Annotated in this window: 215 protein-coding genes, 1 pseudogene and 1 riboswitch (2 of these 217 only partly in view); of the genes and pseudogenes, 87 read left to right on the top strand and 129 right to left on the bottom strand. The window is 34.8% G+C overall.

All coding sequences use genetic code 11. The features are described from left to right. The 3 genes from V7P73_RS01860 to V7P73_RS01850 all read right to left on the bottom strand — a co-directional run. On the bottom strand, nucleotides 1–1843 hold the 5' portion of the coding sequence (locus tag V7P73_RS01860) for a S9 family peptidase (RefSeq protein ID WP_333850986.1). 203 nt of this gene lie to the left of the window's left edge; the window shows 1843 of its 2046 coding nt (coding positions 1–1843); its start codon is at nucleotides 1841–1843; its stop codon lies beyond the left edge, outside the window. Nucleotides 1844–1944: 101 nt separating this feature from the next. Continuing rightward, nucleotides 1945–2685, bottom strand: coding sequence for a uroporphyrinogen-III synthase (locus tag V7P73_RS01855; RefSeq protein WP_333850984.1), 741 nt, complete (start codon nucleotides 2683–2685; stop codon nucleotides 1945–1947). Nucleotides 2686–2706: 21 nt separating this feature from the next. Then, nucleotides 2707–3348: a DUF4271 domain-containing protein gene (locus V7P73_RS01850; RefSeq protein ID WP_333850983.1), complete on the bottom strand. Its 642-nt coding sequence runs from the start codon at nucleotides 3346–3348 to the stop codon at nucleotides 2707–2709. A 143-nt stretch (nucleotides 3349–3491) separates the two neighbouring features. On the opposite strand from V7P73_RS01850, the gene V7P73_RS01845 reads away from it, so the two are divergent. From V7P73_RS01845 to V7P73_RS01830, 4 genes are all read left to right on the top strand, one after another. After that, complete coding sequence (locus tag V7P73_RS01845; RefSeq protein WP_333850981.1) at nucleotides 3492–4208, top strand: polyprenol monophosphomannose synthase; 717 nt, start codon at nucleotides 3492–3494, stop codon at nucleotides 4206–4208. 5 nt (nucleotides 4209–4213) lie between these two features. After that, complete coding sequence (locus V7P73_RS01840; protein WP_333850979.1) at nucleotides 4214–4594, top strand: DUF4296 domain-containing protein; 381 nt, start codon at nucleotides 4214–4216, stop codon at nucleotides 4592–4594. Between the two features lie 63 nt (nucleotides 4595–4657). Then, nucleotides 4658–5788, top strand: coding sequence for a tRNA guanosine(34) transglycosylase Tgt (gene tgt, locus V7P73_RS01835; RefSeq protein ID WP_333850976.1), 1131 nt, complete (start codon nucleotides 4658–4660; stop codon nucleotides 5786–5788). A 53-nt stretch (nucleotides 5789–5841) separates the two neighbouring features. Next, on the top strand, nucleotides 5842–6936 hold the full coding sequence (locus V7P73_RS01830) for an LptF/LptG family permease (protein ID WP_333850974.1): 1095 nt from the start codon (nucleotides 5842–5844) through the stop codon (nucleotides 6934–6936). Between the two features lie 150 nt (nucleotides 6937–7086). Here the strand turns inward: V7P73_RS01830 and V7P73_RS01825 are convergent, their stop codons facing one another. Then, nucleotides 7087–7797, bottom strand: a complete 711-nt coding sequence (locus tag V7P73_RS01825) for a biotin--[acetyl-CoA-carboxylase] ligase (protein WP_333850972.1) — start codon at nucleotides 7795–7797, stop codon at nucleotides 7087–7089. Nucleotides 7798–7884: 87 nt separating this feature from the next. Here V7P73_RS01825 and rsfS point away from each other — a divergent pair, with 87 nt between their 5' ends. From rsfS to V7P73_RS01795, 6 genes are all read left to right on the top strand, one after another. Next, nucleotides 7885–8247, top strand: coding sequence for a ribosome silencing factor (gene rsfS / locus V7P73_RS01820; protein ID WP_074236089.1), 363 nt, complete (start codon nucleotides 7885–7887; stop codon nucleotides 8245–8247). Between the two features lie 41 nt (nucleotides 8248–8288). Then, on the top strand, nucleotides 8289–10250 hold the full coding sequence (gene ftsH / locus V7P73_RS01815; RefSeq protein WP_333850970.1) for an ATP-dependent zinc metalloprotease FtsH: 1962 nt from the start codon (nucleotides 8289–8291) through the stop codon (nucleotides 10248–10250). 133 nt (nucleotides 10251–10383) lie between these two features. Beyond that, the gene (locus V7P73_RS01810) at nucleotides 10384–10962 is read left to right on the top strand and encodes an LUD domain-containing protein (protein WP_333850969.1); all 579 of its coding nucleotides are present in this window, start codon (nucleotides 10384–10386) and stop codon (nucleotides 10960–10962) included. Between the two features lie 9 nt (nucleotides 10963–10971). After that, entirely contained in the window at nucleotides 10972–11847 is an 876-nt protein-coding gene (locus V7P73_RS01805) for a phosphatidate cytidylyltransferase (protein ID WP_333850967.1), read from the top strand. A 10-nt stretch (nucleotides 11848–11857) separates the two neighbouring features. Then, complete coding sequence (locus V7P73_RS01800; RefSeq protein WP_333850965.1) at nucleotides 11858–12511, top strand: phosphatidylserine decarboxylase family protein; 654 nt, start codon at nucleotides 11858–11860, stop codon at nucleotides 12509–12511. A 163-nt stretch (nucleotides 12512–12674) separates the two neighbouring features. Next, complete coding sequence (locus V7P73_RS01795; protein ID WP_333850963.1) at nucleotides 12675–13469, top strand: alpha/beta hydrolase; 795 nt, start codon at nucleotides 12675–12677, stop codon at nucleotides 13467–13469. Between the two features lie 39 nt (nucleotides 13470–13508). On the opposite strand, the gene V7P73_RS01790 is transcribed toward V7P73_RS01795, so the two are convergent. The 4 genes from V7P73_RS01790 to V7P73_RS01775 form a co-directional block, all read right to left on the bottom strand. Continuing rightward, nucleotides 13509–13736, bottom strand: coding sequence for a hypothetical protein (locus tag V7P73_RS01790; protein ID WP_333850961.1), 228 nt, complete (start codon nucleotides 13734–13736; stop codon nucleotides 13509–13511). Nucleotides 13737–13739: 3 nt separating this feature from the next. Beyond that, the gene (locus tag V7P73_RS01785) at nucleotides 13740–13877 is read right to left on the bottom strand and encodes a hypothetical protein (protein ID WP_333850959.1); all 138 of its coding nucleotides are present in this window, start codon (nucleotides 13875–13877) and stop codon (nucleotides 13740–13742) included. Between the two features lie 122 nt (nucleotides 13878–13999). Beyond that, nucleotides 14000–16402: an endopeptidase La gene (gene lon, locus V7P73_RS01780; RefSeq protein WP_333850957.1), complete on the bottom strand. Its 2403-nt coding sequence runs from the start codon at nucleotides 16400–16402 to the stop codon at nucleotides 14000–14002. Between the two features lie 199 nt (nucleotides 16403–16601). Further along, on the bottom strand, nucleotides 16602–17822 hold the full coding sequence (locus tag V7P73_RS01775) for an aminotransferase class V-fold PLP-dependent enzyme (RefSeq protein WP_333850955.1): 1221 nt from the start codon (nucleotides 17820–17822) through the stop codon (nucleotides 16602–16604). Between the two features lie 350 nt (nucleotides 17823–18172). On the opposite strand from V7P73_RS01775, the gene V7P73_RS01770 reads away from it, so the two are divergent. Then, nucleotides 18173–18769: a superoxide dismutase gene (locus V7P73_RS01770; RefSeq protein ID WP_312206084.1), complete on the top strand. Its 597-nt coding sequence runs from the start codon at nucleotides 18173–18175 to the stop codon at nucleotides 18767–18769. Nucleotides 18770–18825: 56 nt separating this feature from the next. Here V7P73_RS01770 and V7P73_RS01765 read toward each other — a convergent pair whose 3' ends face one another. The 4 genes from V7P73_RS01765 to mutL are packed head-to-tail and all read right to left on the bottom strand — an operon-like array spanning nucleotide 18826 to nucleotide 22686. Further along, on the bottom strand, nucleotides 18826–19164 hold the full coding sequence (locus V7P73_RS01765) for a hypothetical protein (protein ID WP_333850952.1): 339 nt from the start codon (nucleotides 19162–19164) through the stop codon (nucleotides 18826–18828). Between the two features lie 18 nt (nucleotides 19165–19182). Next, complete coding sequence (locus V7P73_RS01760) at nucleotides 19183–20163, bottom strand: endonuclease/exonuclease/phosphatase family protein (protein WP_333850950.1); 981 nt, start codon at nucleotides 20161–20163, stop codon at nucleotides 19183–19185. Beyond that, the gene (locus V7P73_RS01755) at nucleotides 20164–20913 is read right to left on the bottom strand and encodes a rhomboid family intramembrane serine protease (RefSeq protein WP_333850948.1); all 750 of its coding nucleotides are present in this window, start codon (nucleotides 20911–20913) and stop codon (nucleotides 20164–20166) included. 3 nt (nucleotides 20914–20916) lie between these two features. After that, the gene (mutL, locus tag V7P73_RS01750; protein WP_333850946.1) at nucleotides 20917–22686 is read right to left on the bottom strand and encodes a DNA mismatch repair endonuclease MutL; all 1770 of its coding nucleotides are present in this window, start codon (nucleotides 22684–22686) and stop codon (nucleotides 20917–20919) included. A 269-nt stretch (nucleotides 22687–22955) separates the two neighbouring features. Here mutL and V7P73_RS01745 point away from each other — a divergent pair, with 269 nt between their 5' ends. Further along, nucleotides 22956–24047, top strand: coding sequence for an acyltransferase family protein (locus tag V7P73_RS01745; RefSeq protein WP_333850945.1), 1092 nt, complete (start codon nucleotides 22956–22958; stop codon nucleotides 24045–24047). Between the two features lie 43 nt (nucleotides 24048–24090). Here V7P73_RS01745 and V7P73_RS01740 read toward each other — a convergent pair whose 3' ends face one another. After that, nucleotides 24091–24324, bottom strand: a complete 234-nt coding sequence (locus V7P73_RS01740; RefSeq protein WP_333850943.1) for a hypothetical protein — start codon at nucleotides 24322–24324, stop codon at nucleotides 24091–24093. A 163-nt stretch (nucleotides 24325–24487) separates the two neighbouring features. Between V7P73_RS01740 and V7P73_RS01735 the strand changes: the two genes are divergently transcribed. The 3 genes from V7P73_RS01735 (at nucleotide 24488) to V7P73_RS01725 (ending at nucleotide 27226) form a co-directional block, all read left to right on the top strand. Beyond that, nucleotides 24488–25069 carry a tRNA-(ms[2]io[6]A)-hydroxylase gene (locus V7P73_RS01735; RefSeq protein WP_333850941.1) on the top strand — a complete coding sequence of 194 codons (582 nt, stop codon included), beginning with the start codon at nucleotides 24488–24490 and terminating at the stop codon, nucleotides 25067–25069. Beyond that, a complete protein-coding gene (locus V7P73_RS01730; protein ID WP_333850939.1) occupies nucleotides 25070–25684 on the top strand; it encodes a DUF502 domain-containing protein in 615 nt (204 codons plus the stop codon). Between the two features lie 165 nt (nucleotides 25685–25849). Then, a complete protein-coding gene (locus tag V7P73_RS01725; RefSeq protein WP_333850937.1) occupies nucleotides 25850–27226 on the top strand; it encodes a tryptophanase in 1377 nt (458 codons plus the stop codon). Nucleotides 27227–27263: 37 nt separating this feature from the next. Here V7P73_RS01725 and porW read toward each other — a convergent pair whose 3' ends face one another. The 5 genes from porW to V7P73_RS01700 form a co-directional block, all read right to left on the bottom strand. After that, nucleotides 27264–29795, bottom strand: a complete 2532-nt coding sequence (gene porW / locus V7P73_RS01720) for a type IX secretion system periplasmic lipoprotein PorW/SprE (RefSeq protein WP_333850935.1) — start codon at nucleotides 29793–29795, stop codon at nucleotides 27264–27266. Between the two features lie 83 nt (nucleotides 29796–29878). Beyond that, nucleotides 29879–30451: a Maf family nucleotide pyrophosphatase gene (locus V7P73_RS01715; protein WP_333850933.1), complete on the bottom strand. Its 573-nt coding sequence runs from the start codon at nucleotides 30449–30451 to the stop codon at nucleotides 29879–29881. A 9-nt stretch (nucleotides 30452–30460) separates the two neighbouring features. Beyond that, nucleotides 30461–30982, bottom strand: coding sequence for a KdsC family phosphatase (locus V7P73_RS01710; protein ID WP_313099763.1), 522 nt, complete (start codon nucleotides 30980–30982; stop codon nucleotides 30461–30463). A gap of 76 nt (nucleotides 30983–31058) precedes the next feature. Continuing rightward, complete coding sequence (locus tag V7P73_RS01705; RefSeq protein WP_333850930.1) at nucleotides 31059–31961, bottom strand: GLPGLI family protein; 903 nt, start codon at nucleotides 31959–31961, stop codon at nucleotides 31059–31061. A 90-nt stretch (nucleotides 31962–32051) separates the two neighbouring features. Continuing rightward, complete coding sequence (locus V7P73_RS01700; protein WP_333850928.1) at nucleotides 32052–34778, bottom strand: TonB-dependent receptor; 2727 nt, start codon at nucleotides 34776–34778, stop codon at nucleotides 32052–32054. Nucleotides 34779–35000: 222 nt separating this feature from the next. Here V7P73_RS01700 and V7P73_RS01695 point away from each other — a divergent pair, with 222 nt between their 5' ends. Then, complete coding sequence (locus V7P73_RS01695; RefSeq protein ID WP_333850927.1) at nucleotides 35001–35882, top strand: cupin-like domain-containing protein; 882 nt, start codon at nucleotides 35001–35003, stop codon at nucleotides 35880–35882. A 78-nt stretch (nucleotides 35883–35960) separates the two neighbouring features. Here V7P73_RS01695 and gdhA read toward each other — a convergent pair whose 3' ends face one another. From gdhA to V7P73_RS01680, 3 genes are all read right to left on the bottom strand, one after another. Beyond that, nucleotides 35961–37319, bottom strand: coding sequence for an NADP-specific glutamate dehydrogenase (gene gdhA, locus V7P73_RS01690; protein WP_333850925.1), 1359 nt, complete (start codon nucleotides 37317–37319; stop codon nucleotides 35961–35963). A gap of 183 nt (nucleotides 37320–37502) precedes the next feature. Then, nucleotides 37503–38609: a DNA-processing protein DprA gene (dprA, locus tag V7P73_RS01685; protein ID WP_333850922.1), complete on the bottom strand. Its 1107-nt coding sequence runs from the start codon at nucleotides 38607–38609 to the stop codon at nucleotides 37503–37505. A 30-nt stretch (nucleotides 38610–38639) separates the two neighbouring features. Then, nucleotides 38640–39413 (bottom strand): rhomboid family intramembrane serine protease, encoded by a 774-nt coding sequence (locus V7P73_RS01680; protein WP_333850920.1) that lies wholly within the window; start codon nucleotides 39411–39413, stop codon nucleotides 38640–38642. Nucleotides 39414–39557: 144 nt separating this feature from the next. Between V7P73_RS01680 and V7P73_RS01675 the strand changes: the two genes are divergently transcribed. Then, nucleotides 39558–40664 carry a DUF3078 domain-containing protein gene (locus tag V7P73_RS01675; RefSeq protein ID WP_333850918.1) on the top strand — a complete coding sequence of 369 codons (1107 nt, stop codon included), beginning with the start codon at nucleotides 39558–39560 and terminating at the stop codon, nucleotides 40662–40664. A gap of 45 nt (nucleotides 40665–40709) precedes the next feature. Beyond that, complete coding sequence (locus V7P73_RS01670; protein WP_333850916.1) at nucleotides 40710–41621, top strand: DUF3078 domain-containing protein; 912 nt, start codon at nucleotides 40710–40712, stop codon at nucleotides 41619–41621. Between the two features lie 25 nt (nucleotides 41622–41646). Here the strand turns inward: V7P73_RS01670 and msrA are convergent, their stop codons facing one another. From msrA to V7P73_RS01635, 7 genes are all read right to left on the bottom strand, one after another. Next, the gene (gene msrA / locus V7P73_RS01665) at nucleotides 41647–42210 is read right to left on the bottom strand and encodes a peptide-methionine (S)-S-oxide reductase MsrA (protein WP_442896952.1); all 564 of its coding nucleotides are present in this window, start codon (nucleotides 42208–42210) and stop codon (nucleotides 41647–41649) included. Nucleotides 42211–42395: 185 nt separating this feature from the next. Continuing rightward, nucleotides 42396–43370 (bottom strand): ROK family protein, encoded by a 975-nt coding sequence (locus tag V7P73_RS01660; protein ID WP_333850912.1) that lies wholly within the window; start codon nucleotides 43368–43370, stop codon nucleotides 42396–42398. Between the two features lie 155 nt (nucleotides 43371–43525). Beyond that, nucleotides 43526–44731 carry a PepSY-associated TM helix domain-containing protein gene (locus V7P73_RS01655; RefSeq protein WP_333850910.1) on the bottom strand — a complete coding sequence of 402 codons (1206 nt, stop codon included), beginning with the start codon at nucleotides 44729–44731 and terminating at the stop codon, nucleotides 43526–43528. A gap of 43 nt (nucleotides 44732–44774) precedes the next feature. After that, nucleotides 44775–46910, bottom strand: coding sequence for a TonB-dependent siderophore receptor (locus V7P73_RS01650; RefSeq protein ID WP_333850908.1), 2136 nt, complete (start codon nucleotides 46908–46910; stop codon nucleotides 44775–44777). Between the two features lie 147 nt (nucleotides 46911–47057). After that, complete coding sequence (gene secA / locus V7P73_RS01645) at nucleotides 47058–50129, bottom strand: preprotein translocase subunit SecA (protein ID WP_333850906.1); 3072 nt, start codon at nucleotides 50127–50129, stop codon at nucleotides 47058–47060. A gap of 97 nt (nucleotides 50130–50226) precedes the next feature. Then, on the bottom strand, nucleotides 50227–50448 hold the full coding sequence (locus V7P73_RS01640) for a DUF2795 domain-containing protein (RefSeq protein ID WP_027382805.1): 222 nt from the start codon (nucleotides 50446–50448) through the stop codon (nucleotides 50227–50229). A 121-nt stretch (nucleotides 50449–50569) separates the two neighbouring features. Continuing rightward, nucleotides 50570–51598, bottom strand: coding sequence for a GDP-mannose 4,6-dehydratase (locus V7P73_RS01635; RefSeq protein ID WP_333850900.1), 1029 nt, complete (start codon nucleotides 51596–51598; stop codon nucleotides 50570–50572). Between the two features lie 239 nt (nucleotides 51599–51837). Here V7P73_RS01635 and V7P73_RS01630 point away from each other — a divergent pair, with 239 nt between their 5' ends. From V7P73_RS01630 to V7P73_RS01615, 4 genes are all read left to right on the top strand, one after another. Next, nucleotides 51838–52521 (top strand): carbonic anhydrase, encoded by a 684-nt coding sequence (locus V7P73_RS01630; RefSeq protein WP_333850899.1) that lies wholly within the window; start codon nucleotides 51838–51840, stop codon nucleotides 52519–52521. 1 nt (nucleotide 52522) lies between these two features. Then, nucleotides 52523–52822: a hypothetical protein gene (locus V7P73_RS01625; RefSeq protein ID WP_333850897.1), complete on the top strand. Its 300-nt coding sequence runs from the start codon at nucleotides 52523–52525 to the stop codon at nucleotides 52820–52822. Nucleotides 52823–53006: 184 nt separating this feature from the next. Continuing rightward, nucleotides 53007–54602, top strand: coding sequence for a SulP family inorganic anion transporter (locus V7P73_RS01620; RefSeq protein ID WP_333850895.1), 1596 nt, complete (start codon nucleotides 53007–53009; stop codon nucleotides 54600–54602). A 70-nt stretch (nucleotides 54603–54672) separates the two neighbouring features. Further along, complete coding sequence (locus V7P73_RS01615) at nucleotides 54673–55308, top strand: carbonic anhydrase family protein (protein WP_333850893.1); 636 nt, start codon at nucleotides 54673–54675, stop codon at nucleotides 55306–55308. A 161-nt stretch (nucleotides 55309–55469) separates the two neighbouring features. Here V7P73_RS01615 and pth read toward each other — a convergent pair whose 3' ends face one another. From pth to mfd, 4 genes are read right to left on the bottom strand one after another with little or no spacing between them, the layout of a single operon-like run. After that, nucleotides 55470–56033 (bottom strand): aminoacyl-tRNA hydrolase, encoded by a 564-nt coding sequence (pth, locus tag V7P73_RS01610; protein WP_333850891.1) that lies wholly within the window; start codon nucleotides 56031–56033, stop codon nucleotides 55470–55472. Nucleotides 56034–56049: 16 nt separating this feature from the next. Then, nucleotides 56050–56910, bottom strand: coding sequence for a hypothetical protein (locus V7P73_RS01605; protein WP_333850889.1), 861 nt, complete (start codon nucleotides 56908–56910; stop codon nucleotides 56050–56052). Between the two features lie 51 nt (nucleotides 56911–56961). Continuing rightward, nucleotides 56962–57909 (bottom strand): hypothetical protein, encoded by a 948-nt coding sequence (locus tag V7P73_RS01600; RefSeq protein ID WP_333850887.1) that lies wholly within the window; start codon nucleotides 57907–57909, stop codon nucleotides 56962–56964. A 51-nt stretch (nucleotides 57910–57960) separates the two neighbouring features. Further along, nucleotides 57961–61308: a transcription-repair coupling factor gene (gene mfd / locus V7P73_RS01595; protein WP_333850885.1), complete on the bottom strand. Its 3348-nt coding sequence runs from the start codon at nucleotides 61306–61308 to the stop codon at nucleotides 57961–57963. Nucleotides 61309–61472: 164 nt separating this feature from the next. Here mfd and V7P73_RS01590 point away from each other — a divergent pair, with 164 nt between their 5' ends. The 4 genes from V7P73_RS01590 to V7P73_RS01575 all read left to right on the top strand — a co-directional run bounded on the left by V7P73_RS01590 (nucleotide 61473) and on the right by V7P73_RS01575 (nucleotide 63328). After that, on the top strand, nucleotides 61473–61850 hold the full coding sequence (locus V7P73_RS01590; RefSeq protein ID WP_333850883.1) for a hypothetical protein: 378 nt from the start codon (nucleotides 61473–61475) through the stop codon (nucleotides 61848–61850). Further along, nucleotides 61850–62464: a hypothetical protein gene (locus tag V7P73_RS01585; RefSeq protein ID WP_333850881.1), complete on the top strand. Its 615-nt coding sequence runs from the start codon at nucleotides 61850–61852 to the stop codon at nucleotides 62462–62464. Before V7P73_RS01590 ends, V7P73_RS01585 begins: the two co-directional genes overlap by 1 nt. A 100-nt stretch (nucleotides 62465–62564) precedes the next feature. Next, nucleotides 62565–62849: a hypothetical protein gene (locus V7P73_RS01580; RefSeq protein WP_333850879.1), complete on the top strand. Its 285-nt coding sequence runs from the start codon at nucleotides 62565–62567 to the stop codon at nucleotides 62847–62849. 140 nt (nucleotides 62850–62989) lie between these two features. After that, entirely contained in the window at nucleotides 62990–63328 is a 339-nt protein-coding gene (locus V7P73_RS01575) for a hypothetical protein (protein WP_333850877.1), read from the top strand. Between the two features lie 54 nt (nucleotides 63329–63382). Here V7P73_RS01575 and V7P73_RS01570 read toward each other — a convergent pair whose 3' ends face one another. From V7P73_RS01570 to V7P73_RS01525, 10 genes are all read right to left on the bottom strand, one after another. Continuing rightward, nucleotides 63383–65392 carry a hypothetical protein gene (locus V7P73_RS01570; RefSeq protein ID WP_333850875.1) on the bottom strand — a complete coding sequence of 670 codons (2010 nt, stop codon included), beginning with the start codon at nucleotides 65390–65392 and terminating at the stop codon, nucleotides 63383–63385. A gap of 43 nt (nucleotides 65393–65435) precedes the next feature. Beyond that, nucleotides 65436–66227, bottom strand: a complete 792-nt coding sequence (locus V7P73_RS01565; protein ID WP_333850873.1) for a DUF2797 domain-containing protein — start codon at nucleotides 66225–66227, stop codon at nucleotides 65436–65438. 174 nt (nucleotides 66228–66401) lie between these two features. Then, nucleotides 66402–66953 (bottom strand): serine O-acetyltransferase, encoded by a 552-nt coding sequence (locus V7P73_RS01560; RefSeq protein WP_333850871.1) that lies wholly within the window; start codon nucleotides 66951–66953, stop codon nucleotides 66402–66404. A 132-nt stretch (nucleotides 66954–67085) separates the two neighbouring features. Continuing rightward, complete coding sequence (locus V7P73_RS01555; protein WP_333850869.1) at nucleotides 67086–68294, bottom strand: glycosyltransferase; 1209 nt, start codon at nucleotides 68292–68294, stop codon at nucleotides 67086–67088. Between the two features lie 3 nt (nucleotides 68295–68297). Continuing rightward, a complete protein-coding gene (locus V7P73_RS01550) occupies nucleotides 68298–69251 on the bottom strand; it encodes a 3-oxoacyl-ACP synthase III family protein (protein WP_333850868.1) in 954 nt (317 codons plus the stop codon). A gap of 98 nt (nucleotides 69252–69349) precedes the next feature. After that, nucleotides 69350–69817 (bottom strand): acyltransferase, encoded by a 468-nt coding sequence (locus tag V7P73_RS01545; protein WP_333850867.1) that lies wholly within the window; start codon nucleotides 69815–69817, stop codon nucleotides 69350–69352. Nucleotides 69818–69913: 96 nt separating this feature from the next. Further along, on the bottom strand, nucleotides 69914–71071 hold the full coding sequence (locus tag V7P73_RS01540) for a glycosyltransferase (protein ID WP_333850865.1): 1158 nt from the start codon (nucleotides 71069–71071) through the stop codon (nucleotides 69914–69916). Nucleotides 71072–71443: 372 nt separating this feature from the next. Next, nucleotides 71444–72895 (bottom strand): hypothetical protein, encoded by a 1452-nt coding sequence (locus tag V7P73_RS01535; protein ID WP_333850863.1) that lies wholly within the window; start codon nucleotides 72893–72895, stop codon nucleotides 71444–71446. Beyond that, nucleotides 72867–73883: a glycosyltransferase family 2 protein gene (locus tag V7P73_RS01530; RefSeq protein WP_333850861.1), complete on the bottom strand. Its 1017-nt coding sequence runs from the start codon at nucleotides 73881–73883 to the stop codon at nucleotides 72867–72869. Before V7P73_RS01530 ends, V7P73_RS01535 begins: the two co-directional genes overlap by 29 nt. Next, nucleotides 73883–74692: a glycosyltransferase family 2 protein gene (locus V7P73_RS01525; protein ID WP_333850859.1), complete on the bottom strand. Its 810-nt coding sequence runs from the start codon at nucleotides 74690–74692 to the stop codon at nucleotides 73883–73885. Before V7P73_RS01525 ends, V7P73_RS01530 begins: the two co-directional genes overlap by 1 nt. A gap of 90 nt (nucleotides 74693–74782) precedes the next feature. Between V7P73_RS01525 and asnB the strand changes: the two genes are divergently transcribed. Then, the gene (asnB, locus tag V7P73_RS01520) at nucleotides 74783–76573 is read left to right on the top strand and encodes an asparagine synthase (glutamine-hydrolyzing) (protein WP_333851534.1); all 1791 of its coding nucleotides are present in this window, start codon (nucleotides 74783–74785) and stop codon (nucleotides 76571–76573) included. Between the two features lies 1 nt (nucleotide 76574). Here asnB and V7P73_RS01515 read toward each other — a convergent pair whose 3' ends face one another. Together V7P73_RS01515 and V7P73_RS01510 are read right to left on the bottom strand one after the other, a co-directional pair. Then, nucleotides 76575–77480 (bottom strand): glycosyltransferase, encoded by a 906-nt coding sequence (locus V7P73_RS01515; protein ID WP_333850857.1) that lies wholly within the window; start codon nucleotides 77478–77480, stop codon nucleotides 76575–76577. Between the two features lie 28 nt (nucleotides 77481–77508). Next, nucleotides 77509–78051, bottom strand: a complete 543-nt coding sequence (locus V7P73_RS01510; protein ID WP_333850855.1) for an acyltransferase — start codon at nucleotides 78049–78051, stop codon at nucleotides 77509–77511. 85 nt (nucleotides 78052–78136) lie between these two features. On the opposite strand from V7P73_RS01510, the gene V7P73_RS01505 reads away from it, so the two are divergent. Then, on the top strand, nucleotides 78137–79132 hold the full coding sequence (locus V7P73_RS01505; RefSeq protein WP_333850853.1) for a glycosyltransferase family 2 protein: 996 nt from the start codon (nucleotides 78137–78139) through the stop codon (nucleotides 79130–79132). Here the strand turns inward: V7P73_RS01505 and V7P73_RS01500 are convergent, their stop codons facing one another. The 7 genes and pseudogenes from V7P73_RS01500 to V7P73_RS01470 all read right to left on the bottom strand — a co-directional run bounded on the left by V7P73_RS01500 (nucleotide 79133) and on the right by V7P73_RS01470 (nucleotide 83871). Further along, nucleotides 79133–80419, bottom strand: a complete 1287-nt coding sequence (locus tag V7P73_RS01500) for a nucleotide sugar dehydrogenase (protein ID WP_333850851.1) — start codon at nucleotides 80417–80419, stop codon at nucleotides 79133–79135. It lies immediately after the preceding gene. A gap of 4 nt (nucleotides 80420–80423) precedes the next feature. After that, nucleotides 80424–81419, bottom strand: coding sequence for an SDR family oxidoreductase (locus tag V7P73_RS01495; protein ID WP_333850849.1), 996 nt, complete (start codon nucleotides 81417–81419; stop codon nucleotides 80424–80426). Between the two features lie 3 nt (nucleotides 81420–81422). Continuing rightward, nucleotides 81423–81875 (bottom strand): annotated as a pseudogene (locus V7P73_RS01490) (NAD-dependent epimerase/dehydratase family protein); the annotation flags it as partial. A 12-nt stretch (nucleotides 81876–81887) separates the two neighbouring features. Next, nucleotides 81888–82103, bottom strand: coding sequence for a hypothetical protein (locus V7P73_RS01485; protein ID WP_333850847.1), 216 nt, complete (start codon nucleotides 82101–82103; stop codon nucleotides 81888–81890). After that, on the bottom strand, nucleotides 82100–83155 hold the full coding sequence (gene wecB / locus V7P73_RS01480; RefSeq protein WP_333850845.1) for a non-hydrolyzing UDP-N-acetylglucosamine 2-epimerase: 1056 nt from the start codon (nucleotides 83153–83155) through the stop codon (nucleotides 82100–82102). The genes V7P73_RS01485 and wecB overlap by 4 nt, the downstream gene beginning before the upstream one ends. Nucleotides 83156–83389: 234 nt before the next feature. After that, on the bottom strand, nucleotides 83390–83638 hold the full coding sequence (locus tag V7P73_RS01475; RefSeq protein ID WP_333850843.1) for a hypothetical protein: 249 nt from the start codon (nucleotides 83636–83638) through the stop codon (nucleotides 83390–83392). 35 nt (nucleotides 83639–83673) lie between these two features. After that, the gene (locus V7P73_RS01470; RefSeq protein ID WP_333850841.1) at nucleotides 83674–83871 is read right to left on the bottom strand and encodes a glycosyltransferase family 2 protein; all 198 of its coding nucleotides are present in this window, start codon (nucleotides 83869–83871) and stop codon (nucleotides 83674–83676) included. 64 nt (nucleotides 83872–83935) lie between these two features. Here V7P73_RS01470 and V7P73_RS01465 point away from each other — a divergent pair, with 64 nt between their 5' ends. Then, complete coding sequence (locus tag V7P73_RS01465; protein ID WP_333850839.1) at nucleotides 83936–84799, top strand: glycosyltransferase family 2 protein; 864 nt, start codon at nucleotides 83936–83938, stop codon at nucleotides 84797–84799. On the opposite strand, the gene V7P73_RS01460 is transcribed toward V7P73_RS01465, so the two are convergent. The 14 genes from V7P73_RS01460 to V7P73_RS01395 form a co-directional block, all read right to left on the bottom strand. Continuing rightward, nucleotides 84796–85695 carry a glycosyltransferase family 2 protein gene (locus tag V7P73_RS01460; protein WP_333850837.1) on the bottom strand — a complete coding sequence of 300 codons (900 nt, stop codon included), beginning with the start codon at nucleotides 85693–85695 and terminating at the stop codon, nucleotides 84796–84798. The two genes, V7P73_RS01465 and V7P73_RS01460, sit on opposite strands and share 4 nt — an antisense overlap. A 4-nt stretch (nucleotides 85696–85699) precedes the next feature. Next, complete coding sequence (locus tag V7P73_RS01455; RefSeq protein ID WP_333850835.1) at nucleotides 85700–86734, bottom strand: acyltransferase family protein; 1035 nt, start codon at nucleotides 86732–86734, stop codon at nucleotides 85700–85702. Continuing rightward, on the bottom strand, nucleotides 86731–88269 hold the full coding sequence (locus V7P73_RS01450; protein ID WP_333850833.1) for a hypothetical protein: 1539 nt from the start codon (nucleotides 88267–88269) through the stop codon (nucleotides 86731–86733). Before V7P73_RS01450 ends, V7P73_RS01455 begins: the two co-directional genes overlap by 4 nt. An 88-nt stretch (nucleotides 88270–88357) precedes the next feature. Further along, nucleotides 88358–89290 carry a glycosyltransferase gene (locus tag V7P73_RS01445; RefSeq protein WP_333850832.1) on the bottom strand — a complete coding sequence of 311 codons (933 nt, stop codon included), beginning with the start codon at nucleotides 89288–89290 and terminating at the stop codon, nucleotides 88358–88360. Nucleotides 89291–89300: 10 nt separating this feature from the next. Next, the gene (locus V7P73_RS01440) at nucleotides 89301–90401 is read right to left on the bottom strand and encodes a DegT/DnrJ/EryC1/StrS family aminotransferase (protein ID WP_333850831.1); all 1101 of its coding nucleotides are present in this window, start codon (nucleotides 90399–90401) and stop codon (nucleotides 89301–89303) included. Then, nucleotides 90398–91453: an acyltransferase family protein gene (locus tag V7P73_RS01435; RefSeq protein WP_333850829.1), complete on the bottom strand. Its 1056-nt coding sequence runs from the start codon at nucleotides 91451–91453 to the stop codon at nucleotides 90398–90400. The genes V7P73_RS01440 and V7P73_RS01435 overlap by 4 nt, the downstream gene beginning before the upstream one ends. Then, nucleotides 91450–91998, bottom strand: a complete 549-nt coding sequence (locus tag V7P73_RS01430; RefSeq protein ID WP_333850827.1) for an acyltransferase — start codon at nucleotides 91996–91998, stop codon at nucleotides 91450–91452. The genes V7P73_RS01435 and V7P73_RS01430 overlap by 4 nt, the downstream gene beginning before the upstream one ends. Continuing rightward, nucleotides 91988–92410, bottom strand: a complete 423-nt coding sequence (locus V7P73_RS01425; RefSeq protein ID WP_333850824.1) for a sugar 3,4-ketoisomerase — start codon at nucleotides 92408–92410, stop codon at nucleotides 91988–91990. The genes V7P73_RS01430 and V7P73_RS01425 overlap by 11 nt, the downstream gene beginning before the upstream one ends. After that, a complete protein-coding gene (locus V7P73_RS01420) occupies nucleotides 92400–92804 on the bottom strand; it encodes a sugar 3,4-ketoisomerase (protein WP_333850822.1) in 405 nt (134 codons plus the stop codon). The genes V7P73_RS01425 and V7P73_RS01420 overlap by 11 nt, the downstream gene beginning before the upstream one ends. Then, nucleotides 92801–94063, bottom strand: coding sequence for an ABC transporter ATP-binding protein (locus V7P73_RS01415; protein ID WP_333850820.1), 1263 nt, complete (start codon nucleotides 94061–94063; stop codon nucleotides 92801–92803). Before V7P73_RS01415 ends, V7P73_RS01420 begins: the two co-directional genes overlap by 4 nt. A 15-nt stretch (nucleotides 94064–94078) precedes the next feature. Next, nucleotides 94079–94930, bottom strand: coding sequence for an ABC transporter permease (locus V7P73_RS01410; protein WP_333850818.1), 852 nt, complete (start codon nucleotides 94928–94930; stop codon nucleotides 94079–94081). Between the two features lie 14 nt (nucleotides 94931–94944). After that, nucleotides 94945–95805: a glucose-1-phosphate thymidylyltransferase RfbA gene (gene rfbA, locus V7P73_RS01405; protein ID WP_333850816.1), complete on the bottom strand. Its 861-nt coding sequence runs from the start codon at nucleotides 95803–95805 to the stop codon at nucleotides 94945–94947. A gap of 20 nt (nucleotides 95806–95825) precedes the next feature. Further along, nucleotides 95826–96905 carry a dTDP-glucose 4,6-dehydratase gene (rfbB, locus tag V7P73_RS01400; protein WP_333850814.1) on the bottom strand — a complete coding sequence of 360 codons (1080 nt, stop codon included), beginning with the start codon at nucleotides 96903–96905 and terminating at the stop codon, nucleotides 95826–95828. 27 nt (nucleotides 96906–96932) lie between these two features. Continuing rightward, nucleotides 96933–98099, bottom strand: a complete 1167-nt coding sequence (locus V7P73_RS01395) for a nucleotide sugar dehydrogenase (RefSeq protein ID WP_333850813.1) — start codon at nucleotides 98097–98099, stop codon at nucleotides 96933–96935. A gap of 182 nt (nucleotides 98100–98281) precedes the next feature. On the opposite strand from V7P73_RS01395, the gene rimP reads away from it, so the two are divergent. The 12 genes from rimP to pckA all read left to right on the top strand — a co-directional run bounded on the left by rimP (nucleotide 98282) and on the right by pckA (nucleotide 118679). Next, nucleotides 98282–98752 carry a ribosome assembly cofactor RimP gene (gene rimP, locus V7P73_RS01390; RefSeq protein WP_333851532.1) on the top strand — a complete coding sequence of 157 codons (471 nt, stop codon included), beginning with the start codon at nucleotides 98282–98284 and terminating at the stop codon, nucleotides 98750–98752. Between the two features lie 69 nt (nucleotides 98753–98821). Further along, complete coding sequence (gene nusA, locus V7P73_RS01385; protein WP_074236126.1) at nucleotides 98822–100057, top strand: transcription termination factor NusA; 1236 nt, start codon at nucleotides 98822–98824, stop codon at nucleotides 100055–100057. Nucleotides 100058–100155: 98 nt separating this feature from the next. Next, nucleotides 100156–103011, top strand: coding sequence for a translation initiation factor IF-2 (gene infB, locus V7P73_RS01380; protein WP_333850809.1), 2856 nt, complete (start codon nucleotides 100156–100158; stop codon nucleotides 103009–103011). A 294-nt stretch (nucleotides 103012–103305) separates the two neighbouring features. After that, nucleotides 103306–106284: a SusC/RagA family TonB-linked outer membrane protein gene (locus V7P73_RS01375; RefSeq protein ID WP_333850807.1), complete on the top strand. Its 2979-nt coding sequence runs from the start codon at nucleotides 103306–103308 to the stop codon at nucleotides 106282–106284. 18 nt (nucleotides 106285–106302) lie between these two features. Then, nucleotides 106303–107769, top strand: coding sequence for a RagB/SusD family nutrient uptake outer membrane protein (locus V7P73_RS01370; protein WP_333850805.1), 1467 nt, complete (start codon nucleotides 106303–106305; stop codon nucleotides 107767–107769). Between the two features lie 115 nt (nucleotides 107770–107884). After that, a complete protein-coding gene (locus V7P73_RS01365; protein WP_333850802.1) occupies nucleotides 107885–109252 on the top strand; it encodes a T9SS type A sorting domain-containing protein in 1368 nt (455 codons plus the stop codon). 87 nt (nucleotides 109253–109339) lie between these two features. Further along, nucleotides 109340–111262: a putative porin gene (locus V7P73_RS01360; RefSeq protein WP_333850800.1), complete on the top strand. Its 1923-nt coding sequence runs from the start codon at nucleotides 109340–109342 to the stop codon at nucleotides 111260–111262. A 150-nt stretch (nucleotides 111263–111412) separates the two neighbouring features. Next, on the top strand, nucleotides 111413–112987 hold the full coding sequence (gene bshC / locus V7P73_RS01355; protein WP_333850798.1) for a bacillithiol biosynthesis cysteine-adding enzyme BshC: 1575 nt from the start codon (nucleotides 111413–111415) through the stop codon (nucleotides 112985–112987). A 37-nt stretch (nucleotides 112988–113024) separates the two neighbouring features. After that, a complete protein-coding gene (locus tag V7P73_RS01350) occupies nucleotides 113025–115031 on the top strand; it encodes an amino acid ABC transporter substrate-binding protein (protein ID WP_333850796.1) in 2007 nt (668 codons plus the stop codon). A 126-nt stretch (nucleotides 115032–115157) separates the two neighbouring features. Continuing rightward, nucleotides 115158–116033, top strand: a complete 876-nt coding sequence (gene fabD / locus V7P73_RS01345) for an ACP S-malonyltransferase (protein WP_333850794.1) — start codon at nucleotides 115158–115160, stop codon at nucleotides 116031–116033. An 11-nt stretch (nucleotides 116034–116044) separates the two neighbouring features. Beyond that, nucleotides 116045–116947, top strand: a complete 903-nt coding sequence (locus V7P73_RS01340; protein WP_333850792.1) for a GYDIA family GHMP kinase — start codon at nucleotides 116045–116047, stop codon at nucleotides 116945–116947. 118 nt (nucleotides 116948–117065) lie between these two features. After that, a complete protein-coding gene (gene pckA, locus V7P73_RS01335; protein WP_333850791.1) occupies nucleotides 117066–118679 on the top strand; it encodes a phosphoenolpyruvate carboxykinase (ATP) in 1614 nt (537 codons plus the stop codon). A gap of 86 nt (nucleotides 118680–118765) precedes the next feature. On the opposite strand, the gene V7P73_RS01330 is transcribed toward pckA, so the two are convergent. Further along, entirely contained in the window at nucleotides 118766–119404 is a 639-nt protein-coding gene (locus V7P73_RS01330; protein WP_333850789.1) for an MBL fold metallo-hydrolase, read from the bottom strand. A gap of 45 nt (nucleotides 119405–119449) precedes the next feature. Here V7P73_RS01330 and V7P73_RS01325 point away from each other — a divergent pair, with 45 nt between their 5' ends. The 3 genes from V7P73_RS01325 to V7P73_RS01315 all read left to right on the top strand — a co-directional run bounded on the left by V7P73_RS01325 (nucleotide 119450) and on the right by V7P73_RS01315 (nucleotide 121541). Further along, nucleotides 119450–120661: a type IX secretion system plug protein gene (locus V7P73_RS01325; protein WP_333850787.1), complete on the top strand. Its 1212-nt coding sequence runs from the start codon at nucleotides 119450–119452 to the stop codon at nucleotides 120659–120661. A 9-nt stretch (nucleotides 120662–120670) separates the two neighbouring features. After that, the gene (locus tag V7P73_RS01320; protein ID WP_333850786.1) at nucleotides 120671–121180 is read left to right on the top strand and encodes a hypothetical protein; all 510 of its coding nucleotides are present in this window, start codon (nucleotides 120671–120673) and stop codon (nucleotides 121178–121180) included. Between the two features lie 67 nt (nucleotides 121181–121247). Next, nucleotides 121248–121541 (top strand): GNAT family N-acetyltransferase, encoded by a 294-nt coding sequence (locus tag V7P73_RS01315; RefSeq protein ID WP_333850784.1) that lies wholly within the window; start codon nucleotides 121248–121250, stop codon nucleotides 121539–121541. A 76-nt stretch (nucleotides 121542–121617) separates the two neighbouring features. Here the strand turns inward: V7P73_RS01315 and rho are convergent, their stop codons facing one another. Beyond that, nucleotides 121618–123399 carry a transcription termination factor Rho gene (gene rho, locus V7P73_RS01310; protein WP_333850783.1) on the bottom strand — a complete coding sequence of 594 codons (1782 nt, stop codon included), beginning with the start codon at nucleotides 123397–123399 and terminating at the stop codon, nucleotides 121618–121620. A gap of 174 nt (nucleotides 123400–123573) precedes the next feature. Here rho and V7P73_RS01305 point away from each other — a divergent pair, with 174 nt between their 5' ends. The 3 genes from V7P73_RS01305 (at nucleotide 123574) to V7P73_RS01295 (ending at nucleotide 126923) form a co-directional block, all read left to right on the top strand. Next, the gene (locus V7P73_RS01305) at nucleotides 123574–123963 is read left to right on the top strand and encodes a DUF4293 family protein (protein WP_333850781.1); all 390 of its coding nucleotides are present in this window, start codon (nucleotides 123574–123576) and stop codon (nucleotides 123961–123963) included. 138 nt (nucleotides 123964–124101) lie between these two features. Continuing rightward, nucleotides 124102–125028: a M28 family peptidase gene (locus V7P73_RS01300; RefSeq protein WP_333850779.1), complete on the top strand. Its 927-nt coding sequence runs from the start codon at nucleotides 124102–124104 to the stop codon at nucleotides 125026–125028. A 56-nt stretch (nucleotides 125029–125084) separates the two neighbouring features. Then, nucleotides 125085–126923, top strand: coding sequence for an ABC transporter ATP-binding protein (locus tag V7P73_RS01295; RefSeq protein ID WP_333850777.1), 1839 nt, complete (start codon nucleotides 125085–125087; stop codon nucleotides 126921–126923). Nucleotides 126924–126926: 3 nt separating this feature from the next. Here V7P73_RS01295 and V7P73_RS01290 read toward each other — a convergent pair whose 3' ends face one another. From V7P73_RS01290 to V7P73_RS01265, 6 genes are all read right to left on the bottom strand, one after another. Beyond that, nucleotides 126927–127274 (bottom strand): tRNA-binding protein, encoded by a 348-nt coding sequence (locus V7P73_RS01290; protein WP_333851531.1) that lies wholly within the window; start codon nucleotides 127272–127274, stop codon nucleotides 126927–126929. Beyond that, entirely contained in the window at nucleotides 127271–127795 is a 525-nt protein-coding gene (locus V7P73_RS01285) for a hypothetical protein (RefSeq protein WP_333850776.1), read from the bottom strand. Before V7P73_RS01285 ends, V7P73_RS01290 begins: the two co-directional genes overlap by 4 nt. Before the next feature lie 236 nt (nucleotides 127796–128031). Continuing rightward, on the bottom strand, nucleotides 128032–129339 hold the full coding sequence (sufD, locus tag V7P73_RS01280; protein WP_333850774.1) for a Fe-S cluster assembly protein SufD: 1308 nt from the start codon (nucleotides 129337–129339) through the stop codon (nucleotides 128032–128034). Nucleotides 129340–129387: 48 nt separating this feature from the next. Beyond that, nucleotides 129388–130131: a Fe-S cluster assembly ATPase SufC gene (gene sufC, locus V7P73_RS01275; RefSeq protein ID WP_333850772.1), complete on the bottom strand. Its 744-nt coding sequence runs from the start codon at nucleotides 130129–130131 to the stop codon at nucleotides 129388–129390. Between the two features lie 37 nt (nucleotides 130132–130168). After that, nucleotides 130169–131617, bottom strand: a complete 1449-nt coding sequence (sufB, locus tag V7P73_RS01270) for a Fe-S cluster assembly protein SufB (protein ID WP_333850770.1) — start codon at nucleotides 131615–131617, stop codon at nucleotides 130169–130171. A 5-nt stretch (nucleotides 131618–131622) separates the two neighbouring features. Continuing rightward, on the bottom strand, nucleotides 131623–131952 hold the full coding sequence (locus V7P73_RS01265) for a HesB/IscA family protein (RefSeq protein WP_333850769.1): 330 nt from the start codon (nucleotides 131950–131952) through the stop codon (nucleotides 131623–131625). A 223-nt stretch (nucleotides 131953–132175) separates the two neighbouring features. On the opposite strand from V7P73_RS01265, the gene V7P73_RS01260 reads away from it, so the two are divergent. Next, nucleotides 132176–133138: a GLPGLI family protein gene (locus tag V7P73_RS01260; protein WP_333850765.1), complete on the top strand. Its 963-nt coding sequence runs from the start codon at nucleotides 132176–132178 to the stop codon at nucleotides 133136–133138. A 4-nt stretch (nucleotides 133139–133142) separates the two neighbouring features. Beyond that, complete coding sequence (locus V7P73_RS01255; protein WP_333850763.1) at nucleotides 133143–133952, top strand: GLPGLI family protein; 810 nt, start codon at nucleotides 133143–133145, stop codon at nucleotides 133950–133952. 32 nt (nucleotides 133953–133984) lie between these two features. Here V7P73_RS01255 and V7P73_RS01250 read toward each other — a convergent pair whose 3' ends face one another. The 7 genes from V7P73_RS01250 to V7P73_RS01220 all read right to left on the bottom strand — a co-directional run bounded on the left by V7P73_RS01250 (nucleotide 133985) and on the right by V7P73_RS01220 (nucleotide 140818). Further along, nucleotides 133985–135778: a hypothetical protein gene (locus V7P73_RS01250; protein WP_333850761.1), complete on the bottom strand. Its 1794-nt coding sequence runs from the start codon at nucleotides 135776–135778 to the stop codon at nucleotides 133985–133987. Nucleotides 135779–135782: 4 nt separating this feature from the next. Beyond that, complete coding sequence (locus tag V7P73_RS01245; RefSeq protein ID WP_333850759.1) at nucleotides 135783–136337, bottom strand: LptE family protein; 555 nt, start codon at nucleotides 136335–136337, stop codon at nucleotides 135783–135785. Further along, nucleotides 136337–137626, bottom strand: a complete 1290-nt coding sequence (locus V7P73_RS01240; protein ID WP_333850757.1) for a sigma-54 interaction domain-containing protein — start codon at nucleotides 137624–137626, stop codon at nucleotides 136337–136339. Before V7P73_RS01240 ends, V7P73_RS01245 begins: the two co-directional genes overlap by 1 nt. A 3-nt stretch (nucleotides 137627–137629) precedes the next feature. Beyond that, on the bottom strand, nucleotides 137630–138118 hold the full coding sequence (locus V7P73_RS01235; protein WP_333850755.1) for a hypothetical protein: 489 nt from the start codon (nucleotides 138116–138118) through the stop codon (nucleotides 137630–137632). A gap of 22 nt (nucleotides 138119–138140) precedes the next feature. Further along, complete coding sequence (gene miaB / locus V7P73_RS01230) at nucleotides 138141–139577, bottom strand: tRNA (N6-isopentenyl adenosine(37)-C2)-methylthiotransferase MiaB (RefSeq protein ID WP_333850753.1); 1437 nt, start codon at nucleotides 139575–139577, stop codon at nucleotides 138141–138143. 119 nt (nucleotides 139578–139696) lie between these two features. After that, entirely contained in the window at nucleotides 139697–140407 is a 711-nt protein-coding gene (locus tag V7P73_RS01225) for an energy transducer TonB (protein WP_333850751.1), read from the bottom strand. A gap of 9 nt (nucleotides 140408–140416) precedes the next feature. Beyond that, a complete protein-coding gene (locus V7P73_RS01220; protein ID WP_333850749.1) occupies nucleotides 140417–140818 on the bottom strand; it encodes a hypothetical protein in 402 nt (133 codons plus the stop codon). 97 nt (nucleotides 140819–140915) lie between these two features. Between V7P73_RS01220 and V7P73_RS01215 the strand changes: the two genes are divergently transcribed. Next, nucleotides 140916–141338, top strand: a complete 423-nt coding sequence (locus tag V7P73_RS01215; protein WP_333850747.1) for an OsmC family protein — start codon at nucleotides 140916–140918, stop codon at nucleotides 141336–141338. A gap of 80 nt (nucleotides 141339–141418) precedes the next feature. On the opposite strand, the gene V7P73_RS01210 is transcribed toward V7P73_RS01215, so the two are convergent. After that, nucleotides 141419–144025 carry an MGH1-like glycoside hydrolase domain-containing protein gene (locus V7P73_RS01210; RefSeq protein ID WP_333850745.1) on the bottom strand — a complete coding sequence of 869 codons (2607 nt, stop codon included), beginning with the start codon at nucleotides 144023–144025 and terminating at the stop codon, nucleotides 141419–141421. A 399-nt stretch (nucleotides 144026–144424) separates the two neighbouring features. Continuing rightward, nucleotides 144425–145231 carry a glucose 1-dehydrogenase gene (locus tag V7P73_RS01205; RefSeq protein ID WP_333850743.1) on the bottom strand — a complete coding sequence of 269 codons (807 nt, stop codon included), beginning with the start codon at nucleotides 145229–145231 and terminating at the stop codon, nucleotides 144425–144427. A 172-nt stretch (nucleotides 145232–145403) separates the two neighbouring features. Continuing rightward, nucleotides 145404–145508: riboswitch (SAM riboswitch) on the top strand. A gap of 51 nt (nucleotides 145509–145559) precedes the next feature. On the opposite strand from V7P73_RS01205, the gene V7P73_RS01200 reads away from it, so the two are divergent. From V7P73_RS01200 to metF, 6 genes are all read left to right on the top strand, one after another. After that, nucleotides 145560–146507: an alpha/beta fold hydrolase gene (locus tag V7P73_RS01200; RefSeq protein WP_333850742.1), complete on the top strand. Its 948-nt coding sequence runs from the start codon at nucleotides 145560–145562 to the stop codon at nucleotides 146505–146507. Beyond that, nucleotides 146507–148045 carry an ACT domain-containing protein gene (locus V7P73_RS01195; protein WP_333850741.1) on the top strand — a complete coding sequence of 513 codons (1539 nt, stop codon included), beginning with the start codon at nucleotides 146507–146509 and terminating at the stop codon, nucleotides 148043–148045. Before V7P73_RS01200 ends, V7P73_RS01195 begins: the two co-directional genes overlap by 1 nt. A 123-nt stretch (nucleotides 148046–148168) precedes the next feature. Continuing rightward, a complete protein-coding gene (locus tag V7P73_RS01190) occupies nucleotides 148169–149329 on the top strand; it encodes an O-succinylhomoserine sulfhydrylase (RefSeq protein WP_333850740.1) in 1161 nt (386 codons plus the stop codon). 268 nt (nucleotides 149330–149597) lie between these two features. Then, nucleotides 149598–150620, top strand: a complete 1023-nt coding sequence (locus V7P73_RS01185; RefSeq protein WP_333850739.1) for a homocysteine S-methyltransferase family protein — start codon at nucleotides 149598–149600, stop codon at nucleotides 150618–150620. Nucleotides 150621–150677: 57 nt separating this feature from the next. After that, nucleotides 150678–153341, top strand: a complete 2664-nt coding sequence (metH, locus tag V7P73_RS01180) for a methionine synthase (RefSeq protein WP_333850738.1) — start codon at nucleotides 150678–150680, stop codon at nucleotides 153339–153341. Between the two features lie 18 nt (nucleotides 153342–153359). Beyond that, nucleotides 153360–154316 (top strand): methylenetetrahydrofolate reductase [NAD(P)H], encoded by a 957-nt coding sequence (metF, locus tag V7P73_RS01175; RefSeq protein WP_333850736.1) that lies wholly within the window; start codon nucleotides 153360–153362, stop codon nucleotides 154314–154316. A gap of 34 nt (nucleotides 154317–154350) precedes the next feature. Here the strand turns inward: metF and V7P73_RS01170 are convergent, their stop codons facing one another. After that, on the bottom strand, nucleotides 154351–155022 hold the full coding sequence (locus V7P73_RS01170; protein ID WP_333850735.1) for a hypothetical protein: 672 nt from the start codon (nucleotides 155020–155022) through the stop codon (nucleotides 154351–154353). A gap of 86 nt (nucleotides 155023–155108) precedes the next feature. Here V7P73_RS01170 and hutI point away from each other — a divergent pair, with 86 nt between their 5' ends. Genes hutI through V7P73_RS01155 form a run of 3 tightly spaced genes read left to right on the top strand, consistent with a single transcriptional unit; the run spans nucleotide 155109 to nucleotide 157877 of the window. Then, entirely contained in the window at nucleotides 155109–156332 is a 1224-nt protein-coding gene (hutI, locus tag V7P73_RS01165; protein ID WP_333850733.1) for an imidazolonepropionase, read from the top strand. A gap of 3 nt (nucleotides 156333–156335) precedes the next feature. Continuing rightward, nucleotides 156336–157250, top strand: a complete 915-nt coding sequence (hutG, locus tag V7P73_RS01160) for a formimidoylglutamase (RefSeq protein WP_442896951.1) — start codon at nucleotides 156336–156338, stop codon at nucleotides 157248–157250. A 3-nt stretch (nucleotides 157251–157253) separates the two neighbouring features. Continuing rightward, complete coding sequence (locus tag V7P73_RS01155; RefSeq protein WP_333850731.1) at nucleotides 157254–157877, top strand: HAD family hydrolase; 624 nt, start codon at nucleotides 157254–157256, stop codon at nucleotides 157875–157877. Nucleotides 157878–157936: 59 nt separating this feature from the next. Here the strand turns inward: V7P73_RS01155 and V7P73_RS01150 are convergent, their stop codons facing one another. After that, nucleotides 157937–158503, bottom strand: a complete 567-nt coding sequence (locus V7P73_RS01150) for a DUF2911 domain-containing protein (RefSeq protein ID WP_333850729.1) — start codon at nucleotides 158501–158503, stop codon at nucleotides 157937–157939. Between the two features lies 1 nt (nucleotide 158504). Further along, nucleotides 158505–159662, bottom strand: a complete 1158-nt coding sequence (locus tag V7P73_RS01145) for a methionine aminotransferase (protein ID WP_333850727.1) — start codon at nucleotides 159660–159662, stop codon at nucleotides 158505–158507. 257 nt (nucleotides 159663–159919) lie between these two features. Between V7P73_RS01145 and miaA the strand changes: the two genes are divergently transcribed. Together miaA and V7P73_RS01135 are read left to right on the top strand one after the other, a co-directional pair. Further along, entirely contained in the window at nucleotides 159920–160822 is a 903-nt protein-coding gene (miaA, locus tag V7P73_RS01140; protein WP_333850725.1) for a tRNA (adenosine(37)-N6)-dimethylallyltransferase MiaA, read from the top strand. 11 nt (nucleotides 160823–160833) lie between these two features. Next, on the top strand, nucleotides 160834–161391 hold the full coding sequence (locus V7P73_RS01135) for a thioredoxin family protein (protein WP_312084069.1): 558 nt from the start codon (nucleotides 160834–160836) through the stop codon (nucleotides 161389–161391). A gap of 64 nt (nucleotides 161392–161455) precedes the next feature. Here the strand turns inward: V7P73_RS01135 and V7P73_RS01130 are convergent, their stop codons facing one another. Genes V7P73_RS01130 through V7P73_RS01115 form a run of 4 tightly spaced genes read right to left on the bottom strand, consistent with a single transcriptional unit; the run spans nucleotide 161456 to nucleotide 164158 of the window. Then, entirely contained in the window at nucleotides 161456–161971 is a 516-nt protein-coding gene (locus tag V7P73_RS01130) for an NUDIX hydrolase (RefSeq protein ID WP_333850720.1), read from the bottom strand. 22 nt (nucleotides 161972–161993) lie between these two features. Further along, nucleotides 161994–162905 carry a site-specific tyrosine recombinase XerD gene (gene xerD / locus V7P73_RS01125; protein ID WP_333850718.1) on the bottom strand — a complete coding sequence of 304 codons (912 nt, stop codon included), beginning with the start codon at nucleotides 162903–162905 and terminating at the stop codon, nucleotides 161994–161996. 44 nt (nucleotides 162906–162949) lie between these two features. Further along, on the bottom strand, nucleotides 162950–163381 hold the full coding sequence (locus V7P73_RS01120; protein WP_333850716.1) for a deoxycytidylate deaminase: 432 nt from the start codon (nucleotides 163379–163381) through the stop codon (nucleotides 162950–162952). 9 nt (nucleotides 163382–163390) lie between these two features. Next, nucleotides 163391–164158: an enoyl-CoA hydratase/isomerase family protein gene (locus V7P73_RS01115; protein WP_333850714.1), complete on the bottom strand. Its 768-nt coding sequence runs from the start codon at nucleotides 164156–164158 to the stop codon at nucleotides 163391–163393. A gap of 133 nt (nucleotides 164159–164291) precedes the next feature. Here V7P73_RS01115 and V7P73_RS01110 point away from each other — a divergent pair, with 133 nt between their 5' ends. The 6 genes from V7P73_RS01110 (at nucleotide 164292) to ctlX (ending at nucleotide 170134) form a co-directional block, all read left to right on the top strand. Continuing rightward, on the top strand, nucleotides 164292–164690 hold the full coding sequence (locus V7P73_RS01110) for a septal ring lytic transglycosylase RlpA family protein (RefSeq protein WP_333850712.1): 399 nt from the start codon (nucleotides 164292–164294) through the stop codon (nucleotides 164688–164690). Between the two features lie 128 nt (nucleotides 164691–164818). Beyond that, nucleotides 164819–166111, top strand: a complete 1293-nt coding sequence (eno, locus tag V7P73_RS01105) for a phosphopyruvate hydratase (RefSeq protein ID WP_333850710.1) — start codon at nucleotides 164819–164821, stop codon at nucleotides 166109–166111. A gap of 222 nt (nucleotides 166112–166333) precedes the next feature. Next, a complete protein-coding gene (locus V7P73_RS01100) occupies nucleotides 166334–167620 on the top strand; it encodes a citrate synthase (protein ID WP_333850708.1) in 1287 nt (428 codons plus the stop codon). A gap of 176 nt (nucleotides 167621–167796) precedes the next feature. After that, entirely contained in the window at nucleotides 167797–168711 is a 915-nt protein-coding gene (locus V7P73_RS01095) for a dimethylarginine dimethylaminohydrolase family protein (RefSeq protein WP_333850707.1), read from the top strand. 75 nt (nucleotides 168712–168786) lie between these two features. Then, nucleotides 168787–169176, top strand: coding sequence for a four helix bundle protein (locus V7P73_RS01090; RefSeq protein WP_333850705.1), 390 nt, complete (start codon nucleotides 168787–168789; stop codon nucleotides 169174–169176). Nucleotides 169177–169216: 40 nt separating this feature from the next. After that, nucleotides 169217–170134, top strand: a complete 918-nt coding sequence (ctlX, locus tag V7P73_RS01085) for a citrulline utilization hydrolase CtlX (RefSeq protein WP_333850703.1) — start codon at nucleotides 169217–169219, stop codon at nucleotides 170132–170134. Nucleotides 170135–170225: 91 nt separating this feature from the next. On the opposite strand, the gene V7P73_RS01080 is transcribed toward ctlX, so the two are convergent. The 8 genes from V7P73_RS01080 to V7P73_RS01045 form a co-directional block, all read right to left on the bottom strand. Further along, nucleotides 170226–172532 (bottom strand): TonB-dependent receptor domain-containing protein, encoded by a 2307-nt coding sequence (locus V7P73_RS01080; protein ID WP_442896950.1) that lies wholly within the window; start codon nucleotides 172530–172532, stop codon nucleotides 170226–170228. A 299-nt stretch (nucleotides 172533–172831) separates the two neighbouring features. Beyond that, complete coding sequence (locus V7P73_RS01075; protein ID WP_333850700.1) at nucleotides 172832–173830, bottom strand: 2-hydroxyacid dehydrogenase; 999 nt, start codon at nucleotides 173828–173830, stop codon at nucleotides 172832–172834. A gap of 196 nt (nucleotides 173831–174026) precedes the next feature. Beyond that, nucleotides 174027–174368, bottom strand: a complete 342-nt coding sequence (locus tag V7P73_RS01070; RefSeq protein WP_333850698.1) for a DUF3817 domain-containing protein — start codon at nucleotides 174366–174368, stop codon at nucleotides 174027–174029. Between the two features lie 5 nt (nucleotides 174369–174373). Beyond that, nucleotides 174374–175153: a hypothetical protein gene (locus V7P73_RS01065; protein ID WP_333850696.1), complete on the bottom strand. Its 780-nt coding sequence runs from the start codon at nucleotides 175151–175153 to the stop codon at nucleotides 174374–174376. Between the two features lie 8 nt (nucleotides 175154–175161). Beyond that, nucleotides 175162–175743: a nicotinate (nicotinamide) nucleotide adenylyltransferase gene (nadD, locus tag V7P73_RS01060; protein WP_312761791.1), complete on the bottom strand. Its 582-nt coding sequence runs from the start codon at nucleotides 175741–175743 to the stop codon at nucleotides 175162–175164. Between the two features lie 13 nt (nucleotides 175744–175756). Further along, the gene (gene recJ, locus V7P73_RS01055) at nucleotides 175757–177469 is read right to left on the bottom strand and encodes a single-stranded-DNA-specific exonuclease RecJ (RefSeq protein ID WP_333850691.1); all 1713 of its coding nucleotides are present in this window, start codon (nucleotides 177467–177469) and stop codon (nucleotides 175757–175759) included. 93 nt (nucleotides 177470–177562) lie between these two features. Next, nucleotides 177563–178462, bottom strand: a complete 900-nt coding sequence (locus V7P73_RS01050) for a T9SS type A sorting domain-containing protein (RefSeq protein WP_333850689.1) — start codon at nucleotides 178460–178462, stop codon at nucleotides 177563–177565. A 115-nt stretch (nucleotides 178463–178577) separates the two neighbouring features. After that, the gene (locus tag V7P73_RS01045) at nucleotides 178578–180068 is read right to left on the bottom strand and encodes a catalase (protein ID WP_333850687.1); all 1491 of its coding nucleotides are present in this window, start codon (nucleotides 180066–180068) and stop codon (nucleotides 178578–178580) included. A 114-nt stretch (nucleotides 180069–180182) separates the two neighbouring features. On the opposite strand from V7P73_RS01045, the gene V7P73_RS01040 reads away from it, so the two are divergent. The 6 genes from V7P73_RS01040 to V7P73_RS01015 all read left to right on the top strand — a co-directional run bounded on the left by V7P73_RS01040 (nucleotide 180183) and on the right by V7P73_RS01015 (nucleotide 185029). Then, entirely contained in the window at nucleotides 180183–181136 is a 954-nt protein-coding gene (locus V7P73_RS01040) for a hydrogen peroxide-inducible genes activator (protein ID WP_333850685.1), read from the top strand. Between the two features lie 201 nt (nucleotides 181137–181337). After that, nucleotides 181338–182618 carry a methionine adenosyltransferase gene (gene metK / locus V7P73_RS01035; RefSeq protein WP_333850683.1) on the top strand — a complete coding sequence of 427 codons (1281 nt, stop codon included), beginning with the start codon at nucleotides 181338–181340 and terminating at the stop codon, nucleotides 182616–182618. 171 nt (nucleotides 182619–182789) lie between these two features. Further along, nucleotides 182790–183263, top strand: coding sequence for a hypothetical protein (locus V7P73_RS01030; RefSeq protein WP_333850682.1), 474 nt, complete (start codon nucleotides 182790–182792; stop codon nucleotides 183261–183263). A gap of 216 nt (nucleotides 183264–183479) precedes the next feature. Next, complete coding sequence (locus V7P73_RS01025; protein WP_333850681.1) at nucleotides 183480–184070, top strand: RNA polymerase sigma factor; 591 nt, start codon at nucleotides 183480–183482, stop codon at nucleotides 184068–184070. Nucleotides 184071–184114: 44 nt separating this feature from the next. Beyond that, nucleotides 184115–184252, top strand: coding sequence for a hypothetical protein (locus V7P73_RS01020; protein ID WP_175565918.1), 138 nt, complete (start codon nucleotides 184115–184117; stop codon nucleotides 184250–184252). Between the two features lie 78 nt (nucleotides 184253–184330). Then, nucleotides 184331–185029: a YjjG family noncanonical pyrimidine nucleotidase gene (locus V7P73_RS01015; RefSeq protein WP_333850680.1), complete on the top strand. Its 699-nt coding sequence runs from the start codon at nucleotides 184331–184333 to the stop codon at nucleotides 185027–185029. A 57-nt stretch (nucleotides 185030–185086) separates the two neighbouring features. Here V7P73_RS01015 and trpS read toward each other — a convergent pair whose 3' ends face one another. From trpS to ileS, 7 genes are all read right to left on the bottom strand, one after another. Beyond that, nucleotides 185087–186055, bottom strand: a complete 969-nt coding sequence (gene trpS / locus V7P73_RS01010) for a tryptophan--tRNA ligase (RefSeq protein WP_333850679.1) — start codon at nucleotides 186053–186055, stop codon at nucleotides 185087–185089. Nucleotides 186056–186169: 114 nt separating this feature from the next. After that, entirely contained in the window at nucleotides 186170–186811 is a 642-nt protein-coding gene (locus tag V7P73_RS01005) for a SanA/YdcF family protein (protein WP_333850677.1), read from the bottom strand. Between the two features lie 18 nt (nucleotides 186812–186829). Further along, nucleotides 186830–187489, bottom strand: coding sequence for a lipoprotein signal peptidase (locus V7P73_RS01000; protein WP_333850675.1), 660 nt, complete (start codon nucleotides 187487–187489; stop codon nucleotides 186830–186832). Next, nucleotides 187489–187680 carry a DUF2683 family protein gene (locus V7P73_RS00995; protein WP_333850673.1) on the bottom strand — a complete coding sequence of 64 codons (192 nt, stop codon included), beginning with the start codon at nucleotides 187678–187680 and terminating at the stop codon, nucleotides 187489–187491. The genes V7P73_RS01000 and V7P73_RS00995 overlap by 1 nt, the downstream gene beginning before the upstream one ends. Nucleotides 187681–187743: 63 nt before the next feature. After that, nucleotides 187744–187986 (bottom strand): DUF6576 domain-containing protein, encoded by a 243-nt coding sequence (locus V7P73_RS00990; protein ID WP_333850671.1) that lies wholly within the window; start codon nucleotides 187984–187986, stop codon nucleotides 187744–187746. Nucleotides 187987–188063: 77 nt separating this feature from the next. Continuing rightward, complete coding sequence (locus V7P73_RS00985; RefSeq protein ID WP_333850669.1) at nucleotides 188064–188444, bottom strand: TraR/DksA family transcriptional regulator; 381 nt, start codon at nucleotides 188442–188444, stop codon at nucleotides 188064–188066. A gap of 148 nt (nucleotides 188445–188592) precedes the next feature. Further along, nucleotides 188593–192048, bottom strand: coding sequence for an isoleucine--tRNA ligase (gene ileS, locus V7P73_RS00980; RefSeq protein WP_333850668.1), 3456 nt, complete (start codon nucleotides 192046–192048; stop codon nucleotides 188593–188595). 164 nt (nucleotides 192049–192212) lie between these two features. Here ileS and V7P73_RS00975 point away from each other — a divergent pair, with 164 nt between their 5' ends. After that, the gene (locus V7P73_RS00975) at nucleotides 192213–193508 is read left to right on the top strand and encodes a phenylacetate--CoA ligase family protein (protein WP_333850667.1); all 1296 of its coding nucleotides are present in this window, start codon (nucleotides 192213–192215) and stop codon (nucleotides 193506–193508) included. Between the two features lie 20 nt (nucleotides 193509–193528). Then, the gene (locus tag V7P73_RS00970; protein WP_333850666.1) at nucleotides 193529–194128 is read left to right on the top strand and encodes a hypothetical protein; all 600 of its coding nucleotides are present in this window, start codon (nucleotides 193529–193531) and stop codon (nucleotides 194126–194128) included. A 40-nt stretch (nucleotides 194129–194168) separates the two neighbouring features. On the opposite strand, the gene V7P73_RS00965 is transcribed toward V7P73_RS00970, so the two are convergent. After that, on the bottom strand, nucleotides 194169–195416 hold the full coding sequence (locus V7P73_RS00965) for an NAD(P)/FAD-dependent oxidoreductase (RefSeq protein ID WP_333850665.1): 1248 nt from the start codon (nucleotides 195414–195416) through the stop codon (nucleotides 194169–194171). 85 nt (nucleotides 195417–195501) lie between these two features. On the opposite strand from V7P73_RS00965, the gene V7P73_RS00960 reads away from it, so the two are divergent. The 7 genes from V7P73_RS00960 (at nucleotide 195502) to V7P73_RS00930 (ending at nucleotide 203515) form a co-directional block, all read left to right on the top strand. After that, nucleotides 195502–197037, top strand: coding sequence for an HAL/PAL/TAL family ammonia-lyase (locus tag V7P73_RS00960; protein WP_333850664.1), 1536 nt, complete (start codon nucleotides 195502–195504; stop codon nucleotides 197035–197037). A gap of 22 nt (nucleotides 197038–197059) precedes the next feature. Continuing rightward, a complete protein-coding gene (gene fabG, locus V7P73_RS00955) occupies nucleotides 197060–197791 on the top strand; it encodes a 3-oxoacyl-ACP reductase FabG (RefSeq protein WP_333850663.1) in 732 nt (243 codons plus the stop codon). A gap of 36 nt (nucleotides 197792–197827) precedes the next feature. Next, nucleotides 197828–199048: a beta-ketoacyl-[acyl-carrier-protein] synthase family protein gene (locus tag V7P73_RS00950; protein ID WP_333850662.1), complete on the top strand. Its 1221-nt coding sequence runs from the start codon at nucleotides 197828–197830 to the stop codon at nucleotides 199046–199048. Between the two features lie 7 nt (nucleotides 199049–199055). Next, nucleotides 199056–199310, top strand: a complete 255-nt coding sequence (locus tag V7P73_RS00945) for an acyl carrier protein (RefSeq protein ID WP_333850661.1) — start codon at nucleotides 199056–199058, stop codon at nucleotides 199308–199310. Between the two features lie 53 nt (nucleotides 199311–199363). After that, nucleotides 199364–200248, top strand: coding sequence for an LpxL/LpxP family acyltransferase (locus tag V7P73_RS00940; protein WP_333850660.1), 885 nt, complete (start codon nucleotides 199364–199366; stop codon nucleotides 200246–200248). Between the two features lie 85 nt (nucleotides 200249–200333). Then, nucleotides 200334–201860, top strand: coding sequence for a phytoene desaturase family protein (locus V7P73_RS00935; RefSeq protein WP_333850659.1), 1527 nt, complete (start codon nucleotides 200334–200336; stop codon nucleotides 201858–201860). Beyond that, entirely contained in the window at nucleotides 201860–203515 is a 1656-nt protein-coding gene (locus V7P73_RS00930; protein ID WP_333850658.1) for a C45 family peptidase, read from the top strand. The genes V7P73_RS00935 and V7P73_RS00930 overlap by 1 nt, the downstream gene beginning before the upstream one ends. Here V7P73_RS00930 and V7P73_RS00925 read toward each other — a convergent pair. The 22 genes from V7P73_RS00925 to V7P73_RS00820 all read right to left on the bottom strand — a co-directional run bounded on the left by V7P73_RS00925 (nucleotide 203512) and on the right by V7P73_RS00820 (nucleotide 223041). Then, on the bottom strand, nucleotides 203512–204684 hold the full coding sequence (locus V7P73_RS00925; protein ID WP_333850657.1) for a DUF2062 domain-containing protein: 1173 nt from the start codon (nucleotides 204682–204684) through the stop codon (nucleotides 203512–203514). The genes V7P73_RS00930 and V7P73_RS00925 overlap by 4 nt on opposite strands. Nucleotides 204685–204688: 4 nt before the next feature. After that, nucleotides 204689–205171 (bottom strand): hypothetical protein, encoded by a 483-nt coding sequence (locus V7P73_RS00920; protein ID WP_333850656.1) that lies wholly within the window; start codon nucleotides 205169–205171, stop codon nucleotides 204689–204691. Nucleotides 205172–205173: 2 nt separating this feature from the next. Next, nucleotides 205174–205545 carry a 3-hydroxyacyl-ACP dehydratase gene (locus tag V7P73_RS00915; RefSeq protein ID WP_333850655.1) on the bottom strand — a complete coding sequence of 124 codons (372 nt, stop codon included), beginning with the start codon at nucleotides 205543–205545 and terminating at the stop codon, nucleotides 205174–205176. A 2-nt stretch (nucleotides 205546–205547) separates the two neighbouring features. Next, entirely contained in the window at nucleotides 205548–206183 is a 636-nt protein-coding gene (locus tag V7P73_RS00910; protein WP_333850654.1) for a hypothetical protein, read from the bottom strand. Next, on the bottom strand, nucleotides 206149–206775 hold the full coding sequence (locus tag V7P73_RS00905) for a LolA family protein (protein WP_333850653.1): 627 nt from the start codon (nucleotides 206773–206775) through the stop codon (nucleotides 206149–206151). Before V7P73_RS00905 ends, V7P73_RS00910 begins: the two co-directional genes overlap by 35 nt. Continuing rightward, nucleotides 206768–207523: a polysaccharide deacetylase family protein gene (locus V7P73_RS00900; protein WP_333850652.1), complete on the bottom strand. Its 756-nt coding sequence runs from the start codon at nucleotides 207521–207523 to the stop codon at nucleotides 206768–206770. Before V7P73_RS00900 ends, V7P73_RS00905 begins: the two co-directional genes overlap by 8 nt. 123 nt (nucleotides 207524–207646) lie before the next feature. After that, the gene (locus tag V7P73_RS00895; protein ID WP_333850651.1) at nucleotides 207647–208708 is read right to left on the bottom strand and encodes a beta-ketoacyl synthase N-terminal-like domain-containing protein; all 1062 of its coding nucleotides are present in this window, start codon (nucleotides 208706–208708) and stop codon (nucleotides 207647–207649) included. Beyond that, nucleotides 208705–209904 (bottom strand): beta-ketoacyl-[acyl-carrier-protein] synthase family protein, encoded by a 1200-nt coding sequence (locus V7P73_RS00890; protein ID WP_333850650.1) that lies wholly within the window; start codon nucleotides 209902–209904, stop codon nucleotides 208705–208707. Before V7P73_RS00890 ends, V7P73_RS00895 begins: the two co-directional genes overlap by 4 nt. Nucleotides 209905–209982: 78 nt before the next feature. Further along, nucleotides 209983–210240, bottom strand: coding sequence for a phosphopantetheine-binding protein (locus V7P73_RS00885; RefSeq protein ID WP_074236227.1), 258 nt, complete (start codon nucleotides 210238–210240; stop codon nucleotides 209983–209985). A 61-nt stretch (nucleotides 210241–210301) separates the two neighbouring features. Beyond that, nucleotides 210302–210841, bottom strand: coding sequence for a 3-oxoacyl-ACP synthase (locus V7P73_RS00880; protein WP_333850649.1), 540 nt, complete (start codon nucleotides 210839–210841; stop codon nucleotides 210302–210304). Nucleotides 210842–210851: 10 nt separating this feature from the next. Next, nucleotides 210852–212000 carry a beta-ketoacyl synthase N-terminal-like domain-containing protein gene (locus tag V7P73_RS00875; RefSeq protein ID WP_333850648.1) on the bottom strand — a complete coding sequence of 383 codons (1149 nt, stop codon included), beginning with the start codon at nucleotides 211998–212000 and terminating at the stop codon, nucleotides 210852–210854. After that, nucleotides 212000–212419, bottom strand: a complete 420-nt coding sequence (locus V7P73_RS00870) for an acyl-CoA thioesterase (RefSeq protein WP_333850647.1) — start codon at nucleotides 212417–212419, stop codon at nucleotides 212000–212002. Before V7P73_RS00870 ends, V7P73_RS00875 begins: the two co-directional genes overlap by 1 nt. Nucleotides 212420–212486: 67 nt before the next feature. Beyond that, nucleotides 212487–212867: a GxxExxY protein gene (locus V7P73_RS00865; protein WP_333850646.1), complete on the bottom strand. Its 381-nt coding sequence runs from the start codon at nucleotides 212865–212867 to the stop codon at nucleotides 212487–212489. Between the two features lie 129 nt (nucleotides 212868–212996). Continuing rightward, entirely contained in the window at nucleotides 212997–214256 is a 1260-nt protein-coding gene (locus V7P73_RS00860; RefSeq protein ID WP_333850645.1) for an ABC transporter permease, read from the bottom strand. Then, on the bottom strand, nucleotides 214246–214998 hold the full coding sequence (locus V7P73_RS00855; protein WP_333850644.1) for an ABC transporter ATP-binding protein: 753 nt from the start codon (nucleotides 214996–214998) through the stop codon (nucleotides 214246–214248). The genes V7P73_RS00860 and V7P73_RS00855 overlap by 11 nt, the downstream gene beginning before the upstream one ends. Continuing rightward, nucleotides 214999–215994: a BtrH N-terminal domain-containing protein gene (locus V7P73_RS00850; protein WP_333850643.1), complete on the bottom strand. Its 996-nt coding sequence runs from the start codon at nucleotides 215992–215994 to the stop codon at nucleotides 214999–215001. A gap of 2 nt (nucleotides 215995–215996) precedes the next feature. Beyond that, the gene (locus V7P73_RS00845) at nucleotides 215997–216401 is read right to left on the bottom strand and encodes a hypothetical protein (RefSeq protein WP_333850642.1); all 405 of its coding nucleotides are present in this window, start codon (nucleotides 216399–216401) and stop codon (nucleotides 215997–215999) included. A gap of 2 nt (nucleotides 216402–216403) precedes the next feature. Beyond that, the gene (locus tag V7P73_RS00840; RefSeq protein WP_333850641.1) at nucleotides 216404–216847 is read right to left on the bottom strand and encodes an ABC transporter permease; all 444 of its coding nucleotides are present in this window, start codon (nucleotides 216845–216847) and stop codon (nucleotides 216404–216406) included. A 6-nt stretch (nucleotides 216848–216853) separates the two neighbouring features. After that, nucleotides 216854–217285: a hypothetical protein gene (locus V7P73_RS00835; protein WP_333850640.1), complete on the bottom strand. Its 432-nt coding sequence runs from the start codon at nucleotides 217283–217285 to the stop codon at nucleotides 216854–216856. Beyond that, entirely contained in the window at nucleotides 217285–218424 is a 1140-nt protein-coding gene (locus tag V7P73_RS00830; protein WP_333850639.1) for a beta-ketoacyl-ACP synthase III, read from the bottom strand. The genes V7P73_RS00835 and V7P73_RS00830 overlap by 1 nt, the downstream gene beginning before the upstream one ends. Before the next feature lies 1 nt (nucleotide 218425). Then, nucleotides 218426–219340, bottom strand: coding sequence for a dialkylrecorsinol condensing enzyme DarA (locus V7P73_RS00825; RefSeq protein ID WP_333850638.1), 915 nt, complete (start codon nucleotides 219338–219340; stop codon nucleotides 218426–218428). A 44-nt stretch (nucleotides 219341–219384) separates the two neighbouring features. Continuing rightward, nucleotides 219385–223041 (bottom strand): MMPL family transporter, encoded by a 3657-nt coding sequence (locus tag V7P73_RS00820; protein ID WP_333850637.1) that lies wholly within the window; start codon nucleotides 223039–223041, stop codon nucleotides 219385–219387. Nucleotides 223042–223291: 250 nt separating this feature from the next. Between V7P73_RS00820 and topA the strand changes: the two genes are divergently transcribed. Next, entirely contained in the window at nucleotides 223292–225862 is a 2571-nt protein-coding gene (gene topA / locus V7P73_RS00815) for a type I DNA topoisomerase (protein ID WP_333850636.1), read from the top strand. A 131-nt stretch (nucleotides 225863–225993) separates the two neighbouring features. On the opposite strand, the gene V7P73_RS00810 is transcribed toward topA, so the two are convergent. Then, nucleotides 225994–226866, bottom strand: coding sequence for a hypothetical protein (locus V7P73_RS00810; protein WP_333850635.1), 873 nt, complete (start codon nucleotides 226864–226866; stop codon nucleotides 225994–225996). 268 nt (nucleotides 226867–227134) lie between these two features. Then, entirely contained in the window at nucleotides 227135–227614 is a 480-nt protein-coding gene (locus V7P73_RS00805; protein ID WP_333850634.1) for a hypothetical protein, read from the bottom strand. 221 nt (nucleotides 227615–227835) lie between these two features. Between V7P73_RS00805 and V7P73_RS00800 the strand changes: the two genes are divergently transcribed. The 4 genes from V7P73_RS00800 to V7P73_RS00785 all read left to right on the top strand — a co-directional run. Then, nucleotides 227836–229185, top strand: a complete 1350-nt coding sequence (locus V7P73_RS00800) for a hypothetical protein (protein WP_333850633.1) — start codon at nucleotides 227836–227838, stop codon at nucleotides 229183–229185. Between the two features lie 11 nt (nucleotides 229186–229196). Then, on the top strand, nucleotides 229197–229322 hold the full coding sequence (locus V7P73_RS00795) for a hypothetical protein (protein ID WP_333850632.1): 126 nt from the start codon (nucleotides 229197–229199) through the stop codon (nucleotides 229320–229322). 186 nt (nucleotides 229323–229508) lie between these two features. After that, complete coding sequence (locus V7P73_RS00790) at nucleotides 229509–230642, top strand: EpsG family protein (protein ID WP_333850631.1); 1134 nt, start codon at nucleotides 229509–229511, stop codon at nucleotides 230640–230642. A gap of 6 nt (nucleotides 230643–230648) precedes the next feature. Then, nucleotides 230649–230686: the 5' end (the start) of a hypothetical protein gene (locus tag V7P73_RS00785; protein WP_333850630.1), read on the top strand. 1516 nt of this gene lie beyond the right edge of the window; the window shows 38 of its 1554 coding nt (coding positions 1–38); the start codon lies at nucleotides 230649–230651; its stop codon lies beyond the right edge, outside the window.

Raw genomic sequence — 230686 nt, 5'->3', positions numbered from 1 at the left:
CGGTTGTTATCAAAGTATTCGGATAATTTTTCGCTTCTATATTATCGTAAGGCGAGTAGGATTTCATATAATCATAATATTCTTTCTCATTCGGATTTCCCCATTCGTCGTATTCTCCCGTTGTCAAAGGAATCGTTTCATCCAACATTGTTGTCACTACATCTACAAAAGGAACCTGCGCGACAATCCCGTTGAAAAGTTCTGGATTGTAATTCATCACAGCTCCCATAAGCAATCCACCTGCGCTTCCGCCCATTGCATAAAGATGTTTTGGAGATGTATAATTTTCTGATATTAAGTGTTTTGCTGCATCGATAAAATCAAAAAATGTATTCTTTTTCTGAAGCATTTTTCCATCTTCATACCATTCACGACCAAGATATTCCCCACCTCTGATATGGGCAATTGCATAAATAAAACCTCTGTCCAAAAGAGATAATCTTACGCTGGAAAAACTTGCATCAACTGTGTGTCCGTAACTTCCGTAACCGTAGAGTAACAATGGAGTGCCAGCAGATTTTTTAGTATCCTTATGATAAACCAAAGAAATAGCAACCTCTTTTCCGTCTCTTGCAGTTGCCCAAATTCTTTCTGAGATATAATTTTCTACAAAGAATTTCCCTCCCAAAACTTCCTGTTGTTTCAGAAGAGCGGTGGTTTTTTCTTTCATATTATATTCGAAAGTGGAAGCTGGTTTGGTTAATGATGTGTAACCGAACCGCAAAATATCTGTGTCAAACTCCAGATTAATACCAATATAAGCAGTGTAAGTCGGATCTGAAAAAGGTAGATAATAGGAGTTATTGTTTTGATTATCAATAATATTAATTTGTAAAAGACCTTTTTCGCGTTCTTCAATCACGAAATAATTCTTGAAAATCTCAAAACCTTCCAACAAAATATTTTCTCTATGCGGAATGAAATCCTGCCAATGTTCCATAGACGGTTTATCAACTTTAGTTTTTACAATCTTGAAATTGGTAGAATCATCTGCATTCGTAATGATGAAAAAATCATCTTCATAATGTTCTACAGAATATTCCAAATCCTCTGTTCTTGGCTGAACAATCTTCCAATCCGCAAAAACATCATTGGCTGGAATAAATCTCATCTCATCTTCGTTAGTGGAGGATGATGCGATGAAAATATACTCCAATGATTTGGTTTTGAAAAGGCTGACATCAAAAGTTTCATCTTCTTCGTGGAAAATCAAAACGTCTTCAGAAGAATCTGTTCCTAATTTATGACGGTAGATTTGGAATGCCCGTAGGCTAGTATCTTTTCTGATGTAGAAAACATGTTCATTATCACCTGCCCAAACTGCTTTTCCAGTAGTGTTTTCTATGATGTCTGGGTAAACTTCTCCCGTTACGATATTCTTGAAAAAAATGGTATAAATCCGTCTTCCAACTGTATCTGTAGAATAAGCAATAATTTCATTATCAACACTTACAGAAATACTTCCTGTCTCGAAAAATGCTTCGTCTCCCGCCAGAATATTGGCATCCAAAAGTATTTCTTCTTCGTTTTCCAAAGTCTGAAACTTTCTGGAAAAAATTGGATATTCTCTACCATCCTCATAACGAACTAAGTACCAATATCCATTGAAAAAATATGGTAACGACTCGTCATCTTTTTTGTAACGCGCCTTCATCTCCTCAAATAATTCGTTTTGGAGATCTTCGGTATCCTTCATCACAAAATCTGTATAAGCATTTTCTTCCTCAAGATATTGGATCACATCGGGATTCTCTCTTTCGTTAATCCAGAAATAAGGATCATTTCTTTTATCGTTATGGATTTCTAGAAGTTTATCTATTTTTTTAGCTTGTGGAGCGTTCATTCTATTTGAAAGTATTAGTCTGAAGAATTTTCAGATGTAACAAAAGTAAACAAAAAACCATCCCGAAAATTCGGGACGGTCTTGATTTATGTGGTCAATAATTATTTATTGATACTTCTAACGTATTTTTCTATAGCCATTGTCATAGATGGCGTTTCTTTGGTTGGTGCCATTACGTTGACAGTCAATCCAGCTTCTTCGGCTGCTGCCTGAGTCGTCGTCCCAAAAACAGCAATTTTTGTATCTTCTTGTTTGAAATCCGGGAAATTGATTCCTAAAGATTTGATTCCTTGATGACTGAAGAATACTAACATATCATAATCTTTGATGTTGATATCCGTCAAATCACTTGGAACTGTTTTGTACATTATTGCTCTTGTCCAGTCTAGGTTGGCAGCATCTAAAACCTTCGGGATTTCTGGTGTCAAAACATCAGAAGAAGGTAAAAGATATTTTTCAGAAGGATGTTTTTTGAACAAAGCTGCTAAATCTGAAAAATTCTTCTCACCAAAGCTGATTTTTCTTTTTCTATAAACAATGTGTTTCTGCAAGTAGTTGGCAATTGCTTCCGACTGGCAGATGTAACGCATAGAATCCGGAACGTTGAATCTCATTTCCTCAGCAAGACGAAAATAATGGTCAATCGCATTCTTACTCGTAAAAATAACGCCTGTATATTGAGTCAGGTCTATTTTCTGAGTTCTGAGTTCTTTCGCATCCACACCTTCTACGTGTATAAAAGGACGAAAATCAATTTTGATTTTCTCTTTTTTCGCTATTTCCAAATAAGGTGAAGATTCATTCGGAGCGGGCTGTGACACTAAAATAGATTTGATTTTCATCTTAAAATGTGTATGTTACATTTAATAAAATAAGAATTTCCAAAGTACCAATACCGGTACTATTTGAAGCGTGCAAATATACAAAAATTTATAATACCAGTTTTCTGGCAAAATGGATTGTTTGTGGAATAAGTATATTAAGTTTTTCAAAATAAAAGAAAAAATAACCAGACCAATGATGAAATAGAAATATTTCACCAAGTCAACCGGAAAGTAATACAGTGCAAATGATGCCACAATAAAAGCGATTGATTCCAAAAAATAGAATTTGCTCGAGACCAACGTGAGTTCTTTCAGATTTTTAGCGCTTCCAACGCTGGAGTAGAAAAAGAAAGTGAGAATGTTCCTTACAATGTCAAAACTCAACAACGTCAAAAACGTAAATCCGAATTTGTTGATTTCAAATCCGAAGAATTTTATTTCTGATAAAAACTTTGGAACAATCGGGACAAATTGAGATAACAAAAGTGCTGTCATCACACACTTTACAATAGAAATGATGACCCAAGAAGGCGTAAGGTTATTAGAATCTTCAATTTTCTGAAGCAATAAATCCTTGATATTGGCATCTCTCTGGAAAACAGACAACAGAATAATGTATATAAAGATACTCCCAAGAATACAGTATACCACCCAATCATTATGTTCCGTGATTCTAATCAACTTCAAAAATTTTTGCAAAAATAAGAATTAGAAATGGCTAATGGGAAAATTAATTATTAAATATTCTGGTTAAAAAAAGTTAATTTACAATCCATCAAAAAATCATTAGCGATTAAAGATTATCTTTGCGAATTATTTCTCGGATGAAGAAACTTGTCATAATTCCAACTTACAACGAAAAAGAAAACATCGAAAAAATCATTTCGGCGGTTTTTGATTTGCAACAGGATTTTCACATTTTGGTTGTAGATGATTCTTCACCAGACGGAACTGCGGAAATTGTAAAAAGCTTAAGAGAGAAATATCCACTTCAACTTCACTTGACTGTTAGGAAAATCAAGGATGGTTTGGGTAAGGCTTACATTCACGGATTTCAGTGGGCAATTCATAACGAGTATGATTTTATTTTTGAGATGGATGCCGATTTTTCTCACAATCCGAAAGATTTAATCAAACTTTATGAAGCCTGCAAAAATGCAGATATGTCCGTTGGTTCCAGATATTCGCAAGGTGTGAATGTGGTAAACTGGCCGATGGGAAGAGTTTTGCTCTCTTATTTCGCTTCAAAATATGTGCGTTTTGTGCTCGGACTTCCGATTCACGATACAACCGCGGGATTTGTTTGTTTTAGAAAAGAAACATTGATTGCAATAGGTTTAGACAAAATCAAACTGAAAGGTTACGGTTTCCAAGTCGAGATGAAATACCGTGTTTTCAAGAAAAACCTTAAAATTGTGGAAGTTCCAATTATTTTCACAGACAGAACGGAAGGCGAAAGTAAAATGAATGGCGGCATTATCCAAGAAGCTGTTTTCGGTGTTTTGAATCTTAAATGGAAAAATCTAATCGGAAAATTGTAGTGATTATGAAATATTTCTTTTATATATCAATGATTTTCTGTGTTTTGTCTTGCGAAGAAGCGATACAGAAACCTGCACATATTTTGCCCGAAGAGAAAATGTCTGAGATTATTGCAGATTTTGCCATCAATGATCAGAGTTACAACATCGGAGGAAATATCAATACAGAAAATGCGACAAGATTTATTCTGAAGAAATATAATATCAAGGGTCAATTATTTTCGGACAGTTATAAGTATTATATGACGAAGCCGGAAAATTTGAAAGATATTATGAATAAGGCTCAAGACATAATCAAGTCAAAAGACCCAAAAGCGGAAGCTTACATCAATAAGAAATTAAAAGAAACTAACGCAAACGGAACTGTTCCTGCACAAGCGAGATAATCGTGACAGCAAACAAGTTTTATTCGGTAAAATAATAGCCGAAGCGAAAATTAAGATCTACAAATGAAATTTTTTGAAATCGAAAAAACTTCAGAGTCCAAAGCGAGAGCTGGAGTCATTACGACAGACCACGGACAAATCCAAACCCCGATTTTTATGCCAGTTGGAACTGTTGCATCGGTGAAAGCCGTTCATCAGAGAGAACTGAAAGAAGATATAAAAGCCCAAATTATTTTAGGAAATACCTACCATTTGATGCTTCGTCCAAAGATGGACATTATGGAGCAGGCGGGCGGACTTCACAAATTCATGAATTGGGACAGACCAATCTTGACGGATTCTGGTGGCTATCAGGTTTTTTCTTTGGCAAAAAGCAGAAAAATTACTGAAGAAGGTGTGAAATTCAAATCGCATATCGACGGTAGTATGCACTTTATGTCGCCGGAAGTTTCTATGCAAATCCAAAGACAAATTGGGGCAGATATTTTTATGGCATTTGATGAGTGTATTGCTTATCCAAGTGATTATAATGCTGTGAAAACCTCAATGGAACTCACGCATCGTTGGCTGAAAAGATGTATTGATTGGACTGAAGAAAACAAAGAATTGTACGGTCACAAACAGAGATTGTTCCCGATAGTTCAAGGCTCTTGTTATTCGGATTTGAGGAAAATTTCGGCTGAGGTTATTTCAGAAGCTGGAGCAGAAGGTAACGCTATTGGCGGGCTTTCCGTAGGTGAGCCGGAAGACGAAATGTACAGAATCACAAATGAAGTAACGGACATTTTACCAAAAGACAAACCAAGATATTTGATGGGTGTTGGGACACCTTGGAATATTCTGGAAAGTATTGGTTTTGGTGTGGATATGATGGATTGTGTGATGCCAACGAGAAACGCCAGAAATGCAATGCTTTTCACTTGGCAAGGTGTGATGAATATGAAAAACGAAAAATGGAAAGCAGATTTTTCACCTTTGGATGAGTTTGGAACAAGTTATGTGGACCAAGAATACAGCAAAGCTTATGTGCGTCATCTTTTCGTAGCGAAAGAATATTTGGCAAAACAAATTGCATCGATCCATAACCTGGCTTTTTATCTCGATTTAGTGAAAGTAGCGAGAGAACATATTGTTGCCGGCGATTTTTATCAATGGAAAGATTCGATTATTCCGCAGTTGAAACAAAGGCTGTAAAAGAAAAAAGATTTTAAATCAATTATCAATCATCATTTATCAATTATAACTCGATGAAAATCATAGACCTTTACGTCATCAAAAAATATTTGGGAACCCTCATTTTTATGTTGGTGTTATTATCTGTGATTATTATGGTGGTGGATGTTCAGGCAAAAACCCCGAGGATTGAGAGCAACGGATTTACAGTTGGTTATTTTTTACTGAATTTCTATCCATTTTGGATTATGAATCTGATTTTGACATTTATGTCGATTCTTGTTTTTATCACTGTGATTTTCTTCACATCCAGAATGGCGAATAATACAGAGATTGTTGCGATTGTCAGCAGTGGAGCGAGTTTTCACAGATTTGCAAGACCTTATCTTATCACTTCTTTGCTGATTGCATTTATCACTTTGGCGGTCAATCACTTCATTTTGCCTTGGTCCAATATCAAGAAAAATGTTTTGGAACCTTACACTTATAATGCGATTAATAAAGAAAAACTTTTGGGAAATATGACCATCGCTTCGAACATCAATCCAAGCGAATATATCTTTGTCAACAGCTACAACAAAAAGGAAAATCGAGGGACAGGTTATATGTATCAGAAATTTGATAAAAACAAGAATTTGGTTTATCAAATTACAGGAACTGATATCCAATGGGATGCGAAGAAAAAGAACTTCGCTATCAGCAATTATACGGAAAGAACTGTAAAAAAAGATAATACAGAGATTCTAGGAAATGGACCAACAAAGACTCAGGATTTCAAATTACCACCTTCCGAGCTATTTCCGGACAAACTGGTAGCTCAAAACAAAACTACGCCAGAATTATTAGAAATGATAAAGCGTGAAAGAATGAAAGGGAATAATAACGTAACTTCCTTTTACAATGAACTTTATCAAAGAACATCAATGCCAGTTTCTATTATTATTCTGACGTTTTTAGGCTTGTCATTATCATCAGAAAAAAAACGTGGAGGATTAGGTTTGAACCTCGCTTTAGGAATCGCTTTGGCATTTTTATTCGTCTTCTCTTTCCAAGTTCTGAACGTTGTTTCCGAGAACAAAACCTTAACGCCTTTGTTGGCGATGTGGCTGCCAAATATCATATTTGCGCCCATTGCTGCTTATCTTTATATCAAAAGAGCGAATCAGTAATTATATTAAGTTTTTATTTGGGCAGCTTTTTCCGTCTTCCACTCCCAATCTTTTTTGCAGACCCTTTCAGGATAAATAGAAATTGAAGTACACGCAAAAAAGGATTTCCGTTCAAGCCGGGCTGCGATAATTCAGTGCGTTAGAGAATGACTAATATAATAAGGCAATTTCTTTGTGAAAGAACTTTTGCAAGCCTTCATTTTCCAAATCAATCCAAAGGAAACCATTTTTGTCAGTGTTTTTTATTATGCCATTTTGGCGCACATCGTTTTTCTCAAATACCGAAATCTCTTCTTTTCTGAACAGATTCTGGTTGTAGTAATCCAAAATTTCCTCTTCAGAAGGAAAGTTTTCTAATCTTGATATTACACTTTGATGAAATTGACTTACAAATTCCGTCAAATCAAAACTTAATCCTGTGGTAGTCAAAACCGAACCTGCTTTAGGAATATGAGAAAAATCTTCTTGTAAAATATTGATTCCGATTCCCAATATGTAAAATTCCTGATGATTGACTTTCTTTTTTTCGATAAGGATTCCACAAACTTTTTTTCCATTAAGAATAACATCATTTGGCCATTTTATTTTAGCTTTGGCATTGGTCAGATTGGCAAGAAAATCACGAACAATAATAGCGGTATAATAATTGAGAGATGTATCAGAGATATTGATTTTAGAAGTTTTTATCGCGATGCTGTAGGCAAGATTTTGATTAGGAATTACGCGCCACTCATTTCCATATTGTCCACGACCTTTGGTTTGATTAAAAGTAAAAACGGCAGTTGATTCGTCATCTCTTAAAAGAGACAAAATTTCGTCATTGGTAGAAAAACATTCTTCAAGATGTATAATGTGGCTCATTTAGGAAAACTTTAAGAGATTATTAGGAACTAAACAAAAGATAAATAGATAAAAATCAATAAATTTGCAAATTAGACAATTTTTTGAATGAGTAAAAGTACAGAAAAACAATTATTGGTAGACAAAATCGTAGAAGCGATTCAAGATACAAAAGGAGAAGACATTCAAATCTTCGACTTATCCAACATAGAAAACGCAGCAGCAGGAACATTTATCATCTGCAGTGGAAACTCAAACACGCAGGTTTCTGCAATCGCTGGTAACGTAGAAAAAAAAGTTAGAAACGAACTCAACGACAGACCTTGGCACGTAGAAGGGACTGAGAACTCTATGTGGGTTTTGGTAGATTACGTTTCTGTAGTGGTTCACATTTTCCAAAAAGAAATCCGCGAATATTACGATATCGAGGAACTTTGGGGAGATGCCAAAATCACGAAAATAGAAAGCTAAAAACAGATGCGTTTTGCATCAACAATTTTTAAAAAATAAGAATGAATAACAAAGGATTCAATTGGTTTATACCGGTTTTGTTGGGACTTATTTTACTGATTTTTCTTCCAGGACTTTTGGGAGATTCTATGGTGAAAAATATAGATGAAAAAGATTTTTACGGTCTGGTACAACAAGGCAAGGTAAACGAGATAATGGTTTTCAAGGATAATTCCAAAGCCGATGTTTATCTTACCAAAACAGCAAAAGCAGAATTAGAAAAAGGAGAGAAAAAAAGCGACCCACTTTCTGTAATCAATATCAAGCCAAATCCGGATTTTGTATTGACTTACGGGGATTTGAGATATTTTCAAGAGAAATTTGATACAATCAATTCCAAACTTCCGAAGCCCGCTACAATGGAATTTGGGAAAAGCCAAAGCGGAATGTCTGAGATATTCTTCACGGTATTGATTTGGGGAGGGTTCTTCGCATTGATTTATTTCTTCATCTTCAGAAAAATGGGCGGTGGTGCAGGAGGTCCTGGTGGACAAATCTTCAGTATAGGAAAATCCAAAGCCAAATTATTTGATGAGAAAGATAAATTACAAGTAACTTTCAAAGATGTTGCAGGATTAGAAGGTGCTAAAGAAGAAGTGCAAGAAGTTGTAGATTTCTTGAAGAATTCTGAAAAATATACAAAATTGGGAGGTAAAATCCCAAAAGGTGTTCTTTTGGTAGGCCCTCCAGGAACTGGTAAAACTTTGCTGGCGAAAGCTGTTGCAGGTGAAGCTAAAGTTCCTTTCTTTTCACTTTCTGGTTCAGATTTCGTAGAGATGTTTGTTGGAGTTGGAGCTTCCAGAGTTAGAGATCTTTTTGCTCAAGCTCGTGCGAAATCCCCAGCAATTATTTTCATCGATGAAATTGATGCGATAGGTAGAGCAAGAGGAAAAGGCGGTTTCCAAGGTGGTAATGATGAACGCGAAAATACATTGAATCAGTTACTTACGGAAATGGACGGTTTTGGAACTGATGTGAATGTCATCGTAATGGCTGCAACCAACAGAGCTGATATTTTGGACAAAGCATTGATGAGAGCCGGGCGTTTTGACCGTTCTATCTATGTAGACCTTCCGGAATTGCACGAGAGAAAACAAATCTTCGATGTGCATTTGAAAAAAATCAAATTAGACGATTCTATCGATAGAGAATTTTTGGCAAAGCAAACACCAGGTTTCAGTGGAGCTGATATTGCGAATGTTTGTAACGAAGCTGCTCTTATCGCGGCAAGAAATTCTCACGAAGCTGTAAATAAACAAGATTTCTTGGATGCTGTTGATAGAATCATCGGTGGACTTGAAAAGAAAAATAAAGCAATCAAACCTTCTGAAAAAAGAAGAGTCGCTTTCCACGAAGCTGGTCACGCAACAATCTCTTGGTTAGTAGAACACGCAGCACCACTTCTGAAAGTAACAATTGTTCCTAGAGGACGTTCATTGGGTGCAGCTTGGTATCTACCGGAAGAAAGACAGTTAACGACGACTCAACAAATGTTAGACGAGATTTGTGCAACCTTGGGAGGAAGAGCAGCAGAACAAGCTGTTTTCGGAAACATTTCTACAGGCGCTTTATCGGACCTTGAAAGAGTAACCAAGCAAGCGCAAGCAATGGTTACTATTTACGGACTGAATGATAAAGTAGGAAACATTTCTTACTATGACAGTTCAGGACAATCTGAATATAGCTTCGGAAAACCTTATTCTGAGCAAACAGCAAAGTTGATTGACGAAGAAATATCGAAGTTAGTAGAAACTCAATATCAAAGAGCAATTACTATTCTTACCGAAAATAGAGACAAGCTAGATGCTTTGGCTAATAAATTACTGGAAAAAGAAGTGATTTTCCGTGAAGATCTTGAAGAAATCTTTGGAAAACGCGCTTGGGATCCAGAATTAACTGAAAAACCTGTGTCTAGTGTAGATAACCCTGCTGATGCTGGAAATGTCTTAAATACAGAGAGTTAAATTGATGATCTATTCATAAAACAATAAAAAAATCCTAAATAATTTAGGATTTTTTTATTAAAATAAAGTTTTGGTTTTTAGAGTATTATAATAATTCTTTACATTTGTAATAATTAATAAAAAAGCACAGAAATTGAGTCTGTTTAAGAAAATCGTAAATAAGATAATGAACCAGCCCGAAGAGGCCGAACCAGATGTTACAAAACTGGCGGATCAACTTCGCGATGCAGATTTGGATTATAAGTTTGCACAACTTTTTACGCATTCTGGTGGCTTTTTCAATTATTGTGCAGACGAGTCGGAAGCTTTGCAGACACTTAATCAGATTGTAAAAATCGAGCACATTAATAATGTGTTTTGCTGGGATCAGGATTTGAAAAATTTTCTTGATGTAATCAAAACGGCTAACTCGCCTGAACTTACAGAAGATAACGACGCCGCTTTTATCACTTGCGAATACCTGATTGCTTTTGATGGCAGAATAATGCTGTCACACAATAATATTCTACATTATCATTCCTCACGATTACCAAGTAAAATTATCATTATGGCGAATGTTTCTCAGATAGCAAGCAATTTGAACGAGGCTATGATGAAGGTAAAACGTGCAGGAAACCTTAAAAATTTGACTTCTATCAGCGGGAGTCAGTCCAAATTGGATACTCCGAATAAGGATAATACCAAACTTTTCTTACTTTTGCTGGAAGATTAAATTTCAGTTTTGGATAAAAATTTCATTCAGCGTTCTGTTTCGGGACTTGTATATGTTCTGGTTATAGCGATTTGCACCACACCTTTGGGAGAGTATCTGTTCAGCAGTTTTCTGCCAGAAGTCAAGCAACAATATCTTTTTTACGGATTGATAACATTCTTCCTTGTTGTAGGTCTTTATGAATGTATCAAGATTATGAAATTTGATAACAGCATCTACAAATGGCTGGTTTTTCCGATTTCTGCATTTATCTATTACAATTTCACGAAACGCTTTTTCTACCACGGTTTTTTCTTTGATTATAACTTCAGTGAGATGTTGTCTTTGGCATTAATTCCAATTGCTGCGATTACACTTTTCAAATATTCCCGTGAACTTTATTTCGAAAATGGTAAATTAATTTTTACTGTGGTTTATCTGGCGTTGCCTTTTGGTTTTGCTTTAGGATTACCGAAATTCAGTACATTGGATTCAAGTAAATCTTTTACTTTAGAAGTTTTTATGCTTTTTGTTTTGATCTGGAGCAGTGATACTTTTGCTTATCTCACAGGAAAATTCTTCGGAAAACATAAAATGGCGCCAAGAATTTCTCCAAAGAAAACTTGGGAAGGTTTTGCTGGAGGCGTAGTTTTGACATTGATATTAGGATTCTTCGTAGAACAATATTTTCTTGAACTGAGAGGGAATTGGATGATTGTCGGATTCCTTGTTTCCGTATTTGCGCCATTGGGAGATTTGGTAGAAAGTCAGTTAAAGCGTAGTTTTGCGGTTAAAGACAGCGGAAACATTATTCCCGGTCACGGTGGTATTCTTGATAGACTAGACAGTTTTATTATTTGTGCACCCGTTATTTACTTATATTTTATTTTAGAAAAATTAGTTTAAAATTAATTATATGAAACTTCATAAAGAATCGAAAGGAACCTTGATTGTTGCCATTTTGTTCATTGCATTTATCGGAACCATATCTATTTATTATTTACAATTATGGTCTTTGGTTATTCTGATTCCATTGTTGGTAATGTTAGGATTGATTTTCTGGTTTTTTCGAGTTCCAACAAGAGCCATTTTGGAGCATATAGAAAATGTAATTGCACCAGTAGATGGAAAAGTGGTAATGATAAAAGAAGTTTTCGAAGATGAGGTTTTGAAGGCCAATTGTATTCAGGTTTCTATCTTTATGTCACCGTTGAATGTTCATATTTGCCGTTATCCTGTAAGTGGTGAAGTAAATTACAAAAAATACCACCCAGGAAAATATCTAGTTGCTTGGCACGAAAAATCTTCTACCGAAAACGAAAGAACTACGGTTGGTGTAAAAAGTTTGACCAATCATCAAGTGGTTTTCCGTCAGATTGCTGGTTATGTTGCAAGAAGGATTGTTTTCTATTGTAATGTTCAGGATAGTGCTAAAGCCGGACACGAGTTTGGTTTCATCAAGTTTGGTTCCAGAATGGATGTTTTCCTGCCTTTGGATACAGAGATTCTTTGTAAAATTGGAGACAAGACAAAAGGAGGTTTGGATGTAATTGCCAGACTTAGAGATTAAAATTTCAAAATTTATAAAATAGAAAGAGACTTATTATTAAGTCTCTTTTTTTGTTCATCCGGGAATTCTACAGTTCGGTCTGGGTTTTCAACGATTCGGTCTGATAATTTTCTTTTTGATGTTCCAACGCTATACTTTTGAACTATCAAATAAATTAAAAACAATGAAAACATCAGTATTCTTCACCCTATTCTTAATTTTATTATCAATCTTTTCTAAAGCTCAGATGGATGACAAATTCTATCAACCTAAGAAAGAAATGAAACCTTTAGAATTCAAAAATATCGAAAACGTTAGTTTACCAGTTATAGGGGACACCATCACGGCGGTAGTTCTAAAGCCAGAATCAAAATCCATCAAAAAAACCATTTTATTCTTCCACGGAACCAGCGGAAATATCTCGACTTATCAATACATCACGAAACCCTTAGTAGAAGACGGATTTCAAGTTGTAATGGTGGACGTGAGAGGCTACGGAAAATCAACAGGGAAACCAACACATCTGAATGTTGCAGAAGATGGTCAAAAAATGCTCGATTATCTATTGACCCGCCAAGATGTCAAGAATACAAAAATCTATATTTATGGCGCTTCTTTGGGGGCTCAGATTTCGACACACTTGGCTAAGGATAATCAATCCAAAATCTCAGGACTGATTTTGGACGGCGGAATGTCATCTTTCACAGATATTGCCATCAAATTTAAACCGGAAATGAAAGAAGTTATTGAGAGGTACGTTGTTTCTCCATATTCTGTAAAAGAAGATATCAAAGCTTTGAAAGGACTTCCAAAATTGTTTCTTTACAGTAAAAGCGACTCGACAGTTCCTTTTGAGCACGGACAAGTCATTTATAACAATGCACCAGAACCTAAGCAGTTTTTAGAATTTTCCGGAGAACACATCCAAGCGATGGTTGTTGACAAGGATAGAGTGGTGAAAGCAATTGAGCAATTATAATACAAAAAGGAAGATTAAATCAATCTTCCCTTTCATTTTTTAGCTTAATAATACTTCGTACTTTTTTCTGTTATCAATCAGTATCCAAAGATTGATTAATAAAAGAATAACAGCGATAATTCTACCTTCGTGGGTTAGAAACAAAGTGAAGTTGTGAAGTACAATCCCAATCATTATTGGCAAAATTACAATCGCACCCAAAGCTCTGGTTTTTGGGATGATGAATAATAATCCTCCAACCAGTTCAACCGCACCAATTAATGGCATTAGTCAGACGATTTCTCCAAAAGCGGCAAACAATTTCATTTGCTCCGGTTTCATTTCCGGCATTGGCATATAATGCAGAAACTTGTCTAATCCAGCATTGATAAACATCAAACCGAAAAGTAGGCAAAGAATAAATTTCACATATTTTATAAGATGAATAGTTTTTGAGTTGAAATTTGAATTAATTCTTTTTCTAATTTCAAAAAATCCGCTTGCGAAATTTCACAAACGGATGATATTTTAAAATGAATTTAAGGAAATACTTACTTCAAAGCGATTTCTATAACTTCACTCATGTTTTTTACATAATTGACTTTCAGTTGTTTCAGATAATCTTTTTTGATTTCTTCCACATCTTTTCTATTCGCCTCACAAAGAATCACTTCCTTGATTCCAGCTCTTGTTGCAGCCAACAATTTTTCCTTAATTCCGCCAACTGGAAGAACTTTTCCACGAAGTGTAATCTCGCCTGTCATCGCCAAATGCGGTTTCACTTTTTTGTTTTTAAAGCTAGAAACCATAGAAGTCAACATTGCAATTCCGGCAGAAGGTCCGTCCTTTGGCGTTGCGCCTTCCGGAACGTGAACGTGGATATTTTTCTTCTCGATATCATCTTCCGAAATTCCTAATTCCTCGTAATGGGCTTTGATGAATTCCAATGCAATCGTAGCCGATTCTTTCATCACATTTCCAAGATTTCCGGTCATTGTCAAACCGCCTTTTCCTTTGGAAAGAATACTTTCGATGAACAAAATATCGCCTCCGACGCTTGTCCAAGCCAAACCAGTTACTACGCCTGGAACATCAGTAATTTCTGATAAAGTTTTCGGTCTTGGAACTCCAAGAATTTCGTCAACTTTATCTACAGAAATTTTCGGGTCAAAATCTTTTTCCATTGCAATCTGAAGCGCAACCCAACGTGCAATTCCTGCAATTCTCTTTTCTAACTTTCTTACACCACTTTCCGAAGTATGAGCTTCGATGATATGTTTTAATTCAGGGTTTCCTAGTTTTAAGGATTTAGCATCCAAACCATTTTCCTGAAGTTGTTTTTTAATCAAATGTCGCTTGGCAATTTCGATTTTCTCTTCCAAAGTATAACCAGCAATGCTAATAACTTCCATTCTGTCCAACAAAGGTGTTTGAATGGTAGAAAGCGAATTAGCAGTTGCAATGAACATCACTTTGGAAAGGTCATAACCCATTTCCAAGAAATTATCGTAGAAATTGTTATTTTGTTCAGGGTCAAGAACTTCTAATAATGCAGAACTTGGGTCACCGTGTACGCCTTGTCCTATTTTATCAATCTCATCCAAAACAATTACGGGATTGGAAGTTCCGGATTTTTTGATGGATTGAAGAATTCTTCCCGCCATCGCTCCGATATATGTTTTTCTGTGTCCACGGATTTCACTTTCGTCGTGCAAACCGCCAAGCGAAACTCGAACATATTTTCTGCCAAGTGCATCAGCAATAGATTTTCCAAGTGAAGTTTTTCCAACTCCTGGAGGCCCAACCAAACAAAGAATCGGAGATTTCATATCATTTTTCAATTTCAAAACAGCGATGTGTTCCAAAATTCTTTTCTTGATATCTTCTAATCCGAAATGTTCTTTATCCAGAAGTTTTTCGGCTTTGTTAAGGTCAAAATGGTCTTTGGAGTAATGTTCCCAAGGCAAATCTGTAAAGAAATCCAAATAATTTCTCTGAACATTAAAGTCCGGAGAATTTGGGTGTTGTCTCTGTAATCTTTGTATTTCCTTTTGGAAATGCGCTTCTACATCAGCACTCCATTTTATTTTAGACGCTTTTTTCTTGATTTCATCCGCATCAGATTCAGCTCCACCTCCTAACTCATCCTGAATCGTTCTAATCTGTTGATTTAGAAAATATTCCCTTTGTTGTTTGTCAAGGTCTTTGCTTGTTTTTTGATGGATTTGATTTTTCAATTCCAAATGACGGAAATCCTCATGCATCAATTCGTACAAAGTTCTCGCACGCCCAAGCAAGGATTTTTCGTCCAGCAATTTTTGCTTTTTATCTGAAGGATAATTTCCGTTTGCAGAGATGAAGTTCAACAAATCTTCCTGTCCATCGATATTCTTAAGCGCAAATTGAGCAGCATTCGGAATGTTTGGGTCGATGTTGATGATTTTCTCAGCCAAATCCTTGATGTTATCCATCAAAGCGGTGAATTCTTCTTTGTCTTTTGGCTGCGTATCTTTTTGTTTGGTGATTTCTGCTAAAAAATAAGGTTCCTGGGAAACAAATTTCTTAACCTTGAATCTCTGAACACCTCTTGTTATCGCAGTAATATTACCTTCTGGAAGTTTGATGATTTTGATAATCTTAGCCAAAGTTCCGATTGCATAAAGGTCTTTCTCAGTTGGATTTTCCTCATTCGGATTTTTCTGACTGATGATTCCGATGTACTTGTTTTCCTTTTGAGCGTCTTCCAGCAATTTTTTGGATTTTTCTCTTCCAGCGGTAATTGGTGTTACCACTTTCGGAAACATTACCATATTTCTTACAGGAAGAATAGGGAAAAGCGTTTGGGATTCATCGCTATCCTTAGTATCGAAGTCAGAGAAGTTAATTTCTTCAGCAATTATTCCGAGACCTTCATCAAGAATCTCTTCAAAATTGATATTTTCAAATTCTGTCATAATATAGTTGATGACATATTGTCATTAATCTTAATGGATGTAAAGATTGATTCTCTATATTTCTTAGAAAATCAATCTGGTTCTATGTTGGATTATAATTTCACAAGAGGTATGCCACAGGAAAAAAGGATACAATTTGTCAGATAATAGAAAAACCCTTCCAAATCTGAAAGGGTTTTTAGTTTTTATTTGAATTGATTTAAAACAACATTCTCTGCGCTTTTTTCACGCCTTCAACCAGAATATCAATCTCTTCCAAAGTATTGTAGACTGCAAAACTGGCGCGAACAGTTCCAGCAATGTTGAAGAAATCCATAATCGGTTGTGTACAATGATGTCCGGTTCTGACGGCAATTCCCATTTTATCGAGAATCATTCCTGTGTCAGAAGCAATTCCTGCACCTTCCAAATTGAAAGAAACAACACCAGTTCTATTGGCTTTTTCGCCGTAGATTTTGATTCCGTCCAGTTCCAGAAGTTTTTTCTGAGCGTAAGAAAGAAGTTCATTTTCGTGGATTTGAAGATTATCGTGACCAATTTGATTAATGAAATCAACAGCTGAACCAAGAGCAATATTTCCGCCCACATTTGGTGTTCCAGCTTCGAATTTGAAAGGCAGACCTGCATAAGTTGTTTTCTCGAAACTACAAACCGCAATCATTTCGCCACCGCCGTGGAACGGATGAAGATTTTCCAATACAGATTCTTTTCCATAAAGAATTCCGGTTCCCATTGGCGCGTACATCTTGTGTCCTGAGAAAACAAAGAAATCGCAGTCCAGTTTCTGAACATCGATTTTGAAATGCGGCGAAGATTGCGCGCCATCTATCAAAACATAAGCGTTGGAAAGTCTTCTTGTTTTTTCAATAATTTGTTCGATTGGATTAATGATTCCCAAAGCGTTAGAAACTTGATTTACAGATACAACTTTCGTTTTTTCGTTAAGCCAAGAATCCAAAACATCGATTTGAAGAATTCCGTTTTCGTCCATTGGAATGACTTTCAGTTTTGCGCCAGTTCTTTCGCAAAGCATTTGCCACGGAACAATGTTGGAATGATGTTCCAAATATGAAATGATAATCTCATCATCTTTCTTAATCTGATTCGTCAAAGCATAAGCCACCAAATTGATTCCTTCCGTTGTTCCTTTGGTAAAAATAACTTCGTAATCGTGCTTTGCATTGATGAACCTTTGGATTTTCTGTCTGGAAAGTTCCATTTCTTCCGTCGCAATCTGACTCAATGTGTGAATCCCGCGATGAACATTGGCATTGATGGTTTCGTAATATTTTTCCCAAGTTTCTAAAACTGAAATCGGTTTTTGAGATGTTGCAGCGTTGTCTAGATAGACTAATGGTTTTCCGTTTACCTGCTGATTCAGAATTGGGAATTGTGTTCTTATGTTGTTGATATCAAACATTTTGGATGTAGATATTAGATGTTAGAATTTAGATGTTAGATTGAAATCCAATGTTTAAAACGTTGAATTGTTGCAGCCCGACTTGAGCGGAAATCCTTTTTTGCGTGTTCTTCAATTTTTTCTGAACTGAAATCTTCTTGCAAAAAAGATTGGGAGCGGAAGGCGGATAAAGCTGCCCAAATAATTAAAATGGTGTTTGTAATTATTTAGAATGGGTCAAAGTTACGGCAAAATTTATTAAAAATTTCGATGTTAAATATTTATAAAATGAGTGCGATAATTGGATTAAGGAATAATTATTGAGTATTTTTGACCAATTCATTTATTAATAACAAAATAAATACGAAACTATGGCATTCGAATTACCAAAATTAGCTTATTCGTACGATGCGTTGGAACCAACAATCGATGCGAAAACAATGGAAATCCACCACACTAAGCACCACCAAGCTTATGTGGATAATCTTAATAATGCAATTGCAGGAACAGATCTTGAAGGAAAATCTCTTGAAGAAATCCAAAAAACAGGTACAGATAAACCAGCCGTGAGAAATAACGGAGGCGGACATTTTAACCACTCACTTTTCTGGGAACTTTTGACTCCAGGCGGAAGCAAAGAGCCGGTTGGAAATGTGAAAGCTGAAATCGAGAAAATCGGTGGTTTTGAGAAATTCAAAGAAGATTTCTCTAACGCAGCTAAGACTAGATTTGGTTCTGGTTGGGCTTGGTTGGTGAAAAATTCTGACGGTTCTGTGGTTGTTTCTTCAACTCCGAATCAAGATAACCCACTAATGCCGGTTGCTGATGTACAAGGAACTCCAATTCTTGGATTGGATGTTTGGGAGCACGCTTATTACCTAAATTACCAAAACAGAAGACCTGACTATGTGTCTGCGTTTTTTGATGTGATTAACTGGGATAAAGTGGAAGAGCTTTATAACAAATAAGATAATAGATTTTAGAATCTAGATATTAGAAAACCACCAAATTTTTGGTGGTTTTTTTATGGTGTTACCACTGGTTCTGTTTTGACCTCTGGTTTTGTTTCTTTCTTTTCTTCTTTGGCTTTTTCTGCTTCTAATTTTGCTTTTTCTTTGTCGAGTTTTTCCTGTTCTGCTTTTGCGATTGCTGCAAGACTGTCTTTTTCACGTTTTATTGCCACGGCGTTAATTTTTGCCATTACACTTTCCGGTGTTGCTCCCGGTCCAAAAGAATCGATGGCTGTAGTATCATAAGTGATTGGTGGCGCTGCATCTAATTGGTCTGAATTGTTCAGAACCGGAGCTTTCTTTGAACAAGACAACGTTGAAGCAAGAATCAAAAAGAAGTAGAAGTGTTTCATATCAGCAAATATCGAAAATTATTTGATATAAAATTCAGCAATAACCGGAAAATGGTCTGAGATTCTGACACTTCTATCTACTTTATAACTAATTGGCTCGATGGATTGTGATGCGAAAACGTGGTCTATTTTCAGAGGGAATTTGAAATCGTGAAAACTGGTTCCGCTTCCTTTTCCTACTTTTAGAAATGTGTCTTCCAGATTTTCAGATAAAGTGTAATATTCGTAAGAATTAGGAACAGAGTTGAAATCTCCAGCCAGGATAATAGGATAAGGCGAACTGTCCAAAAATCCTTTAATTGGTGCAATTTGACTTTGGTGTTTTCTGAATGTAGGAATAAGTTTGTGTAGAATATTTTTAGCCTTTTCCTCGTTTACATTCATATCTTTTGTAGGTTTTACCATATCTTTTTGCAAATAAAACGGCTCCATATAAACATTCACAAAGCGGATAATTTTTTCATTAACCTTAATATCGGCATAGATACAGCGTCCGTTTTTAGCGTCTGTTTCTACAATTCCGCTTTTTACAATTGGAAATCTTGACTGGATTTTAACTACAGGAAAATTACGTTCAAAATATTCAAAACCTTTCAGATTTTCTGCACTTCTATATTCCTGTGTGAGAACTACATCAGCATTTTGACCATTAAGAAAACTATAAATGCTTTCGTCTCCAAATTTTCCTGATTTTCCGTTTAGAGAGATGATTTTTAAGTTTGAATTTTCATTTTTTGAAGGTGTGAAATTAATCCATCTTCTTGTTGGAATGATAAAAAATAAAGATAAAACGAGAAAAACCACCGCTCTTTTTTTCCAAGTGATAATCCAAAATATCAATAAAATAATATCGAGAATAATAAGAATCGGAAATCCTAATGACAAAAGATTAAGAAACCCGAAAACACTTGGCGGGATGTAAGCATTCATTATTGTTCCGAAAAGCAGAACAATAATAATGAGATGAAATACCGTTAAAATTAATCGAATGATTCCCATTTATTGGATTCTGTCTCGGTGTTTTTTCCAGTTTCTGATATAAAGAAATCCAATCAATGCGCCTCCAAGATGCGCAAAATGCGCAATATTATCACCACTGAATTGTCCAAATCCTAAAACGATTGAAACCACAATAATAATTGGTGTCAAGTATTTTGCCTTGATAGGAAAAGGAATGAACATAAACATCAACTTGGCTTCTGGAAATAATGTAGAAAACGCAGCAATGATTCCGAAAATTGCGCCTGATGCTCCAACCATTGGAGTTCTTAATATATTAAAAAGACTTTGAGCAGAATCTCTTACTGCTTCAGAATTAGAAGAAATTGGCATTTCTCCACTGTAATTAATGTCGGCGTATTTATAGATTTCGTGGATGTCGTAAGATTGACTAGTTAAAAAACTTGTGATTTGACTTACTTCGACATAATTCCAAATATTATATAAAACGAAACCGCCTAAACCTGCTGCAAAATATAGAATAATGAATTTCTTTTGCCCCAAAACCTGCTCGAGAACTGGTCCAAAGCTGTAAAGCGTCAGCATGTTAAAAACAATATGCATAATACTCCCGTGCATAAACATATGTGTAATAATTTGCCAAGATCTGAAATTTGGAGACAACGGAAAATATCCTGCTAAAAGCGCATCAAAATTAATGTTCAAATTTTTAAGCAAAAGTGTACCTACAAAAAAGATAACATTCAGGATGATTATATTTCGGGTAACAGGCGTTATTTGAGGAAACATAGTTTAAAATTTATTTTTAAAATCGTCGAACGGAACTTCCATCCAACATTTTTTTCCGTTTACGGTGTATTGTGGGAAACCAAGGTCGATAAAATCTTTTACCAATTGTTCCACTTCTGTTTTATAAATGAAATCAAATTTTGATTTGGTTTTCAGTTTAACCCATTGGTATTCAAAATATTTGTAAAAATCTTCTTCAGTTCTATATTCCAAAACTTCGAATATTTTTTCCAAAAATTTAATAACTTGTGATTCCTTCAAAGCTTCCGGAACTGTTTCTATTCGCAAGACATTTTCCTGAGCCAAGGTCATTTCGAAACCAAAATCTGGCAAATATTTTTTGATGGATTTGTATTTATTTTTCTCGATTTCATTCAGATGATATTCTAATGAAAACAACAAACTTTGTCCAGCTTTTTTGGTTGGCAGATTTTCCTGATGAGAAGACATCAAAACACGATGCATTCTTCCCAAATCCAACATATAAGTTTGTCCGTCTTTGTTCAAAAGCCAGTAACCATTGGGCAATCGGAAAAGGTCTTCATCCAAATCATCATCTTCAAAAAGATTGATTTTGGAAGGCGCCGCAGTAGCTGTTGCCTGATATAATTCGGCAAGATTGATTCTTTCTTCCTCCGAAGTTTTTTCTACAGAAAACGGATTGAAATCCCGATCAACATTAATAGAAGAAGGTGTTGGCGAACTATAATTGGTCTTGCTTGGTGTTGGAGAAAAAAATGCTTCCATTTTCGGGTCTCTTTCAAAATCGAGACTTGGCGCAACGTTGTAAATTCCCAAAGAACGTTTGATTGTAGAACGCATCAACGCAAAAATCAAAGCTTCATCTTCGAACTTAACTTCCGTTTTTTGAGGATGGATATTCACATCAATTTTCTCTGGATCCATTTCCAGATAAAGAAAAAACGACGGAATGTAACCCGGCTGTAGCAAACCATCAAACGCCTCCTGAACAGCTTTGCTTAAGTAAGGACTTTTGAAATATCGCCCATTCACAAAGAAAAATTGTTCACCTCTTACTTTTTTTGCGCCTTCTGGTTTTGCGACATAACCTTGCAAATTTGCCCAACCTAAATCTTCCTTGATTGGAATCAAAAGCGGTTGCAACTTTCTTCCGAAAACATCAATGATGCGTTGCATTTGTCCACCTTTTCTCAGTTTGAAAACAGGTTCGTCATTATGGAACATCTCGAACTCGATATTCTCGTGAGCCAAAACAACTCTTTGAAATTCATCAATAATATGACGGAATTCTACATTGTCATTCTTAAGAAACTTACGTCTCGCAGGAACATTGTAAAACAAATTCTTCACAGAAAAATTGGAACCTTCAACAGTTTGAATTGGGTCTTGGAACTGGAAAGTCCCACCTTCAATATAAATATTAGTTCCAACTGGTGCGTCTTTCAGTTTGGTTTTAAGTTCAACTTGAGCAACAGCGGCAATAGATGCCAAAGCTTCTCCACGGAAACCTTTGGTGGCAATATTGAAAATATCTTCAGTAGAACGGATTTTGGAAGTTGCGTGACGTTCAAAAGCTAATCTGGCGTCAGTTTCAGACATTCCGATTCCGTTATCAACAACTTGAAGCAAGTTTTTCCCCGCATCACGAATAATGAGCTGAATCTTACTGGAACCCGCATCCACAGAGTTTTCCAATAATTCCTTGACAACAGAAGCGGGTCTTTGCACGACTTCTCCTGCAGCAATTTGGTTGGCAACGTGGTCTGGTAAAAGTTGAATGATATCTGACATCTTTAGAATTGAACTTTCAAAAATAAGGATAACTATCGAGTAGTAAAAGTTAAATAATTATAAAGAACTTGGGAAAATAATGATATTTTTGACTTTCAGATAATTAATAAATCTGAAGAATTGTTCAACACGAAGACACAAAGAGTTTGGTTGTCAATTATTCTGTTTTAAGGCACAAATTTAAAATCTTCGATTCTTGTGCCTTAAAACATTATCAATAAAAAAATAAATTGTGCCTTTGTGTTGAACTTTAATTTAAACCACCATCGATGAAAAGAGACCTTTATATTGATTTTGCCAAAGGGCTGGCGACTATTTCCATCATCTTCATCCACACAGCGTTTTGGAGCGGGCAGTTTTATATGCCGGTGGAAGCGCGGGTTTTTTCTTTGGTTTTTGATGTCGCATTGTTTTATGCTTTGAGCGGAATCACATCTGGGAATAATATCGAGAAGACACTTTACAGATTGCTGAAACTGCAAATCACATATATGATTTTCGTGACGTTTCTGTTTTTCCTCGATTATTTTTTCAAAGTTTTTGGACTTAGTTTCTTCTCTTTTGATTGGCTTAAAGATTTCTATTCTACTTTTGGAAGTAAATATGTTCCAAGAAGTATTTCGTCAGAACCGCAATGGCAGGTTTTAGGGAATTGGTACTTGCACGAGTATTCTAACTGTGATACTTTCCCTGTGGTGATGGGAAGTTTCTGGTATTTGAAAGTTTACTATATCCTGACTGTTCTTGGTGTTTTGATTCTGAGATTTTTCCCGAAACATATCAATTGGTTTATCGGGATTTGTGTGGCTTTAACTCTAATATTCAATCTGTTTCCTCAATATTATCCTAATGGACAAGGCGGTTATGTTGCATTTTATATGGCTGTATTCCTGATTGGAAACCGAATGAAAGGCAAAACAATCCCAACAAAATTGATTCCTGTTTTGTACGGATTGGTAGCTATTGCACTAGCTTGGATGTTTTGGAATTACGGAGGTGATATGTTCTATAAACTCAACAAACAAAAATTCCCGCCGAAGATTCCTTATATCATTTGGACATTATTTTCACTGGTAACCTTATTTGTTTTCTATAACCGATTGAAAATCACAAAACCAAATTTCATTACCAATGTCGGGCAAAATGCCATCTTTTTCTATTTCGCTCAGGGCATGAGTTCGTCTTTGGTTTATTTTCTCGTTGTTCCGATGAAAGATTCTCTGCCTTGGTATTTGTTAGTTTTGATTATTTATCCCCTGAATATTTTCTTAGCGTTTTTGATTTCCAAAGGTCTCAAGAAAGTAGATAACTTGGGTTGGAAGGTTTTGGAGTTTTTGAGAAAAAAAACAGAGTCCAATTAATCATTAATCAAAAAAAAGCGCTCCTCAAAGCGCTTTATAGATTTTAATCATTTCTTTTTCTCCCGCTCATTGCAACAATTGCGACAATCACAATCAGGACCACTCCGCCAATAATCCAATATGTCGGGTTGGTTTGCCATTCTTCCGTGGAAGTTGTAGTAACATTAGTCGTTTTTACAACTGCAGAATCCTGGGCGAATGTCAAAGCAGATGATAAAATCGCAAAAAAGCTGAAAAGAAATAATTTAGCTCGATTGGAGAATGTTGGATTTTTCATAATTTTATTATTTGGTTAATGATGATTTCTCAACATCTATGCCAATTTTAAATATTATCAATTACTATATAGTTGTATGATAATTGAATTCAGAAAATAATTTTTATCAATAAAATATTTAATAAAGAGCAATCAAATCCTTATTTTTACAAAAAAAATAATAATGTTTCGTCTCAAACTTCTTACAGACCCGCGTTGGGTCAACATTGCAGAAGGTAATCTGGAAGAGATTCTTACCGACCACGCTTGGTGTGAGCAAAAAGCAGCTACCAACGCCATCGGTCTCATCACAATGGTTCCAGAATATACAGAAATGGTAACCGAACTGTTGGCAATTGCTCAGGAGGAATTGGACCACTTCAATCAAGTTCACGAGATTATCAAGAAAAGAGGGGGTGTTTTGGGGCGTACCCGCAAAGACGATTATGTGAACGACCTTGTGAAGTTTCTTATAAGAGGCGGAAAAAGAGAAGACCAGATTATCGACAAAATGCTTTTCGCTGCGATGATAGAAGCCAGAAGTTGTGAACGTTTCAAAGTCTTGACAGAAAACATAAAAGACGAAGAACTGAAGAAATTCTACCACGACCTGATGGTTTCAGAAGCCAATCATTATACAGCCTTTATAGGGTTTGCAAGACAATTGGGCGACCCAGAAACCGTGAACAAACGTTGGGAAGAATGGCTGGAATACGAAGCTAGCATTATGAAATCCTACGGTAATAAAGAAACCATCCACGGCTAAATGAACAGAAGCCCCAACGATTATCTTCGACTCTTTATACGATCCTTCATTCAAGGATTGATTATTATTGGACCCTTTGCCATAACGGTTTGGGTCATTTGGAGCGTTGTGAGTAGTATTGATAATTTGGTGCCTTCAGTTTCGGAGAAGTTTCCTGGATTGACGTTTGTAACAGTTATTTTCACCACAACATTCATCGGGTTTTTCGGTAATAAGTTCATTATCGGAAGATTAATAGTGGACGGACTAGATTATGTTTTGGAGCACATCCCTGGAATCAAATTCATATACACATCTCTCAAAGATGTTTTAGGGTCGTTCGTTGGAGACAAGAAAAAATTCAATGTTCCGGTTTGGGTCAAAACCAACGAAAATCCGGAAATCTGGAGAATTGGATTCTTAACACAATCCGATATGTCCGCCGTTAATCTTGAACAAATGGTGGCGGTTTATCTGCCACATTCTTACGCCGTTTCCGGCTGGGTCATCATTACCAAATATACCAATGTAAAAGAAGTTACAGGAATGAGTTCCGCTGAGGCAATGAAGTTTGCAGTCAGTGGTGGTGTTGCCGGCTTCCATTCGGATGATAACGTTTTCAAAGCACCAGAGTAATTTTCATAAATGATAATTGATGGCTGATAAATGATTACTATTATTGAATTCATTTATCAATTGAAATCTAGATTGTTTACATTGGACTTTCCTTTGTGATTTATTTTCATCAATTATCAATATAAAAGATCATTCATCGAATATCAATTATCATTTATATTAATTATGAAATTACCATACGCAGAACCATTTAGAATCAAAATGGTGGAAGAGATATATCAATCTACACAAGAACAACGCGAAGAATGGCTGAAAAATGCCAACTATAATCTATTTAATCTGAGAAGTTCCCACGTCTTCATCGATTTGCTGACGGACAGTGGAACAGGCGCAATGAGCGACAAGCAGTGGGGTGCACTGATGATTGGCGACGAAAGTTATGCCGGTTCCCGTTCCTTCCAAGCTTTGCAACAAACCGTTGAAAAAATCACAGGTTTTCCTTATCTGTTACCAACACACCAAGGTCGTGCAGCAGAAAACGTTTTATTTTCTGTAATGGTAAAAGAAGGCGACGTAGTTCCAGGAAATTCCCATTTTGATACGACGAAAGGCCATATCGAAATCAGAAAAGCACACGCTTTGGACTGTACTATTGATGAAGCTTTTGACATTAATGACCTTCATCCTTTCAAAGGAAATTTGGATTTAGAAAAACTAGAAACGGTTTATAAAACTTATCCAAAAGAACAAATCCCATTCTGTTTAATTACGATTACTTGTAATTCTTCTGGCGGACAGCCTGTTTCTTTAGAGAATATCAAAGCGGTGAAAGAGTTATCCGACCGATACGGAATTCCTGTTTTATTTGATTCAGCGAGGTTTGCAGAGAATGCTTACTTCATCAAGAAAAGAGAAAAAGGACAGGAAAATAAAACTATTAAAGAAATCTGTAAAGAACTATTCTCTTACGGCGACGGAATGACAATGAGTTCAAAGAAAGATGGTTTGGTCAACATCGGCGGATTTATCGCTTTGAAGAATAGAGAAATCTTCGAACAAGCTTCCAATTTCACAATTATCTATGAAGGTTTCATCACTTACGGCGGAATGGCAGGAAGAGATATGTCGGCTTTGGCATCTGGTCTAGATGAAGCAACAGAATTTCCTTATTTGGAAAGCAGAATCTCTCAAGTAGAATACTTAGGAAACAAATTAATGGAAGCAGGAATTCCCGTTCAAAAACCAATCGGAGGACACGCTGTTTTCATAGATGCTCTTAACTTCCTGCCGAATATCAAAAGAGAAGAATTTCCTGCTCAAACATTAGCAATAGAACTTTATAAAGAAGCAGGGATTCGTGGTGTAGAAATAGGAACATTATTAGCAGACCGGGATCCAGAGACAAGAGAAAACCGTTATCCAAAATTAGAATTGTTGAGGTTGGCAATCCCACGAAGAACTTACACAAACAATCATATGGATTATGTTGCAGCCGCGGTAATCAATGTTTTTGAAAGACGAAACGAAATCTATAAAGGTTATAAGATAAAACGTGAACCGGAGATTCTGAGACACTTCACTGTTCAATTGGACAAAGCATAAAATAACAAAAAGAGAGCAATTTCAATTGCTCTCTTTTTTATTTTCTATCTTTCTTCTCTCGTTTAAATTGTTGCGTGGTGGCAGATTGCTGTCCAGGCTTTTCTAATCCCGGTCTACCCGGGCCGTAAGCAGGTGCAGATATTTTCATCTTTTCTTCCATTTCCAGGTCTTCTTTTGTTTTAGGATTTTCCTGTGTTGAGCTTTGGGAAATAGTGTTTCCGGATTCATCCGTAAGTTCCAGTTTTACATCACTTTTCAGATACTTAAGAAGATCTTTTGCTTTTTTACCTTCTGGCGTTTTAGCATAATTGAGAACAATTTGTTCCAACTGCAAAATCATAATTTCTTTTCCGGCAGTTTTTCCAGCATTATAGGCTTGCAATAAGTAAAACTTAGGAACCAGCGCATCTTTAGGATTGTCGGCAATTGCTTTATCAATCATTGTATTGGACTCCGCATATTTTTCTGTCAAATAAAGCGTATAAGCATCCGCATAAAGTTTTTCCACATCTTTTGATGACTTGTTGAAATCCTTATTTTTCGGATTTTTCACAAACTCGGCGTAAGAAGTGTACGGATATTTTTCTAAAATCAACTGCTTTGCTTTTTCTGCATCAGCCGGATTTTTTTCATAATTAAAAACGAAGATATTGTACAAGGCCATCAGATCTGTTTCCTCATCAGGCTTATTATCTACCAGATCATACAAAGTTTTGGTTGCCAGTTTGGTATTTCCGAAAAACGACTCATACATTCTTCCCATTCCAAGGCTTGCAGTATCTCTGTCTTTTTTCAGTCTTCCTAATTCTTCAGGAGAAGTCGGGATTTTTTCAATATAAAATTCTGGTTCCAAACGTCTCGGATCCGGAGCGTTAGCTATTCCTAATGCTTCGTTCTTCATTTCTTCAATCGTTGTCGTTTTTGCAGAATAACGCCAGTTGTCTGCTAAAGTTCTGTTTCCCCAAGTTTGTTTAAAGGATGTTTCTCCTCTTGGGATATTGTTAGAATTAGCAAAATAGAATGTAGAACCTCCGGTATTAATTCCAAAGTTTTGGAAACTACCAGCATCTGTAGAATTATTAGCAAAGATAGAATTAGCATTATAATCGGAATTATCAAAGCCTTTGCTGCGTTCAGCACGTTTCTTTTCCAGTTCTTCTACTGCTTCTTTCTGTTTGATTTTCTCAATATACTTTGCGAAATATTCTCTTTTTTCATCAAGACTCATTTTAGAAAGATTCAGAATACTGTCATTCTTTTTAACAACATAATAATTCTTAGAAAGTTTCTTGATATTGGCTGAAAGATCGGTTAATCTGTCTTTTTCAGGCTTATAAGTCATCACAGCTAATGCGCTATCATAGTAAACACCAGCCGTCAAATAATCGTCTTTTGCAAAATATTTTTTAGCCAATTCGGAATAAGTAAGTCCACGAATTTGTGGATCAGACTGTTTCTCCTTCAAAGCTTTTCTGAAAAAAGAATCTGCGATAGAATCTTTTGTGGCAGACGTTGCAACCAAACCACTTGCGTAATACAGCTCATTTTTACGGGACGCATAAGTTCCTTTTTTAGCAATTTTCGCAAGGTAAGCCATTGCTTCATCATAACTGTCGGCTTTGCCATCAAAAGTTTTAGCAATTTCTATCTGAGATTTAACCTCGAATTCATAGCTGTTCGCATATTTGTAAGCTGCAGCAAAAGATTCTCTGGCTTCATCTTTTCTATTGAGATTAGAAAGTATTTGTCCACGCAAATAGGCGATTCTGCTTTTTATTTTTCTGTTTTTGTTATAAGTAAACGCTTCTTCCAAAACTTCTGCAGCCAATTCTTTTTTGCCCCATTTCAGAAAATTATCCGCTTGATAAACTTTCAGAATTCGCTTATGTTCTTTGGTTAATTTAATCTTTGGATCTTCTTCCAAATCTCTGAAAACCTCATCAGCACGATAATATTCTTTCAGTTTAGAATAATTCACCGCTTGATAAATTCTCGCCAACGGCAATCTTTTATCCTTGCTCATTGTGTTGAAAATGTAACCCAATGCGTCCAGAGATTCCAAATATTTTCCTTGATATAATCTTGCTTTTGCCAAAAGAATATAAGCGTCAAAAATCTTTTTATTCTTTTCTACGCTGTTTACTAGAACTGAATATTTGGTGATAGTTTTCAGTGCTTTAGCTTCTGTAATTTGTAAAGTTGTAGCCCCTTTTTTATTGGGATTTGCGCCACCCATTCTTTCATTAACATCAGGAGACGTACTTCTAGAACCTCCTCTTAGTGGCATTGGTCCCGGGTCAGAATTGTCGGTTGCTGCGGTAACATTTTGGACATCATTAAGATTGTCTTCTGTAGTGTAAATAGAAATATATGGATCGTAGAAATTGTCAACATGTGCTTTGTCTCTGCTTTCCATCTCGGCAAGAAAAGATTCCTTACTGTTGAACAACGTATTATGAAACGTCATAAATCTGTTAACGGGTCCACTTTTAGTTTTTTTCTTTTTTTGGCGCGGGTTACAGGCAATTACGCTTACGATGGCAAGTATGATTAGTAAATATTTTCTCATCTAATTATTTCAAAATGAAATTTCTGGTTGAATCTGTAAAAATAACGAAATTTTGCAAGGAAAATTATCCAAAGATGCGAGTTTTACAAATTGCCTGTAAAACAATTCAATTTTTTGAGTTCTTCATAAACCAAATCTACAGGAAAACCCATCACAGAATAGAAAGAACCGGAAATGTTTTTGATTTTTGCCATTCCCAACCATTCTTGTATTCCGTATGACCCGGCTTTGTCAAAAGGTTTATAATTGTTGATATAAAATTTAATTTCCTCATCGCTGATTTCCGAGAACTCTACATCCGTTTTGCTGGTTTTACTGATTTCCGAATCAATTGTTTTGATCGTAAAAGCTGTATAAACCTGATGTACTTTTCCCGAAAGACTTTTTATCATTTCAAAAGCTTCATTCTCATCTTTGGGTTTGAGAAGAATTTTTTGGTCTAATGCAACAATGGTGTCCGAGGTTAAAAGGAGTTCGTTTTCATTAACATCAAAAGCTTTTGCTTTCTTGGCTGAGACATATTCGGCAATCTCATCTGGTTTTAAATTTGAAGGATAAGATTCATCAACATCTATTTTAACGATATCGAATTGATAACCTAATTGTGTCAGAAGTTCTTTTCGTCTAGGTGAATTGGAAGCTAGTAATAGATTCATATTCAATAATTAAGCTGATTTTGTTTCTTCGTCAAGATTCCATTTGCCTTGCACTTTCATTACTTGCTCTATCACATCGCGTACAGCTCCTTTTCCTCCATAAATTGGTGAAATATAATCTGAAATTGCTTTCACTTCCGGAACCGCATTCGCAGGACAAGCTGAGATTTCTGCTAATTTCATAATTCCAATATCAGGAATATCGTCGCCCATCATTAGGATTTCGGAATCTTGCAAATTATGTTTGGATTTGAAATCTTCGTAGTCGGAAACTTTGTGAGAAGACTTAGCATAATAATCTTTGATACCAAGATATTCCATTCTGTTTTTTACCATCGGGTCATTTCCGCCAGTGATAATCCCAATTTTGTAACCTTGTTTCAAAGATTGGACAACTGCATAACCATCCAAAACACTCATCACACGAGACATATTTTGGTCTGGTAAAAGGTAAACGCTTCCATCGGTAAAAACACCATCGACATCAAAAACGAAAGCTTTTATATTTTTAAGTTTTGGTAAATAACTCATTTTGAATTTTATTTAGAAATTTTGCATAAAAAAGCCCTCTCGGAAGAGGACTATAAAAATAGTGTTTTATGTCTAATTAAGGGTAAAGTGCTGGTTCTATTTTGTTATTATTGTTTTTGATTTCCTCTCTTTGGTTTTTTTCCATCGCTCGCAGAACTTCTGAAGGTTCCGACATCATTTTCCCATCAATATTCAGAGTTAGCTTCATATTTCCTTGTGATAGCATTTGTCGTGTGTCTTTTACAGGATCATTTTTGTATTCTTTCCATTGTTTTTTAAACTGCTCCTCGGAAACTTCGATTTCTTTTCCGCCAGGAATACCGAATGTTTTTACAACAATCCCGCCGCGTGTACTTCCGATTTCTTCTTTTTCGATTTTCACAACTTCATCAAACTTTTTGCTTCCGGCAAATTTGAAACTATGCGTTCCTGTAGAGTCTTCCATTTCCAAAATCAAACCAGGTAATCCTGAAAATTTATAAGGGCCATCCTGAAAAGGAAAGTCCTGTGAAAACCAAGCCGTCCAAGTTCTTCCACCGAAGTCGAGTGTGGCTTTTTGAACTTCGAATTTATCAATCGTTTTCTTATCTGGAAGAATTTTCCAAGCCATTGGATTTTCATTTTTAACACTGAATCTAGAATTGCCAATACCGGTATGTAAAACTATATTGAAATCCGGATAGGATTTGGAAACAGAATATCCTATTTTCCCTCCGTTTCCGCCACGGTAGTTAAAATTGGTGGAACCTGTCGCAATTTGCTTTTTAAAATAAGCATCTCTTGTAGAATCGCTCACAAATTTTTGTCTGCTATAGAAATTGCTACCCTCTTTTTTGATATCCAAATACATCAACTCTGTTTCAAGAGAGTCTTTCTTTGCGAGATTAGAAGCGAACTTGTATTCGTACATAATCCTTGTTCCTTGTGCTAATGATAATAAGCTCGCTGTAATCATCAATAATGAAAATATTTTCTTCATAACTAAAAAATTAGTGATTTAAAATTAAGAAAAATAAAAAGACAGACAATAAAAAGTTGCGCTGCCTTTTTGGTTATAATAAATAGTGTGTTACTTGAAATTGAATTTTACAGTGAACATAAACTGGCTTGGACGGATATACATTTGATTGGTTGTAACAAGTTGTTGTAAAACATCCACATTTACAGTTTCATAAACTTTTCTGTTTGCGATATTCAACCATTTGAATTCGAAATCAATTTTTCTCTTAACCCAAGTGTATTGGTAAGATAAATCGAAGAAAGAGTTTCTAAAGTTTTGTCCACTTGCCTTTGTAGAAAGATCATCCCAGTTGAAACCAAAAGTATGATTGTCGCTTGGATAAATATACGCTGCTAGATTATGATTCCAACCGCTGGATTTGAAAACTGTATTGTCATTTTTATTGGTGTTTTTGCTCCAGTTCAGATTGATGTTATAATCTAAACTAAACCAACTGAAATATGTGTTGTTAAATTTGATCCCCAGGGTTTGTCTACTGTTTGCAGACTCTCTTAAATCGGAATTAAAATAAGAGAAAGAATTGGAATCTGTATTGGTACCGCTTATAGATAGATTGGATTTGAATTTTGGAAAATATTTGCCAATTTCTGCACCTTCTGTCTGAGTTCTGATTGAGTTCTCTTTACTTTGCAATTCTAACTCTGAGATGAAACCATTAGTTTTATAACTTTCTATTAAGTTTCTTTTGTTGGTAGAATAGTTATATCTCACATTGAAGAACAAATTATTCAAAGGGTTTCTATACTCTAGTCTGGAGCCAATCATTCTGCTCAAATATTCTGGCATCTCAATATTGTCACTAAATCTTTTTTGCAAATTGGTGGGACTTGTCAGCATATTTCCGCCATACAAAAATCCAAAGTTTCCAAAATCATAAGATTGATTGGCGAAAGCCCAAATTTTGAAAAAAGATGCAAAGTCTAAATTTGCAAACAAATTAGGTTCAAAAACAGTTTTACTTTTATCCAAATAATTTTGTCTGATATTATCTTTGTAAGTAATACCATAGAAATTCATTGGAAGCGTTAGGTTTAGGTTGAAGTTTTGAGATTTGAAGTTAACACCAACTTGAGTATATGGCATTACTTCGTTCCAATCCATATCATTTTGTCTATCTGTTCCAAGGAAATAATTATTATTACTAACCTCTCCTGTAATAGCAGATTTTAAATTGTTAAAATTCATATTCAAACCAAACTCAGGAGTGAATGTCCATTTTCTATAAGAAAAACCTACAGAAGCAGAATGATTAACTTCAAGAGTTTTGGATATGGCATATTGGCTGATTTTATCAAAATTACTGAATCCGAAATTTTCCATATAATTTCCTGGAGAAACGGTGAGCGTTTGTTTATCTTTCTGATACTTAACGTAACTCATAAAATTAACAAGTTTATCTTTCCAAGGAATAATTGTGCTTAATGAATTTTGGAATGTTCCGGTTGGAGAATCTAAAGACTCATCTGCAAATTTATGGATTGGTGTAGCTGTAGGATCATTCAATGCTGGAGGTAGATTGTTGTCTACATTTGCACGGTCTGTATTCCAGAAACTGTTCCATGTAGTTGTATTTTTAAAAAATCCTTTTTTTGCATTCTTTGTGAAAATCAACTCACCCTTGGCAACATTGTCAAAAAATCTGTTATTGGTACTCGATACAAATGTACCACCATTTGGAAGTGTTGGGACTGATATAGAACCAGCTCCATAAACTTTTGTTTGCACGTCTTCTCTTTTGATACTGTTATTGGTGTAGGAAGCATTCGCCTTCAATTCCCATTCTTTATTTTTGAAAGGACTTGTTAATAAGTTCGCAGAAAAGAAGTGAACGTTATTCAACAGGTATCTTTTTTCAGGAACATCTGGTACGCTTGCAGTTTCTATATTAGTCCAGGATTTTTGACCAGCTTGTGATCTTCTTCCTTCCCAACGGCTTCCAAAACTTAACAGATTGCCTTCTTTTTCTACACTTTCTCCATTGTTATTAGCCTTGTAATTAACAACCCATTGGTTTTTTTGTCCAAAGAACATCGGGGTTAATTTCACATTCCAAAGTAATGGACTGAAACCTGCACCAATCTCTCCACGACCTGTCATCGTCACCGATTTTTTTAGTTTGATGTTAAGAGCGGCTTGTTCAGAAGGAACTTTGTCGCGCAAAATGCTTACTGGCTGATGGTTTTCCAAGACTTCTACCTTAGAGACAGCATCTTTTGGTAACGAGTTATTGATTGTTCCATAGCCACCTTCCATCAAATCTTTTCCGTTCACATAGAATTTGTTGATTGCTTCGCCTTGATAAAGTACAGTTCCATCTTTGTTAACCTCAATCCCAGGGATTTTCTTTAAAACATCGGCAAGAGTTCTGTCATTTTTATTTTCAAAAGACTTAAGATCATATGAAATAGTGTCACCTTTTTTAGTGATTAGTTTTGTTTTGAGTCTTACCTCTTGGATTTCTGTTGCCTGAGAATCCATTGAGAAGTTTAGTTTCTGATCCTCATTTTTGATAGTTTGTGTAATTGGTTTCTGGTTGAAAGCCTTGATTTTCAAATCCAAATTACCTTCCGCTGAGTTCACAGAAACTTTGTATTCTCCTTTTGCATTGGAAATTCCGTATGCTAATATAGCATTCTTTCCTGGCTCTTCCACAGTTACACTAGCACTCGCAAGCGGTTTTCCATCGGCATCGGTTATCACTCCGGAAATTGTTTTTTGTGCCAAAACAATCATTGAAAAAGATAGGATGAAAAGAACGGATAATAATTTTTTCATAGTTTAATGGTATCACTAAATAGTTAGTAATTAAAAATTACAAAATGTTACAAAGTTTCTATTGGAGTTAAAAAAAATAGTAAGGTTAAATCATAATATTCATGATAGAATGAAATATTATAAAATAGATTTAAACTATTTGTAATTGTTATAAATAAAGGAAATGTTTTTTGTCTTGAGAAACATTAATTTAATAAATTTGTGCCTTAATATTACATTAATATGGGTATCATTCTAAAACCAATTGATATAGTAGACGATATTACTAAAGAAGAATTTCTAGAAAAGTATCTTAAGCCACGCAAACCAGTCGTGATAAAAAATATGGCCAGAAACTGGCCAGCTTATCAAAAATGGACGATGGATTATATAAAGGAAGTTGTAGGCGATGTAACTGTTCCTTTGTATGACAGTGCGAAGGCTGATCCTGCTGCTCCTATCAATACACCAACTGCAGAAATGAAATTTGCAGACTATATTGATTTAATCCAAAGAGAACCAACAGATCTCAGAATTTTCTTCTTCGATCCGATAAAGCATGCACCGAAAATCCTAAAAGATTATCTTTCCCCTAAGGAATTGATGGGAGGTTTTCTTGACAAATATCCTAGTATGTTCTTTGGTGGTAAAGGTTCTGTGACTTTTCTCCATTATGATATAGATATGGCGCATATTTTCCACACGCATTTCAACGGTAGAAAACATGTTTTGCTTTTTGATTATAAGTGGAAAGAGAGATTGTATCAACTTCCTTACGCAACTTATGCTTTGGAAGATTATGATATCGAGAATCCAGATTTCAAGAATTTTCCAGCATTGGATGGAGTAGAAGGTATCGAATGTTTCTTGGAACACGGTGACACACTTTTTATGCCTACAGGTTGGTGGCATTGGATGAAATATCTGGACGGAAGTTTCTCTATTTCATTAAGAGCTTGGGACAAAAGCTGGGCTGTAAAAGCTCATTCTCTTTGGAATCTTACTGTGCAAAGAGGTTTTGATAACTTTATGAAGAAAAACTTCAAAGCCAATTATATGAATTGGAAAGAGAAAAAAGCAGTTGCAAGAGCCAATTATGCTTTAAAAAGAGGATTGCCTAAGTAATTGTAATTCAATTCTAAAATATAAAAAATGCAACTCAGTTATTGAGTTGCATTTTTATTTATAATAAGTGAAATTGGTTTAAACCACACCTTGAGCCAACATTGCTTCAGCTACTTTTACGAAACCTGCGATGTTTGCACCTTTTACATAATTCACAAATCCGTCTTCTTCTCTACCGTAATCTCTACAAGCTTTGTGGATTCCAATCATAATTTCTTTCAGTCTTGCATCAACTTCGTCAGAAGTCCAGTTCAATCTGATAGAGTTTTGTGTCATCTCTAATCCAGAAGTCGCAACACCACCAGCGTTAGAAGCTTTTCCTGGAGAGAATAATACTTTATTATCCAAGAAATAATTGATAGCATCTAAAGTTGAAGGCATATTCGCCGCTTCGGTTACACAAAGACAACCGTTAGCAACCAATGCTCTAGCATCTTCAAGATCTAATTCATTTTGAGTTGCAGATGGAAAAGCAACATCACATTTTACTTCCCAAGGTCTTTTTCCAGCGAAGAATTGTGCTTCTGGATATTTTTTTGCATAATCCTCAGCTCTGTTATTTCCGCTAGCTCTTAGTTCAAGAAGATATTCTATTTTTTCTCCAGAGATTCCGTCTTTATCGTAGATATAACCATCTGGACCAGAAATAGTAACTACTTTTCCGCCAAGGTCATTGATTTTTTTGATAACACCCCAAGCCACGTTTCCGAAGCCTGAAACTACAACAGTTTTACCAGCAATAGATTCGTTGATAGTTTTCAACATTTGCTCAGCGAAATAAACCACACCATAACCAGTCGCTTCTGGTCTAATCAAAGATCCACCGTAAGCCAAACCTTTACCAGTTAATACTCCGGTAAACTCGTTTCTGATTTTTTTATACATTCCAAAAAGGTATCCGATTTCTCTTGCTCCAACGCCGATATCACCTGCAGGAACGTCGGTTTCTGGACCAATGTGTTTGCAAAGTTCCATCATAAAAGCTTGGCAGAAACGCATAACTTCCATATCAGATTTTCCTTGAGGGTCAAAATCAGAACCTCCTTTTCCACCGCCCATTGGCAATGTTGTCAAACTATTTTTGAAGACTTGTTCGAAAGCCAAGAATTTCAATACACTAAGATTTACCGTTGGATGGAATCTGATTCCACCTTTGTAAGGCCCGATTGCAGAATTCATCTGGATTCTGAAACCTCTGTTTACCTGGATTTCTCCCTTATCATCAATCCAAGGCACACGGAAGATGATTACTCTTTCCGGTTCTGCCATTCTCTCTAAGAGCTTCATTCCGGTATATTCTTTTTTCGTAGCAATGAAAGGGATTACGGTTACCGCAACTTCTTTTACAGCTTGGATAAACTCGGGTTCGTTAGGATTTTTGGCTTCGATTTTTGCCATAAACTCCTGAATCTTTTCTTCAACGTTAAATAATTCCATTGTTGTACAATTATGACAACAAATTTAAATTCTTTTTCGAATTTCGCAAGTAATATTTTGATTTTTATTAAAAATTTAATGATATTGATTAAGTTTTTTGCATAATGTATAATTACATCTTTTGTATTAACAATATTTGAATTTAATATTAAATACCTTCAATTTTCGTAAATGTGGGTTTTGTTAATTTAACTGATATTGTCGTCCGGAAAGACAGTTGATGTAGCCATATATCTCTAAATCAAGAAGAATTGGCAAAAGTTTGTGATGTAAAATGCCCGATTTTTCCGCTAATTCGTCAAGAGAAATTGTTTTATTTTCGGTCATAATTTCTAAGATTTTATGATGGTTTTTTTTCTCAGGATCAATTTCAATTCTAGCTTCTTCCTTCGGGAATAATTCGGGTTGGGGAATGAAGTTCAAATTTTTAATTAATGAATTGATATCGACAATAGTTTCAGCTTTGTTAAGAGAAATCAACTGGTTGCAACCTTGGCTATAAATGTCAGTAATTTTACCAGGCAACGCAAAAACATCCCGATTGTATTGGTTTGCAAAACCGACAGTTGTAACAGATCCACCACCGTAAGCTGTTTCCACAACAATCAAATTGGGAGAAAATCCAGCAATGATCCTATTTCTTTGTAAAAAATTTTCTCTTGCCATTCCTTCGAACGAGGCATATTCGGTTACAAGTGCACCGTTATTTTCAAGAATTTTATTGGCTAACGTTTTATTCTTGGCAGGATAAATCGAATTTAAACCTTGTGCCAAAACTGCAATTGTTGGAATTTGATTTTTTAGAGATTCTTCGTGAACACAAGAGTCTGCACCTAATGCCAAACCGCTTACTGTTGAAACTTTTGATGTTGATAATCCAGAAAGTAGCTCTTGGATAAAACTCTTTCCGTAAAGAGTCATTTTTCTGGTTCCGACGATACTAATCGGATTTAAATTAGGATTCAAATTTCCTTTATAAAAGATAAGCACAGGAGAATCGTCACAATTCAAAAGATGTTTTGGATAGAAGTCGTCCTTTTGAGAAATAATGCTGATGTTTTGTTTTTCGCAAAGTTTGATTTCTTTTTCTGCAATGAGTAGAAATTCTTTATTTCCAACATTCTGAATGGTTTGTTTACCAATTCCGGATGTAGAAAGTAGAGATTTGGGAGACGATTCCCAAACTTTTTTGGCTGAGCCGATATTTGCAATCAGCTTTTTCAGGTTGATGTTACCAATGTTTTTGCACTGTTTCAGCGCTAGAATGTAAAGATGTTCTTCGGAAGTCATGGCTCATTTGCGTTATGACCAAATTAAGAATTATTTTTCTCTTTTCCGAATTTCATCCAAATAATCCCAAATAGATTCTTGTTTTAGTTGAGGTAATTCTTCGAAATCTTCTGAATGATTCGCCATATATTCTTGCCAGATTTTATCATCCTTTTCGTTATAATAATTTGGGAATTCCCAAATGTATTTCTTTTTCTTATCGCCAATTTTTCTAAAAATAACGGCCAAAATGACTCCAGTGATACTTCCTGCTAAATGTGATTGCCAGCTGATTCTGCTTGGCTCTTCTAGATTGGAGAAAAATTCTTCCGGAAAAATTCCCCATATCAAACTTCCATAATACAAGGCAACCACCATAGAAATTGTCAGTAATTTCATATTCCAACGGAAAACTCCGCTGAAAAAAATGAAAAATGCTAACATGTAGACCAATCCGCTGGCGCCGATAATACAGCTATAGTTCCATTCTCCAGTAGTAATATCGATTGGCGGCAACATCCAAACCAGTAAGCCTGCAGCTATCCACCCAATAAAGAAAACACGGAATGCTATTTTAGAATAAAATTCGAAAAGTAAAAAGAGAAGAATTGCAATCGGCATAGAGTTTCCGATGATGTGATCCAAACTTCCGTGTAGAAGTGGTGCAAGAAGAACGCCTTTCAATCCTTCCGGCATTAGAGGAATCAATGCGCCGTCACAACCTTGGAAAAATCCAATGTTTTGTAACAAGAAAAAACTCCACATTAGCACCAACATAATAATTGGCAGTAAAATAGATCGCAAATTGAAAGATTTTAAAAACATTGATTTTAGATTCTCAATTTTACAGCCAATTTTGAAAAAAGGTAAATTTGTCTGTAAAAAACAGGTCAAGAAATGTGAATTTGGTTATAAAGTCAGATTATTAGAAATTTAGTTTTATTATTTTTGTTTAAAATTTAGATCTTAATGAAAAAGGTATTGGTGTTGTTTGTCCTAATATTGGGCGTTTTCTTTAATGCACAGGTGGCTGATTATCAGAAAATTATCGATTCTATCGGTCAGAAAAAATGGGATTCTACATCTATAGATCTGGACAGTCTTTCCAATCCGAGGATTATTGATATCAAATCTTTGAAAAGAGATGAGGTGCAAATTAATAATAGCGTTGTGATCGTTCCAAATAATGATGCAAGTCCGCTGACGCCATCATCTATTTTGACTTTGCCTACACTGAAACGTTGGTTTGTTTTTGGACAAAACACGTTGGTTTTCAACCAGTCATCATTTGCCAATTGGTACGCTGGGGGAAATAATAATATTGGTGTTATAGGAAAAGTGAATTACAATATTGTCTATAAAAAAGATAAACATTATCTCGATAATAATATCCAATTAGGTTACGGTTTTGTCTCTTCTACAGGTCAATCTACCAGAAAAACAGATGATTATATCAATATTATGACCAATTATGGCTACGAGTTGGCGCAGCATTATTATTTGTCCACAGGTTTTCAGTTTCTGTCACAGTTCACGCCGGGGTTCAATTATTCTGCAACACCAGATCCTGTTTATGATAACAGAATTTCTAAATTTATGGCACCAGGATATCTAAACTTAGGTATTGGTATTTCATATAATCCCAATGAAAACTTCCAGTTGATTGTTCGTCCTTTGAATGGAAAATTCACTTTTGTCTTGGATAAAAAACTACAATTTGCAGGCAATTACGGTTTGGAAAAAGATGGACAAAGTCTGAGAGCTGAGGTTGGTACCATGGTGAATGTTCTTTATAAGATTAAACTTTTCAAAGATGCAACATATGTGAACCAGCTTAATCTCTTTAGTAATTATCTGGAACATTCTGAAAGAGTTGATATCACTTATAGTGGTGCTCTTAATTTGAAATTCAACAAGTATATTACAACTTCTGTAACCATAGATGTGATGTATGATCACGACCAGATTCAGAAAGTTCAGAGAAAGCAGACTTTAGGAGTTGGTGTTACCTATAATTTGGGTTATAAGGTAGACAGAGATAGCAATACTGGAGTTATCAAACCATTTGTAAATTAATCCTTTTTCTATTTTACTTTCTTTGTTTCCGAAAACAAAGAAATTATGAAGAAATTACTACTGTCAGCTAGCTTTTTATGGGCTCTGAACTCTTATGCACAAGTTCAACTTGTTCAGGATTCTACTAAAGCTTGGTCTGTTGTTGGGCAAAATACCTTGATGCTCAATCAATCTGCATTCTCAAATTGGGTTGCTGGAGGTGCTAACAATATTGGTTGGCAGGCTGGAGTCAATTACAATATGACTTATGAGAAGGATAAGGATCTTTGGGAAAACCTTATCATTCTAGGATATGGGATGAATAATACCCAAGGCGTTGGCAACAGAAAAACGCTAGATGTCATTAATCTTTCTACCAATTATGGGCGTAAAATTTCTGAAAACTGGTACGCATCTGTTGGTACTGGATTGATTACTCAGTTCGCGCCAGGTTACGAAGACGGTAATAATCCGGAGGCTTCTAAAATATCTAATTTTATGTCACCAGTGTATGTTAATTTGGGAGCTGGTTTTACATATAAACCAATTGATAATTTTACAATGACATTAAGACCCGCCAACGCAAGATTCACTTTTGTTTTGGATAAAGATTTGCAATGGGCAGGAAATTATGGACTGAAGAATGACGGCGACTCTATGCTGTTTCAATTCGGTTTCTTGGGAACAACGCAGTATAAAGTGAAATTAATGGAAAATATTACATTGCAAAACACTGCTTCGGTTTTCTCTAATTATCTAGAGCATCCGGAAAGACTTGTTCTGTCATATTCGGGAATTTTGAATATGAAAGTCAATAAGTATATATCGACCAACATCACTTTGGATCTCTTGTACGATCATAATCAAATCAAGAAAACTCAGCTAAAACAAACCTTAGGAATTGGTTTGGCTTATAATATTGATAATGGTCAAAAACGTTCGGAAGACAAGCGTAACCAAGAATGGAAAACGAAATAAAAATTTGAAATAAAAAAAGCGGAGATTAATTCTCCGCTTTTTCGTTTAGCCAACCCAATTCTCCAAAATGTTTTTTGAATTTCTGAATCTTAGGACCAACTACAGCACTGCAATATGGCTGAGTTGGATTGGCATTATAATAACCTTGATGGTAAGCTTCTGCGGACCAAAATTTTTCGAAAGGAACAATCTCTGTTACATATTTTCCATTCCATTCCTGTTTGGCTTCAGATTCTTTCGTAGATTCTTCCGCTTCTTGCTTTTGCTTTTCAGAATGATAGAAAATTGATGATCTGTATTGCGTTCCGATATCATTTCCTTGTCTGTTAAGCGTCGTAGGATTATGAAGAAACCAGAATACTTCCAGTAATTGTTTGAAAGAAATAATCTTCGGGTCAAAGGCAATTTCCACCACTTCTGCGTGTCCGGTAGTTCCGGTACAAACTTCTTCATAAGTTGGATTGTCCTTGTGACCTCCAGAATAACCAGAGGTTACAGATTCTACGCCTTTCAGCATATGAAAACAACTTTCTACACACCAAAAACATCCGCCTGCCAAAGTGGCATATTCCAAATTGTTCTTATCCATTTTTTGATTTGTTAAGGGTTTTGATTTTTTCTCCTGTCCATTACAGTTGACGAGGAAAAAACATAAGATGATTAATAAATAACGAGTCATTTTCAAAAAGAAAAATCCTTTGATTTTCTTACGTCTTAATAGCAAAAATTATTCCTATTAATTAATACGAAACACCAAAGGATTCTTAGTATCAATTATTTATTATTTTCCCATACCAGAGCACTAGCTCCAAGTATAGCTGCGTCTGCCTCGTCCAACTCGCTGAAAACTAATTTCACTTTTCCGCGGAAGATTGGAAGCAGGTTTCTCTCCATATGTAATTTTGCAGGTTTCAAAAGATATTCACCAGCTTTGATTACACCTCCAAATAACAATATTGCTTCAGGAGAAGAAAACATTACGAAATTTGCCAATGCTTCTCCCAGTTTCTGTCCTGTATATCTGAAAACTTCAATCGCTGTTGGATCACCTTTTTCTGCACATTCGAAAACAGTTTTTGAATTGATAGTATCTTCAGGATATTGATTCAACATAGAGTCTGGAAACTCAGCACGGAATTTCTTCGCCGTAATAGCAATTCCAGTGGCAGAAGCATAAGCCTCAAGACTTCCTTCGGAACCTGTGCTCCAGTGCTTTCTCCCGCCAGGTTTTACAATCGTATGTCCTAATTCTCCGGCAAAACCATCGTGACCATAAATCAGATTTCCACCACTGATGATTCCACTTCCAACACCTGTTCCAAGCGTAATCATTATGAAATCTTTCATTCCTCTTGCTGCGCCAAACATCATCTCTCCCAATGCTGCAGCATTAGCATCGTTTGTCATTTTGCAAGGAACTCCGAATTTGGCTTTCATTAATTCGGCAAAAGGAACTACACCTTTCCAAGGAAGGTTAGGAGCTAGTTCTATTGTTCCTTTGAAGTAATTGGCATTAGGTGCTCCAACGCCAATACCATCCAAAGTAGCGTTGCTAGAAACCTCTTCTATAAGAGGTTTGATATTGGTGTATAAAGCATCTATAAAATCCTCTACTTGTTTATAATCTTCAGTTTTTATACTTCCTTTAGCAAGAATTTCTCCACGGTGATTAACCAATCCGAATTTGGTATTAGTTCCGCCAATATCAATTCCGATTGCTATTTGTTTGGATAGATCAATTAATGACATCGATTTTTAATTTTTTAAGACCCTAAATTTAGGGAAAAACAAACTAATATGCATTAGATATTAAGTTAATTTTAAATTTATAATTAATGAAAATTATCAATAATATGAATGCAAAGAAAAAAAATCCGAATGAGTCATCCGGATTTGTGTATCAATTATTTTACTTGTGTTTTTTTTCTTCGTCCCCACCAGATCATAAATCCGGTGATTGGCATGGATGCAATAATCAAACTTACAATGAATGCGATAATCTTGGTAGGCAATCCTAATATAGCTCCAACGTGGATGTCATAATTAGCTCCAACGACTTTTTCTCCAAAATTTTTATCTTTTGGATCGTGTCTGTGCAGTAATTCTCCAGAATTCTCATCGAAAATCAAACTACTGCTTTTGTGATAAGAATAGGAAAGATGTCTTACGTAAACTTCGAAATGTGGATGTTCATGATCATCGATGTGCGGATGTCCCAAGTCCAAAGAAAAAGCAAACGCATCTGGATAAAGCTCAATTACTTTATCAGAAATTTTATCCAATGTTTTATCGGTTCTCATTTCGATTGGTGCTTTGGTCGTGATTTTAGAAAAATCTGGATAAGCAGTTTCTCCTCCAGAAAATACGACGTAGATCATTGCCTGAACAACGAAGAAAGAGTAGAACAATCCCGTAATCGTGAGAATCAAAGCAAAAATAGAGGAGTAGAAGCCGAGAATATTGTGAAGATCATAATTCTTCCTTTTCCATTGTGTTGTATCTTTCCATTGGAATTTGAAACGTTGTTTCCTTGCAGCTTTGTTTTTCGGCCACCAAAGTACAATTCCAGTAATCAACATTATCAAAAAGATAACAACTGGAATCCCGACCACATAAGTTCCCCAATCTTGTTTTAAAAGGAAACTCCAATGGATGGACTTTACAATGGCGAAGAAACCGTTTTTCTCATCATAAACTTGCAGGACTTTTCCGTTGTATGGATTAACGTAAGCTAATTTGTAGATTGGAAATTCATCAAAATAATTCCATTGATCTGGCTGATGTTCATACCAATAAAATTGATAGGACATTTTTTTGTCAATCGGGACATTGACCCAGTGGATAGGATATTTTTCTTTGGTTTGTTGATCTACCAATTTCTCCAAGTCCCTTATCGGAATCACTTTTTTGGATTCGATATTTTGTTCGTTGTGGTAAATATATTCTTTGCGGGTAAAGTTTTCTATCTCGTCATTGAAAACGTAAAGCGATCCTGTAATAGAAATGATAAATATCAGAATACCAATGGATAAGCCAAACCACAAATGTAGTTTGGCTGACCATTTTTTAAAGAAACTTGGTTTTTTCTTATGATGATGTTTTTTCTTCATAGATATTTAAAAAGCTAAGTTTGCAACTGGACTTTTTACTTTTTTAGAATTTGTAATTCAAGCTTAGAGATAAAGTTCTAAGTCTCTGTGGTGTAACTGTTGACCAACCAGAGAAATATTTTTTATTAGCAATGTTGTCTAATTTCAAGATAATACTATATCTACTTTCTGTATAGGAAAGAGAAGCATTCATAATGATATAGCTTGGCAATGGGAAAGCGCCAATGTTTCCTCTATTCAATGTATAAAATCTACTAGCGGAATTTCCACCGAAACCAATTCCAAAGTTTTCAAGTGATCCTTTCTGGATTTTGTAAGTTCCCCAGAAATTAATTAGATTTTTAGGTCCTGCATCTTCTGTTCTATTTCCAGGATAACCCAAATCCCCTTTTACAACATTGCTGTCATTGTAGCTATAACCCGCGATCAAGTTCATGCCAGGAATTGGGCTTCCCAAAACACTTACCTCAAAACCTTTACTATCTACCTCACCACCTTGAGTAATATCCAAGCCATTACCCATTACCTTATTTTTTACATTGATGCTGTAGTAACTTGCTGTAATTGAGAATTTGTCACCTGCAAGATTGGCTTTTGTACCAATTTCCCACTGATTGGCATGTTCTGGATCGAAATAGTAAAATTCATTAGATAGAATCGTTCCATTTTCATCTGTTACTTGAACTTGTTGTGGCGCAACATATTGGAAGCCGTTCATGTAGTTACCAAAAATGGATACCTTATCCTGAATAGGTTGATATACTAAACCTAATTTTGGAGAGAAAGTTGTCTTGGGTTTAGAATCTGTGGTTGCATAGAGAACTCTTCCTGTGAAGTGATCTATTCTCATACTTAACATTGCTGATAAGTTTGGAAGAATATTAACAACATCAGACACATATGCACTATAAATTTTTGACTCTGCACTAGTAGGTTCTTGTGATGTATTAGCAAGTACAGCATCAACACCAGATTTAGTAAGACTATTTGCTTTAGTGTCGCTTTTATCTACGATGTTGATAACTCCATATTCCTCATAGTTAGTGCCTCCTTGGCTGAAATTTTGTTCAAAATAGTCTAAGCCTATTAATAATTTATTTTTTAAATTTCCAATATTGAAGCTACCATTAAAGTTCTGCTGAATACCTGTGGTACTAGTTTCGCCTGATACACTGGCAATAAATCTTTTAAAATCACTTCCATTCGACTGATCCCATAGGTATTGATAGTAACCATTACTTTTCGTATTACTTCTGGATAATATTGTTTTTGATGTCCAGTTATCTGATATTTTATAGTTGGCTGTTGCCTGTAGATTGAAAGAGTTGTTATTTATTGTCAAATCATCACTAGTATATGATTTTTTATAATTTTCTTTAAAAATACCAATCGAATGATAGGATAGAGGAGCATATCTATTCAAGAAAATCATTGGAGCATTAGATGACTCAGCTTTTTTAATTTCTGTATTCACATAGAATGTTAATCTATCATTTGCTACAAATTTTACAGAAGGAGTGATGTAGAAAGACTCATTGAAACCAGCATCTTGGAAAGTGTTGTTTTTTTGGTATGAAGCATTTACTCTTGCAAATAGATTTTTGCTTAATGGTGTATTAACATCCGCACTAATTCTATTCAAGCCATAACTTCCATTAATGTAATTCACTTCTCCACCAAAGTAGTTGTACGGTTTTTTAGTAATTACGTTAATTAATCCTCCATAAGAAATTACACTTCCTCCGTATAAGGTTCCAGATGGACCTTTAATTGCTTCAATAGTTTCGATTCCAGCAGGGTCAAGCGTTCCATTACTCAAACTTGGCATTCCGTTAACCAAACTTGGCTGTAGAGAGAAACCTCTCATTGTGTAATATTCCCCACCATCATTTCCTCTACCTGTTGATTCCCATAATCTTGCTATACCAGTTACATTTTTAAGAGCATCATTGAAGTTCGTGACCACCTGCTCTTTGATAACGTTTTTATTGACCGTATTGTAAACCTGAGGATTTTCGATTTCCTTCAGAGGCATTTTATTCACAGATTCTCTATCTCTGGTGATATAACCGTGCACTACAACTTCTTCAATATTATTAGATTTATTAATCGTATCATTTTCCTGAGCAAAAGCGAATGTGGAAGTTAAAACCACAGCACTCACAATAATTTTCTTCATTAAAGGAATAATTTTTCGCAAAGGTATTATTTTTATTGATTCTAAATTAAATTAATATGTGATATTTGTCATTTTGTTACAACCTTAAAACAAAAAAAGCTGTTGAATTATTCAACAGCTTTTATAATATTTTTAGAAAATCCTTTGTTATGCAGGGATCTCGCCTTTATAAAGGAAAGAGACAATTTCTTTATTTACTTTGTCAACCATTTCGCTGAACAAATAGAAAGATTCTTGTTTATAGATTACCAATGGATCTTTTTGTTCATATACAGCACCTTGAGAAGAACGACGAAGATCATCCATTTCTCTTAAGTGAGTTTTCCAGTTCTCATCAATAATTGCTAAAGAAATATTCTTCTCGAAGTCTGTGATTAATGATTCACATTTAGTTTCATAAGCTTCTTTCAAATCCGTAACGATCGTCATTGTTTTGACGCCATCTGTGAAAGGAACTTGGATCATTTTGAACATAGAACCCTGGTTAAGGTAAACATTCTCGATAATTGGAAATGCTTTTTCTTTAAGAAGATTCAATCTTAAATCATAATCTTCTTTTGCAGCTTTGAAGACTTTGTCTGTAAGTGCAGGAATTTGTAAAGTTCCAAATTCAGACTCACTTACTGGAGATTCCATTGTGAAATGCTTGATAATCTCAAATTCGAAATCTTTAAAGTTTCCAGTTGCTTTTGCTGAAGAAACTATTGCTGCTGCAGTATCATAAATCATATTCACGATATCATACTTCAGGTGATCTCCAAACAAAGCGTTCTTTCTGCGTTTGTAGATTACGTCACGCTGTTTGTTCATCACGTCATCATACTCCAACAATCTTTTTCTAACCCCGAAGTTATTTTCTTCAACTTTTTTCTGAGCTCTTTCGATAGATTTGGAAATCATAGAATGCTGAATCACTTCCCCTTCTTTATGACCCATTCTGTCCATCATTTTAGCAATTCTTTCAGAACCGAAAAGGCGCATCAAGTTGTCTTCCAAAGATACATAGAATTGGGAACTTCCTGGGTCTCCTTGACGACCAGCTCTACCTCTCAACTGTCTGTCAACACGACGAGAATCGTGTCTTTCTGTTCCGATAATTGCCAAACCTCCAGCATCTTTAACTTCAGCTTTCAATTTGATATCGGTACCTCTACCAGCCATATTCGTAGCGATAGTTACTACGCCAGGTCCACCAGCTCCAGCTACAATTTCTGCTTCTTTTTTGTGAAGTTTCGCATTCAGAACTTGGTGTTGAATTTTTCTTAAGCTCAATGCTCTTGATAATAATTGAGAAATCTCAACCGATGTTGTACCAACCAAAACAGGTCGTCCTGCTGAGGTCAATCTCTCGATTTCTTCAATTACTGCATTGTATTTTTCACGATTGGTTTTGAAAACCAAATCTTGTCTGTCATCTCTTTGGATTGGTCTGTTGGTAGGGATTACCACAACATCCAATTTGTAAATCTGCCAGAATTCTCCAGCTTCAGTTTCCGCAGTACCAGTCATACCAGCCAATTTGTTGTACATACGGAAGTAGTTTTGTAAAGTTACCGTTGCAAAGGTTTGAGTTGCTGCTTCGATTTTTACATTTTCTTTAGCTTCAATTGCTTGGTGAAGCCCGTCAGAATAACGACGACCGTCCATAATACGACCCGTCTGCTCATCTACAATTTTTACTTCGCCATCAATTACCACATATTCATCATCTTTTTCGAATAATGTATAAGCTTTCAGCAATTGATTCATTGTATGAATACGTTCAGATTTTACAGCAAATTCTCGGTATAATTCTTCTTTTGCAGCGAATTCTTCTTCCTTGGAAAGATTTTTCTTTTCGATGTCAGCAATTTCTGTCCCGATGTCTGTCAAAACGAAGAATTGTTGATCCTCATTACCTGCAGACATATATTCTACACCTTTATCTGTCAAATCGATTTGATTATTTTTCTCATCGATTACGAAATAAAGATCCTTATCTACAATTGGCATATCACGGTTGTTATCCGCCATATATTGACCTTCAACTTTCTGAAGCAAAGCGCGGTTTCCACTTTCTGACAAGAATTTAATCAATTGTCTGTTTTTAGGAAGACCTCTGTAAGCTTGAAGCAATTTGAAACCTCCTTCTTTGGTATTTCCGTTGGCAATCAATTTTTTAGCTTCATTGAAAATAGTAGACACAGTTTTTTTCTGGACTTCAACAATTCTGTCAATAGAAGGTTTAAGAACATCAAATTCCTGTCTGTCGCCTTGAGGAACTGGACCAGAAATAATCAATGGTGTTCTTGCATCATCAATCAAAACCGAATCAACCTCATCAACAATAGCGAAATTCAATTCTCCCTGAACTAATTCAGTAGGATTGGTTACCATGTTATCTCTGAGGTAATCAAAGCCGAATTCGTTATTAGTTCCGTAAGTAATACTTGCTTGATAAGCCTTTCTTCTGGAGTCTGAGTTGGGCTGATGAAGATCGATACAATCAATCGTCAATCCATGGAATTGATACAATGGACCCATCCAAGCCGAGTCACGTTTTGCCAAATAGTCATTAACTGTTACAACATGAACTCCTCTTTCTGGAAGCGCATTAAGATAAATTGGTAAAGTTCCCACCAAAGTTTTACCTTCACCAGTCGCCATCTCGGCAATTTTTCCTGAGTGTAATACAACACCACCAATAAACTGAGTGTCATAATGAACCATATCCCAAACTACAGGTGTTCCGGCCGCATCCCAAGAGTTTTTCCAGACAGCAATGTCGCCATCTAGAGAAACGAAATCTTTGGTAGCTGCTAATTCACGGTCTTTATCTGTTGCTTTAACACGGATTTCTCCATTCTGAGCCAAACGTCTTGACGTTTCCTTTACCAAAGCGAAAGCTTCAGGAAGGATTTCATTAAGCACTTTTTCTTCAACTTCGTAAGAATCCTTTTTCAGACCTTCGATTTTGTTGAAAAGCGCTTCTTTTTCGTCAACGTTGGTTGAGTTTTTTATTTGCTCTTTTATTTCGTCTATTTGAGATGTAAACTTAGCAGTCGCGGATTTTATTTTCTCCTTAAACTCTGCAGTTTTATCTCTCAAACCATCATCAGATAATGATTGGATGCTAGATTCTACTGTTTTTATTTTTGCGACAACTTTTTTTACTTCTTTAAGATCTTTTGCATTTTTATCTCCCAAAAAACTTTTAAGAACGGTATTTAAAAAACTCATAATTTGCTATTTGCGGTTTGCTATTAGCTTTTGACTAACAGCTTAATTTATATTAAAAAAATTGGCAAAAGGCTAATAGCCAAAAGCCAAAAACGAATTAATATTCGTCTTCGTTCCAAAGATAATCCTCGTCTGTAGGATAATCACTCCAGATTTCGTCGATGGCGTCATAGATTTCTCCTTCGTCCTCAATAGCTTGAAGGTTTTCTACAACTTCCATAGGTGCTCCTGTTCTGATGGCGTAATCAATTAATTCTGCCTTGGTCATCGGCCAAGGTGCATCGCTTAAATATGAAGCTAATTCTAATGTCCAATACATAATTTAAAATTTTTGCAAAAGTAAAAAAATAGGTGATACTTTATACATATTTCTACTGATTTTCAATAATATTTAAAAATAAATTCATCTTATTTCCAAAATTTCTATTATCAGAGATTTGTTATTGCCGATTTCCCAAAAACCATTCCACAAATTTTTTTGTGCCATTTTGGAAGTTTGTTGTCGGTTTATAGCCAATCAGAGACTTCGCTTTTGTGATATCCGCATTGGTTTTTATGACATCTCCGGGTTGCATTGGCAGATTTTTTTTGACTGCTTTTTTGCCAATGGCATGTTCTAATGTGGAAACCATTTCGTTCAACGTAATCACTTCACTTTCCCCAAGATTTACAATCTCATAAACACCATTATTATTCTCTAGATAATCGATGGATTTAAGAACGCCATCAATAATATCATCAACAAAAGTATAATCTCTGGCTGTAGAACCATCGCCGTAGAAAGGGATTTCTTTGTTTTCAAAAATTAGTTTAGTGAATTTATGAATCGCCAAATCCGGTCTTTGTCTAGGTCCATAAACCGTAAAAAACCTAAGATGAATCATATCAATATGATAAAGATGATGATAAACGTGACCCAAAACCTCAACAGCTTTTTTAGTGGCTGCATAAGGCGAAATAGGATTGTCTACATTGTCAGATTCGGAAAATGGAACTTTTTCTTTGTTTCCATAAACGCTTGAAGATGAAGCGCAAACGAATTTTTTAATTCCAAGTTCTTTACAAAGCTCCCAAAGATTCTGAGTTCCCCGAATGTTTACGGCTTCATAATCCAAAGGTCTTTCAATCGATGGGTGAACGCCTGCCAAAGCCGCCAAATGAATTACCAAATCAATTTTATGTTTCCTGAAGATTACCTCCAGTTCTTCTTTATCACGAATGTCTTGATAATAAAGTTGATAAGATTCTGATTTTGTTAAAGATATGAGATTCTTGATATCAGATTCTTTATCAGTAAAATTAAAATCAATTTTATGGTCTAAAGAGTCTAAAGAATTTTGAAATTTAATTTTATAATCATAGAAATCGTCGAAGTTGTCAACGTTAATGACAGAATGTCCGTTTTTTAAAAGTTGTTCTACTAAATGAGAACCAATAAATCCGCTTCCGCCGGTAACTAAATAGTTCATAACATCAATTGTGTTGCGAATATAAGGATTTAACAAAAAAAGAATCCCTTATTCAGAGATTCTTTTGATATCAAATTAAAAATTAATTTATGCTAAATGCACAACAGGTTCTTAATATTAAAACTTTGTTAAATATTAGTTTATTACGCCATAAACCTTTATTTTTGTATTGTTATTGATTCGGTCTATTGAAATTTGAAATAATTTCAGCGTAACAAATAATGATAAAAACGTTTTAAATGGCAAAGTCGTACGAAGCTATTTTCGAGAACAATAAGAAGTGGGTAGAGTCTAAAATCTCGGATAATCCGGAATATTTTCACGAACTCGCTAAAACACAAAACCCAGAATATCTCTATATCGGATGTTCCGACAGTCGCGTAACGGCAGAAGATATGATGGGCGCGGAGCCGGGCGAAGTTTTTGTTCACAGAAATGTAGCCAATGTTATCAATACTTTGGATATGAGTTCAACAGCTGTCATACAGTACGCTGTGGAACATCTGAAAGTGAAACACATTGTCGTGTGTGGGCATTATAACTGTGGCGGTGTGAAAGCGGCAATGACATCACAGGATCTTGGATTACTTAATCCTTGGTTGAGAAATATCCGCGATGTGTACAGACTGCATCAGGCAGAACTGGACGCTATCGAAGATGAAGCTAAAAGATATGACCGACTTGTAGAACTGAATGTTCAGGAGCAATGCATCAATGTTATCAAAATGGCTTGTGTGCAAGAACGTTATATTTTGGAAGAGCAACCCGTTGTTCACGGTTGGGTGTTTGACCTTAGAACAGGAAAAATAATCGACCTCGAAATCGATTTTGAAAAAATATTAAAAGACATTCAGAAGATCTACAACTTGACAGATTCTGACTGGGTGATGAGCCGAAAAAATAAGCTCATCGATAAAAAATGATATGAAGTATTTAAGTATCTTAATATTAGGGATTTTTCTCAACTTTACAGCTTTACCTAGTTTAGCTGCATTGTTTGGTTGGGAATTGCCAAGAACTAATGTTGTGATCAGTGAGGAAGAACATTCCCACTCCAATAATATGATTGTCATCTACGAAAAAACCATTCCTAAAACGCTGGACATCCACGATTTCCTAAAGTTTTGTGAAACGGATACACACAACAAAATCGCTGTAAGCTGGGAATCTAAATTGTATTTCCCACCATCTCTCAGCATATTCTCTCCACCTCCGGAAGCATAAATAATAGTTCTGTTTTTCTCAGAAAACGCTTGGACATTGGCTGTAATCACACAGCGAAGAGCATCTGTTGTTTTTTGAATTCATTTTAATCAATTGTTATTGATTATCAATCACATCTGTTATTTATATTGATGAAGTCGCCTTTAGGTCAGGTAACGACATCAGACAAACTTATTATTTTCTTATGAAAAAGACACCATCTTTGTTTGGAGGAATCAAAGAGAACTTTCCGTCTGGTCTTGTAGTATTTTTAGTTGCATTACCATTATGTTTAGGAATTGCATTGGCATCAGGAGCACCTCCATTATCCGGTGTTATTGCAGGTATTGTTGGAGGGATTGTTGTAGGGGCAATCAGTAATTCCAATATTTCGGTTTCAGGACCGGCTGCTGGTCTTACGGCTATCATCTTGGTAGCGATTACTGATATTGGCGCATTCGAGTTATTTCTTTGTGCCGGGATTATTGCCGGAGTCATTCAATTAATTCTCGGTTTTATACGGGCTGGAAGTATCTCCAATTATTTTCCGAACAACGTCATAGAAGGAATGTTAGCCGGGATTGGAATCATTATTATTTTGAAACAGCTGCCACACGCGGTTGGATTTGACAAAGATTATGAAGGTCATCAGTCCTTATTCGATAATGGTTTTAATATAAACTATTTTACCGAATTATTTACAGCGATCCATCCAGGAGCCATTATCGTGACATTAGTATCGATGGGAATTCTACTGGCTTGGGATAATGTAGCAGCCTTGAAGAGGCTGAAGTTATTACCAGGAGCATTAGTTGCTGTAATTGCCGGAATTCTGATGAATGAGTTTTTCAAATTATCAGGAAGCTCATTAGCGATTTCGCCAGAACATTTGGTAACACTACCTGTCCCTACAACTTTGGACGAGTTCAAGAATCTGGTAACTTTTCCGGATTTGGCTGGATTTACCAATACTAAAGTTTGGATCACAGGCGCAACCATAGCAATCGTGGCATCCATTGAGACTTTACTTTGTATCGAAGCTTCAGACAGATTGGACGTAAGAAGAAGAATCACAGACACCAACCTGGAGCTTAAAGCACAAGGTATCGGAAACTTAGTAAGTTCTTTTATTGGCGGATTACCAATGACATCCGTTGTCGTAAGAAGTTCTGCTAATGCAAGCGCGGGTGCAACGTCTAAAGTTTCAGCTATAATCCACGGTGTTCTGTTATTGATTTGTGTTTTAACCATTCCTGTTATTTTGAATTTGATTCCATTAGCTACATTAGCTGCGGTATTAATTTTAGTAGGATATAAATTGGCGAAACCGGCCACTTTTAAGCATTTTTGGCACAACGGAAAGTATCAGTTCATCCCATTTTTGGCAACTGTAGTGGCTGTTGTAGCAACGGATCTTTTGAAAGGGGTTGGGATTGGATTATTAATTTCAATTATTTATATCTTACAGGGAAATATGAAACGTGCTTATTATCTGAGCAGAGAAACATTGAACGATGCCGATGAGATTACCATCAAATTAGCAGAAGAAGTTTCTTTCTTGAACAAAGCCGCGATTAAAAAGACGTTGAAGAATATCAAGTCTGGGTCAAAAGTAATTATCGACGCCAAGACGACTTCATACATAACAACAGATGTATTGGAAATGATTCAGGATTTTGCCAATGTAAGAGCAAAAGAAGAGGATATAGAAGTGGAATTGGTGGGATTCAAAACATCGTATAGAGATTATGCGAGCGACCAGGATTCTCACGTTGTGGTGAACCACAAAAGGGCAATGTAATTCTATTATTATTATTATTATTAAATTTTAACAATCAAAAAAAACACATATTTAAAACATTTTAAAAAATATGAAAGCACATACATCAGAAACGCAAGCGACTATTACTCCGGAAAAAGCATTAGAAATCCTTAAAGAAGGGAATGCAAGATTTGTCAACAACCTAAAAGCGAATAGAGATCTTTTAGCACAAGTGAATGACACGCGTGCAGGACAATGGCCATTCGCAGTAATATTGAGCTGTATCGATAGCCGGACATCTGCAGAATTGATTTTTGATCAAGGTCTTGGAGATATCTTCAGCGTAAGAATTGCGGGTAATTTTGTGAATCAGGATATTCTTGGCTCTATGGAATTTGGCTGTAACGTAGCGGGATCTAAGTTAGTTGTCGTTCTTGGACATACCAAATGTGGCGCACTAAAAGGTGGTCTTGACGCAGCAGCAATCGAAGGTCTGGGGATGGATAATCTAAATCACTTGATTGGGCATTTTGATCCGATCATCAAAAATATCATTAAAGATGGCGAAGAACGTTCTTCTAAAAACGAAGATCTTCTTGAGAGATTAAACCATCATAATGTAAAACACGCGATAGAAGACATTCGTAAACAAAGTTCTACTTTGAAGAATTTGGAAAACGAGGGTAAAGTCAAAATCGTGGGTGCAAATTATGACGTAGAAACTGGCGTTGTAACTTGGTTATAGGAAATATTTTTTCTTCATACAATTAGGGTGGTAGGCCGGGTAATTTATTATCCGGCTTACTTTTTTAAGCTAAACAATATAATATATGCTTAAATAGTTATAGAATAAACTATTAATATGAAATGTTAGTCCGTTCTTGGAGAACAGATTCGGATTGAGATTTATTTGCCGTTAAAAGCAGTCATCGTATTTTGTACACCGGCAAAAACAAAAGATAAAGCAGCCTGGGAAAACTTTTCGATTCTTTCAGAAAGTTTGTCTTTTTCTTCATCATTCCATTTTCCGAGAACATAATCAGCTTGTTTTCCTTCCGAGAAATCTGCTGATATCCCAAATCTTAATCTGGTGTAATTTTGAGTATTCAATTGTGCTTGGATACTTTTCAATCCGTTATGTCCGGCATCAGAACCTTTCATTTTCATCCTCAAAGAACCAAAAGGCAAAGCCAAATCATCTGTAATAATCAGAATATTCTCTAAAGGAATATTTTCTTTCTGCATCCAGAATTTAACTGCATTTCCAGAGAGATTGACGTAGGTATCGGGTTTTAAAATAAAGACTTTTCTGCCTTTATATTTGCCTTCGGCAAGTAATCCAAAGTTGGAAGATTTGAAAGGCGCTTCTATTTTCTCAGCAATCTTTTCGGCCACTTTGAAACCGATATTGTGTCGGGTTTCTGCATATTCTTCCCCTTTGTTCCCGATGCCGACAATAAGATATTTCATTTTAGTTTAAAGAAAATTATTTAACATATTCAAATTCGACAGTACCCATTTCAGATGTACCTAAAGTAGGATAACCATCTTTATCATATACATACTTGAAATTTGCAGTTATTGTCTCAACATTAGAAGTCAACTTCAGAGTTTTATAATTATTGACTGAAAACCCAGAAACCACATTATTTTCCAAATCAAAATGAGAACTAACCAATTTGAAGGCCAAAGGTAACGTTCCCAAAGGATTTTTATTAGTATCAAAACTACTCAAAGCAGTTGTTAAAACTATTGGTGAGCTTGTAACAGGTCCCGGTGCGGTTGTAAGGGAATATTTAAAATTAGTCAGATTATTGCCTACAAATGTATAATCTGTCTGTAGTGTAAACATCTCTGTAGTATTGGTCTCATCTTTTATCTTTGTTACAATACTTTTAATTTTATCAGATGCATAATTATAATTGGTAGAAGAAACATAAATGATAGTTCCATCGGAGGTTGCTGTAGTCCCTTCTGACCTAACTAATTTTCCGCCAGTGTAAGTAAGATTTTGAGTATTAATCATCGCATCACCAGATGCAGTATCTTCATTCTTATAAACGATTTTTGTAATATCATCACCATTATAAGTAAGGGTATAATTAAAAGAATTGTTATCTGAAGTTACACCTGTCAGTTTGTTATCTGAATAATTGTAAGTAGTAATTACTTTGTCACCAGCATCATCAATTGTTGTTATTTTTTTGATATTTTTAATTGTAGAATTAGATACTCCGACTTCTGTATCATACTCAACACCGTGTAGAAAATCACCGTTTTCATCTTGGTTAGGACTGCAAGACGACAGGATAAAAAATCCGAATATATAATAAACTATATTTTTCATTGCTTAATTTCTGTTTGCAAAGTTAATTTTTTAAAATCAAAATATTAAATGTTAATGATAATCAAAATATTGGTCAGAATTTTTATCTTTTAGCTGATTCAATTCCTCAACAAAAACCTTCAATTGTTTTTCATTCAGATTACCATTTCTTTTGTAGATTTCTATTCTTCTAACGAGCTCTGAATTATAAAATTGTTTAAAATTTTCATTCGTTTCCTGTTTGTTCCACAAATCAAAATATTCGCACATTGCCGATAGAAAACTTTGCAATTCTTCTTCAGTTTTTTCATCTACATTTTTGCTGAACGCAGTTACAGAACAATAGATTGGCTTTTTATCAGAATCCATTTTATCCATAAAAGCTTTGTATTTGTCATCAATCAAAGCTTCGATTTGTTCTTTGTTGAAAGAAATATCTTGATTAATGTCTTTCAGCTTTACAAAATCAGCAGAACTGTTGTTTTTATTAAAGATATAATTCGCATAAACCACAACTTCACCTTTTCCCAAACCTGGCGAAATCCCATAATGTTCCGAAAGATAAAAAAGCGCAGGCACAGAATAGTCGATGCCGTCTTTTAGTTGGGCGACAAACAACTCGATTTTGGTTTCGTCTTTATCTTGCGCAATTCGTTTCTCCAGGTTTTTATAAGATTGATAATCATAAAGCGTATCCGATGCTTTTTTGAAATGTCTGATAGGCGATTCTGCACTATAAGTTCGGAAACCGTTGGCAGAAACATACTTTTTATTGTAAAGAATTCCGTCCATTCTGTAAATATTTTTCCGATAAGAATAATAAAAATCAACTGTATTTCGAATCGATTTTTTCTCAGAATTAAAATCAATGGAATAAACCGGAACCGACTTATCTTTAGAATTAAATCTTACCGAAGTTCCGCTCAAACTGTCTGCTTCACTTAGAAAAGTCATTTCTTTGTCGTAGTGGTATTTTTGGATTTGAGCATTGCAAAAAAAACCTAAGATTATAAAAATCAAAGCAAAAGTCTTTTCACAAAATTTAAATGAGATTCTATTCATTAATTAATTTCAAGCCAAAATCCTATTCAAAACCAGATTCACTTCATCTACATTTTTCACATTGTCTTTTCTCATCATCAGCTGGTTGTTCTTTTCTTTTAACGTTGCTTCTGCAGGATTTTGTGTGAGATAAGATATGATTTTTTTGAATTTTTCGCTTTGATAGAATTTATCCTGAGGATTCGCAGGGAAATAGCCAAGGAAAACTTTGTTCTTAACCACCAACTTATCAAATCCAATTTCCGCAGCCAACCATTTCAGTTCTACAGATTTTAGAAGATTAATAGCTTCAGCAGGCAATGCTCCAAAACGGTCTTTCAACTCATTTTCAAATTGTTGCAGTTCTTTCGCGTTCTGGATATCAGCCAATTTTTGGTACAATGACAAACGTTCTTCCGTAGAATTCACATAATCATCTGGTAACATCAATTCCAAATCTGTATCGATATTAACTTCTTTGGTTGATTTGAAAAGTTTGTTCCGGTCTTCTTCATTTTCAAAAAGATTCTCAAAGTTCTCATCATCTTTCAATTCTTCCAAAGCTTCCTGCATCAATTTCTGATAAGTTTCAAATCCCATTTCATTGATAAATCCACTTTGTTCTCCACCCAGCAAATCTCCCGCACCACGGATTTCCAAATCTTTCATCGCAATCTGGAAACCACTACCCAAATCCGAGAATTGTTCAATCGCTTCCAGACGTTTTCTCGCATCAGAAGTCATCATATCAAACGGCGGCGTAATCATATAACAAAACGCTTTTCGGTTGCTTCGTCCAACTCTACCACGCATTTGGTGCAAATCCGCCATCCCGAATCTTTGGGCATCATTAATGAAAATCGTATTGGCATTCGGAACGTCCACACCACTTTCGATGATTGTGGTTGCAACAAGAACATCATATTTTCCTTCCATAAAGTCGAGGACATTCTGCTCCATTTGTTTTCCGTCCATTTGTCCGTGACCGGTAATCACTCTTGCATCTGGAACCAATCTTTGGATTAATCCCGCAATATCTTTTAAGTTCTCAATTCTGTTATTGATGAAATAAACCTGCCCGTCACGTTGTAGTTCATAAGAAACGGCATCACGCAAAATCTCTTCATTGAAACCAATAATACTTGTCTCGACAGGCTGTCGGTTTGGCGGAGGTGTTTTAATAACAGATAAATCTCTCGCAGCCATTAGTGAAAATTGTAAAGTTCTCGGAATGGGCGTTGCAGTCAATGTCAACGTATCAACATTGGTTTTCATCGTCTTCAATTTATCTTTTACAGAAACACCAAACTTATGTTCTTCATCAATAATCAACAAACCTAAATCCTTGAATTTCACTTTATCCGAAACCAATTGATGGGTTCCAATCACGATATCCACTTTTCCGTCTTTCAAACCTGCCAACGTCTCAGATTTCTGTTTCGCGGTACGGAAACGGTTTAAGTAAGAAATATTAACAGGGAAATCTTTCAAACGTTCTTTGAAACTTCTATAATGTTGGAAAGCCAAAATTGTAGTTGGAACAAGAATCGCTACTTGTTTTCCATCAGTCGCGGCTTTGAACGCTGCACGAATTGCAACTTCTGTTTTCCCGAATCCAACATCGCCACAAATCAATCGGTCCATAACACCTTCTGCTTCCATATCATTTTTCACATCCACCGTTGCTTTTTCCTGGTCTGGTGTATCTTCATAAAGGAAACTCGCTTCCAGCTCATTCTGCAGATAAGAATCAGGCGAATATTGGAAACCTTTTGCGGTTTTTCTTTCTGCATAGAGTTTAATCAAATCAAAAGCAATTTGTTTAACTCTAGCTTTTGTTTTCTGTTTCAGTGATTTCCAAGCGGGCGAACCAAGCTTGCTGAGAACAATTTCTTTTCCGTCTGGTCCATTATATTTTGAAATCTTATGAAGGGAATGGATACTCACATACAACAAATCGCCATTTTTATAAGTCAGCTTAAAACATTCCTGGATTTTCCCATCATTATTGACTTTTACCAATCCCATAAATTTTCCTATCCCGTGATCGATATGGGCAATGTAATCGCCAACTTTCAAAGACATTAAATCTTTGAGAGTCAGTTGCTCCGACTTCGCGAATGTATTCTTGGACTGATATCTTTGATAACGGTCAAAAATCTGATGGTCTGTGTAAATCAGAATTTTATTATCAAAATCTACAAAGCCTTCGTGCAGTTCTGATTTGAAACTTTTGAACGGAATCTCGTGCTCGAGTTCTTCAAAAATCGATTCTAATCTTTCCTTTTGTTTTTCTGATGAGAAGGAAATCCAAGTGTCAAATCCTTGACTTTGTTTTTCTTCCAAATCCTGAATCAACATTTCGAAGTTTTTATGGAAACTCGGCTGTTGTGTTTGATTAAGTTCTATATTCTTGATTTTTGGAAGTTCAAATGGCTGAGAACTGAAATCAATCGTTTTGAATTTGATTAATTTATTTTGGAATTCGGGCTCAGAAATAAACAATTCGTCAGGTGTTCTGTGTTTGATATCCTTACTCAACGTTTCGAATTTCTCTATCGATTTTTCATAAAAATCTCTGATTCTTTTAGTCGAAAGAAAAAGATTTTTGGAAACCACAAAACTGTCATCGGGCAATAATTCAAACAAGGAAACTTTAGTCCCAGAAACCGAAAAATTCATATTGGAAACCAACTGAAATTCATCAATCTTGTCCATAGAAAGTTGAGATTCTATATCGAAGGTTTTAATGCTTTCAACTTCATTCCCGAAAAATGTGATTCGGAAAGGTTTCTCATTGGAGAAAGAAAAAACATCCACGATTCCGCCTCGAACAGAAAATTCTCCAGGTTCGGAAACAAAATCCGTTTGATTGAATTGATAATGATTCAGTAATTCATCCACAAAATCAAAATCCAGCTGGTCGCCCACTTTTATCTGATGAGAAATCGCTTTGAAATCTTCCTTCTTCAAAACTTTTTCTGATAACGCACCAATGAAAGCAACAATCACTTTCGGCGATTTCCCCGAATTCAGTTTATTGATAACTTCAGTTCTCAGAACGAGATTGGCATTCTGTGTTTTCTCGATTTGATAAGGCTCAAGATGTGTTGCCGGAAAGTATAGAACGTTGTCGCTTCCCAACAAATCTTCCATCTCGGCATTGATGTAAAGCGCATCCTCTTTGTCATCAATCAAATAAAGAATCGTTTTGTTCTGAGTCAAGAAAAGTTCCGAAGCCAAAATTGAAACCGCAGAACCGGCACTTCCTTTAACCGAAATGTGCTGATGTTTTGGTATTTGTGAAAAAATCTCGTTGCCAAATTGTTTCTGAAGCAAGTCTGGCAAAAGGTTTTGATTGATTTTTTTTAATTCCATTTTTCCTCTCTCTAAATCTCTCTCCAAAAGGAGAAAGACTTTTTTAAATTTGATACAAACGCAAAAAGCGATTCCGAGAAATTTTCGGAACCGTTATTTGTTTTACAAAGATACTATTTTTAAAAAAAATTAGTTTTAATTTTACAACCTTAAACTATGAGCATTTGAAATTCGGTTTCAAAATATTATCCCTTTTCTGTTTGTTATCTATTCTTTTAACTCAATGTAAAGATGATGACGCCAACATTTTCCGTGCTTATGTGGAAGGAAAATTCACTTATTCTGATGGGAAATTTTTAGAAGAGCCTATTCATCTTGTCGTCAATAAAAAAATAATCGCAGAAAGTTTTCCCAAAGAAAGCGGAAGTTTTGTTTTGGCTGGACCTTATGACAAAGGCGCTTACAAACTTCAACTCAAAGATTTTAAAATCAAGTCTTTTTCTACAGACACACAAGGTTGTAAAATCTCCAACGATTCACTGAGCATCGAGATTCCTGATGGTGTGACTTACGTTATTTTCAATGATATTATTTTGAAATAATGAAGAGAATTTTACTTTTTTCTTTAGCTTTAATTTCGATTTCGACTTTTTCTCAGAGAAGAAAAAAGCAGGATTGGACAGAAAATGTTCGTTCTTCCATAGACCCGCACGTGAAAGTGATGGTTCCACTTGGCGATAATTTTCTCAAAGACACCTTTGATTATTTTTATGGTTTCGGAATTGGTGGAAATTTGAATCTTTATAAAAATTTCGGACTTGGTGTAGAATATACTTACTTCTTGGCCAATGTGAAAAATGGTGAAAAATTCGGTTATCTTGGAGCACCATCCATGAATAATTTTGACTGGTATATTTTTCATAAAGATAAAATCGCAGAAGACTTTTTTGTGGAAGAAATCTTAGGTTACAGCACTTACCGATTGAAAAGTCCTTATCTCGACAATTCAGGCAAATTTTCTGAAGGAAATGGTGGATTAAATTTCGGAGCAAAATTCATTTACACGATTGATAACGAAGGTTTTCAACAAGTCGTCTTCGGAACAAAACTCAATTTCTACAATGCTAAAATCGGAAATCAAAATCCTGACATCGCCGATTATTATTCAAAAGCCATAATTCTCAACTTCAGTTTAGCCTATCGTTATAATTTTTAAGTCATTTTTAAGTTGTTATAATTTCTGGTTAAAGTTTTTCTTTATTTTTTTTTGAATCATTTTTTGATATAAATTTGTTTCATCAAAACCAAAGAATCATATGAAAAATTTATTAACAAGTCTATTGCTTGTTTTCGGAATCGGAGCAGCAACAGCACAAACAACTACACCAAGAACAGCAGCTACTCCAGTTGCAAAAACAGCAAAAGCAGATGTTAAAAAAGTTGAGCAGCAGGCGAAAAAAGGAGAAACAAAAATTGAAAAGACTGCAACTAAAGCCGAGGTTAAATTGAAAAAAGACGGAACCCCGGACAAAAGATACAAAGCCGCAAAAACACTGAAAAAGGACGGAACTCCTGACAAGCGTTACAAGGCCAACAAGTAATTATCCTAATCGGTGAAGAAGAGAGGGACAATTAATTTTTCATAACTTTTATTTTTTTAAGACTTTACAAATTTTGTAAAGTCTTTTTTTTGGTTCGTGATTTGTTTTAAGATGATTAACCAATCCAAAAAAATAGAATTATGAGCCCAAAACCAATGCTTACGCTATCCGAAGTTATGGAAAAACTTCGACAAAAAGGAATTACAGACGAGGTGAGAATGACGGAGGATAAGAGATTCGTCATCACCGGAACTGAAAAATCTCTCAAAGCGGAAGATTTGAAAATCATCCGTACTTACAGATTCGAAGGAGCGAGTGACCCAGACGATAACGTTGCCCTTTATCTTGTGGAAGATGTCTATGGCAACAAGGCGATGATTATCGATTCTTACGGCGCTAATAGTAACTACGAAGGTCATGAATTCGATGATTTTATAAAATCTCTTCCCACGGAAGAAAAGGAAGAATACGATTTTTAAACAACAATTCAGATATAAATAAAGCTTTTCAGTTTTTTGAAAAGCTTTATTTTTTTAAATTTTGATAACGAGAAGTGACTTTTTCAAACCATCTTCTATACCTTTCCAATAGAAATTGAAGAACGAGCGTTGTTTATTTCTTTCCACATAAATATCTACAAATTCAGGGAATTTTTGAGAATCTTTTTTCACGACCAAATTAGCAATGGCTGACAGAAATTTCTTTTTCTCTTTGGTATCTTTATCCAATACGTTCACTTTCAAATCTTTGTGCTTAATTCTGAATTTTCCGTTCATCACATCATTATTTCCTTTAAAATCATAATTGAGACTTGTGATCGTTCCCGTTGCAGTGATGTTCATATAAGGTTTGATAAATGGGTTGATCTCATTCGCAGGAAGATTGTTGATATAACCGCCAATTGTAAATTGGTCACGCATATTCGCCGTATCGAAGTTCCAGTTCACTTTCATAGGAGAAGCGCCCATAAATTTGCAATGGATAACAATTGGAACTTTGGTGTTCGCACCTTTCTGTTTATTTGAATTAAGGTTTTTCACGTTCATATTAAACTCTGTAAAAAAAACTTTTCCTGGTCCATTGGAGTCTGGCTTATCTTCTTCGTACACCAATTTGGACTGAATAAGGTTCAGGTTTTCAACAACTAAAGGGAATTTTATTGTTCTTAATAATTTGGAATATAATAATTTTTCTTTCGGATTATCTTTTGGGATTTTGCTTCGGAAAATGTTTGCATCAACATTTGTTAGCTTTGCATTTTTCAGTTTGATATTTGGTTTGTCATTTTCGATTTTCCAATTAATTCCTGATAATTGAATTCTATTGGCCGCAATATCAAACAAATCATTTTCCATCGGAATCATTCTTATAAATTCGGCTCTGGAAACTTTTGGGTTTAATTTAAAATTCAATAAATCAATACTTTGCGAAGTCATATCTATGCTTGACAAATCCATTGTATAATATTTTCCCGCATCATAAAAAAACTGCTTTCCTGTGATTTTGTAATCCTGATAAGTGAAAGGAATTTTGTTTTTCGACGTTTCTTCATCCATTACAAAATCTTTGATATTCGCACTGAACTGAGCTAAAGAAAGTGATTGGCTTCCATTGGATTTTAACATTGATAATTTCCCATTAACAATATCTAAATTTTGAAAATCAATATTAAAGTTTGACTTCTTGTCGTTTGACTTAACAATTTTATTATCACGATTTTGAATGATAATTTCTGGCTTCTGAATGTTCGTATTTTTCAGACCCAATTTTGTCTTGTTAAAAATCAAATCATTGAAAGAAAGATTCTTACTCTTGATGTGAAAAAGACTTTTTTGATTCTTGAAACTCTTTTCCCAATCTTTGAAATCCAACATAGGCTTCAGTTCAAAATCATTGATTGACAGTTGACCATTATTGGTAACAACTTTGGAAGAATTGATGGAATAAGCTGGACTCAACAAAAAGAAAAAATCATTGGCAGTGATTTTATAACTATCTAAAGCAAAAGGCAATTCGTTGGGATTGTCGTTAAGACTCAAATTTTTAACATTAAGGTTGAGTTTCCTTGATGAGAAATACTTTGTTCGATTAAACTGTGTCACATCAAGATTTCCATTTTCTATCTCAATATTTTTGATAAAGAAAGGGATGGGTTCTTTTTCAACTTTATCTTCTTTCGGTTTTGATAAACGGATTTTTAAATTGGGATTTTTCAGTTTGATAGAATTGGCTTCAATCTGATTATTTTTTAATAATTTAATTAAACCTAATCGGCTGATATACAAATCCTCCAAAGCTCCATCCAAAGCTACGACTTCCAAGTTGTCAGGTTGTTTTGTTTTGACTTTGATTTGGTGGGCAGAAATGCTTCCACTCAGAATTTCTACATTCAGAGATTGGTAAGAAATCTCGTAAGGCGTTTTGTTTTTGAGGTAATCAGGAAGTTTATACTTTAACCAAAGACTGAATCCGATGTTCAGCAGTAAAGTCAAAGCCAAAAGACTTCCAAGAACGATAAGCGAGATTTTTAAAGTTTTTTTCATCGATTTTTTTCTAATTAATTGATTACTAAAAACCGTTCCAAGTTTACAGACTCAGTTCTATCACATAACCTTCGTGTCCTCGAACGTTGATAAAATCGTCTCCTTCAAAAGCAAGATATTGCCCTTTTATACCTTTCAAAACCCCATTGAATTCTGGTTTTTTGTCCAATGTAAAAACATTGACCTTTTCTGGTTTCTCATAAGGAAAATCTAATTTCACAACATTATCATCTGTAACAGCAAATTTCTTGAAATCGTTGGGGAAATAATCGGCAATTTTATTTCGGAAATCAATCAAATCCAAAGTATCTTCATAATCATCTGCAAGCATTTTCTTAGGATTGGTTTTGTCTGCAACGTATTTTTTCAACTCAACCTCAATCATTCCTGCTTCATAACGATTATCTGTAATCGCAATTGGCAAAGCGAAAGTCGCACCTTGATCAATCCAACGTGTCGGGATCTGATTTGTTCTTGTCACACCAACTTTTACATCGCCCGTGTAAGCCAGATACACGATGTGCGGAACCAATTGAATTTCTTTTTCCACTTCCAAATCTCTTTCTGCAACGCCAAGATGCGCAGTTGATAACTCCGGACGAATGATTGTGTCACTCGCATAAGGGCTTTCGAAAAAGCATTTTTTACAAAATCCCATTCTGTAAACTTTCTCATCACTTCCACAATTCACACATTCATAACCTATATGTTTGATGTGAAGTTCTTTCCCGAAAAGCTGATTCATATTAATCAAATCACCTTTCAGATTAAGAAAATATTGAATCGGTTGTCCGTTTTGGGAAATCATTTTTAGAATTTGTCCGGAGAATTGCATCGTTTAAAATTTTAGTAAAAGTACAGAAAAAAAGGTTATTTTTGTTTAAAACACAATTGAATGGATGACCTACAAAACGCAAGAAAACATTTTACTTTTTTATTGAATTACGTTTTAGACTGTTCTAAAAAATCATTTTTGAGTGCAGATGATTTCTGAAAATCTACTTTTGCGCTAAACTTTATTATTAATATAATTCTCTGTAGCATTAGCTTTTGAAGAAATAATCGCGGGATTGCCTACAACGATAGAATTATCAGGAACATCTGTGGTTACATAAGCATTCGGCGCAATCAAAACATTATTACCAATAGTGATATTGCCCACAATTACTGCGTTGGGACCAATCCACACTTCGTTTCCAATTACCGGAACGCCTTCGTTTCTACCACGATTAGCTTGTGCTATGGTTACGCCTTGAGCAATATTACAGTTTTTTCCAATTTTAGCTTTTGGATTGATAACCAAATGTCCCCAATGTCCTAGGTAAAATCCTTCTCCAATCTGGGTTTCTGGGTAGATTTGGAAGCCATATTTGATTTGGTAATGGCGAAGTAACAGTTTGTAAAATAAACCAACGATCGGTTTTTTATAATGCTTCTGAGTCTTTCTCAAAAGATAAATATAATGTAGATTGGGACTGAAACATTTTTTCAGAATCTGAAAAGAGGACAGATAGCGCCCGCTTTCTCTGTAAAAATCTTTTTGAATGATAGAATAACTCATGTTGTAAAAATAGGAATTACAAAAATATCTTTTTTAATAATGCTAATTTTGACACAAAGTTTGCAGAGTTTCTTGAGTTGTTCGGTGTTTTTAAGATCACAAGGTATTTTGCTTTATCCGTAAAATGTTTACTTACAACTTATCAATGATTTGCATCATTGAATTGACGGAGTTTTCTAAGTTGAAAGGCATCTCATAATTCTGCAAATTATCCTGATAGGTGTGGAAATTTTCGGGATTGGTTAAAGCCAGCTTCATTCCATTGTAGATTCCGTCTTCGGAGTTTTCTGTGATTAATCCTAATTTTCCATCCTCCAGCATCTCACTTACACCAGAAACGTCGGTTGCGATGATGTTCTTTTTCAATGTAATAGCTTCAAACAAAACTGTAGGAAAACCTTCGTATCGGGAACTCAGAATATAAAAATCTGCCGCTTTGAAATAAGGATAAGGATTGTCTGTAAAACCCAGCATTGTTGCAGATTCATCAACACCTAATTCTGTTTTCAGTTTTTTGACATTTTCGAAATCATAACCGTCGCCTATAATTAAGACTTTGTGCGGGAAACCTTCGTCCAGTAATCTTTTATGAGCTCTCAGCAATCGATCAAATCCTTTCTGAGGGAATACGGTACCTACGGAAATGAATAATGGTGGATTGTTGATTGTTGATTGTTGATGGTTTCCAACTCCGTTCAGACTGACGTTGTTTTTTGTTGATTGTTGTTGGTTGACAATTGAAGGAATTTCTGCCTGTGATTTTGTGAGAATCTCATCCGTGTCCAGAGGATTATAAATCCTTACAATTTTTGATTTTTCTTCATCAGTTTTTGCTAAGGATAAAAATGTGTCCTGAATCTTTTCTGAAATAACCAGCACTTTATCATAATTGAAAAAACGTCTGATTTTTTCTGGCGTGTAACCGCTGACTTGTGTCAGGTCATTGTGGATCCACATCAGTTTTTTGGAAGATTTCAAGGGGCTATTTATCACTTCGTCCATAAAACCGTGGATCGCAGCAAACTCGATGTCGTACTGTTTGTTCTTCAGTTTTCTTTTGTAAAGAATCTTTGGATATTTCTTCAGCAACTGCTGATAAACAACACGGTATATTTTTTTAGGGATATCTTTTGGGCGGTTGGTGGTAATCATCTCGCCACGATTGAGGAACATTACATTCACCCAGTCAGGAACTTCAGTCAGATATTTTCCCGAATAGAGATTCAGTAACAGATCGACTTCGTATTTATCTTTGGGAAGTTTTTTTAAGAAAGTCACCAGGACTTTTTCTGCGCCGCCGTGACGAAGAGAACCAATTCTGATGAGGATTTTCTTTTTCAAATTTTAGAACTCTAAAATGCCTGCTCCCCAAGAATAGCCAACGCCAAAACCAGCGACCATGACTTTGAAACCTTCTTTTATCTTGCCCTGTTCAAAAGCTAGTTTCAAAGCGATAGGAATACTTGCCGAGACTGTATTACCAATGTTTTTCATATCGACGAAGAATTTTTCTTCAGGGATGTTACAAAGGTTTCTGAGGTAATTCAGCATATAAGAACTCGCCTGATGGAAAACGAATAAATCAATTTCCTCCAATCTTATTTTATTCTTCTTAAGCGTATCTTGGATCAAAGTTGGGATGTTTTCTACCGCAAAAGTGAAAATCTTAGGGCCTTTCATAAAAAGGCTAGGCTGTTCATCTGTTTTATTTCGGGAAGCACCTTTTTCTACAATTAAGTTGTTGAAACCACTTCCATCTGTTCCTACAGAAAATTGATAATGCTCTTTAGAGTCATCCTTTTCAACAATCGTAACAGCTGCGCCGTCTCCAAAGATAGTTCTATTGGATTTGTCACTTTTATCCAAAAATTTACTGTAAGTTTCAGACGTAACCAACAATATGTTTTTTGCAACCCCAGACGCTATAAGTCCTTGGGCAAGAGTCAATCCATACACAAATCCTGAGCATCCAAGATTGAAATCCAATGCGCCAATGTTCTTGGCAAGTCCTAATTTGTCCTGTAAAATACAAGCCGTTGTAGGTAGGAAATAATCTGGACTCTGCGTGCAGAATAAAATAAAATCTACTTTGCTTTTGTCGTATTTTTCGAAAAGTTTCTCACAAGCCTGGTATGCCAAATCCAAAGCGGTCTCAGACTCATCTGCGATATGTCTGGATTCTACACCTATCTTGGCTTTGATTTTTTCGGCACTCCATTCCGGGAATTCCTTTGATATATCTTCGTTGGTTAATATATTTTTGGGCAAATAATATTCTATTGCTGCAATATTAATCATTATAACTCTTTCCTAAATTTTTGCAAAGATAAGCATCTTAAAAATAAATATTAGGTTATGAATAGTTTTTGAATGATTAAAATTAGCATATCATTCTCTTATTTTACTGGTTTGTAGGTGTTGGGTAGGTTTTCGCGGATATAATTATCGAGCTGTGATCTGTTTTTTTCTAATTCGCGTGGGTACATAATGTTATTTTGCAGCGCTTTATCTCCATATTCTTCTATAGTGCAAATATATTTTGCCGGTGTTCCAGCAAACACAGAGTTGTCAGGCATAGAGGAATTAAGTACCGATCCTGCCCCCAAAATACAATTATTTCCCATCTGCGAACCTGGGAGAAAAATACAGTTGTTACCCACAAAACAATTGCTCCCGATTTTTATTCTTCCAAAATTTCTTGCATCCGCATATTTTTCCATACTGCGGATGACGTGCATTGCACCATCGTGGTTGATGAATGTACAACCAGCGGTTATCTTTGTGCGATCTCCAATTTCTATCAAATAAGGTTCTGAGCCAAAAGCTGGTGCTTCTATGAAAATGACATTCTTTCCCACCTTCATGCCGCGCGATTTACAAATCTTTATATAAGCATTTTTATAGATGTCTTTCCAAACGCTATGGATTTTTAGAATGATTCTGTAAATGAAATTCATGAGTTATTTTTCGGTTAAGTTAATCAAGATATTTTCAATGGTATCAAAAATCTTTTGATTATCAAACTGTCTTTCAGAATTTTTTAAATTTTCTTGTAAGCTGGCAATCAGGTTTTTGTTGGTTAAAAATTCTTTCATTGCATCGTAAATCTCCTCAGAATCATAACTGATAAGGAATCCGTTCTCCTTATGGGTTATCATTTCCGGAATGCCACCAACAGCAGTCGAAATAATAGGTTTTTGAAGAATGAGAGTGTCCGCAATAATTAATGGCCAGCCTTCTGACTCAGATGGCATAATGAAAAAGTCTGCATTTTTTACATAAGGATAAGGGTTGAGCAAAGATCCCATCAGAATAAAAGAATGGCTAACACCTAATTTTTTTGCAAGATTTTCTAGGTTTTCTTTTTCTTCACCGTCACCAATAATAATGATTTTGTGAGAGAATCCGTTTTTGATTAATTGGGAGTGGACTTCTATCAGTTTTTTATAGCCTTTTCTGGAATGCAGTCTTCCAACAGAAACAAAAACAGGATCGGAAGTCTTAAAATCCGGAACAAATTCTTCTGCTTTTTGCTTAATTTCTTCGATAGGAATGGCATTTAAAATCACTTGATTTTCAGGTAACTTAAAGTTGGGGTAAGTTTTGGTGAAAATATCTTTGGTCTGTTGTGAGCCGAAAATAAAGTAATCGAACTTTGGGATTTGATTAAGTATTTTTGGAACAGCAGGCTGCAATTTTGGGAATGTAATGTCTGAATGAAACCAGCCAACTTTTTTTGAAAAATTATTGGGGCTGTTAAGTACAAACTCAAAATCTGTGTAAGACGTTGCAATCTCGATATCAAATTTTTCTTTCAGATAAATTTGATCTGCTATACTAGGAAAAAGATTAAGAAGTTTGATTTTAAGATTTCTAAAAAGAAGCTGAAAGTTTCTTGTAAATGATTGGCGAGAAAAATCTTCCTTTCCTTTATTATTTTTGATGTAGCGGATATCAGATGGAACGTTGTCACGCAGTTCTCCTTGGTATAAGCTGACTTGCAAAGTCATCTCAAATTTTTCTTTATTCAGGTTGTTGAGAAGGCTCAGGATAACTTTCTCTACGCCTCCCATTTCCATAGAACGGTGTCTAAAAAGCACTTTTATTTTTTCTTTCATCTATCTATATTTGCCAAAAATACTTTGATAACAAAGATAAACATTGTTTATACATAACTTTGTATTTTTATTAAAACATCTTTGAAAGGGAAATTTCTGAAATTCTTTCCACATTTTTTGCATATCTAAACCGTCCGGATCTATATCCAGAATTAAGAAGAAAGATTTGGAAAAATACATTCAATAAATCTTCTGGCGTATCTGGCAAAGAAGATGCTGAACAGTGGTGCGCACCTATTGCCATTTCTGAAAAAGATTTTATAGAAAAAGTTCTTAATACGAGTTTTATTCCTTTTGAAAAACTCTTTCCAAAGGAGTTTGCAAAACTGAATAAAAAACTCCGAAAATTATTTTCGGAGTTTTTTTACATCTTTATTTTAAGATTAAATTTTTTTTATCGTAGTCGTAGATATAATAGGACTTTTTCAGAATATTATTTTCATGGAATAAATAAATATTTACATTTTCTAACCCATTTTCTTCCTTTAAAAGTGGTGACTCCCAATTATAAAAAAATATTTGCTCTCTTAATAATAGTTGGGGATCATGTTTTAATTTTTTAAATACATCATATTTGATATAAATTGTATCGGCCCTTAAAGCTTCTTCTTTTATGATGGCCTGTTTTACTTCAGAAAATAAGTCCTGGTTGAATTTACTAGCATATAACCAAGCATTTTTTGTACTAATAATTGTTATAGAAAATAATATAGTCAACGTTGTAAGAGCATATTTTGTTACGTTTTCATTCGTTTTTGAAGCTATTGTAATAATTATACTAACTATTGTGAGGATAAAAAAAAGTTTTACACCACCAAGATTTCTATTGTCAAATCCAAATAAAGTTGGTTTATAATTTGACATAAAAAAAATCATAAAAGAAAACAAAAATATAAATATTAAGATCTTTGTAATTTTATTTTGTGTGAAGTTTGTTTCAAATTTTAATTTTTTTAAAATAAGTAAGGAGGAAAGATTAAACAAGAAAAAAGCCGCCCAATCTAGCATATCAAAATATTTTAAAGAGACTATGCTTTTATAAAAAGTTAAAGGCAAATCTCTAAAAATAAGTTTACCAATAAGTATAATATTAGAATTGGCTCTATTTATACTAAGAGCCTCTTGTAGTCTTTCTCTTTGGTAAAAACTCTCAAAGGCAGATGGCTCTATTACTTTTTTATAAAAAATAATAAGACCAATAGAGATTATGAAATGAAAAAATATATTTTTAGGCTTATCCGATAAAAATAAAAAAATAAGAATGCAAGGAGCAAATATTTCATAACTAAGAAAAGAAAAAACGAATAAGACAGCGCTTAGAAAAATGTATCCTTTCTTTTTTTTCAAAAAAATAATTACAGAAGAGCAGAAAAATATCGTAGCGAGGGCAGAATTCAGCATTATAGGAGAAAATACAGTAGAAGTCCCAATAGGTATTGTAGCATATAAAAAAGTGGCTGCAATAGCTAGATGTTCATTTTTGAAAAATTGATAGCTAAGAGCTTTTACCCAAAACAGAGAAAGCAAGAAGAAAATAAAAGCAAGATAATAATAGAGAGGATTATACTTGAGAAGATATATAATGCTTCCTGTAAAAAAAGCAGAAATAGGTCTAGATGTCATGTTGGTTCCAGACATGAAGGAACCCAAAAATGACCCATAATTATCTTTATTATGAATCCCCTCATATAATTTACTAAGATCGTCGGCCAACAGAACATTGTTAGAAATTATACATATATAAAGAAAGATTAATAACCCTAAAATAGGATATAAATTGCTGTATGATTTTATCCTACTTAACATTGCATCCCAAATTTTCATATTGATGTCTGAACTTATTAACCCATTTCTCGTATTCTCCGAAGTTAATTTTTCCTTGCACAAACTTTTTAAAATAATTGATGGAGAAATCTTTTGGGAAGTTTTCCATAGCATCAAATTCATCTTTCAGCCATGCTTCATTAATCAGATGATTGAATCGGTTGACATCGAAATCAAAACCATACTCGTGATAAGAATTCGTGGCTGATGATTGGAAGGTTGTTTTCATCGCTTCCAACTTCAGTTTAGAAATGAAATTGGGATTGTTTTTGTTTTTTTTGTAGAACAAAGACGCATTGATGAGTTGTCTTTTTTCTTCTACCTTGCCGTCCATATCTTTCCAAATTTCTAACCAATATTCTTTTTTGTAGAATCCCATGAGGATAGAGTTGAGAGCCCAATATTTTCTTTGGGTAAAATTGTCTACTTTCCCTATTTTGTAGAGGATTGTGAAAAATTTGTACTGATTATAGAAGAAGGCTTGCATCAATTTTTTTGAGAAAAGAAGGAGATCTTTTGGTTGTGCAGATTCCAGATTTTTGGAAATAGAGTTGATGATTAAATCATCCATGTCTTTTTCATTTCCAAGCCAGCCTAGTTTGATTAGATTAATGTTGAGGTTTTTCGCGTCTTGTGACAATTCATCCACATTTACGGGTTGCGTAAACCAAACATCATCCTCTGTTACAATGACGTAGTCTGAAGCATTTTTAACATTATAATACCAGAATTTAGTAGGGATTTCTATACCATTAATAGGCTTGCCGGAGAGTAGATTTTCCTTAATAGCATCAACTTTTTTATCATAATTGTCCGATAAAAGAATCTCGACATCGGGATATTTTTGTCTGATTTTATCAAGGTATTTTTCCGGTGTTCCGTCGTCCAAAACTTTAATTTTAAAATCTCTGGTCACATATTTTTCAATGGAAGAGATACATCTATCCAAATAAAAAGGACGGTTGAAAGACTTAATAATTATATCCATTACTGTAGCTTTCTTTGTATTTTTTTAAAAAATGTGTTTTGATTCTTAAAAATGAACTCTGGCAGGTTATTTATGTCCTGAATATTTTTACCATATAATCTTCCAATATTTCTTCTTTTTGCTGTGTCTAGAATTACTTGTTGCCAGTTTTCATTAAGTTTACCCTTTTTAGATTTTTCCTGCGAAACACCTTTTTCGTGCAATCTATAATAATATAAAGCCTCATTAATGAAAGTGAAATTGCCAATCTCATATAATTTAAGGTATAAATCCTGATCTACGGCTGAAGTAAGTTTCGGATTAATCCCTGATGTTTTGTTATAAGCAGATCTTTTAAAAGTAAAAAAGTGGTTAGCTTCTAAAAAGATATTGAAAAATTTCTGATCACCATTTTTAATCGCTCTTGATTGCGGAAAAAGTTTTAAATGATTAAGATTAGCATCGCACAACAAAAACTTAGAATAGGTGACTACATTTTTCTCTGTATGATTTTTCAAACTCTTTTCTATTGCATTTTTAGACAAGGCATCATCGGGATCAACAAAACCACAAATTTCTCCTTTTGCTAAATCTACACAACGCCTTTTTGTAAATCCCACACCTTGGTTTTTGTCATTTCTATAAAGATGAAACCTAGAGTCATCTCTCGTGAGTTCTTTTATTTTTTCAAAAGAATCATTGTTAGAACAATCATCTACCAAAACCACTTCAAAATCTTTGTAAGTCTGAAGCAAAAGACTTTTGTAACAATCTTTGAAATATTCAAAATTATTATAGTGTGCAATTAAAACAGAGAAAGTTTTCATCATTTAATAATATGTTCAAAATTAACAAAATAATCTTAGATTTGTATCTTAATATTGCTATATGTGCGGAATTGCAGGGATTGTTAAGAAAATATTCTTGAAGAAAATTTTTATAAAAATACTCTGAAAAATATGACCGATTCTATCATCCATCGTGGTCCGGATGATGAAGGTCACGAATATTTTCAAAACTGTTTTTTAGGTTTCAGAAGATTAGCTATTGTTGATCTTTCTAAAGATGGTCACCAGCCAATGTACTCTAATACAAAGAATGAATGTATTGCCTTCAACGGGGAGATTTATGGCTACCGCGACCTGAAAAAAGATTTATTAGACTATCCTTTTCAAAGCAATACCGATACAGAAGTTATATTGTCACTTTTCCAAAAGTATGATGCTGAGGTTCCGAAATATCTTAATGGGATGTTTGCGTTTGCTATCTGGAATGAAGAAAAGCAACAGTTGTTTTGTGCAAGGGACCGTTTTGGAGAAAAACCATTTTATTATGCAATCGGAAAGAATGGGGAGTTTATTTTTGCTTCGGAAATCAAAGCAATTCTAGCGACTGGTTTGGTTGATGCAGAAGTCAATGACGAGGCTGTTTATCATTTTTTGAGACATATGTATGTTGACAGCCAGCAAAGTATTTATAAACATATCAAAGTTTTACCTCCTTCTCATCAGCTCATTTATCATAACGGAAATATTGAAATTTCTCAATACTGGAATTTTCCTAATAATGAATTGGAAATATCCGAGGAAGAGGCGGTTGCTAAGTTTAAAAATTTAGTTGAACAATCTGTTGAAAAACAATTAGTAGCTGATGTAAAAGTTGGCGCTTTTCTGAGTGGCGGTTTAGATTCTGGTACTTTGGTAGCCATTTCTTCTCAACATAATCAAAATCTTACCACTTTAGGTTTTCAATATGAAGGTGACTTGAACGAAATGTCAGATGCAAGAAGTATTGCTGAGAAGTATAAAACGGCTCATAAAGAAGTTGGACTTCAAAATTCTGAAATCCCTACAACATTGGTTGAAGTTCTGAAAAATATGGATGAACCAATTGCTGATACCGCAATTTTGGCTACATATACCATCTGCAAGGAAGCAGCGAAAAACATGACTGTTGTAATTACAGGTAACGCCGGGGATGAATTATTCGGTGGTTACGGATGGTATCAAAAAGAAAAAGAAATTCTAGAAAAGGGCAGCGCAAATTCTGCTTTTTTACCAATTTATAAAATAGGTTCCACAATCAGCGAAAAGTTAGGTTTAGAAAAATCCAGGCAATACTTTCTGGATAAAATTTTCAGAGCCAAATTCCCAGATATTGTGGCTTATCAAAAAGGGAAAGTTCATAATAATTTTTCTAAGGAAGAAACCTCATTATTGCTCAAGATCGATTCAGATTATGAGCATCAGTATCCATTTCAATTAGATAAAAATAACTTGAATACTTGTATGAAAATGGATCTTACCAATGTTATCTCCGGAGATTATCTTGTAAAAGATGACCGTATAGCGATGATGCATTCCATCGAACTGCGAACGCCTTTTTTAGATAAAGATTTAGTAGAATTTTGTTCTTCGCTACCAGCTAAACACAAAGTTAATTCCAGCCAGACAAAAATAATTCTCAGAAAAGCATTTGGTAATTTATTGACTTCAAATATTCTAAATAAAAAAAAGCAAGGTTTTGGAGCGCCAATTGTAGATTGGTTGAAAATCTCTGATATGGAAAAATTGACAACAGAAATTCTCAAAAATCCATCTTCAAAAATATTTACCAAATTAAATTTTGGTGAAGTTCAGAAGCAGTTGAACTACAATTACAAACATTGGTCGCTATTGGTTTTAGGAATTTGGATGGATGAGCACATTTAAGCTATCGGATGAATTTCCATTTAATTTCCCGAAGGACGTAAAATAATTGTCCTTTGATGCCCGAATACTTTCCATACAGACTAAAGATGGATGAAGTGAGCTTGTTTTCTCTTTTATAGTAATGCAGTATGGCGTGGTATTTTTTAATCAAAAAAAGAAGCTGAGACTTTGTGAATTGATTTATGTAGTCATTAAAAATAATTTCATAAACCATAGCTTCGCCTATATGTTTTTGATCTTTAAAAGAATCTACTCTGCTGAGGTTAATCTCCGATACCCGTACACACATCTGTGTGTTGTTCATCCCATAAATATATCCTCCCTCCGAGTAATCTATCCATGCAACCAACGGCGTTCCCCAAGCAAGAGGAAAACCACGGAATCCATGTTTTTCATAGGAACTTCTCCTAAATATATTTTCACTAATACTTGTATAAGTCTTATCGTTTCTATCTCTCCAAAACGTATTAATGCCTGTGTCAAATTCTGGATGTGTAAGGTCTTTACCTCTAACGTTAGATTTTGAATCAATAGATGTGATTGCTGTTTTTATTACATTAATCTTCTTTTGATCTACAAGAGGTAAAGATTTATAAAACTCTTCCACAAAATTATCTTTTGGAAAATCGTCATCTGCTAGGATGCAGATCCATTCTTCATCTTTAGACAATGCAATGCACCTTTTCCATTGTCCTTCCAGATCTGTAGAACCCAGATTGTTTCTAAAGCTTTTGTAAGTAATATTCAGATGATTGTATTTTTTTAAAATAGATGAAGGGTCATTCTTACTAAGATCATTTCCGATATAAACACCGAAGTTTTTATTAGTCTGAGTGGATAGAGCCTTAAGAGTTTCTTCAAAAAAATCTATTTTAAAATAAGGGATTACAAAAGCAAGTCTGTTCATAGTGTTTTTTATAGAATTAGAGCAGCAATTATTTCAAAAGATTTATTAATTGATCCTGTTTATTAATAATAATCGAATTGTCAGGAACATCCTTGTGAATAAGACATCCAGCGCCAATAATGCAGTTGTCCCCAATGGTAACACCTTTCAGCACCGTGACATTACTTCCTAGCCAACAGTTCTTACCGATTTTTATAGGAGAAGTTGTGAATTTACGATGCTCTACTATTTGTTCATTATATTCGTGGTTGTGGTCGTAAAGTTTTACGCCTTCTCCAAACAACGTATTTTCTCCTATTTCTATTTTTTCCAATGCGTTGATGGAACAATAATTATTCATAAAAACTCTCTCTTCCAGAATAACTGTCGCGTTTTCTCCCAATATAAAATTGCAATAGTTTCTTAGATTAACCCCACTACCAATCAACAAAGTAGCAGATGGATGAATAGAAAAATGAGAATAATTCCCAATTTTAAATACATCTGCAATTTTGGAATTTTTGTTTTTGCGAATGACGTTAAGAGAATTCTCTTTCAGTATTTTTAAAATAATTTTGGAAAATAAACCCATTTTGTTTCTATTAATGCAAAGATACTCTTATGCCAGATTTTTATTTCTATTTTTGCTTAAATTTAATAAAAATAAAATACACCTGATGAGTCCTCTTGTTACGATCGTAATCCCAGTTTATAAAGTTGAACAATTCATCGAAAGGTGTTTGCAGTCGGTTGTTAATCAAACCTACAAAAATATCGAATGTATCTTGGTGAATGATGTAACACCAGATTCGTCTATGGAAATTGCTGAGAGATTTATTCAGAAAAATCCGGAGTTTAATTTTATTGTTTTTAATCAGCCGACTAACCAAGGTTTATCTATGGCGAGAAATGCTGGAATGTATCTGGCAAAAGGAAAATATATCTATTTTCTTGATAGTGATGATGAAATCACCGATTATGCGATAGATCATCTAGTAAAACTGGCGGAAGAAACTAATGCAGAAATGGTCTTGGGACAGAGTGTCTGCATCAACGAAGAGGAAAATTGGAAGCGAAATTATTTCCCCATCAAAACAGAGAAAAACATTCTTGAAGGTAATAAAGAAATAGTGAAAAACTTCGTAAAAGGACAATATCCTGTAATGGCTTGTGACAAACTTGTAAGGATGGATTTTCTAATGAAAAATAAGCTGTATTTTGTAAAAGATTTGTTTTCTCAAGACGTTTTGTGGAGTTTCCAAAGTATGCTGAAATTTGAAAAAATTGCTTTCCTGAGAGAAGATACTTATTTGTACTATTTTCACGGTGCATCTATCATCCATAATAGGGGAGAGAAGCATTTTGGGAATTGGATTACGATTGCATCTTGTATGGACAAGGCTTATCGTGAAGAAAAAGATGTTTATAACAAGAAATTAATTTTGGAATATCTGGTTGATTTTAAAGCGATGACGCTTGAAATGAACTGGAAAGCGCAAAAGAACGAACAACTTTGGAAAAGAAGTTACATTGCTTATAACCAAATGAAATCTTTGAGCGTTACAGATTATTTGTCGCCCGATTATTCTAAAAAACTAAAAAAGCAGGACTTATTTTATCGCCTGCCTTTGTTTATCGGATACAAATTTTTCCGATGGAGATTTGACCGATAATTACAGTCTTTTCACGCCATCTTCTTTTGCTAAAATTCCTTTCACATCATAAATAATTCCTTTTTCGGAAAGAAGATTTTTGATGTTTAGATTCTCAAATTCTTTATGAGAAACTGCTAAAACTACAGCATCATATTTTTTGAAAGGTGGTTTTGTAGAGGTTTCCAGACCATACTCGTGCTTTACTTCTTCAGGATTAGCCCAAGGATCGTAAATAGAAACATTGATGCCGTAATCCTCAAGATTTTTCACAACATCTACCACTTTGGTATTTCTAACATCGGGACAATTTTCTTTGAAAGTGAAACCTAAAACCAAAACATCAGAACAGTTAACTTTTAGATTCTGTCTTAGCATTTGTTTTACGGTTTCGCTGGCTACATATTGCCCCATTGAGTCATTCATTCTGCGTCCAGCTAATATAATTTCCGGATGATAACCAAATTCCTGAGCTTTCTGCGCCAAATAATAAGGATCTACACCAATACAGTGTCCCCCAACCAAACCTGGTTTGAACGGAAGGAAATTCCATTTTGTACCCGCAGCAGTTAAAACATCATGAGTGTCGATTCCCATCAGGTTGAAAATCTTTGCCAATTCGTTTACGAATGCGATATTAATATCCCTCTGAGAATTTTCAATCACTTTGGCCGCTTCAGCAACTTTAATTGTAGGTGCCAGATGCGTTCCTGCAACAATCACCGATTTGTAAAGATCATCTACAATTTTTCCGATTTCCGGCGTAGAACCAGCAGTCACTTTTAGGATTTTTTCAACGGTATGAAGTTTATCGCCTGGATTGATTCTCTCCGGAGAATAACCTGCAAAGAAATCTACATTGAATTTCATTCCGGTATTTTTTTCCAAGACAGGAATACATTCTTCTTCTGTTACACCAGGATAAACAGTGGATTCGTAAATCACAATGTCTCCTTTCTTCAGAACTTTGGCAACTGTTTCACTCGCTTTGTAAAGCGGTGTAAGATCGGGACGATTGTTTTTGTCAACAGGTGTGGGTACTGTTACAACATAAATGTTAGAGTCTGCAATGTCCTCAAACTTGTTGGAACAGAATAATCCTGTTTCTCCAAAATTCGGATTGTTTGGAACCAAAGCAGATTTCAGCAAATCATCTTCGACTTCCAGTGTATCATCTTTCCCAGCGTTGAGATCTGCGATTCTTTTTTCATTAATATCAAATCCTACAACAGGATATTTTGTAGAGAATAATCTTGCTAAAGGAAGGCCTACATAACCAAGACCTATTATTGTAATTTTAAGATTCATTGTTTTATTTTAGATTGTTCCAGTACCATTTTACAGCTTCTTTCAAACCTTCTTTCATAGAGTGTTTTGGCTGATATTCTAATAAATTTTTTGCTTTATCAATACTCGCAAGAGAATGTGGTACATCGCCTTTACGGTAATCGCCGTAGATAACTTCTACTTCTGCAATTTTAGGGTCAAAATCGGATAGGTATTCTTTCAGATTACTTACAAGATCATTCAGCGTTGTTCTTTCTCCGAAAGCCGTATTGTAAACTTGGTTTACTGACGCTGAGTTATCCGAAGTTAATGCCAAAAGATTCATCAAAATAACATTGTCGATATAAGTGAAGTCTCGGGAATATTCTCCACCACCGTTGATAACAGGAGATTCGTGATTCATCAATTGCATTACGAATTTTGGTATTACGGCAGCATAAGCACCATTTGGATTCTGCTTTCTTCCAAAAACATTAAAATATCTTAAGCCAATCGTATCGAAATCATAAGTTCTTTTGAAAACATCAGCATATAACTCGTTGACATATTTTGTAATCGCATACGGCGACAATGGTTTCCCAATCACATCTTCCACCTTTGGAAGACTTTCAGAATCGCCGTAAGTAGATGAACTTGCGGCATAAACAAATCTTTTTACGTTGGCATCTCTGGCTGCAACAAGCATGTTCAGAAATCCACCAACATTCACATCATTACTTGTAATTGGATCATTGATTGATCTTGGAACAGAGCCTAATGCCGCTTCGTGCAATACAAAATCCTGATTTTCACAAGCTGTTTTACAGTCTTCCAAATTACGGATGTCACCTTCTATTAATTTGAAATTGGGATGATTTTTGATTGCTTCCAGATTTTCTCGGAAACCTGTAGAAAAGTTATCAAGGCAAGTCACATTTGCGCCCAGGTTTATAAGTTCTTCACAAAGATTGGAACCAATAAAACCAGCGCCACCCGTGACCAGAATATTTTTATTGTTAAGTTTATTTTTAAAATCGTTCATAGTTTAAGAGTAATATTTCTCTAAGATTCGGCAAAGATATGATTCTTTGTTATTAAGATTGTTAATTCTAAAATAATCTTCAACATCCGGAATGTTAACGTCATAACCAGAACCACTTTTAATAAGATTAAGATAGATGTTGGTATTGTAAAAACGTTCGATGATTTCTAATATTTCAATGATCGTGTAGTTTTGAACATAAGCCACATTCACTATTTTGTTCAACTCAGATTTCTCAATTAATTGAAAAGTAATGTTTTTTATATCTTCGGCATCTATGAGGTTTCTAGTTGCTTTTGTATGGACATTAATAATGTCATTGTTTTTAACTGATCGGATGAGATAGTTCATCAGCAAATTGGGATTGCCACCATTTCCAACCGCATTACTAACTCTTAGAATCAGATATTTTCTGCAGGAATTTTTGATTAATTGTTCCATTTTCAGTTTGTGAAAAACATAATCACTTCACGTTTTGGAGGAGTCGTAGATGCTGCAAGTCGAGAAATAAATGAATAGTTTGTCTGGATTTTCGGTAAACGTTTTTCGAATGAGATTTTCTTCCCGAAGAAACTCCTCGGGACTTGTTTCCAAAGAATTAGAAACACCGGAAGCAAAGAAAATAATGTTTTCCTGATCCATGTCTCTGAAAAGAGATGCGATAAGACCTCTGCCAATTATCATTGTAAAAGTGCTTTTAGTATTAATTCAGAAGCTTTTCCGTTCCCAAAAGGATTTTTATCGGATTTGAAAATGAACTCCTTTTCATCTTCCCAAATTTTATAGAACTCAGATTTTATTTTTTGTAAATCGTGACCTACTAATATTCCACAATTACAATCTAGAACTTCTGGTCTTTCTGTTTCTTCGCGTAAAATTAAGACACGTTTTCTAAGGCTAGGAGCTTCCTCTTGTATTCCTCCTGAATCTGAAATAATTAGTTTGTCTGCTGCCATTTTCTTAATGTTCTCTACATAAGCTAGAGGTTCAATGAAAACCAAATTTTCTGGTTTTTCTGAGCTGAAAACATCCAAAATTATTTTTCTTGTATTTGGATTTGGATGGAGAGACCATTCAAAAGTTATTGAAGGATTTTCAACAGATAATTCTTTCAATGCCCGTGCAATTTGTTCTAAGGGCTTACCTATGTTTTCCCTTCTATGGGCAGTTATAAAAACTTTATCTTGATGTTCTATTTCAATATTTTCTTTTTCAAGGATATATTGTACCATATCTACAATGGTGTTGCCGATTAAAAAAAATTTTTCATCAGCAATACCTTCTTTCAACATATTATTTTTAGATAATTTTGTTGGTGCAAAGTTTACATCAGCTCCTAATGAAACGACTCTTCTGTTATATTCTTCAGGAAAGGGAAGTTTGATATCAGAAGTTCTTAAGCCAGCTTCTATATGATAGAATTTTTTTTGCTCCATAAAAGAAACTATAGAAGAAGCTAGAACTGTAAATGTATCGCCCTGCGCTATGATTGTAGTGATTTTTTCTTTGTGAATAAGGTCTGATAAGATGTTGATAAGTTTTGCCATCAAGTTCGAATTGGTAAAATCGAGTGACTGTACAGCGAGTCGAAAATCCGGCTTTATGTCAAAACTTTCTTCCATTTTGGAAAGAAGATTGTCGTGTTGTCCTGTATTGACCATAAAAACCTCTTCATTCTGAAGGTGAAATTGATTCATAACCGGGAAAACTTTTAGAAAATTCTGGTCTGGTTCCATAAATAATGGTTATTTTATGAATCATCAAAACTGTTTTTTACAAAAATAATAAATCTTACGGCTTCATGCGTTTTAAAATATTTTTAAGTAACATTTTCAAAGGAAATTGATTCAGAATTTCGTCTGTTGTGATAATCTTGAGGTTGTTCACTGCATTATGAATTTCTTTATCCCCTTGTTTGATTTCCGCAATATTTCAAATGAAAATAGGTGTGGACATAATCTTTAAAAGGATTAGGGGGTATCACGCTCATGCCAAGTTCCTACAAAATGATGGGTGGCATAATTTTTCGGAAGATCTAAACAGAAATTAGTTGAAGGATAGATGATGATTCCATCTGCAAGTTCTCGATTTTGTTCTAATATATCTATCTGTTTTTGCAGTTTATCTGGGTTTGTCCAATAATCGTCACCTTCGCACATTGCAATATATTTTGCACCCGATTCCTGGCATTTTTCTAAAGTGAAAATAAAATTGGGCATCGAACCAAGATATTTTTTCTGCTTAATAATGGTTACTAAATGCTTTTGGGATGATTTTCCATATAAGAATCTATAACTTTTTCAGTGTCATCCGTAGAAGCGTCATCTGAAAGAAATATCCTGAAATCAAATTTTGTGTTTTGATTTAGAACGCTATCTAGCGCTTCAATAACAAAATCTTGCTGATTGTATGAGATCATGAAGACAGCAACAAGAGGTTGTATATTATTCATTTTTTTAGGATTTCTTTTGAAAGACTTATTCTGTTAATTGACAAAAAACATATAAATTTGTAATATGAAAATAACTATATGTACGCCAACATATAACCGTGCAATTCTACTCCAAAAATTGTATAAAAGTCTCCTGAGCCAGACAAATAAAAATTTTGAGTGGATTATTATTGATGATGGATCTACAGATAATACTGCTGAAGTAGTCGAAAGTTTTGACAGATCACAGTTTTCTATAGAGTACTATCAGCAAGAGAATGGGGGAAAGCATATAGCTCTTAATTATGGCTTAGAAAAGGCAAATGGCGAATATTTTGTTGTTGTTGATAGTGACGATTTTTTAGCTAATGAAACTGTCGAAGAATGTTTAGAGTTAATAAATGAAGTTCAAGATAAGAGCAATATAGCTGGCTTTACTTTCATCCATTTTTCTCCGTCCCATCCAATAAATATTCAAAACTATGGTAAAGTAAAACAAATTGGAACTTATTTTGACTATAATTGGGAGTTTAAAGGTGAGTTGATAATCTGTTATAAAACATACATCGCAAAAGCGTTTCCGTTTCCTGTATTCTTGGGAGAAAAATTTTGCAGAGAATCTTTGATTGGAGATAGAATCCTTGACAAGTACGAACTGTTATACACGGATAAAGTTTTAGCATTTGGCGATTACCAACCAGATGGCTTGTCTGCTAACAGTTGGAAAAGAATGTTGGAAAGCCCCCAATACAGCATGCTTTTTTTTAAGGAAAAAATAAATAATAGAAAATATTCTAAAATTGATAAGGAAAATTTTGTGATTCACTATTGGAAAATAGCGATGTCTGCAAAACACATTTCTTTTTCTAAAAAGTTTTTTGACTTATCTTTTTATTGGAACATGTGGTTTTTTTTAAATAGGATCAGAAAGAAATTAAAAAGAGATTAATTTCTGTTATTTTTTATAATGTCCATCGCCCTTGAAAGCCCAATTTTTATTATAATAAAACAACAGAACTCTACTGCTTTGAAAATGTCCCTGTCTGAAGTACGAAGATTTTTATAAGCTTTTTTCAAAATAGAAAATTGATCTTCTATCTCAAAATACTTCGCATAGTTTGCGATGATATACCGGTTAAACTGATAAATCCCCTGCTTTCTCTGCTTTTGTAAGGTGTAATCAGCTTTAGATGAAAGATGATCTCTGGAAATTCTGATATTAGCAAAGGCATTATTAATACTAAAAATTTCTCTCATTTCCGGAAATTCTAACCAAGCGACATTATCACTGCCAAATGCTACAGGAAACTCTTTGAAGCCATATTTTTTGTAGGTTTTCCTACTGAATATGTGTTCGGTTAATGTGCTTCTGCCATTTCCTTTCAATGTTCTAATATATGATGTGGCCGCTGGTTCCAACTCCGGATTAATATATAAATCGGAAATGCTTTCTCCATCTTCATCAATCAGTTTGGATGCAAATCTTATAACCTGTATATTTTTCTCTTCTGCTATTTTCAAATTTTTATAAAATTCTTCCACATAATTTTCGGAAATAGTATCATCATCCCCTAGGATCATCAGCCATTCTTCTTTTGCCGAAAGCTCTATGCAACGATCCCATTGTTTGGTAAGGTATTTTCCGCCAAGATTATTTTCAAATCGTTTATATACAATTGGGAATTTACCTTTATATGATTGGATTAGGTCTTCTGGATTTTGAGGACTGCAATCGTTTCCTATATAAACCGAAAATCGTTTATCTGTCTGAGATGAAAGTGAATCTAGAGTGGCTTTAAAATAATTGAGTTTATAATAAGGAATTATTATTGCAAGTAGTGTCATAATGTTAAAGAATGTTTTTGTATCTCAGCATTTTCTCTTCCACAAGATGCCAGGAGAAATAAGCTAAAATATATGTCGCAGGTAGAGAAATCAGCATCAGTTGAAAAGGATTCAAAACCAGATAATTCATCAGAATCTGCTGTACTAGAAATCCGTAGATGTACACGCCATATGAAATGTCTCCCCACTTTTTGCCAACCATATTAATAGATGGTGTATTGAGAGTGGCTAATTGTAAAGTCAGGACAGACAATAAAAAAGGAGCCACAATCTGATAACAGCCAATAATCAATGATAAGATAATCGCTAAAGTAATACCAATCCTAATAAACAAGTTGTTATAAGTCTTCAAATTAAAAAAACTGAGTATAGATCCTGCAAAAAAGAACGCTGCTAACTTGTAGAAAATACTGCTGTCAAGAATGATATAATGGAATAGGTTACTCAAAAATGAAGGCCGAAATTGTAACAGTATATAGCAAATCAAGAAAATGATTATCATTATTATTCGGACAATATTTTTATTTTTCCTGAATGGAAATATAATCATCAAAATCAAGTATAATGTGAATTCATAACTTAAAGACCAAAGACTTCCATTGATTGCTTTTGGATAAAGATTGTTTTCAAAAACACCGTTAACATTATACTGAATTCTGTACAATGATAATCCATTAGGTAGATAAGACCAATAAGAAGATTCTTTGGAGATATCGGCACCATTATATAGAAAAGGTAATATCAGTAATGTGATTATGAGTAAAATAAAAAGAGCTGGAAACAATCTCAAGATTCTTTTCCAAAGATAACTTAGTAATGTTTTACTGCGTTCCAGACTTTGAAAGATGAGGTAGCCACTCATAATGAAAAAACAATCTACAGATAATGATCCAAGACTTAGTTGGTAATTAGTCAATACACCAGCTATCTCAGGTTGTCCTGTTAATGGGAACGAATGCGATACTATTACCAGACTTGCAAACAGTAGGCGAAGAAAATCGAAGTTGTTACTTCTGTTAATAGTTGCTGTTGTATTCATATTTTATTGGAAAAATATCGGATTAATTTTTTTTTACCACCATAATTGATATTAATGTTTTTATCTCTCGCCATAAGCCACACAAAAAGCTTTCCTCGCAATGATAGCTTTTCAGTAAAATCATAATGTGAGAATTTTTGTTTATCTATTGTGACTAGTAATTTTTCATTGTCACCATTGTAAAATACATCCTTCGTTGGAAACCAAAAAGAATGTGGTTGGTTATCGAACATCTCATATATCTCTGCAACTTTTGATTTCCATACGTCTATACTAAAGTTATTTAAAATATAATCATACTGTTTTTCCGCACTTTCTATTCTGTATTTTTTATCCCGAATCAATGCTTTAAGATTGTCATGCCATTGATTTAAATCTTTTGGATAAATAACTGCATTGTCAGGATGTTCACTGAAAAGCTTGAATAATAGTAATGGATCGTAGTGAAGGACTAAAGGTATCTTTCGCAACGCAACCTGAAGCAATGCTGTGAAAGAGGCCATTGGAAACCCTTCGACATATATGTGTGAATTCTTTTCTATATCCGCTAATTGAGATGCAGAGACACCACCGTGCAGAACAATCCTTTCATGAAGATATTCTTTTGCGTATGCAGAATCTGGACGCAACCCAACGATATTAAAAATAACATTTTGGTTTTCTTCTACGATTTTATAAGCCTCTCTTAAGAAGTTATATTTCTCATTAGGATTATATTTATAAGAAGTTCCTGTACTAAGAATATTTATAGTGTCACCATTGTAATTAGTTTCATCATTAAGTTCAGAAGAGGCTTCTATGGGGATTGGTAAAAAAACTTGTCTTTCCGCTGCAATACCTCTTCTTTCAGAATCAATAGCAATATTGGATTCTCGGATTTGAAGTACTGTATCTGCAATAGAAACTCCTACCCAAAACACATGATCTGCATGATTCACAAACAAAACCGGCGTTGTAATATCTTTCTGCGAAAAAACAATATTGGTAATCGTTTCATCTGGATGAATATGAAGTATAATGGCATCATAGTCATTCAAAAGAAGCTGATTGAGAAGTTTTACAGATTCTATCTTAGAATGAGATTTTACACTAATAAGATCTAAATTAGAAATATCATCAAGATAGATTTGACTTACGTTTTCTAACTGTTCAATAGAAATCCTAGTGCTGACAATAGAATGTTTTTTTGAGTTGTCATTTTTGATCCAGTTATAAAGTAGTTTCGAATGTCCGCCGGAGCCATGAACTTCTGAACAGATATGAAGTACTCTATTGGTTTTAGCATGTTTTTTCTGATGAGAAGAAATTGGTAGAATCTTTTCTTGAATCTTAGCTAAAAGTATTTCCAATTGTTCACTTTTGTAATAGCCAGAAAAATTGAACCATCCAAATGCAGCCGTTTTTTGAATGTAACTAATACAATCTTCATAAAGCTTTTCTTCAAATAGTTTTTGCGCAATCCGAACACTCGAATCAAAATATTGCTTATTCGAAGATATAATTTTTTCTATGTCCGTGTTTGATTCTACCTTCATGAAAAATCGGTCTGTGTTTTCAAAAATATGAAAATGCTGTTGAATAGAATAAATATAATATTTAGAAAAAATTGGGAGTCAATTTTTTCTAGTAAGGACTCTTTAGATAGGCCAATAACTTATGAATCTGCATCGCCAATTTGTAAAAAACAGGTTTCATATTATATTTTATCAGCTTTTCCGGAAAAGATTTCACTGGAAAATGTTGGAAAAAAATCTGATGCTCATTTTTGAGAACATTCAAAAGGTATAGTTTTTCCAAGTGCTCAAAAATTTTTTCTCTGGCTAGCTGGTGATCTTTGTGCTTAATCATTATTTTGAAAAACATAGAATGATTCAAAACCTCTCTTTTTTTATGCGTATTGTGAGCATGTAAACGATAGGAACAGGAAATTACGTCATCAAATAAAAAATCATCTTTTTTACTAAGACGCAACCACATATCATGATCTTCAAAAGATAAAGATTCATCAAAGCCTCCTTCATCCATAAGCTTTTGTCTCTTGATTAATACGGACATCGCTGGGATAAAATTTTTAACCAGCAACATCTCATAAAAATTTTGACTTTTCAAACTAAGATAAGAAAGATGTCTTGCAATGAATTTGTTTTGGTATAATTCAGAATTTTCGTCAATCAGATGAGCATCAGAAAAAACCAAAGAAACTTTATCAGAAGAATTTTTCAGCATAGTAACCTGACGCTCCAGCTTATTATGCATTAATAAATCATCTAATGCTAATAGCTGTATATATTTTCCTTTAGATATTAGTAAAAGTTCATTGAGAGTTTTTGTAATGCCTAAGTTCTCTGTATGTTTTACAAATGATATTTGAAGATCGGGATTTTGCCTGATCCATTTTTCTATAGTTTCAACAGAACTATCATCAGAAAAATCATCACAAATCACCATCTCAAAATTATTATAAGTCAGAGCTTTGATGCTTTCAAGAGATTCTACTATGAATTTTTCCTGATTATAGCATAAACATAAGATGCTTACTAGAGGCAGATCTCCCATTTTGTTTTAATTAGTAATTATTCAGAATACTAATAATTGTATCTATCTCTTGTTTTTCTAATATAGAAGATATTGGTAAGCTCAAAACTTCCTCATGAATTTTTTCCGTTATGGGAAAAGATAGATTATTCCATTCTTTATACGCCTTTTGCTGATGTGGCGGGATCGGATAATGTATCAGAGTTTGAATTCCATTGCTAGTAAGGTATTCTTGTAATGCAGATCTATCAGCTGTTCTGATGACGAAAATGTGCCATACATGCTCGCCATCATTTTCTGGATTTTCAGGAAGTGTAACCTTTGGATTTTTTACTTCCGAAATAAACCTTTTGGCAATCTTTCTACGTAGGTTATTTTCTTCATCGATGTATTTGAGTTTTACATCTAAAACTGCTGCCTGTATCTCATCTAGTCTGGAATTTAGACCTTGATAGATGTTTACATATTTCTCATTAGATCCATAGTTGGCAAGTGCTCGGATAGCTTGTGCTAATTCATCATCATTGGTTGTAACTGTACCTGCGTCACCGAGAGCGCCAAGGTTTTTGCCAGGATAGAAACTAAATCCCGCAGCATCGCCTAGATTACCTGTTTTGATACCATTCCAATCTGCACCTATAGATTGTGCATTATCTTCAACTATTTTCAGGTTATGTTTTTGAGCAATCTCTTTTAATTCTTCAGAAAAAACGACTCTTCCCTGAAGGTGGACGATGAAAATAGCTTTTGTCTTAGAGGTAATCTTTTCTTCAATTTTTGAGATGTCAAGGTTGTAAGTATTAATATCCGGTTCAACTAAAACCGGAACCAATCCATTGTCAGACAAAGCAAGGATAGAAGCGATGTAAGTATTGGCAGGGACTATCACTTCATCGCCAGCTTTCATAATTCCCAACTCAATGTAAGCTCTGAAGATTAATCTCAAAGCATCTAGACCATTCGCTACACCAATTGCGTGTTTGGATCCAATATATTGTGATAGATTATTTTCGAAGTTCTTCACCTGAGTTCCTAAAAGGTACCAGCCAGAGCGGAATACTTCCAATAATTTAGCCTCTATCTCAGTCTGATGAAGAAGATTTATTTTTTGTAGGTCAAGGAATTTTATCATGATAGCAAGTCTTTAAGTTTTCGGTTAAATGGTTTTTCTATTTTTTCATAAGCAAAGATACTTGTTATAAGGGTAATTGTAAACATTAAAAAAACCAAAAGAAAACCTTCAAGTTGATGTCCCATATAACCATTGTACTTTTTTAGATAAGCTATTACCAGATAATGGATAAGATAAAATCCAAAACTAATCTCGCCCAAGTAAACAAGCCATTTCCAAGAAAGAATTTTGGAAACAATACTTTCTTTTTTTTGCAAAAAAAATGAACTAGCAGATGTTAAAATGATTAGACACATTGGCAGCCAATAGAAAATAGAATATCTGTAACTTATTGGTAAATAATCCTTACAAATGAAAAATAAGGCTAAAATAACAAAAGCACTCACTTGGATGAAATTGTAAACACTTCTACTAATATTAATTTTTGAATTTTTGATATACAAACATAAATCAAATAATAATATTCCCAAAATAAAATCAAAGACTCTCGTAACGGGTGATATATAAAGCCAATAATGTATTTTATTTTCGGGTAAAAGCTGATTCATTATAATAATCAAACATATAAAACCTATTAATAATAGTATTTTAAAAAAAGGTTTCAGTTTATAACTAATCAGAATCAGAAGAGGAAATAGAGTATAAAAAAACATCTCGTCCGAGATACTCCAGGAGGGAGCATTATATGAGAAATAGTATTTTGGGTTTGGGACATAGCTTTGCAGTAAAAAAATATTAAATATCAAAACTTTAATACTATTAAACATAACTGGGATTGACGCCAGTAGAGTAAAGAAATGTAAGGGGTAAATTCGTGCAAATCTGGCAATATAGAATTTTTTTAATGTTATCTCTTTATTCTTAAATTTATTTCGATAATTTAAAGCTAAAATAAACCCACTTAAAATAAAGAAAAAGCTTACTCCTAAAAAACCTTCAGAAAAAATATGGTTATAAAGATAAGAAGAGCTATCATCTTTTGAAAATGGGATGTGACTCAGAAAAACGCAGAACGCAAAAAAAAATCTTAATGATGTTAAAGGCTTTATCATTTTAATACTAATTCTTCGTTTATGAATTCATAAGCATTGCCTTCTTCATCTTTTAAATTATGATCTAATATTTTACCACCATTGGTTACAAAACCCTTTTGTTTGGCAGGATTACCAAACCAAACAGTGTTTGCTGGGATATCTTTGGTAACCACGCTGCCTGCTCCTACCAATGCATTTTTTCCAATGGTGTTGCCAGCAATGATGGTAGAATTCGCACCAATAGACGCGCCCTTCTTTACCAGCGTTTTTGCAAATTCGGCAGGATACTGCTTAGATCTAGGAATCAGGTCATTGGTAAAAGTTACATTAGGGCCAACAAACACATTGTCCTCCAATGTAACCCCATCCCAAACTTGGACTCCGGGCTTGATGGTAACATTATCGCCAATAACAACATCGTTTTCTATGAAAACATTACAATTGATATTACAATTAGTACCAATTTTAGCATTTTTCAAAATTACACAAAACTGCCAAACCATTGTGCCTTCACCAATATTTTCAGTTTGAATATCGGCTAGAGGATGGATGTTATTTTTCATGCTGAATGGTTAAAAATATATTGTAATCTCTGATATAATCATTGGCATCATAATGATGTGATGCTAATACGAGGCATATTGCGCCAGATGAAAAATTCATTTCTGAAGCCCAGATTCCGGGAGGGATATGTAAACCTATATCGGGCCTATTAAGAAAAACCTGCCTTTTGAATTTACCATCGTCCAAAGACACTTCAAAACTTCCACTGGCTGCTATCAGAAACTGATGACATTCTTTGTGGGAATGGGCACCACGGCTTTCGCCACCGGCTATATCATATAAATAAAATACTCGTTTGACATTAAACGGAAAAGAAGAGTTGTTTTCCACCACTGTCAAGTTGCCTTCGTCAAAATTGATCTTGCCAAGATCTATTACACTGCAGTCAAATACTGATAGTTTATTTTTCATCTGCAAGTTTTTTGAATTCTACAAAATCCCTTATATAGTCTTTTTCATTATAAGCTTTATCAGAAACAATGAGTGCTAAAGAGTTGGTTGAAAAATTTTCCAATCTGCGCCAAAACATTTTCGGAATAAAAAGACCATAATAAGATCTGTTCAAAGAAAACCTTTTTTCCTCTTTTCCATCGTGAATAACGACATCAAAACTTCCCGAAAGGGCAATGATAAACTCCTGCTGCTCTCTGAAAGCATGGCTGCCGCGCACTTCCCCACCGGGAACATCATATACCCAATACGTTCTTTCAATTTCGAAAGGTAAATGGCTGGGATGCTCAAATGAAGAAAGATTACCCCGTTTGTCCAGTATCTTGGGAAGATCTATTATTTGTGGTATAGTCATTGTGCTTGTATTTTATAATCAAAACGAGGTCTGATAATACCAGGCATCTGTGTAATATTGGTTCCTATCTTCACATTTTCAACTTCAAAACCAACAATCTCATCACAAGTGTATAGAGGAATTCTTTGATCTTGTCCAAATATTATTTTGAAATAATAATTTCCAGAATTAAGTAAATTAGGCTCAATCTCGAATTCTACAGTATACTCCGCTTTTTTCGAATCCTTATTTGTAGTAACTAATGCTCCAGTATGAAAAACTACGCTTTCCTCATAAGTTCTTAATTCAAAAGTGGTATCAAGATTAATATCTTCTTTAAAATTAAAAAACCTTAATTTAACCTTTGCTCCAGAATCAATGTCCAAGAAACCATCGTTTAAAGATCTGACAGAAAATTCTAAAACTCTGATGTTTTCATTTCCTAAAGCTGTTTCAATAGAACCCGTATGCAGATAACTGCTTTGCTTTTGAGAGTTTTTCTGATACTCCATAATGGTATCAAGAATGTGACCCTGATAATCCAAAAGACCTTGGTTCAATAAGATCCCCTGTGAACATAATTCTTTAACAGCTGTCATATTATGGCTTACAAAAAGAACAGTTCTTCCTTCACCTTTAGAAACATCACCCATCTTACCAAGACATTTTTTTTGAAACTCAGCATCGCCAACGGCCAATACTTCATCCACAATCAAGATCTCAGATTCCAGATTTGCTGCAACAGCGAATGCTAATCTTACATACATCCCAGAAGAGTATCTTTTCACAGGAGTATCAATATATCTTTCGACACCAGAAAAATCAACAATCTCCTCAAACTTTCTGGTGATTTCTTTTCTTGTCATTCCTAGAATAGCCCCATTGAGATAGACATTTTCTCTACCTGTCATTTCAGGATGGAAACCTGTTCCAACTTCTAGTAATGAAGCGATTCTTCCTCGGGTTAAAATTTTTCCGGTTGTTGGTTTGGTAACTTTACTCAGAAGTTTAAGAAGTGTAGATTTCCCAGCTCCATTTCTTCCAATTATACCAACTGTATCTCCTTGATTTATCTCAAAATTGATGTCTCGCAAAGACCAGACGTAATCACTTTCTCCCTTTCGAGTTCTATCATTGGATTCGCCGATTTTAAGATAGGGATTTTCTTTTCCCCGGATCTGATGCCAAAAACGATTAAGATCGTGAGAGAGAGAGCCTGTTCCTACTTGCCCCAGACGGTACTGTTTAGATATATTTTCGGCTTTTAGTGCTAATGTCATTTTTTGATTTTAAAATTAGACTGTATCCATAAAACCTTTTTCAACCTTATTGAAAATTACGGTTCCTACAGCAAAGATTAAGAAAATAATAAATGTACTTATCAATAGCATTGTAGAACTAAAGTCTCCAACACCAAGCCACGCATATTTAAAACATTCGAATATTCCGGTTAATGGGTTGTAAAAAGCTATGGTTTTAAAAATACCTTTTAAACTAGATGCAGGATAAATTACGGGGGTTGCATACATATACAAACTGATCCCAAATGTAAGAAGCATTTGCAGATCACGATATTTTGTAGTTAATGATGAGAAGATCATTCCCATCCCTAAGGCAAATACAGCCATTAACACAATTAATAAAGGAGTTGCAAGTATCCACCAATTAGGTTGTACCTCTCCTTGGTATAAATAGTAGAAAAACACAATAAGAAATAAGCCCATCTGTACTCCAAATCTCATTAGATTAGAAAGTACAATGGATATAGGCATAATCAGCCTTGGGAAATAGACTTTTCCGAAAATACTAGCATTGGTAGTAAAGACAGTAGAAGTTGCTGTAAGACAAGTTGAAAAGTAATTCCAAAGAGTGATACCGGCTAGATAAAAGAGAATCTTTGGTGCACCATCAGTCGATAATTTTGCAATGTTACCAAAAACCACAATATATACAACGGTTGTAAAAATAGGATTGATGAAAAACCAAATAGGACCTAAAATAGTTTGTTTAAAACTGGATATGAAATCCCGCTTTACAAACATATAGGCCAAATCCCTATAACGCCAAACTTCTTTAAGATTAAGGTCAAAGAGGGAATGATTAGATTCTATCGTTTCGGTCCATTGTTGATCTTTAGAATCACTCATTTGTGTAATAAATTTTATTTTATGAGGTTTTTCAGATATTCACCATATCCGCTTTTACCATATTTTGCTGCGGTTTCCAGAAGTTTTTCTTCATTGATGAATTTATTTCTGAAAGCAATCTCTTCTATACATCCGATTTTGAAACCTTGCCTTTTTTCGATGACACTCACAAATTCTGAAGCATCGTGTAAAGAGTCGAAAGTCCCTGTGTCCAGCCAAGCCGTTCCTCTGTCCAAAACGCCAACTTCTAGTTTACCTTTGCTTAAGTAAACATTATTGACATCAGTGATTTCTAACTCGCCTCTTGGAGAGGGTTGGATGTTTTTAGCGATTTCTACTACTTCATTATCATAAAAATATAATCCAGGAACGGCATAATTTGATTTTGGTTTTAAAGGTTTTTCTTCAATAGAAAGTGCTTTGAACTCATCATCAAATTCTACAACACCATATCTTTCCGGATCAGAAACATGGTAGGCAAAAACAACACCGCCGTCTGGATTGGTTTTGTTTTTTAATAATGTTCCCATTTCAGATCCGTAAAAAATATTATCACCCAAAACCAAAGCTGCCGCGTCATTTCCGATAAACTCATCACCCAAAATAAATGCTTGAGCCAATCCGTCTGGACTTGGTTGAACTTTGTACTGGATATTACAACCAATCTGAGAGCCATCTCCTAAAAGTTTAATAAATCCCTCTTGATCGTGAGGCGTTGTGATGATTAAAATATCCTTAATTCCTGCCAACAACAATGTTGAAAGTGGATAATAAATCATCGGTTTGTCATAAACAGGCATCAGTTGCTTGCTGACAGCGATTGTTAATGGATAAAGTCTTGTTCCGGATCCTCCGGCTAATATAATTCCTTTCATAATGGTTTTAGTCTCTGTTTTTATGAATATTGACCGTCGTAATATTTTTGATAATCACCAGAAGTTACATTATCTAGCCATTCTTTGTTTTCTAAGAACCAATCAATAGTTTTCCCTAGTCCTTCTTCAAAAGTTACAGATGGTTTCCATCCTAGATCTTTGTTTAATTTTGAAGCATCAATAGCATATCTCTTATCGTGACCTGGTCTATCTTTTACATAAGTAATCAGCTTTTCAGAATGTCCTTCTGGTTTACCCAATTTTGCATCCAATTGTTTGATTAGTTCCTTCACCAAATCAATATTCTGCCACTCGTTGAAACCTCCGATGTTGTAAGTTTCTCCGGTTTTAGACTCGTTGAAAATTTGATGAATTCCTTTTGCATGATCAATTACAAACAACCAATCTCTTGTATATTTCCCATCTCCATAGATTGGTAATGGCTTTTCATTCAGAATATTAGAAATACAAAGAGGAATTAATTTCTCTGGGAAGTGATTTGGACCGTAATTGTTGGAACAATTAGACAAAATAAATGGCATTCCATAAGTGTTTCCATACGCTCTTACCAAATGGTCAGAAGCTGCTTTTGATGCGGAATATGGAGATTGTGGATCGTAAGGTGTAGTCTCTAAGAAAAATCCAGTCTCACCTAAGCTTCCATAAACTTCATCCGTAGAAACGTGATAGAATAAGTTTTTTCTAGGTTCATTCGGGAATCTTCCGTGTGTGTGATCTGGGTTTAAAGTCCAGAATTCGATACAAAGATTCAGAAGATTAGCCGTTCCGTTTACGTTGGTATTGATAAATGCATTAGGGTCGGTGATACTTCTGTCCACGTGACTCTCTGCAGCCAAATGCACCACTGCATCCGGATTATATTTTTCAAAAACTTTTCTAAGTTCTTCAGGCTTTGTAATATCTGCTTTTTCGAAAACATAATTGGGTTCGTTTTCGATATCTTTCAAATTTTCAAGATTTCCAGCGTAAGTTAAAGCATCAAGGTTGATGATTTTAGAATCTGGATTATTTTTCACAAATTCTCTTACCACGTGAGAACCGATAAAACCGGCACCTCCGGTAATTATAATGTTTTTCATAAATGCTTTTATAAATAGTTTTTAATTTTAATCGTTTCCGAATAAATCTCGGGTATATACTTTTTCTTTTACATCCTCCAATTCTGGAGTTTTTCGGTTGGATATAATAACATCACACTCTTGTTTAAAGGTATCCAAATCCCTAGAAACTTTAGATCCAAAAAAAGAATCTTCTTTCAAAACAGGTTCGTAAACAACTACTTCTACACCTTTTGCTTTGATTCTTTTCATAATGCCTTGTATTGCAGAGGCCCGAAAATTGTCTGATCCAGATTTCATTATTAATCGATAAACACCAACTTTCTTTGGCTTTTTTTCTAAAATAGAATCCGCAATAAAATCTTTTCTAGTGCGATTAGCATCCACAATGGCTTGAATAAGATTGTTGGGAACCGAATTATAATTGGCCAGTAATTGTTTGGTGTCTTTTGGAAGACAATAGCCTCCATAACCAAAAGACGGATTGTTATAATGAGACCCGATTCTTGGATCTAGCCCTACACCTTCTATGATCTGACGGCTATCCAATCCGTGTATTTGTGCATAACTGTCCAACTCATTGAAGTAAGCTACACGCATTGCCAAATAGGTATTCGAGAATAATTTGATAGCTTCTGCCTCTGTTGCATTGGTAAAAAGAGTTGGGATATCTTTTTTAATGGCACCTTCTTTCAAAAGATTTGCAAAAACCGTTGCTCTCTCGCTTTGTTCTCCAATAATAATTCTAGATGGATAAAGATTATCGTAAAGTGCTTTTCCTTCTCTCAAAAATTCTGGAGAAAATATAATATTGTCGAAATCTAACTCTTTTTTTAAATTCTCTGTAAAGCCAACAGGAACAGTAGATTTAACAATGAAAACTGCTTTTTGGTTGTCCGCTTTAGCCTCTTTTATCACATTTTCAACGCTTCGGGTGTCAAAATAATTTGTAGAAGCATCATAATCTGTCGGCGTAGCTACTATAATAAAATCCGCATTTTTATAAGCCTCTTCTTTATCAAGAGTTGCTTTTATATTGAGTTTTTTTGTTTTTAGAAATTCCGTAATTTCATTGTCATCAATCGGAGATTGCTTATTGTTGAGCATTTCAACCTTTTCTGGAATAATATCCAAAGCAATTACATTATGATGTTGTGCTAATAAAACAGCATTAGACAGCCCAACATATCCAGTTCCAACTATTGTAATATTCACAAAGAATAAGTTTTAAAATTCAGGCAAAAATAGGAAAAAATTGTTTGCCGTACTTATAATTGAAATAATTGGTTTCTTGTATATTAAAGAAAAAATATTTATCTTTGCAAAAGATTTACGGGAAAAATGGGAAGGCTTTCGCAAGAATGCCTTTTTTCGTAAATATAATTAGAGGTGATATTATGGATTTCAAAACAGAAGTTAATCGGTTAATCAGTGAGTTTTTAGAAACAAGACCTGATCTTTTTTTAGTGGATCTTAAAATTTCTGCAGCTTCTGATATCATAGCTATTCTGGACGGTGATAATGGTGTTACACTTCAAGATTGTTTAGATGCCAGTAGAGCGATTGAGTTTAATATGGATCGTGAAGAACACGACTTTAGTTTGCAAGTAATGTCCGCTGGATTGAGCGAGCCACTTGGAACGCCAAGACAATTCAAGAAAAACATTGGAAGGTCAATTGAAGTGTTGTTGACAAGCGAGGAAGAAAAAATCGAAGGAGAATTGGTAAGTGTAGATGAAGAAAAAATTGTACTTCGATTAGAATACAGAAGACCAAAATTAATCGGGAAAGGAAAAGAAGATGTTGTTGAAGATAAAGAAATCCCTTATTCCGAAATTAAAAAAGCATTAGTAGTAATAAAATTTTAACATAACGATGGATTGATGTTGATTCAAAAAATCAACTGTCAGTCGTCATTTATCAATTATATATTAAATATGGATAATTTAGCTTTAATAGAAGCCTTTGGTGATTTTAAAGAAATAAAGAATATCAGCAAAATAGACTTAATGGCTATTATCGAGGATTCTCTTAAGACTCTTCTTAGAAAAAGATATGATTCTGATGATCATTTTGATGTAATTGTAAATCCTGATAAAGGAGATTTTCAGATTTTCTTGAACAAAGTCATTGTTGAGGATGAGATGTCCGAGGATGATGATTTGGAAATAGAAATTTCTGAAGTTAGAAAGATAGATTCAACTTTTGAGGTTGGAGAAGAATATACACAAGAGATTCCGGTTTCCAAATTGGGAAGAAGAAATATCTTGACACTTAAGCAAATCTTGGCAACAAAAATCCAAGAGCATTTCAATGCAGCTTTGTATGACCAATTCCGTGATAAAATCGGAGAATTGATTGTTGGTGAAGTTCACCACATCCGTCACAAACACGTGATTCTTTTGGATGATGAGGATAACGAATTTATTTTGCCAAAAGAAAATCAAATCCCTTCAGACTTCTTCAAAAAAGGAGATAACGTAAGAGCGATTGTAGAAAGTGTTGATTTCAGAGGTTCTAAACCACAGATTACAGTTTCTAGAACTGCACCTAAATTCTTGGAAGAATTATTGGAGCTTGAGATTCCTGAGATTCAAGATGGAACTATTATTCTTAAGAAAGTAGTAAGAATACCTGGTGAGAAAGCGAAAATCGCTGTTGATGCTTACGATGACAGAATTGATCCGGTTGGAGCTTGTGTTGGCGTGAAAGGTTCAAGAATCCACGGTGTTGTAAGAGAATTGAGAAATGAAAACATCGATGTTATCCAGTGGTCAAAAAATCCGGAAATTCTTGTAAAGAGAGCTTTAGGAAATATTACCATTAATAAAATTGAAGTTAATACGGAAACTAATTATGCATTGGTTTATACACCTGTAGAAGAAATATCTAAAGTGATTGGTAAGCAAGGTCAGAATATCAAATTGGCTTCTTGGTTATCAGGTTTTGAGATCGATGTTTACAGAGAAACTTCTGATGATGATGATGTAGAATTGGTAGAGTTTTCAGATGAAATCGAATCTTGGATTATCGATGAGTTCAAAAAAGTGGGTCTTAATACAGCAAGAAGTGTATTAGATAAAGATACGGACGCGTTGTTGAAGATTGTTGATTTGGAAGAAGAAACAATCGAGGATGTGAAGAATATTCTAAGAGAAGAATTAGAAGGATAGGAAATAAATCTGGTCAATAGGATTTTCCCAAGACCAAAACTTAATAAAAAGAAAAATAATAAGCTTAAAACGCTAAAGCCAAAAGCAAATTTATATTTATGCCAAAAATAAGATTAAATAAAGCCGTTAAAGAACTGAACATTTCTATCCCAAGAGCTGTGGAATATCTGCAGAGCAAAGGAATAGATGTGGACAGTAACCCTAACGCTCTATTAGAAGAACAGGCATTTTCTGCATTGGAAGCTGAGTTCCGAAAAGATGGAGAACAAAGAAAAGCTTCTCATGAGGTGGTGATTTCTAAAGTTCCTGACGAAAAATTAGCGATTGAAGAAAAAGCACCTGAGGTTATAAGAGCCAAAGCAAATGTAAAACCAGAGACTAGGATTTTAGGAAAAATAGACCTTAATCCAACGAAACCTGTGGAAGAAGTCGTTCCAAGTGTTCCCACTCCTGAACCTATTCAGAAAGAAGAACCAAAACCAGAAGCGGTTAAAAAAGAAGAAAAACAGGAGTTCAAAGTTTTAGATAAAATTGATTTGTCTAAACTAGAAAGCAATAAGCCTAAAGCTTCTGAAAAACCAAAAGAGGAACCAAGACCAGTTGTAAAAGAAGAGGTTAAAAAAGAGGAGAAAGTTGTAGAAACTGTTAAACCTCAGATTGAGAATACAGAGTCTAATGATTCTGAAGAACCTCAGAAAATAGAAACGGTTTATCAAAAACTAGACGGTCCTAAAATCGTTGGTGAGAAAATAGATCTTTCTCAGTTCAATAAACCAAAACCTTCTGCTAATTCTAATAGTAACGCTGCTAAGAAAAAAAGAAAGCGTATTACTAAAGATGTTCCTGGTCAAAATAACAATGGCAACCAAGGAAACAATCAGCAAGGTGGAGGTAACCGTCAAGGCGGAAATAATAACAACCGCCCACAAGGACAAGGTGGAAACAACCAAGGTGGTAATCGCCAAGGTGGAAACAATAACCGTCCTGGAGGAAATAACCGAGGTGGAAACAACCGTGGCGGACAAGCTCGTACAATGCCAGTTGAATTGACGGATGAGCAAGTTAAAAATCAAATTAAAGAAACTTTAGAGAAGTTGACTAATAAAGGAGGTAAGTCTAAAGGTTCTAAACATAGAAAAGATAAAAGATCTTGGAGAAGAGAGCAAGACGAAATCCAACAGGAAATCGATGCACAAGACAGAACTCTGAAAGTAACTGAGTTCATTACGGTTAGCGATTTAGCTAGTTTGATGAATGTAAGTGCTACAGAAGTTATTTCTGCTTGTTTCTCTCTAGGTGTAATGGTGACGATGAACCAGCGTCTTGAAGCTGATACTCTAATGTTAGTTGCTGACGAGTTTGGTTATAATATCGAATTCTCTGATGCTGATGTTGAAGAAGCGGCGGCAGACGAAACACCTGATTTAGAAGAAGATTTATTACCAAGAGCTCCGATAGTTACCGTAATGGGACACGTAGATCACGGTAAAACATCCTTACTGGATTACATCAGAAAAACCAACGTTATCGCTGGTGAATCTGGAGGTATTACACAGCACATTGGAGCTTACAATGTGAAATTGGAAAGTGGACAAAGAATTACATTCTTGGATACTCCGGGTCACGAAGCGTTTACCGCGATGAGAGCCAGAGGTGCACAAGTTACCGATATTGCAATTATTGTAGTTGCTGCCGATGATGATGTAATGCCACAAACCAAAGAAGCTATTGCTCACGCACAAGCTGCTGGTGTTCCAATGATCATTGCAATCAACAAAGTAGATAAAGCTGGAGCTAACCCAGATAACATTCGTCAACAACTTTCTGGAATGAATATTCTAGTTGAAGAGTGGGGAGGAAATGTTCAGGCGCAAGAGATTTCTGCTAAATTCGGTAACAATATCGATTTGTTATTAGAGAAAGTTTTACTTCAGGCAGAAATGTTGGAATTAAAGGCAAATCCTAATAAACAAGCAAGTGGAGTTGTAATCGAAGCTGCTTTGGATAAAGGTCGTGGATATGTTGCAACAATGCTTGTACAAAGCGGTACTTTAACGGTTGGAGATTATGTCTTAGCAGGTAAAAATCACGGTAAAGTGAAAGCAATGTTGGATGAAAGAGGAAAGCCAATGGAAAAAGCAGGACCGTCAATTCCTGTAACAATTCTTGGTTTAGATGGAGCCCCAACAGCTGGTGATAAATTCCGAGTTTTTGCTGACGAAAAAGAAGCTAAAACTCTTGCAAATAAGAGAGAACAGCTTCAGAGAGAGCAATCTATCAGAACTAAGAAACATTTGACGCTTGATGAGATTGGTCGTCGTATCGCTTTAGGAGATTTCAAAGAATTGAATATTATCCTTAAAGGTGACGTGGATGGTTCAGTTGAAGCGTTAGCAGATCAGTTGCAAAGGTTGTCAACAGAGGAAATCCAGGTTAATATCCTTCACAAAGGTGTTGGTCAGATTTCTGAAAGTGATGTATTATTAGCAGCGGCTTCAGATGCTATTATGATCGGATTCAACGTAAGAGCAAGTGCAAATGCAAAAGATATTGCTGATAGAGAAGAAGTAGAAATCAGAACTTATTCTATTATTTACCGAGCAATTGATGAAGTTAAAGAAGCGATGGAAGGAATGCTTTCTCCAGAGATTCAGGAACAAGTTATTGGTAATGTAGAAATCAGAGAAGTATTCAAGATTTCTAAAGTTGGATCTATTGCAGGATGTATGGTTCTTACAGGGAAAGTAACAAGAAACTCTAAAATAAGACTTCTTAGAGATGGTATTGTGAAATTTGATGGCGAACTGGAAAGCTTAAAACGTTTCAAAGACGATGTAAAAGAAGTAACCAAAGGTTATGAGTGTGGTCTTAATATTAAAGGCTATAATGATATAGAAGTTGGAGATATTCTTGAGGTCTACGAAGAGGTCGCTGTTAAGAAAAAGTTGAAATAAGTATTAAATTAATAAGGAAACCGCTAATTCATTAGCGGTTTTTTTTGCCCAAGTTTATTATTTGTAATTATTATAAATAACTATTTTTAAATTATTAAGTTTTGCATAGTGTTGGGGCTGATAAGTAAGGTTTGTTTAGTTTGATTCTAATTTTTTATTAAATATCTAAAAAAAATATAAATTTAAAATGATAAAATCAACACTTGGCAGGCATTATAGAAAACTTGATAATTGATTTTTTGTCGTGTTAATTTTTTTTAACATATTTGCAGATTATAATTAAATAGTGTTAATATGAATGTAAAATTACGATTGTTATCCTTTGGCGTATTGTTCTTTACGGGACAGGCATTAATGGCACAGAAGAAAAATAATGATACCACTAAAACAAGAGAAATTGAAGAAGTTGTCTTGGTTGGAGGAGTAAAACTAGATCCTGCACAAAAAGTAGGTTCTTACAGTGTTGTTTCAAAAGCAAATTTCGAATCCACACCTTTTTCTACAATTGATGAAGTGCTAAATGGTAGAGTTGCTGGATTGAATTTTTCTTCTGCAAGTGGAGATCCGGGATCCTCTAATATGGTTCTTGTTAGAGGAGTAAGTTCCTTGATTGGTACGCCAAACCCATTGTATGTGATTGATGGTGTGGTTATTGGAAAAGGAGCGGATAATGCACAAATGATGGAATCTTGGAATCCATTGGCATCTATTGATCCCAATGCTATTGAGTCTGTTACTGTTCTTAAAGATGCCTCGTCAACAGCATTGTATGGCTCTAGAGGAGCAAATGGTGTTATTATCATTAAAACAAAAAAGGGAAAATATAATCAGAAAACAAGATTTGAGTTCTCAACAGAAACCGGTATTCAAGATAGAGCTTATGATAAGCTTGACTTAATGACTGGTGATGAATATATAAAGTATGGTGGGATACTAATGTGGAATAGTCAGGCTCAGCTTGGAAGAACTTTCAACACATTAGATGAGGCAACGCAGTATTATTTAGATAGTTACATACCTACATATACTACTAAAGAAAATATTAAGGATACTCGTAATTATACTGATTGGACTAAAGTTGTTAATAGAAGTTCTTCTGTGGTAAATACATATAACTTTGGAGCGTCAGGAGGTGGAGAAAATACTTCGTTTAGAATAGGAGGATCTTATTATCAAAATGAACCATTGGTTAAATCGTCAAAGTTTGATAGAATTAGTTTAAATGCCGCTGTTGATCATAAAGCTTCTGAAAAACTGAAATTTGGTTTCAATGCAAATTACTCAAATGTTAAGAGAGGAACATATATGGGAGGAAGAGCATCTGCTAACCCTGTTACCAATTCAATTATGTTATCGCCTTTACGACCTGTGTATAATTATGATGGAACTTTTAACCAAGAGGCTTGGGCTGAAGCACCAGATATGACTGCGGGATTTAATCCAGCTTCTATTTTAGCAAATACATATCAGAAATCTACAATTAATACTTACATTGCTTCGGTTAATATGGATTATGAGTTTATAAAAAATGTGTCTTTCAATTCATTATTTGGAACTCAATATCAAGCGATGAGAGAGTTGCAAGCAATTGATAAAGGTCATCCAATTTATACCTTGCAAACAGATGCTGATAATTATGGTATGTTACAAGATGCAAGAACAAATATATGGGATTGGAACTGGTCTAACAGTTTTTCATATAGAAATACGTTTGCGGATAAACATAATTTAGAAGCATTCGTAGGAATGGAATATCAGAATCATAAATACAATGTTTTGACTAACTATTCATTTTTCATGACTGATATAAGACCATACTTTCAGTTTGCTGAAGAAGGATCAATTTTGAGCAATGGGGCAGATTACGTTTGGACACAAATTGGTTATTTTGGGAGGTTAAATTATACTTTTGATAATAAATATACTTTGACTGGTCAGATTAGAAGAGATGGAAACTCAACATTAGGAACTGATAAATTTGGTAATTTCTGGTCTGTTGGTGGTTCTTGGAATGTGAAGAATGAGTCATTCTTGCCAGACTTATTTTCATCATTTACATTGAGAGGAAGTTATGGAAAATTGGGAAATATTCCTTATGCTGATCAATGGGGATTACAATATAATGCTTTTGCATTAATTGGATATAACGCCAATACCGGTGGCTGGGGAGGTAATAGTGGTTATGGAGGAATTGCAGCTCCAGGTAATCCAGCTCTAACTTGGGAAGAATCAAAAATGTTAGACATTGGGGCTGATATTGGATTGTTTAATGATCGACTAAAATTCACTTTAGCTTATTATGATAAAATTACTGATGCTGCTATAGATGATAATTTTCCTGCTGTAGAAAGTGGAGGACCAACATCATATACAGATAACATTGGTAAAATTGGGAATAAAGGATTTGAGTTGACTATTGATGCAACTCCTGTACAGACACAGGATTTTAGATGGACAATTAATGCAAACGGAGCTTATTCCAAAACTATGCTAAAAGAGTATAATTTAGCATTAAGACAATTTGGCGGAGATACAGATGATGCAAATAATGCATTTGCAGCATTGGCACCAGGGCATATTTTTGGTGAATATTATGCTGTTTTATGGGCGGGTATTGCTCAAGCAGATGATCCGACAAAAGGAATCAAAGCTGGTGATGCATTGTTTTATACTGATGGGACTAAATCAGATGTTACTAATATAAGAACAGCTGCAAGTCCTGCATGGATGGGGAAAAGTGCTTTCCCTATATATAATGTAGGTCTTACTAATGAATTCAAGTATAAAAATATTTCATTAAGCTTTATGCTTTCAGGGCAGTTTGATTTTTATGTACAGAATGGAGTTCATTCCTACACACTTCATGATGGAGCCTTCCCTGGACGTAATCAAGTAAGCGATGCTTTATATGATAGCTGGACAGATGCGCCTGGAGCTGAAAATTTTGGTGCCTCTAATCCAAAAGCAATTATAGGGAATCCAAGTACTTCTAGATTAGAATCTTCACGTTTTATCAATAAAGGGGATCACATTCGTTTAAAAGAAATGAAAGTGTCTTATTCATTTGGTAAAGTATTCAAAGAGTCTTCAGGAATTAATAATTTAACGATATATTTAAGAGGAACCAATTTATTAACTTATGTATTTGACAAAGATTTAGATTACGATCCAGAGTCTAATTCAAATTCTTGGTCTTGGTTAGGCAAAGGAAGATATTGGTATGCAGCACCGGTGCTTAGAACAGTGTCTATGGGTGTTCAAGTAGGTTTCTAATTTGAAAAAAAAATTAAAATGAAAAAGTATTTTTATATAATAGCGTCTTTTTTCCTTTTATCGGCAGCAAATGCTTGTAGTGAAAAAGAATTGGATTTGTTTCCACCAAGCTCAGATGACATACAGGACATAAACACAGAAGATAAACTTCAAAAGTTTCTTAATGGGGGATATCTTAGCTTAGCATCGGTTAATGCTTTTGGGACTGATATTTTGGCTTTTGGGGACGTCTTGTCGGATCATTTATATGTTACCAATGCTAAAGCATATGTTTTAACAACAAATATGAATTATAATGCACTTAATAATGACTTTGGTTTTTATGGTACATTGTATGATGCAATCATGAGTTGTAATATGGTGATTAATAACACCCAAGTAGCAGAAACAGAAAATGTAAAAAGAATAAAAGCTGAGGCAAAAATATTAAGAGGTTTTGCTTATTTTACATTAGTTAACTACTATTCTCCAACACCTACTTCTGGTATTAATCAAGAATATGGAGTTCCATTAGTATTAGGTAATTATGATGCTTCCATACAACCAGCAAGAGCTACAGTACAAGAGGTCTACAATCAAGTGATTTCAGATTTGACTGCTGGTGCCAATGGAGCACAAGATACACCTATGCTAGATGGGAAAGCTAGTAAGGTTACTTTTAGTAAAAGAGCAGCAAAACTATTATTATCTAGAGTGTATCTTACAAGAAGAGCTCCAGGTGATGCTCAATTAGCATTACAGTATGCGTCAGACATTGTAAATAGTCAGAATGAAGATTATGCTCCTATAGCTAGTGGTGTTTATCAGACCTATTTTTCTGGAACAAATGAAGCAACATCAGAAAACCAGCCTGAAACTATATGGGAGTTGGATGTTACTACTAGTACTAATGTTGTAACAGGTTTAGGAGCAAATAAAGCATTACCAACATTATACAACAGATTAAGTGGTGATAGGAGGGCGCTTCTTTTTACAAGAAACTTTTATGATAGTTTTCCTTCTACGGATGTAAGAAAAGGTCCTGCAGCAACAGGATTGTTGACAACAACAGGAGTTCCTGCGACAGATAATCCAGTAGGTGTTTGGACAAATAAATATCCAAGACTAACAGGAGATGGGAATTTTATGAGGAATATCAAAATTTTAAGATTTGCTGAAGCTCAATTAAATAGAATAGAAGCGTTATATCTTACAGGGCAAAATTCTACAGCATTGACGGAACTTAATATGTTTGCTGCTTCTAGAAATGGTTCTACTTATACTGGGGCAAACTTGTTAAATGATATTCTTACCGAAAAAGGAAAAGAGTTTTATGGTGAAGGACAAAGATTTTTAGACCTTAAGCGACATAATTTGGCATTAGTTAAAAATTCAAATTGTGTGATGAATTGTAATGTACCAGCAAGCGATAAGTTATTTGTACTACCAATAAGTCAAAATGCTTTGAATTATAACATGAATCTTAAACAATATCCTGGTTACTAATCAAATAATTATAATCAGCAAAATCAATTATAATTGCAAAATGTAACGTAATTATAATTGATTTTGTTATTTTTTTTTTAATTTAGCAATATATTAATCATTAAAGTTTTTTATTATGAAAAAAATATTACTTTCTTTAGCTTTGATTTCCTTTACAGGACTTGCACAAGCTCAAACTACACCAACTTGGGTGACAAAAACGACAGGTGCTCCTGCTTTACACTTCGCAACCACTGTCAAAGCTGTAGATGCTAATACTATTTGGTTTAGTGATACCGCTTCTACTTCTGCAACAGATACAGGGAGATATATTGGGCTGTCTACTGATGGAGGAAATACTTGGGCAAATAAATTAATTTCAGGTCCAGTTGTTGGAGCTACTATTGGAGATATGCATCCCATTTCGACAACAACTGCTTGGATTGTGAGCTCGGGAAGTGGATCCCAAAATGGGATTTGGAAAACTACGAATGCCGGAACAAACTGGACAAAACAAGCCACAGCGCCATTCAGCACAGGTATTTCTTTTGCAAACCAAGTTCATTTCTGGGATGAGAATAATGGATTCTGCGCTGGAGATCCTTTTGGAACAGGTGCTAACCTAAGATATGAAATGTACACTACAACAAATGGTGGTACTACTTGGACAAATACACCAACAGGAACAGCTCCAATCCCATTGGATGGTGCAGAGTATAGCTATACTGGTAAAATTACAGTTCAAGGAGATAATATTTGGTTAGGTACAGACTTAGGGAGATTACTATACTCTCCTAATAGAGGGGCTTCTTGGCAGGCTTTCCAAACTCCAGCTGTCGACTTTGGAGGTGTAACTACTTCTGGGTTCACAGCTGATGTAGCTTTCAAGGATACTAATAATGGACTGATGGTTGAAAATCAAGATGGTATTTCTCTTTTATATTATACAACAGATAAAGGTGCAACTTGGACAGACATTATTCCTACAGGTATTTTCTATCCAAATAATGTAGCGTATGTTCCTGGAACATCAAATACTTATGTTAGTTCTGGATATGATGCAGGTTCTTCTTATTCAACTGATGGCGGTTTAACTTGGACAGAAATCGCAAGTGATCCTGCAACTCCAGGTAAGTATTATGGGGCTCTAGCATTTGTTAGCTCAACTGTAGGTTTTTCAGGTGGAGCAAGCCAGGCTCAAATTGATGGTGCAGCAGTCCCTGCGTTCAGTGTATTGTCTGGAGATCTTAGTTTGGCTGTTTCTGATGTAACTGCTAACAAAGCAAAATTAACTGCTTTCCCTAATCCAGCTGTAGATGTTGTTAACTTGAAATCTTCTAAAGATATCAAAGAAATCGCAATCTTCGACCTTTCGGGTAAAGTTGTTAAGAGAGAGAAGTCTAATGGACAAGTTAACGTTTCTAACTTAGCAAAAGGTACTTATGTTGCTCAGGCAGTTTACGTTGACGGAAGTGTTGAGAACACAAAAGTTATCAAAAAATAATTTACATTATTTTACATAATCAAACCCCGCAATATGCGGGGTTTTTTATTTAAGGATAATTAGTACTTTTGTACTCAAATTTCCTTGATGAAATATTTATCAATACTGTTCCTTGTTTTTAGTGTTTGGATGAACGCACAGCAAGTCAACAAAACAGATTCTAATAAACTTCCTTCAGATACGCTCAAAGTGGATTCTGGAGAAAAAGATTCGTTAGAAATTTATAAACCAACTATATACGATTATCAGGTCAAGAAAAGATTTTCTGAAAAGAAAATCTATGATACAACATTTGCTATTGAGAGATCGTACATTGTAACACAGTACAATAAAAAAGATAATTTTGGAAAGATTCAATATGCTAATGTTGGATCTGGATTTCAGAATTTGGTTTATGAAAAAAATGCTGAGCAGAATTTGACACTTCTTCCAGAAAACAAATCATTCTATCTTTTAGGAGAAAACGATATCAATTATTATGATGTAAAAACACCGACCACTACATTTTTCTATAACAATGCAATGAAGAATGGAGGTCAGTTGCATACAACTTACACTCAAAATGTAGGTAAGCGTTTCAATTTTGCATTAGAGTATATGGGATTAAGGTCTCAAGGACTTTACACAAACAGTTTAGCTTCAAGTAATAATACCATTTTCAGCGGACATTATATTTCGAAAAATAACAAATACGAAGCTTATGCGCATTACATTCATCAGAATGTCAATAACCAAGAGAATGGAGGAATTGCAGATTTGGACGTTTTTTTAGGAGGCGATTCAAGATTCAATAACCGTCAAAATCTTGAAACCAATCTCTCAGGTGCCGAATCCAGATTTGCCTACAGACGATATTATTTCAGTCAGGAGTTTTCGCCTTTTGATCCTGCAAAATATCCATTCAAGTTAAGACATACGATTTACCATCAGGGTAATAAATATTATTTCTCAGAAACAGCTTCGGATATAGATTTCTTTGGAGGCTTAGATAACACAGCATTTCCATTAACCAATAAAAAATTCTCCAACAATCTCAGCAATACTTTTAGTTTAGTTTGGGATAATGAGAAATTCAAATTGGATGCAGGCTTCCGTCATCAATACATCACTTTTGGAAACAAGAATGCCTTTCCTCTTCTCAGTATTCCAGGCTATTTCAAAGAACAAAGATTTGGAGCAGTGGGGAATTTACAAATCAAATTGTTAGATAAGATTCAACTCAAATCCTTCTTAGAAATTTCCAAAGGTTCAGAATTTGGGGCTTATGTCAAAACAACCAATGAGTTAGTTTTTGAACCTGTTAAAGATTATTTGGTAGAAGGTCGAGTTAACTTCCAGTCGGCTTATCCTAGTTTCAATTATCTTGTCAATTCTTCACACTATCTCAACTACAATTATTATCTACAAAACCCGAATAACGAAGCAGTAACTCAAATCGGAGGAACTTTAAGATTAGCAAAATGGTTCAACACGCAACTTTTTGTAGATTATTTTAGAATCGATAATTACACTTATTTTGATAATTCAGCGAAGCCACAACAAAGTTCATCGTCACTCAATATCTCTCAGATTGGAGGCGAGACAACTTTGAAATATGGCAAATTCAATTTCAACGGAAGAGTACTTTTCCAAAAAGCTTTGACCAATGACAATTTGTTACCAATGCCAGATTTCATAGGAAGATTGAATATTTATTATCAAGCGCCGGCGTTCAAAAAAGCAGCAGAGATTCAGGCTGGTGTAAAATTATATTACTTCACCAAATTTGCGTCTCGAGAATTTTCGCCAATTCTCAACGAATATATTTTGCCGGGAACCAACGCTTATTCCATTGGTGGACAGCCAATTGCCGATGTTTACATCAATATGAGAGTAAAGCGTATGTTTTTCTATGTAGAAGGTCAGCACATCAACCAGACTTTTATGCAGAACAAATCTTTCACAGTGCCAAATTACCCTATTTATGATTTTCGATTGAATTTGGGCGTGGTTTGGTATCTTTTCCATTAAATTTGTTAGAATAATTATGGCAGCTTTATCCGCCTTCCGTTCCCAATCTTTTTACTTTTTAGCAAAAAAGCAAAAAGGATTTCCACTCAAGTCGGGCTGCAGATTCAGAAAAAAATCTAATATCTAAAGTCTAAAATCTAACTTCTAGTTATGACCATTGATTTCCAAAATATAAACAGTATTCCGCAACTTGTAAAAGACTTTTTGAAGAAAAATCTGGACGGATTCCAGGGAAAAGTTTTTGACTTGGAGAACTTCAAAAATCAGATTACAGAAAAACAAAATTCTTATTCTGATGACAAAAGAGAAATTCTTTACAATACGATTTTTTCACAGAATCAGGAAGAGCAGATGTCTCCAAAACAATTAGATTATTTGTTTTCTTTAAACGATAAAAATACCTTCACTATTACAACTGGACATCAGCTCAATCTCTTTACAGGTCCTGTTTTTTTTATTTATAAAATTTTGCAGACCATCAAAACTGCAGAGTTCTTAACATCCAATTTCCCAGAACATAATTTTGTTCCCGTTTTTTGGATGGCGACGGAAGACCACGATTTTGACGAAATCAATCATTTTAAAACCAGAGCGCATTATTACGAAATCAAAGGTAAAGCTGGCGGAGATGTTGGGAATATTAAAATCGATGAAACTTTTTTCATTCAGGAATTTGAGAAAGAGTTCAAAGATAATCTTTATGGAACCGAATTGATTCTTTGGATTAAAAAAGCTTATCAAAAAGGTAAAACGCATACACAAGCGATTCGATATTTGGTGAATCAATTGTTTTCGGATTACGGATTATTGACAATCGATGGAAATGAAAAAGAACTGAAAAATCAGGTTAAAGATATTTTCAAAAAAGAATTATTATCGAATCAACTTTTCGAAACTACTAAAAATCAAAGACAATTTCTCGAAGATAATTATGGCAAAGTCCAAGTCAATCCGAGAGAAATCAATCTCTTTTATTTAACAGAAACCAGAAATCGAATTGAGAAAATTGGCAACTATTATTTCATTCTTGACACAGATTTGAAATTCTCAGAAGAAGAAATTCTCAATGAGCTAGAAAATCATCCTGAAAAATTTAGCCCAAATGCGGTTCTTCGTCCGGCTTATCAGGAAACGATTATGCCGAATCTGGCTTACGTTGGCGGAAATGCTGAGATAATGTATTGGATTGAGTTGAAAGATTATTTCGAATCCATTAATCTTCCATTCCCGATTTTGATTCCCAGAAATTCGATGTTGTTTTTGGAACAAAAAACGTTTAGAAAAATTGAAACTTCAGGATTGGAAGTTGAAGATTTCTTCGGAAATTTTGCTGAAGTCATCAATCAAAAAATATTAGACAACAACGAAATCAAATTACTTCTTGAGCAAAAAGAACAAGATTTGATTAATTCGTTTTCAGAAATAAAAACGAAGGCAGAACAAACAGACAAAACGTTTGTAAACCTTGTAAATGCGGAAGAAACTCGACAATTGAAATCTTTCAAAAGAATGCAAAAACGTCTTCTGAAAGCTGAAAAAATAAAGCAATTTGAGAAATTTGACCAGATGCAAAATCTATTTTTGAAAGTTCATCCAGGCGGAACTTGGCAGGAAAGAGTGTTGAATTTCAGTGTGTTCTATGCGGATCTTGGCAAGCAATGGATTGCCGATAGTTATCAACAGATGGATGTTCAAAAATCGGAACTGATAATTTCTTCCATTTAATCTGAAAGCATTATTTTTGTAGCAATATAAAAAAAGGATGGTTAAAAAGATTTTCATTTTATCAGGACTTATCGGGTTTTTAGGGCTTTCGGCACAGAAAACCCACACTGTTGCACCAAAGGAAACGCCTTACGGGATTTCTAAACAATATGGTTTGACGATTGATGAATTGTATCAATTGAATCCTTCCAAAAGAGAGGGCGGTCTTAAAATTGGCGATATCATCGTGGTTTCAAAAGGTGGTGGCAGTTCAAAAGCAGTCGCTTCTACGTCTGCTTCGGCGACTTCTGTAGCTAAAACAGGCAAGACGGGAACCATTACTTTGCAGCCAAAGCAAACGATTTACGGAATCACAAAACAGTATCAAGTTTCTGAGGCTGACCTTAGAAAACTGAATCCTGAATTAGATTCTCACATGAAAATTGGGGACAAGATTACTTTGCCATTAGATAACATTCAGAAATTTGGAGGTTCTGCGCCTGTAGCAACAGCAGTTGTTCAGACTACAACAACTACAACAGAAAAACCTGCTGAAGTAAAAACAGTAACTAAAACTGAAATGGCATCTTCCGACAAAGGTTTATACGTTGTGCAGGCAAAAGACAATTATTATAAAATATCGAGACAATTCAACCTAACACAGAAACAATTATTTGCTTTGAATCCAGGATTGGAAACAACCGGTTTGAAACCGGGAGAAGCGATTAGAGTTTCCGGTTCTGATTCTGTTGCAAATTCTTCTAATTCTATTAAGGTTGAAGATAATTCTCAAGGTAATACAACATCAGCTCCGGTTACAAAAACGACAACTCAGACAACTGTTTCCGAACCAATGAAAACTTCTTCAGTTGCAACTTCTTCGGAAGATGATTTTGTGACTTACACAGTTCAAAGTGGCGATACGATGTTCAGTATTATGAACAGATTCAATGTTACATTGGATCAGTTGATTTCATTAAACCCAAATCTTGCCGACGGTTTGAAAGCAGGAATGACTTTGAAAATCAAGAAGCAAGACCCTATGTATTCTAAAAAAGCAGGCGATGTTTTGAGTGTGGTTTTGATGTTGCCTTTCGGGTTTGATGCTAATGATGCGAAGTACAGAACAATGTCTATGGATTTCTTGACTGGTGCAAAATTAGCTGCTGAGAGAAATGCGACTAACGGACAAAAACTAGACATCAAAGTTGTAGATGCGGGAAATGAAATGACTTTCAAAAATAGCCTTTCTCAACTGAATCCTGAAAATACAGATTTGATTGTTGGACCTTTTTTCAAATCAAGTGTTCTTGAAGTTCTTAGATTTGTGAATGATAAAAAGATTCCCGTAGTTGCGCCTTTCGCGAATTCAGAAGACCTTTTTGATTATAGCAATTTGATTATTATTGAAACTGAAAATTCAGTTTACTCGGACAGAATTGTAAAAGAAGTTGGCCAGGTTTATCAAGACCAAAAAATCTATATTGTTGCAGATAATTCCAAAGCAAATGCGAACGCTATCAAAGCTGGTTTGGAAAAATCTTTATCAAAACCTAATATTGTTATCGTTAATTCTTCATCAGAAATTCAGTTAGAAAATAATATGATGACGGGACAATCGGTTCCTGTGATCGCCATTTTGGCGGATGATGACGAGTCTGCAGGTTCTGCATTTGCTTCGAAAATTATTGCTCTTGGAAAACAAACACAAGGTGTAAAAGCTTTCAGTATGTTCTATAGTCCAAGTTTTGAGAAGAATGTAGATGATCTTTCAAAAGCAAGTCTGGTTTATCTGATGGATAGAAAAATCAACTACGATGGAGATTTCGAAAAAGAAATTCTTGCTGCTTATAAAGCGAAATATTGCAAAGCGCCTTCAAAATTTGCAGTTATCGGTTTCGACGTGATGAACGATATGTTGACAAGAGAAAACAAAAAAGGAGAAATTTTCAAACAAATTGGAAAATCTCAAACACAGTTGGCTACAAAATTCGAATTTGTAAAAGCAAAACCAAACGGAGCTTATATCAACAATGGTTACAGAGTTGTGAGATTGATGCAATAATTATAGTTGATAAGTGATGAATGATGATTGATTCAGGATTCGTAGTTTCAACCTTAGAAATAAAATAAAATTTAAAACATTGATGATATAATCATTTATAATTCATCAATTATCATTTATAAATATATGAAAGCACTTGTATTTCCTGGGCAGGGTTCACAGTTTGTCGGGATGGGAAAAGAACTTTACGATTCCCGAAAAGATGTGAAAGACCTGATGGATTCTGCCAACGATATTCTTGGTTTTGATATTGTTTCTGTGATGTTCAACGGGACAGATGAAGACCTTAAAAAAACCAGCGTAACTCAGCCTGCTATTTTCCTACACTCAGTTGCTGCTGTAAAAGTAGCGAACGGTTTGGGTGCAGAAATGGTTGCCGGACATTCTTTGGGCGAGTTTTCTGCTTTGGTTGCCAATGGTGTTTTGTCTTTTGAAGACGGATTGAAATTGGTTTCCGAAAGAGCACAAGCAATGCAAATGGCTTGCGATATTAATCCAAGTTCTATGGCGGCTATTCTTGGTCTGGAGGATGCAAAAGTTGAAGAAATCTGTGCAGAAATAGAAGGAATTGTTGTTCCTGCAAACTACAACTGTCCTGGGCAATTGGTAATTTCTGGAGAAACAGCAGCTGTTGAGAAAGCTTGTGAAGCTTTGAAAGCGGCTGGTGCAAAAAGAGCTTTATTACTACCTGTAAATGGCGCTTTCCATTCACCATTGATGATGCCTGCTCAAGAAAGATTGGCTGCAGCGATAGAGAAAACCAAATTCCGTAAAGCAACAATTCCGGTTTACCAGAACATCACAACTACCGCAGTTTCTGACCCAGAGGAAATTAAGAAAAATTTGATTGCTCAGTTGACCGGCCCTGTAAAATGGACTCAAAGTGTACAGAATATGATAAAAGACGGTGCGAATAATTTCATAGAAGTTGGTCCTGGAAAGACACTTCAAGGTTTGATTAAAAAAATTAATCCTGAAGTAAGTGTTGCATCTGCAATATAAATAATCAACAAATGAGCAGGATATTTTCACCGGGCAAGTTAATGCTTACCTCAGAATATGTTGCTGTTGATGGCGCTCTTGTTCTAGCTATTCCAACGAAGCTGGGACAAGAGCTTTTTTATACAGAGAATGAAGACCAGAAGTCATTGATTTTTTGGGAAGCTTATCATCAGAATCAATTATGGTTACAGGCTACAATTGATTATAAAAATTGGAAAATCGTTGAAACTAACGATTCCAAAGCTTCAGAATTCATTCTTAAAACGCTCAAAAATGTTCAGAATCTTTCTGAAATCAAACTAAAAAGTGATACATCTTATCACATCAAAACCAATCTTCAGTTTCCTTCTGACTTCGGATTAGGAAGCAGTTCTACCTTGATGAACAATCTTGCAGAATGGGCAAGTATTGACGCTTTTATTCTAAACGAAATCAGTTTAGGTGGAAGTGGTTATGACGTTGCTGTTGCCAAAGAAAAATCTGCAGTTCTTTACAGTCGTTTCCCTGAAAGAATTTATGAAGCAATTGATTTTCAACCAAATTTCAAAGATGAATTGATTTTCATTCATCTCAATCAAAAGCAAGATACGAGAGAAGGGATTTCTCATTATAAGTCCAAGCCGACTTCAACGGAATTAATCAATGACTATTCTAAATTAACCAAAAAGATTGTCAATAGTCAAAATTTGGAAGAATTTTCAAATTTGATGACCATTCACGAACAAAATCTGTCCGATTTTCTCGGAATCCAGACGGTAAAAGAAAAATATTTTCAAAATTGTCCTAGCTTTGTCAAAAGTTTGGGTGCTTGGGGCGGAGATTTCGTTCTAACGTCCAAATTTGGAGATTATATTAAATATTTTAATGGGCTGGGTTTTACAAAAATTTTCGAGTGGAAAGATTTAATCAGTTGATTGTTAAGTTTTTATAAATTAATAATTAACTGATGAAAGTCAGTTAATTAAAAGCTTGATAATTCCATGATATTTTTACATTTGTCGCAACACCCTTAATCTTCAAAAAAAATTAAAAATGGACAAGCTAAAATCTTATCTTGAACGTCAAGGTATTTTCAATCCTAAAGAAATTATCCACAATCCAACTTACGAAGAAATTTTTCAGGCGGAGATGGATCCGAATAATTCCGGATTTGCTAAAGGCGTTTTGACAAAGTCGGGAGCTGTGGCTGTAAAAACAGGAATTTTTACCGGCAGGTCTCCGAAAGACAGATATATTGTAAAAGACAATATCACTCAGGATACGATTTGGTGGGACGGGAACATCAATCGTCCAACTACAGTCGAAGTTTTTGATGAATTAAAAACCATTGTGACCAAGGATCTTTCCAACGAAAGAATCTATGTGATCGATACATTCTGCGGATCTAATGATGACACAAGACTGAAAGTAAGGTTCGTGACAAAAGTGGCTTGGCAAGCTCATTTTGTGATGAATATGTTCATTCGTCCTTCTCATTATGATCTTCAAAATTATGGAGAACCAGATTTTGTAGTGATCAATTCTTCCGAATCTGTCAATCCAAATTGGGAACAACACGGACTTAATTCTGAAGTGTTTGTAATGTTCGATTTGACAAAGAAAATGCAGATTATCGGAGGAACTTGGTATGGCGGAGAAATGAAGAAAGGGATGTTCTCTATAATGAATTATTATCTTCCTCTGAAAGGGATGGCTTCTATGCACTGTTCTGCAAACGTAGGTGAGGAAGGCGATGTCGCTGTTTTCTTTGGACTTTCTGGAACTGGAAAAACTACACTTTCTGCCGACCCAAAACGTTACCTAATTGGTGACGATGAGCACGGCTGGGATAACAACGGTGTTTTCAATTACGAAGGTGGTTGCTATGCAAAAGTGATTGACCTTAGTAAAGAAAAAGAACCAGATATCTATGGTGCAATCAGAAGAGATGCATTGTTGGAAAATGTAGTTACGGATGAAGAAGGAAACATAGATTATGCAGATGGTTCGATTACGGAAAACACAAGAGTTTCCTATCCAATCTATCATATCAGCAAAATTGTTCTGCCTTCCAAAGCTGGTCACGCAAGTAAAATCATTTATTTGTCAGCAGATGCATTTGGGGTCTTGCCTCCGGTTTCTATCTTGACAGACCAACAAGCACAATACCATTTTCTTTGCGGATATACATCAAAATTAGCAGGAACAGAACGCGGAATCACAGAACCGACGCCTTCTTTTTCTCCTGCATTTGGAGAAGCGTTTTTGACGCTGCATCCAACTATGTATTCCAAAACGTTAATCGGGAAAATGAAAGAACACGGCGCGAAAGCTTATTTGGTAAACACAGGCTGGAACGGAACAGGAAAGAGAATTTCTCTGAAAGATACAAGAGCGATTATCGATGCAATTATTGATGGAAGTATTGATAATGCTGATACGAATAAAGTTCCTGTAATGAATTTGGAATTCCCGGTTGCATTACCAAATGTTTCTGAAAACATCCTTGATCCAAGAAATACTTATGAAAATAATTCTGATTGGGAAGTGAAAGCTAAAGATTTGGCTGCAAGATATATCAAGTATTTTGAACAGTTTACAGATAATGATGAAGCTCTGGAATTGGTTTCTTCGGGACCTACTTTATCAGAAGTTCATCAGAACTAAAAAAAAATAGAAACGCTTCCAATTTTGGAAGCGTTTTTTTGTTTGAAAGCTCCTGAGAATATAAAATTTAAACTTGTCGAAATGTTTTATTTCAAAAAAGGATTATGCTCTTTTTCAAAACCAACAGATGTTGGTTCTCCGTGTCCGCTGTAGACTTTGGTATTTTCGGGTAAAGTCAGTAATTTATTTTTAATACTTGAAATCAATTGTTGATAATCGCCTTTGTAAAGGTCGGTTCTTCCAATGCTCATCATAAAAAGTGCATCACCAGAAATTACAAATCCATTATTTTGATTATAAAAAGCAATGCTTCCCGGCGAATGTCCAGGAACATCATAGATTCCAAAAGTTTCGGAACCTAATGTCAGTGTTTCCCCTTCTTTAATGTGTTGAAGTTCTCCTTTGAAAGCAGGAAAGAAAAAACCATAATTTTTCGCGGTGAAAGAAGCCCGGTCAAGAATTTCCATCTCCTCAGAATGAATTAGAACCGGAACATCAAAAGAGTCATAAGCCCACTGCAAACCAATAATGTGGTCGATATGAGCGTGTGTGAGCAAAATATTTTTGATTTTTAGATCATTCGTGTTGATGAAGTTGTTCAAAGTTTCCGTTTCAGCTTCGGGCATATTTCCAGGATCTATAAGAAAAGCCTCTTTTTCATCGTTATAAATGATGTATGTATTCTCAGAAAACGGATTAAAGGCAAAGGATTTTACGTGCAACATTCTTTTTAATTTAAATGTAAAAGTATAAAACATTAACTTAGCAAGATGAAGGTAATTAAACTATTTTTTCTTTTTTTAAGTGCAATTTCTTTTGGACAGGAAATTAAAAGTATCCAGATTTTCAATCCTAAAACCAACGACGAAACGCCTGTTATTGCCCAAGGAGGACAGTTGATTTTGAGATTTGATGATTTGTCAAACAGCAGCCAGTTGTACAGATATACTTTCAAACATTACAATAAAAACTGGGAAGAAGATGGTTTGTTTTTTACCGAATTTGCTAATGGAAGTATGAATGCGTTGATTGAGAATTTCCAATATTCTTTCAATACTTATCAGAAATATACACATTACGAATTAGCTTTCCCGAATGAAAAAATTCAGCCAAAAATCTCAGGAAATTATGAGATTATTGTTTACAAAGATTCTCAGGAAAAACCTTTGTTTACAAGAAGATTTTGTATCTATGAAGATGGTGCTAATTTGGGAATCAATGTAACAAGATTTATTGACGCAAAAAATCCTAATGCAAAACAACGAATTGAAATTCAGGCAACAGGAAACGGTTCAGGAATTACTAATAATTTGTCTTCGCTTTCGTTAAGTGTTATTCAAAATAACAATTGGGATATTTCTTTGAAAAACCTCCGCGCAAGCTCTACAATGGGAAATCAGCTTTTGTTTCAGCAATTGAATTTGGCTTTTCCGGGAAATAATGAGTTCTATTATTTTGATAATAAGGTCATAAACCAAGCACTGGATATGGTTGCTAATACGGAAAATATCGATGGCAGAAATTATACTTATCTTCATCCGGTTTGGGCTTATCCAGGCGATTATCAATATCAGCCAGATGTTAATGGAGCTTTCTATTTCAGAAGAAATGATTTGGGAATCGAAAGAAATGCAGACAGAGAAGCCGATTATTCTTGGGTTTATTTTGCTTTAGATAGTCAGAAATCAGATAAAGAATTCTATGTTCTGGGGATGTTCAACGATTATAAAGCCGATAAAACCAGCCAAATGCAATACGATGAAAAGGCTCAAAAATATATTGCGAAAATCTATCTGAAACAAGGTTTCTACAGTTACATCATCGCAACAAAAGGTTCAGACGGAAAGCTGAATTACGGCGAAGTCAACGGGAATTTTTGGCAAACAGAAAACCTTTATCAGGCATTTTTATATTATACACCTTTCGGAAGAAACTTCGATGGATTGATTGGTTATGGTGAGTTTAGGACTCCTGTGAGATAATTTTCATCTATGAAAGTCTCAAAAGAAAACATCAGTTATCTTTTTTATTGGATAATTATTTTTGTAGTCGCAGGCTCGATGATTGTTTATGGATTGAGCAAACCGATTCAGTTTCAAGGTTTTGATAAATCGGTTAATTCTAATTTATCAGAAGGTCATCAATTGATGTGGACTTTCTATTCTTATTCTTTAGCTTATCCCATTATCATTGGATTTTGTGAAGTTTTAGGTGGAATTTGTTTGTTATTTAATCGAACCAGAATCTTTGGTTGTATTTTATTGACAATCATTCTTTCGAATATCATTATTCAAGATTATATTTATGATATAATTGCCTTACAGTCAGCGATATATTATCAAGTTTTAATCTTTATAATATTAATATTTGATTATGATAAAGTCAAAAGAATATTTCAAGAATTATTCAAAACCAATACAAGAAAGAAAAATCTTTTATTGATGTTAATTGCTTTCGTAATTTCGATTGTATTAAAATTATTTGAAACTAAAATAATTTAATATTCCATTTATTATCAATCCAATTTTTTGGAATAATTTTAGCTAATAACTTAAAAACAAATTTTTTATGGAGCTTCTTTTCGAAAACAAAAAGTCTGGGAATGGGGGATTTATCACAATGAAAAATCATCACGAAGAAATCGGAAGATTGACTTACACGATTGTTCCTGAACTTAAAAAATTAATCGTGAGTTATGTAATGGTTTTCCCAAAATTCGAGGGTAAAGGATTGGGGAGAACTTTGGTAGAGAAGTCGGTAGATTTTGCCAGAAAAAATGGCTGGACAATCAAAGCGCATTGTTCTTACGCTCACGCAGTTCTAAGTAGAAAAGCTGATGTAGATGACGTCTTCGTCGCTTAAAAATAAACATTACCTTGGTAATACTAAAGTTACGGCTCGCAATTGCGAGCCGAGCTTTTTTTATTTAATCTGAAAATTATCTGTTCATAGACATCAAGAATTCCTCATTATTTCTGGTGCCTTTCATTTGTTTTTGAACAAATTCCATAGCTTCCAAAGGATTCATATCCGCCAGATATTTTCTCATAATCCACATACGTTGTTGTGTCGCTTCGTCCATCAAAAGATCATCTCTTCTTGTACTGGAAGCCACTAAATCTACAGCTGGATAAATACGTTTGTTAGCAATTTTTCTATCCAATTGTAATTCCATATTTCCAGTTCCTTTGAACTCTTCGAAGATTACTTCGTCCATTTTGGAACCTGTATCAATCAAAGCAGTTGCAATGATTGTCAAAGAACCTCCATTTTCGATTTTTCTAGCAGCTCCGAAGAAACGTTTTGGTCTATGAAGAGCGTTTGCATCCACACCTCCGGAAAGAATTTTTCCAGAAGCCGGTGTTACAGTGTTGTAAGCTCTTGCCAAACGCGTGATAGAATCCAAAAGAATCACAACATCGTGACCACATTCTACCATTCTTTGCGCTTTTGATAAAACCAAATTTGCCACTTTGACGTGCTTATCTGCTGCTTCATCAAATGTAGAAGCAATCACCTCCGCATTCACACTTCTTTGCATATCCGTAACTTCCTCTGGTCTTTCATCGATTAGAAGAACCATCATATAAGCTTCTGGATGATTGGCAGAAATGGCGTTAGCGATATCTTTTAGTAAAATTGTTTTACCGGTTTTAGGTTGTGCAACAATCATTGCTCTTTGTCCTTTTCCGATGGGTGCGAATAAATCTACGATTCTAGTAGAAAGTGTAGAGTTTTTACCTGCCAAATTGAATTTTTCATGAGGAAAAAGTGGTGTCAAGAACTCAAAAGCAACTCTATCTTTGATGAAGGCTAAATCTCTTCCGTTAACTTCTGTAGGTTTTTGAAGAGAGAAATATTTTTCGCCTTCTTTGGGTAATCTTACGATTCCTTTTACAGTGTCTCCGGTCTTCAAACCATAATTTCTGATTTGATTGGTAGAAACGTAAACGTCGTCTGGAGAAGAAATATAACTGAAATCTGAAGAACGAAGGAATCCGTAGTTATCTGGAAGGATTTCCAAAACACCTTCGATCGTTACAATTCCATCAAAGTTGAATTCCTTCTTTGGAGCTGTCGCCTCAGGCTGTTGCGCTTCAGATTGTTCTTTATGATTGTTGTGTTGTTGAGAATTGGGATTTTGTGTTTTTTGCTGACCTCTATTGTTATTATTGGTCTTTTGCTGATGCTGCTGATTGTTTTGTTGCTTAGGCTGTTGCTTTTGTAGAGGTTTTCTTTCCTCTTGTTCAGGCTTTTCATCAGTCTTTGGAGAAGTTTCATCAGTAGAAACAGGGGTTGTAGAAACTTGTTCTTCTGTCTGCGTTGGAGTGATTCTCGCCCTAGGTGTTTTTTTCCTTGGAGGATTTGGAGCTTTCGCTTCTTCTTTCACAACCGCTGCTGGAGCTTCCTCTGTGACAGCGATAACAGGAGTTTCTGCTGGAACTGACTTTTCTTCTTTCGGTTTCTCTGCTGGTTTCCTGCCTCTTTTCTTCACAGGAGTTGCGTTTTCCGTAGAATTCTCTTCTGTTTTTTTCGTCATATTCTCTTGAGTAGCGTTAAGATAATCTTTAATGATTTTTGGATTAGAAGCCTGATAGTCCAGAATTGCGAAAACAGTGTCTTCTGGAGAGCTTTTTCTTGCCAATTTAACGCCTAAATCTTTAGAAAGTTGAGCCAATTCCTCATCGGATTTTGACCGTAGCGTTTCAATGTTAAACATATAAATACGTAAAAAGTAATTTTTATTTGTGTATAAGTAAGAATGAAAACCAGGAGGTTATCATTTTTAATTGAGTGATTACAATGCAAATCTACATTAATTTTTGAATTACGCAAAAATTATTTTATTTTTGCAATCTATTTTAAGCTTTTTTATAAAAGATTTATAATAAATATGTTACAAAGAATACAAACCATTTGGATTATCTTAGCTGTTTTAGGAGCAGTGTTCCTCAATCTTACAGGGCAGGATTTTGATATTTTGGGTGGTAAATTGACAATCAATGTTTCTACTGTTATATTGGCATTGGCAGGATTGCTAAGTATTTTTAGTTTCAAAAATAGAAAAAGACAAATACTGCTGAACAACATCAGCCTTATTATAAACGCTTTGTTGGTTGGTCTTTTGATTTACTGGTTACTAAATTTATCCGGAGGAATTCAGTTTCCTGAGAAGGGTATTGAGCCAATTTTTCCATTTATTTCGGTGATATGTCTGCTTTTGGCAAATGTTTACATCAGAAAAGATGAGAGGCTCGTAAAATCTGTAGACAGACTTCGATAGGCTTACGACGATTTTTTTGAGTGAGAACAGCTTCCTTTATGGAGGCTGTTTTTTTTTAAGATATTTATTAATCCACAATTATAAGTAACAAAAAACAACTTCTTGATACTTATAGTTTTAAAATCAATAGATCTAACTATGAAAAAAGCAATCTCCATAGTTTTAATTGCTCAATCAATATTTTCTTTTGCTCAGGATATTTCCAAAGAAAGAATTGTAAACATTGTTTCCACTTTAGCTTCAGACGAAATGAAAGGTAGAAAGTTCGGAACGCCTGAAAATGATAAAGCGGCAGAATACATCGCTCAGGAATTCAAAAAAAATAATTTAGATTATTGCTTCGGAGATTCTTATTTGATTCCTTTCGAGTATAAAGGCAAGAAAGGTTATAATGTTTGTGGAATCAAAAAAGGTAAATCTGAACAAAGTTTGGCTTATTCAGCACATTTTGACCACATAGGAACCAATAATAAAGAAGGCGATAATATCTACAACGGCGCAGATGATGATGCAAGTGGCATTTCTACTGTGATTGGTTTGGCTGATTATTTTAAAGATAAAAAGACAGATTTCTCAATGGTTTTTATGGCTTTCAATGCAGAAGAGATTGGATTGGTTGGTTCTGGTGCTTTAGCTGAAAATGAAAAATTGAACCCTGTTTTCAATAATATCAAAGCGCTTTTCAATTTCGAAATGTTGGCAACAGAATCTCAGTTTGGAAAAAATGCCGTTTTTATGACTGGCGATGAGTTTTCAGATTTCGATGAATTGATTAATGCCAATGCTGTTAACAATTTGAAAGTTTATCCAGATCCATATCAAGGTCAACAACTATTTTACAGATCAGACAATGTGAATTTTGTTAAAAAGAAAATCATTGCGCATTCTATTTCGACGGTTGATATGAACAAAGCAACGCATTACCACGCTGTAAATGATGATATTAATATTGTAGATGCAGATAATTTGACTAATATCATTAATAATTTTGCAAAGACAATTGAGAAATTGAACACAAAAAATTTCCAGCCAAAGTATAACGATAAAGTAAAATACGATTTCTAACGTCTTGATAAAGTAAACTATTTATTTTCCGTAATTTCGCATTTCAATTTTTTTCAATGAATTTATATCGACGAATTCTAAAATTTGCCAGTCCGCATCAAAAATATATCTACGCCAGTTTATTTTTTAATATTCTGTATTCTGTATTTCAAATTGCATCTTTAGGAACCATTTTACCGGTTTTAGGTATGTTGTTCGGAAGTGTGAAAATGGACGCCAATATTGTAAAACCAGTCTACGACGGCGATATCACCAACTTCTTCGGCTATGTCAAAGAATATTCTTATTATTTTATACAGTCAGAAGTTAATGAAAGAGGTGCTTTGACGGTTTTGGCTTGGCTTTGTGTCATAACGGCATTTACATTTTTATTGAGAAATATTTTCCGATATTTTGGCGCCTATCTTTTGATTTTTTACAGAGTGGGCGTTACCAAAGATCTTAGAAGTGCGATGTATAATAAGGTTTTAGCTTTGCCTGTTTCCTTTTTCACTGAACAAAGAAAAGGTGATATGATGTCTAGAATGTCGAATGATGTTGGTGAAGTTGAAAATAATATCTTAGGAAGTTTGGTGGATCTTATCAACTCGCCTTTTATGCTAATCAGTACCTTGGTGACATTATTTTACTTAAGTCCTCAACTGACTTTATTTAGTTTGATTGTCTTGCCAATAATGGGTACAATGATTTCGTTAATTGGGAAAAGCCTTAAAAAAGATTCTCACGAAGCTCAACACGAATTGGGAAATATCTTTTCTATTGTTGATGAAACTTTGAAGTCTTCTAAAATCATCAAAATCTTCAATGCAGAAAAATTATTGAGTAACAGATTTACCAATTCAATGTCAAAATGGATTAGTAATTCCGTAAGTCTTGGTCGTAAAAAAGAATTAGCTTCGCCAATGAGTGAGTTTCTTGGCGCTGTTACTTTCTTGACTATCACCTGGTACGGAGGGAAAGAAATCATCGTGAATCAAAGTATTCGTCCGGAAGATTTCTTGGTTTTCTTAGGGATATTTTTCCAAATTTTACCTCCAATCAAAAGTTTGTCATCATCCATTTCTAATGTGCAGAAAGCAGAAGCTTCTTTGGTAAGAGTAATGGAGATTTTGGACGCTGATGTACGTGTGGATGAGATTGCTAATCCAGTTCCAATCCACGATTTGAAGTCTGAAATTAATTTCAAAGATGTTGGTTTCTACTATAATCAGGATAGAACAATTATTAAAAATTTCGAACTTAAAATTCCGAAAGGAAAAACTGTTGCATTGGTTGGACAAAGCGGAAGTGGAAAAACAACGATTGCCAACCTTCTGACACGTTTCTATGATGTAACCGAAGGCAGTATCGAAATTGACGGAGAGAATATCAAAAATCTTAATTTAAAAGATTATCGCTCGCTTTTGGGAATGGTAACGCAGGAATCTGTTCTTTTCAATGATACGGTTTACAACAACATTGCAATGGGCAAAGAGAATGCAACGAGAGAAGAAATTATCGAAGCTTCGAAAATTGCCAATGCCCATCAATTCATAGAAAGTCTCCCAGAAGGTTATGATACCAATATTGGAGACGATGGAAACAAACTTTCCGGTGGACAGAAACAACGTGTTTCCATTGCGAGAGCGGTTCTTAAAAATCCACCAATTATGATTCTTGACGAAGCAACTTCTGCGTTGGATACAGAGTCAGAAAGATATGTTCAGGACGCACTGGAAAAAATGATGGAAAACAGAACATCTTTGGTAATAGCGCACAGATTATCGACAATTCAGAAAGCGGATCACATTGTCGTGATGGAAAAAGGCGACATTATAGAGCAAGGTTCTCACCAGGAATTGATGGAAAAAGATGGAACTTATAGAAAGTTGGTTGAGCTCCAGAACTTTGATTAAATATTAACCTATTTCTAATCCATTTTTTACAGGCAAGCTTGGACTTATCAAAGTCACTTCGCTTTTATTTTCTCCATAAACGCCAAGAACAAGACACTCGCTGAAAAAGTTGGCGATTTGTTTCTTTGGGAAATTCACAACTGCGAGAATCTGTTTTCCGATTAAATCTTCTTTTTGATATAAAGCAGTGATTTGTGCAGAAGATTTTCTAATGCCTAAATCTCCAAAATCGATTTCCAATTGATAGGAAGGATTTCTGGCTTTTTCAAAATCATTCACGGAAATAATTGTTCCAACTCTGATGTCGATTTTCTCAAAATCACTCCAAGATATTTCAGGTTTTGTCATTATTGATTTGTTTTATTTTTAATGTCTTGCAAAAATGCTTCTAGTTGAGCTTTCTGCTCTGCATATTTCTGTTGCAATTCACTTCTTTCGCCCATTCTACCATAATAAATCAAAGCTTTTTCGCCAAAGAAGTTTTTGTAATAATCGGAAAGCTCCGGAATCTGTGGAAAATTGGTGTGAAATAACATTTCGTAGTAAGCCTGCCATTCGCGTTCGTTTTTGTCCATAATCATCATTTTTGGCGATTTCTGACGGACGTGCAGCATCTCGTGAGCCAGAAGATTAAGAACTAATGTCAAATCAAAATCGAATAAGTTTCTTGGAATCATCACTTCCTGCATATCTCCGATTTCACCATTGGCAGTCAATAGAACCGAATTTTTTTCTAATTCTTCCCGGAAACCAAATCCTAAAAAGTTCTCATCATCCAATTCGAATTCGTGGATGAGGAATCTTGCAGCATCCAATATTTCTCCGGTTTCTTTGTAAGCGTTTAGGTTGAATTGTAATTGTTCGTAGTTCATTTGTGATAAAATAAAATTGTTGTGATGATTCAAATTTACAATTTAACGACAAATATTTCAAAAGAAGTTGAATCTGTGCCCCGACTTGAGTGGAGCTCTTTTTCTTTTTTGAATAAAAAAGAAAAAAGCGGGAACGGAAGGCGGATTAAGGCGCCCAAACCTAACGAAGTGGTTCGACGAAGTCAAATAATAAGGAACAAAAAAAATCGCACCTGAGAGATGCGATTTGATTTTATTTAAAATTCCATTTGAACTTCCAGTTTTTCTGCCAGAAGTTTGGAAACTTTTACTTTTAGTGGCTCGATATCGATATTTTGCATCGCATCGTTGGCGAAAGCGTATAGCAACAATGCTCTGGCTTCTTTCTTGGAAATCCCACGAGCTCTAAGGTAGAACATCGCGTCCTCATTCAGCTGTCCAACAGTACAACCGTGCGAACATTTTACATCGTCTGCAAAAATCTCCAGCTGAGGTTTCGTGTCGATAGTTGCGCCTTCGTCCAGCAAAATGTTGTTGTTCTGCTGATAAGCATTAGTTTTCTGAGCAATCTTATTTACGAATACTTTTCCGTTGAAAACACCGTGCGAGTTATCCTTGAAAATCCCTTTGTAATTCTGGTAAGACTCGCAGTTTGGCGTGTTGTGATGCACTGCGGTGTGGTGGTCTACCAATTGGTCTTTTCCGATAATTGTGATTCCGTTCATAAACGAATTGATATTTTCTCCGTTATGGATGAAATCCAAATTGTTACGAACTAATTTTCCTCCGAAAGAGAACGTGTTCACAGTTGTTAAGCTGTCTCTTTCCTGCTTCGCAAATGTGTGATCCACAAGGTAAGAAGTGTCGCTATCGTTCTGTAATTTATGCCAATCGGTTTTTGCATTTTGATAAGTGAAAATTTCTGTAACCGAATTCGTTAGCACAAAAGTTTCGTCTAGATTGTGATGACTTTCAATGATTTCTACTTTTGCACCTTCTTCTACAATAAGTAAATTTCGGGTGTTGTAAAAAGTGTTTTCGTTTTGATTTTGAGACAGATAGAAAATGTGAATTGGTTTTTCAATCACTACATTTTTTGGAACTCTCAGGAAAAATCCGAAGTTGCAGTAAGCTGAATTCAAGTTCGTGAAAGCCAAATCTTTATTGGCAATCGTGTTGAAATATTGGTCGAAAGCTTCTTTGTGTGCAGAATCATTCAGTGCATAACCGAAAGAAAGAAACTCTGCATTGCCAATCGAAATTTTAGAAAATTCTTTGTGAAGTTTTCCGTTGATGAAAACAATTCGGTCAAAGTTTTCTTCGCCCAAATGAAGCGCATCCAATTGTTCTTTCGAGATATTGTGCTCTTCTGTCGGGAAAAAGTTGTATTCTTTTTCCGTGATTTCCTTCAGATTTGTGTATTTGTATTCTTCATCTTTTTTGGTCGGAAAACCTTTCAACTCAAAATTTTGAAGCGCCGTTTTTCTGTCTTCATCCAAAAAAGAATGTTGAAGCGTTCCTAAAAAAGAAGAATGCGTATTGATAGTTTGTTCAAATAAAGCCATTGTAATGGTTTGATTTTGTATCGATTAGAAGATTAAATGAAAATCGGATTAGTTTAAAAGCCAATCGTAACCTTTTTCTTCCAATTCCAAAGCCAAAGATTTATCTCCTGTTTTTATGATTTTTCCATCTGCCAAAACGTGAACGAAATCTGGCTGAATGTAGTTTAAAAGTCTTTGGTAATGCGTGATTAATAAAACTGCGTTGCCTTCGTTTTTGAATCGATTCACACCATCCGCAACGATTCTCAATGCATCAATGTCTAATCCAGAATCGGTTTCGTCAAGAATTGCCAATTTCGGATTGAGCATCATCATTTGGAAAATCTCATTTCTTTTCTTTTCACCGCCAGAGAAACCTTCGTTCAGAGAACGAGAAAGGAAATCTTTTCTAATTCCTAATTTCTCAGAGTTTTCACGAATCAAAGCCAACATTTCTTTCGCGCCCATTTCTTCCAATCCATTTGCTTTTCTTGTCTCATTAAGAGCAGCTTTGATGAAATTGGTAACGGTAACGCCAGGGATTTCCACAGGATATTGGAAAGAAAGGAAAATACCTTTGTGAGCTCTTTCCTCAGGTGCATCTTCGCCGATTTCTTCTCCTTCGAAAAGAATTTCGCCATCTGTTACTTCATAATCCTCTTTTCCTGCAATCACAGAAGAAAGTGTAGATTTTCCAGCTCCGTTCGGTCCCATAATAGCGTGAACTTCGCCTGGTTTTATTTCAAGATTGATTCCTTTTAAAATTTCTGCGCCATCTTCAATTTTGGCGTGTAAGTTTTTGATTTGTAACATTATATATGTTTAATATCTTATGTTTAATTTTTAAATTTTATCCAACTGAACCTTCAAGAGATATTTCCAGTAATTTCTGAGCTTCAATTGCGAATTCCATTGGAAGTTTGTTCAAAACGTCTTTACTAAATCCATTTACAATCAGAGCAATTGCTCTTTCTGTATCGATTCCTCTTTGGTTGCAATAGAAAATTTGGTCTTCTCCGATTTTTGAAGTTGTTGCCTCGTGTTCCAATTGTGCAGTCGGATCTTTGATTTCGATGTAAGGGAAAGTGTGTGCACCACATTCATTACCCATCAACAAAGAGTCACACTGAGAAAAGTTTCTCGCGCCTTTTGCTGTTGGCATTACTTTTACCAATCCACGATAAGAGTTTTGAGATTTTCCAGCAGAAATTCCTTTAGAAATAATAGTTGATTTGGTATTCTTCCCGATGTGAATCATCTTCGTTCCTGTGTCTGCATATTGGTGCATGTTGGTAACAGCGATTGAATAAAATTCTCCAACCGAATTGTCTCCTTTCAAAATACAGCTAGGATATTTCCAAGTTACAGCAGAACCTGTTTCAACCTGAGTCCAAGAGATTTTTGCATTTCTTTCACAAAGTCCTCTTTTTGTTACAAAATTGAAAACGCCGCCTTTTCCTTCTTCATCTCCAGGATACCAGTTCTGAACTGTAGAATATTTGATTTCAGCGTCGTTCATTGCAATCAATTCAACAACTGCCGCGTGAAGCTGATTTTCATCTCTCGATGGAGCTGTACAACCTTCAAGATAAGATACATAACTTCCTTCGTCTGCAATTACCAAAGTTCTTTCAAACTGACCAGTTCCAGATTGATTGATACGGAAATAAGTAGATAATTCCATAGGACATTTCACACCTTTTGGAATGTAGCAGAAACTTCCGTCAGAGAAAACTGCAGAATTCAACGCTGCGTAAAAATTATCGCCTCTCGGAACTACTTTCCCAAGATATTGTTTTACCAAATCCGGATGTTCTTTGATAGCTTCAGAAATTGAGCAAAAGATAATGCCTTTTTCTTTCAGAGTTTCCTGAAATGTTGTTTTTACGGATACTGAATCCACAACAATATCAACCGCAACATTCGCTAATCTTTTTTGTTCCTCGATATTGATTCCCAATTTTGCGAAAGTCTTCAACAATTCTGGGTCTACTTCATCCAGACTTGCCAATTCTGGTTTTGCCTTTGGAGCTGCGTAATATCTTATGGTTTGGAAATCAGGCTTTTGGTATTTGATATTAGCCCAATTTGGTTCTTCCATTTTTTGCCAGATTCGGAAAGATTCCAGACGCCAATCGGTCATCCATTCTGGTTCTTCTTTTTTGGCAGAAATTGCTCGGATGATATCTTCATTCAGACCAATCGGGAAATCTTCGTATTCGATATCCGTTTCAAATCCAAACTCGTACTTTTTATTTTCTAAATCGACGCGTAAATCGTCTTCTGTATATTTAGACATAATTTTTATAAACTAAAACTTTCTCCACAACCGCAAGTTCTTGCAGCATTTGGATTATTAAAAATAAAACCTTTACCATTCAAACCTCCTGAATATTCCAGAGTTGTACCTGCAAGATAAAGGATGGATTTTTTCTCAATAATGACTCTCACGCCGTTATCTTCGAATATCGTATCGGTTTCATTTTTTACATTATCAAACTTCAAGACGTATTCTAGTCCGGAACATCCGCCACTTTTTACGCCTACTCTTATATAGTCAGTCTCAGGGTTGAAGCCTTCTTCAGTCATCAACTGAGCTGCCTTTGATTTTGCCTGATCGCTTACTTGTATCATTGTTTTTATTTAGACTGATTTTAGTCAGCAAAAATACGACATAATTTCCGCAATCTCAAATCGACAGCATCTATTTTAACGATTTTAAATAGACTTTAATATTTCGTTTTGTAATGAGTTACAGTTTGTTAATGTTAAATTCTTATCAAAAAAGAAACAATTATTAATTCTGATTGTTCTTATAATTAACTTTGCTCGAATTTGTTAATCAAACAATTAGTTTATGAAGAAGATTTTTATTTTGATGATGCTATTTTCCTTTTTTGGAAAAATGATGAGCCAAACCGAAAGATATGTTTATCGTACAGAAGTGAATCCTGATACGATAAACCTTGTAGATATGAAGGTTGAGACGACTTTCCTTGATGTGAAAAATAATCAATCCCTTTTCATCAGTGAAAGTAAATTGCTGAAAGATTCTTTGATTGCGGTTTTGAAAAGCCAAGGTAATCTGGAGGTGAAAAAATCAAAAAAGAATAAAGCGGAGTTTCCAAAATTAGCTAATGGAAAATCTATCCAGCCGACTTTTTTTGAATTTTTTATCAAGAAAAATTATGAAGACAGAGCAATAAATCTTGTGGAAAATGTTGGTTCAAAACAAGTTTATTATCAGGAAGACCGAAAAATGAATTGGGATATTTCTCAACAGACTTCGGATTTTAATGGTTATAAAGTTCAGAAAGCAACCGTTAAGTTCGGAGGAAGAATGTGGACAGCTTGGTTTGCTCCAGAAATTAAAATCTCTGATGGGCCTTACAAATTATCGGGATTGCCGGGTTTGATTTTGAAATTGGAAGATGATAAAGGCGATTACAAATTTAATTTTGTTAAAAAAATATCAATTCAGAATACTTTTACGGAAGACATTAAACCTGATGCAAGAAAATCAACAAGAATTAATTTCCAAGGGGATAAAGCTTCTGTGAAAATGGAAATGGCGAAGAGTAAAGATTCGGAAATTGATTTTGATAATTTCAATCCTGGCGGAGGAAGAGGAATGCATCAAAGAGGTGGGATGAACGGTGGATATGGTGGTCAACCTAGACAAGGAATGAATGGCGGAATGCCGAACGGAGAAATGGGAAGTCCTGATGTGCAAATGGGAAATATGCCAAGAAGTTCTGCCGGAAATGATAATATGATGAGTTTTGGAATTACAAATCCAATTGAATTAAATAACAAATAAAGATATGAAATTATTAAAAATATTAAGCGTGCTGGCAATGCCGTTGGTTATGGCACAACAAAACACGCGCTTTGTTTATCAGGTGACGTTGTCGCCTGATTCTACGAATGTTGAGAAAAAAACAGAATCTGCTTATTTGGATACAGATGGTAAAAAATCTGTTTTCTATGCAGAAAATTCGATGAAAAGAGATTCTCTGATGGAAAGAATGCGTGCGACAAAAAATTTTGATAGAGAACAAATGCAGAATTTAAGAAGCAATATTCAATTTATCATAGAAAAAGATCTTACTAATCAAAGTTTGGTTTACAAATCCAGAATTGGCAGAGATAATTATTCTTATCCAGAAACGCCTGTTTTCGAATGGAAAATCTTACCGGAAACTGTTAAAATTGGCGATTATCAAACACAAAAAGCGGAGACAAAATTCGGTGGTAGAAATTGGTACGCTTGGTTTACACAAGAAATTCCTTTACAAGATGGACCTTACAAATTTTCTGGTTTGCCAGGCTTGATTGTGAAAGTTCAGGATGCAAAAGGCGATTATTCTTTCGATTTGATGCAAACGAAAAAAATAGCAGAGATATATCAACCGTTGAACCGAGGACAAATTATCACACTTTCCAAATCTAAATATACCGATATGGAGAAAAAGATGCAAAAAGACCCAGCAAGTTTCGTGAATGCTCAAAGGAATACGGGCGGACGAGGTGGTGGAAACCGACCAGGAATGGATCCGAAAGAAATGCAGGAAAGACAAAAACGAATGGAAGCTGAAATCAAAAGCCGAAATAATCCCATCGAATTAAAATAAAAAAAGTCCCGAATTTCCGGGACTTTTTGGTTTTATGATTTTCTGATTTCTTTTATTTCTTCAATTTTTTCTTCGAAGTAATCTTTTTTGTCTGGATGTTTTTCAGAAAGTATTTCGTAAGCTTTTATTGCTTTAGAATATAATTTTTGTTCGGTGTATAACTTCGCCAAAGTCTCCGTCATCAAGTGAGAAATATCGTCTTTCTTTTCCTTCACAACATAGTTGCTTTCTTCCTTTAATTGAGATATTTTTGGATTGGTTTCGATGAAATTGTCAATGATTTTTTCCTTGACCTTGGAAACGTCTTTTGTTGAAGTGTTTCTTTCAATTTTCAGCCAGCTTTGCCACGTGTTGATGAAGGTTCCAACATTACTTTCGGGAACTTCTTTTGTTTCAGTTGTTTCAGGAACTGAAATGGTTTCTTTTTTCTCCTCGATTTTAGAAACATCATTTCCAAAGAACGAAACATTCAGAATTGGTCTTTCTTCTTCAGAAATCTCAGTTTTCTTTTCCTCGACGTGAGTTTCTTCTACAATAATTTCTGGTTGAATCTCAACTTCTTCAACTTTTTCAGGTGTTGGAGCAACCTCAACTTTAGAGATAATTTTCGGAATTTCTCTTTCTTCAGGTTTACTTTTACCGATCAAAGCATCTGGCGTATTCGCTGAGAAAGACATTGGTTTCCATTCTGAAACTGGCTCTTGAACTTCGATTTTTGGTTCAGAAATTTCAGGTTTAATTTCCGCTTGTGAAACTTCAGTCTTATCTTCAATAATGTCGAAAGTTTGCGTATTTTCAAAATTAATTTGATGCTCTTCAACCTTTTCTTCCTGAATTGAATTTTCCGATTTTACATCTTTTTCCTCAATTTTGGTCGGTTCAGGAACTTCAAAAGATTGTGTGTTCTCAAAACTGATTTGGCTGTCATCAATATTATTTTCCGAAATATTTTCTACAAACTGTTCTTTAAATTCTGATTTAATAACCGGTTTTTCTGCGATTGGTTTTTCCTCAGCTTTTTCTTTTTTCGGAGGATTCAGATAATCTAAATGATTTTTTGGAATCGAGAATTTCACATTGGGTAGAAACTCCTGAGCGCCACCAAAACTAATATCATTAGAAGAAACTTCAGGCTCGGATTCTTGTTCTGGAGAGATTTCCTCAACTTTAGTTTCTTCCAAAGCTAAAATATCTTTAATATGTTGTGGCTCAGAAATAGAATCTTCCACAGGATTTTCATCGATGATGATTTGAGAATCTACAGTTTCTGTTTCCTCTTTTAAAACGAGTTGTCCAGATTCTTTCGATGCTTCCAAATCTACTTCTGAAGATTTTTCGTCCAAGAAATTTTCTTCACCATCATAAAGCAAACGATTTTTCTCGCCGTCAACAACTACATATTCCGAATTCTGTGCATTTTCAGTTTCAATGATTTTCTCAACATCGAATTTATTCAAAACAGAATGTGTTTCTGTATTTTCAATTTCAGTTACAATTTCAGATTCTGCAGGTTTTGCTTCTTCTGTACTAATTGATTGACTTTCAGTTTTTTCCTCTGTGATAATTGATGTTGTCGTAGTTTCTTTTTGAGAAATTTTTTCAGAATTTATAAAGTGATAAAGTATTTTTTTATCCGTTGTATAAGCCGCTGTTTTAGAAAGGTTTTCTTTATAATTTTCCTGTTTGTAAAGATTAATTCCGTAAAGATAAAGCGCTCTTACACTTTGTGCATAAGGCATTTTTTCTGACTCAGACTGCAGAATTTGCAAATCAGATTCAGTCATTATTTTTGGATTCTTTATTAATTCTAAAACTCTAGTATTCATTATTTTACCAATTGGCTACAATATCATTGAAAATTTTGACGATGATTCTCTCGTTCACGATTTTTACCTGACCAGTTTCTATCGTGTTCAAGTCCAAATCGCTGTTAAAAACCGCTTCATCACTGTAAGTTCTGTCGAAACTCAATGTCGGATCTTTGCTGTTTTCGTAATGTACTTTTACCGTAATCGTCAACTTGTTTTGTTGTGCCTGAACTACATTTCCAGTTGTAGAAGTAGTCGCAGCGCCAATACTTGTTGGTGTGATATTGTAATCTGTTATCTCACCTTCTATCAACAAATCCGGATTTTCCAGAGCGCCTTTCAAGCCAGACCTTTGCAGAAAACGATTTTGCAAAGCTACCGTAAAATCCTGACTTAGACTCGGGAGATTATTGGCCGCATTGTTTGGAAACATATTGATTTTTATAGTCTTCATATCCTCTCTCAAAGAAGAACCTGAAAAACTATAACAGCTTGTAAGTGCTAACAATAAAGAGAAAAGTGAAAAAACTGCAATTCTTTTCAGGCTTCTGACTTCTGACTTCTGACTTCTGACCATTACTCTTCTAGATTATATTGTTTTATTTTTCTGTAAAGTGTTCTTTGCGAAATTCCCAATTCGTCCGCGGCTTTGTTTCTTCTACCTTTGTGCTTTTCTAAAGCTTTGATTATCAAGTCTTTCTCGTTGTTTTGAAGTGATAAAGATTCTGGTCTAGCTTCCTCGATTTCAATATCTTCTACATCGTTGTAATGATGATCCTCGTCCTCAGATATAATCGTTGGATGATGAACCTGATTTTGATTATTATTTTCGAAGTAAAGCAAAGAATTTGGGTTCACATTCTGAGCTGGTTCTGGCGTGTAAATCCTATTAATCAGATTTTTTTCCTGAGAACTAAGGTCAGAATTTCCTCTACTTTTAATAAGTTCCGAAGTTAAGGATTTTAAATCATTGATGTCGCTTCTCATATCGAAAAGTACTTTATACATAATTTCTCTTTCCGAGCCAAAGTCTGAACTAGAGTTTCCGCCACCACCTTTTTGAACAACAGCCGGAAGATTTGCATTCATCGGGATATATTCTGCTAATTTTACAGAATTGATTTCTCTGTTTTGCTCCACAACTGTCATTTGTTCAACCAAATTTCGAAGTTGACGAACGTTTCCTGGGAACGCATAATTTTCGAGATAAGCAATCGCATCTTCTGTCAATCTCAATTCCGGCATTCGGTATTTCTCAGCAAAATCTATCGCAAACTTTCTGAATAACAGATGGATGTCGCCTTTTCTTTCTCTGAGAGCTGGCATATCAATTTGAACTGTATTCAAACGATAATATAAATCCTCACGGAAACGTCCATCTTGAATGGCTTTCATCATATTGACATTCGTTGCGGCAACGATTCTTACGTTGGTTTTTTGGACTTGGGAAGAACCGACTTTCATAAACTCGCCACTTTCCAAAACTCTCAAAAGACGAACTTGCGTTTGCAAAGGCAATTCACCAACTTCATCCAAGAAAATTGTTCCGCCATCTGCAACTTCAAAATAGCCTTTTCTTGTAGATGTTGCGCCGGTGAAAGCGCCTTTTTCGTGACCGAAAAGTTCGGAATCTATCGTTCCTTCTGGGATTGCGCCACAGTTTACGACGATGTAAGGCTGATGTTTTCTTCGTGATTCTGAGTGGATGATTTTCGGAATAAATTCTTTCCCAACACCACTTTCTCCAATTACGAGAACCGAAATATCTGTAGGAGCCACCTGAATCGATTTTTCTAAAGCACGGTTAAGTGCCGGGAAATTGCCGATAATTCCGAAGCGTGTTTTTATAGATTGTAAGTCTGCCATTGTTTAGATTTGATTAAAAGTAAAATCTTTTAAATTTAGAAAATCAATTCTATTATTTATTAAAAATTCGCCCTTATATTCAAGGTTGTTATTTGTAATAATTTCAAAATAATTTCCTTTCCCAATAAGATATTGTGGTTTATAAAAATCATTAATACCTATATTTTGTAATTCGCTGAAATAATGATTAATATCTAAGTTGAAAGAATGAATGGTTTCAAAATTGATTCTTTGATTATTAATCAAGATATGGTTCTGGTCAATTATTAAATCACCGATAACTATTGAATTTAGCTTTTCATAATCCATATATCGATATGCAATTATTCCTAAGAGTGTGAAAAGAAAAAATAGCATTACAAAATCTATATATTGATTTTCTATAAATTTTAATACTAAGAAAAGAAATAAGAATAAAGCAATTAATGCCCATTGAGAATTTGTTATTAATCCCAAATAATTTTTCTTTCTTTCTATAATTTCAAATCTCATTCAACTAACTAGTCAACATTAATTACGAAACTGTTTCCCCCAAAAGCGTTCCCTGCGTATTCCCGTGAACAAAAACGGAAACCAAGTCACCAATTTTCTGTCCTTCCTGCATATCAAAAACGCAGACTGCGTTTTGGGAATTTCTGCCTTTCCATTGGTTTTTGTTCTTCTTGGAAACACCTTCAATTAATATTTCGTGGACTCTTCCGACGTAAGAAGCCATTCTTTTTTTGGATAATTCGCCTTGCAAAGCAATCACTTCTGCCAAACGTCTTTGTTTAACATCTGCAGGAATATCGTCTTCCATCTTTTTGTGAGCAGGCGTTCCAGGTCTTTCGGAATAAGCAAACATATAACCGTAATCGTATTCCACTTCTCTCATCAATGACAATGTATTTTGGTGATCTTCTTCAGTTTCTGTACAGAATCCTATAATCATATCTTGGGAAAAAGAGATATCCGGAACGATTTCTTTAGCTTGTTTGATTAAGTCCAAATATTCCTGACGCGTGTGCTGACGGTTCATCAAATCAAGAATTCTGTCGCTTCCACTTTGAACCGGCAAGTGAACGTATTTGCAAATATTATTGTGTTTTGCCATCACTCGGAAAACATCCAAACTCATATCCTGAGGATTGGAAGTAGAGAAACGTATCCTCATATTTGGAACAGCTGTCGCAACCATTTCCATCAATTGAGCGAAATTCACAGCTGTCAATTTCTGCATTTCCGTTGCTTTTGCGAAATCTTTTTTTGGACCACCGCCATACCATAGGTAAGAATCAACATTTTGACCAAGAAGGGTGATTTCTTTATAACCATTATTCCAAAGGTCAAGACATTCTTCTATGATAGAATGCGGATCACGGCTTCTTTCTCTTCCTCTTGTAAAAGGCACGACACAGAAAGTACACATATTATCGCAACCTCTTGTAATGGTAACAAAAGCTGTAACGCCATTTCCGCCTAGACGGACAGGATTGATATCTGCGTAAGTTTCTTCTTTTGAAAGGATTACGTTGATAGCATCTCTTCCGTCATCAGTTTCTTTCAGCAAATTTGGAAGGTCTCTGTAAGCATCCGGACCAACCACCAAATCTACGAGTTGTTCTTCTTCTAAGAATTTGGTTTTTAGTCTCTCGGCCATACAGCCAAGAACGCCAACAGTAAGATTTGGTTTTTCTTTTTTAAGATTTTTGAATTGAGCAAGACGCATACGAACAGTTTGTTCTGCCTTCTCACGGATAGAACAAGTGTTAAGCAAAATCAAATCTGCTTCTTCCTGCTTCAGAGTCGTGTTGTAACCTTGTTCGTTAAGGATGGATGCAACAATCTCGGAATCAGAGAAATTCATCTGGCAACCATAACTTTCCAAAAACAGTTTTTTGCCGTTTTCTGGTTTTTCAGCAATAGCAAAAGCTTCTCCTTGTTTGGTTTCGTCTATATATTTTTCCTGCACTACATTTATATTTAAAGCTCAGTGTTTTAAAAATCCAATGTTGAATGAACTTTGGACCTAAAACTTAGAACTGTTTAAGTCTGCAAAGATACAAAATATTGTGACAGAATGGCAGGGATTTATTCCATAGAAAAAGTCAATGGAAATTTCATATGACTTCTTACTGGTCTGGAGTGAATCTTTCCAGGAGTCCACTTATTTTTGATTTTTTTAATTGATTTTATAACCATTTCATCAAACTCTTTTAGACCCGAAGACTCTTCCAAAACGATATTAGATAAAGATCCATCTTTTTCAACAACAAATCTAGTAACCACTCTGAATTTGCCTTTCCAATTAAACCTAGAAAGATCAATAGCATTGGATACTTTTTTTCGAAATTCGTTTATTCCTCCTTCATAATCTGGAAGAATGTAACTTTTAGAAGAATCATAACCTTCTTTATATTTTTCAAAAAGATCATCAGGGTAAATTATGAAATGAGCTATTGCTGCTTTCTTTTCTCCATTAATAATTGCAGGTGTCCAACCAGTTTGATATTTTGCAACTTCTCTTGCAAGATCAAATGCACATTTGTTTTCAAGAATATTTTTCTCATCTGCATCCTTTACAAATTTTATAGTCGCATCTGGTGAAATTAGAACTTTAAAATTATACATCTCATCGATATTACTACAAGACTGAAGTCCTTTCTCCACAATTATTTTGTGAAAATCTTTGTAGTAATTTTCTATTCCATCTTTATAAGGAGATTGGTCTTTAGGGAAATAATCATACTGAGCATTGCAAAATGCGCTTATAAAAGTCAAAAAATAGTAAAAGTTTTTCATTGGTTAAAATTAATATTCATGGTCAGAATGTTCCGAAGAAAAATTGATTTCAAAAATAATATTGGAGCTTACAGGAATTCCGTTTTGAAGAGCAGGTTTCCATTTCTTTTTGATTCGTCTCATAGCAAAGTCCATATCTTGACGAAACTCGTCATCATTTCTCACTTTTGGATAGATTTTCATTTCGCTCATTTTTCCTTTTTCATCAATGGTGATGACGAAAGAAAATTTTCCGTTCACAGCATAAGCTGTCAAATCCACATAACCGTGAACCATTTTCATAAACTCATTTCGGAAAGCTTCCTGTCCGCCTGGGAATTCTGCTTTTCTGGTAACATTTGACAAGTCCGAATTTTGAGAGTAAAAAGATGAACTGGTGAATATTGCGAAGACTAGAAATAGGTATTTCATTGTTTAGGTTAAAAATTTTGCCAAATATATTAAAATAGCGAACGAAAATAACCGATGCTGTTTTATGATTTTGTAATTTTGATTTTAATTTGACATAATGAAAATTACACTTAATAGAATCAATGATGATTTTTTGTTTGAATGTTCCAATGAACAAGGGAATTCTATTTTATTAGATAATACAACTTTGCCAGGAGCAAAAGGTGTTTCGCCGATGCAATCTGTTCTAATGGCAGTGGCTGGATGTAGCGGAATTGACGTCGTTTCAATATTGAAAAAACAACGTCAGACGATTACAGATTTCAAAGCTGAAGTGGAAGGCGAAAGAGTTCAAGTAGATGAAGCAAAACCTTTCAAATCTATCAAAGTGAAATTTTTCCTAGAAGGCGAAATCGACCCGAAAAAAGCTAAAAAAGCTGGAGAATTATCTTTCGAAAAATATTGTTCTGTTTCCAAAACCCTGGAGCCAAATGTTGAGATTTCTTACGAAGTCAGCGTGAATGGAGAACTTGTGCAATAGAGTTTGAGGGTTTGAGCGTCATAGAGTAGGAGAGAATCAAAACTCACTAAAACCCTAAAACGCTCACGCACTCTCACTAATTATCGGCTAGCCAGCCTCGGCTGAATCAACTTCGCAACTGTGGAAGTCCAACCAGTCTGATGAGAAGCGCCAACACCGCGACCATTATCGCCGTGGAAATATTCGAAGAACATAATGTAATCTTTGAAATGCGGGTCTTGATTGAATTTTTCAACACCACCGTTGAACGCTCTGTTTCCATTCTCGTCTTTTAGGAAAATATTACAAAGTCTGTTGCTGATATCCTTTGAAACTTCATCCAGATTTTTATATTCTCCGCTTCCTTTTGGATATTCGATTTTTAAAGAATCACCGAAAAAGAAATCAAAACGCTGTAAACTTTCAACAATCAGGAAATTAATCGGAAACCAAATTGGTCCGCGCCAATTACTGTTTCCACCAAACATTCGGCTATCGCTTTCCGCAGGCGTGTAATAAACCACGTGTTCCTGTCCGTGAACAGTGAATCGGAAAGGGTTTTCCTCATAAACCTTGGACATCGCACGGATTCCATAATCGCTGAGGAATTCAGATTCGTCAACTAATCTTGTTAAAACTTTTGTCAATCTTGTTTTTCTTAGGATGCTCAAAAGGTGTTTGTTTCCTTCGCCTTCAACATACCATTGGGAAACCAATTTCGTAAGGTCTTGTTTATTTTTCAGAACCCACTCCATCCTTTTTTTGAACTCGGGAAGTTTTTCCAAAAGGCTGTGTTCCACAACTTCTACAGCAAACATTGGAATCAATCCAACAATGCTTCGAAGTTTCAGACTCACACTATCTCCGTTGGATAACTGAAGCAAATCGTAGAAAAACCCATCTTCTTCATTCCAAAGTCCTTGTTTGTCTTCCCCAATGTTTTCCATTGCTTCGGCAATATAAAGATAATGTTCAAAAAACTTAATCGCCAAATCTTCATAGACCGGATTATAAGTTGCCAATTCCATTGCAATACGCATCATATTCAGCGCATACATTGCCATCCAGCTCGTTCCGTCAGCTTGTTCAAGATGTTCACCTTCATTGAATTCCATATTTCTATCGAAGGCTCCAATATTATCCAAACCAAGGAATCCACCTCCGAAAAGGTTATTGCCATTGTAATCTTTTCGATTAACCCACCAAGTGAAATTCAATAATAATTTTTGGAAAACCCTTTCCAGAAAAGCTAAATCTGGTTTCCCATTATTTTTTTCATCGATTTTGAAAACACGGAACGTTGCCCAAGCGTGAACAGGTGGATTAACATCATCAAAATTCCATTCATAAGCCGGTACTTGACCGTTTGGATGCATATACCATTCTTTGGTCAATGTAATCAATTGATTCTTTGCAAATTCCGAATCAATCACGGAAAAACTTACACAATGGAAGGCCAAATCCCAAGTCGCATACCAAGGGTATTCCCACTTGTCGGGCATCGAAATAATATCTTTGTTGTGAAGATGTTCCCAATTGCTGTTTCTTACAAAACCTTTTCTTTGGATGGGGAAATTCGGGTCGCCTTTCAGCCATTTTCCGATGTTATAATGATAAAATTGTTTGTTCCAAAGTAATCCTGCAAATGCTTGTCTTTGAACATTTTTTTCATCGTCGTTATCTATATCTTTCTGGATGTTACCATAGAATTCGTCCGCTTCTTGTTTTCTTCTTGCAACAATTTCATCAAAATCCCAAAAGGCATCCTCCATAATATGTGGCGACAATCGGAATTCAAAAACTTTATTACTATTCGCTTCTATGATTTCTTCACAATGAAGAGACGCTTTTGTTCCTGTTTTAGACGGATTAATGGTATCAAGTCCTTTCGTGATATATTGATTGATTCCGTCTTTGAAAAAACCTTCTGTTTTCGGAAGATTGAATAATCTCGAACGATTGGTTTCATTCTCACAAAACAACGCATCAGCATTTCTGTTTCGGGAATAAAGTTTTTTTATACTAAGGCTATTATGATGAACATCAATTTCGCCCTGCTTAGAAAAACCGAGTTGACCTTTGTAGTCGTTATAACCCCACATCCAGTTATTTCTGTACCAGACTGTTGGCAAAACTACGATTGGAGCAGGTTGATTACTTCTGTTGTGAACATCGATTCTTATTAAGAAATCATCTTCTCCGGCTTTCGCATATTCAATAAAAATGTCAAAATATTCATCATTGTCAAAGATGCCTGTATCAAATATTTCATATTCAGGGTCTTTGTTGGAGCGTTGCGCATTCGTATTGATGAGGTCATCGTACGGAAACGCTTGGATTGGATATTTGTAAACCATCTTCATATAGCTATGAGACGGCGTATTATCCAGATAATAAAAAATCTCCTTGATATCCTCACCGTGATTTCCCTGATGATTGCTCAACCCAAAAAAACGTTCCTTAACTCTGCAGTCATTTTTATTCCAAAAAGAAAGCGCAAAGCATAATTGCTGTTTCTCATCCGAGATTCCCGCGATGCCTTCCTCTGCCCAGCGGTAAGTCCACGCTTCCGCCATATCGTGACCGGTAAATTCCCACGCATCACCGTTGGTGCTGTAATCTTCGCGTACATTTCCCCATTGGCGGTGGCTCACGTAAGGGCCCCACTTTTTCCAATGCGGATTTTTTAATTTTTCTTCTTCATTCATTTTTCTAATTATTTTTCGAGAATAATTATTCTTTTTATTAGGAGCAACACGGTTGTACATTTGTTAGAGCATTCTAACCCGCTGTCCACTATATCTTTTTTTGCTTAGACTATTTGTCATCAAAAACAATTTCCCCAAAAGCAAAAAAAGGATGCCGTTCCCATCGGGGCTATGTTGAGGTTTTTCCCTTCTTTCAACGATATAAATGATAGTTGATAGTCGATAAATAGTAATTTTCAAAAATCAATTTAAAATTTATTTTTCAAATTACAGTCCGCTTAAAAAATCGATTCATCGATTCCTTTGCCTTCTTAAAATTTCTTCGCTCTTCAAAAAAAACTTTGCGTTTAAAAACCACAGCGAATCAATCATTTATCAGCTATCATTCATCATTTATAATCACCCATTATCTGCAAAACTCTCCAGACTTGTCATTCCGCCATCTACATAGATACTCGCACCTGTAATATAATCCGAATAATCACTCGCCAAAAATACGGCTAAATTTCCAATGTCTTCCGGTTGCCCGATTCTGTCATACGGAATCAGCGTCATCAGCGCATCCAGAGATTTTTGATTATCCCAAGCGGATTTGTTAATAGGAGTTTGAATGGCGCCCGGACAGATATTATTCACACGGATTTTTTGCTTTCCATATTCCTGAGCCAGCGTTTGCATCAGCATTCTAAGTGCACCTTTGCTGGAAGCATAATTCGCGTGCCCAGCCCACGGAATAGTTTCGTGAACACTACTGATATTGATGATTTTTCCAAGCGCGCAGGATTTTTCTGTCATTCCTCGCTTCAAAAATTCTTTAATCGCTTCTCTTGAACAAAGAAATTGTCCCGTCAAATTCACATCAATTACTTTCTGCCATTGAGCAAGCGTCATTTCAACAAAAGGTGCATCTTGTTGCAAACCTGCATTATTAATAAGAATATCTACAGTTCCGTATTGATTAATAGTCGTTTGAAACATTGCCAAAACTTGGTCTTCCTTACTCACATCACATTGAATAATGAGACCTTCGCCACCGTTTTCTTCAATGGTTTTAAGCGTTTCTTCTGCTTCCGGACGAGAATGTTGGGATGAATGATTCACGATAACGATCGCGCCTGATTTTGCCAAACTGATAGCAATTCCTTTTCCGATTCCACTGCTAGAGCCAGTAACAATAGCAACTTGCTTATTTAGATTAATGTCCATTTTTCAAATTTTGTGATTTTTTCTAAGCAAATATTATACATAATTGCCATTATAAATATCTTAAAATAAATTGTTAACAAAAAATTGATGTAGACAAATTTTCATACAATTTGGAACTAATGCAATTTCTTGTCTATCTTTGCGCCTAGATTTGTTCATTTACATATTGAAAATGTTATCGAGAAAGGTGGAGAGATTAGACTCTGTGAAACCTTGGCAACCCTTCGGAAACGAAGAAGGTGCTAAATTCTATCCGCAATGGCGGAAAAGATAACCCAAACCTATTTCTACATTTCCCTGTAGCATTTTCAATTTAACCTTATCAAAATTGAAAAACGAGCTACAACATATCAACCTTAATAACTTCACGACTCAGAACGGAAAAGTTCTCGATATTCCATTAAGCTATCAGCTTTTTGGAAAAGAACTGTATTCGGCTCCGATTGTTTTAATCAATCACGCTTTGACGGGAAATTCAGATGTTGCGGGAGAAAACGGTTGGTGGAAATCTTTGGTTGGAGATGGGAAAATAATTGATACCAATAGATTTACAATTATTTCTTTCAATATTCCCGGAAATGGTTTTGATGGATTTTTCATTGATAATTACGAAGATTTTACAGCTCAGGATATTGCATCTATTTTTCTTGAAGGGTTGAAAAAACTTAAAATCGAGAAACTTTTCGCTTTAGTTGGAGGCTCTGTTGGTGGTTCAATCGGTTGGGAAATGTTGACTTTGCAAAATAATTTAGCAGAAAAATTCATCCCGATTGCGACAGATTTCAAAACATCGGATTGGTTGCATTCTCAATGCTTAATTCAGAAATTTCTTTTGGAATCAGAAGAAAAACCTCTTGAAAAAGCCAGAGTTCACGCAATGTTGTGTTATAGAACACCGGAATCTCTTAACTCAAGATTTAATAGAGAAATTGATTCTGAAAAACAAATTCTGAAGTCTCACGACTGGCTCAACTTCCACGGAAATCGATTAAACGAAAGATTTAGTTTAAGATCTTACAAACTCGTTAATCATCTTCTGATGAACATCAACGGAAAAGAAAATGAATTGGAAAACATCAATGCGGAAATCCATTTGGTGTCGGTAGATTCAGACCTTTTTTATCCAGCGTTTGAAATCAAAAATACTTACCATTTTTTACAAAATAAAAACAAAAACGTTCAGTACCACGAGATTAATTCTATCCACGGGCACGATGCTTTCCTAATGGAGTATGAGCAACTGAACACAATTTTAAAACCAATTTTTTTGAACTGATGACAGACAAGAACACAATTAATATTTATAGAAATAAAGCTTTGGTGAATTTCGAAGGAAAAGATTTTCTTGGACAGATTGGCGTGGATTCACGTATTTTTCAAGCTTTAAATGGAGGAGGGATCAGCGTTGGAGTAATTTCCCAACAAGCGATTGAAAACGGAATTTCTGTTCTTGTGGATGAGAATGACGCTTCAGATGCAGTTGATTTTCTGAATAAAGAATTTGAAAAAGAGAAAGCAAAAGGACACGTAAGCAATATTTACAGTGTTGAAAATCTAAGCGTTATCGGATTTGTTTCGGATAATTATAATAAGATTTTGTCGGAACTTCAGAGAAATAAGATTTATCCTTTGTTGCTAAGTCAAATCGCATCTGCAGGAAGAGTGAATATTGTTGTAACAGGAAATCAAACCGAAATCACAAAAAACATCATCGAAACTGAAATCTACGGAAAGCCAAAAACAGTTCATCTGGCTTTGATTGGTCACGGAAATGTTGGTGGAACTTTGGTTGAGCAGATTTTGGATTCAGCTTATGATATTCTGAATCGTAAAAGATTCGATTTGAAAATTGTTGCGATTGCAAATTCAAGAAAAATTGCATTTAACAAAGCTGGTTTCGGAAGCGATTGGAGACAAAAAATCAAATATTCTACAACAGACTCAAGTGTAGATTCTTTGGTGGATTTTGCAAAAGAACATCACTTGGAAAACCTTGTAATGGTGGATAACACAGCGAGTAAAGATTTTGTGAAGCATTATCCAACGTTTGTAGATAACGGATTTGATATTGTTGGTTCCAACAAAATCTACAACACATTACCAATCTCGGAATATCGAAATTTCAGAAAATTATTAGAAAAAAATAAGAAAAAATATCTTTACGAAACCAATGTTGGTGCAGGTTTACCTTTAATTGATACCATCAAATTATTACATCTTTCAGGTGAAAATATCACAAGAATCAAAGGTGTTTTTTCTGGAACCTTGAGTTATGTTTTCAATAATTTTTCACTTCGTAATGACAAATTTTCAACGATTATCAACGAAGCTTTGGAAAAAGGTTACACAGAACCGGACCCGCGCGAAGATTTATCAGGAAATGATGTTGCAAGAAAATTGTTGATTCTGGCAAGAGAACTGGATTTGATTAATGAATTTGATGACATTCATATTCAGAATCTTGTTCCGGAAAGCTTGTTGTCTGTATCTAAAGAAGAATTTCTTTCAAGATTGGAAGAATTAAACGACGAATATCAAAAAATCAAAGAAAACCAAGAACCAGACCACGTTTTACGTTACGTTGGCGATTTGCACGGCGATTTGCAAAAAGAAAAAGGAGAGTTGGATGTAAAATTAATTTCCGTTCCAGCTAATTCTGCATTAGGACAACTAAAAGGTTCTGATTCTATTTTCGAAATTTACACAGAAAGTTACGGCGAAAATCCAATCGTGATTATGGGAGCTGGAGCCGGAGCAAAAGTAACCGCCAGAGGCGTTTTCGGAGATATTTTAAGATTAAGCGAAACAAAATAAAAATCAATGTAACAATATAAAAGTGTAGCAATTTATCAATTCTTATAAACAGTGTCATTCTGAACGAAGTGAAGAATCTCATTGTTAAATTGTTAAATTATTACATAGGTAAATTATAATTTTATGGAAAATTTCGAAACTCTAGCCATAAGAACTCAAACCGAAAGAACTCAGTTTGACGAACATTCTACGCCGTTATATCTCACGTCAAGCTTCGTTTTTGAAGATGCGGAAGATATGCGAGCGAGTTTTGCGGAAGAGAAAGACAAGAATCTTTACAGCCGTTTCAGCAATCCCAACGTTACCGAATTTGTAAACAAAATCGCACAAATGGAAGGCGCAGAATCTGGCTATGCTTTTGCAACAGGAATGGCTGCAATTTATTCCACTTTTGCAACTTTGCTTGATGCGGGCGACCACATCGTAAGTTGTCAGTCGGTTTTCGGTTCCACACATACTTTATTCACAAAATATTTTCCAAAATGGAATATCGAAACTACTTATTTCAAAGCAGAAGATGCTGAGAATGTAGAACAATATATCAAACCAAATACAAAAATCTTGTACTTGGAAACGCCGACAAATCCAGCAATCGAGGTGTTAGATTTGGAATTTTTCGGACAGATTGCTAAGAAACATAATTTAATTTTCATCGTTGACAATTGTTTTGCAACGCCATATTTGCAACAACCTATTAAATATGGAGCAGATATTGTCGTTCATTCCGCAACAAAATTGATTGACGGTCAAGGTCGGGTTTTAGGCGGAGTTGCTGTTGGAAAGGCAGATTTGATTCGTGAGATTTATTTGTTTGCGAGAAACACAGGTCCGGCGATGTCGCCTTTCAACGCTTGGGTTTTGAGCAAAAGTTTGGAGACTTTAGCGATTCGTGTAGAGAAACATTGCGAAAATGCATTGAAAGTAGCAGAGTTTCTGGAAAATCATCCAAATGTAGAATTGGTAAAATATCCATTCCTAAAATCTCATCCAAGCTACGAAATCGCTAAAAAACAAATGAAATTAGGCGGAAACATCGTCGCTTTCGAAATCAAAGGAGGAATCGAAGGAGGTAGAAATTTTCTGAACAGAATTAAGATGTGTTCCCTTTCCGCCAACCTGGGCGATACGAGGACGATTGTTACGCATCCAGCTTCCACAACGCATTCCAAACTTTCCAATGAAGAAAGAAATGAGGTTGGGATTAGCGCTGGACTCGTGAGATGTTCCGTTGGTTTGGAGAATATTGATGATATTTTGGGCGATTTGAAACAAGCTTTGGACTAATAGAATCGAAGAATTTTGGAGCAACAATTTTCCAGCTTCTAAACAAGAGTCCAACCCGCTGTCCGCTATATCTTTTTTGTCATTGCGAACGAAGTGAGGCAATCTGTTGAACCATTCAAGAATGCAATAACAAAAAAGGATGCCGCTACCATCGGGGCTATGTTGACGTTTTGTCTTCTAATCAACGACAAAAAACAAAGAATCCGAAGGATTCAATTTGAATAGCCGTCGGTGAAACCGATGGAACATTAAAAAAAAGAAATGAATTATGAACAATTCAGAACAATTATATAAAGCGATTAGCGAACGTATTCTCATCCTCGATGGAGCGATGGGAACGATGATTCAGCGCTACAATTTCACAGAAGAAGATTACCGTGGCGAGCGATTCAAAGACTGGGAATCTCCACTTAAAGGAAACAACGATTTGTTGTCTTTGACGCAACCTGAAGCTATTGAAGAAATTCACAGAAAATATCTTTTGGCAGGTGCAGATATCATCGAGACTAATACATTTTCTGGAACTACCATTGCGATGGCGGATTATCATATGGAAGATTTGGTTTACGAACTCAATTATGAATCAGCTAAAATTGCTAAAAAAGTCTGTGACGAATTTACTGCTCAAAATCCTGAAAAACCAAGATTCGTAGCAGGTTCCATAGGACCAACTAACAGAACGGCGAGTCTTAGTCCGGACGTAAACGATCCGGGTTATAGAGCTATTACTTTTGATGGACTCAGAATTGCCTACAAACAACAAGCTGAAGCTTTGCTGGACGGAGGTTCTGATATTCTTCTGGTAGAAACAATCTTCGACACTCTTAATGCAAAAGCCGCATTGTTCGCCATCGACGAAATCCAGGATGAAAGAAATATCGAAATTCCGATTATGGTTTCCGGAACCATTACCGATGCCTCCGGAAGAACTTTGAGTGGGCAAACTGCAGAAGCTTTTTTGATTTCAGTTTCGCATCTTAACTTGTTAAGTGTCGGTTTCAATTGTGCGTTGGGTGCAAAACAATTGACGCCTTATTTAGAAGCTATTTCTTCACAATCCGATTTCGGAATTTCTGCTTATCCGAACGCAGGTTTACCGAATGCATTCGGTCAATATGATGAATCCGCTGAACAAATGGCTGAGCAAGTGAAAGAATATTTAGAAAAAGGATTAATCAATATTATCGGTGGCTGTTGCGGAACAACACCAGACCACATCAAAGCGATTGCTGATTTGGCAAAAAATTACAAACCGAGAAAAATTAATCAATCTAACAATCTAACAGTATAACAATTAATCAATATGGCTATTGTTACATTGTTAGATTTTTTAATTGTTACATTATAAATGAAATACTTAAAATTATCAGGCCTAGAGCCTTTAATTATAACTCCAGAATCCAACTTTATCAATATTGGAGAGCGAACCAATGTAGCTGGTTCCAAAAAATTTCTTCGTTTGATTAAGGAAGAAAAATATTCCGAAGCACTAGATATTGCAAGAAATCAGGTGGAAGGTGGCGCTCAGATTCTTGACGTCAATATGGACGATGGTCTTTTGGACGGAAAAAATGCAATGGTCAGATTCCTAAACCTCATCGCGTCTGAACCGGATATTGCCAGAATCCCGATTATGATTGATTCATCAAAATGGGAAATCTTGGAAGCTGGATTACAGGTTGTTCAAGGGAAACCTGTTGTAAATTCTATCAGTTTAAAAGGTGGTGAAGAAGAATTCATCAAGCAGGCAAAAGCGATTAAAAGATATGGTGCAGCGGCGATTATTATGGCTTTTGATGAAGTTGGACAAGCCGATAATTACGAAAGAAGAATCGAAATTTCCAAAAGGTCTTATGATATTTTGGTGAACCAAGTAGGCTTTCCTTCGGAAGATATTATTTTTGACCTTAATATTTTTCCTGTTGCGACCGGAATGGATGAACACCGTAAAAACGCCATCGATTTTATCGAAGCGACACGCTGGGTTCGTACCAATCTTCCGAATGCTTCCGTAAGTGGGGGGGTTTCCAATGTTTCATTTTCGTTCCGTGGAAATGATTCTGTGAGAGAAGCGATGCATTCTGTTTTCCTTTACCACGCCATAAAAGCGGGAATGAATATGGGGATCGTAAATCCAACAATGTTGGAAGTTTATGACGAAATTCCGAAAGATTTATTGGAATTGGTGGAAGATGTAATGCTCGATAGAAAAGACGATGCGACAGAAAAACTTCTAGATTATTCCGAAAAACATAAATCAACCAAAAAAGAAAAAACCGAAGACCTTAGCTGGAGAGAGCAGGATTTACAATCGAGAATTACGCACGCTTTAGTCAAAGGAATCGACCGTTTTATAGAAGAAGATACCGAGGAAGCTAGAAAAACTTCAAAACGTCCGCTTGATGTTATCGAAATTAATCTAATGACAGGAATGGGCGTTGTCGGCGACCTTTTTGGAAGTGGAAAAATGTTCTTGCCTCAGGTTGTAAAATCGGCGAGAGTGATGAAAAGAGCAGTAGCTTATCTCCAGCCTTTCATTGAAGCGGAAAAAGACCAGACTCAAAAATCTAACGGAAAAGTTCTTATGGCAACTGTAAAAGGCGATGTTCACGATATCGGAAAAAATATTGTGAGCGTAGTTTTGGGCTGTAACAATTATGAAATAGTGGATTTAGGAGTAATGGTTCCTGCTGAGAAAATTATCCAAACTGCGATTGACGAAAAAGTAGATGTGATTGGATTAAGCGGATTAATTACGCCAAGTCTGGACGAGATGGTTCATATTGCTGATGAATTAGAACGTCAGAATCTTGATTTTCCTTTATTGATTGGAGGCGCAACAACTTCCAAAGCGCACACAGCGGTTAAAATTTCACCAAAATACTCCAACACGGTTGTTCACGTGAATGATGCTTCCAGAGCGGTTGGCGTTGTAAGCGCATTGCTGAATCACGATAAATCCAATGCTTATGCTTTAGAAATCAGAAAAGATTATGATGAATTCCGTGAAAAGTTTTTGAATCGTCAAGTTGACAAAGAATATATTCCGATTGCAGAAGCGCGGGAGAAAAAATTCAAAATCGATTGGGAAAATGAAATTATTCCAAAACCTAAAAAATTAGGAATTACCATTATTGAAGACCAAAATCTTGATGAATTAGTTGATTTTATCGATTGGTCTCCGTTTTTCAGAAGTTGGCAATTATTCGGGAAATTTCCAGAGATTTTGACTGATAATGTCGTTGGAGAACAAGCAACGATTTTGTTCAATGAAGCTCAGGCAATGCTTAATAAAATTCTGAAAGAAAAGAGTTTCAAAGCAAAAGGTATTTTCGGAATTTTCCCAGCTAATGCTAATGAACAGGATGATATTTTGGTTTTTGATGAGAATCAGAATGTGATTTCAACTTTCAGAACTTTGAGACAACAACACAAGAAATCAGAAGGAAAAGAATATTTTGCTTTAAGTGATTTTATTGCGCTTGAAAATTCTGGAAAACAAGATTATATCGGAACTTTTTGTGTTTGTACAGGTTTCGGAGCCGATGAATTGGCGAAAGAATATGAAGAACAAAACGATGATTACAACGCGATTATGGTGAAAGCTTTGGCGGATCGTTTTGCAGAGGCCTTTGCCGAATATCTTCACAAAAAAGTCAGAACCGAATATTGGGGTTATTCCGAAAATGAAACGCTGGATAATGAAGAATTAATCAAAGAAAAATATATGGGAATTCGTCCGGCTCCAGGTTATCCTGCTTGTCCTGATCATTTGGAAAAACTGACGATTTGGGATTTACTTAAAGTTGAAGAAAACATCGGGGTGACTTTGACAGAAAGTTTGGCGATGTGGCCAACTGCAGCGGTTTCTGGTTATTATTTCGGAAATGAAAAATCAAAATATTTTGGAGTCGGAAAAATTGATGAAGACCAATTGAAAGATTTTGCTGAAAGAAAAGATGTTGAATTGGATTATGCCAGAAAATGGCTGGCTCCAAATCTTGCGGATTAATATTATTAAAATTATTGAATGAAAATTACTGACCATATAAAAAATGCCAACGGCAAAACGCTTTTTTCTTTTGAAATAGTTCCTCCGCAAAAAGGCGTTGGAATTGCCGATTTATATAAGAATATCGATCCTTTGATGGAGTTTAAACCGCCATTCATAGATGTTACAACTTCCCGTGAAGAATATATTTTTTTGGAAAGAGGAAATGGTTTGATGGAAAGAAAAATCACGAGAATGCGACCTGGAACTTTGGGTATTTGCTCGGCGATTCAGAATAAATATAATGTAGATACGGTGCCGCACGTTCTTTGTGGAGGATTTACCAAAGAGGAAACCGAATATCTTTTGGTAGATTGTATGTATCTGGGAATCAATAATATTGTTGCATTGCGAGGCGATGCAATGAAAGGTGAAAAGTATTTTGAACCTTCTATTGGAGGACACAAATATGCTTCGGATTTAGTAAAACAGATTCACGATTTGGGAATTGGAGAATATCTTCACGGTAAAATAGAATCGGACGTGGATAACAGTTTCTGTATTGGCGTTGCAGGTTATCCGGAAAAACATATCGAGGCACCTTCTATGAATTACGACCTTCAAATGTTGAAGAAAAAAGTAGAAGCTGGCGCAGATTATATCGTCACACAAATGTTTTTTGATAATCAAAAATTCTTCGATTTTGTAAAACAAGCCAGAGAAATTGGGATTGATGTTCCGATTATTCCGGGAATCAAACCTATTGCTACCAAAACACATTTGCAAATGTTACCACAGGTTTTCAAAATCGATTTACCGGAAGCATTAATCAATGAAGTTTTGAAATGCAAAACAAATAATGATGTTCGGGAAGTCGGAGTCGAATGGGCAATCAACCAAAGTAAGGAACTTTTAGATTTTGGAATTCCAGTTCTCCATTTTTACTCGATGGGGAAAAGTGACAATATTCTCAAGATAGGAAGAGAAGTTTTTTAAACAAAAAGAGATGCAAATGGCATCTCTTTTTTTATTATTTATTCAAAAAGTTAACCAATTTTATAAGATCAAGCTCTTCATTAAGTTTTATTTTGTTTGTTTTGATGAAATCTTTAGTAGAATCCTTTTTGTCGGTAGGTAATGCATTAAGTAAGTCATCACTCTTTTTTGTGAGTTTTATTAAATTATCCTCAGTTTTTATAAAATAGATTGGTTTTTGCTTTTCAAATTTCGCAGGTATGCCAGCTACCATAGTGTTAGGAGCAGGAACTTCTGGGGCGAATTTTACAGCCATTCTTTTCAATAGTTTATTTTTTCCATCCGACAGAACTAGAAAATATCCTGCAAATCCTTCATCATCATTTATCAATATAAATTTTTCATTCGTATCTGTAAAGATAAATTTTGAAAAAGAGCTTTCTTTTGGAAGGGAATAAATATCGTTGTTATTCAAAAGCTCGAAAGAATCTTTATATAAATTATATCTTACAGGAAGAATAGTTCCAGTATCTCCTATTTTTGCTTCTGAAAATCCTTTTTTATAGAAAGGATTTCCTTGTATATCAGAATACTTTAAAACAGTTTTTCCATTATTGATCTGATCCATTGATTTAACAAATTGTGAATTTCTTGCTAAATCAATTTGCTGGGCCTGCAAAAATGTCCCAATGAAAAGTAAATTTGCAGTAATGATTATAGTTTTCATTTGTTTTTAAATTTTTATAAAAATACAATTTTATTGATTGTAACAAACAGAAAGTTTATCGTTAATTTTACCATTCAAGATTTTATATGAAATTATCAGGTCCTTTCAAACAAATTGTCACACTCAACAATCTTCCGCTAAAAGGAAAATTGAATGACGAATCTTTAGAAATCATTTCCAATGGCGGAATTCTTACTGAAAATGGAAAAATTTTAGAAGTCAACGATTTCGATTTTCTGAAACAAAAATTCCCAAATTTTGAAATTGATTTTGTTGAAGGCGAGCAAATTGCACTTCCAGCTTTTGTAGATGCCCATACGCATATTTGCTTCGGTGGAAATCGAGCCAATGATTTTGCCATGAGAAATGCTGGCAAAACTTACCTCGAGATTGCAGAATCCGGTGGCGGAATTTGGAGTTCTGTTCAGCATACAAGACAAGCCTCTGAGGACGATTTGGTTAATGGAATTCTTGAACGCGTCAATGTTTTATTAAATCAGGGCATCACAACCATCGAGATAAAAAGTGGTTACGGATTGAATGTTGATGAAGAACTCAAAATGTTGAGAGCTATAAAAAAAGCTCAAGACTTAACAAAAGCTACATTAGTTCCGACTTGCTTGTCGGCTCACCTCAAGCCAAGAGATTTTGAAGGAACTTCAGAAGAATATCTGAATTATATTTTGAATGAAATTCTACCAAAAGTAAAAGAAGAAAACCTTGCCAATAGAGTAGATATTTTTATTGAGAAATCAGCGTTTCAGTTAGAAGAGAGCAAGAATTTTCTTGTAAAAGCTAAAGAATTAGGTTTTCAAATCACAGTTCACGCAGACCAATTTACGGCAGGAAGTTCAAGAATTGCCGTTGAGGTTGGCGCAAAATCTGCTGACCATTTGGAAGCGACTATTGATGAAGATATTGAGTTTTTAGCCAATTCTAATACTGTAGCGATTGCTTTGCCAGGAGCCAGTTTAGGTTTAGGCGTACCGTTTTCTCCAGCGAGAAAAATATTAGACAAAGGTGGAATCTTAGCCATTGCAACAGACTGGAATCCGGGTTCTGCTCCAATGGGAAATCTCGTGACTCAAGCTTCCATTTTAGCAACATATCAGAAATTGACTACAGCTGAGGTTTTAGCAGCGATAACTTTTCGAGCCGCATATGCTTTGGATTTAGATGACAGAGGAGTTTTGGCTGAAGGGAAAAAAGCAGATTTCTTGACTTATGAAACTGATAATTTTCAAAATATTCTTTATCATCAAGGAAGTTTGAAGCCGAAAAATATTTATATCAACGGAGAGAAAATCTAAATTATGTTTGAATGGACAGGCCGTTTTGATGGCGAAGAAGAATCATATCACAGGATTTTTCAAAGAGTGAAAACAGAATTGGATTATGAAACTATCAATCCTAATGATTTCGTTTTACACGGTTTTGCTGTGGATGAAGGTGTGAAACGAAATAAAGGTAGAGTAGGAGCTCAGGAATCTCCAGATTTGATTAGAAAAAGTATGTCAAATTTCCCGGTTGTTAATTCTGGATTTTCGCTGAAAGATTTCGGAAACATCAAATGTGAAGATCATGACCTAGAATCAACTCAGAATTTATTAGCGGGAAAAGTTTCGAAAGTATTATCAAAACAAGGGAAATCTGTTGTTTTAGGTGGAGGACACGAGGTTACTTTTGCACATTATTCTGGAATCAAAAAAGCTTTTCCCAAACAAAAAATAGGAATCATTAATTTCGATGCACATTTTGATAACCGTGAACCAGAAAACGGATTAGCAAGTTCTGGAACAGGTTTTTGGCAAATTGCTCAGGCAGGCGAGATTCATTCTTTACATATAGGGATTCAAAAAAATAGTAATACTCAAAAATTATTCGAAATTGCAGATAATTTCGGAATGAAATATATTTTAGCTGACGAAATTTACTCTGAAAATATTCCGAATATGATGTTCACAATCAACTCGTTTTTAGAAGATGTGGATGTGGTTTACGTTACGATTTGTATGGATGTTTTCAATGCGTCCATTGCGCCTGGCGTCAGCGCACCTGCTTATAACGGGATTTTTGCTGACCGTCAATTTATGCAGATTTACCGTCAAATTTTATCATCAAAAAAAACCAAAGCATTGGATGTGGCTGAAGTTAATCCCAATTTTGATATACAGGAAAGAACCGCAAGATTAGCCGCAAGTCTTGTGAACGAATGGTTTATGATTTAGATTATGAAGAGAGACAGTATCATTTTTGACTTAGACGGAACACTTTGGAACGCTTCGGAAACCGTTGTCAGAGCTTTTAACGACAGCATTCAAACGATTGGATTTGATATCAATATAACGTCTCAGACCGTTAGAGATTTTTCTGGGATGAAAATGGACGATATTTTTACACAGTATTTCAGTTTTGTTCCCAAAGGAAAACTAGAAGAATTCGAAATAATTTATGCTAATAAAGAAAGTCAATATCTTAAATATTCTGGTGGCGAATTATTTCCAAAAGTCAAAGAAACATTGGAAAAATTAGCAGAAAATTATCGACTTTTCATTGTCAGTAATTGTATGAAAGGTTATATCGAAAACTTCATCGAGTTTTTTAGTTTTGAAAATTTGTTTGAAGATTTCGAATGTTTCGGTAACTATGGTTTGCCAAAAGATAAGAACATCAGACTCATTGTGGAACGAAATAATCTACAAAATCCAGTTTATGTTGGCGATACTATTTGGGACAAAGAATCTTCTGAGAAAGCTGGTGTTGACTTTATTTATGCAGCGTATGGTTTTGGAAAAATAGAAAATCCAAAAATTCAGATTCAAAACTTCGAAGATTTAATTACATTAGAATTTTAAAAATAAAAAAAGCCTTATCAAATTTTGACAAGACTTTAATTGTTATAAATCTTTGAAGATTATTTAAACTCAATCGGAAATTTAACTTGAGAATTATCCCAACCAGCGTATAAATCTGCTCCCGATTTTGTCTGTACAAATGTCACAGAAAAATATTCGATTGGAGAAGCTGTTTTCTCAACTGGCACATTAAATCTCACAACATCTTTACTTTTGTCGTAGAAATACGCTCCCCATTTATCAGTGTCAGAATTTAAAATAATCGTCCATTCTTTTTCAAACGGAATTGCGAAAATACTGTAAGTTCCAGCAGGAATTTCTTTTCCACCTATTTTTACAGGAGAATAAAATCTGATCTCAGAATTTTCATTCGCCCCGAATCTCCAGATTTCTCCATACTTAATAAGGTTTCCAAAAACAACTCTGTTTTTTTTCTGAGGACGAGAGTATTCTAGCTTCACTTTCGGAGTTTCCGTTTTGGATGAAGTCACTTGAAGTGGATAATAAACTGCATCCATTGGACTTACGTCAACTGACATATAATTCAGTTTTGTTGGGTCAATTTTCGCTTGAGAAAATGTGCTAACTCCTACTAATAAAGAAGCGGCGATGATTAGGTTTTTCATATTATATTTTAATTTTCAATAACTTTTCTATGGCTTTGTCCAATGTTTCCTGTTCTTTTGCAAAACAAAAACGAATCACTTTTTCATCAGTTTTATCTTTGTAAAATGCAGAAAACGGGATAGTTGCAACTTTGTATTCTTTGGTTAGCCAGTAGCAAAAATCCTTGTCTTGCTTATCAGAAATTGCGCCAAAATTAGCAGATAAAAAATAAGTTCCTTCACAATCTAATAATTGAAAAGGCGTTTTTTTTAAAGCATTTTTAAGATAATCTCTTTTTGTTTGGAAAAATGTTGATATTGATTTGAAATCATCAACATTCTGCAAATATTTAGAAATTGCAAATTGTGCTGGCGTATTCACACAAAACACATTGAACTGATGGACTTTTCTAAATTCATTCATCAAATCCGAAGGCGCACAGACATAACCGATTTTCCAACCTGTGATATGCAACAACTTTCCAAAAGAACCAACAACAAAAGTTCTTTCTTTCAGTTCAGGATATTTGGCTAATGTCAGATGAGGTTTTTCATCGAAAGTGATGCTTTCATAAACTTCATCACTTAGAATAATGATGTCTGTATTTTTTACAATCGAAATCAGTTCATCAATATCTTTTTGTTTCAGGATTTTTCCGGAAGGATTATTCGGGTTGTTTATGATAATCATCTTGGTTTTTTCGGAAACCAGATTTTTGACTTCGTCCCAATTGATTTTATAATCAGGATAAAGCATTTTGACGTTTTTTACGATTCCGCCATTCAAAATAATTGCAGGTTCGTAACAATCGTAAGCCGGTTCGAAAATAATGACTTCATCATCTTTTTTTACAAAAGAAGAAATGATTGTGAAAATTCCTTGAGTTGCTCCAGCAGTTATATTAATCTCAGAATCCGGATGATAATCAACTTGATATTGAAGATTGAATTTCCTTGAAATCCCTTCTCTTAATTCTTTGATTCCAAACAAAGGTGCATATTGATTCTGTCCTTGTTTTGCAAAATCTCCGAGAAATTTGATTAAATTTTCATCAGGCTGATAATCTGGAAATCCTTGAGAAAGATTGACTGCGTTTTCCTGTTGTGCTAATAAGCTCATCTCTGTGAAAATCGTCGTTTTCACATCAGGAAGTTTGGATTTTGGTAATTTGAATGCCATTCTGACTGTAAAAATAAATAATTATTACTTTAAAAAATCAAAACCTTTGAGAATATTTTTACACGCCACGAACGCAAAGTTTTATTATAATTATTGAAAATATTTTAAGATTCGCAAAGGCACTTCGTTCAGTAATTATTTTTACTTTGCTAAATTTTACACCTTTGCGAACCTTAAAGCAATTGGCTATTTATAAAAATCTTTGCGGGCTTTTGGTTTAAATCAAGATAATGATTTCGTAAATTTGCAAAAATTTTTTGTTGAAACGTCTTATTTCTATCGTCGGAACTACAGGAATCGGGAAAACAAGATTGGCAATCGATTTGGCTAATCATCTCGATACAGAAATTATTTCCTGTGACTCTCGCCAATTTTATAAAGAAATGAGAATTGGAACTGCAATGCCGACTGACGAGGAATTAGCAGAAGCAAAACATCATTTTGTTGGTAATCTTAGCGTCAACGATTATTATTCGATAGGACTTTTTGAAGAGGAAGCTCTGCAGAAACTCGACGAAATTTTCACCAAGAAAGATGTTGCAATAATGGTTGGCGGAAGCGGGATGTATGAGAAAGCCGTAGTAGAAGGGATGAATGATTTGCCAGTAGCTGATGAAGAAAATCAACAAAAACTGATTTCGATTTTTGAAAATGAAGGCATCGAAGTTCTACAAAAAATGTTGGAGGAATTAGACCCAGAATATTTTTCGATCGTAGATAAAGATAATCCTAGACGATTATTTCGCGCCATTGACATCATTTGGCAAACCAATAAAACTTACACCGAAAATCTTAGTACACCAAAAACCAAAAGAAATTTTGAAACCATTAGAATTGGAATTGATGCACCAAGAGAAGTGATTTATGAAAGAATCAATCTTCGTGTTGATAAAATGATGGAAAATGGTTTGCTGGAAGAAGCTAGAGGTTTAATTGCTCACCGAGATAAAGTGGCTTTGCAGACCGTTGGTTACTCAGAGTTATTCCGATATTTTGATGGAGAATGGGATTTGGATTTTGCAATTGAGGAAATCAAAAAAAATTCCCGACGATACGCCAAACGCCAAACAACGTGGAATAGAAAGTTGCAAAACGTAAATTGGGTCAACTATAATAATTCTCTGCAAGAAGCATTATCTTTGCTGAATAAATTAGATTAAAAATTATAACGATGTCAAACACACCTTCGAATATGCTGGCTTTAGGAACAAAAGCTCCGGATTTTAAACTTCCAAATCCGTCAAAAAATAATGAGTTACAAAGTCTTGAATCTTTGAAAGGAAAGAAAGGAACTTTGGTTGTTTTTATGTGTAACCATTGTCCATTTGTTCTTCACATCATCGATAAATTAGAAGAATTGTACGAAGATTACAAATCTCAAGGAATAGAATTTATTGCCATTAATTCTAATGATGTAGATAGATATCCAGCAGATTCTCCAGAGATGATGGTTGATTTTGTTGATGAAAGAAATATCCAATTTCCTTATTTATATGACGAATCTCAAGATGTTGCAAAATCTTTTGAAGCCGCTTGTACACCAGATTTTTATTTCTTCGATGAAAATCTGAGTTTGATTTATCGTGGTCAAATGGATGATTCTCGTCCGGGAAATCAAAAAGAAATTACAGGCGAGGATTTAATAATCGCTTTCGAAAATCTTTTAGCAGGAGCCGAGCAGGAAGATTTTCAGAAGCCAAGTTTGGGTTGCAATATCAAATGGAAATAAAAACAAAACTCCGGAAAGTAATTTCCGGAGTTTCTTTTAATCAAAAAACACTGTCAAATGACAACTAATTTTTTGTAATATAATTTTTCAAAAATCGTTTCTGAGATTCAAAAGCGATCTTGTCCAAATCAAGTTCTGAAGCTTTAATCCAAATCGTTTCAGAGATTTCAGATTCTTCTAACTGGATTTCAAATTTTTCCTCCACTTCATATAGATAGAACAAATCCAAAGTATTGTAATCAATATTTTTATAAGGATAAATATTCGGTTGACTTCCAAGATATTTGAATTCTTTCGGATTGATTTTCAAACCTAATTCTTCATTCAATTCTCTGGAGCAAGTTTCTTCAGAGGTTTCTTTTGGATCTGTAAAACCGCCAGATAAATCCCATTTTCCTTTTCCAGGTTCTTGATTCCGAACTGTGAAAAATAATTCATCCTGATGTTTTATGATTACCGCAACAGCTGCAGCAGTATTATGATATAAAACAAAATCACAATTGCCACAACTAAATTTGGTAACGTTATTCCATAATAGTTTTTCCTGACCGCATTTTGGGCAGAATTTTAAATTTTCCATTGGATAAATTTAAAGAAAAAACTTAAGCTATATTTCTATTTCTTGGGTGGAAATTTAAAATAACATCTCTCAGTTCTTCCGTTTTCAGATGGGTATATACTTGAGTAGTCGTGATGCTGCTGTGCCCCAACATCTCTTGAATAAACCTCAAATCCGCACCATTTTGTAACAAATGCGTTGCAAAAGAATGTCTGAAAGTATGCGGAGAAATGCTTTTGTTAATTCCCGCTTTCTGAGTCAATTCTTTGATGATGATGAAAACAATCACTCTGGACATATTGTTTCCTCTTGTATTCAGGAAAACAATATCTTCATGTTTTTTATTGACTTTGATCTTTTTTCTAACATTTTGTATGTAGTCCTGAAGATATTCTGCAGTAGAATTTGCAAGAGGAACCAACCTGGTTTTCTCACCTTTACCTTCTACAATAATAAATCCTTCTTTGAAGTTGATGTTAGAAATTTTCAAATCTACCAATTCTGAAACGCGAAGTCCACAACCGTACAATACCTCCAGAATGCATTGGTTTCTTTGTCCAATGTCTGTTTTTTTATCAATACTGTTGATGATTTTGTCGATGTCATCCATACTCAAAGTATCAGGAAGATAAAGTCCCAATTTTGGACCTTCTAAAAGTGAAGAAGGATTGTCTTCTCTGTATTCTTCTTCCAAAAGAAATTTGAAAAAAGCCTTGATGGAAGAGATTCCTCTTGCTTGTGAACGTTCGCTGATTTTTTTTTTAGAAAGTTGATAGATGAATTCTTGTAGGTTTTCGTAAGAAATGTCGTGCGGAGAAACCTCTTCTAATTCTGTAGTTGCAAAGCTTTCCAGCTTTTTGATGTCTCTTACGTAAGCGTCTAATGTGTTGTCAGAGAAGCTTTTCTCAAATTTTAGAAAATTTGAGAAATCTGTAATTTTTTCGGACCAATTCATATTTGTGTTTTTTTTTAATTGTTTTGTAAAATATAATATTTATCTCATAAGATATACAATTCTTGTTCTGTAATGTTTAAAATATCAATTCCTGCGTTTTTTAAAAATTCTAATCCACTGTCGTCAGAATAACCGGTCATATAAACCACTTTTTCGATCCCGGATTGTAATATCAATTTACTGCATTCTTTGCATGGAGACATTGTTATGTATAACGTTGCACCTTTGCAAGATTGTGTGCTGCTAGCTATTTTTAATATAGCGTTGGCTTCTGCGTGAAGGACAAACCAGTTGGTTTTTCCATCTTCGTCTTCACAATTATTCTCGAAGCCAGAAGGTGTTCCGTTGTATCCGTCAGAAATTATCATTCTGTCTTTTACAATGAGCGCACCTACTTTTTTTCTCTTACAATAAGACAGATTTGCCCATTCAGACGCCATCTTAAGATAAGCAATATCGAATTTGTTATAATGCATTCTTCTAATTTAGTTGAAGGAAGGCTTTCTTTTTTCCAGAAAAGCTGAGACTCCTTCTTTAAAATCCTCTCCTGAGAATAATTCTCCAAAAGAATCAATCTCAGTTTCCATTCCATTTTCTTTGTCACTTGTATTCACTGCTTTTATAGCTTTTGCAATGCCTAATGGCGAATTTTTCACAATCTGCTCAGCTAATTCCTGAGTTTTTGCAAGCAATTCTTCCAAAGAAAAAACTTCATTCACCAAACCAATGGATTTGGCTTTTTCAGCAGTAATCATTTTTGCTGAAAAAATCATTTCATTAGCCAAACCTTTTCCTATCAATTTTGGCAATCTCTGGGTTCCTCCATAACCAGGAATCAATCCTAAAGTTACTTCTGGTAAACCTAATTTTGCATTTTCCGAAGCGTATCGTATGTGGCAAGATAATGCCAATTCTAATCCTCCACCTAAAGCAAAACCATTGATTGCTGCAATCACGGGTTTGTTCAAATCTTCTATTTTTTGAAAAACCAAATGTCCCCTTTTTGATAGTTCTTTTGCTTTTTCTGAGCTGTAGGTAGAAAATTCTTTGATATCTGCACCAGCCACGAAAGATTTTTCTCCACTTCCTGTAACAATCACACAGTTTACATTTTTATCAGAAGCCAAATTATCAAACACATTTTCCAAGTCATTAAAAACTTGAGCGTTCAAAGCATTTAAGCTTTCAGGTCTGTTGATTGTTACAACTGCAATTTTTTTGTCTATCGTTAATTTTATACTTTCGTAATTCATTTCAAAAAGAAGATTTTGATTAATTCTAAAATGATTTAGAAAACTAATTTAGAAATTCCTGCAATATAAACAAAATATTAATGAATAATTAATATTTCTATTTTTCATTTTTTAACCTTTGTAAATTATAATAATGAAAACTTTTTACAAAATAACACAGTTTGTCTTTAAAACATACATGTTGTTGCTGACTGTATTTGTAATTTCTTGTGGAAGTCGTAACTCATCCAACGGAAGTTTTGGTTACAAATCCACATCTGTATCCTATTATGCTAATAAATTTGATGGCAAAAAGACGGCAAGTGGCGAAACTTACAAACATTCTAAAATGACAGGTGCTCACAAGTCACTTTCATTTGGAACAAGAGTAGAAATCGTGAATGTTGAGAATGATAAATCGGTTATCATTACGGTAAATGACAGAGGCCCGCTGAAGCCTTCCAGAGAATTTGATTTGAGCCAAGGTGCTTTCAAGAAAATTTCAAATCTAAATGCCGGAATTTTAAAAGTAAAATATCGAATCCTTAAATAATATCGAATTTTTTTATATGTGATAAATGTTAAGAAATGATTCATCACATAATATTTTAAAAATGTTTAAATTTGCATAGCTTTTTAAAAGCAAACAAAATAAAAATCTTAAAAAATAACATCAAGACAATGAGTTACATTTCATTTATCGAAGCAAGACAAATTTTAGATTCTAGAGGGAATCCTACAATAGAAGTAGATGTTTTCACAGAAAGTGGAGCAATGGGACGTGCAGCTGTACCTTCTGGTGCATCTACAGGAGAGCACGAAGCGGTAGAGTTGAGAGACGGAGCGCCAGAATTCTTAGGGAAAGGTGTTTTGAAGGCGGTAGAAAATGTGAAAGAAGTTATCGCTCCAGAATTGATAGGATTACCAGTTTTCGAACAAAATTTGATTGATGCTGTGATGATTGACCTTGATGGAACTTCTAACAAAGGAAAATTGGGAGCCAATGCCATCTTAGGTGTTTCTTTGGCGGCTGCAAAAGCTGCTGCTGCTGAATTGAGAATGCCTCTTTATAAATATGTTGGTGGTGTAAATGCAAATACACTTCCTGTTCCAATGATGAACGTTATCAACGGGGGTTCTCACTCAGATGCGCCAATCGCTTTCCAGGAATTTATGGTTATGCCGGTAAAAGCAGATTCTTTCTCTCATGCTTTGAGAAAAGGAACTGAGATTTTCCACAGCTTGAAGTCTATTCTTCACGGTAGAGGTCTTTCTACTGCGGTAGGTGACGAAGGTGGATTTGCTCCAACTTTTACAGGAACAGAAGATGCTTTGGATACTTTGCTACAAGCTATAGAGAAGGCCGGTTACAAGCCAGGTGATGATGTAATGATTGCTTTGGATTGTGCCGCTTCAGAATTTTATAAAGACGGAGTTTACGATTACAGAAAATTCCAAACTCCAGATGCGCCAGTATTCTCTAGCAGCGAACAAGTTTCTTACCTTGCTGAATTGGCAAACAAATATCCAATTATCTCTATCGAAGATGGTATGCAAGAAAATGACTGGGCAGGTTGGAAAGAACTGACGGATAAAATTGGAGACAGAGTTCAGCTAGTTGGTGACGATTTATTCGTAACGAATGTTGAAAGATTGTCTAGAGGTATCAAAGAAAATACAGCAAACTCAATCCTTGTAAAAGTTAACCAAATTGGTTCTCTTTCTGAAACTATGGCTGCTGTACAAATGGCTCAACAAAACAGATATACAACTGTAATGTCTCACAGATCTGGTGAAACTGAAGATGCTACAATCGCTGATTTGGCAGTTGCACAAAACTGTGGACAAATCAAAACTGGTTCTGCGTCTAGATCTGATAGAATGGCGAAGTACAACCAATTATTGAGAATTGAAGAAGCTCTTGGAGAGACTGCAATTTTCCCTGGTTTGGAAGCATTTAAAATCAAAAGATAAGATTTAACAAAAATTTATAATTTAAAGCATCTGGAGTTTTTCAGGTGCTTTTTGTTTTTTATTTATTTGAAAATCAATTTGTTAATTTTTTGATTTTTCTTTAAATAATTATTTTTTTTATTCAATTATTGCTATTAATAGAATCGATTGTAAGATATGACTTTTGTCAGTTGACCATTCGCAAGTAAAGTACTATATTTAGCAGATAAAATTATTTATAAAATGTCAGACAATAAAGTTATATTAAATTACGACGGGAAAAGCTTTGAATATCCAATCGTAGATAGTACTATCGGAGACAGAGGAATTGATATTTCCAAACTGAGAGACCAAACAGGTTTAATTACTATGGATCTTGGTTACAAAAACACAGGTGCTACAATCAGTGAAATTACATACTTAGATGGTGATCAGGGTGAACTATTCTACAGAGGTTATCCAATAGAGCAGATTGCTGAGAAATCTAATTTTACGGAAGTAATGTATCTTTTGCTTCACGGAGAATTACCTACTAATGAGCAGTTTAATACCTTCAACAGTAACATCAAAAAATATAACTTCGTAGCAGAAGAGATGAAAAAAATCATCGATGCGTTTCCTCGTTCTGCGCATCCAATGGGAGTTTTGTCTACTTTAACTTCAGCTTTAACGGCATTCAACCCTAAAGCAGTAAATGTAAACTCTAAAGAGGAAATGGATATAGCTGCTGAATTGTTGATTGCAAAATTTGCACATCTAGCTGCTTGGACGTACAGAAAAACTTTAGGTCTTCCGCTTAATCACGGAGATAATAGCCTAAGCTATGTTGAAAATTTCTACAAAATGGCGTTCAGATTACCAAATGAAGAATTCGAAATGAATCCTGTGGTAATCGATGCATTAGATAAATTATTAATCCTACACGCAGATCACGAGCAAAACTGTTCTACTTCTACAGTAAGAATGGTAGGTTCTGCTCATACAGGTCTTTTCTCATCAGTTTCTGCTGGTATTTCTGCGCTTTGGGGTCCACTTCACGGAGGGGCTAATCAAGCAGTTATCGAAATGCTTGAGTTAATTGAAAAAGACGGTGGTGATGTAAACAAGTGGGTAGCTAAAGCTAAAGATAAAAACGATAGCTTCAGATTAATGGGCTTCGGACACAGAGTTTACAAAAACTTTGATCCAAGAGCAAAAATCATCAAAAAAGCGGCTGACGATTTATTAGAGGCATTAGGAATCCAGGATAAAGCTTTGGACATTGCAATGCAGTTGGAAAAAGTAGCTTTGGAGGACGCTTATTTCATCGAAAGAAAATTATATCCAAACGTAGATTTCTATTCTGGAATTATCTACAGAGCATTAGGAATTCCTACAGAAATGTTCACAGTAATGTTTGCATTAGGAAGATTACCAGGATGGATTGCTCAATGGAAAGAAATGAGATTGAAAGGAGATCCAATCGGAAGACCAAGACAGATCTATCAAGGGGCAGAAAAGCGTGATTACGTGAACATTGCAAACAGATAAAAATTATTGAAAATCAATATAAAATCCTCGAAATGAATTTTTCGGGGATTTTTTTTCGGCATTTTTATAATTTATCTAAAATTTTCTCCAACAATCTCGCTCTGGCAGTTGTTATTAACTAAAATAAAATATTATTGGTTTGAATCGTTTAATTATATTTGCGTGATTCTGAAATTATGAAACTAAATATCAAAAACGAAACAGGAAGGCTGAAATCTGTAGTTTTAGGACAACCAAAATCTAATGGACCAATTCCTACACTTGCAGAAAGTTATGATGCAAAATCTTACAACACGATTGAAAATAATATCTACCCAACAGAGGAAGATATTATATCTGAAATGACAGAGTTCGAAAAAGTGTTGAAGAAATATGATGTTGAGGTTTTTCGTCCCAAAATTATCAAAGATTACAATCAGGTTTTTGCCCGCGATGTAGCCTTTGTGATAGAAGACAAAATGATAATTTCTAATATCATTCCCGACAGAGCAGACGAACAAGAAGCTTACCGACATATCATCGACAAAGTTTCTTGGAGGAATGTGATTAATCTTCCGGAAAAAGCGCACATAGAAGGTGGTGATGTAATTGTTTGGGACGAGTTTCTTTTCATTGGAACAAGCTACAGCCCAGATTACCGAAATCTGAAAACGGCCAGAACCAACGAATATGCCATCGAAATCCTGAAAGAATATTTCCCAAAGAAAAGAATCATCGATCTTGATTTGAAGAAAAATGATACTAAACCTTATGAAGGAATTTTACATTTAGATTGCACTTTCAACCCCATTGGCAAGGACAAATGTGTGATTTACAAAAATGGATTTGTGGATGAGGATGATTATCAATTAGTGATAGATATTTTTGGGGAAGAAAATTGTTTCAATATCAATGACGAAGAGATGTTCCAAATGTTCCCGAATGTTTTCTCAATCGCGCCAGATGTAGTGGTTTCTGACAAGGCTTTCACGAGAATGAACAATCATTTCCGAAACGAATGGGGAATTACCGTCGAGGAAATTCCTTACCGTGAGATTTCTAAAATGGGAGGTTTGCTGAGATGTTCGACGCTTCCGTTGGTTAGAGAGTAGAAGGATTTGAGTATTTGAGAGTGTTGGTGTTTGAGTGTTATTTGATATTTTGTATTTTAGTTTAAAATACAACAGATGTCAACAGTTAAATTTCATCAAGATTTGAAAGTTTTTCAAAAGTCCTTTGATGTTGCAATGCAAATATTTGAACTCTCAAAAACATTTCCAAAAGAAGAAACATATTCTCTCAAAGACCAAATCAGGCGTTCTTCTCGGTCGGTTTCTGCTAATATTAGTGAGGCTTGGGGAAGACGAAAATATGAAAAGTCATTTGTCGCAAAGCTGACAGATTCTGAAGGAGAAGCAAGAGAAACCCAAACTTGGCTTCAGTTTTCATTAGCTTGCAATTACATAAATGAAGAACAATTTAGTAATTTGAATAATCAATATAATGAAGTAATTGGGATGTTGGTAACTATGATGAATCAATCTAATAAATGGTGTTCATTCTCATCAGAAAAATAACTCTCAAATTCTCTCATTCTAAAACCCTCAAACTTATACAATGCAGACTACAGATACAGTTTTGATGATAGAACCAGTTGCTTTCGGATTCAATGAGCAGACGGCGGTTAATAATTATTTTCAGGTTCAACAAGAAGGGAATGTTCAAGATGAAGCTTTGAAAGAATTCAATTCTTTTGTTGAAAAATTGAGAGCGAAAGGCATCAATGTGATTATCATCAAAGATACACTTGAGCCAAAAACGCCAGATTCAATTTTCCCAAATAACTGGGTAAGTTTTCACAGAGACGGAAAAGTGGTTTTATATCCAATGTTTGCAGAAAACAGACGTTTGGAAAGACGGAATGATATTCTTGACCAAATCAAGGAACAATTTAACATCAGCGAAATCATCGATTATTCTGAAATCGAAAAAGACAATAAATTCCTGGAAGGAACAGGAAGTATGATTTTCGATCACGATAACAAGATTGCTTATGGTTCGGTTTCTTTGAGATTGGATGAAGATTTGTTCAGAAAATTCTGCAGTGAATTTGGATTCAAACCTGTGGTTTTTCATTCTTATCAAACCGCTGGCGAAGAAAGATTACCGATTTATCATACCAATGTGATGATGTGTGTCGCGGACAAATTCGTTGTGATTTGTCTGGATTGTATCGATGACGAATTGGAAAGAGAAAAAGTCGTAGAAACCATCAAAAACTCAGGAAAAGAATTGATAGAAATCTCTGAAAACCAAATGCAAAATTTCGCCGGAAATATGCTTCAGGTTCAGAATAATTCGGGAGAGAAGTTCTTAGTAATGAGTCAAAGTGCCTACAAATTTTTGAAGCCGGAACAAGTTTCTACGATTGAGAAATACTGCGAAATTATTTATTCAGATTTAGAAGTGATAGAAACCAATGGCGGTGGAAGTGCAAGATGTATGCTGGCTGAGGTTTTTCTGCCTAAGAAATAAAATGCTATTTTAAATTAACATAAAAAATCCCGAAGAACTTCTTCGGGATTGCTTTTGAAAATAATAATTTGATAAGGAAAATATAATGTAATTATCTGGTGCGGTTTTTAATGTCCTTGTCTGCGCTGCTGATATCTCTTATTTTCTGAACTTTTTTGTTCCCGAAGTTATAAGTGATACTGAAGTTCACACTTTGGTTATATTGATTTTGATTGATATAATTATAGTTTCCACTGGCTTGAGAATTGTCATTAATCACAACTTTATTCGTTTTCAGAAGGTCATAGATTTCAAGTGCAAAAGTCCAGTCGTTCCATACTTTTTTGATGTTGGCATCCAAACTCATTAAAGATTTCAGTTGTCCCAATTCTATCTGCTGATTGTCCACATACCAATAGTTCACGCCTAAAAACCAAGTTTTCTTTTTATCCAGTCTTACAGTGTTGTTGGTTTGTATCAATAAACTATTGGATTTGATTTTGTTCACATAATCTGGAAAAATATCGCCCGTAATCGGGTCTGTATTTAAAAAACCGTTATTGATATTTCTTTGCAATCCGATATTGAAATTGGTTGTCAAATATTGTTTGAAAAAAGATTTTTGCATCCCAATCATTGCAGACATCTCTTGTTTATCTCCGAAATTGGTTCTAATGTAGCGCAGTTCTCGGTCAGTGATTTGATTTCCGTGGACATCCAAAACTGGTTGATTGTTGGCATCCAATCTTACTTTGTCTCTTTGCAAAGGAACTTGTGTAATTGCATTTTTCGTTAATGAGTGATTGATTATCAGGAAGTAAGAACTCTTGAACATATATGTGAACTCATTGGTGTAAACCGAAGACGCTTTCACGAAAGGATTATTCTGCGTATAGTTGACATTGGTAAGATAATTCTTGACAGGATTCAGTTCCCAAAAACTTGGTCTTCTCATTCTACTGGAAAAAGCATACGAAATATTATTCTTGTCGTTAATCGCATAGTTCAAACTCGCATAAGGCAACCAATTATTATAATCTCTTTCAATATTGCTGAAGTCCGAATTGTCCGATTTTCCAACACTGCTCGTCAATTCATATCTAGAACCTATTTTTCCTGAGAATTTATCAGAAAACTTTTTTTCCAAGGTTACATAGAAGCCATAGATATTCTCATCGTAAATAAAATGGTTGGGTGTAGATATAGGGCTGCTGATTGGTTTTCCGTATTGGTCTACCAGATTTCCGTCCTTGTCATAATAATAAGTGTCATTCTTGGTATCGTTGTCGGTTTTTGTTTTGTTAAAGTTTCCTCCGATAGCCACTGTGAAGTCATTTTTTAATTTTTTGATATAATCAACCGTAGATGAGAAATTATTAATAATCTGAGGCGTATTTTGTATAATGATAGTCGAAGGATTGAAAACCTGTCTCGTCAAATCGGTCGTATAAGTTCTGTTGTCTGCATTCTGAAATCTTTTATAATTAAGATAAGCTGCATTCAGATTCAACTTACTTCCGAGTGTGTCTGTCTTCCATTCATAATTAAGGTTTAGGGAGTTGTTGTACGAACGTGAGTTTTCAACATTTTTAGTCAGACTGTATCTTGTTTCTATATTGCCTTTTTCGTTGGGAGCGATAATCGTATTGAATAGATTGGAACCAGAGCCATAGCTTCTGTTTGCCCAAGAATTATAAGTCAAAGCCAAATTACTATTGTCATTCAACTGATAATCAATGTTCAGATAGCCGCCTAAGTTTTTATTAGGATCAGATACCCGTCCTTCTGACTGGTTGCTGGATTTATCATTTCCGTTTCTCAGAATATAATATTGCTCTTGAATATTTTGACTCGTGTTGATGTTGGAACTGATTCCCAACTTATCTTTTCTGTAATTAAGCGAAACGCCTGCATAAGAAGAGTTATAATAGCTTTGGGCGTTTCCCATTCTCATATTTCCGTTCAGTCCGTCGGTCATTTTTTTCTTCAAAACGATGTTGATGATTCCGTCCGAAGATTCAACCTGATATTCACTTCCGGGAAGCGTAATCACTTCAATTTTCTGAATATTTTCTGCGGGTGTATTTTTCAGAAATTGAGTTAATGACTCCGCATCCATATTGGTTTTTCTTCCATTAATGAAAATCACAGCGTTGTTTTTCCCAATGATTTTCAAAGTTTTATCATCCGTGGAAGAAACCAATGGTGTTTGCTTCAAAAGATTGAATGCTGTGTTTCCTTTAGCCACTGGCGATGCGGCAACATCATAAACGAAACGGTCACTTTGTTTTTTGAAAACTTGTTTGGTTAAGCTTACTGCTTCTATGTTTTTTGTTGTCGCTGTATCTTTTTTAGGTGTTTCCTGTGCATAAATCAATCCTGAAAAAAATATTGCTGCCATTAGGATTTTAGTTTTCATAATACGTGGTTTTATTTAGGTAGTTTGTATTTTCTAATAATTTATATTGCAAAGATATATATTAAAATTAGTATTATGCAATACAAAGTAGTAAATAAAATTATTTAATTGTTTTAATTGGTTGATTATCAATATTAAAAATTTAACCGATTTATAAGTAAGACAAGTGGAAGCAGAAATATGTTACATCAGAATCAGTGAAAAAATGAAAAAAGCCACTGCATATTTTGCAATGGCTTCATTATCCGAGATTTCGGACTATAATTTTTAAAGTTTTATTTTATTATTTTGATGAAATTCTAAATCAAAACTGCGTTCGGATTTTCAAATTCTTCATTCTTTTCAAAATGTGAAAGACTCGTCAAAGAACTGGTTGCAATCTGTTCCAAAGCTTCTTCCGTGAAGAAAGCCTGATGTGCCGTAACCAAAACATTTGGAAAACTCATCAATCTTTGGATTGTGTCATCTTCGATAATTGTATGAGAAAGATCTCGGAAAAATAACTTTTCTTCCTGCTCATAAACATCAATTCCGAGATAACCGATGTGTTTGGATTTCAATCCGTGAATTACAGCTTTGGTATCAATCAATCCGCCTCGGCTTGTGTTGATAATCATTACATTTTCCTTCATTTTTTTGATTGAATCCGCATTAATCAAATGACGTGTAGAATCCATCAAAGGACAGTGAAGTGAAACAATATCAGATTCAGAAAGTAATTCTTCTTGAGAAACATATTCAATTCCTAGATTTTTAAGTTCTTGATTTTCTACAATATCATAAGCTAAAACTCGCGCTCCAAATCCTCTTGCAATCTTAGCAAAAGCAGCACCGATGTTTCCAGTTCCCATAACGCCAATTGTTTTCTGATAAAGATTAAATCCCATCAATCCATTCAACGCAAAGTTCTGTTCACGAACTCTATTATAAGCTTTATGGGTTTTTCTATTGAGTGTAAGAATCATCGCCATTGCGTGTTCAGCAACCGCTTCAGGAGAATAAGCAGGAACTCGGCAAACTCTCAAACCAAGACGTTTTGCCGCTTCCAAATCCACATTGTTGAAACCTGCGCAACGCAACGCAATATATTTTACGCCTTTTTTGGCTAGATGTTCGAGAACTTCTGCATCCAGTTTATCATTGACAAAAGCGCAAACAGCTTCTGTGTTTCCGATAAGATTCAGAACGTGTGGACCGAGATGCGTTTCAAAATGATCCAATTCAAAATTGAAATTCTTGTTGATTTTGCCAAAGAATTCTTTGTCGTAAGGCTTGGAGGAGAAGAATGTGATTTTCATATTTTAAAGATATAATGATTTAGTTTTTAACCACAAAAGTCACATAAGATTTATGAAAAAAGGACCAATAAGTTTAATTTGATATTTCCCTTTTTTTCTCTTTTCCATCAATAAAATGTTTAGTATTGATTTTTCTTTTGCAACTTTTGTGGTCTATATATTTTAATTCAAAAAGATAATTTCCCTTGGACAATCATCAGTTGCCTCTATCTTTTCGAGCTAATTTTTTATCAACCCAAATCGTCGCAAAAGGGAAAAAAGCACCCATTAATGCGAAAATGAAATCTTCATCATCCCAATCATAGATTTTTCTAATTACTGGAAGGAATATAAGATATAGTGTGAAAAAAAGTCCATGGATACTCCCAATCGTACTGATGTAAATGATTGCGAAAAGACCCTCTGGCTCAACACGAATCCAAATCATTGCTGAAAATAATAAAAGCCACGAAACAGCTTCTGCAAAGCAAATTTGCTTAAACCATTTGATGAGTTTTTCTTCCGGATATTTTGAGTAATATTTGTCTATAAAGTTCATTAGAGCTACTTATAATATATTCTTAAATTAATTTCAGCTTTTACTGGAAATCCTGAATAGGTTGCGGGTGCAAATATTGATTTTTCGACAAATTTTCTTAGATTTTTTTCCAAATAGGGTACAAATCTGCTATTTGTAGAATTATAAATATGATGGTGAAAACTGACAATTTTTAATAATTTACCATTCTCATTTAATAAAATAGAAATATCAGATAGTGATTTGTATTTATCCGATGGTTTATAAGGTTGATAATTATCGGGATAAGAAAAAGTTGAAAAAAAAGCTTTATTTAGGTCATCGTTTCCGTACATAAAATCTAAATAACTTCCATTATAAGTCCATTCTAAAAAATCACTGTGCTTAAATATTAAATCTGGATTTTTTTGAACATAATCTGAAACCGATTTTTTTAATAAATTATCTATGAAATCTTTGCCATACTTTTTTTCCGTTTCTTTTGTCATGTATAATTCATAACATTCACCATCATAACCACCGATATCACTTCTCATGTAATAACCTCCCCAACTAATATTATTTTCTCTTAGAATAATTTCTAATTCGCTTGCAGGCAAGAATTCGTCACCGTATGGTGCGGGAATATTCATGTAATATTTATTTATCTCTTTTGAGTCAGAAACTGCTTTCAGTGAATCTTTTTTGCAGTTTTGTCTATAATGCTTTTGACTTTGATCAAGAAATTTTTTATATAGAGAATCACTCTGTCCAAAAAATAGGCTTCCAAAGCATAATAAAAAAATAATAGCTATTATATTCTTCATACCAAATTTCATCTATAGAAATTGCTGCCATCCAAATAATCAAACACTTCTGGCGGTAACATTGGGCGAGTATTTTTACCTTCCTTGATCATATTTCGGATTTCCGTTGCAGACAATTCTATAATCGGTGCTTTGATTAGAGAGATATTTTCGTGCTGTAGATAATCCACTTTTTTTTCTTCATCAAAAATTCTAGGATAAACAATGATATGGTATTTTTCCAAAAGTAACTCGTAGTTTTTCCATTTGTGAAGACTTTTTAGATTGTCTTCACCCATTATCAAAGAGAAAGAATAATCTGGATATTTCTCATTCAGATAAGTCAAAGTATCAATGGTGTAACTTGGAACAGGAAGCGAAAATTCTACATTGGAAGCCCGCATTTTTGGATAATTTTTAATTGCTAATTGAACCATATCCAGACGATTGTGATCTTTCAGTAAAGATTTTTTATCCTTAAAGGGATTTTGTGGACTTACTACAAACCACAATTCTTCCATATCAGAATTCTCCAAAATATAATTTCCAAGAATCAAGTGCCCAATATGAATGGGATTGAATGAGCCGAAAAACAATCCTATTTTTTTCATAAATGCTTATTCTTTATTCGTGAAACTTCACATCTCGTATGTTCAGAAAATGTGAGACATTACCTTTCCAATGATTTTCTTCTATGGTAAATGCCAAATCGAAAGTTTTAGTTTTAAAATCATCTGCAAACTGCCCGAATCGGAAACCAACACATTCTACGTTTCGACCCGTGTTTGGCTGTAAAATATTGAATTTTAAATGTGTACTTTCTTTTCCCATCAATCTTACATAACCATTGACTTTCACATTTTTCAAAACCAAAACTGGTTTCATATTCTGTGGCCCAAATGGCGCTAATTTTCTATGGAAGTTGATGAATTCACGATTCAAATCTTCAGGATTTACAACGCTATCAATATAAATTGTCGGTTCTTTCTGATGATCTTGGATATTATTTTTCACATAATTTTCAAAACGAATTTTGAATTCTTCAAACTTTTCTTTCTCCATAGAAAGTCCTGCAGCAGCCTGATGTCCTCCAAATTTCATAAACAAATCCGAGCAATGTTCCAACGCTTTATGAATATCAAAATCTGAAACAGATCTTGCGGAAGCTACTAATTCGCCATTATTACCTTCGGTAAAAACTAAAGTCGGTTTGAAGTAATTTTCAATCAAACGGGAAGCTACAATGCCAATCACGCCCTTGTTCCAACTTGGATCATAAACGATGGTTGAAAAACATTCGGTTTTTTGTAATTCCAAAGCCTGACTCATCGCAGATTGTGTAATGTTGATATCCATCTCGCGACGTTCATCATTCAGATTAATAATCTCATCAACAATTTGCTGAGCTTGTTTCAAATTGTCAGAAATCATCAATTCTACCGAAGCTTTCGCGTGCGAAATTCTCCCTGCAGCATTGATTTTTGGCGCAATATCAAAAACGATATTCGAGATTTCGAAATGTGCTAATTTTTCTTCAGGAATCAAAAGTCTTAATCCAAATTTTCTTGTTTTTCGAAGGAATTTCAAACCTTGCATTGCCAGAACTCGGTTTTCACCTGTCATCGCAACAATATCAGACGCAATGCTGATTGCTAAAAGATCGGTCAATTCAAAAAGTTCACTTTCCGGGATTTTATAGATTGTATTCAGACCTTGGCAAAGTTTGAAACCAACGCCACAGCCACTTAATTCTTTATAAGGATATCGGCAGTCTTTTCTTTTTGGATCCAGAACAGCAACCGCTTTCGGAAGTTTGTCTCCAGGCAAATGGTGATCACAAATAATGAAATCTACACCAACAGAATTCGCCAAATCAATTTTATCAACAGATTTGATTCCGCAGTCTAAAGCAATAATTAACGAAAAACCATTGTCTTTGGCAAAATGGATTCCTTCATCAGATATCCCGTAACCTTCAACATTTCTATCTGGGATGTAAAAATCAAGGTATTTTTTATCGACAATTTTGCTTAGATAAAGATACATCAGCGCAACAGCCGTTGTTCCATCTACATCATAATCACCATAAACTAGTATTTTTTCGCCATTTTCAATCGCTGTTGCAATGCGTTCTACCGCTTTTTGCATATCAGCCATCAGAAAAGGATTATGGATGTCGGTTCCGTTTGGTTTGAAGAATTCGCGTGCTTTTTGATAATTATTAATCTCCCGCATCACTAGGATTTTGGATTCTAAAGTTCCAAAACCAATCGAAGAAATCAGTCCATCAACAATTTCTTCATCAGGCTCGGTTTTATAAATCCACTTTTGACTCATAGTTACAAAAGTAACGAAAAAAAACGGCTTTGAGAAATTAAAACGCTTGCTAAATCAATAACAACTGTTTCTGTATTTAGAATTATTAATCTCTTATTCTTTGATGATTTTTTTAGTTTCGATTCCAGATTCGGTTTCGATAGAGATAATATAATTTCCTTTTGGAAGAGCAAAAATATCAATTTTTGAAGAATTGTTATTTTCGGTTTTGACTAAAGCTCCAGAAGTATTATACAATTTAACTGATTTTATAGTTTCATTAGATTTAATATTGATAAAATCCGAAGTTGGATTTGGAAATACTTTGACCTCGGTTTTCACAACATCAGAAACTTCAAGATAATCCATATCTTTTACGATGATATTATCAACAATAAAACCGCTTCCGTCATTATCAAATTCGAAATTCAAATCATTCACTCTTACCACTTTGGAGCTTAATGGGGAGGTGTGAACCAATTGATTGTCAAGATAATATTTTATATCTTTTTCAGTAACGTGATCGATTTCAATTTTTAAATTATACCATTTTCCTGGAATCCAGTTTCCGAGCGCTTGAAAATTGAGATCATTATCAGCATAAAAATTTCCACTGATTAAAAAATTAAACCCACCAGCCCAAGAATAAGTGCCATTATTGTTATAATATAATGACAACATATAATATTCTGAACTGTCCAATTTTTCCAATTTTAAATCTGCAGAAACCATAAGTCTTTTATATTCTGGAATTTTTTTGAACAGATAAGTCATATTTTCTGTGTAGGCATTCGTGCTGGTGACTTCCACAGAATTATTGCCGTCTGTTGCTTTTCCAGTAACGACCTGGAAACTGCTGTTGGGAACATTGTCTGTTTTTACCGTCCATTCTTTTTGACCAATAACACTTCCAAGAGTATAACCTTCCGAAGTTTCAAACGAAATTTTCTGCTGTTGAGCCGATAACGAAACTGAAAATAAAGCAATTGCTAAAAAGAATAAAGTTTTCTTCATACATAAATTAAAAGGGAAGCGAATTTAGAAAAATAATTATTAATCTACTTATAATCAATAAAAAACCTTCCGAAAAAATCGAAAGGTTGTATGTGAAAGTCTATAATTTTTGAATCTATTTTGTATGATTCATTGCATTCGCATCGATATTTACACCAAGTCCTTGTGCAACTCTCATTCCTAGTTCAATATTAGCTCGGAAGAAATGACAAAGCTGACGATTGATGATTTCATCTCGTTTTGGTCCATCTATTCCGCTCATATGTCCAACAATATTATTGACCAAAGCTGTTCTCGCTTCTTGATTCAAAGCTTTTGTGTAGAATAAACCTGGTTGTGTATAATGGTCGTCATCATTTTGATTTCTGTTATAATTGGCAACGTGATTATTGTCCAAATCATAGTCAAAAGCTTTATGGGATTCGCTTGGCTCTACATCACTGAAACTGTTTGGATAATAATTTGGTTTGTCTTCATAATTAGAATCATCTGCCATAAAACCACCTCTTTGGAAATTGTTGACAGCAAATGGACATTTGTTAACTTCAAGTTGATGAGAGTTTACGCCTAATCTATATCTGTGTGCATCGGCATAAGAAAACAATCTTCCTTGTAGCATTTTGTCTGGAGAAAAGCTGATTCCATCTACCAAATGACTTGGTGCAAAAGCAGATTGTTCTACGTGAACGAAGTAGTTTCTTGGAACTTCATTCAGCTCCATTACGCCAACTTCCTGTAACGGAAATTCATCTTGGAACCAAACTTTAGTTACATCAAATGGATTCCAACGCCATTCTTTAGCTTGTTGTTCTGTCATTGTTTGGATGTAAAGCGTCCATTTTGGGAAATCTCCTTTTTCAATAGCGGTTACCAAATCTTCCTGAGAAAAATCCGGATTTTCACCTTTCATTTTCGTAGCTTCATCATCAGAAAAATTCTTGATACCTTGTTGTGTTTTGAAGTGAAATTTAACCCAAGTTCTTTCATTGTTTTCATTGATCATAGAAAAAGTATGAGAACCAAATCCGTGCATATGTCTGTATCCGTGAGGAGTTCCTCTGTCTGACATCAAAATTAAAACCTGATGAAGAGATTCTGGATTCAAAGACCAGAAATCCCAAACCATTGTTTTGCTTTTCAAGTTAGTTTTTGGAACACGTTTTTGAGTGTGGATAAAGTCGGGGAATTTTTTTGCGTCCTTGATAAAGAAAACAGGCGTGTTATTTCCTACTAGATCCCAATTTCCGTCTTCTGTGTAGAATTTCAAGGCAAAACCTCTTGGGTCTCTTTCTGTGTCAGCACTTCCCATTTCTCCACCTACAGTAGAAAATCTAGCGAACATTTTGCAGGAATTTCCAACTTTAGAAAACAATTTTGCTCTTGTATATTGGCTAATGTCGTGAGTAACCGTAAAAGTTCCATACGCGCCGGAACCTTTTGCGTGAACAATTCTTTCCGGAATTCTTTCTCTTACGAAATGTGCGAGATTCTCTTGTAAGATAAAATCCTGTAATAAAACCGGACCTCTTGGTCCAACAGTCTGTGAATCCTGATGCTCGTAATAGGGTGAGCCAACGGAATTTGTGAGTTTTTTCTTGTTTTCCATATTTTCTGATTTTATGATTTAATTCATTTGTTGAGAGGCAAAATTCGATAAAAAAACTTATTCATGAAACAAATTAATAAGTATATTTGTAATAGATAAAATTAATTACAAATCGTGAATATCCAACAACTAGAATATCTAATTGCAGTAGATAAATATAAGCATTTTGGTAAAGCTGCACAAGCCTGTTTTATTACTCAACCTACGCTTAGCGCAATGATTCAGAAATTTGAAGATGAGCTTGATGTGAAGGTTTTTGATAGAACAACACACCCGATCAGAACTACAGATGCAGGAGCCGAAGTAATCAAAGAAGCTCAGAAAGTCATCGATTCTGTAAATGAATTGAAGAATAAAGCTAATTTCCTCAACAACATTCTTGCAGGTAAGCTTAACCTCGGGATTATTCCGACTGTTTCAAGTTATGTTCTTCCAAACGAGATTTTTAGTTTCTTAAAAAAGAATCCTCAGATTGAATTGAATATCAAAGAAATGACGACCGAAAGCATCATCAAATCTTTGAAATCTGGTGAATTGGATGCGGGAATTATTTCTACACCTTATTCTGCGGCGGACGAGTTTTATCAGGATTTTCTTTTCAATGAGGAATTGATGCTTTATTCTGCTAATCAAGAAGCTGGTGTGAAAAAAGATTGTTTCGTAGTTCCTGATGACATTGATGTAAATAAAGTTTGGCTTTTGGAAGAAGGAAACTGCCTTAGAACTCAGTTTGAGAATATTTGTCATCTTAAAGAAAATTCTTTGAAACCAAATAACTTAGAGTTTTTAGCTTCCAATATCAATACATTGATTCAAATGGTTGATAAAGTTGGTGGTATTACGATCCTTCCGGAAATGGGAGTTGAGCAGTTGTCGACTGAACAGAAACAAAAAGTTTCCAGATTCATTAAGCCGTTTCCTTTTAGAGAAATCAGTTTAATTTATTATAAACCAACTTATAAGCAAAAAATCATTGATGAGTTGATTTCAGAAATCAGAACATCTATGGAACAGAGGCTTAATTATTATAAGGATCAAGAAAATTACGTCAGCATCAAACCTGAATAAATTCATACTGAATTAATATGAATTGATTTTGAAGTTTAAGATTTACTTTGTAAATTTGCACTCGATTTTTGAATAAACGGAGGAGAACTTTGACTGATTGCAACCTCAATAAAAAATGCTAAAACAGATTTTTCTCTTTTAGTTCCTTTTTTACAATCAGCAGTTTATCCTTAAACAAATTAATATAAAAGGAATTTATTTATGTCTTATTTATTTACGTCCGAATCAGTTTCTGAAGGGCATCCTGATAAAGTTGCAGATCAGATTTCTGATGCGCTTATTGACCATTTCTTGGCTTATGACAAAAACTCAAAAGTAGCTTGTGAAACGTTGGTTACGACTGGTCAAGTAGTTTTGGCAGGTGAAGTCAAGTCTGATGCTTATCTAGATGTACAGCATATTGCGAGAGATGTGATCAACAAAATTGGTTACACGAAAAGCGAATATATGTTCAATGGTGATTCTTGTGGTGTGATTTCTGCAATCCACGAGCAGTCTCCCGATATCAATCAAGGTGTTGACAGAACTTTGGACGAGACTGATTTTGAGGCTAGAGCAAATGCTCAAGGTGCTGGAGATCAAGGGATGATGTTTGGGTACGCCACCAACGAAACTGAAAATTATATGCCTTTGGCTTTGGATCTTGCGCATCAAATTCTAAAAGAATTGGCAGATCTTAGACGAGAAGGAAATGCAATTCCGTACCTGCGTCCAGATGCAAAATCTCAGGTAACAATCGAGTATTCTGATGATCACAAACCTGTAAGAATCGACAGTATTGTTGTTTCTACGCAACACGATGATTTCGGAAGCGAAGATGCGATGCTAGCTAAAATCAAGAAAGATATTATCGAAATTTTAATTCCTAAAGTTAAGGCTAAACAAAAGCCGAAAATTCAGGAATTGTTCAATGGTGATATCAAATATCATATCAACCCAACTGGAAAATTTGTAATCGGTGGTCCTCACGGAGATACAGGTTTAACGGGAAGAAAAATTATCGTTGATACTTACGGTGGAAAAGGTGCTCACGGAGGTGGTGCTTTCTCTGGAAAAGATCCTTCTAAAGTTGACAGAAGTGCAGCTTACGCAACAAGACACATTGCGAAAAACTTAGTTGCTGCAGGTGTTGCAGATGAAGTTTTGGTACAGGTTTCTTATGCGATTGGTGTTGCAGAGCCTTGTGGGCTTTACATTAATACTTATGGAACTTCAAAATTGAATATCAATGATGGAGAATTGGCTAAGAAAGTTCAGCAATTGTTTGACCTTAGACCTTATGCAGTTGAGAAAAACCTTAAATTGAGAAATCCTATCTATATAGAAACTGCAGCTTACGGACATATGGGGAAAGATTATTATGTAGCTGATAAAACCTTCAACAAAGGACAGAAAAACGAATTAACTTTGAAAGATCTAGAATTCTTCACTTGGGAGAAATTGGATCGAGTAGAGGATATCAAAAAAGAATTCGGATTGTAAAATTCGTAATTTTAGAAATCTGGAAACTGCTTTATCTTTTGGTAAAGCAGTTTTTTATTCTAAACTTCTATCTAGAACATAAAAACTCTATAAAATTTTGTGTTCCTTTGCCCCAGTAAAATTTTCAAAATCTCTTTTGTTAATTTTGTCGTATATAATATCAGATAAAAAATGAAATCTAGACTTTACACTATTATATTGTTAATTGCTTTTTGTGGACTTACAAAAGCCCAGGTGACGGTTCATAAAATGTTGAATGTTGGCTACACTTATCAAAATCAAAGTTTTGGGGAAGTTGGTGGAAAGTTACTTTTTCTAAGCAATGATGATGTGATTTTCAGAACTGGAGTTTCTGCTTTAATGGGATCTGCGAATCAGAAATTTGCTATAATGCCAAAAGTTCAAGCCGATTTTCTTTTAAATTTTGAGAAAAATGTAGATTTCTATCATTCTTATTATTTTGTAACCGGAGCAGAAGCTACTAATAAATATATTGCACCAAAAGTTGGTTTTAGTCTTTTTGGGATTGTAGATTTGATGGGAGGTTATGGATTTTCTCTTGATAAAGATGGGATAAATGGGAAAGAACTGAAAGGACTTAATATTAATTTCACAATAAATATACCGTTAGTGCTTATAAAATGATTTAACTTTTTTAATTTTTATGCATCAAATGAAAAGAAATTGAAAGTTTAACAATCCCTTAACATTTTGTTAAATCTTTTTTATTATTTTTACACACCTAAAAATAATGGTGTATAGAAGAAATTTACTCTTAAAAAAATAATAACAGAACCGAAACTGTCAGATTGATTACACTGTAATTGGTGGAAGCATAGGTTCAAATATTTAGGAGTGAATATGAAAACGCAAAACGATAGCCAACTAATCCTACTTTATCAGAACGGAGAGGAAAAAGCCCTTTCAGCACTAATCAATAAGCACAAGAAAGATCTTTTTTCCTTTATCTTTTACAAATTGATGGATGAAGATTTGGCCAATGACATCTTCCAAGATACTTTTATCAAAATTATTATTACGCTAAAAGAAGGCCGCTACAAAGAAGAAAACAAATTCATTCTATGGGCCAAAAGAATCGCTCATAATCTCATCATCGATCATTATAGATTACAATCTAAAAATATTAAAATTTCTGAAACTTCTTACGAGAATGAAGAATTTTCCATCTTCGATATTATCAAAGAACCAGAAAATAATATTGAAGATAAATTAATCGCAAATCAAATAAATGAGGATTTGCTAAAGATGCTTGTGATGTTGCCATACAATCAGCAAGAGGTGATTAAGCTTAGGTTTTTTGATGGTTTAAGTTTCAAAGAGATTGCAGATCATACAGATACGAGTATCAACACAACGCTTGGAAGAGTGAGATATGCACTCATTAATTTGAGAAAAATAATGGATGAACATAAAATTATTTTAACAAAATAATAATAAAGATTTTTTTTTGGCGTTATAGTTGTAAAAGTCAGCCTGTGAAAAAAAACGACACTTTAACAACAAAAGCTTTGATGCCTAAAAAAGAAATAATCGATTTTTTACTGAGTTATTCTAAGAATATCGACACGCTTAAAACTAAAAATAGAAAAACAATTTTGGTTTCTAAAAACTAGAATTTTTTTTGATTTTAATAATTGATTTTTATGACTGAGCTTTCCTACGTGGATCAAAAATGATTAGATTTGTGCCTTATGAAAAACGTAAGGCACATTTTTTTTGATCTCGACAATACACTTTGGGATCACCGCAAGAATGCATATTTGACAATCAAGGAACTGTTCAAAAATCAAGAGATTTCTAAAAAATATGAGATTGATTTTGAAGAATTTCATAGTACTTATCACATCATCAATGAAAAACTTTGGGAACAAATCCGAGATGGAGAAATTGATAAAGAATATCTGAGAAAACATCGTTTTTATGACACATTCTTGAATTTCGGAGTGGATGATGCCAATCTTGCAGATTATTTTGAACACCATTTCTTAGACGAAATTCTGAAATATAATGAGTTGGTTGATGGTGCTTTAGATTTACTCAATTATTTGAAGAATAAAAATTACAAAATGCACATTATTTCCAATGGTTTCCAGGAAGTAACGGAAAGGAAATGTATTTTGTCCGGAATTGCTGATTTTTTTGAAACGATTACCAGCGCAGATTCTGTCAACATCAGAAAACCAAGACCAGAAATTTTTGAATATTCTCTTAATCTTGCAAAAGCTGAAAAAAAAGAAAGTATTCTAATTGGTGATGACTGGATTGCTGATGTGAAAGGCGCACAGAATTTCGGAATTGATATTATTTTCTTCAACGTTTTGGATGAAAATCCATTGGAAGAAGATTTGAAATTCGTCAAGAAATTATCAGAAATCAAACAATATTTATAAAAAAGAAAAGCCTTTCTAATTTGAAAGGCTTTGTTATTGTTTGAAAGTTTTTGAAAATTAAATTCCCAAACTTTCTCTAACTCTTTTGATTGTTTCAGTCGCAATAACTCTGGTTTTTCCTGCTCCTTCTTGCAATTTTGCTTCCAACTCGTCAAGATTGTTCATATAGTAAGTGAAAGTTTCTCTTTCTTTTGCAAATCTTACTAAAATCAAATCCAAAAGTTCTTTTTTCGCGTGTCCATAACCGTAATTTCCAGCCAGATATTTTGCTCTCAATTCTTCGGTTTGCTCAGGCGTTGCAATTAATTCATAGATGGCGAAAATTTTATCTGTTGATGGATCCTTTGGTTCTTCTAAAGTTTTAGAATCACTTTCAATACTCATCACTTGCTTCTTTAATTCCTTTTCTGGTAAGAAGATATTGATAATGTTTCCTCTGGATTTTGACATTTTGTGTCCGTCGATTCCAGGAACGTATTTTGTATTTTCCTGCAATTCTGCTTGAGGTAAAACCAAAACTTCACCCATTTGATTATTGAATCTTGAAGCTACATCACGTGCAATTTCCAAATGTTGCAATTGGTCTTTACCAACAGGTACAACCTCTGCATCGTACAACAAAATATCTGCAGCCATCAAGATTGGATAGGTGAAAAGTCCAGCATTTACGTCTTGTAATCTGTCTGCTTTATCTTTGAAAGAATGAGCCAAAGTCAATCTTTGATAAGGGAAAAAGCACGACAAATGCCAAGACAACTCGCAAGTTTCCGGGATGTCGCTTTGACGGTAAAAAAATGTTTTTTCTGTGTCTAGTCCGCAGGCAAGCCAAGCTGCAGCAATCTCGTAAGTATTTTGTTTAAGCTCTTTTGCATCTTTGATTTGAGTTAAAGAGTGCAGATTGGCAATGAAAAGAAAAGATTCATTTCCTGCTTGTTTTGATAGTTCGATTGCTGGGATGATAGCTCCCAAAAGATTTCCCAAATGTGGGGTTCCGGTGGCTTGTATCCCGGTAAGAATTCTAGACATTTTTTAATTATAATTTGTACAAAAATAGACAAAATTTAGCTTTTATCTCATTTTTAGACATATAAACCTATCAAAAGATGGTGTTGGTAAATCGTAAACATTGAAGGGGTTTTTCTAAGGAATTAAGATTTTTTCTCCACCAAATTTTGGCTCAATATTGAACCAAATATCCAGATAAGCCTTTGCCTTTGCAAGATATTCACGCAAATTGGTTTTCAGTCCGGTATATTTGTTCACATCTTTTGCATTGTATCCAAAAGCTTCTATCCCGAATTTTTGAGCAAGAAAAACCGCTCTTTCATTATGGAATTTCTGTGAAATGAAAATAACTTTGTTCTGTCCAAAAATCTCCTTTGCTCTAACAACAGAATCCAAAGTTCTAAATCCAGCAAAATCCTCGTAGATTTTATCTGCAGGGAGTCCGTTTGCAATGAGGTCAAGTTTCATTTGCTCGGGTTCGTTATAACCTTTTATAGAATTGTCTCCGCTGACGATGATAGATTCTATTTTTCCGGATTTGTATAATTCTGTGGCCGCATCAATTCTGTACTTGAAATAAAGATTGGGATTTCCGTTGCTCAGGCTTTTATTCGTTCCCAAAACTACCGCAGTTTTCACTTTCGGAAGGTCAGAAACCGAGTACGAAATAAAAGAATCGCTTTCTTTTTTAATAGAATAATTGGCGAAAAGAACAAAAAGAAATCCTGCCACCATAAGCAACAGGAATATTTTGATTAAGTTTTTAAATAGTTTCATTTGTGTTTGTTTTATTTTCTAAAAATCCAATCCGTTCGGGAATGCTTTCTTTCTAAAGATATACAAAAATATTGCGCCAAGCGTAATAGAACTGTCTGCAACATTGAAAATATATTTGAAGAATTCAATTCTGTTCCCTCCAAAAATCGGAACCCATTCTGGCCAAGTTGTATCAACCAAAGGGAAATGTAACATATCTACAACACAGCCTTTCATCAAATCCGAATAGCCGTGCCCGAAAGCTGTGAGTTTTGAAATGCCATCGTAGCCTATCCAATTACCAGATTCTGCATCGTAGGAAGTTCCGCTATCGAAAATAACACCGTAGAAAATTCCGTCAAAAACATTGCCTATCGCTCCTGCGAAAATCATTGCCATTGGAATCAGAAGATAATTTGAAGCTCCTTCTTTTATCCATTTTTTGAATAATACAATCATTCCAATTGCCAAAGCTACTCTCAAAATAATTAAAGCATATTTTCCCCAAAGTCCACCGAAATGAAGTCCGTATGCCATTCCGGGATTTTCTACAAAAGTTAGTTTAAACCAAGAGAAAATTTCGACAGAATCATTTTCGAATCTGCTTAAATTAAAATGTGTCTTAACATAAATTTTCGAAGCCTGATCTATTATAAGAATAAGTAAAATAACGAGTATTATAATTGTTCTTTTCTTCATTACAATCCTTTTGGTTTTTGGTTTCTAGTAATTTTTTTGTCTTTTCTGTCGCTGATTTTTTGGATGGTTTTCTGATTATGAAAATTATTTTTTGTGTGAAATTTTTCAAACTCAATTCCCATATCTTTCAAAACACTTTTCAGTGCAGTCAGCTCCATAGAATTTTTTGGATGTACAATGATTGATTCCATTTCTCAATGTTTTTAAATTAATTTTTCTTCAAGAAAAATTTTTGCAAATGTAACTCAAATTACTTATTTCTTAGACAATTCGTCCAGTCTTTTGCGTTCTTTTTCGGACAAATCTGCCAAGCCATTTTTTCCCATTTTGCCAAGGAGTTTGTCTATTTCGTCCTCTCTGTCTTTTCTTTTGGCATTATATTCATCATCAATCGTGTAATATTTGTCTTCAGCTTTGAAGATATTTTTGAATGATTTGTTTTTCATCAATACAAATCCAATCGCCACAACCAAAAATAAAATAATTAAATAAGTCATTTTGTTATAAGAAAAAAGTCCCAATTTCCAATCTTTAGAATCAGAAATTCGGACTTAATATTTTGATAATTAGTAATTTATCTTTGCATGTTTTTAGCTTCTATGCTAAGGGTTGCGTGTGGAACAGCTTTCAATCTATCTTTAGGGATTAGCTTTCCAGTTACTCTACAAACACCATACGTTTTGTTCTCTATGCGGATCAAAGCATGTTTCAAGTCGCGAACAAATTTTTCTTGTCTAGATGCCAAGATGGCATTTTGTTCTTTGCTCAGCGTCTCTGCACCTTCTTCAAACGCTTTGAAGGTTGGTGAAGTGTCATCTGTGCCATTATTTTGATTATTGATAAAACTTTCTTTAATAAGACCAAGATCATTTTCAGCTTTTGAAATTTTATCTTGGATCAGTTTTTTAAATTCCTGAAGTTCAGCATCACTATATCGTAATTTTTCGTCTGCCATTTCCATCGTTATTAATTGTTCAAATTTTTATTTTTTTTGGCTTCACTTAGCAGCCACGCATTTTAAATCAGCAAGAATAAAGATAAAATTTGAATTAATTCTGGTAATACTTTCAATTAATAAATTCTTAACAAAAAATAAATATTGATTATTTTTTCTCGATTTTTACTCGGAATTGTTCTTCATCTATCTCTATTTCATCGTAATTTGAAAGTGAATTTACAAATTCTATTTTATCCGACAATACTTCTGCAGAAATATATGCATCATTGTTTATAAATTCTTCTTTGTAAGGGCAAGATTCTTCCAATTGGATTGAAATTCTGTCCGTTAATTCAAAATCTTTGTCTTTTCTAAGGTTTTGAACTCTGTTGATGAACTCTCTCGCAACTCCTTCTGCTTTCAATTCATCCGTCAATACCAAATCTAATGCCACAGTTGTTTTTCCTTCGCTTGCAACAGTCCATCCTGGGATATCTTTTGTGGAAATCTCCACATCTTCTACCGTAATTTCGTATCCTGCAACGTCTGCTTTTCCTGATTTTTCAAGCTCAGAAATCTGTTCAGACGTGAAGTTTGAAATCTCTCCAGCCACGGTTTTCATATCTTTTCCTAATCTCGCACCAAGGGTTTTGAAATTCGGTTTTATCTGTTTTACAATAAGATGCGATGCTTCTTCTGCATTAATCAATTGCAATTCTTTCACATTAACTTCTTGTTTGATGAGTTCAGAAACTGCCAAAATTTGCTCTTCCGTTTTCTTATCCAAAACAGGAATCATCACTTTCTGAAGTGGCTGACGAACTTTTATATTTTCTTTTTTTCTTAATGAAAAAACCATCGAAGTTATCTGCTGGGCCAAATGGGTTTTCTCCACCAAATCTTGGTCAATCAAACTTTCATCTGCAATTGGGAAATCTGTCAAGTGAACAGAGTTTACCAAATCTCTTCCGGTTACTTTATTCAAATCCTGGAACAATTGGTCCATAAAGAATGGTGCAATTGGCGCTGAAAGTTTAGCAATAGTTTCAAGGCAAGTATATAAAGTCTGGTAAGCAGAGATTTTGTCATCAGAATAATCGCCTTTCCAGAAACGTCTTCTGCACAATCTTACGTACCAGTTAGACAAGTTGTCATTTACAAAAGTATTGATTGCTCTTGATGCTTTTGTCGGTTCGTAATCTTCGTAGAAAGATTTTACTTCTTTGATTAATAAGTTTAATTCAGATAAAATCCATCTATCGATTTCCGGACGGTTTTCTACATTACTTTCAAGATATTTGAATCCATCAACATTCGCATATAAAGCGAAGAAAGAATAGGTGTTATAAAGTGTTCCGAAGAATTTTCTTCTCACTTCATCAATGCCTTCAATATCGAATTTCAGGTTTTCCCAAGGATTCGCATTGGAAATCATATACCAACGCGTTGCATCCGGTCCGTAGACTGAAAGCGTTTCGAATGGGTCAACTGCATTTCCAAGACGTTTAGACATTTTTTGCCCGTTTTTGTCAAGAACCAAACCATTTGACACTACATTTTTATAAGCAACAGAGTCAAAAACTGTAGTCGCAATTGCGTGTAAAGTATAAAACCATCCACGAGTCTGGTCAACGCCTTCCGCGATGAAATCTGCTGGGAACGCTTTGTTGTTGTCAACTTGCTCTTTGTTTTCGAAAGGGTAGTGCAACTGTGCATAAGGCATCGAGCCTGAATCGAACCAAACATCAATCAAATCGCTTTCACGCTTCATCGGTTTTCCGGAACCTGAAACCAAAGTGATTTGGTCAACAATATTTTTGTGAAGGTCAACCAATGCATAATTTTCCTCAGACATATTTCCAATCTCGAAACCTTTGAAAGGATTTTCTTTTTGAAAACCAGCTTTTATTGATTTTTCGATTTCGTTGTATAATTCCTCAACAGAACCGATTAAAACTTCTTCTTTTTTATCATCTGTTCTCCAGATTGGCAAAGGAATTCCCCAATATCTTGAACGGGAAAGATTCCAGTCGTTGGCGTTTTTCAACCAGTTTCCAAAACGTCCTTCTCCAGTAGATTTAGGTTTCCAGTTGATGGTTTCATTCAAATCGAACATTCTGTCTTTTACATCAGTCACTTTGATGAACCAAGAATCTAATGGATAATATAACAAAGGCTCATCTGTTCTCCAACTGTGCGGATAACTGTGAACATATTTTTCAACCTTGAAAGCTTTGTTTTCTTTTCTAAGTTTAAGTGCAATTCTCTCATCAACAGATAAATAAACTTTTAAATCTGCGATAATTGATTTTAAATTTTCTTTCTGAATATTGAATTCAATATTCTTTTCTTCTTCATTAAGATATTCAGACTTCACATATTCATTCGCAAAACCATAGATTTCATCATTAACAACAGATAAGAATCGACCTTGCAAATCTACCAATGGCACTGGATTTCCGTTCTCATCCAAAACCAACATTGGCGGAACTTCTGGCGAAGCTTCTTTTGCAACTTTCGCATCATCCGCACCGAAAGTTGGAGCAGTGTGAACGATTCCCGTTCCGTCTTCTGTTGTAACGAAATCTCCAGAAATTACTCTAAACGCATTTTCCGGATTTTGATAAGGTTTTGCGTAATCTAAAAGTTGCTCATATTTAATTCCAACCAAATCCGAACCTTTGAATTCGGCTAAAATCTGATAAGGAATGGTTTTGCTTTCAGATGTGTAATTAGTGAAATCTTCGTCAGTTCCTTCAACATATTTCTTTCCGAATTGTTTTCCTGTTAAAGCTTTTGCTAGAACAATATTAATCGGTTCAAAAGTATATTGATTGAAAGTCTTTACTAATACATAATCGATTTTTGGTCCAACAGTCAAAGCGGTGTTTGATGGCAAAGTCCAAGGCGTCGTTGTCCACGCCAGGAAATGAACATCTCCAAAACCTTGTAAAAAGGAAGGCAAAGTTTCTGGCAAAGTTTTGAATTGTGCAACAACAGTAGTATCTGTCACATCACGGTAAGCGCCAGGTTGATTTACTTCGTGAGAAGATAATCCAGTTCCTGCTTTCGGAGAATAAGGTTGGATGGTGTAACCTTTGTAGATAAGACCTTTGTCATACATTTGCTTCAAAAGCCACCAAACGGTTTCCATATATTTTGGTTTATAAGTCACGTATGGATTTTCCATATCAACCCAATAACCAATTTTTTCGGTCATATCGTTCCAAACGTCGGTGTAACGCATCACGGCGTTTTTACAAGCTTCGTTGTATTCCTCGATTGTGATTTTTTTTCCGATATCTTCTTTGGTGATTCCCAATTCTTTTTCAACCCCCAATTCTACAGGAAGTCCGTGCGTGTCCCAACCTGCTTTACGGAAAACTTGTTTCCCATTTTGAGTCTGGAAACGACAAAAAATATCCTTAATTGCTCTCGCCATCACGTGGTGAATTCCAGGCATTCCGTTGGCGGAAGGCGGTCCTTCATAAAAAACAAACTCCGGTTTTCCTTCGCGGAGTTCTACGGATTTTTTGAAAGTGTCGTTATTTTTCCAGAATTCTGCAATGTTTTTAGCAGTTTCGGTAAGGCTAAGATTTTTATATTCGGTAAACTTGCTCATTTTTAATGTGTCAAATCTGTTTCTTGTAGATTAAGTTTGCGAATTTAGTGATTTTTGTCGATTTTTAGCACATCTTTTGAGTGGTTTTTGAATGTTAAAAACTTCAAATTCAGAATCATAAAATTGTATTATGTTTTATAAATTTGTGTCATAAAATTACATCCTTGGAACTATACCCAATTATTGAAAAATCCGATTTAAATTCAATCAAAAGCTTTCAGGAAGGCAAGTTGAGAGAACTTTTAGGTTATCTGGAAAATCATTCGCCTTATTATCAGAAACTTTTCAAAGAAAATAATATCGATATCAGTCGTATTAATTTTTTAGAAGATTTACAGAAAATCCCAACGACTTCTAAAAATGACATTCAACAGAATAATGATGATTTTTTCTGTGTTCCACAAAGTGAAATTGTCGATTACAGCACAACTTCCGGAACTTTGGGTGATCCTGTAACTTTTGGTTTGTCGGATAAAGATTTGGAAAGATTAGCTTATAATGAGGCAATTTCCTTTGCTTGTGCAGGCGTTCAGAAAGGCGATGTTGTACAGATGATGACGACTATCGATAAAAGATTTATGGCAGGTTTGGCTTATTTTCTTGGACTTAGAAAAATGGGAGTTAGTGTTGTAAGAATGGGACCTGGAATTCCGGAACTTCAGTGGGATTCGATTTTCAGATACAAGCCAAAATATTTGATTACTGTTCCGTCTTTTCTTTTGAAAATGATAGATTACGCTGAGAAACATCATATTGATTATAAAAACTCCAGTGTTTATGGCGCAATTTGTATTGGAGAAGGCCTCAAAAATCAGGATTTTACAGATAATATTTTGTCTCGGAAAATCAAGGAAAGATGGGATATTCAATTATTCTCGACTTACGCTTCTACGGAAATGAGCACTGCTTTCACGGAATGCGAATTCCAAGTTGGAGGACATCATCATCCAGAATTGATCATTACAGAAATTCTTGATGAAAACGAAAATCCTGTACAAGAAGGAGAAAGCGGAGAGCTGACAATTACAACTTTGGGAGTTGAAGCACTTCCATTATTGAGATTCAAAACCGGAGATTTAGTCAAAGCGCATTACGAACCTTGTAAATGTGGACGAAATACTATGCGATTAAGTCCAGTTATCGGAAGAAAACAACAGATGATAAAATACAAAGGAACAACGCTCTATCCGCCAGCGATGAATGATATCCTGAATGATTTTAGTAATATTCTTTGTTATCAAATCGTCATTCAGTCAGATGAAATTGGCTTGGACGAAATTATTATCAAACTAAGTACGGACAGTGGTGAAGAGAGTTTTGTAAATGAAGTAAGAGATCATTTCCGTGCAAAACTGAGAGTCAGTCCAAAAATTGAAGTTATGGATTTTGAAGTATTGTCGAAAAATGTTTTTAATCCAAACAGCAGAAAACCGATTAATTTTATAGATTTACGACCATAAAAATTATACATAAAAAAACTATGAAAAAACTCTTATTACTAGGATTGGTATCTGTGTCGACTTTTGTAATGTCACAAAAAATGAAAGTCATATCTGGAAATTTTGATTTTCTTAAAGGGCAAAAAGAGCTAAATCTACAAATGGATTATAGCCAAATGAAATTCTACAAAGAAAATATGGATGAGTCGGCCTATGTTGCTAAACAGGAGAAGAATATCCAAAAAGCGAACAAAAGTTCGGAAGAATTTACAAAATGGAAAAAAGATTGGGAATACTCCAAAGATACTCAGTTTGTGGACAAATTTTTGTCTTCTATGAACAACAATACAGACATCAAAACATCTGTAAATAATAAAAGTGCTAAATATACTCTTGTTGCTCAGACGGTTTGGGTATATCCAGGTTGGTTTGGCGGAGTGATGAATCAGCCATCAAAAGTAAGTATGAATTTAAAATTTGTGGAAACATCTAACCCCTCAAATGTACTTTTAGAGATTGATAGTAAAAATGCGCCGGGAGACAATTTTATTGGTCTTCCTAATAATAATGACAGAATATCTGAAGGTTATGCTAAAACGGCTAAAACCTTGGCTAATATGATTGATAAAAAAGTAAAATAATTAATTGTACTTATGAAAAAGACCGCAACCGCGGTCTTTTTTATTGCTGTTCTAGTTTTTCTATTTTGATATAATTCGCAAGATTAACTACTGCAGAGTCGTGCAATCTCACAAATGGATTCTTTTTGTTCCAAACATAACCAGCCAAAACTGCGCAAATTTTCCTTTTTACATCAGGATTTTCGGGTTGATGGAAAAATAATTCCTGAAGATTTCCCGTATACCATTCTTTTACGTAGGTTGTGAAAACATTCACACCGTATAAAATATAGTCCGAATATTCTTTTTGCCAGTCAATCGTTTCACCGTTCAATTGTCTTAAGGCTAATTTTGCAGCCAATATTCCAGATTCTGTTGCGAATGCCATTCCGGATGAGAAAACCGGGTCCAAGAATTCTGAAGCATTTCCAGTTAAAGCAAATCCGTCTCCAAATAAACTTTTTACTGAGCAAGAATAATCTTTCAAATGTCTCGGCTCAAATAGAAATTCAACATCGCCAAAACGTTTTACATAATAATCAGAAAGAGAAATTGCTTTTCTTAATGCAGAAGCTGCGTCCCCGTTTTCTATTAAACTTTCGATATATTCAGTTGGTCCAACAATTCCCAAACTTGTATTGCCGTTTGAGAAAGGAATTACCCAAAGCCAAACTTCAGTTTCAATAATGTCAAATGAAATCAAAGTCCCTTCAATACCTTCTTCTCTGTTGATGTCGTCAACGTGGGAAAATATCGCTGAATGTGGAGATAATTTTGAAGGTTTTTCTAAATCTAAAAGTTTCGGTAAAACCCTTCCGTAACCACTGGAATCAATCACAAATTTGGCATGAATTTCTTTCGTTTCGCCATCTTTCGTTTTAACGGTCGTGATAGAATCAGTTCCGTTAAATTCGATTCCAACAACTTCGGTTTCAAATTCTAAATCGATTCCTTTATTAATCACTTCTTGAGCTAATGTGTTGTCGAAATCGGCTCTCGGAACTTGCCAAGTCCAGTCCCAGCCTTCTCCAAATTTGTTGCTGAAATCGAAAATGCAAACTTCATCGCCTCGCATAAAACGAGCGCCTAGTTTCTTCTCGAAGCCCATTTTGTCCAAAGCAGGAAACAATCCAGCTTCTTCGAAATGATCCATTACTCGGGGAATCAAACTCTCGCCAACAACCAGTCTTGGGAATTTCGTTTTTTCAACAACTTTTACATTGATGTTGTTGTTTTTCAGATATGCAGAGGAAACACAACCCGAAGGTCCTGCGCCAATTACGAGAACATCAACAAATTCTTTACTCATTTGTTTAATAAAACTTTTATCTTTGCGCAAAATTAATGACAAATATTTAATTATATTACAAATTTGTCTTTTATTCCTATAATTAATGAAAATTAGCAACCATTTAGATATTCGAGATTTTCAAAAGATCATCATTGAGAAGGAGGAGATAGAGCTGGATCAAGAATTACTGCAAAGAGTAGATAAAAGTTTCCAGTTTTTGAAAGAGTTTTCAAAAAACAAAGTCATCTATGGCGTGAACACTGGTTTCGGACCAATGGCGCAGTTCAAAATCAATGATAGTGATACGCATCAACTACAATATAATTTGATAAGAAGTCATTCTTCGGGTATCGGAAATCCTTTACCAGCGGATGAAGTCAAGGCTTGTATGTTGGCAAGATTGAATGTCTTGTCATTAGGACATTCTGGTGTTCACGATTCGGTTATTCATTTGCTTAAAGAGTTAATAAACAGAGATGTTACACCTTTGATTTTCGAACACGGCGGTGTTGGTGCAAGTGGAGATTTGGTTCAGTTGGCGCACTTAGCTTTGGTTCTTATTGGTGAAGGTGAGGTCTTTTATAAAGACGAAAGAAGATTAACAAAAGATGTTTTTGCTGAACTAAACTTAGAACCAATTAAAGTTGAAATCCGTGAAGGTCTAGCTTTGATGAATGGAACTTCTGTGATGTCAGGAATTGGAATTGTTAATGCTTACAAAGCAAATCAATTAACTGAAATTTCTATCAAATTATCTTGTGCAATCAATGAGATTGTTCAAGCTTATGATGATCATTTTTCAGAATCTTTGAATGCGACTAAAAAGCATCTCGGACAACAAAAAGTTGCAGAGAAAATGCGTCAATATCTTTCTGATAGTCAATTAATAAGAAAGAGAGAAGATCATCTTTATACAAGTTTTGAAGAACAGGAAAAAGTCTTTAAAGATAAAGTTCAGGAATATTATTCTTTGAGATGTGTTCCACAAATTTTAGGACCAGTTTTGGATACATTGGAATACACAGAAAATGTTCTTGAAAATGAGATTAATTCTGCGAACGATAATCCCATAATCAACGTTGAAGATCAACACGTTTATCACGGCGGAAATTTCCACGGCGATTATATTTCGTTGGAAATGGACAAACTGAAAATAGTGGTTACAAAGCTGACAATGTTGGCAGAAAGACAATTGAACTATCTTTTGAATTCTAAAATCAATGAAATCCTTCCTCCATTTGTGAATTTGGGAAAATTAGGTTTCAATTTTGGGATGCAGGGCGTTCAGTTCACGGCAACTTCTACAACGGCAGAAAGCCAGATGTTGTCAAATCCAATGTATGTTCACAGTATTCCTAATAATAATGATAATCAGGATGTTGTAAGTATGGGAACTAATGCAGCGGTGATTTGCAGAAAAGTGATAGAAAATGCTTTCGAAGTATTGTCAATTGAATTAATTACAATTGTACAAGCCATCGAGTATCTCGATTTTCAAGACAGAATTTCATCTTCCACTAAAGATTTGTATGATGAGATTAGAAAAATAATTCCAGCTTTTTCCGATGATATGGTAATGTATCCGTATTTGCAAAAAGTAAAAGAATATCTGATGAAAACCGAAGCTTTACATCAATAATCAAATTATATAGAAGAAGATTATGAAATGTGCAATCGTAACTGGAGGTTCCAGAGGAATTGGTAGAGCCATCTGTTTGAAACTGGCAGAAGAAAAGAATTATCATATTCTGATTAATTATACTTCCAATCAAGCAGCGGCGCAGGAAACTTTACAAAGCGTTAAGGAATTGGGTTCTACTGGAGAAATTCTTAAATTTGATGTAGGAAATGCTGAAGAAGTACAATCGGTTCTTGGAAATTGGCAGGAAAAAAATCCGGATTCAGTGGTTGAAGTCATTGTCAATAATGCAGGAATCACAAGGGACGGATTGTTTATGTGGATGAAACACGAGGATTGGAATAATGTTGTCAACACCAGTTTGAATGGTTTTTTCAATGTGACTAATTTCTTTATTCAGAAGTTATTACGTAACAAATATGGCAGAATCATCAATATGGTTTCTGTTTCTGGAGTTAAAGGAACAGCGGGACAGACTAATTATTCGGCAGCAAAAGCAGCGGTAATTGGCGCAACCAAGGCTTTGGCTCAGGAGATTGCGAAAAGAAATATTACAGTTAATGCAGTGGCGCCAGGTTTTATCAAAACCGATATGACTCAGGATTTTGACGAAAACGAATTGAAAGCAATGATTCCGGTTAACCGATTTGGAGAAGCGGAAGAAGTGGCAGATTTGGTAGCATTTTTAGCGTCAAAAAAATCGTCTTACATCACTGGAGAAGTCATTAATATCAACGGAGGTATTTACTCATAAATAATGTAATCTGATTATATTATTAAAAATAAAAGAATGGAAAATAGAGTTGTGATTACCGGAATGGGAATTTATTCCTGTATTGGGATTTCTTTGGAAGAAGTAAAGAAGTCACTCTATGAGGGTAAATCCGGAATTGTTCTGGATCAGGATAGAAAAGAGTTTGGATATAGATCGGGTTTAACAGGAAGTGTTCCCAAGCCGGAGCTCAAAAGTCTTCTCAACAGAAGACAGCGTATCAGTATGGGCGAAGAAAGCGAATATGCTTATCTGGCTACGATTGATGCGTTGAAACAAGCTGGGATTGAGCAGGATTTTTTGGATGCTAATGAAGTAGGCATTCTTTATGGTAATGATAGTGTTTCTCAGGCAGTTGTCGAAGCAACTGATATTGTAAGAGAAAAAAAAGATACAACTTTAATGGGTTCTGGTGCGATTTTCAAATCAATGAATTCCACCGTTACAATGAACCTTTCCACAATTTTTAAATTAAGAGGAATCAACCTGACCATCAGCGCAGCTTGTGCAAGTGGTTCCCATTCTTTAGGATTGGCTTATCTGTTGATTAAGAACGGAATGCAAGATGTTGTCGTTTGTGGTGGCGCGCAGGAAACCAACAAATATTCAATGGCAAGTTTTGACGGCTTAGGTGTGTTTTCTGTAAGAGAAGATGAGCCGGAAAAAGCATCAAGACCATTTGATTCCGGTAGAGATGGATTGATTCCAAGCGGCGGTGCAGCAACTTTGATTGTTGAAAGTCTGGAATCTGCGCAAAGACGAGGTGCTAATATCATCGCAGAAATTGTCGGTTACGGTTTCTCATCCAACGGTGGACATATTTCTACGCCTAATGTGGACGGACCGGCTTTGGCAATGGAAAGATCTTTGAATCAAGCTGGATTAACAGCAAAAGATATCGATTATATCAATGCGCACGCAACATCTACACCTTTAGGCGATGCCAACGAAGCTAAAGCGATTTATGAAATTTTTGGTAACGAAATTCCTGTAAGTTCTACCAAATCTATGACAGGCCACGAATGTTGGATGGCTGGTGCGAGTGAGATTATTTATTCAATCCTGATGATGCAGAATGATTTTGTTGCTCCCAATATCAATCTCGAGAATCCAGATGAAGATGCAAAAAAGATAAATTTGATCTCAGAAACAAAAAATCAAAAAATTGATGTATTTTTGTCGAATTCTTTTGGTTTTGGAGGAACCAATTCGTCACTAATTGTTAAAAAATTTGTTTAAAAACACTATGGAAAGAGAAAAAATTGTTACAATTGTTAATGATTTTCTTGTCAATGAGTTTGAGGTCGATCGCGATGATATCGTGAATGATGCCAATTTTAAGAAAACACTAGGCCTTGACAGTCTGGATTATATCGATATGGTTGTTGTAATTGAGTCTAATTTCGGAGTGAAATTAGGCGAAGCCGACTTCAAAAAAGTTGTTACTTTCGATGATTTTTATGATACAATAGAAACCAAAATTTCTGAAAAAGTTGCATAATTAATAATTCAAGGATATACCAATATTTCTGATAAATTGGTAAACATCATTATATGAACAAGTGGAAAGGTAAATCCAAAGGAACGATACTCGGTTACAGAATTTTCGTTTGGAGTATCAAGAATCTTGGCGTTCGCAGTTCATATTTTGTATTGTATTTTGTAGCAACTTATTACTTCTTGTTTCTTAAGAAGAGCAACCAATACATTTCTTATTATTTCACAAAAAGATTAGGTTACAGTTTTTGGAAAACGAAGCTGTCTGTTTTCAAAAGCTACTTTGTTTTTGGAAAAGTTTTGATTGACAAAACGGCTATTTCAGTAGGTTTAAGAAACCGCTTTACTTACGAATTTGACGGAATAGAAAACCTAAAAAACCTTCTCAACGAAAAAAAAGGTGGTGTTCTAATCAGCGCACATATAGGTAATTTTGAGATTGCAGAACATTTTTTTGCCGATATCGATTTTGATGCGCAAATTAATTTAGTTACAACAGATCAGGAAGTTACTGTCATCAAAGAATACTTGGATAGCGTTGCAATTAAAAAAAGCAATATCAAATTCATCTATGTCAAAGACGATATGTCGCATATTTTCGACATCAATCAGGCTTTGTCAAACAACGAATTGATTTGTTTCACAGGCGATCGCTATTTCGAAGGTTCCAAATTTCTCGAAGCAGAATTGCTAGGTAAGACTGCGAAATTTCCCGCCGGTCCATTTCTCATTGCATCTAGATTGGGCGTTCCCGTTGTTTACGTTTATGTGATGAAGGAAAAAAATCTTCACTATCACTTGTACGCAAGAGTTGCTCAAGATATCAAAAACCGCGATTCTCAGGGCTTGCTCAACTCTTATGTTCAAAATCTGGAAACAATGCTCAAAAAATATCCACTTCAGTGGTTCAATTACTTCGACTTTTGGGACGATATTGATTAATTTTCAATATTTTAGAGCAATAATTAAAGCATTGACTTTATAAAATCTAACATCTAAAGTCTCACATCTCACTTCTAAAAAAGAATTGGAAAAAGAATACGACATACTTGTTATCGGAAGCGGTTTAGGAGGTCTTGTTTCGGCGCTTATTTTGGCGAAAGAAGGTCTTAAAGTGTGCGTATTAGAAAAAAACAATCAATACGGAGGTAACTTGCAGACGTTTTCCAGAGACAAACTCATTTTTGATACAGGTGTTCATTATTTAGGTGGATTGTCAGAAGGTCAAAATCTCAATCAATATTTCACTTATCTTGGAATAATGGACGGGCTGAATCTGAAAAAATTAGACGAAAATGGCTTTGATAAAATCACTTTCGATAATGATGAGTTAGAGTATCCGCATTCTCAAGGTTACAATAATTTCGTAGAACAATTGTCCAAAATTTTCCCAGAAGAAAAAGAAAATATAATCAAGTATTGTGAGGGGATTCAGGGGGTTTGTTCTCAGTTTCCTCGTTATAGTCTTTATCGAAAAGAAAAGTATAGTGACGAGATTCTCTATACCAATGCCAAAGATTTTATAGATTCTGTCACTTCAAATGAAAAGTTAAGAGCTGTTTTGGCAGGTTCTAATTTTCTTTATGCAGGAGTTGGCGAGAAAACGCCTTTGTACGTTCACGCGCTTACAGTCAATTCTTACATTGAAAGTGCTTTTAAATGTATCAACGGTGGAAGTCAAATCACAAAATTATTAATCAGAGAACTCAGAAAACACAACGCGGAAGTTTACAAACATTCTGAAGTTTACCAATTTGTTTATAACGAAGAAAATTATCTGAAAGCAGTTGAAACCAAAGGTGGAAAGCAATTCTTCGCAAAACAATTTATTTCTAACATCGACATTCGTAGAACTGTTGAACTCATAGGAGAAGATAAGTTGAAGAAATCTTATCTCAACCGTGTCAATGATTTGGAACCGGTTGTATCTTGTTTTTCAGTTTATATCAAATTGAAAGAAAACTCATTATCTTATTTCAATTGTAATTTTTATAATTATTCGTCAATAGAAAAAGTATGGAATGCCAGTTCTCCATCAACTGAAAATTGGCCGGAATGGTATATGCTTTCCGCCACGCAGTCCAAACAAAATTCCAAATTTGCCGAAAGTCTTACAGCTCTTGCTTATATGAATTTTAATGAGGTTAAAGAATGGGAAAAAACACAAAATACAGTGGCTGACAGCGAAGATAGAGGAAAATCATACAAGGAATTTAAAAATGAAAAGGCTAAAATTCTGATTCAGAAAATGGCCGAAAAGCATCCTTATATTTTAGATTCGATAGAAGAAATTTACACATCAAGCCCATTGTCATATCGTGATTACATCGGCTGTTACGAAGGCGGAATCTATGGTTATGTAAAAGATTCTCACAATCCATTGAAAACCATTTTTTCTGCAAAAACAAAAATTCCAAATCTTTTATTAACGGGTCAAACCGTAAATATGCACGGCATTTTGGGTGTAACAATTGGCGCATTTGTTACTTGTTCTGAGATTATTGGCAAAGAAGTTTTAGATGAACGTTTGATGCAAGTTCTAAATAAGAATTGATGAAAAAAGCGTTACTATATTTTTTATTAATTCTGAATCTTAGTTCCTGTGGAACTTCAAAGTCTGTTCATCACATTCCGGATGTTAAACAATATTCTCTTGAAATTCCGAAGGTTAACAAAATCAACGATTCGACTTTTAGTTTTAATCAAAATTATTTAACGAAAAATAAGCAACAGCTTTGGGAGCTTTATATCAATGGCAATCCTCTACAGTTGGGTTACAATAATGGTGCTTTAACACAAAGTCTGATGCAAAATCAGGAGGAGATTTTCTTTTCCAAGGTTGAAGATTTTGTTCCGTCAAAATTCAAACAAAAATTATTACGAAGTTTCCTAAAATGGTATAACAGAAAAATGTATCTGAATGTCCGTGACGATTTTCAGGCAGAATTGTATGGATTATCTCAATATTCATCGGATAAATATAATTTTATTGCGCCTAAGTTTTTGAGAAGTATGTATCTGCACGGCGCTCACGATATCGGTCACGCAATGCAGGATTTGATGATGGTTGGTTGTACTTCTTTGGCAGTTTGGAACGAGAATTCAGAAGATGGCGATTTGTTGATTGGAAGAAATTTCGATTTTTATGTCGGAGACGATTTTGCTAAAAATAAACTCATCGAATTTGTAGAGCCAGAAAACGGAATTCCTTATATGTCCGTAAGCTGGCCGGGAATGATTGGTGTAGTTTCTGGAATGAATAAAGAAGGAATTACAGTGACAATCAATGCAGGAAAATCTAAAATTCCATTAACTGCAAAAACGCCAATTTCTTTTGTAACCAGAGAAATTCTTCAGTTTGCAAAAAATATTGATGAAGCCATTGCAATTGCAAAAAAGAGAAAAGTTTTTGTCTCAGAATCGATTTTGGTTGGAAGTGCGAATGATAAAAATGCAGTCATTATAGAAGTTTCTCCGGATAATTTTGGCGTTTATAAAGTTGAGAATTCGAGTAAAATTGTTTGTACCAATCATTTTCAATCCGATGCTTACAAAGATGACAAACGAAATCAAAAACACATTGTAGAAAGCCATTCAGAATATCGATATGAAAAACTACAGGAACTTTTAAATGAAAATCCAAAACTCAATCCAGAAAAAATGGCTTCGATTCTTCGAGATAAATCTGGTTTGAAAGGAGAAAAAATTGGTTATGGAAATGAGAAAGCGCTTAATCAACTTTTGGCGCATCACGCAGTGATTTTTTCGCCGGAGAAAAGATTGGTTTGGGTGTCTTCCAATCCTTATCAGTTGGGTGAATTTGTTTGTTATGATTTGAATGAAATCTTTTCCAATAAGCGATTGAAAAATGGAGCATTTGCCAAGTCAGAACTGAATATTGCGAAAGACCCTTTTGTTGATTATCAGGAATTTGAAAATTATGAGATTTATAAATTGATGCAATCAGAGATTATTGCAGCGATTGAAAAAGATATTTTTTTGAGTGAGGATTTTACTAAAGAATATCAATCTTTGAATCCGGATTTTTGGTTAGGTTATTATTTAGCTGGAAAATATTATTTCAAACAAAAAGAATATTCTAAAGCTAAAGTTGAATTTGAAAAAGCATTGACGAAAGAAATCACAACAGTTCCTGATAAAGAAAATGTTGAAAAATACTTGAAGAAAACTTTGAGGAAATTAGATTAATTTTTTTCCGGATTTACCTTATTGAGGAAAAAATAAAAGCCTAAACCAAAAATCGTCGCAACAGTGGTGGCAAGAATAAAACTTCCAATCACATATTGCAGCAGATTGTTTTTTACCAAATCGAAATCAAAATCGTGATTCAGAAAATCACTATCACCACTCACAAACGGCGCTCCAATAAACAAAGAAGCCGCAATAATTAACGGAATGAAAGGTGGCAAACTAACATTTGAAAATACGAAAGCGAGTACTTTATTCAATTTGAAAATAAATGCCAGAGAAATGACAAGCAAAGTCTGAAATCCCCAAAAAGGAGACAAGCCAATGAAGGTTCCGAGAGCAATAGAAAACGCTTTGATTCGGTTGCTGCCGTCGCTTTCCAGAACATCTTCTTTTATAAATTTTCTAAGACTTTTTTTTTTCAAATTCCTGAAAAAATTTCTCGGAATAATATAGAAAATGGTAATGAAAACCAAAATGGTATTCAGAATACTGATTCTTGTAAAATCCCGAAATGGACGAAAGTGAGAGACTCTTTCTGCAGGATCATAAAGTACTTTTACAGGAACATTCTTTACGGGAACGTGCTTCCAAGCGGTTCTTACAATGATTTCGATTTCAAACTCAAATTTGGGTGTGAAATATTTTTTCGGAATCTTTTTTAATGGATAAAGCCTGTAACCAGATTGTGTGTCTTGTAACTTAATTCCTGTCTCAAACCAAAACCAAAAATTGGAAAAATTGTTCCCAAAACTACTTTTTTTGGGAATTCCGTCTTGTGACATATTTCGGTTTCCAATCAGCAGAACATCTTCTTTTTCGCTAAGTAAAGCTTCTACAAAAATAGGAATATCATCTGGATAATGCTGTCCATCCGAATCAATCGTTATTGCATAATGATAACCCAATTCCTGAGCTTTTCTGAAACCGATTTTCAACCCGTTTCCTTTTCCTTTGTTTTCTGGTAAGGAAACAATTGTGATTTGATGATAATTTTTAAGGATTTCCGAAGTAGAATCTGTCGAACCATCATTAATTACAATAATATTTCTGGTGTAATCCAAAACACCGTCGATCACTCTTTTTAGAGTTTTTTCGTTATTGTAAGTTGGTATTAAAACGCATATTTTCTTTTCAGAAATTGCATTTTGTACTTCGGAGATGGTCATTGTTTTATTTTAAAGTCGCTTTTTCTGCAACTGTCATTGTTTTGGATTGCGCTGCAAATTTTTTAATATAGCTTTTGAGAGCAGAATTTTGCTTGTTATAATTGCTGAGGACAAATTCTTTATCTTCCTTCAAGTTTTTATTGTAGCCTACAATTTTAGGAACATTTTCCTGAACACTTAATCTTATTAATCTTAATTCCGTATTGTTTGGATTACTTTTTATTAAGCTTTCCAGATTGCTTGCTCCAGATTTTACGAGTGCTTTTCTTTTTCCATCTGTCGTCACTTTCGCTTCCAAAACTTTTGCTGCTGCTTTGTAGCCTGAGATTACAGGGTCAGAAGATTTTTTTTTGTCAGCAATTTCTATGAAGTTTTTAGCATTTTCTTTGGACTGATTGGCAACTGCGTAACTGTCTCTCAAAGCTTCCAAATCAGAAGTTTGAAAGAAAATAACAAAAGCTGCAAATAGAGATAACATCAGTTTCATAACTATATTTTTTTATAGGTAACTGATAATTTCAATGCAATAGTTTCGCCAAAAGTGGTCGTGTTTTTTACTTTTATTTCGTCTTCGTTCTCGTTGATGTCTAATTCTAAAACCAAATCCGGTGTATCGATTGGATTAATGATGGCCATAAACTTCACATTAGAAGCCGATTTTAGGAAGAGTTTAGACTTGGTAAATTCTTCCGTCAAATCTTTCACAATCTGCATCATACAAACACCTGGAGTCACTGGATTTCCAGGAAAATGGCCATTGAAAATTTGATGGTCTTTGTTTAAAGTAATATTAGCCTTAAAACCTTTTTCAGTTTTTTCATAAGAGGTAACAGCGTAAAAATCATTAAGAATGCTCTGCATAATCATTCGGTATCCGTGATTTGAAATAGTTTGATGTTGATATTGAAATCTTTGTGTTGTAAATCAATACTATCTGCGAAGATATGTTTTTTCGCATCAAAAGTAAAATCGATTTTTTCTTTATTGTTCTTCGTGTAAACCACTTTTTTCAATAGAGAATTGTCTTTGTTATAGAACAAATAATAAGATTGATTATCTATTTTGGAAAGATAAATTTTAGAATTGTCGTCTTCAAAACTTTCTGTGACAGGATATTCTCTTTTCAAAAGTCTTTGAAAATCATTTTTAAGGAAATTAATCACAATTTTTTTATCCAAATCAGGAAGAACATAATTGAGTTTAAAATCTTGATCAGCAATCTCAAAATCAATCAGTTTATTTCCAAAATCCGACGTCATTACCACGCGATGTGTAGTTTGGCTAATTTTTTTGATAATTAAAATCCCGCTGACGTGATTATTATAAATATCCATCTGGCATTTATAAACATAATCTTCATTCGATGAAAAGTATAGATTTTCAACTGTTTTTTCAGAATTTGGAAGAGATTTTACGTCAGCCAGTTTGTAGGTTTTACACGAAACAAACCATAAAAAAATCAGACTATAAAGAAAACTCTGAAGCAGAAATCGGCGCATTGATTTTGGTGTTTTTGAAAACAATATTGGTTGTGTCGCCAGAAGCTTCAGTCATATTCACTTGCGAAACTGTTGATTCATCTTTTGGAAACTGGAGTTCAATTTGTTTAATGTATTTCAATAACTGAGCAGATTTCGGAGTGAATTTAGCGATATTGTAATTTGCATTTTTCAGATAAGCAACAGAGAACTCTGGGTCATTGAACATTTGTCCGTTGGAACTTCCTACAATCAATTTATTGATTTTCTCAAAGGTTTTACTCTTGGCATCAACAGAAGATTTTTTTCCCTGATCGTTAATGAATATTTTATTATCCTTGAAAACAATGCTGTATTGATAAGGCTTGGTATATTTCCAGCTCAAAGTGTTCGGGGATTTTAAAGACATTTTCCCGTAAGTAACGATACTTTTGTCTAAGAAATCCATCTTTTTAGTTTGAGAAAAATCACTTTGTAAGGTCTTTATATTTTTAGTTTCGGAAGAAACTTTGGAAACGAACGCTTTTGCTTCTGCTCCGGACATTGCTGTGTTTTGTCCAAAAAAGAAAACTGAAATCAATAAAAATGTGCTTAGAGCTATATTCTTAATCATTATTTTTTGAATTAATTATTGAATCAACCGTAAAAGTTGAATAATTTTCACGCTTCAAAAATAGCAATAATTCGACTAAAACTTGGTAGGTTTTCTCAGATGTGTCGTGCAATAGAATGATACTTCCAGATTTCAGTTTTTTTGTAATTCGGTTATAAATTTTTTTCTCATCATCAATCACAGTATCAAGCGATCGGACATTCCAGCCAATGCTTTGTTTTTGAGTTTTTTTGATGGCTTTTGCAATATTTGGATTGGTGACGCCAAAAGGCGGTCGGTAAAAATTGGTTTTGATATTTCCGATTTTCGAAATTACTTCATCACATTTTTCAATTTCCTCAATCATTCTTGAAGCAGATAAAAATCCAGTGTTGTTGGAATGTGAATAGGTGTGATTTCCAATCGTATGACCTTCGGCAATGATTCTTTGAAATGTTTCCGGGAATTTTTCAATCTGTTTTCCGATGCAGAAAAACGTTGATTTGATGTTATTTTCTTTTAATAAATCTAGAAATTTAGGCGTGAATTCAGTTGGTCCATCATCAAAAGTCAAAGCTACTTCTTTGATTTTTGTTCTTTTTTGAGTGATAGAATTAATGAAATATTTTAACTGAATATCAAAAGAACCCCAAACTACGGTTGCTGAAAAGAGAATGAAACAAAAAATGTACATCCAGATACTTCCATTGAACACATAAATGAAGCTGTTCCAAAAAAGATAAAGTAATATGAAAGAGTAGTGTTTCATTTTCCAATTTTTAAAACGTTCTTTTTGTCATTCCTTAGGAATCTCGACAGAGTTTTAATATTGTTTAGATTCCACGCTCCACTTTGTTTCGCTCTGAATAACAAAGAGATTGATTTATGTCCATTAGGCTTTTTCCAGCAAAACCAAACTATGATCTTTTCCTCCAAGATGATTGTAAAGCAGGATGTTTTTCAGTTCTTTCTTCTCAACAGAATTAATTCTCATCACTTCCGGAATTTCTTGATTTTTAAGAATATGAGAAGCCATAAATATTGAAAAACCACTTGCTGTATTGAATTCTCCGCTCAAATGTTTGTAATATAGCAAAGCCGAATTTTCAAATAAATCCATTGATTTTGTATAATAAACATCAGATTCCGAATCTCCGCTGAATCCTAAAATCACAACATCAATTTCATCATTTTTTAAATTATTTTTAGCTAAAAAACCTTCAATGAATTGTTTCGTTTCTGCCAATTCTAATTTATTAATGATTTGAATATCTTTTAGTTGTGCATAAGAAGTGCCAGTTTTTTCTTTTCCTAACACAAAAAAACTAGAACCTTCACCCCAAATCACTCCTTCTGTTGTCGAATTCAGATAATCAATTGGCAGATTTTCTTCTTTTTTAATGGTCTTGTTTAATTTGTACAATTCCATTGTTCGCTCGGTTTGTTCGTCAGTTGAACCTACCAAAACGTTTTCCGCTTCGCCATCACTGATTTGAAGCTTCGCATCCAACATCGAAAATTCCAAAGATGAAGATGTATTCACATAAGTGAAATTGTACGCGTGACATTGCAAACCTAAAGCGACTTGTCCTGCAACAGTATTATGTGTGGACTGAATAAAAAACGTCGGAGTCAAAAACTCTTCATTATTATCAATCACATTTTTTAAAAACTTTTCAGAATCTTGGGAACAACCCATTCCTGTTCCTACAATTATTGCATCTGGATTTTCGATTCCGACTTCTTTCAAAGCATATTGTGAAGCTACAGAACTCATTTTTACAGTTTTAGACATTCTTCTTATCATCGCAGGCGGAATGAATTCTTTGTAAACTGGTTCAATAGCATTTAAAACCTGAGATGAATTTTCAGGCTTAAGATTTTGAATGAAATTTTCATTTAAAGTGTCCTGAACCGAGATGCAGGCTGCACTGTTGATGTAAACTGCGCTCACGATTTTGAGAAAATTAAAGTTGAACAATTTCCTCCAAAACCAAATGAGTTGGAAAGAACGTGATTGATATTTTTCTCTTTGAGTTCTGTAACTGGCGTCAAATCAAATTCTTCCATTTTAGTTTTGAAATTCAGATTCGGAAAAATGATATTGTTTTGAATTGCCAAAAGTGAATAAACTGCTTCAATTCCAGCAGCTGCCGCCAGAGTATGACCAGTAAAAGCTTTTGTAGAACTAAATTCCGGAACTTGATGTTCTCCAAAAATTCTGATCATTGCAATTCCTTCCGACAAATCATTATTAGGCGTTGCCGTTCCGTGAACGTTGATATAATCAATGTTTTCTTTATCTAAACCTGAAACTTTTAAAGCTTTTTCCATTGCTAAAAATGCTCCTTGTCCGTTTTCCGAAGAAGCAGTTTGATGATGCGCATCATTGGCGTTTCCATATCCAGCAAGATAACCTAGAACTTTTTTGTTTTCTTTTTTCACGATTTCGTCAGATTCAAGAACCAGAAAAGCCGCCGCTTCTCCTAAGTTCAAACCTTTTCGGTCATTATCGAAAGGTGTGTTATAAGAATCGGTCAGAATCATCAACGTATTAAAACCATTCAACGTGAATTTTGAAAGAGAATCTGTTCCACCAACAATCACACGATCCAAAACGCCGCTTTTAATTAATTTTGCACCCATCATAATGGCGTTGGCTGCAGACGAACAGGCTGTACTGATGGTGGAAACCATACCATTCAAACCCAAATAATCGGCAATCAGCAAAGATGAATTTCCCGCATCGTGCGCGTCAATATATTTTTGCTTTTCAGGAAAGTCTTCGTAAGAGTAGAAATATTTTTCGGTAATATCCATTCCTGCAACGCTTGTGGAAGAAATTAAACCGGTTTTATATTCATTAATGTCAGAAATTCCGGCACTTTCTACAGCTTCTTTGGCAGCAACCATACCTAATAAAGACGTTCTTGTCGCATTATTATCTTCATTTAACTGAAGTTTTTGCACCAATTCTTCATTAGATAATTTGATTTCGCCAGTTTTTATATTTCCGGAATGACGGGTTTCAAATAAACTGATATCTGAAATTCCGTGTTTTCCAGTTTTTAACGACCTCAAATTTTCCTCCACATTGTTTCCAATGGCGGAAATGATGCCCATTCCTGTTATGGCAATTTTTTGAACCATTTTTATAAAATGTAACAATGTATCAATATAACAGTTTACCGATTGCTAGACTGTTATATTGATACATTGGTATATTAATTATTTTGTACGATTTTCTTCAATGAATTTCGCCATTACTTCGATAGATTGGAAGATTTCTTTTCCTTTTTTCGGGTCAGATAATTTGATTCCATATTCTTTTTCTAAAAGAACGATTAATTCCAAAGCGTCGATTGAATCCAATCCAAGGCCACCTCCGAAAAGTGGATCATTGTCTTTGATGTCTTCTACAGCAACATCTTCCAGGTTAAGAACATCTACGATTTTGTTTTTTAATTCTAATTTTAAGTCGCTCATAATTTTTTATTTGTCAGTGTATAAGTTCTTGTATGATACACTTTATATTATAGTTTAATTTTTACTTGTTTAGCAAATATACAAAAGCCTGATAACTTTCCTGATAGAGTTCTACCCAACCGCACAATACTTGATCTGCCTTTCCTGATTGCAAAATTTGTTCCGAGTAGTTATTTAAAAATTCTTCATCAAATTCATCCAAAACAAAAAAAGCATTCTCTGTCTGCATTTTGTGCTTTATACTGATTTCTCCTACACAGATATTGGGTAAAGTATAAACGAAAACGGCAGGGCTCGGAAAATAATTTTCCTTAGCATTGATGCTTTCCTGATATTTGAAATCCGTATCCAAACTTGATGATTGGTTGGCGAAAACCAAAGCTGTTCGGCTGTGGTCTTCATCTTTTAAAATCATTTCAGAAGCAAGAAAAGCAAGCTTACTTAAATTATCCATTTTATGAAATTTTGGATAATTTAATTCTAAATTTTTATAAGCTTCTTTCGCAAAATCTGAAAAATTTTCGGTGGAAGTTTCAAAAATAATTTCTTTGTTGAGAACGATTTTTGAATTTTCTATGGTGCAAATTTTTGTTTTCTTCATCGTTTTCATTTTAGCATTTTTCCAAAACAATGGCCGCATTGCACCCACCAAAACCTGATGCCGTTTTCAAAATATATTTGATTTCTGCAGGTTGATTTTCTTTAATAATATTCAAAGGTTGGGAAGTTCCTGTTTCCTTGAAATTTTTGGATGGAATTAAAGTGTTTTTCAAAGCAGATTCCATTGAAATAATACTTTCTAATAATCCTGATGCACCTAAACAATGACCGTAATAAGCTTTCAGACTGTTTAATGGAACATTTTGTAAATTCATTCTGTTGAAAGCGATAGCTTCCATTTCGTCGTTGTAAATCGTCGCTGTTCCGTGTGCGGAAATAAAATCGATATTTTCGGATAAAACTTGGGCTTCTGTCATTGCATTTTTGATACTTGAAAATAATCCGTCGCCTGTTCTTGATGGTCCGGAAATATGGTTTGCATCATTTATAGCTGAATCTCCTAAAATTTTAAAACTAAAAATTTCGTTTTGATTTAATTCTGAAGTGATGTAAACCGCTGCAGTTGCTTCTCCGATATTGATCCCGTCACGGTTTTTGTCATAAGGCTTGCAAATTTCTGTTCCGATTGCTTGAAAAGAATTGAAACCTGAAATCACAAATTCCGAAATTTCGTCTCCGGCAATTACAACCGCATCTTTATATTTTCCTGCCTGAATCATATTTTTAGCAACAGCAATCGCCATTACTCCGGAAACACAGGCATTCGAAACTACGATCGGTTTAGTTTTAAATCCAAAAAAATCAGCGATTTTCTGAGCTAAACTAGAAAGAAAAACGCCTTCCGGCAAATTGGTTTGATTTTTTAATAGACTGATATTTCCTTTTGTTGTCGATAAAATAAATGCGGTATCTTCTGAAATTGGATGTTTTTCAACCAAAGGTTTTAAACTCAGCAGAAACATTTTTTCAAGCCTTGTGGAATCTTGAGTGCCATTCTGAATTCTGTCGAAGATTCTATTAAATTCTTCATTCAGTTTTTCAGAATCAATCATTGAAGCATAAAAAGGCTCCTGATTTTCTATAATTTTATGTAAAGTGACGCCGGATTTTCCTTCCAAAAGAGCATTCCAATTGGATGAAACATCAAAGCCTAAAGGCGTGACGCAGTTGTAATCTGTAATGTAAATTTCCGTCCTCATTACAATCCCATTTTATCTTTCCAAGCCTGAAAAAACTCAGGATTATATAAACACAAATTATTGTCTGAATCCAGAAAAACCTGAATCGTTTCTCCTGAACATACCAATTTATTTTCTTCGTTAAAAAGCTCGTATTTATAAATCAATTTCGCTGAATTTGAATTCACGAAAGTGGTTACAACTTTGAACGTTTCTCCATATTTTAAAGGTAGAAAATGTTCGCAGGTACTTTTTACAATTGGTGTTACAAATCCCGCTTTCTGAATGTCAAGATACGTCAAACCGTGCTGCCTTCCGAAAGCTTCTCTTCCGTCTTCAAAATACACGATGTAATGACCGTGCCAGACAATTCCCAACGGATCTGTTTCATTGAATCTTACGCGGACTTCTTCGGTACAAGTTAAATCTTTAGACTGCATTTTATTTTCTTTTTTTACCACAAAGGACACAAAGGTTTCACAAGGTTCACAATGATTATTTTGAATCTTATATCGTTCCGTTGATTAATCTTTTAACACCATTTTTAAATAAAACTGAATTGAAATTAATCAATAACCCTAATTTGCAATTGCTTAATTTTAAATACGTTAAAACTTGATCAATATGAATTTCATTTAATGATTCTACTGATTTTATTTCAACAACAACTTTTCTTTCAACCAGTAAGTCAATCCTATAGCCAATGTCAAGTTTTATATCATCATAAATTAATGGCTTTGGTTTCTGTTTTTCTATTAGTAATCCGGATTTTTGTAATTCATAATAGAGACATTCTTCGTATGCACTTTCCAATAGTCCCGCTCCAAGTTGCCGATGAACTTTTAATCCGGAATCAAATATAACCTTTGAAACTTCATTTTCATTCATATTATTTGTGTTTTTAACTTTTTTCTTCAACCACAAGGAACACAAAGTATTTCACAAAGAACACAAAAATTATCTCTAACATTTATTTATGCTCTTTGTGAAAAATCTTAGTGACCTTTGTGGTTAAAGTTAAACTGCATTCTGTTTTCTTTCGTAAAATAATGAAATAGCAACCATCGCTACATAAAATAAAAATAAGAAAATCAATTCTTTGGCAATTTCGCCGATTCCGCTGTTTCTCAAAATAATATCGTAATATGCATTTAATCCCCAATTCATCGGAGAAAATGCGGCGATTTTCTGCATAAATTCAGGCATTAAAAATACAGGAACCCAAATTCCACCGACTGCTGCCAAAACAACAACCGAAGTCGCACCAAACGGAGCAGACTGTTCCTGAGTATCGGCAATTGTTCCCAATAAAACTCCAAATCCGATTGCTGCTAATCCTGCAAATAACGTAACAATGATAAGGTTAAACATTTTTCCAGTCACGTCAAATTGCGGTAAATCCATATACGGGAAAAGGTAAACTCCAACAGCAACCATCAGTAGAAACTGAATAACGCAGATAATCAGATACGTAAATGTTTTTCCTAAAATATGAATGTAATACGGAGTCGGACTCACGCGAACTCTCACGCTCGTTCCCTGACTTTTTTCTTTAACTAAATTAATCGATAATGGCACAACAATAAAGAAAATCGCAAACAAAGCCCAAGCCGGAACGTTGTGTTGAACTGAGTTTGGCTTGGCTTCCAAAGCAGATCTCGGAACGATTTCTTTAAAAGTAATCAAACTTTTGTTGTCCAAATCCTCCGTCGTCCCAAGTTGGTCTTGGAATGCTTTGTAGATTTTTTTATTTTCAATCTCAAAAACCATTTTGTTGATGGCATTCATTACCGAATTTTTGAATCCTGCGTTGGTTGCGGGATCAAAATAGAGATGAATGTCTTTTGCTTTTGAGGCTACAACTTTTGTTGCGGTTGAATCGGTTTCCAATCCAAATGAACTGACAATCGTCTGGACTTTTGAATCGATATTTGAATTGATATCTTTCGTCAGATTCTGAGGAATCACAATCGCCATTTGATATTCTCCTGAAAACACAGCTTCTTTAGCCGAATTTTCGTTGTAATCCGTTAAAAGCTGAAAACTTTTGCTGGCTTTCAGTTCAGATTCTATTCTTTTTGAAATTTCAGAATGGTCGTTGTCTATGAAAATAATCGGGATTTTTGAACCTTCCAAGTTTTTAAACGTCGAATCCTGAATCAAAGTAATGGTAATAATCAAGAGCAAAGGCATTAAAAATATAATGACAATTCCTCCGATATCACGCTTCAGTAAAAGGATTTCCTTAAAAAAACTTCTCCACAGTTTATACAACATCTCTCAGTTCTTTTCCGGTTAATGATATGAAAACGTCTTCAAGGTTTTCTGCGTTGGCAACTCTTTGTACCAGTTCTTCAGGAGTTCCGGTTGCGTGAATTTTTCCGTGGTCGATAATGGCAATTTGAGTACAAAATTCTTCAGCTTCCGATAAATGGTGCGAAGTGTAAATAATGCATGTTCCTTTTTTATTTAAATCTAAAAGATAATCGATAATCGCTTTTTTAGACTGAACATCAACGCCAACTGTCGGTTCATCCAGAAACAAAACTTTTGGGTTGTGAAGTGTTCCTGCAATCAGATTGCAACGGCGTTTCATTCCTCCCGAAAACTGGTCGACTTTTTTATCTGCAAATTTTGATAAGCCCATCAATTCCAAAGATTCATCAATCGTATTTCTTAATTTTTTGTGGCTTAAACCATACAGACTTCCGAAAAACATCAGGTTTTCTTTGGCTGTCAAAGTCGGATATAACGCGTATTCCTGCGGAACAACGCCAATAATCTGTTTCAGTTTCGTGCTGTTTTTCTGAGGCGACAGCCCGTTGATGGTAAAACTTCCCGAAGTTGGTTTAATTAAACCTGAAAGCATAGAAATCAAGGTGGTTTTTCCGGCTCCGTTTGGTCCGAGAATTCCGTAGATTTCGTTTTTAGATATATTTAAAGAAATATCATTTACAGAAAATTCTTCTGCATTTTTATATTTCTTATAAAGTTTTTTTATTTCTATTATATTCTCCAACTAGATTGCTTTTCTCAGTTTTTTATAAAAAGCTTCCTCCAAATCTGCAATGTGAAGCATCGATTTTGAAAGCTGATTGTAAATATCGCTTTTCGAATTTCTGTTTTTGTAAACTCTCGCAATATCAACAGCGAAATCTCTCCAAAGGTCGCCAATTGCAGTAATTTCTTTGGATAATTCTTTCAGTTCATCATTTTTAAGAATAACAGCAGCTTCCTGTAAAAAAGCTCCGTAAATAAACCTGAATCCGCCACCGCCGGTTCCGATTTCTTCCTGCATTCTGATGAGTTGTCCAAGATAATGATTGGTCACTTTTGTCCCTTTTTTATCTGCCCATTTTGGGATGCTTTTTGCCACCCAACGCATTGCTTTTACGCCAATCAAAGGAACAGGAGCAAGCATATTTTTACAAGTATTTTTAATGCCTTTTTTAATCGCTTCTTCCAAGTTTACAGTTTCCGGAATGTATGTTGGAAAATACATATGACCTTTTGGTGGAAGTGCACCTTTTGCGTAACGCACTTTTTCCAATTCAGCTTCGGAAAGAGAAGTGGCGAAATCCATTACCGGATCGCTTATTAAAAATCTTCCGTTTTCTTTTCCATAAACAACAAGATTATGAGCGTTGAAATGGAATTTATATTCTTCAGGAAAATAAGTCAGGTTGAAAACGCCAACCTGCAAACCTGTCGGAATATTTTGTTCTAAATTTTTCTCTAAAGCGGTTTGAGCATCTTTTGGATTTGAGAATTTTTGTCTTTTGATTTTAATTCCCAGTCTTTTTGCAGCTTTGCTGAAAATCGTACCCGGCATCGGACGGTAGCTGAATCCTGGCGCAAAATTCACTTTTAAGAAAGGTAAATACACGAAAAACAATCCGGAACCGATTCCGAAAATCATTGGTTCGCTGAGTTTAAAACCTTTGTTGAGTAATAGATTGGAGGCAACACCGTTTTCGCAATGTGCGGTCTGATGGTGTTCAAAGTTGATCTTCATTGTTATTTACCGTCGAAGTTTTTTAATTCATCTACCGAAATTCCGAATGCATCTGCATATTTTTTCAGGGTAGAATCACTGAGTTTTTTGAAAATTTGGGGTTTTGCGTGTCTTTTCACAGTCCATTGCCATTTGTCAACATAAGCTGCAAGAACCTGTAGATCCATTTTATTTAATTCCATAAAATAAATAATCGGACTTACTATATTATTGGCAACGTTTTTTCTGGCTTCTTCAATTCGCTCGTAGATGAGTTCCATTGATTCGTCCAACGCAGCTTTTTTTGCCTCCCAACCAATACTGTTGGCGGTAGTGTAATTGTCGTTTTCATCGGTTACATATAAGATTTCAGTCATATTTGCGGACTGCATATTACTTTCGTCTTGAGGAATATCCTGTTTTTTCATCGTTATTGTTTTACTTCCTGGATAAACAAATTAATTTCGGCTCTGATTAATATTTCATCCTCAAGAAAAGTTTCGCAAAAAATGTTGCAGATGTTTTCATATTGAGAAATCAATGAAGCTTTCGAAATAATAATATCATCAACTTTTGGCAATGCAAAAATCTCTATTTTTTTGATATTCGTAATGAAACCAATCACTTTTGTTTCAATATTCGGATTTTGAAAAAAACTTTGCCCGAGGATTGATGAACAAGTTTGTGCCAGATTTTCTATTAATCCAGCTTCAACAAATTTATTATCAGAAACAAAAATATTGTCTTTGGTAATTTTAAAAGAAGTTATGACTTTTTCTTCCGTCAATTCCAAAATATAATCCGTCATCAGCATGGGTTCGCGATGAGGCAGAAAATTGTGGATGTTGATTAAGCTTTGGTCTTTCAGTTCCATTTAAAATTATTTCACAACGGTTTTCATCTGCGATTTTGCAATCACTTTATCATTGATTTTTGTAATGATTTCTACCAGAGTTACGCCCATCATTTCATTAATGATAGTCACTTCTGATTTCAATAAATCTCCAGTTTGAGGTAAACTTTCAGCTTCAAAAGATTTGATAGCACCGATGTAACCTGTCGGAGATTCTTTGCCTAAAAGAAAATATTTGTAACCCGTATGTAAAGCCACACTCTGCGCCTGATGTTCAATCAAACCAGAAGCTTGAAAGGTATTTTCATTAACAAAAATATTGTCTTCTTTAATGACAAATTCAGAAATCAAATGATTTTCCGAATATTCCATAAGTCCGCTTACCATTACAAAAGGAAACTTTTGCGGGATCAGACTTTCTATAAAATCTTTATCAGTGTTTGGTAACTTAATTCCCATTAACAAACCGTCAATAATGCACAAGAATAAGCGAATCTTCCACTTTCCGGAACACAAAGAAGAATTTTTTCTCCTTTTTTCAGTTTTCCAGAATTCATCAATTGTTCCACAGCAATGAATATTGATCCAGCACCGATGTTTCCAACTTCAGAAAGATTATAAAACCATTTTTCCCAAGGGAAATCTAAACCTACATTGGCAAATTCTTGCTTCAACCCGTCTTTGAAATAACCGGAAGAAATGTGCGCCAATACGTGATCTACAGATTCTGGATCCAACTCGTGTTTGTCAAAAGATGTTCTCAAACTTTCTGCTCCTTTTACAAGGATATATTTGTCTAGGATTTTGGTGTCTTGTTTCAAAGCGAAAATCGACTGTTTTAACCATTCATCAGAAGGATAATCTGCCCAAGATTTCAGACTTCCGTCTTCCTGTTTTTCACAACCAGAATACATACAAGCTTCGATCTCGTGAGCGTAAGAATAGAAATCAATCCATTCGATTCTCAAAGACGTTTGGTTTTCTCTTGGTTTGTTTTCCAATAAAAATGCACCGGCACCGTCAGAAAGCATCCATCTCAAAAATTCTCTTTTGAAAGCTACGATTGGTCTTTCTTCCAAAAGTTTCAGGTTTTCTGCTTCGTGATCAAATTTGTCTGCGGTCATCCAAGAAGAAAATCTCTCAGAACCTACACAAACCGCATTATTTTTAACACCTGCTTTTACAGAAAGGAAACCGTAGTTAAGCGCATTCATTCCGGAATTACAAAGTCCCATAGAAGTGTTGATTTCTACAGATTTGTTAATGCCCAATTCTCCGTGAACCATTGATGCGTGCGATGGCTGGATTTGGTCTGCAGAAGTTGTTCCGCAAGACAGCAGTTCCATGTCTTCTTTTTTGAAATTCTCATCAAAAAGCCCATTAATCGCCTTAGCAGTAATCTGAGCATTGGTATGAGTTGGTTTTCCGTTTTTGTCAAGAGCGTAATATCTTGTTTTGATTTGATTATTCCTCAAAATCAAAGCTCTTGCTTTGGAAGGTGTATTGTTTACCAAACCAAGATGTGTTTCCATATCATCATTGGAAATCGGTTCATTTGGTAAGTATGTAGAAGATTTGGTGATATAAACGTTACTCATTTTATTTTAAATTAATTCCTTGTAAATATTCTCTTTGTTTTTTTCTTTTAAACCACAATATTGGCGTCATAAGGATATGTGGAACCAGAACTATAGGTGATATAATCCAGATAGCTGCCATCAAATATACCTTAAAGAATTTTATCAGCAATGGACGTTTTTCTTTTTTCTTGATAATGAGATTAGACCAAACCGTGAAAATTTTGTTCCCGACTTTTTCTACTCTTACCAAAAAAGGCCTTATTTCGACCGCTCCGTTTTTTACTAGATCGGGCTGAAGATCTCTAAAGTTATTTTCTTGGAAATGCTTTTCAATAATCTTACCATACTTTACAGAACCAGCAATTTCTTCATCAGAAACTCCGGCAGCAGGTAAAACTCCGGATTTTTCTTTCTGTCCGGTTGTTAGCCAACGAAGAATTGTAAGAACGCTGGTGTAGTTGTCGTGCCTATCAACCAACGCAATATTTCCAACCAATTGAGCTTTCAAATCGCGCAGATAAACTTTTAGTTTTTCCTGAGAAAGCATCCACATATTTCTGGTTCCTGAGATTGTAACGACTGGTGTGTCTTTCAAAATATTTTCTGCATAACCGCTTTTCAGAAACGAAATAATCGGAATAGAAGGTGTCAAATACCAAACCTGATATCCAAAAAGGATGAGATCAAATTTCTGATTCAGAACATCTTCTGGCGGAGGTAATATTTCGCTTGGGATTTGCAGATAAGATTCTGGAAATGTATTGAAAAAAACATCACTTGACCAAGGAAAAGGAAAGTCCTTTTTGAGTTGGATGTTGTAATAAGTGACTTTGTATTCGTCTTTTTTTTCCTCAAAAGGCTGAGCTATATTCTTCACAATATCCTTCAGCTGTCCGGTTTGTGAATAGTATATGACAAGAATTTTTTTAGGCATTAAAAAAATGGTTTTATACAAAACTATGATATTTAGCCCTTATTCTAATTTTTTTTGTAAACTTTTATAGTGTTAGAATCAAATATTAAAGAATAATTCTCATTCATAAACGACAATTCTTTTGTTTTTAATAATATAACAGTTCTTGGAAGATCAATAATTTTCGAAAAATCAAAGCTATCATCAGAAATCAAAAGTACATCAATATTATTATTATTTACGTCAGAAATATTTTTGATGTAATTGATTTTTCTCGTTTTGACAATATAACTCTGTTGCACAACTTCTCGTTTTTCTTCATTACTAATAAAACTGAAAATCTTTCTGCTTGCGTGATAAAGACTCAGTAAAACATCTATCTGTCCAAAGTCATCAGCAATGTGCAGAATCACTACGTCTTTTGGAATGTGTTTATCCAGCTCAAAATAAACCGATTTGTTAATTTCAAAATCTTGTTTTATTTCTTTTACAACTTCATTCTCTTTGTAAAGAAAACTGAGGAATAGTTTTTTTCTGAAATAATTTTCATCCTCCAATTTTGCTCTTAACTCAGAAAATTTCTCTCTGAACAACGCATTGATTTTCTTTGTTCTTTCAGAATATGTTTTTCCAAAACTTAAATCATCTTTACTAATTCTATCGCCCACTTTTATTGTAATGGCACCATCATAAATGATAAAATCTCCTTTCGGAAGAACTTCAGAATTCCCGTGGATATAAACAGGAACAATATCCAAATCAAATTGCTCTGCAAGATAAAAAGCACCTTTATGAAATCTTTTAATATCATTATCGAAAGAACGTTTCGCTTCCGGGAAAACCATCAAAGAGTAGCCATTTTTTACTTTTTCTCTTAGTTTTTCCATTCCATTTTCGATGCCTTGAGAAACAGGGTAGAAACCTAAAGCTTTAACTATTTTTCCAAAAACTGGAGATTCGTAAACCCAATCGTTTACAAGATAGACGATTTTGTGCGTCGTCATTGCCATTGCTAATGTATCAAGAAATGATGTGTGGTTGGCAATAATTACAGAAGGTTTACTGAAATCTTCCTTTGGATTTTTGATAACAGTTTTCTTAACAAAAGGGTTTGTATATAAAACAGAACCGAGAAACTTTGCAATGAATTTTTTAATAAAAATCAAAGTGTTTCCTTTTGCATTCTTTACGAAAATACTTCCGAAAACTGAAAATAAAAACCCGCCTAATCCGTAATATAAGAACGATAAAACAGAATGCAGGAACAATCTGAAAGTAACCGGCGACAAACCTTTTTTCTGTCGGTTGATAATTAAAAATCTAAACCAAAACGGATACAAAGTTGAGGTAATCACAATCACAGAAAACATCCCAATCAAAGCTACCAAAGCTAAAGAATGTAAAGCTGGATGTTTCGCAAAAATTAAAGAACCAATGGATAAAATAGTTGTAAAAACTGCTAGGATAATAGAAATTCTATAGGTTGGAAGTTCGTTTTTTCCGGTTGTGTGTTCCTTCTGCATCGCTTTCGTCAGGAAAATACTGAAATCATCGCCAACTCCGAAAACCAAAGTACAGACAACGGTGCTGAAAATATTCAATTCCAAACCAAGAAAATATAGCATTCCTGCAGTCACAACTCCCGTTAAAACAATCGGAAACATCGTCAAAACAGACAATTCAAAATTTCTGAAGAAAACAATGATTGTTAAAATGATTGCTAAAAGAGAATAATTAATTAATGTATTGAAATCGTTTTTCAACAAGCCCAAAAAGTTTTCATTCATCTGTTGACGGTCGATTGCCAAAGCTTCGTGATTTTTTTCAACGTCTTTGATGAAAGCATCCCGTTTCTTCTCATCCACTTTTACAACATTCGAAACAGTGTAAAAACCATTTTCGTTACTCAGAAATTCTGAAATCTGAAGTGCTTTTATTTTTTCGTAATCTTTTAAACTTAAAGTAGAATACGATTTATTTAAATTTTCATTAAACTGATCAAAAGCAGAAGAATTAAAGCCAAATTTATTTCCATTCTGAACCAATTCAGAAATCGTTTGATTTTTTTTATTCTGATCCCAGAAGTGGTTCCATTTTTCAACCTTTTTTTGTTGGTCTTCTTTCGATAAAACAACATTTCCGAGCGAATTGTAACTTAAAATTTTTCCTTCTCGTTTTTCTTTTTCTAAAAACTGACTAAGCTGAGAATTTCTTGCCAAAGCTTCACTTTCAGAATTTCCGTAAGAAATGGTGTAAATCGATTTTGAAGCGATGTCTGATAATTTTTCAAGTTTCGCTTCACTGATTTTCAGATCTTTCGGAATGTAATTCAAATCTCCGATATTTTCATTAAAACCTACGTGACGGAAACCAAAAAGACACGCAGCAATCATAATTGAACAAGCAATAATCAAAGCTTTGTTCTTTTCGTAAGGATAATTCCCAATCTTATCGATGAAATTGTTGCTGACTTTATCAGATTTTTCCTTTGGATGATACAACTGCGGAACAATAATTAAAGCTGTAATTGAAGAAAGGAAAACGGTAATCGCAGCAAAAAGTCCAAGATCTTTCAAAGCTTCGGAACGGACGAAAACCAAACATAAAAACGAAACAGCAGTTGTAGCGCTACTCAGAATAATCGGTTGTGTGATTTCTTTGTAAAGCTCTTCAATATTATTGTTGTGCTTATAATGTGTCAAAATATGAAGCGCATAATCAATCGTGATTCCGATGAGAATAGCTCCAACGCTAAGAGAAATTGCCGAAATTTTATCTTTAATAAAATATAAAATCAATAATGAAATGAAAACGGCAAAGACAGTCGGTAAAAATACAATCAGCGGCGTAAAGAAATTCCGGAAATAATAAATCAACAAAATCAACAAAACCGTCATCGAAATAATAACTGTATTCTGAATGTCTTTTTTTATTTGTTGGGCATTTGCAACCGCAATTACCGGCGAACCAAAATAACTGATTTCTGTTTTCCCTTTGAACTGTGTGTTGAGATTGTCTTTTATTTCATTAAGCTGGTTAACGAAAATTTCATTGTTCTGAGTGTCGTTGCTTTTATTTTTTGGATCAATGAAAAGCAGTAGGTTTTTTCCGTCTTTTGTAATGATGTAATTGTCTTCCAGTTTGAAATCTTTACTGATATTTAAAGCATTCAGTTTTTTGATTCCAAGAAAAGTGATTCCAAGTGGATCTTTTTTGATAAATTCTTTGGTGACTAAACTTGTCGGAGAAACTAATGAAACATAATTGCTCTCAACCTGTTTTGCAATGCTGTCTTTATTGAGCTTTCTTTCGATTTCTTTGTAATCGGTTTCATCCAGAAACAAAGGCAAATTCTGATTAACAAAATCAAAAGTCTCTGAAATTTCGTTGTCATTTACTTTTCCTTGAACCGAACCGATATATTTTTTTAGAGGTTCAATTTTATTTAAAAAAGTATCGGCTGTTTCTGAAAGTTGAAAGTTGTCGTCTTTTGATTTGTTTTCAATGATAACAATGATTTTGTCTGAAAAATTAAGTTGCTTCAGAACTTTCGCCGTTAAATCTGATTTGTCACTTTTTGGAATAATCTGATTGATATCTTCTTCAAAATTAATTTTAGAAGCAAAAAATCCGCAAATGACAAGAATTCCCAACGCTGTTGCAATGGAAATCAGTCGATTCTTGGCGATCAAATAATATAAATAAATGAAAAGACGATGCACTTTTATTGAGGCTACAACTTATTGCAGTTTTTATGGGTTAAAGTTTTTAATAATCTTCGAACGTCTTCATTTTCAATGTTAAAAATGATTATTTTCTCAAATTGAGTCTGCGAATTTACTGAAAAAAAGTTAATATTATGTTAAAATATACATTATGAAATCAATAATATATATAAGGTATAGACAATAGAAATTATTTCTAAAATGGTTAGTAATAAAAAAACTCCTACTTTTGCAAAAATTTTTCTAGATGCCAAAAAATTTAGTAATTGTCGAGTCTCCGGCAAAAGCAAAAACAATTCAGAAATATTTAGGGTCAGATTTCGAGGTTAAGTCCAGCTTCGGACACATTCGTGATCTGCCTAAAAAAGGGATGGGAATCGACTTGTCGAACTTCACACCTGAGTATGAAGTTTCTGCTGATAAAAAGAAGTTGGTTGCAGAACTGAAAGCCGCTGTTAAAAAAGCAGAAATGGTTTGGCTGGCTTCCGATGAGGACCGCGAGGGAGAAGCTATTGCTTGGCATTTGGCAGATGAGTTAAAACTGAAATCAGAAAACAGAAAAAGAATTGTTTTCCACGAGATTACGAAAAATGCGATTTTAAAAGCAATCGATAATCCAAGAGATATCGACCAAAATTTGGTTAATGCGCAACAGGCGAGAAGAGTTTTGGACAGAATCGTTGGTTTCGAGATGTCGCCGGTTCTTTGGAAAAAAGTAAAAACTGGTTTGTCTGCAGGTAGAGTTCAGTCAGTTGCGGTAAGATTAGTTGTAGAAAGAGAAAAGGAAATCCGAGCTTTTGTTCCGAAGCCTAGTTTCAAATTGGAGGGTATTTTCCTGAACAATGCAAAACAAGAAATTGCTGCAAAACTAAAGAAAGACTTTGAGAAAGAAGCTGATGCAGAGAACTTCCTAGAATTGGCAAAAACAACAGACTTCAAAGTTCTGAATGTTGAAACAAAACCGGGAACAAGAACAGCATCTGCTCCGTTTACGACTTCGACTTTGCAACAGGAAGCATCATCCAGATTGGGTTATAATGTGACTTCTACAATGCGTCTGGCACAAAGACTTTACGAAGAAGGATTCATCACGTATATGAGAACCGATTCCGTGAATCTTTCTCAGGAAGCAATCAATGGTGCAAAAGCGCAGATTATTTCAGAATATGGTGAAAATTATTCTAAGCCAAGAAATTATACTACCAAATCATCTTCCGCTCAGGAAGCGCACGAAGCAATTCGTCCGACAGATTTTTCTGTGAAGTCCATCGGGGATGTTCAGTTGAATAAATTATATCAATTGATTTACAGAAGAACTTTGGCTTCTCAAATGGAAAATGCGAAAATCGAAAAAACAGTTATCGAAATTGGGAATACAAAATTGCCGCAACATTTCGAAGCACAAGGTGAAGTGATTGTTTTTGACGGTTTCCTAAAAGCTTACGGCATTGTAAAAAATGAGGATGACGATGACGAAAGCAACGAAAAATTGTTGCCAAAAGTAGCAATTGGCGAAGCTTTAGATTATAAAAAAATAACAGCAACAGAAAAATTCACAAGACCATCAGCTAGATTTACAGAAGCTGGTTTGGTTAAGAAACTGGAAGAATTGGGAATTGGTCGTCCATCGACTTACGCACCAACAATCCAAACGATTCAGAATCGTGAATATGTTGACAAAAGAGAAATAGAACCACAAACGAGAGAAATCGTAAAAATGACTTTGGGCAAAACCGGCGTCAAAAAAGAAGTTCTTGAAGAGAAGTTTGGTGGCGATAAAAATAAATTCGTTCCAACGGATATTGGTGAAGTGGTGAATGATTTCCTAATCAACAATTTTGCTGAGATTCTTGATTATGGTTTCACTGCAAGAGTAGAAGAAGGTTTTGACCACATTGCCAACGGCGACCAAAAGTGGAAGGAGATGATGAAAGATTTCTATTCGAAATTCCATCCAAGGATTGAAGATGTTGAAGAAAATGCAGACCGTGCGAATGGCGAAAGAATCTTAGGCGTTGATCCTAAAACCGGTAAAAACGTACACGCAAGAATCGGAAGATTTGGACCGATGATCCAGATAGGCGAGCAGGATGATGAGGAGAAACCAACCTTTGCCTCATTGATGTCCAATCAAAATATTGCAACCATCACGCTGGAGGAAGCTTTGGAGTTGTTCAAGTTACCTTTTGATTTGAACGACGTAGATGGTCAGCCAGTTTCTGTGGGTGTTGGTAGATTCGGACCTTATGTGAAATGGGGCGAGACTTACATCAGTATTCCGAAAGGGGAAGACCCGCTTTCTGTAGATCAAAACCGTGCAGAAGAGATCATCAACGAAAAGAAAGTTGCAGATGCACCGATTGCCAATTACAAAGGCGAACCTGTGACCAAAGGAACCGGAAGATTCGGACCTTTTATCAAATATCAAAGTATTTTCATCAACGTTCCGAAACGTTATAACTTCGACAATCTGTCTCAAAACGATATCAATGAATTGATTGATGCCAAACTGGAGAAAGAAGCCAACCGATACATCCAGCATTGGGAAGCGGAAAAAATCTCTATCGAAAACGCAAGATGGGGACCGATTGTAAAACACGGCAAAAACATCTACAAAATCCCGAAAAAGAAAGATGACTCCAAATATGAAGCAGACGACTTAAAAGATGTTTCTTTGGATGAGGTGAAAAAATGGATTACAGCACAAGACCCAAAAGCTTTTGCTGAAAAGAAAAAACCAGCCGCTAAGAAACCAGCTGCAAAAAAAGCAACAACTGCTAAGAAAGCGCCGGCGAAGAAGCCTGCTGCTAAGAAATAAAAGTTTTAAATAAAATACGAAAGCACAGATTTTTGGTCTGTGCTTTTTTTTGTTTGTTCTCAAATTGGATAGCGCGGATTTGTAATCCGTGCTTTGAATATTAGTCACGGATTGCAAATCCTCGACATATTTTATCTGAACATTGAATGAAATAACTCTTTATTATCAATGTTTGCTAAAGTTTCCAAGAATATTGAATCGATATTAAGAGTAATTCGTTTAGTAGTTTGAAATGAATGAGATCCTACTACAACCTCATTTTTTCTCGTATCTTTTTCGAGTCCGTCATCAATTAGATTAATTAAATCTAATCCGAGAGGATTCAATATTTTGATCAGTTCTAACACAAATGTAGGTTCAACATTATTTCCAACAGAAATCAGAAATTTTTCTAAAGGTTTTTTACTACCTCCCGTGAATTCTTCTAGATTTTCAAATCCATTTTTAATTATTTCAAGTCTATATTCAGAAAATCTTGGAAGCAATCTATTTAACTTAATGTGAAACTGTGACTTTTTAATATTTTCTTCAACTCTAATTATATTCTCTGTTGAAGATTTTATATAAGATTGAATTTCTTCTATTTTTATAATATCATTTGACTTAGAATCTTTAATTAAACTTTCAATTTTTGAAAGATAAGTTTTGTTTGATTCAGTAAGTTGAATTATTTGACTTTGCAACTCAATGACTGTTGAATTAATTTTGGTTTCTTCATTTAGAATGACAGTTTGATTCGTTGAGGTATCGAGATATTTGGAGTAAAATGTATCTTCTTGCATTTGCGGTCTATACTTAGTTTGTAGAAGAAAAACAAAATATAAAAAAATAGGAATTATTAATATTGCCGAAATAACTAAAATAGGAACAACCCATTTCGGCTCAGTAATTGTTTTAGCACCTGTCAATAAAAGACCTACTAATAATACTAGGCCTGCGAACCAAACTGCTAGAAGTTGTATTGGTTTGGTTATTTTATCGGGTTGTATTTTTGGATTTTCCATTTTGATTACAAATTTCTTTGAAATTTAGTATTAATGTTCAAATATAACAAAATTCCCCATCCACCCAAAAACACTCACCATCCAGTCTTTTACACTCATCATCGAGTCTCCGAGACTCAAAAACGAGTCTTTTATACTGGATTTCGAGTCTTTTTGACTCAACGTTGAGTCTCGGAGACTGGAATTTGAGTCTTTTATACTCAAAAACGACTCTTTTATACTGGTTTTTGAGTGTAAAAGAGTCTTTTAGATAGTTTGAGAAGTGATTTTACTCTGTGTCAGGTTTCTTTTTGTTGCCTTTTCTTGTAAATCTCTTGCTGAGGTCGTCGTAAATTGGTGTTGCAGTGGCTACACCTTTGTTGGAGGCTTCTTTCACAGCGCCATAATAAAGTAGTGCTGACAAAATCGCTTCGTTACCTGCAATGGTAATGGTGTCGCTGAGGTCAGAAGCCAATTGTGTCGCTAAATTACGAAGTGGCGAAAGTCCTGTTACCACAGCTTCATCCTTTAGGAACTCTCGTGTATCCATATAAGTAGGAGCAAATTCCGGATTGGTTTCTGTGTAGTCTTTTACTTTTTGTACGGTAGCAACGGTCTTGTCTCCCATTTTGAAAATCGATGCTTTTTCACCTGGTGCCAAGGCTTGCACATACGGCGAAAGCAAAGTTCTAACTTCTTGAAGTTTTTCGGTAGCTTCTGCCAATACTGCAGGTGGGATCTCGATGCTGATTTGGTTTTTTGTACTCATTGTTTATTAATTTTATGGATTATTCTGTTAAAATTAATAAAATTATTCAATAAAAAAGATGTTTGTTTTTTTATAATTGAATGGTTGTGTGTTAAAATGTGTGAAATACATAAAGGTTGATGCGGTGGGTAAAGGTTATCAATAAAATATGACAAAAGCTGAGGTGGTTTTCTGAGATATTAATATTTTTGAGCATTCTAATCACCAAAATACTATTCTGAATGGGCGAAAAATTACGATGGACAAGGCTGAAGGGCTTTCCTTGGTTAGTTTTTTTTGTAGCAATTTTTATTTGGATTGCTTTTGCCGGAGCCAATTTCTATTATCAGGAGCAGGGCGGTTACACTGGCACCGGGATTCTTTTCCCGATTTCTGTCATCTATCCCAATCAATTTTTGTGGAGCGGATTTGTGTTTGCGTTTCTGTTTTTGATTGCAGGGATTTTTGCTTTCAGGTATTCTGAAAAACTGAAGGTTATTCTTCTTTTTGTGATTGCCATTATTTTGGTTTTGTTAGGCAATCTTAGTCAGGGGAATTTTGATATTGCTTTTCTGCAGCCGTTTTATCTGAAAGGAAGACAATATTATACCGATGCTTTGGCGATTGCCGACGGACAAATTTGGTTGAGAGATTTCTCGAAGAATCTGGAGCAGTTCCAGATGCACACCAAAACGCATCCGCCATTTGTAACGCTTTTGCATTATTGGATTCTGAATATTTCTAATATCGAGACGCTTGCGATTGTGTTTTTTGCCATCGGAAGTTTGTCTTTTCCGTTGTTTTATAAGATTTTAGTTTATCTCGGTTTTGAAGAGACCAGAAGGAAGTGGATGTTGCTTTTGTTTGCCGTGATTCCTTCCGTTAATATCTATCTTTTGGTGTCGATTGATGCGTTGGTTCTGACGTCAACCTTGATTTTTCTATTAGGATTTGCGAGAATTTTTCATCAGAATAAAATAGATTCTGTTTCGTTTTTGTTGATTTCTCTAGGATTGATTCTGACTAATCTTTTGACCTTCTCTGGATTATTTCTATTCGCTTTTTTAGGTTGTATCAGTTTCTATTTCATCTTAAATGGAAAATGGAATTTTGTCTGGTTAAGTTTGATGAGTGCTGTTGTTTTTGTTTTGAATTTCACAATAATTTATGCAACAACGGGCTATAATCAATTAGAAACATTTTTACTCGCATCACACTCCGAAAATCCAGATGGTTTCCGATTATTCCATCAGCCATTTGTTTATCTGATGACAAGATTGGAGGATATTGGCGAAATTTTTCTGTTTTTATCCTTTGGATTTTTAGCCGTTTTCTTTTCTAAGAAATCTGGCACAGAAGTTTTTGAAAACCGGAATGGGAATGTTTTATTTTTCTCAGCCATCACGGCGATTTCAACAATGCTTTTGACAGGTGCTTACGGAACGGGCGAAACAGCGAGAGCTTGTTTGTTTTTGGTGCCTTATTTCTTGATTTTGTTGAAGGACATTAGCTCTGATAACTTTAAAATCCTGTTTTATCTCTGTCTTCTCCAGACTTTTGGGATGCAAATGATTGGGAATTTTTATTGGTAAAACACATTGCTATGCTGAACAATTTAACAGGACTACGCTTTTATGCTGCATTTTGGGTTTTCCTCTACCATTTTTGTGTTTATACAGGTGGGATGGATAATTTCTTCGTGAAAAAAGGCTATTTGGGTTTTGATTAATTTGGTGATGGCATCTTTGGCTTTCAAATATTTCGAAGAACCAGTGAGATTATATTTATTAAAAAATGATTAAAAAATAATTGGCATCTGAAAAATTAAATCAAATTAATACTTGTTTAATAATCTTAAAATAAGAATTATATTTGAAGATTCTAACCAGAAAAACACACAGCACAAAGGCAATTAATGGCATTTTTACACCCCATCTTCACCATTATCTTTGTTTTTTTAATTCTTTATAGTTTTGTAGAGGTTAACAGAGACGAGAATTCTAAGACTCCGAAATTTATTTTCTGGACGATTGGTATTTATATGGTTATTGCCATTGGTTATAGACGCTATGTGGGGGCAGATTATCCGGTTTACGATTCTATGTACAACCAATATTTTCCTACAATTGATTATGGACAATTGGTCGATAAAATGCTGTTTCGCCAATCTAGAATTGATGTAGAGTGGATGTATGCGATGCTCAATAAGTGGATATATGCAACTGGTTTTCCTTTCAAAGAGTTTACATTGGTAAGTGCAATTATCACAATTGGAGGAAAGCTGATGGTTTTCTATAAAGACTCCAAGTATCCTGTTTTTGCAATTCTCTTATTCTTTATTCCAGGCTATTTCATCGCGGATAGTGGACATATGAGACAAGCATTGGGGATGACGATGTGTATGCTTTCTTTCACATTCATCAAAGACAGAAAAGTTTGGTGGTATCTATTGTGTTTGTATGTAGCATACGGATTTCATAAGTCAACCATTATCTTTTTACCTGCTTATTGGCTGGCAACGATTCCTATGAACTCTAGCAGGATTTTTTATTCTATTCTTGTTTGTGTGATTTTATCACCGTTTCAAATATATAACTTGTTTTCTTCCTTTTTGGATACGCTTAATGTCCAAGATGTTTCGAATGGATATAACGGATACATTGCTTATGAATCTTCAGGATCCAGTTTTATGGATGGACAGATTTTGATTTTTAGTTTCTTGCTAATTACCTATGATAAAGTCGCCTGTGAGAAAATATATTATTATGAGTATATGCGAAATCTTCTGGTGATGGGTATTTGTCTTTATTTTATAATGAGAAGTAATCCTGTTTTTTCTACAAGATTAGTGGGTGTATATTTAGCATTTGCAGCGCTCGTAATTACTAATATTATTGCTGCGATAGATAATAAAAATACGAAAAAGTTGACGCACCTGTTCTTTGTCGTTTTTATGATATTTTATTATTTTGTGTTTGTGAAATATCAGGGAAATGCAGGGCGATTCACACCAGATAAATATCAAAACTTCCTTTGGTTTCCTCAATAAAAACAGATGAAAAATAACATCTCACTTTTAATACTACATTTAAT

Source organism: Epilithonimonas sp. (genome assembly GCF_036780765.1).
GTDB lineage: Bacteria > Bacteroidota > Bacteroidia > Flavobacteriales > Weeksellaceae > Epilithonimonas.
The sequence above is the reverse complement of the archived record's forward strand: the minus strand, read 5'-3'. Positions and strand labels throughout refer to the sequence as shown.

Coding starts and splice junctions, on each gene's coding strand:
- V7P73_RS01855 (WP_333850984.1), bottom strand. CDS start 2,685: ATGAAAATCAAATCTATTTTAGTGTCACAGCCCGCTCCGAATGAATCT.
- V7P73_RS01845 (WP_333850981.1), top strand. CDS start 3,492: ATGAAGAAACTTGTCATAATTCCAACTTACAACGAAAAAGAAAACATC.
- V7P73_RS01840 (WP_333850979.1), top strand. CDS start 4,214: ATGAAATATTTCTTTTATATATCAATGATTTTCTGTGTTTTGTCTTGC.
- tgt (WP_333850976.1), top strand. CDS start 4,658: ATGAAATTTTTTGAAATCGAAAAAACTTCAGAGTCCAAAGCGAGAGCT.
- V7P73_RS01830 (WP_333850974.1), top strand. CDS start 5,842: ATGAAAATCATAGACCTTTACGTCATCAAAAAATATTTGGGAACCCTC.
- V7P73_RS01825 (WP_333850972.1), bottom strand. CDS start 7,797: ATGAGCCACATTATACATCTTGAAGAATGTTTTTCTACCAATGACGAA.
- rsfS (WP_074236089.1), top strand. CDS start 7,885: ATGAGTAAAAGTACAGAAAAACAATTATTGGTAGACAAAATCGTAGAA.
- ftsH (WP_333850970.1), top strand. CDS start 8,289: ATGAATAACAAAGGATTCAATTGGTTTATACCGGTTTTGTTGGGACTT.
- V7P73_RS01800 (WP_333850965.1), top strand. CDS start 11,858: ATGAAACTTCATAAAGAATCGAAAGGAACCTTGATTGTTGCCATTTTG.
- V7P73_RS01795 (WP_333850963.1), top strand. CDS start 12,675: ATGAAAACATCAGTATTCTTCACCCTATTCTTAATTTTATTATCAATC.
- V7P73_RS01790 (WP_333850961.1), bottom strand. CDS start 13,736: ATGCCATTAATTGGTGCGGTTGAACTGGTTGGAGGATTATTATTCATC.
- lon (WP_333850957.1), bottom strand. CDS start 16,402: ATGACAGAATTTGAAAATATCAATTTTGAAGAGATTCTTGATGAAGGT.
- V7P73_RS01775 (WP_333850955.1), bottom strand. CDS start 17,822: ATGTTTGATATCAACAACATAAGAACACAATTCCCAATTCTGAATCAG.
- V7P73_RS01770 (WP_312206084.1), top strand. CDS start 18,173: ATGGCATTCGAATTACCAAAATTAGCTTATTCGTACGATGCGTTGGAA.
- V7P73_RS01765 (WP_333850952.1), bottom strand. CDS start 19,164: ATGAAACACTTCTACTTCTTTTTGATTCTTGCTTCAACGTTGTCTTGT.
- V7P73_RS01760 (WP_333850950.1), bottom strand. CDS start 20,163: ATGGGAATCATTCGATTAATTTTAACGGTATTTCATCTCATTATTATT.
- V7P73_RS01755 (WP_333850948.1), bottom strand. CDS start 20,913: ATGTTTCCTCAAATAACGCCTGTTACCCGAAATATAATCATCCTGAAT.
- mutL (WP_333850946.1), bottom strand. CDS start 22,686: ATGTCAGATATCATTCAACTTTTACCAGACCACGTTGCCAACCAAATT.
- V7P73_RS01745 (WP_333850945.1), top strand. CDS start 22,956: ATGAAAAGAGACCTTTATATTGATTTTGCCAAAGGGCTGGCGACTATT.
- V7P73_RS01740 (WP_333850943.1), bottom strand. CDS start 24,324: ATGAAAAATCCAACATTCTCCAATCGAGCTAAATTATTTCTTTTCAGC.
- V7P73_RS01735 (WP_333850941.1), top strand. CDS start 24,488: ATGTTTCGTCTCAAACTTCTTACAGACCCGCGTTGGGTCAACATTGCA.
- V7P73_RS01730 (WP_333850939.1), top strand. CDS start 25,070: ATGAACAGAAGCCCCAACGATTATCTTCGACTCTTTATACGATCCTTC.
- V7P73_RS01725 (WP_333850937.1), top strand. CDS start 25,850: ATGAAATTACCATACGCAGAACCATTTAGAATCAAAATGGTGGAAGAG.
- porW (WP_333850935.1), bottom strand. CDS start 29,795: ATGAGAAAATATTTACTAATCATACTTGCCATCGTAAGCGTAATTGCC.
- V7P73_RS01715 (WP_333850933.1), bottom strand. CDS start 30,451: ATGAATCTATTACTAGCTTCCAATTCACCTAGACGAAAAGAACTTCTG.
- V7P73_RS01710 (WP_313099763.1), bottom strand. CDS start 30,982: ATGAGTTATTTACCAAAACTTAAAAATATAAAAGCTTTCGTTTTTGAT.
- V7P73_RS01705 (WP_333850930.1), bottom strand. CDS start 31,961: ATGAAGAAAATATTTTCATTATTGATGATTACAGCGAGCTTATTATCA.
- V7P73_RS01700 (WP_333850928.1), bottom strand. CDS start 34,778: ATGAAAAAATTATTATCCGTTCTTTTCATCCTATCTTTTTCAATGATT.
- V7P73_RS01695 (WP_333850927.1), top strand. CDS start 35,001: ATGGGTATCATTCTAAAACCAATTGATATAGTAGACGATATTACTAAA.
- gdhA (WP_333850925.1), bottom strand. CDS start 37,319: ATGGAATTATTTAACGTTGAAGAAAAGATTCAGGAGTTTATGGCAAAA.
- dprA (WP_333850922.1), bottom strand. CDS start 38,609: ATGACTTCCGAAGAACATCTTTACATTCTAGCGCTGAAACAGTGCAAA.
- V7P73_RS01680 (WP_333850920.1), bottom strand. CDS start 39,413: ATGTTTTTAAAATCTTTCAATTTGCGATCTATTTTACTGCCAATTATT.
- V7P73_RS01675 (WP_333850918.1), top strand. CDS start 39,558: ATGAAAAAGGTATTGGTGTTGTTTGTCCTAATATTGGGCGTTTTCTTT.
- V7P73_RS01670 (WP_333850916.1), top strand. CDS start 40,710: ATGAAGAAATTACTACTGTCAGCTAGCTTTTTATGGGCTCTGAACTCT.
- msrA (WP_442896952.1), bottom strand. CDS start 42,210: ATGGATAAGAACAATTTGGAATATGCCACTTTGGCAGGCGGATGTTTT.
- V7P73_RS01660 (WP_333850912.1), bottom strand. CDS start 43,370: ATGTCATTAATTGATCTATCCAAACAAATAGCAATCGGAATTGATATT.
- V7P73_RS01655 (WP_333850910.1), bottom strand. CDS start 44,731: ATGAAGAAAAAACATCATCATAAGAAAAAACCAAGTTTCTTTAAAAAA.
- V7P73_RS01650 (WP_333850908.1), bottom strand. CDS start 46,910: ATGAAGAAAATTATTGTGAGTGCTGTGGTTTTAACTTCCACATTCGCT.
- secA (WP_333850906.1), bottom strand. CDS start 50,129: ATGAGTTTTTTAAATACCGTTCTTAAAAGTTTTTTGGGAGATAAAAAT.
- V7P73_RS01640 (WP_027382805.1), bottom strand. CDS start 50,448: ATGTATTGGACATTAGAATTAGCTTCATATTTAAGCGATGCACCTTGG.
- V7P73_RS01635 (WP_333850900.1), bottom strand. CDS start 51,598: ATGAACTATTTAGTTACCGGCGGAAGCGGATTTATTGGTTCTCATTTA.
- V7P73_RS01630 (WP_333850899.1), top strand. CDS start 51,838: ATGGCAAAGTCGTACGAAGCTATTTTCGAGAACAATAAGAAGTGGGTA.
- V7P73_RS01625 (WP_333850897.1), top strand. CDS start 52,523: ATGAAGTATTTAAGTATCTTAATATTAGGGATTTTTCTCAACTTTACA.
- V7P73_RS01620 (WP_333850895.1), top strand. CDS start 53,007: ATGAAAAAGACACCATCTTTGTTTGGAGGAATCAAAGAGAACTTTCCG.
- V7P73_RS01615 (WP_333850893.1), top strand. CDS start 54,673: ATGAAAGCACATACATCAGAAACGCAAGCGACTATTACTCCGGAAAAA.
- pth (WP_333850891.1), bottom strand. CDS start 56,033: ATGAAATATCTTATTGTCGGCATCGGGAACAAAGGGGAAGAATATGCA.
- V7P73_RS01605 (WP_333850889.1), bottom strand. CDS start 56,910: ATGAAAAATATAGTTTATTATATATTCGGATTTTTTATCCTGTCGTCT.
- mfd (WP_333850885.1), bottom strand. CDS start 61,308: ATGGAATTAAAAAAAATCAATCAAAACCTTTTGCCAGACTTGCTTCAG.
- V7P73_RS01585 (WP_333850881.1), top strand. CDS start 61,850: ATGAAGAGAATTTTACTTTTTTCTTTAGCTTTAATTTCGATTTCGACT.
- V7P73_RS01580 (WP_333850879.1), top strand. CDS start 62,565: ATGAAAAATTTATTAACAAGTCTATTGCTTGTTTTCGGAATCGGAGCA.
- V7P73_RS01575 (WP_333850877.1), top strand. CDS start 62,990: ATGAGCCCAAAACCAATGCTTACGCTATCCGAAGTTATGGAAAAACTT.
- V7P73_RS01570 (WP_333850875.1), bottom strand. CDS start 65,392: ATGAAAAAAACTTTAAAAATCTCGCTTATCGTTCTTGGAAGTCTTTTG.
- V7P73_RS01565 (WP_333850873.1), bottom strand. CDS start 66,227: ATGCAATTCTCCGGACAAATTCTAAAAATGATTTCCCAAAACGGACAA.
- V7P73_RS01560 (WP_333850871.1), bottom strand. CDS start 66,953: ATGAGTTATTCTATCATTCAAAAAGATTTTTACAGAGAAAGCGGGCGC.
- V7P73_RS01550 (WP_333850868.1), bottom strand. CDS start 69,251: ATGATTAATATTGCAGCAATAGAATATTATTTGCCCAAAAATATATTA.
- V7P73_RS01545 (WP_333850867.1), bottom strand. CDS start 69,817: ATGAAGGTGGGAAAGAATGTCATTTTCATAGAAGCACCAGCTTTTGGC.
- V7P73_RS01540 (WP_333850865.1), bottom strand. CDS start 71,071: ATGAAAGAAAAAATAAAAGTGCTTTTTAGACACCGTTCTATGGAAATG.
- V7P73_RS01535 (WP_333850863.1), bottom strand. CDS start 72,895: ATGAAAATTTGGGATGCAATGTTAAGTAGGATAAAATCATACAGCAAT.
- V7P73_RS01530 (WP_333850861.1), bottom strand. CDS start 73,883: ATGGATATAATTATTAAGTCTTTCAACCGTCCTTTTTATTTGGATAGA.
- V7P73_RS01525 (WP_333850859.1), bottom strand. CDS start 74,692: ATGATGAAAACTTTCTCTGTTTTAATTGCACACTATAATAATTTTGAA.
- V7P73_RS01515 (WP_333850857.1), bottom strand. CDS start 77,480: ATGAACAGACTTGCTTTTGTAATCCCTTATTTTAAAATAGATTTTTTT.
- V7P73_RS01510 (WP_333850855.1), bottom strand. CDS start 78,051: ATGGGTTTATTTTCCAAAATTATTTTAAAAATACTGAAAGAGAATTCT.
- V7P73_RS01505 (WP_333850853.1), top strand. CDS start 78,137: ATGAGTCCTCTTGTTACGATCGTAATCCCAGTTTATAAAGTTGAACAA.
- V7P73_RS01500 (WP_333850851.1), bottom strand. CDS start 80,419: ATGAATCTTAAAATTACAATAATAGGTCTTGGTTATGTAGGCCTTCCT.
- V7P73_RS01495 (WP_333850849.1), bottom strand. CDS start 81,419: ATGAACGATTTTAAAAATAAACTTAACAATAAAAATATTCTGGTCACG.
- V7P73_RS01485 (WP_333850847.1), bottom strand. CDS start 82,103: ATGATAATTGGCAGAGGTCTTATCGCATCTCTTTTCAGAGACATGGAT.
- wecB (WP_333850845.1), bottom strand. CDS start 83,155: ATGGAACCAGACCAGAATTTTCTAAAAGTTTTCCCGGTTATGAATCAA.
- V7P73_RS01475 (WP_333850843.1), bottom strand. CDS start 83,638: ATGCCCAATTTTATTTTCACTTTAGAAAAATGCCAGGAATCGGGTGCA.
- V7P73_RS01470 (WP_333850841.1), bottom strand. CDS start 83,871: ATGAATAATATACAACCTCTTGTTGCTGTCTTCATGATCTCATACAAT.
- V7P73_RS01465 (WP_333850839.1), top strand. CDS start 83,936: ATGAAAATAACTATATGTACGCCAACATATAACCGTGCAATTCTACTC.
- V7P73_RS01460 (WP_333850837.1), bottom strand. CDS start 85,695: ATGACACTACTTGCAATAATAATTCCTTATTATAAACTCAATTATTTT.
- V7P73_RS01455 (WP_333850835.1), bottom strand. CDS start 86,734: ATGAATACAACAGCAACTATTAACAGAAGTAACAACTTCGATTTTCTT.
- V7P73_RS01450 (WP_333850833.1), bottom strand. CDS start 88,269: ATGAAGGTAGAATCAAACACGGACATAGAAAAAATTATATCTTCGAAT.
- V7P73_RS01445 (WP_333850832.1), bottom strand. CDS start 89,290: ATGGGAGATCTGCCTCTAGTAAGCATCTTATGTTTATGCTATAATCAG.
- V7P73_RS01440 (WP_333850831.1), bottom strand. CDS start 90,401: ATGATAAAATTCCTTGACCTACAAAAAATAAATCTTCTTCATCAGACT.
- V7P73_RS01435 (WP_333850829.1), bottom strand. CDS start 91,453: ATGATAAAGCCTTTAACATCATTAAGATTTTTTTTTGCGTTCTGCGTT.
- V7P73_RS01430 (WP_333850827.1), bottom strand. CDS start 91,998: ATGAAAAATAACATCCATCCTCTAGCCGATATTCAAACTGAAAATATT.
- V7P73_RS01425 (WP_333850824.1), bottom strand. CDS start 92,410: ATGAAAAATAAACTATCAGTATTTGACTGCAGTGTAATAGATCTTGGC.
- V7P73_RS01420 (WP_333850822.1), bottom strand. CDS start 92,804: ATGACTATACCACAAATAATAGATCTTCCCAAGATACTGGACAAACGG.
- V7P73_RS01415 (WP_333850820.1), bottom strand. CDS start 94,063: ATGACATTAGCACTAAAAGCCGAAAATATATCTAAACAGTACCGTCTG.
- V7P73_RS01410 (WP_333850818.1), bottom strand. CDS start 94,930: ATGAGTGATTCTAAAGATCAACAATGGACCGAAACGATAGAATCTAAT.
- rfbA (WP_333850816.1), bottom strand. CDS start 95,805: ATGAAAGGAATTATATTAGCCGGAGGATCCGGAACAAGACTTTATCCA.
- rfbB (WP_333850814.1), bottom strand. CDS start 96,905: ATGAAAAACATTATAATTACCGGAGGTGCCGGTTTTATCGGTTCTCAC.
- rimP (WP_333851532.1), top strand. CDS start 98,282: ATGGATTTCAAAACAGAAGTTAATCGGTTAATCAGTGAGTTTTTAGAA.
- nusA (WP_074236126.1), top strand. CDS start 98,822: ATGGATAATTTAGCTTTAATAGAAGCCTTTGGTGATTTTAAAGAAATA.
- infB (WP_333850809.1), top strand. CDS start 100,156: ATGCCAAAAATAAGATTAAATAAAGCCGTTAAAGAACTGAACATTTCT.
- V7P73_RS01375 (WP_333850807.1), top strand. CDS start 103,306: ATGAATGTAAAATTACGATTGTTATCCTTTGGCGTATTGTTCTTTACG.
- V7P73_RS01370 (WP_333850805.1), top strand. CDS start 106,303: ATGAAAAAGTATTTTTATATAATAGCGTCTTTTTTCCTTTTATCGGCA.
- V7P73_RS01365 (WP_333850802.1), top strand. CDS start 107,885: ATGAAAAAAATATTACTTTCTTTAGCTTTGATTTCCTTTACAGGACTT.
- V7P73_RS01360 (WP_333850800.1), top strand. CDS start 109,340: ATGAAATATTTATCAATACTGTTCCTTGTTTTTAGTGTTTGGATGAAC.
- bshC (WP_333850798.1), top strand. CDS start 111,413: ATGACCATTGATTTCCAAAATATAAACAGTATTCCGCAACTTGTAAAA.
- V7P73_RS01350 (WP_333850796.1), top strand. CDS start 113,025: ATGGTTAAAAAGATTTTCATTTTATCAGGACTTATCGGGTTTTTAGGG.
- fabD (WP_333850794.1), top strand. CDS start 115,158: ATGAAAGCACTTGTATTTCCTGGGCAGGGTTCACAGTTTGTCGGGATG.
- V7P73_RS01340 (WP_333850792.1), top strand. CDS start 116,045: ATGAGCAGGATATTTTCACCGGGCAAGTTAATGCTTACCTCAGAATAT.
- pckA (WP_333850791.1), top strand. CDS start 117,066: ATGGACAAGCTAAAATCTTATCTTGAACGTCAAGGTATTTTCAATCCT.
- V7P73_RS01330 (WP_333850789.1), bottom strand. CDS start 119,404: ATGTTGCACGTAAAATCCTTTGCCTTTAATCCGTTTTCTGAGAATACA.
- V7P73_RS01325 (WP_333850787.1), top strand. CDS start 119,450: ATGAAGGTAATTAAACTATTTTTTCTTTTTTTAAGTGCAATTTCTTTT.
- V7P73_RS01320 (WP_333850786.1), top strand. CDS start 120,671: ATGAAAGTCTCAAAAGAAAACATCAGTTATCTTTTTTATTGGATAATT.
- V7P73_RS01315 (WP_333850784.1), top strand. CDS start 121,248: ATGGAGCTTCTTTTCGAAAACAAAAAGTCTGGGAATGGGGGATTTATC.
- rho (WP_333850783.1), bottom strand. CDS start 123,399: ATGTTTAACATTGAAACGCTACGGTCAAAATCCGATGAGGAATTGGCT.
- V7P73_RS01305 (WP_333850781.1), top strand. CDS start 123,574: ATGTTACAAAGAATACAAACCATTTGGATTATCTTAGCTGTTTTAGGA.
- V7P73_RS01300 (WP_333850779.1), top strand. CDS start 124,102: ATGAAAAAAGCAATCTCCATAGTTTTAATTGCTCAATCAATATTTTCT.
- V7P73_RS01295 (WP_333850777.1), top strand. CDS start 125,085: ATGAATTTATATCGACGAATTCTAAAATTTGCCAGTCCGCATCAAAAA.
- V7P73_RS01285 (WP_333850776.1), bottom strand. CDS start 127,795: ATGAACTACGAACAATTACAATTCAACCTAAACGCTTACAAAGAAACC.
- sufD (WP_333850774.1), bottom strand. CDS start 129,339: ATGGCTTTATTTGAACAAACTATCAATACGCATTCTTCTTTTTTAGGA.
- sufC (WP_333850772.1), bottom strand. CDS start 130,131: ATGTTACAAATCAAAAACTTACACGCCAAAATTGAAGATGGCGCAGAA.
- sufB (WP_333850770.1), bottom strand. CDS start 131,617: ATGTCTAAATATACAGAAGACGATTTACGCGTCGATTTAGAAAATAAA.
- V7P73_RS01265 (WP_333850769.1), bottom strand. CDS start 131,952: ATGATACAAGTAAGCGATCAGGCAAAATCAAAGGCAGCTCAGTTGATG.
- V7P73_RS01260 (WP_333850765.1), top strand. CDS start 132,176: ATGAAGAAGATTTTTATTTTGATGATGCTATTTTCCTTTTTTGGAAAA.
- V7P73_RS01255 (WP_333850763.1), top strand. CDS start 133,143: ATGAAATTATTAAAAATATTAAGCGTGCTGGCAATGCCGTTGGTTATG.
- V7P73_RS01250 (WP_333850761.1), bottom strand. CDS start 135,778: ATGAATACTAGAGTTTTAGAATTAATAAAGAATCCAAAAATAATGACT.
- V7P73_RS01245 (WP_333850759.1), bottom strand. CDS start 136,337: ATGGTCAGAAGTCAGAAGTCAGAAGTCAGAAGCCTGAAAAGAATTGCA.
- V7P73_RS01240 (WP_333850757.1), bottom strand. CDS start 137,626: ATGGCAGACTTACAATCTATAAAAACACGCTTCGGAATTATCGGCAAT.
- V7P73_RS01235 (WP_333850755.1), bottom strand. CDS start 138,118: ATGAGATTTGAAATTATAGAAAGAAAGAAAAATTATTTGGGATTAATA.
- V7P73_RS01225 (WP_333850751.1), bottom strand. CDS start 140,407: ATGAAAAACTTTTACTATTTTTTGACTTTTATAAGCGCATTTTGCAAT.
- V7P73_RS01220 (WP_333850749.1), bottom strand. CDS start 140,818: ATGAAATACCTATTTCTAGTCTTCGCAATATTCACCAGTTCATCTTTT.
- V7P73_RS01215 (WP_333850747.1), top strand. CDS start 140,916: ATGAAAATTACACTTAATAGAATCAATGATGATTTTTTGTTTGAATGT.
- V7P73_RS01210 (WP_333850745.1), bottom strand. CDS start 144,025: ATGAATGAAGAAGAAAAATTAAAAAATCCGCATTGGAAAAAGTGGGGC.
- V7P73_RS01205 (WP_333850743.1), bottom strand. CDS start 145,231: ATGGACATTAATCTAAATAAGCAAGTTGCTATTGTTACTGGCTCTAGC.
- V7P73_RS01195 (WP_333850741.1), top strand. CDS start 146,507: ATGACAGACAAGAACACAATTAATATTTATAGAAATAAAGCTTTGGTG.
- V7P73_RS01190 (WP_333850740.1), top strand. CDS start 148,169: ATGGAAAATTTCGAAACTCTAGCCATAAGAACTCAAACCGAAAGAACT.
- V7P73_RS01185 (WP_333850739.1), top strand. CDS start 149,598: ATGAACAATTCAGAACAATTATATAAAGCGATTAGCGAACGTATTCTC.
- metH (WP_333850738.1), top strand. CDS start 150,678: ATGAAATACTTAAAATTATCAGGCCTAGAGCCTTTAATTATAACTCCA.
- metF (WP_333850736.1), top strand. CDS start 153,360: ATGAAAATTACTGACCATATAAAAAATGCCAACGGCAAAACGCTTTTT.
- V7P73_RS01170 (WP_333850735.1), bottom strand. CDS start 155,022: ATGAAAACTATAATCATTACTGCAAATTTACTTTTCATTGGGACATTT.
- hutI (WP_333850733.1), top strand. CDS start 155,109: ATGAAATTATCAGGTCCTTTCAAACAAATTGTCACACTCAACAATCTT.
- hutG (WP_442896951.1), top strand. CDS start 156,336: ATGTTTGAATGGACAGGCCGTTTTGATGGCGAAGAAGAATCATATCAC.
- V7P73_RS01155 (WP_333850731.1), top strand. CDS start 157,254: ATGAAGAGAGACAGTATCATTTTTGACTTAGACGGAACACTTTGGAAC.
- V7P73_RS01150 (WP_333850729.1), bottom strand. CDS start 158,503: ATGAAAAACCTAATCATCGCCGCTTCTTTATTAGTAGGAGTTAGCACA.
- V7P73_RS01145 (WP_333850727.1), bottom strand. CDS start 159,662: ATGGCATTCAAATTACCAAAATCCAAACTTCCTGATGTGAAAACGACG.
- V7P73_RS01135 (WP_312084069.1), top strand. CDS start 160,834: ATGTCAAACACACCTTCGAATATGCTGGCTTTAGGAACAAAAGCTCCG.
- V7P73_RS01130 (WP_333850720.1), bottom strand. CDS start 161,971: ATGGAAAATTTAAAATTCTGCCCAAAATGCGGTCAGGAAAAACTATTA.
- xerD (WP_333850718.1), bottom strand. CDS start 162,905: ATGAATTGGTCCGAAAAAATTACAGATTTCTCAAATTTTCTAAAATTT.
- V7P73_RS01120 (WP_333850716.1), bottom strand. CDS start 163,381: ATGCATTATAACAAATTCGATATTGCTTATCTTAAGATGGCGTCTGAA.
- V7P73_RS01115 (WP_333850714.1), bottom strand. CDS start 164,158: ATGAATTACGAAAGTATAAAATTAACGATAGACAAAAAAATTGCAGTT.
- V7P73_RS01110 (WP_333850712.1), top strand. CDS start 164,292: ATGAAAACTTTTTACAAAATAACACAGTTTGTCTTTAAAACATACATG.
- eno (WP_333850710.1), top strand. CDS start 164,819: ATGAGTTACATTTCATTTATCGAAGCAAGACAAATTTTAGATTCTAGA.
- V7P73_RS01100 (WP_333850708.1), top strand. CDS start 166,334: ATGTCAGACAATAAAGTTATATTAAATTACGACGGGAAAAGCTTTGAA.
- V7P73_RS01095 (WP_333850707.1), top strand. CDS start 167,797: ATGAAACTAAATATCAAAAACGAAACAGGAAGGCTGAAATCTGTAGTT.
- V7P73_RS01090 (WP_333850705.1), top strand. CDS start 168,787: ATGTCAACAGTTAAATTTCATCAAGATTTGAAAGTTTTTCAAAAGTCC.
- ctlX (WP_333850703.1), top strand. CDS start 169,217: ATGCAGACTACAGATACAGTTTTGATGATAGAACCAGTTGCTTTCGGA.
- V7P73_RS01080 (WP_442896950.1), bottom strand. CDS start 172,532: ATGAAAACTAAAATCCTAATGGCAGCAATATTTTTTTCAGGATTGATT.
- V7P73_RS01075 (WP_333850700.1), bottom strand. CDS start 173,830: ATGAAAATCACATTCTTCTCCTCCAAGCCTTACGACAAAGAATTCTTT.
- V7P73_RS01070 (WP_333850698.1), bottom strand. CDS start 174,368: ATGAACTTTATAGACAAATATTACTCAAAATATCCGGAAGAAAAACTC.
- V7P73_RS01065 (WP_333850696.1), bottom strand. CDS start 175,153: ATGAAGAATATAATAGCTATTATTTTTTTATTATGCTTTGGAAGCCTA.
- nadD (WP_312761791.1), bottom strand. CDS start 175,743: ATGAAAAAAATAGGATTGTTTTTCGGCTCATTCAATCCCATTCATATT.
- recJ (WP_333850691.1), bottom strand. CDS start 177,469: ATGAGTCAAAAGTGGATTTATAAAACCGAGCCTGATGAAGAAATTGTT.
- V7P73_RS01050 (WP_333850689.1), bottom strand. CDS start 178,462: ATGAAGAAAACTTTATTCTTTTTAGCAATTGCTTTATTTTCAGTTTCG.
- V7P73_RS01045 (WP_333850687.1), bottom strand. CDS start 180,068: ATGGAAAACAAGAAAAAACTCACAAATTCCGTTGGCTCACCCTATTAC.
- metK (WP_333850683.1), top strand. CDS start 181,338: ATGTCTTATTTATTTACGTCCGAATCAGTTTCTGAAGGGCATCCTGAT.
- V7P73_RS01030 (WP_333850682.1), top strand. CDS start 182,790: ATGAAATCTAGACTTTACACTATTATATTGTTAATTGCTTTTTGTGGA.
- V7P73_RS01025 (WP_333850681.1), top strand. CDS start 183,480: ATGAAAACGCAAAACGATAGCCAACTAATCCTACTTTATCAGAACGGA.
- V7P73_RS01015 (WP_333850680.1), top strand. CDS start 184,331: ATGAAAAACGTAAGGCACATTTTTTTTGATCTCGACAATACACTTTGG.
- trpS (WP_333850679.1), bottom strand. CDS start 186,055: ATGTCTAGAATTCTTACCGGGATACAAGCCACCGGAACCCCACATTTG.
- V7P73_RS01005 (WP_333850677.1), bottom strand. CDS start 186,811: ATGAAACTATTTAAAAACTTAATCAAAATATTCCTGTTGCTTATGGTG.
- V7P73_RS01000 (WP_333850675.1), bottom strand. CDS start 187,489: ATGAAGAAAAGAACAATTATAATACTCGTTATTTTACTTATTCTTATA.
- V7P73_RS00995 (WP_333850673.1), bottom strand. CDS start 187,680: ATGGAATCAATCATTGTACATCCAAAAAATTCTATGGAGCTGACTGCA.
- V7P73_RS00990 (WP_333850671.1), bottom strand. CDS start 187,986: ATGACTTATTTAATTATTTTATTTTTGGTTGTGGCGATTGGATTTGTA.
- V7P73_RS00985 (WP_333850669.1), bottom strand. CDS start 188,444: ATGGCAGACGAAAAATTACGATATAGTGATGCTGAACTTCAGGAATTT.
- ileS (WP_333850668.1), bottom strand. CDS start 192,048: ATGAGCAAGTTTACCGAATATAAAAATCTTAGCCTTACCGAAACTGCT.
- V7P73_RS00970 (WP_333850666.1), top strand. CDS start 193,529: ATGAAAAAACTCTTATTACTAGGATTGGTATCTGTGTCGACTTTTGTA.
- V7P73_RS00965 (WP_333850665.1), bottom strand. CDS start 195,416: ATGAGTAAAGAATTTGTTGATGTTCTCGTAATTGGCGCAGGACCTTCG.
- V7P73_RS00960 (WP_333850664.1), top strand. CDS start 195,502: ATGAAAATTAGCAACCATTTAGATATTCGAGATTTTCAAAAGATCATC.
- fabG (WP_333850663.1), top strand. CDS start 197,060: ATGAAATGTGCAATCGTAACTGGAGGTTCCAGAGGAATTGGTAGAGCC.
- V7P73_RS00950 (WP_333850662.1), top strand. CDS start 197,828: ATGGAAAATAGAGTTGTGATTACCGGAATGGGAATTTATTCCTGTATT.
- V7P73_RS00945 (WP_333850661.1), top strand. CDS start 199,056: ATGGAAAGAGAAAAAATTGTTACAATTGTTAATGATTTTCTTGTCAAT.
- V7P73_RS00940 (WP_333850660.1), top strand. CDS start 199,364: ATGAACAAGTGGAAAGGTAAATCCAAAGGAACGATACTCGGTTACAGA.
- V7P73_RS00930 (WP_333850658.1), top strand. CDS start 201,860: ATGAAAAAAGCGTTACTATATTTTTTATTAATTCTGAATCTTAGTTCC.
- V7P73_RS00925 (WP_333850657.1), bottom strand. CDS start 204,684: ATGACCATCTCCGAAGTACAAAATGCAATTTCTGAAAAGAAAATATGC.
- V7P73_RS00920 (WP_333850656.1), bottom strand. CDS start 205,171: ATGAAACTGATGTTATCTCTATTTGCAGCTTTTGTTATTTTCTTTCAA.
- V7P73_RS00915 (WP_333850655.1), bottom strand. CDS start 205,545: ATGCAGAGCATTCTTAATGATTTTTACGCTGTTACCTCTTATGAAAAA.
- V7P73_RS00910 (WP_333850654.1), bottom strand. CDS start 206,183: ATGCGCCGATTTCTGCTTCAGAGTTTTCTTTATAGTCTGATTTTTTTA.
- V7P73_RS00905 (WP_333850653.1), bottom strand. CDS start 206,775: ATGATTAAGAATATAGCTCTAAGCACATTTTTATTGATTTCAGTTTTC.
- V7P73_RS00900 (WP_333850652.1), bottom strand. CDS start 207,523: ATGAAACACTACTCTTTCATATTACTTTATCTTTTTTGGAACAGCTTC.
- V7P73_RS00890 (WP_333850650.1), bottom strand. CDS start 209,904: ATGGTTCAAAAAATTGCCATAACAGGAATGGGCATCATTTCCGCCATT.
- V7P73_RS00885 (WP_074236227.1), bottom strand. CDS start 210,240: ATGAGCGACTTAAAATTAGAATTAAAAAACAAAATCGTAGATGTTCTT.
- V7P73_RS00880 (WP_333850649.1), bottom strand. CDS start 210,841: ATGAAGAAAACAAAAATTTGCACCATAGAAAATTCAAAAATCGTTCTC.
- V7P73_RS00875 (WP_333850648.1), bottom strand. CDS start 212,000: ATGAGGACGGAAATTTACATTACAGATTACAACTGCGTCACGCCTTTA.
- V7P73_RS00870 (WP_333850647.1), bottom strand. CDS start 212,419: ATGCAGTCTAAAGATTTAACTTGTACCGAAGAAGTCCGCGTAAGATTC.
- V7P73_RS00865 (WP_333850646.1), bottom strand. CDS start 212,867: ATGAATGAAAATGAAGTTTCAAAGGTTATATTTGATTCCGGATTAAAA.
- V7P73_RS00860 (WP_333850645.1), bottom strand. CDS start 214,256: ATGTTGTATAAACTGTGGAGAAGTTTTTTTAAGGAAATCCTTTTACTG.
- V7P73_RS00850 (WP_333850643.1), bottom strand. CDS start 215,994: ATGAAGATCAACTTTGAACACCATCAGACCGCACATTGCGAAAACGGT.
- V7P73_RS00845 (WP_333850642.1), bottom strand. CDS start 216,401: ATGAAAAAACAGGATATTCCTCAAGACGAAAGTAATATGCAGTCCGCA.
- V7P73_RS00840 (WP_333850641.1), bottom strand. CDS start 216,847: ATGGAACTGAAAGACCAAAGCTTAATCAACATCCACAATTTTCTGCCT.
- V7P73_RS00835 (WP_333850640.1), bottom strand. CDS start 217,285: ATGGGAATTAAGTTACCAAACACTGATAAAGATTTTATAGAAAGTCTG.
- V7P73_RS00830 (WP_333850639.1), bottom strand. CDS start 218,424: ATGAGTAACGTTTATATCACCAAATCTTCTACATACTTACCAAATGAA.
- V7P73_RS00825 (WP_333850638.1), bottom strand. CDS start 219,340: ATGCCTAAAAAAATTCTTGTCATATACTATTCACAAACCGGACAGCTG.
- topA (WP_333850636.1), top strand. CDS start 223,292: ATGCCAAAAAATTTAGTAATTGTCGAGTCTCCGGCAAAAGCAAAAACA.
- V7P73_RS00810 (WP_333850635.1), bottom strand. CDS start 226,866: ATGGAAAATCCAAAAATACAACCCGATAAAATAACCAAACCAATACAA.
- V7P73_RS00805 (WP_333850634.1), bottom strand. CDS start 227,614: ATGAGTACAAAAAACCAAATCAGCATCGAGATCCCACCTGCAGTATTG.
- V7P73_RS00800 (WP_333850633.1), top strand. CDS start 227,836: ATGGGCGAAAAATTACGATGGACAAGGCTGAAGGGCTTTCCTTGGTTA.
- V7P73_RS00795 (WP_333850632.1), top strand. CDS start 229,197: ATGCTGAACAATTTAACAGGACTACGCTTTTATGCTGCATTTTGGGTT.
- V7P73_RS00790 (WP_333850631.1), top strand. CDS start 229,509: ATGGCATTTTTACACCCCATCTTCACCATTATCTTTGTTTTTTTAATT.